This window comes from Flavobacterium sp. TN-1 (assembly GCF_052828645.1).
On sequence record NZ_CM128253.1, the window covers coordinates 57,672 to 288,357 of the forward strand.

Annotated in this window: 175 protein-coding genes, 10 tRNA genes, 9 rRNA genes and 1 pseudogene (2 of these 195 only partly in view); 73 read left to right on the forward strand and 122 right to left on the reverse strand. The window is 32.2% G+C overall.

Going from position 1 to position 230,686, the window contains the following annotated elements:
• The 19 genes from nusG to ACUXZJ_RS00275 form a co-directional block, all read right to left on the reverse strand.
• Positions 1–259, reverse strand: partial view of a transcription termination/antitermination protein NusG gene (nusG, locus tag ACUXZJ_RS00185; protein WP_060382898.1) — the 5' portion only. 293 nt of this gene lie to the left of the window's left edge; 259 of the gene's 552 nt are visible here — the first part of the coding sequence; its start codon is at positions 257–259; the stop codon falls past the left edge of the window.
• A 9-nt stretch (positions 260–268) separates the two neighbouring features.
• A complete protein-coding gene (gene secE / locus ACUXZJ_RS00190) occupies positions 269–466 on the reverse strand; it encodes a preprotein translocase subunit SecE (RefSeq protein ID WP_060382899.1) in 198 nt (65 codons plus the stop codon).
• Positions 467–481: 15 nt separating this feature from the next.
• Positions 482–553 (reverse strand) — tRNA-Trp (locus tag ACUXZJ_RS00195).
• A 57-nt stretch (positions 554–610) separates the two neighbouring features.
• Positions 611–1,798: an elongation factor Tu gene (tuf, locus tag ACUXZJ_RS00200; RefSeq protein ID WP_060382900.1), complete on the reverse strand. Its 1,188-nt coding sequence runs from the start codon at positions 1,796–1,798 to the stop codon at positions 611–613.
• Between the two features lie 54 nt (positions 1,799–1,852).
• A tRNA-Thr gene (locus ACUXZJ_RS00205) sits at positions 1,853–1,924 on the reverse strand.
• 78 nt (positions 1,925–2,002) lie between these two features.
• Positions 2,003–2,083 (reverse strand) — tRNA-Tyr (locus ACUXZJ_RS00210).
• A 66-nt stretch (positions 2,084–2,149) separates the two neighbouring features.
• A tRNA-Thr gene (locus tag ACUXZJ_RS00215) sits at positions 2,150–2,223 on the reverse strand.
• A 99-nt stretch (positions 2,224–2,322) separates the two neighbouring features.
• On the reverse strand, positions 2,323–2,625 hold the full coding sequence (hpf, locus tag ACUXZJ_RS00220) for a ribosome hibernation-promoting factor, HPF/YfiA family (RefSeq protein ID WP_060382901.1): 303 nt from the start codon (positions 2,623–2,625) through the stop codon (positions 2,323–2,325).
• Positions 2,626–2,661: 36 nt separating this feature from the next.
• Entirely contained in the window at positions 2,662–3,555 is an 894-nt protein-coding gene (locus ACUXZJ_RS00225; protein WP_063743143.1) for a tyrosine-type recombinase/integrase, read from the reverse strand.
• A gap of 88 nt (positions 3,556–3,643) precedes the next feature.
• Positions 3,644–3,838 (reverse strand): 30S ribosomal protein S21, encoded by a 195-nt coding sequence (gene rpsU / locus ACUXZJ_RS00230; RefSeq protein WP_060383871.1) that lies wholly within the window; start codon positions 3,836–3,838, stop codon positions 3,644–3,646.
• Between the two features lie 320 nt (positions 3,839–4,158).
• On the reverse strand, positions 4,159–5,499 hold the full coding sequence (locus ACUXZJ_RS00235; protein WP_063743144.1) for a flavin monoamine oxidase family protein: 1,341 nt from the start codon (positions 5,497–5,499) through the stop codon (positions 4,159–4,161).
• Between the two features lie 305 nt (positions 5,500–5,804).
• Positions 5,805–6,974 carry an acyl-CoA dehydrogenase family protein gene (locus tag ACUXZJ_RS00240; protein ID WP_063743145.1) on the reverse strand — a complete coding sequence of 390 codons (1,170 nt, stop codon included), beginning with the start codon at positions 6,972–6,974 and terminating at the stop codon, positions 5,805–5,807.
• 25 nt (positions 6,975–6,999) lie between these two features.
• A complete protein-coding gene (locus tag ACUXZJ_RS00245) occupies positions 7,000–7,893 on the reverse strand; it encodes a ComEA family DNA-binding protein (RefSeq protein WP_063743146.1) in 894 nt (297 codons plus the stop codon).
• A gap of 2 nt (positions 7,894–7,895) precedes the next feature.
• Positions 7,896–8,117, reverse strand: coding sequence for a hypothetical protein (locus ACUXZJ_RS00250; protein ID WP_060382906.1), 222 nt, complete (start codon positions 8,115–8,117; stop codon positions 7,896–7,898).
• Positions 8,118–8,166: 49 nt separating this feature from the next.
• A complete protein-coding gene (locus ACUXZJ_RS00255; protein WP_060382907.1) occupies positions 8,167–9,441 on the reverse strand; it encodes a DUF2851 family protein in 1,275 nt (424 codons plus the stop codon).
• Positions 9,442–9,631: 190 nt separating this feature from the next.
• Positions 9,632–10,993, reverse strand: coding sequence for a pyridoxal-phosphate dependent enzyme (locus ACUXZJ_RS00260; protein WP_060382908.1), 1,362 nt, complete (start codon positions 10,991–10,993; stop codon positions 9,632–9,634).
• Positions 10,994–11,143: 150 nt separating this feature from the next.
• Positions 11,144–13,060: a putative porin gene (locus ACUXZJ_RS00265; protein ID WP_060382909.1), complete on the reverse strand. Its 1,917-nt coding sequence runs from the start codon at positions 13,058–13,060 to the stop codon at positions 11,144–11,146.
• A gap of 74 nt (positions 13,061–13,134) precedes the next feature.
• The gene (locus ACUXZJ_RS00270) at positions 13,135–14,550 is read right to left on the reverse strand and encodes a RagB/SusD family nutrient uptake outer membrane protein (protein WP_060382910.1); all 1,416 of its coding nucleotides are present in this window, start codon (positions 14,548–14,550) and stop codon (positions 13,135–13,137) included.
• Between the two features lie 10 nt (positions 14,551–14,560).
• Positions 14,561–17,548: a SusC/RagA family TonB-linked outer membrane protein gene (locus ACUXZJ_RS00275; protein WP_063743148.1), complete on the reverse strand. Its 2,988-nt coding sequence runs from the start codon at positions 17,546–17,548 to the stop codon at positions 14,561–14,563.
• Between the two features lie 199 nt (positions 17,549–17,747).
• Between ACUXZJ_RS00275 and ACUXZJ_RS00280 the strand changes: the two genes are divergently transcribed.
• Complete coding sequence (locus ACUXZJ_RS00280; RefSeq protein WP_060382912.1) at positions 17,748–18,407, forward strand: ribonuclease HII; 660 nt, start codon at positions 17,748–17,750, stop codon at positions 18,405–18,407.
• 81 nt (positions 18,408–18,488) lie between these two features.
• Here the strand turns inward: ACUXZJ_RS00280 and lipB are convergent, their stop codons facing one another.
• The gene (gene lipB / locus ACUXZJ_RS00285) at positions 18,489–19,187 is read right to left on the reverse strand and encodes a lipoyl(octanoyl) transferase LipB (protein WP_060383872.1); all 699 of its coding nucleotides are present in this window, start codon (positions 19,185–19,187) and stop codon (positions 18,489–18,491) included.
• Positions 19,188–19,210: 23 nt separating this feature from the next.
• Positions 19,211–19,951 (reverse strand): hypothetical protein, encoded by a 741-nt coding sequence (locus ACUXZJ_RS00290; RefSeq protein WP_446195505.1) that lies wholly within the window; start codon positions 19,949–19,951, stop codon positions 19,211–19,213.
• Between the two features lie 173 nt (positions 19,952–20,124).
• On the opposite strand from ACUXZJ_RS00290, the gene lysS reads away from it, so the two are divergent.
• On the forward strand, positions 20,125–21,816 hold the full coding sequence (gene lysS, locus ACUXZJ_RS00295; protein WP_060382914.1) for a lysine--tRNA ligase: 1,692 nt from the start codon (positions 20,125–20,127) through the stop codon (positions 21,814–21,816).
• A 175-nt stretch (positions 21,817–21,991) separates the two neighbouring features.
• Here the strand turns inward: lysS and ACUXZJ_RS00300 are convergent, their stop codons facing one another.
• The 20 genes from ACUXZJ_RS00300 to ACUXZJ_RS00395 all read right to left on the reverse strand — a co-directional run bounded on the left by ACUXZJ_RS00300 (position 21,992) and on the right by ACUXZJ_RS00395 (position 44,311).
• Complete coding sequence (locus ACUXZJ_RS00300) at positions 21,992–23,347, reverse strand: glycoside hydrolase family 19 protein (RefSeq protein ID WP_060382915.1); 1,356 nt, start codon at positions 23,345–23,347, stop codon at positions 21,992–21,994.
• A gap of 58 nt (positions 23,348–23,405) precedes the next feature.
• A complete protein-coding gene (locus tag ACUXZJ_RS00305) occupies positions 23,406–24,974 on the reverse strand; it encodes a PepSY domain-containing protein (RefSeq protein WP_235588306.1) in 1,569 nt (522 codons plus the stop codon).
• 89 nt (positions 24,975–25,063) lie between these two features.
• Complete coding sequence (locus tag ACUXZJ_RS00310; RefSeq protein ID WP_060382917.1) at positions 25,064–27,205, reverse strand: TonB-dependent receptor; 2,142 nt, start codon at positions 27,203–27,205, stop codon at positions 25,064–25,066.
• 553 nt (positions 27,206–27,758) lie between these two features.
• Positions 27,759–28,127, reverse strand: a complete 369-nt coding sequence (locus ACUXZJ_RS00315; protein WP_060382918.1) for a hypothetical protein — start codon at positions 28,125–28,127, stop codon at positions 27,759–27,761.
• A 26-nt stretch (positions 28,128–28,153) separates the two neighbouring features.
• A complete protein-coding gene (locus tag ACUXZJ_RS00320) occupies positions 28,154–29,188 on the reverse strand; it encodes a cytochrome-c peroxidase (RefSeq protein WP_060382919.1) in 1,035 nt (344 codons plus the stop codon).
• Between the two features lie 262 nt (positions 29,189–29,450).
• Positions 29,451–30,335 carry an MbnP family protein gene (locus tag ACUXZJ_RS00325; RefSeq protein WP_060382920.1) on the reverse strand — a complete coding sequence of 295 codons (885 nt, stop codon included), beginning with the start codon at positions 30,333–30,335 and terminating at the stop codon, positions 29,451–29,453.
• Between the two features lie 23 nt (positions 30,336–30,358).
• Entirely contained in the window at positions 30,359–32,347 is a 1,989-nt protein-coding gene (locus tag ACUXZJ_RS00330; protein ID WP_354018097.1) for a TonB-dependent receptor, read from the reverse strand.
• A 6-nt stretch (positions 32,348–32,353) separates the two neighbouring features.
• The gene (locus tag ACUXZJ_RS00335; protein WP_065213109.1) at positions 32,354–33,259 is read right to left on the reverse strand and encodes a hypothetical protein; all 906 of its coding nucleotides are present in this window, start codon (positions 33,257–33,259) and stop codon (positions 32,354–32,356) included.
• Positions 33,260–33,357: 98 nt separating this feature from the next.
• A complete protein-coding gene (locus ACUXZJ_RS00340; protein ID WP_060382923.1) occupies positions 33,358–33,726 on the reverse strand; it encodes a hypothetical protein in 369 nt (122 codons plus the stop codon).
• A gap of 280 nt (positions 33,727–34,006) precedes the next feature.
• A complete protein-coding gene (locus tag ACUXZJ_RS00345) occupies positions 34,007–34,450 on the reverse strand; it encodes a CopD family protein (RefSeq protein ID WP_060382931.1) in 444 nt (147 codons plus the stop codon).
• A gap of 28 nt (positions 34,451–34,478) precedes the next feature.
• A complete protein-coding gene (locus ACUXZJ_RS00350; protein ID WP_014166193.1) occupies positions 34,479–35,246 on the reverse strand; it encodes an ABC transporter permease subunit in 768 nt (255 codons plus the stop codon).
• 4 nt (positions 35,247–35,250) lie between these two features.
• A complete protein-coding gene (locus ACUXZJ_RS00355) occupies positions 35,251–35,967 on the reverse strand; it encodes an ABC transporter ATP-binding protein (protein ID WP_060382932.1) in 717 nt (238 codons plus the stop codon).
• Complete coding sequence (locus tag ACUXZJ_RS00360) at positions 35,964–37,202, reverse strand: nitrous oxide reductase family maturation protein NosD (RefSeq protein ID WP_097609439.1); 1,239 nt, start codon at positions 37,200–37,202, stop codon at positions 35,964–35,966. The genes ACUXZJ_RS00355 and ACUXZJ_RS00360 overlap by 4 nt, the downstream gene beginning before the upstream one ends.
• Positions 37,166–37,597, reverse strand: coding sequence for a nitrous oxide reductase accessory protein NosL (locus tag ACUXZJ_RS00365; protein ID WP_060382934.1), 432 nt, complete (start codon positions 37,595–37,597; stop codon positions 37,166–37,168). Before ACUXZJ_RS00365 ends, ACUXZJ_RS00360 begins: the two co-directional genes overlap by 37 nt.
• A complete protein-coding gene (locus tag ACUXZJ_RS00370; protein ID WP_354018100.1) occupies positions 37,594–38,172 on the reverse strand; it encodes a hypothetical protein in 579 nt (192 codons plus the stop codon). The genes ACUXZJ_RS00365 and ACUXZJ_RS00370 overlap by 4 nt, the downstream gene beginning before the upstream one ends.
• A 92-nt stretch (positions 38,173–38,264) precedes the next feature.
• Positions 38,265–40,238 (reverse strand): Sec-dependent nitrous-oxide reductase, encoded by a 1,974-nt coding sequence (gene nosZ / locus ACUXZJ_RS00375; RefSeq protein WP_446195514.1) that lies wholly within the window; start codon positions 40,236–40,238, stop codon positions 38,265–38,267.
• Between the two features lie 8 nt (positions 40,239–40,246).
• Entirely contained in the window at positions 40,247–40,729 is a 483-nt protein-coding gene (locus tag ACUXZJ_RS00380; RefSeq protein ID WP_060382937.1) for a c-type cytochrome, read from the reverse strand.
• A gap of 157 nt (positions 40,730–40,886) precedes the next feature.
• Positions 40,887–42,173, reverse strand: a complete 1,287-nt coding sequence (gene hemL, locus ACUXZJ_RS00385) for a glutamate-1-semialdehyde 2,1-aminomutase (RefSeq protein ID WP_063743153.1) — start codon at positions 42,171–42,173, stop codon at positions 40,887–40,889.
• A 143-nt stretch (positions 42,174–42,316) separates the two neighbouring features.
• Positions 42,317–43,246, reverse strand: coding sequence for a glucosaminidase domain-containing protein (locus ACUXZJ_RS00390; protein WP_060382939.1), 930 nt, complete (start codon positions 43,244–43,246; stop codon positions 42,317–42,319).
• A gap of 141 nt (positions 43,247–43,387) precedes the next feature.
• Positions 43,388–44,311 (reverse strand): 1-aminocyclopropane-1-carboxylate deaminase/D-cysteine desulfhydrase, encoded by a 924-nt coding sequence (locus tag ACUXZJ_RS00395; protein WP_063743154.1) that lies wholly within the window; start codon positions 44,309–44,311, stop codon positions 43,388–43,390.
• Between the two features lie 309 nt (positions 44,312–44,620).
• Between ACUXZJ_RS00395 and ACUXZJ_RS00400 the strand changes: the two genes are divergently transcribed.
• Positions 44,621–49,042: a GEVED domain-containing protein gene (locus ACUXZJ_RS00400; RefSeq protein ID WP_063743155.1), complete on the forward strand. Its 4,422-nt coding sequence runs from the start codon at positions 44,621–44,623 to the stop codon at positions 49,040–49,042.
• Here the strand turns inward: ACUXZJ_RS00400 and ACUXZJ_RS00405 are convergent.
• Positions 49,039–49,365 (reverse strand): hypothetical protein, encoded by a 327-nt coding sequence (locus ACUXZJ_RS00405; RefSeq protein WP_060382942.1) that lies wholly within the window; start codon positions 49,363–49,365, stop codon positions 49,039–49,041. The two genes, ACUXZJ_RS00400 and ACUXZJ_RS00405, sit on opposite strands and share 4 nt — an antisense overlap.
• Positions 49,366–49,392: 27 nt before the next feature.
• Here ACUXZJ_RS00405 and ACUXZJ_RS00410 point away from each other — a divergent pair, with 27 nt between their 5' ends.
• The 6 genes from ACUXZJ_RS00410 (at position 49,393) to ACUXZJ_RS00435 (ending at position 54,918) form a co-directional block, all read left to right on the forward strand.
• The gene (locus ACUXZJ_RS00410) at positions 49,393–49,575 is read left to right on the forward strand and encodes a DUF5522 domain-containing protein (protein ID WP_060382943.1); all 183 of its coding nucleotides are present in this window, start codon (positions 49,393–49,395) and stop codon (positions 49,573–49,575) included.
• An 81-nt stretch (positions 49,576–49,656) separates the two neighbouring features.
• A complete protein-coding gene (locus ACUXZJ_RS00415; RefSeq protein WP_060382944.1) occupies positions 49,657–51,642 on the forward strand; it encodes a urocanate hydratase in 1,986 nt (661 codons plus the stop codon).
• Between the two features lie 68 nt (positions 51,643–51,710).
• Complete coding sequence (locus ACUXZJ_RS00420) at positions 51,711–52,241, forward strand: DUF4136 domain-containing protein (RefSeq protein ID WP_060382945.1); 531 nt, start codon at positions 51,711–51,713, stop codon at positions 52,239–52,241.
• Positions 52,242–52,338: 97 nt separating this feature from the next.
• The gene (locus ACUXZJ_RS00425) at positions 52,339–52,722 is read left to right on the forward strand and encodes a group III truncated hemoglobin (protein WP_060382946.1); all 384 of its coding nucleotides are present in this window, start codon (positions 52,339–52,341) and stop codon (positions 52,720–52,722) included.
• Between the two features lie 70 nt (positions 52,723–52,792).
• The gene (locus ACUXZJ_RS00430; RefSeq protein ID WP_060382947.1) at positions 52,793–54,550 is read left to right on the forward strand and encodes an aromatic amino acid hydroxylase; all 1,758 of its coding nucleotides are present in this window, start codon (positions 52,793–52,795) and stop codon (positions 54,548–54,550) included.
• 8 nt (positions 54,551–54,558) lie between these two features.
• Complete coding sequence (locus ACUXZJ_RS00435; protein ID WP_081078423.1) at positions 54,559–54,918, forward strand: rhodanese-like domain-containing protein; 360 nt, start codon at positions 54,559–54,561, stop codon at positions 54,916–54,918.
• Between the two features lie 871 nt (positions 54,919–55,789).
• Here the strand turns inward: ACUXZJ_RS00435 and ACUXZJ_RS00440 are convergent.
• Positions 55,790–56,197 (reverse strand): DUF4293 family protein, encoded by a 408-nt coding sequence (locus tag ACUXZJ_RS00440; RefSeq protein ID WP_060383874.1) that lies wholly within the window; start codon positions 56,195–56,197, stop codon positions 55,790–55,792.
• Positions 56,198–56,367: 170 nt separating this feature from the next.
• On the opposite strand from ACUXZJ_RS00440, the gene rho reads away from it, so the two are divergent.
• On the forward strand, positions 56,368–58,146 hold the full coding sequence (gene rho, locus ACUXZJ_RS00445) for a transcription termination factor Rho (protein WP_060382948.1): 1,779 nt from the start codon (positions 56,368–56,370) through the stop codon (positions 58,144–58,146).
• Positions 58,147–58,422: 276 nt separating this feature from the next.
• Here rho and ACUXZJ_RS00450 read toward each other — a convergent pair whose 3' ends face one another.
• Both ACUXZJ_RS00450 and ACUXZJ_RS00455 read right to left on the reverse strand, forming a co-directional pair.
• Positions 58,423–59,034, reverse strand: coding sequence for a DUF4230 domain-containing protein (locus tag ACUXZJ_RS00450; protein WP_060382949.1), 612 nt, complete (start codon positions 59,032–59,034; stop codon positions 58,423–58,425).
• Between the two features lie 2 nt (positions 59,035–59,036).
• Positions 59,037–59,987, reverse strand: coding sequence for a GSCFA domain-containing protein (locus tag ACUXZJ_RS00455; RefSeq protein WP_060382950.1), 951 nt, complete (start codon positions 59,985–59,987; stop codon positions 59,037–59,039).
• A 51-nt stretch (positions 59,988–60,038) separates the two neighbouring features.
• Between ACUXZJ_RS00455 and ACUXZJ_RS00460 the strand changes: the two genes are divergently transcribed.
• The 4 genes from ACUXZJ_RS00460 (at position 60,039) to ACUXZJ_RS00475 (ending at position 65,516) form a co-directional block, all read left to right on the forward strand.
• A complete protein-coding gene (locus ACUXZJ_RS00460; protein ID WP_060383875.1) occupies positions 60,039–61,784 on the forward strand; it encodes an ABC transporter ATP-binding protein in 1,746 nt (581 codons plus the stop codon).
• A gap of 187 nt (positions 61,785–61,971) precedes the next feature.
• A complete protein-coding gene (locus ACUXZJ_RS00465; RefSeq protein ID WP_060382951.1) occupies positions 61,972–62,733 on the forward strand; it encodes an FkbM family methyltransferase in 762 nt (253 codons plus the stop codon).
• A 119-nt stretch (positions 62,734–62,852) separates the two neighbouring features.
• Complete coding sequence (locus ACUXZJ_RS00470) at positions 62,853–64,316, forward strand: lipopolysaccharide biosynthesis protein (RefSeq protein WP_060382952.1); 1,464 nt, start codon at positions 62,853–62,855, stop codon at positions 64,314–64,316.
• 420 nt (positions 64,317–64,736) lie between these two features.
• Positions 64,737–65,516 (forward strand): RMD1 family protein, encoded by a 780-nt coding sequence (locus ACUXZJ_RS00475; protein WP_081078424.1) that lies wholly within the window; start codon positions 64,737–64,739, stop codon positions 65,514–65,516.
• Position 65,517: 1 nt separating this feature from the next.
• Here the strand turns inward: ACUXZJ_RS00475 and ACUXZJ_RS00480 are convergent, their stop codons facing one another.
• A complete protein-coding gene (locus ACUXZJ_RS00480; RefSeq protein WP_060382953.1) occupies positions 65,518–65,889 on the reverse strand; it encodes a group III truncated hemoglobin in 372 nt (123 codons plus the stop codon).
• A 122-nt stretch (positions 65,890–66,011) separates the two neighbouring features.
• Here ACUXZJ_RS00480 and era point away from each other — a divergent pair, with 122 nt between their 5' ends.
• Entirely contained in the window at positions 66,012–66,899 is an 888-nt protein-coding gene (era, locus tag ACUXZJ_RS00485) for a GTPase Era (RefSeq protein ID WP_060382954.1), read from the forward strand.
• 90 nt (positions 66,900–66,989) lie between these two features.
• On the opposite strand, the gene ACUXZJ_RS00490 is transcribed toward era, so the two are convergent.
• The 3 genes from ACUXZJ_RS00490 to ACUXZJ_RS00500 all read right to left on the reverse strand — a co-directional run bounded on the left by ACUXZJ_RS00490 (position 66,990) and on the right by ACUXZJ_RS00500 (position 70,652).
• Complete coding sequence (locus tag ACUXZJ_RS00490; protein WP_446195525.1) at positions 66,990–67,493, reverse strand: hypothetical protein; 504 nt, start codon at positions 67,491–67,493, stop codon at positions 66,990–66,992.
• Between the two features lie 241 nt (positions 67,494–67,734).
• Entirely contained in the window at positions 67,735–69,972 is a 2,238-nt protein-coding gene (locus ACUXZJ_RS00495) for a TonB-dependent receptor (protein ID WP_163444322.1), read from the reverse strand.
• A 161-nt stretch (positions 69,973–70,133) separates the two neighbouring features.
• A complete protein-coding gene (locus ACUXZJ_RS00500; RefSeq protein ID WP_060382957.1) occupies positions 70,134–70,652 on the reverse strand; it encodes a hypothetical protein in 519 nt (172 codons plus the stop codon).
• A gap of 119 nt (positions 70,653–70,771) precedes the next feature.
• Between ACUXZJ_RS00500 and der the strand changes: the two genes are divergently transcribed.
• Together der and ACUXZJ_RS00510 are read left to right on the forward strand one after the other, a co-directional pair.
• A complete protein-coding gene (der, locus tag ACUXZJ_RS00505; RefSeq protein ID WP_060382958.1) occupies positions 70,772–72,082 on the forward strand; it encodes a ribosome biogenesis GTPase Der in 1,311 nt (436 codons plus the stop codon).
• 221 nt (positions 72,083–72,303) lie between these two features.
• Positions 72,304–75,348, forward strand: coding sequence for a M43 family zinc metalloprotease (locus tag ACUXZJ_RS00510; RefSeq protein ID WP_060382959.1), 3,045 nt, complete (start codon positions 72,304–72,306; stop codon positions 75,346–75,348).
• Positions 75,349–75,572: 224 nt separating this feature from the next.
• Here ACUXZJ_RS00510 and ACUXZJ_RS00515 read toward each other — a convergent pair whose 3' ends face one another.
• A complete protein-coding gene (locus ACUXZJ_RS00515; RefSeq protein ID WP_060382960.1) occupies positions 75,573–77,117 on the reverse strand; it encodes a hypothetical protein in 1,545 nt (514 codons plus the stop codon).
• Between the two features lie 143 nt (positions 77,118–77,260).
• Here ACUXZJ_RS00515 and ACUXZJ_RS00520 point away from each other — a divergent pair, with 143 nt between their 5' ends.
• Genes ACUXZJ_RS00520 through leuB form a run of 4 tightly spaced genes read left to right on the forward strand, consistent with a single transcriptional unit; the run spans position 77,261 to position 81,556 of the window.
• Positions 77,261–78,427, forward strand: coding sequence for a 2-isopropylmalate synthase (locus ACUXZJ_RS00520; RefSeq protein WP_060382961.1), 1,167 nt, complete (start codon positions 77,261–77,263; stop codon positions 78,425–78,427).
• Positions 78,427–79,806 (forward strand): 3-isopropylmalate dehydratase large subunit, encoded by a 1,380-nt coding sequence (gene leuC / locus ACUXZJ_RS00525; protein ID WP_060382962.1) that lies wholly within the window; start codon positions 78,427–78,429, stop codon positions 79,804–79,806. Before ACUXZJ_RS00520 ends, leuC begins: the two co-directional genes overlap by 1 nt.
• Positions 79,807–79,816: 10 nt before the next feature.
• Positions 79,817–80,428, forward strand: a complete 612-nt coding sequence (gene leuD / locus ACUXZJ_RS00530) for a 3-isopropylmalate dehydratase small subunit (RefSeq protein WP_060382963.1) — start codon at positions 79,817–79,819, stop codon at positions 80,426–80,428.
• A gap of 12 nt (positions 80,429–80,440) precedes the next feature.
• Positions 80,441–81,556: a 3-isopropylmalate dehydrogenase gene (leuB, locus tag ACUXZJ_RS00535; RefSeq protein WP_060382964.1), complete on the forward strand. Its 1,116-nt coding sequence runs from the start codon at positions 80,441–80,443 to the stop codon at positions 81,554–81,556.
• A 758-nt stretch (positions 81,557–82,314) separates the two neighbouring features.
• Here the strand turns inward: leuB and ACUXZJ_RS00540 are convergent.
• From ACUXZJ_RS00540 to ACUXZJ_RS00555, 4 genes are all read right to left on the reverse strand, one after another.
• The gene (locus ACUXZJ_RS00540) at positions 82,315–83,553 is read right to left on the reverse strand and encodes an NAD(P)/FAD-dependent oxidoreductase (protein WP_060382965.1); all 1,239 of its coding nucleotides are present in this window, start codon (positions 83,551–83,553) and stop codon (positions 82,315–82,317) included.
• Positions 83,554–83,639: 86 nt separating this feature from the next.
• Positions 83,640–84,647, reverse strand: a complete 1,008-nt coding sequence (locus ACUXZJ_RS00545; protein WP_060382966.1) for a 4-hydroxyproline epimerase — start codon at positions 84,645–84,647, stop codon at positions 83,640–83,642.
• A gap of 3 nt (positions 84,648–84,650) precedes the next feature.
• The gene (locus ACUXZJ_RS00550; RefSeq protein ID WP_063743162.1) at positions 84,651–86,246 is read right to left on the reverse strand and encodes an aldehyde dehydrogenase (NADP(+)); all 1,596 of its coding nucleotides are present in this window, start codon (positions 86,244–86,246) and stop codon (positions 84,651–84,653) included.
• A gap of 136 nt (positions 86,247–86,382) precedes the next feature.
• The gene (locus ACUXZJ_RS00555) at positions 86,383–87,318 is read right to left on the reverse strand and encodes a dihydrodipicolinate synthase family protein (protein ID WP_063743163.1); all 936 of its coding nucleotides are present in this window, start codon (positions 87,316–87,318) and stop codon (positions 86,383–86,385) included.
• 159 nt (positions 87,319–87,477) lie between these two features.
• On the opposite strand from ACUXZJ_RS00555, the gene ACUXZJ_RS00560 reads away from it, so the two are divergent.
• Positions 87,478–88,329: an AraC family transcriptional regulator gene (locus ACUXZJ_RS00560; protein WP_063743164.1), complete on the forward strand. Its 852-nt coding sequence runs from the start codon at positions 87,478–87,480 to the stop codon at positions 88,327–88,329.
• Positions 88,330–88,467: 138 nt separating this feature from the next.
• The gene (locus ACUXZJ_RS00565) at positions 88,468–89,745 is read left to right on the forward strand and encodes a S28 family serine protease (protein ID WP_063743166.1); all 1,278 of its coding nucleotides are present in this window, start codon (positions 88,468–88,470) and stop codon (positions 89,743–89,745) included.
• Positions 89,746–89,801: 56 nt separating this feature from the next.
• Here the strand turns inward: ACUXZJ_RS00565 and ilvA are convergent, their stop codons facing one another.
• The 12 genes from ilvA to ACUXZJ_RS00625 all read right to left on the reverse strand — a co-directional run bounded on the left by ilvA (position 89,802) and on the right by ACUXZJ_RS00625 (position 101,967).
• The gene (gene ilvA / locus ACUXZJ_RS00570; RefSeq protein ID WP_063743168.1) at positions 89,802–91,046 is read right to left on the reverse strand and encodes a threonine ammonia-lyase IlvA; all 1,245 of its coding nucleotides are present in this window, start codon (positions 91,044–91,046) and stop codon (positions 89,802–89,804) included.
• A complete protein-coding gene (gene ilvC / locus ACUXZJ_RS00575; protein ID WP_063743170.1) occupies positions 91,033–92,553 on the reverse strand; it encodes a ketol-acid reductoisomerase in 1,521 nt (506 codons plus the stop codon). The genes ilvA and ilvC overlap by 14 nt, the downstream gene beginning before the upstream one ends.
• A 26-nt stretch (positions 92,554–92,579) precedes the next feature.
• Positions 92,580–93,161 carry an acetolactate synthase small subunit gene (ilvN, locus tag ACUXZJ_RS00580; RefSeq protein ID WP_174647500.1) on the reverse strand — a complete coding sequence of 194 codons (582 nt, stop codon included), beginning with the start codon at positions 93,159–93,161 and terminating at the stop codon, positions 92,580–92,582.
• 10 nt (positions 93,162–93,171) lie between these two features.
• On the reverse strand, positions 93,172–94,920 hold the full coding sequence (gene ilvB, locus ACUXZJ_RS00585; protein WP_063743174.1) for a biosynthetic-type acetolactate synthase large subunit: 1,749 nt from the start codon (positions 94,918–94,920) through the stop codon (positions 93,172–93,174).
• 33 nt (positions 94,921–94,953) lie between these two features.
• Complete coding sequence (gene ilvD, locus ACUXZJ_RS00590) at positions 94,954–96,627, reverse strand: dihydroxy-acid dehydratase (protein WP_063743176.1); 1,674 nt, start codon at positions 96,625–96,627, stop codon at positions 94,954–94,956.
• Positions 96,628–96,647: 20 nt separating this feature from the next.
• Positions 96,648–97,559 carry a branched-chain amino acid transaminase gene (locus ACUXZJ_RS00595; protein WP_063743178.1) on the reverse strand — a complete coding sequence of 304 codons (912 nt, stop codon included), beginning with the start codon at positions 97,557–97,559 and terminating at the stop codon, positions 96,648–96,650.
• Between the two features lie 905 nt (positions 97,560–98,464).
• Complete coding sequence (locus ACUXZJ_RS00600) at positions 98,465–99,262, reverse strand: TPM domain-containing protein (RefSeq protein WP_063743180.1); 798 nt, start codon at positions 99,260–99,262, stop codon at positions 98,465–98,467.
• Between the two features lies 1 nt (position 99,263).
• On the reverse strand, positions 99,264–99,701 hold the full coding sequence (locus ACUXZJ_RS00605) for a TPM domain-containing protein (RefSeq protein ID WP_063743182.1): 438 nt from the start codon (positions 99,699–99,701) through the stop codon (positions 99,264–99,266).
• Positions 99,701–100,315 carry a LemA family protein gene (locus ACUXZJ_RS00610; RefSeq protein ID WP_063743184.1) on the reverse strand — a complete coding sequence of 205 codons (615 nt, stop codon included), beginning with the start codon at positions 100,313–100,315 and terminating at the stop codon, positions 99,701–99,703. The genes ACUXZJ_RS00605 and ACUXZJ_RS00610 overlap by 1 nt, the downstream gene beginning before the upstream one ends.
• Positions 100,316–100,327: 12 nt before the next feature.
• On the reverse strand, positions 100,328–100,459 hold the full coding sequence (locus ACUXZJ_RS00615) for a hypothetical protein (RefSeq protein WP_256366388.1): 132 nt from the start codon (positions 100,457–100,459) through the stop codon (positions 100,328–100,330).
• 138 nt (positions 100,460–100,597) lie between these two features.
• Positions 100,598–100,930 carry a MerR family transcriptional regulator gene (locus ACUXZJ_RS00620; protein WP_063743188.1) on the reverse strand — a complete coding sequence of 111 codons (333 nt, stop codon included), beginning with the start codon at positions 100,928–100,930 and terminating at the stop codon, positions 100,598–100,600.
• Positions 100,931–100,986: 56 nt separating this feature from the next.
• Positions 100,987–101,967: a M23 family metallopeptidase gene (locus ACUXZJ_RS00625; RefSeq protein WP_063743190.1), complete on the reverse strand. Its 981-nt coding sequence runs from the start codon at positions 101,965–101,967 to the stop codon at positions 100,987–100,989.
• Positions 101,968–102,264: 297 nt separating this feature from the next.
• Here ACUXZJ_RS00625 and alaS point away from each other — a divergent pair, with 297 nt between their 5' ends.
• A complete protein-coding gene (gene alaS, locus ACUXZJ_RS00630) occupies positions 102,265–104,901 on the forward strand; it encodes an alanine--tRNA ligase (protein ID WP_063743192.1) in 2,637 nt (878 codons plus the stop codon).
• 268 nt (positions 104,902–105,169) lie between these two features.
• Here the strand turns inward: alaS and ACUXZJ_RS00635 are convergent, their stop codons facing one another.
• Positions 105,170–106,273: a hypothetical protein gene (locus ACUXZJ_RS00635; protein WP_063743194.1), complete on the reverse strand. Its 1,104-nt coding sequence runs from the start codon at positions 106,271–106,273 to the stop codon at positions 105,170–105,172.
• A 123-nt stretch (positions 106,274–106,396) separates the two neighbouring features.
• Here ACUXZJ_RS00635 and ACUXZJ_RS00640 point away from each other — a divergent pair, with 123 nt between their 5' ends.
• The 3 genes from ACUXZJ_RS00640 (at position 106,397) to ACUXZJ_RS00650 (ending at position 108,880) form a co-directional block, all read left to right on the forward strand.
• Positions 106,397–107,245, forward strand: a complete 849-nt coding sequence (locus ACUXZJ_RS00640) for a glycosyltransferase (protein WP_063743196.1) — start codon at positions 106,397–106,399, stop codon at positions 107,243–107,245.
• A 115-nt stretch (positions 107,246–107,360) separates the two neighbouring features.
• Positions 107,361–108,110, forward strand: a complete 750-nt coding sequence (locus tag ACUXZJ_RS00645; RefSeq protein ID WP_063743198.1) for an MlaE family ABC transporter permease — start codon at positions 107,361–107,363, stop codon at positions 108,108–108,110.
• 2 nt (positions 108,111–108,112) lie between these two features.
• Entirely contained in the window at positions 108,113–108,880 is a 768-nt protein-coding gene (locus ACUXZJ_RS00650) for an ABC transporter ATP-binding protein (protein WP_063743200.1), read from the forward strand.
• A gap of 218 nt (positions 108,881–109,098) precedes the next feature.
• Here the strand turns inward: ACUXZJ_RS00650 and ACUXZJ_RS00655 are convergent, their stop codons facing one another.
• The 11 genes from ACUXZJ_RS00655 to porU all read right to left on the reverse strand — a co-directional run bounded on the left by ACUXZJ_RS00655 (position 109,099) and on the right by porU (position 124,798).
• Positions 109,099–110,103, reverse strand: a complete 1,005-nt coding sequence (locus ACUXZJ_RS00655) for a sphingomyelin phosphodiesterase (protein ID WP_063743202.1) — start codon at positions 110,101–110,103, stop codon at positions 109,099–109,101.
• Between the two features lie 842 nt (positions 110,104–110,945).
• Complete coding sequence (locus ACUXZJ_RS00660) at positions 110,946–112,004, reverse strand: mannose-1-phosphate guanylyltransferase (protein ID WP_063743204.1); 1,059 nt, start codon at positions 112,002–112,004, stop codon at positions 110,946–110,948.
• 42 nt (positions 112,005–112,046) lie between these two features.
• Complete coding sequence (locus tag ACUXZJ_RS00665; RefSeq protein WP_063743206.1) at positions 112,047–112,646, reverse strand: SprT-like domain-containing protein; 600 nt, start codon at positions 112,644–112,646, stop codon at positions 112,047–112,049.
• Between the two features lie 389 nt (positions 112,647–113,035).
• Positions 113,036–113,719: an SDR family NAD(P)-dependent oxidoreductase gene (locus tag ACUXZJ_RS00670; RefSeq protein WP_063743208.1), complete on the reverse strand. Its 684-nt coding sequence runs from the start codon at positions 113,717–113,719 to the stop codon at positions 113,036–113,038.
• Positions 113,709–114,650: a M20/M25/M40 family metallo-hydrolase gene (locus ACUXZJ_RS00675; RefSeq protein ID WP_063743209.1), complete on the reverse strand. Its 942-nt coding sequence runs from the start codon at positions 114,648–114,650 to the stop codon at positions 113,709–113,711. The genes ACUXZJ_RS00670 and ACUXZJ_RS00675 overlap by 11 nt, the downstream gene beginning before the upstream one ends.
• A gap of 12 nt (positions 114,651–114,662) precedes the next feature.
• Entirely contained in the window at positions 114,663–116,258 is a 1,596-nt protein-coding gene (locus ACUXZJ_RS00680; protein ID WP_446195542.1) for a S41 family peptidase, read from the reverse strand.
• A 126-nt stretch (positions 116,259–116,384) separates the two neighbouring features.
• The gene (locus ACUXZJ_RS00685) at positions 116,385–118,013 is read right to left on the reverse strand and encodes a 2-oxo acid dehydrogenase subunit E2 (protein WP_446195544.1); all 1,629 of its coding nucleotides are present in this window, start codon (positions 118,011–118,013) and stop codon (positions 116,385–116,387) included.
• A gap of 6 nt (positions 118,014–118,019) precedes the next feature.
• Positions 118,020–119,018 carry a pyruvate dehydrogenase (acetyl-transferring) E1 component subunit alpha gene (gene pdhA / locus ACUXZJ_RS00690; protein ID WP_060383012.1) on the reverse strand — a complete coding sequence of 333 codons (999 nt, stop codon included), beginning with the start codon at positions 119,016–119,018 and terminating at the stop codon, positions 118,020–118,022.
• Positions 119,019–119,189: 171 nt separating this feature from the next.
• Positions 119,190–119,672, reverse strand: coding sequence for a cytidine deaminase (gene cdd / locus ACUXZJ_RS00695; RefSeq protein WP_060383878.1), 483 nt, complete (start codon positions 119,670–119,672; stop codon positions 119,190–119,192).
• A gap of 75 nt (positions 119,673–119,747) precedes the next feature.
• On the reverse strand, positions 119,748–120,938 hold the full coding sequence (gene porV / locus ACUXZJ_RS00700; protein ID WP_060383013.1) for a type IX secretion system outer membrane channel protein PorV: 1,191 nt from the start codon (positions 120,936–120,938) through the stop codon (positions 119,748–119,750).
• Between the two features lie 38 nt (positions 120,939–120,976).
• Positions 120,977–124,798 (reverse strand): type IX secretion system sortase PorU, encoded by a 3,822-nt coding sequence (gene porU / locus ACUXZJ_RS00705; protein WP_446195546.1) that lies wholly within the window; start codon positions 124,796–124,798, stop codon positions 120,977–120,979.
• Positions 124,799–124,996: 198 nt separating this feature from the next.
• On the opposite strand from porU, the gene gldJ reads away from it, so the two are divergent.
• The 7 genes from gldJ to ACUXZJ_RS00740 all read left to right on the forward strand — a co-directional run bounded on the left by gldJ (position 124,997) and on the right by ACUXZJ_RS00740 (position 141,993).
• Positions 124,997–126,724, forward strand: a complete 1,728-nt coding sequence (gldJ, locus tag ACUXZJ_RS00710; protein ID WP_060383015.1) for a gliding motility lipoprotein GldJ — start codon at positions 124,997–124,999, stop codon at positions 126,722–126,724.
• A gap of 65 nt (positions 126,725–126,789) precedes the next feature.
• Positions 126,790–128,073 (forward strand): UDP-N-acetylmuramoyl-tripeptide--D-alanyl-D-alanine ligase, encoded by a 1,284-nt coding sequence (locus ACUXZJ_RS00715; RefSeq protein ID WP_060383016.1) that lies wholly within the window; start codon positions 126,790–126,792, stop codon positions 128,071–128,073.
• A 323-nt stretch (positions 128,074–128,396) separates the two neighbouring features.
• Complete coding sequence (locus tag ACUXZJ_RS00720) at positions 128,397–129,092, forward strand: outer membrane beta-barrel protein (protein ID WP_060383017.1); 696 nt, start codon at positions 128,397–128,399, stop codon at positions 129,090–129,092.
• Between the two features lie 18 nt (positions 129,093–129,110).
• On the forward strand, positions 129,111–129,836 hold the full coding sequence (locus ACUXZJ_RS00725) for a porin family protein (protein ID WP_060383018.1): 726 nt from the start codon (positions 129,111–129,113) through the stop codon (positions 129,834–129,836).
• A 140-nt stretch (positions 129,837–129,976) separates the two neighbouring features.
• A complete protein-coding gene (locus ACUXZJ_RS00730; RefSeq protein ID WP_063743213.1) occupies positions 129,977–131,890 on the forward strand; it encodes a T9SS type A sorting domain-containing protein in 1,914 nt (637 codons plus the stop codon).
• 12 nt (positions 131,891–131,902) lie between these two features.
• On the forward strand, positions 131,903–141,610 hold the full coding sequence (locus ACUXZJ_RS00735; RefSeq protein WP_446195550.1) for a SpvB/TcaC N-terminal domain-containing protein: 9,708 nt from the start codon (positions 131,903–131,905) through the stop codon (positions 141,608–141,610).
• Between the two features lie 134 nt (positions 141,611–141,744).
• Complete coding sequence (locus ACUXZJ_RS00740) at positions 141,745–141,993, forward strand: hypothetical protein (RefSeq protein WP_123907311.1); 249 nt, start codon at positions 141,745–141,747, stop codon at positions 141,991–141,993.
• A gap of 56 nt (positions 141,994–142,049) precedes the next feature.
• Here the strand turns inward: ACUXZJ_RS00740 and ACUXZJ_RS00745 are convergent, their stop codons facing one another.
• Positions 142,050–142,223 (reverse strand): hypothetical protein, encoded by a 174-nt coding sequence (locus ACUXZJ_RS00745; protein ID WP_158447602.1) that lies wholly within the window; start codon positions 142,221–142,223, stop codon positions 142,050–142,052.
• Between the two features lie 194 nt (positions 142,224–142,417).
• On the opposite strand from ACUXZJ_RS00745, the gene ACUXZJ_RS00750 reads away from it, so the two are divergent.
• The 3 genes from ACUXZJ_RS00750 to ACUXZJ_RS00760 all read left to right on the forward strand — a co-directional run bounded on the left by ACUXZJ_RS00750 (position 142,418) and on the right by ACUXZJ_RS00760 (position 145,122).
• On the forward strand, positions 142,418–143,308 hold the full coding sequence (locus tag ACUXZJ_RS00750) for an RHS repeat-associated core domain-containing protein (RefSeq protein WP_446195553.1): 891 nt from the start codon (positions 142,418–142,420) through the stop codon (positions 143,306–143,308).
• A gap of 505 nt (positions 143,309–143,813) precedes the next feature.
• A complete protein-coding gene (locus ACUXZJ_RS00755; RefSeq protein WP_060383023.1) occupies positions 143,814–144,785 on the forward strand; it encodes an RHS repeat domain-containing protein in 972 nt (323 codons plus the stop codon).
• A gap of 10 nt (positions 144,786–144,795) precedes the next feature.
• Positions 144,796–145,122 carry a DUF1493 family protein gene (locus ACUXZJ_RS00760; RefSeq protein WP_060383024.1) on the forward strand — a complete coding sequence of 109 codons (327 nt, stop codon included), beginning with the start codon at positions 144,796–144,798 and terminating at the stop codon, positions 145,120–145,122.
• A 38-nt stretch (positions 145,123–145,160) separates the two neighbouring features.
• On the opposite strand, the gene ACUXZJ_RS00765 is transcribed toward ACUXZJ_RS00760, so the two are convergent.
• On the reverse strand, positions 145,161–145,487 hold the full coding sequence (locus ACUXZJ_RS00765; protein ID WP_060383025.1) for a helix-turn-helix domain-containing protein: 327 nt from the start codon (positions 145,485–145,487) through the stop codon (positions 145,161–145,163).
• Positions 145,488–145,651: 164 nt separating this feature from the next.
• Between ACUXZJ_RS00765 and ACUXZJ_RS00770 the strand changes: the two genes are divergently transcribed.
• The 5 genes from ACUXZJ_RS00770 to ACUXZJ_RS00790 all read left to right on the forward strand — a co-directional run bounded on the left by ACUXZJ_RS00770 (position 145,652) and on the right by ACUXZJ_RS00790 (position 152,162).
• A complete protein-coding gene (locus ACUXZJ_RS00770) occupies positions 145,652–147,961 on the forward strand; it encodes a CHC2 zinc finger domain-containing protein (protein ID WP_446195555.1) in 2,310 nt (769 codons plus the stop codon).
• Positions 147,962–148,237: 276 nt separating this feature from the next.
• Positions 148,238–149,155: a tyrosine-type recombinase/integrase gene (locus ACUXZJ_RS00775; RefSeq protein WP_063743228.1), complete on the forward strand. Its 918-nt coding sequence runs from the start codon at positions 148,238–148,240 to the stop codon at positions 149,153–149,155.
• Complete coding sequence (locus ACUXZJ_RS00780; protein ID WP_060383027.1) at positions 149,152–150,042, forward strand: tyrosine-type recombinase/integrase; 891 nt, start codon at positions 149,152–149,154, stop codon at positions 150,040–150,042. The genes ACUXZJ_RS00775 and ACUXZJ_RS00780 overlap by 4 nt, the downstream gene beginning before the upstream one ends.
• A gap of 823 nt (positions 150,043–150,865) precedes the next feature.
• Complete coding sequence (locus tag ACUXZJ_RS00785; RefSeq protein WP_063743224.1) at positions 150,866–151,600, forward strand: hypothetical protein; 735 nt, start codon at positions 150,866–150,868, stop codon at positions 151,598–151,600.
• Positions 151,587–152,162, forward strand: coding sequence for a hypothetical protein (locus ACUXZJ_RS00790; protein WP_063743225.1), 576 nt, complete (start codon positions 151,587–151,589; stop codon positions 152,160–152,162). The genes ACUXZJ_RS00785 and ACUXZJ_RS00790 overlap by 14 nt, the downstream gene beginning before the upstream one ends.
• 34 nt (positions 152,163–152,196) lie before the next feature.
• Here ACUXZJ_RS00790 and ACUXZJ_RS00795 read toward each other — a convergent pair whose 3' ends face one another.
• Positions 152,197–152,523 (reverse strand): helix-turn-helix domain-containing protein, encoded by a 327-nt coding sequence (locus tag ACUXZJ_RS00795; RefSeq protein ID WP_063743226.1) that lies wholly within the window; start codon positions 152,521–152,523, stop codon positions 152,197–152,199.
• 164 nt (positions 152,524–152,687) lie between these two features.
• Between ACUXZJ_RS00795 and ACUXZJ_RS00800 the strand changes: the two genes are divergently transcribed.
• The 5 genes from ACUXZJ_RS00800 to ACUXZJ_RS00820 all read left to right on the forward strand — a co-directional run bounded on the left by ACUXZJ_RS00800 (position 152,688) and on the right by ACUXZJ_RS00820 (position 159,400).
• A complete protein-coding gene (locus tag ACUXZJ_RS00800; RefSeq protein ID WP_063743227.1) occupies positions 152,688–154,988 on the forward strand; it encodes a CHC2 zinc finger domain-containing protein in 2,301 nt (766 codons plus the stop codon).
• A gap of 297 nt (positions 154,989–155,285) precedes the next feature.
• On the forward strand, positions 155,286–156,203 hold the full coding sequence (locus tag ACUXZJ_RS00805; RefSeq protein WP_063743228.1) for a tyrosine-type recombinase/integrase: 918 nt from the start codon (positions 155,286–155,288) through the stop codon (positions 156,201–156,203).
• Positions 156,200–157,090 (forward strand): tyrosine-type recombinase/integrase, encoded by an 891-nt coding sequence (locus ACUXZJ_RS00810; protein WP_060383027.1) that lies wholly within the window; start codon positions 156,200–156,202, stop codon positions 157,088–157,090. The genes ACUXZJ_RS00805 and ACUXZJ_RS00810 overlap by 4 nt, the downstream gene beginning before the upstream one ends.
• Before the next feature lie 823 nt (positions 157,091–157,913).
• The gene (locus ACUXZJ_RS00815; RefSeq protein ID WP_446195560.1) at positions 157,914–158,621 is read left to right on the forward strand and encodes a hypothetical protein; all 708 of its coding nucleotides are present in this window, start codon (positions 157,914–157,916) and stop codon (positions 158,619–158,621) included.
• On the forward strand, positions 158,621–159,400 hold the full coding sequence (locus tag ACUXZJ_RS00820) for a hypothetical protein (RefSeq protein WP_088467093.1): 780 nt from the start codon (positions 158,621–158,623) through the stop codon (positions 159,398–159,400). Before ACUXZJ_RS00815 ends, ACUXZJ_RS00820 begins: the two co-directional genes overlap by 1 nt.
• Positions 159,401–159,629: 229 nt before the next feature.
• Here the strand turns inward: ACUXZJ_RS00820 and ACUXZJ_RS00825 are convergent, their stop codons facing one another.
• From ACUXZJ_RS00825 to ACUXZJ_RS00835, 3 genes are read right to left on the reverse strand one after another with little or no spacing between them, the layout of a single operon-like run.
• On the reverse strand, positions 159,630–159,824 hold the full coding sequence (locus tag ACUXZJ_RS00825; protein WP_088467094.1) for a hypothetical protein: 195 nt from the start codon (positions 159,822–159,824) through the stop codon (positions 159,630–159,632).
• Entirely contained in the window at positions 159,821–160,051 is a 231-nt protein-coding gene (locus tag ACUXZJ_RS00830; RefSeq protein WP_088467095.1) for a hypothetical protein, read from the reverse strand. The genes ACUXZJ_RS00825 and ACUXZJ_RS00830 overlap by 4 nt, the downstream gene beginning before the upstream one ends.
• A 2-nt stretch (positions 160,052–160,053) precedes the next feature.
• Positions 160,054–160,392, reverse strand: a complete 339-nt coding sequence (locus ACUXZJ_RS00835) for a helix-turn-helix domain-containing protein (RefSeq protein ID WP_446195563.1) — start codon at positions 160,390–160,392, stop codon at positions 160,054–160,056.
• 162 nt (positions 160,393–160,554) lie between these two features.
• Here ACUXZJ_RS00835 and ACUXZJ_RS00840 point away from each other — a divergent pair, with 162 nt between their 5' ends.
• Together ACUXZJ_RS00840 and ACUXZJ_RS00845 are read left to right on the forward strand one after the other, a co-directional pair.
• Positions 160,555–160,842 (forward strand): CHC2 zinc finger domain-containing protein, encoded by a 288-nt coding sequence (locus tag ACUXZJ_RS00840; protein ID WP_088467097.1) that lies wholly within the window; start codon positions 160,555–160,557, stop codon positions 160,840–160,842.
• A 23-nt stretch (positions 160,843–160,865) separates the two neighbouring features.
• Positions 160,866–161,695, forward strand: a pseudogene (locus ACUXZJ_RS00845) (IS3 family transposase); the annotation flags it as partial.
• An 81-nt stretch (positions 161,696–161,776) separates the two neighbouring features.
• Here ACUXZJ_RS00845 and rrf (ACUXZJ_RS00850) read toward each other — a convergent pair.
• The 16 genes from rrf (ACUXZJ_RS00850) to ACUXZJ_RS00925 all read right to left on the reverse strand — a co-directional run bounded on the left by rrf (ACUXZJ_RS00850) (position 161,777) and on the right by ACUXZJ_RS00925 (position 180,048).
• Positions 161,777–161,885, reverse strand: a 5S ribosomal RNA gene (gene rrf, locus ACUXZJ_RS00850).
• A 181-nt stretch (positions 161,886–162,066) separates the two neighbouring features.
• Positions 162,067–164,943, reverse strand: a 23S ribosomal RNA gene (locus tag ACUXZJ_RS00855).
• 219 nt (positions 164,944–165,162) lie between these two features.
• A tRNA-Ala gene (locus ACUXZJ_RS00860) sits at positions 165,163–165,239 on the reverse strand.
• 152 nt (positions 165,240–165,391) lie between these two features.
• A tRNA-Ile gene (locus ACUXZJ_RS00865) sits at positions 165,392–165,465 on the reverse strand.
• A gap of 72 nt (positions 165,466–165,537) precedes the next feature.
• Positions 165,538–167,053: ribosomal RNA gene (locus tag ACUXZJ_RS00870) — 16S ribosomal RNA — on the reverse strand.
• Positions 167,054–167,387: 334 nt separating this feature from the next.
• Positions 167,388–167,496: ribosomal RNA gene (gene rrf, locus ACUXZJ_RS00875) — 5S ribosomal RNA — on the reverse strand.
• 181 nt (positions 167,497–167,677) lie between these two features.
• Positions 167,678–170,554, reverse strand: a 23S ribosomal RNA gene (locus tag ACUXZJ_RS00880).
• A gap of 219 nt (positions 170,555–170,773) precedes the next feature.
• Positions 170,774–170,850, reverse strand: a tRNA-Ala gene (locus ACUXZJ_RS00885).
• A gap of 152 nt (positions 170,851–171,002) precedes the next feature.
• Positions 171,003–171,076 (reverse strand) — tRNA-Ile (locus ACUXZJ_RS00890).
• 72 nt (positions 171,077–171,148) lie between these two features.
• Positions 171,149–172,664: ribosomal RNA gene (locus ACUXZJ_RS00895) — 16S ribosomal RNA — on the reverse strand.
• A gap of 334 nt (positions 172,665–172,998) precedes the next feature.
• Positions 172,999–173,107, reverse strand: a 5S ribosomal RNA gene (rrf, locus tag ACUXZJ_RS00900).
• 181 nt (positions 173,108–173,288) lie between these two features.
• A 23S ribosomal RNA gene (locus tag ACUXZJ_RS00905) occupies positions 173,289–176,165 on the reverse strand.
• A 219-nt stretch (positions 176,166–176,384) separates the two neighbouring features.
• A tRNA-Ala gene (locus tag ACUXZJ_RS00910) sits at positions 176,385–176,461 on the reverse strand.
• A 152-nt stretch (positions 176,462–176,613) separates the two neighbouring features.
• Positions 176,614–176,687, reverse strand: a tRNA-Ile gene (locus tag ACUXZJ_RS00915).
• Positions 176,688–176,759: 72 nt separating this feature from the next.
• Positions 176,760–178,275 (reverse strand): 16S ribosomal RNA (locus ACUXZJ_RS00920).
• Together the 16S, 23S and 5S rRNA genes with 6 tRNA genes alongside form the textbook arrangement of a ribosomal RNA operon.
• A gap of 522 nt (positions 178,276–178,797) precedes the next feature.
• Entirely contained in the window at positions 178,798–180,048 is a 1,251-nt protein-coding gene (locus tag ACUXZJ_RS00925; protein ID WP_060381705.1) for an ABC transporter permease, read from the reverse strand.
• A gap of 6 nt (positions 180,049–180,054) precedes the next feature.
• Between ACUXZJ_RS00925 and ACUXZJ_RS00930 the strand changes: the two genes are divergently transcribed.
• Entirely contained in the window at positions 180,055–181,302 is a 1,248-nt protein-coding gene (locus tag ACUXZJ_RS00930) for an exo-beta-N-acetylmuramidase NamZ family protein (RefSeq protein WP_060381704.1), read from the forward strand.
• A gap of 192 nt (positions 181,303–181,494) precedes the next feature.
• Here ACUXZJ_RS00930 and ACUXZJ_RS00935 read toward each other — a convergent pair whose 3' ends face one another.
• Both ACUXZJ_RS00935 and ACUXZJ_RS00940 read right to left on the reverse strand, forming a co-directional pair.
• Positions 181,495–182,082 (reverse strand): PAS domain-containing protein, encoded by a 588-nt coding sequence (locus ACUXZJ_RS00935; RefSeq protein WP_060381703.1) that lies wholly within the window; start codon positions 182,080–182,082, stop codon positions 181,495–181,497.
• Positions 182,083–182,219: 137 nt separating this feature from the next.
• Positions 182,220–182,714 (reverse strand): YkgJ family cysteine cluster protein, encoded by a 495-nt coding sequence (locus ACUXZJ_RS00940; protein ID WP_060381702.1) that lies wholly within the window; start codon positions 182,712–182,714, stop codon positions 182,220–182,222.
• Positions 182,715–182,773: 59 nt separating this feature from the next.
• Here ACUXZJ_RS00940 and ACUXZJ_RS00945 point away from each other — a divergent pair, with 59 nt between their 5' ends.
• From ACUXZJ_RS00945 to ACUXZJ_RS00990, 10 genes are all read left to right on the forward strand, one after another.
• Positions 182,774–183,478: a class I SAM-dependent methyltransferase gene (locus ACUXZJ_RS00945; RefSeq protein WP_060381701.1), complete on the forward strand. Its 705-nt coding sequence runs from the start codon at positions 182,774–182,776 to the stop codon at positions 183,476–183,478.
• 356 nt (positions 183,479–183,834) lie between these two features.
• Positions 183,835–184,272 carry a helix-turn-helix domain-containing protein gene (locus ACUXZJ_RS00950; RefSeq protein WP_123861989.1) on the forward strand — a complete coding sequence of 146 codons (438 nt, stop codon included), beginning with the start codon at positions 183,835–183,837 and terminating at the stop codon, positions 184,270–184,272.
• Between the two features lie 321 nt (positions 184,273–184,593).
• Positions 184,594–186,189, forward strand: a complete 1,596-nt coding sequence (locus ACUXZJ_RS00955; RefSeq protein ID WP_088466326.1) for a LamG-like jellyroll fold domain-containing protein — start codon at positions 184,594–184,596, stop codon at positions 186,187–186,189.
• A gap of 156 nt (positions 186,190–186,345) precedes the next feature.
• On the forward strand, positions 186,346–187,395 hold the full coding sequence (queA, locus tag ACUXZJ_RS00960; protein ID WP_060381699.1) for a tRNA preQ1(34) S-adenosylmethionine ribosyltransferase-isomerase QueA: 1,050 nt from the start codon (positions 186,346–186,348) through the stop codon (positions 187,393–187,395).
• An 897-nt stretch (positions 187,396–188,292) separates the two neighbouring features.
• A complete protein-coding gene (locus tag ACUXZJ_RS00965) occupies positions 188,293–189,186 on the forward strand; it encodes a DNA/RNA non-specific endonuclease (RefSeq protein ID WP_060381698.1) in 894 nt (297 codons plus the stop codon).
• A gap of 97 nt (positions 189,187–189,283) precedes the next feature.
• The gene (gene kynU / locus ACUXZJ_RS00970) at positions 189,284–190,555 is read left to right on the forward strand and encodes a kynureninase (RefSeq protein WP_446195569.1); all 1,272 of its coding nucleotides are present in this window, start codon (positions 189,284–189,286) and stop codon (positions 190,553–190,555) included.
• Positions 190,556–190,610: 55 nt separating this feature from the next.
• Entirely contained in the window at positions 190,611–192,659 is a 2,049-nt protein-coding gene (locus tag ACUXZJ_RS00975) for a T9SS type A sorting domain-containing protein (RefSeq protein WP_446195571.1), read from the forward strand.
• A 243-nt stretch (positions 192,660–192,902) separates the two neighbouring features.
• Positions 192,903–193,988, forward strand: a complete 1,086-nt coding sequence (locus tag ACUXZJ_RS00980; protein ID WP_060381695.1) for an agmatinase family protein — start codon at positions 192,903–192,905, stop codon at positions 193,986–193,988.
• Between the two features lie 170 nt (positions 193,989–194,158).
• Positions 194,159–196,546, forward strand: coding sequence for a penicillin acylase family protein (locus tag ACUXZJ_RS00985; protein WP_060381694.1), 2,388 nt, complete (start codon positions 194,159–194,161; stop codon positions 196,544–196,546).
• 97 nt (positions 196,547–196,643) lie between these two features.
• A complete protein-coding gene (locus tag ACUXZJ_RS00990) occupies positions 196,644–197,987 on the forward strand; it encodes an FAD-dependent oxidoreductase (RefSeq protein WP_060381693.1) in 1,344 nt (447 codons plus the stop codon).
• 643 nt (positions 197,988–198,630) lie between these two features.
• Here ACUXZJ_RS00990 and ACUXZJ_RS00995 read toward each other — a convergent pair.
• From ACUXZJ_RS00995 to ACUXZJ_RS01005, 3 genes are all read right to left on the reverse strand, one after another.
• On the reverse strand, positions 198,631–199,002 hold the full coding sequence (locus ACUXZJ_RS00995) for a cupin domain-containing protein (protein WP_060381692.1): 372 nt from the start codon (positions 199,000–199,002) through the stop codon (positions 198,631–198,633).
• Positions 199,003–199,039: 37 nt separating this feature from the next.
• Positions 199,040–199,408 (reverse strand): DMT family protein, encoded by a 369-nt coding sequence (locus tag ACUXZJ_RS01000; protein WP_060381691.1) that lies wholly within the window; start codon positions 199,406–199,408, stop codon positions 199,040–199,042.
• Positions 199,409–199,642: 234 nt separating this feature from the next.
• A complete protein-coding gene (locus ACUXZJ_RS01005) occupies positions 199,643–201,145 on the reverse strand; it encodes a helicase HerA-like domain-containing protein (RefSeq protein ID WP_060381690.1) in 1,503 nt (500 codons plus the stop codon).
• Positions 201,146–201,530: 385 nt separating this feature from the next.
• On the opposite strand from ACUXZJ_RS01005, the gene ACUXZJ_RS01010 reads away from it, so the two are divergent.
• Genes ACUXZJ_RS01010 through ACUXZJ_RS01025 form a run of 4 tightly spaced genes read left to right on the forward strand, consistent with a single transcriptional unit; the run spans position 201,531 to position 204,413 of the window.
• The gene (locus tag ACUXZJ_RS01010; protein ID WP_060381689.1) at positions 201,531–202,355 is read left to right on the forward strand and encodes a MotA/TolQ/ExbB proton channel family protein; all 825 of its coding nucleotides are present in this window, start codon (positions 201,531–201,533) and stop codon (positions 202,353–202,355) included.
• A gap of 25 nt (positions 202,356–202,380) precedes the next feature.
• Positions 202,381–203,004 carry an ExbD/TolR family protein gene (locus ACUXZJ_RS01015; RefSeq protein WP_060381688.1) on the forward strand — a complete coding sequence of 208 codons (624 nt, stop codon included), beginning with the start codon at positions 202,381–202,383 and terminating at the stop codon, positions 203,002–203,004.
• Between the two features lie 19 nt (positions 203,005–203,023).
• Positions 203,024–203,572: an ExbD/TolR family protein gene (locus tag ACUXZJ_RS01020; protein WP_060381687.1), complete on the forward strand. Its 549-nt coding sequence runs from the start codon at positions 203,024–203,026 to the stop codon at positions 203,570–203,572.
• 25 nt (positions 203,573–203,597) lie between these two features.
• Positions 203,598–204,413 carry an energy transducer TonB gene (locus ACUXZJ_RS01025; RefSeq protein ID WP_060381686.1) on the forward strand — a complete coding sequence of 272 codons (816 nt, stop codon included), beginning with the start codon at positions 203,598–203,600 and terminating at the stop codon, positions 204,411–204,413.
• On the opposite strand, the gene ACUXZJ_RS01030 is transcribed toward ACUXZJ_RS01025, so the two are convergent.
• On the reverse strand, positions 204,400–204,594 hold the full coding sequence (locus ACUXZJ_RS01030) for a hypothetical protein (RefSeq protein WP_158447572.1): 195 nt from the start codon (positions 204,592–204,594) through the stop codon (positions 204,400–204,402). The genes ACUXZJ_RS01025 and ACUXZJ_RS01030 overlap by 14 nt on opposite strands.
• Before the next feature lie 226 nt (positions 204,595–204,820).
• Between ACUXZJ_RS01030 and ACUXZJ_RS01035 the strand changes: the two genes are divergently transcribed.
• From ACUXZJ_RS01035 to ACUXZJ_RS01050, 4 genes are all read left to right on the forward strand, one after another.
• A complete protein-coding gene (locus ACUXZJ_RS01035; protein ID WP_060381685.1) occupies positions 204,821–205,735 on the forward strand; it encodes a PstS family phosphate ABC transporter substrate-binding protein in 915 nt (304 codons plus the stop codon).
• 11 nt (positions 205,736–205,746) lie between these two features.
• Positions 205,747–207,441 (forward strand): tetratricopeptide repeat protein, encoded by a 1,695-nt coding sequence (locus tag ACUXZJ_RS01040; protein WP_060381684.1) that lies wholly within the window; start codon positions 205,747–205,749, stop codon positions 207,439–207,441.
• 118 nt (positions 207,442–207,559) lie between these two features.
• A complete protein-coding gene (locus ACUXZJ_RS01045; protein ID WP_060381683.1) occupies positions 207,560–208,192 on the forward strand; it encodes a 7-carboxy-7-deazaguanine synthase QueE in 633 nt (210 codons plus the stop codon).
• 317 nt (positions 208,193–208,509) lie between these two features.
• Positions 208,510–208,905, forward strand: a complete 396-nt coding sequence (locus ACUXZJ_RS01050; protein ID WP_081078375.1) for an energy transducer TonB — start codon at positions 208,510–208,512, stop codon at positions 208,903–208,905.
• Between the two features lie 358 nt (positions 208,906–209,263).
• Here the strand turns inward: ACUXZJ_RS01050 and ACUXZJ_RS01055 are convergent, their stop codons facing one another.
• From ACUXZJ_RS01055 to ACUXZJ_RS01070, 4 genes are all read right to left on the reverse strand, one after another.
• The gene (locus ACUXZJ_RS01055) at positions 209,264–209,473 is read right to left on the reverse strand and encodes a T9SS type A sorting domain-containing protein (protein ID WP_145915568.1); all 210 of its coding nucleotides are present in this window, start codon (positions 209,471–209,473) and stop codon (positions 209,264–209,266) included.
• Complete coding sequence (locus tag ACUXZJ_RS01060; protein WP_063743234.1) at positions 209,470–210,687, reverse strand: hypothetical protein; 1,218 nt, start codon at positions 210,685–210,687, stop codon at positions 209,470–209,472. Before ACUXZJ_RS01060 ends, ACUXZJ_RS01055 begins: the two co-directional genes overlap by 4 nt.
• Positions 210,688–211,210: 523 nt before the next feature.
• A complete protein-coding gene (locus tag ACUXZJ_RS01065; protein WP_060381679.1) occupies positions 211,211–211,639 on the reverse strand; it encodes a lipocalin family protein in 429 nt (142 codons plus the stop codon).
• A 9-nt stretch (positions 211,640–211,648) separates the two neighbouring features.
• A complete protein-coding gene (locus tag ACUXZJ_RS01070) occupies positions 211,649–212,830 on the reverse strand; it encodes a hypothetical protein (protein WP_145915569.1) in 1,182 nt (393 codons plus the stop codon).
• Positions 212,831–212,995: 165 nt separating this feature from the next.
• Between ACUXZJ_RS01070 and ACUXZJ_RS01075 the strand changes: the two genes are divergently transcribed.
• Together ACUXZJ_RS01075 and ACUXZJ_RS01080 are read left to right on the forward strand one after the other, a co-directional pair.
• Positions 212,996–215,848 carry a sensor histidine kinase gene (locus tag ACUXZJ_RS01075; protein WP_063743236.1) on the forward strand — a complete coding sequence of 951 codons (2,853 nt, stop codon included), beginning with the start codon at positions 212,996–212,998 and terminating at the stop codon, positions 215,846–215,848.
• 6 nt (positions 215,849–215,854) lie between these two features.
• The gene (locus ACUXZJ_RS01080) at positions 215,855–216,604 is read left to right on the forward strand and encodes a LytR/AlgR family response regulator transcription factor (RefSeq protein WP_060381676.1); all 750 of its coding nucleotides are present in this window, start codon (positions 215,855–215,857) and stop codon (positions 216,602–216,604) included.
• On the opposite strand, the gene ACUXZJ_RS01085 is transcribed toward ACUXZJ_RS01080, so the two are convergent.
• From ACUXZJ_RS01085 to ACUXZJ_RS01110, 6 genes are all read right to left on the reverse strand, one after another.
• Positions 216,594–217,823, reverse strand: coding sequence for a 3-phosphoshikimate 1-carboxyvinyltransferase (locus tag ACUXZJ_RS01085; protein ID WP_063743237.1), 1,230 nt, complete (start codon positions 217,821–217,823; stop codon positions 216,594–216,596). The genes ACUXZJ_RS01080 and ACUXZJ_RS01085 overlap by 11 nt on opposite strands.
• Positions 217,824–217,967: 144 nt before the next feature.
• On the reverse strand, positions 217,968–218,294 hold the full coding sequence (locus ACUXZJ_RS01090) for a nucleotide pyrophosphohydrolase (RefSeq protein ID WP_060381674.1): 327 nt from the start codon (positions 218,292–218,294) through the stop codon (positions 217,968–217,970).
• A 112-nt stretch (positions 218,295–218,406) separates the two neighbouring features.
• Entirely contained in the window at positions 218,407–218,859 is a 453-nt protein-coding gene (gene dtd / locus ACUXZJ_RS01095; protein WP_060383799.1) for a D-aminoacyl-tRNA deacylase, read from the reverse strand.
• Between the two features lie 165 nt (positions 218,860–219,024).
• The gene (gene rsgA, locus ACUXZJ_RS01100; RefSeq protein WP_060381673.1) at positions 219,025–219,987 is read right to left on the reverse strand and encodes a ribosome small subunit-dependent GTPase A; all 963 of its coding nucleotides are present in this window, start codon (positions 219,985–219,987) and stop codon (positions 219,025–219,027) included.
• Between the two features lie 98 nt (positions 219,988–220,085).
• The gene (locus ACUXZJ_RS01105; protein ID WP_060381672.1) at positions 220,086–221,168 is read right to left on the reverse strand and encodes a bifunctional 3-deoxy-7-phosphoheptulonate synthase/chorismate mutase type II; all 1,083 of its coding nucleotides are present in this window, start codon (positions 221,166–221,168) and stop codon (positions 220,086–220,088) included.
• On the reverse strand, positions 221,168–222,043 hold the full coding sequence (locus ACUXZJ_RS01110; protein WP_060381671.1) for a prephenate dehydratase: 876 nt from the start codon (positions 222,041–222,043) through the stop codon (positions 221,168–221,170). The genes ACUXZJ_RS01105 and ACUXZJ_RS01110 overlap by 1 nt, the downstream gene beginning before the upstream one ends.
• 266 nt (positions 222,044–222,309) lie before the next feature.
• On the opposite strand from ACUXZJ_RS01110, the gene gldA reads away from it, so the two are divergent.
• Complete coding sequence (gene gldA, locus ACUXZJ_RS01115) at positions 222,310–223,203, forward strand: gliding motility-associated ABC transporter ATP-binding subunit GldA (RefSeq protein ID WP_060381670.1); 894 nt, start codon at positions 222,310–222,312, stop codon at positions 223,201–223,203.
• 99 nt (positions 223,204–223,302) lie between these two features.
• On the opposite strand, the gene rlmN is transcribed toward gldA, so the two are convergent.
• Positions 223,303–224,346: a 23S rRNA (adenine(2503)-C(2))-methyltransferase RlmN gene (gene rlmN, locus ACUXZJ_RS01120; protein WP_063743238.1), complete on the reverse strand. Its 1,044-nt coding sequence runs from the start codon at positions 224,344–224,346 to the stop codon at positions 223,303–223,305.
• 128 nt (positions 224,347–224,474) lie between these two features.
• Between rlmN and ACUXZJ_RS01125 the strand changes: the two genes are divergently transcribed.
• Both ACUXZJ_RS01125 and ACUXZJ_RS01130 read left to right on the forward strand, forming a co-directional pair.
• Positions 224,475–225,425, forward strand: a complete 951-nt coding sequence (locus ACUXZJ_RS01125) for an NAD(P)H-dependent flavin oxidoreductase (protein ID WP_060381668.1) — start codon at positions 224,475–224,477, stop codon at positions 225,423–225,425.
• Positions 225,426–225,530: 105 nt separating this feature from the next.
• Positions 225,531–226,172 (forward strand): O-methyltransferase, encoded by a 642-nt coding sequence (locus tag ACUXZJ_RS01130; RefSeq protein ID WP_063743239.1) that lies wholly within the window; start codon positions 225,531–225,533, stop codon positions 226,170–226,172.
• Here the strand turns inward: ACUXZJ_RS01130 and ACUXZJ_RS01135 are convergent.
• The 5 genes from ACUXZJ_RS01135 to ACUXZJ_RS01155 form a co-directional block, all read right to left on the reverse strand.
• The gene (locus ACUXZJ_RS01135; RefSeq protein WP_063743240.1) at positions 226,167–226,736 is read right to left on the reverse strand and encodes a phosphatase PAP2 family protein; all 570 of its coding nucleotides are present in this window, start codon (positions 226,734–226,736) and stop codon (positions 226,167–226,169) included. The genes ACUXZJ_RS01130 and ACUXZJ_RS01135 overlap by 6 nt on opposite strands.
• Entirely contained in the window at positions 226,736–227,083 is a 348-nt protein-coding gene (locus tag ACUXZJ_RS01140; RefSeq protein ID WP_060381665.1) for a Sec-independent protein translocase subunit TatA/TatB, read from the reverse strand. The genes ACUXZJ_RS01135 and ACUXZJ_RS01140 overlap by 1 nt, the downstream gene beginning before the upstream one ends.
• Before the next feature lie 126 nt (positions 227,084–227,209).
• Positions 227,210–229,453 carry a M1 family metallopeptidase gene (locus ACUXZJ_RS01145; RefSeq protein ID WP_060381664.1) on the reverse strand — a complete coding sequence of 748 codons (2,244 nt, stop codon included), beginning with the start codon at positions 229,451–229,453 and terminating at the stop codon, positions 227,210–227,212.
• Positions 229,454–229,547: 94 nt separating this feature from the next.
• Positions 229,548–230,045, reverse strand: a complete 498-nt coding sequence (locus ACUXZJ_RS01150) for a DUF6702 family protein (protein ID WP_060381663.1) — start codon at positions 230,043–230,045, stop codon at positions 229,548–229,550.
• Positions 230,046–230,056: 11 nt separating this feature from the next.
• Positions 230,057–230,686, reverse strand: partial view of a hypothetical protein gene (locus tag ACUXZJ_RS01155; RefSeq protein WP_060381662.1) — the 3' portion only. The gene runs 117 nt beyond the window's last position; only the last 630 of its 747 coding nucleotides appear in the window; the start codon falls outside the window, past its right edge; its stop codon occupies positions 230,057–230,059.

The window sequence follows — 230,686 nt, forward strand, 5'->3', positions numbered from 1 at the left end:
TAATAGATTTTATAATATGAGGTATTTCTCCTGTTAAATTTGCTTCGATCATTACATAACCAGGAAAATAAACTCTTTCTTTGCTGATTTTCTTACCATCACGTACGGTTACCACTTTTTCAGTTGGTACTAATACTTGTGATATATAATCAGCCATTCCTACACGATTAATCTCTTGCTCGATGTAGGATTTTACTTTATTTTCTTGACCACTTACAGCCCTTACAACATACCATTTCTTCACACTAGTTTCAGCCATAACTTTATTTTATCCTTTTAACAAATTAAAGAAACCCTCAATTGTTTTAGTAAAAATTTCATCAACGCCCCAAGTGGCTAGTGCAAAAATGACAGAGAAGATGGCCACAACTACTGTTAGTTTTTGAACCTCTTCCCATCCTGGCCAAGTCACATTTGACTTAAACTCTTCAAAAGCTTCTGATATATAATTAGTCACTTTGTTCATTATATTCCTTATTTGCACGGGCGGAGGGATTCGAACCCCCATCAATGGTTTTGGAGACCACTATACTGACCCTTGTACTACGCCCGTTTGTTATAAATCAGTGTCGTCGTTAAACGACACTGACTTGTTTTTATGTGAATTTAATTATTCAACGATTTCAGTTACCTGACCAGCACCTACTGTTCTACCTCCTTCACGGATAGCGAAACGTAAACCTACTGATAAAGCGATTGGTTGAAGTAACTCAACATTGATAGTTAAGTTATCACCTGGCATTACCATTTCAACACCTTCAGGTAAAGAGATAGTACCTGTTACGTCAGTTGTACGTACGTAGAATTGAGGACGGTAGTTGTTGTGGAATGGAGTGTGACGTCCACCTTCTTCTTTTTTCAAGATATAAACCTCTGCTTTAAATTTAGCGTGTGGCTTAACTGATCCAGGCTTACAAATAACCATACCACGACGGATGTCAGCTTTATCAATACCTCTTAACAATAAACCTACGTTATCACCAGCTTCACCTCTATCTAAGATTTTACGGAACATCTCAACCCCAGTAATAGTAGAAGTTAACTTGTCAGCACCCATACCGATGATTTCAACTGGATCTCCAGTGTTAGCAACACCTGTTTCGATACGACCTGTAGCAACTGTACCACGTCCTGTAATTGTGAATACGTCCTCAACTGGCATCAAGAATGGTTTTTCGTTATCACGAACTGGCTCTTCAATCCAAGCATCAACCGCATCCATTAATTCGATGATTTTAGGAACCCAGTTTGGATCGTTGTTTAATCCACCTAAAGCAGAACCTTGAACAACTGGACCATTATCTCCATCATATTCATAGAAAGATAATAAATCTCTGATTTCCATCTCTACTAACTCTAATAACTCAGCATCATCAACCATATCCACTTTGTTCATGAAAACAACGATACGAGGAATACCTACTTGACGACCTAATAAGATGTGCTCACGAGTTTGCGGCATCGGACCATCAGTAGCAGCAACCACTAAAATAGCACCATCCATCTGCGCAGCACCAGTAACCATGTTTTTAACGTAATCCGCGTGACCTGGACAGTCTACGTGAGCGTAGTGACGGTTAGCTGTTTCATATTCTACGTGAGATGTATTAATAGTAATACCTCTTTCTTTCTCTTCTGGAGCGTTATCAATTTGGTCGAATGACTTAGCTTGACAGTAACCTGCATCAGATAACACTTTAGTGATCGCAGCAGTTAAAGTAGTCTTTCCGTGGTCTACGTGTCCGATAGTACCGATATTTAAGTGCGGTTTCGAACGATTAAAACTTTCTTTTGCCATTTTACTTAATTTTTAATCTTAGTTATAATAATTAGTGTTCAAAAAAATCTTGTGAGCCAATGACGGGATTTGAACCCGTGACCTCTTCCTTACCAAGGAAGCACTCTACCCCTGAGCTACACCGGCGGTAAAGTTTTAGGTTTCTTAATAAAGTTTTCAAATTTACAATAAAATTCAAAACTTAAAACTCTGAAACTTAATTTGTGGGGAGAGCAGGATTCGAACCTGCGAAGGTTTCCCAACGGATTTACAGTCCGTCCTCGTTGGCCGCTTGAGTATCTCCCCTCCTTATTTTTATTTTGCTTTCGTTTTCGAGGTGCAAATATAAAACATTTTTTCAATATTTCAAAGAGCCGATGGAGGGACTCGAACCCACGACCTGCTGATTACAAATCAGCTGCTCTAGCCAGCTGAGCTACACCGGCATTCAGTAAAAAAGTCCGCTATTTCTAACGGACTGCAAATTTAGACATATATTTTAGATTTCAAAAGTTTTTTTTATTTTTTTTTATTTTTTTTTCAAATCAAGCATGCGCCCTCTGTTTTTCTTTGCGTTTTACAAGCAATCTTTCCAAAGCATCAACAGACAAATCTACTCCTTCTTCAAATGATTTACAGGTTTTTTTAACAACAAATTCATCACCAGGAACTAGAATTTTAGCTTCCACCACTTTATTTTCTTTTTCACTGGTCTGCTCTACCCTCATAAACACATCAGCAGAGACAATTTTATCATAAAATTTTTCTAATTTGTTTACTCTTTCATCTGTAAAAGAAACTAACTTTTTGTCAATGTTAAAATTAACCGCATGAACATTTACCTTCATAATTAAATATTTTTAAGGTTAAACAATTTAAAAGAATTACTTTCGCCCTCTAGGATGCGCCTTTTTATACACTTCTTTTATCTGCCCTAAACTAGACTGCGTATAAACTTGCGTAGATGCCAAACTAGAATGACCTAAAAACTCTTTTATTGAATTTAAATCTGCACCTCGGTTCAACATGTGGGTTGCAAAAGTATGACGGAGCACATGAGGGCTCTTTTTTACTTTTTCCGAGACAAGACTAAGATAATAATTTATTAACCTATAAACAAAAGTTTCATTGATTTTCTTTCCATTATGAAGAAGAAATAAATATTTTTCATCTATAATACAGGATAACTCTTTTCTTTTATCTAAATACACCTTAATCTCTGAAAGAATCACATCTAACACTGGAATAATACGTTCTTTATTACGTTTTCCTAAAACCTTAAGAACCTTTATATCAAAATCCACACTCTCTATTTTCAAACCAATCAATTCTGAGCGCCTAATCCCTGTTGTATACAATAAATTAATTATTAACTTATCACGACAGCCTTCATAATCTTGATCATATTGCACATCATTCAACATCATCTCTAATTCTTTTTCTGAAAAAGGAATCTGAATTTTCCTTTTAGCTTTCAAAGATTTATGTTGAGACATAGGCGAAACGTCGATCACTTTAATTTTTAATAAAAATTTATAAAAAGCCGTTAATGATGCCATTTTTCTATTAACCGTAAGATTAGACAGGCCCGAATCTACCAAAATCACTACCCAACTCCTAACCAATGAATAATTAACTTCCTCTAATTCTCCTCCTTTTATCTCTAAAAGATAATCAAAAAACAACAACAAATCTCTCACATACGCTTTAACTGTATGTAGTGAATATTTTTTCTCTTTCAACAAATAGTCTTCAAAACGAATTAAATTTTCAGTCATGAGCTCAAAAATTAAGTCCATAAAAAAATCGCTAGGTAAAAGTAGTACTTTTATCTCTAGCGATTTAATATATGATTACAATTTGCTATTAATTTTCTACAGCATCTCTTAATCCTTGGATATATTGTGCTTTCTGAATTTCAGCTCTTCTTGTTACAGAAGGTTTTGTAAACTGCTGACGTGATCTTAATTGACGCACAACTCCTGTTTTATCGAATTTTCTTTTATAACGTTTTAACGCTCTATCGATATTTTCTCCGTCTTTAATAGGTATAATTAACATAATCTTGACACCTCCTCTCATTTGTGGCTGCAAACGTAAGGATTTATTTTGAATTAAGAATTATAATTCACAAATTATTTTTCTTTATTAATAATTTTTTGTTTCTAAAGTTATTCTGTATCATACATATAGTATCAAGCATTAGAATTACATATTTAGCACTAAATTCGTATAGGCTAACTATATATAGTTATTTCAAAAAAATCGCAAATTATCTTATTATAAATCATTTTTTTCTAAAAGGATAGATTTATCTGATATTTTTATAGAACTTGTTTAAAAATTACTTTTATAATTCTTAATAAGATGATTCAGTTTTATTATACTAACAGAGAGGCTACTTTTTCTGCTTGTTCTACGCCAGTCGCTACGGCTCCATGAACTGTTTGATGATCTCCTTGTAAATTGGTTGCTTCTCCTGCAAAAAATATTTTACCATCTATAGATTGTGCTAAAATTTCTCTAGCATTTCCCATATCGACAGGACTATAAGAATAGGCTCCTCTTATGAATGGATGTTTTGTAAAATTCTGAACACTAGATTTAACAAATGTAGCACTTGCTCTACCATTGAACATATAATCTAATTCTGTCAGCAATGCGGTTGTTATTGCTTCATTACTATTCAAATCTGAAAGAGCTTGAGCTTGTTTACCCATTACGAATGCTAATAAAACATTATCTTTAGTTTGTTTTCCTAGTGTAACATCTCCATAGGCAGCACAAACGGAACCTCCATAAACAAAGTTATTTGGATAGAATTTTTCACTAAATTTCAGAAAGACTTTCATTCCTGCTTCCATTCCAATTTTTTGAAAAGCTGCGGTTTTTTGACTAGGTAAAGAAGGCTTAAAAACAATGTCATTTGATTTTAGAATAGTAATGGGTACTGTAACAATTACTTTATCCGCAATAAATACGGTTCCATTTAAATCTGTTACTTCAATTGATTTCCCTGAGTAATCAATTTTTTTTACAATTGTATTTAACCTTATATGTTCTTTTACAAAAGGAACTATATAACTTTCAAAAACATCGAAATAGGTCTTTCCGAATTTATAATTTTTTTCTTGGCTATTTGTTTTTTTTGCCTCTTCATTATCCCATTTTACAGAAATATTAGTTGCGCTTGCTCCTTGATCTCCGGCATAAGCTTCTATAATATTATTATATGAATTATCTAAACCTTTTTGATGTGCGTATTCTAAATAACTAATATCTTGAAAGACTTCTGTTTCACTTCTAAAAATATCAGTTTGTAGAGGTAAAGTTGACGTGATTTTATTATTATACCAATATTTTACTTCGGTGTCATCTAAAGTTATTTTGGTTTGTGTATCTTTAATTATTTTACCTATTATACTATTTTCTAAGTGTAACCATTCTGCTCCTTGATCAATATCAAAATCAGCAAAACCTGATTGTTTTCCTAGTCGTCCACCATATTTTGAAGAAGCTTCTAAGATTTTGAAACTTATTCCTTTTTTCTTTAGTGTATATCCAGCAAATAATCCTGCTGCTCCTGCTCCAATGATCAATACTTTTACATTTTTTGAATTATTCTCTTCGGTTTCAGAAACACAAGAGGCTACAATTGAAGGCATTAAAACTGAAGCACTGAATACCGCAGTTGAATGTTTTAAAAATTTACGTCTATCCATTAATTTTTAGTTTAGTTGGTTTTACAAAAAAGAGATGATTTAACAACAGCAATTGTTTTCAAAACTTCTTTTTGTGTTAAACCGAAATTACGCATTAAATTTTATTTGTAAGAAAAACTTTCTTTAAAAATGAAAAGGTACTTATTTTTTATGAATATAAAAATTTAACCTGTGGCAAATTTTATATATTTTTTATTATTTTATCCTTCATTAGAAAAGCTAATGCGTAATTTGGGGTAAACAACTAATGGAGGAGAATACTTTTTTAGCATCTCACTTAAATACAGTATTTTTTCGTAAGGGTTTTATTTTACTGCTGGTTGATAATCTTTATTATCAATGATCATTTTTGATAGAATTTCTTTTAGTATTTCAGAAGTTCCACCTCCAATAGGACCTAATCGACTATCTCGTAATAAACGGGCTAAGGGATATTCTTCCATATAACCATATCCTCCTAGCATTTGTAAACAGTCATAAATTGCTAAATCTGCAACTTTAGTTGACTTTAATTTTGCCATAGTAGCTTCTTTTACTACATATTCTCCTTTATTTAAACGAGATACTGCTGCATAATTAAAGAGTTTACAATGTTCTACTTCTGTTGTATGTTCTACTATTGTATGACGCAAAGCTTGAAATTTATTGATTGTTTTTCCAAAAGCTTCTCGTTCTGACATATAGCCTAGTGTATAGTCTATTGCATATTCAGCTCGAGCATGTGCATTAATAGCCATTATTAATCGTTCTAATGCAAAATGTTGCATGATATAAGGGAAGCCTTTTCCTTCTTCTCCCATTAGGTTTTCTAAAGGAATTTCTACATTATCAAATGCTAATTCTGCTGTATCAGATGCTTTCCATCCTAATTTATTTAATTTAGTAGCTGAAATACCTGGTGTTTTAGCATCTATTAAAAATATACTGATTCCTTTATTTCCCAAAGTTGGATCAGTTTTAGCCGCTACAACGTAATAATCCGCATAGACTCCATTTGTAATAAATGTTTTAGAACCATTAATCACAAATTTATTTCCTTTACGTTCTGCTGTTGTTCGCATACCGGCCACGTCACTCCCTCCAAAGGGTTCTGTAATACAAAGCGCACCTATTTTATCGCCTGCAATACTTGAAGCTAAGTACTCCTCCTTAATACGTTCGTCTCCTTCTGCATTTAAATGTGTCATTGCTAAATAGGCATGAGCCCACATTGCTGCTGCAAAACCTGATGATTTGATTTTTTGTAGTTCTTCTAAAAATATAACTGTATAAAATAAGTCAAGATTTGATCCGCCATAAGCCTCAGGATAGTTTAATCCAAAGAACCCCATGTCTCCAAATTTTTTCCAGACAAAACGTTCTATTGTTCCTTCTTTTTCCCATTTTTCAATGTGAGGTACTACTTCTTTTTGTAAAAAATCGCGAAAACTCTCTCTGAATAATTGATGGTCTTCTGTAAAATAAATTGAGTTCATAAAGTTGTATTGTTCTTCTTGCTATTTATTTAAAGTCCAAATATAAGGTAATTATTTTTACTTTATCAACTGGAAAATTCTTAATTTTAAGTAAATCATCTACTGAATGGATTCCGTTATTCATACTTCTAAACCCAATTATTTCCCGAGCTATAGGATATTTTATATACGGAATTTTTAAAAGTTCTTTAGTGGATGCTTCGTTTATTTTTAGTTTTAAGACTTCAGGGGTTTTCAATAAAGTAAATTTTTTATTTAATTCAATCATTACTTCTGGGGATATTCCCCACACATACTCTAATTGATTCATAGATACAAAACCTCCTAAGGTTTCTTTCTCTTTTAGTATTCGATCTGAAATAACATCTCCTATACCGTATACTTTCATTAAATCTTCTTTAGTAGCTAGGTTTATATCTATTTGTTCTATTTTATCTCTTTTCTTTTCTTTTCTTTGATCTTCTAATGAAGGAGATTTTGAATTATTTAAATATTTCTTTTTTAGTACCCAATCTGGAAATTTAAAATAAGTTGAAATTGAGGTTAATAAGGAATCTGATACTTTTGTTATTTTTTGAAATTCTTGTATTGAATTAACGTATTTGTCTTTTTTTCTATAAGCAAATAAACGATTGAGTTCTTCTACTGACATTCCTAGCTTATATCCTTTATAATCGGTCATAAAATTGGGATTAAAAGGATATATTTTGTATCTATTTTCTTCTTTTTTATTTTTTAAAGAATCTATTATATTTTGTTGAGCGAGCCATTTTTTTTCTTCTTCTGTCAATTTGTTTTTTTCTGAAAAGTCAATGCAGGTATATAGGATTTGAAACAATACACTCAAAAAGATAAAACTCAACAAAGCTATACGTTGATTTTTAGTATATTCAAAATATGGTTTGAGTGATTGGCGCATAGTTATAAATCAAAAACGGAGGTTCTTTTAGCTCTAACCAGATCCTTTAATTTTATAATAAATCCAATGGTAATATACACTCCAAACCAAAGTCCTACAGTAACGAATGAGATGTAAATAAAAAACAACCGAACATTATTTGCTCTCATACCTAATCGATCCGCTAATCTAGAAGCGATATGAAATCCTTGACGTTCAAAAAAATATTTAAGTTTTTGTATCATTTTAAGTAAGATAGTTTTAAAAAAAGGAAAGCTTTAGTAAATCTACAATTTATTTTTCAGACTTCAAAGTTTGAAGACCAATGGCGCATTCTAAGCAACGATTGGTATCACAATATTTATTTTTTAATTGAATAAGTCCTTGTGATTCCATTGCATTTTTTGTTTTTATTCCATAGGATTGAAAGTAATTCAGTATTTTATTTTTTTCGGGTTTAATCGTTTCTATTAACATTTGATCTAGTTCATGATCATTTTTATTATTGTATTGTGCATAGGAAAATCGAATTGGTATAATAGCATTGATGATTAATAATTCTATAAATGATTTAGAAATTTTCTTTTCTTTATAACTTGTTTGTTTTTCAAAGACGTAATGATTTTTCCAATAATCTGAAACCCCAACTGAAAATATTTCATAAAAATCTTCTATAGATGTTGCCTGAATAATAAGAGAAAAAAGGTTTTTACGAATATGATAAAGCATTGCGAATTGTGCTATGCGAATTGTAGGGAAGTTATCAGGTCTTAATCTAAAAAATTCAAATTGTTCTACATATTTCGAGTCTAAACAATATTTGATCTTAATATACTCGTATAATGTGACTAAGTCTTTGATATAATTTTCTTGTGGTTTTAGCGGCAATAGTCCTGCTATCCCAAAAAACAAAGCTTCTAAATAATTTATATCAAAACTTTCTTTTCTAATTAGTGTAAAAGGAATGTTTTTAGCTAGGCTAAAGAAGGCATTTTTATTTACGTTTAATCCAAAATTTTTAGCTAAAGTTATAAAAAGAACTGACTCCCAGTCATAATTTGTTTCTTGTAGTAGTGCTTGAATGGGTTTATTTTTCAATTCTAGTCGTTCGAAATATAGTCGTTGGATCCAATTATACACTATAAATTCTGGTATCTTTTTTAGGCTTTCTTCACAATTAATCCATCTTTTTTTTGTTTTTAATTTTTCATATTGAATAATTAGTTCTTTTGAAACGTATTTTTGAAGTACTAAAACAGGTAGTTCTGTGTTGTCTTTTCTAAAAATAGATATATCGTGTTCCCATACTACGTGTAGAATACAATTATCATATTGATTATTGAGCTGATGATGGTGATGATACCAATCTGATGACTTTAGATGTATTTCTACATTTCCAGCCCATCTTTGTTCGCCAATAATGAGTTGAACGTTAAAAAAATCAGGACCTGATTGATTTAATTGAAACCCTGAGTGAAGTATTTGAAGGTTTTCACCTTGTTCTGTTTTCAGGGATTGTAAAGTAACTTTTTTATTTTTCCATACATAGTGTAAAAATTCTTCTTTCATAATTCAGGCGTATAATATTAATAAGGCGTATAAAAAGGTATATTTTGTAATTTTATTTCATACAAAATATATAATTCGATCATAATCATAAAGTTACAAAAAAAACCTAACAAATTCATTATTAATGAATTTTATTAGGTTTTTTCTTTTGATGATAAAAAAGTCTTGTAATTTAAATATTACAGGATTATTATTTTATGGCGTTAATAATATCATGTTTTGTAATGATATGATGTTTACCTTCTCCTAAATCTACTAATACTGCTTGATTTTCTTTCGTAATTAGTTTAGAGACTTCTTCTATGGAGGATCCCTTTTTTACGATTGGAAATGGTGCTCCCATTACCTCTTTAATTGGTTTTTCAGCAGTATTTTTATCTGTTATATAGCTTTGAAAAAGGTCTGATTCATCAACAGATCCAACAAATCCATTTACATCAACAACTGGTATTTGAGAAATTTTATATTTACGCATTCTTTCTATAGCGTGTGAAACTAATTCTTCAGTGCGAACAATTACAAGTGGTTTTTCGATATGGTCTTTTATTAAATCTTCTGCTTTGGCTAGTTCTTCTTCTAGAAAGCCTCGTTCGCGCATCCAATCATCATTAAACATTTTGCCTACATAACGACTTCCTGAGTCATGAAACAAAACAACTACTACATCATCTGGTTTAAATTCGTTTTTTAGTTGTAATAATCCTTTAATAGCTGCACCTGCTGAGTTTCCTACAAATATACCTTCTTCTAATGCTATCTTACGTGTATATACTGCAGCGTCTTTGTCTGTAACTTTTGTAAAGCCGTCTATCAATGAAAAATCAACATTTTTTGGTAAAATATCTTCTCCAATACCTTCTGTTATATAGGAGTATATTTCATTTTCATCAAAGATACCAGTTTCATGGTATTTTTTAAATACAGAGCCATAGGTGTCAATTCCCCAAATTTTAACATTTGGATTTTTCTCTTTTAAGTATTTAGCAACTCCTGATATAGTTCCTCCTGTACCTACACCTACTACAAAATGCGTGATTTTTCCTTCTGTTTGTTCCCAAATTTCAGGTCCTGTTTGTTCGTAATGGGCTAGCGCATTACTAGGGTTATCGTATTGGTTTACATACCACGCATTAGGTGTTTCTTCTGCTAAACGTTTTGAAACAGAGTAATACGAGCGAGGATCTGTGGGCTCAACGTCTGTTGGACAAACCACTACTTTTGCTCCTACTGCTCTTAGTATATCACATTTTTCTTTTGATTGTTTATCTGAAATTACACAGATTAATTTATAGCCTTTAATAATGGCTCCTAAAGCTAGTCCCATTCCTGTATTTCCAGAAGTCCCTTCAATAATAGTTCCTCCAGGTTTTAAACGACCATCCGCTTCTGCATCTTCAATCATTTTGATAGCCATACGGTCTTTTACAGAATTACCTGGATTAAAGGTTTCAACTTTTGCTAGAACCAATGCGTTAATCTCAGCCGTTACTTTATTCAACTTTACTAGAGGTGTATTACCAATTGTTTCTAGTATGTTCTTTGCGTATTGCATACTTTTATCTTTATAATGTTTTTCTTATTTTTAAACTATTCTTTACCAACCTCTTTGCAAAGGTATAAATATTCTGAATATAGATTTCAAATTTCAAGAGATTTGAAAGTGGAGCTTAATTTAATGATTTTCAGTATTAGAAATTCATGATTATTGAAAGAAATTCCACACTAATCCAAAACGCACTAGAAAGTCTTTATAAGGCTGACCTGGTGCTGCAAAAAAATCATTATTTCTGAAAGTAGTATTAAGATGTTCTGCTTTCAAGAAAATTCTTGTTTGACGTACTCTAGCATTAACAAAAAAATCAATTATAGGATGATTTCCTATCTGACTTTGATTTTGGGTATAAAAATCACCTATCAGAGGATTGTATCCATTAGCATAATAGCTAGTAAAATACTGAAAAGTAATACCTGTTTGTAATAATAAAGCTTTTTTAAAATATTGATCTGAAAAATATAGACTATTTCGTGTCAAAATTTTGGGTACATTTAAAATTTGTTCTGCTTGAACTACTTGTTGATATAAAACACTATTATCCAATGTCCATTTAGCTAGTTTTATTTCTTTTTGTAATTTAATTGAAAAATAATTTAAAGGTCCTGTATATTGTTTAGGTGTTGTAAGCAATGTTTTTTGGGTTAAATCATCATTACTAAAATAAATATGATCATGAAGTACTATAATTTGTGATTCTATAGTTCCCCATTGAGTTTGAGCGTTTAAACGGAAAGAATTCATTTTTTCATTATTAAATGAATTTTTCCAATTGTAATTTACAAAATCACTTTGATAAAGAGAATAAGTTAAATCAGGCAATTTGCTCAAATTAACGTATTGAAGCGAAAAACTATTTTTATCATTCAATGTATATTTTGCAAAAATATCAACAATTGAATTTGTTTCTTTTGAAAAGGCTTTTGAGAAAAGTACTTCTCCTCTGATCTTATTTTTTAAATAAAAATATTTCCCTCCTATATTTTGAACTGAAAAATCATTTCGAGCTGGAACTTTTATTTGCTGGTTTTCAATCACTAAACGATTATATCCATAACGAAAACAACTGTCTTCAACAAACACATTAAACTTACCTATTGATGTATTAAAGAAAGTAGCTCCTATTTTGTTATAAAAGACAGAAGATTTAGTTAGATCTGAATAGTTAGAATTTTCATAACCTAAACCAAAATAATCTGTTTTAGTGGCTTTTTCAAAACTAAAATTAAACATTTCGTATTTAAATTGATGTTCTAACAATATATTATTAGTCTTTTGATTTCGATTTAAACGAAAATATTGGTCGAGGAAATAACGTTTGCCTTCAAAAAAGGATTTTGCATCTTTTAATTTTATATCTAATCTTGAACGTTGACTAAATTGAGGATCTCCTGAAATAAAATCGGCTTCATTTAAGATTCCTCCGTTTTCTTGATTGGTAAAATCTTGACTTGTAAAATGTAAATTAAATCCATAACGTTTATTGGAAGTTTGATAACTTGAAGTAAATCTAAAGTTTCCTGTGCTTGATAATGAATTTAGATATTTACCCAATGATCGTAATCCTTTATAGGCTAATGAAAAATTAAGATTTTTAGAGGTATTCAATGTAATAAAAGCGTCTATGCTTTGCCCTTGTTCTAAAACAGTTTTAAAATACAATTCTGTCAAGGGAGTTGGCACATTATAATAGGATATATCTTCTGATTGCAAGTAATTAAATTGCTTAGCACTAAAACCTATATTAGGAGATGTATTAGGCATTTTAAAACCATAGTTTAGAATGGTATATACATAACCATCATTAGCAAATGGCAATAAACCGAAATTATCTTTTCTGAGTTGATTAAACTTATAATCACTTTTTATCGTAAGCGAGGTATCAACAAAGGTGGTATCTCTTTTTAAATTATAAATTTTATACCAGTTATGGGGAGCTTTAGGGTTTTCTTTTCGGACTTCGCGTAGGGATTTACGAACCGTATCATTTTTAATTTCAGACAAATCATTTTGTCCAAATGTTGGAATAACAACTAAAACAATAATTAAATAAAAAAAATACTTCATAGGTTTTTAATGAAGTACAAAAATAGGGAAAAGAGAAGAGATAAAAAAGCCCTCACTAAGGAGGGCCTTTTATATTAATAATTAGGATTTTGAACTAAATTTTTATTTAAGTCTAATTCTCTTTGAGGAATTGGTAAAATCACTCTTGGTTTCCCAGGAGCTGTTTCAGCTGGTGCTGGCACAGTTCCTGATAATCTTAGTTGTTTTCCATTACGTAATAAATCCATTCTTCTATGACCTTCAAAACAGAACTCAAGGCGTCTTTCTTTTATAATATCATCTAATGTTACAACTGCCAAATCAGGAAGATTTGCACGTCTTCTAATTTTATTAACATCATTAAATGGAGTATCCCCTATTATTGTTCCTGCTCTTAAATTAGCCTCAGCTCTAATTAAATACATTTCAGAAATACGAATTACAGAATAATCTGATGACTGATTAAGTCCATCATTATACTTCGTCGTATAAAAAGGAACTCCTGCTTTTTCAATATCTCTTCTTTTTAATGTGTAACGTAAATCTCCTGAATTCTCAAAAGCAGCGTTCAAACTTGCTGAGAAAGGACAATCTCCTCTTCCTCCGTTAGCAGCTGAATTAGTTAGAGTTGAAAAACTAACTGACGGTCCATTTTCATTGCTCCCCGACTGACTATCATTAGATAAGCTAACTAAATTAAATATGTGTTCATAAGAATCCTTATTATCGTAAAATAAGTAGTTTGTAGCTAATACAAACTCATTTTGCATTCCTATAACTTGATTTGCATAATCAGCTGCTTGTGAAAATTTATCTTGATATAGATAAACACGAGCCAATAAAGCTTTAGCTGCTCCTACATTAGCTCTTGTTCTATTAAAAGTTTTGATTTTACTAATTGCATCTAATAGGTCTGCTTCAATTTCAGCATATACTTGACCAATAGTAGCTCTAGGAGTATTTCTTATACCAATTTCATCCACAGAGTTAACATGTTTAGTAATTAATGGAACAGACAAACCATTAACTCCAACTGTTTGAATTGGTTGCGCAAACAAACAATTTAGTTGAAAATAAGCTAAGGCTCTCATAAACTTAGCCTCACCTACAGCCTCATCTCTTTCTTCTTTTGAAAAGTTAACATCTGAGGCTAAGTAAGCTTTATTAATCACCGTATTAGCCTGAGTTATGATTTCATAATGATCTTGCCATATTGAAGCAACGTTACCATTTGTTGGTACAGTTGTATAATCTCTTATTTCTTGTAGAGTTGGAAAAGTACCTCTAAAACTAATATTATCTGACTGCCAGTCTCCTAATAATTGTGGAACACCTCCAAAAGCACCTTCTTGTTGTGCTAATCCGTATAATCCTGTCACATAAGACTTCACACCCAATCCTGTAGTTAATACCACTTCACGAGAAGATTCATCCTGTGCTTTAACATCTAAATCAGTTTGACAACTAATTGCAAATGTTAGAAAAAGTGTTGATATATATATATATTTCATAATTAAAAGCTTAGAAAGTTAAACGTGTACCAAACAAAAACGTTTTAGTTTGAGGGGCAGTAAAAAATGTTTCACCTTGGATACCAGCAGAAATAGAATTAGATACCTCTGGATCAATACCTTGTAACTCTTTATTTTTCAAAGTATACAAATTTTGTGCAGTTGCATAAATTCTTACAGATGATATAAAACTTTTACTAAACTTACTCATAGGAAAATTATACCCAAAAGTTACATTCTTCAATCTAGCAAAAGAACCATCCTTCAATTGTCTAGTTGAAGCATTTTGAACGGTTCTAAATGTAGGAGAAGTAGGATTTGGAGTAAATGCATCATCTCCAGATTTTTGCCACACATTACCTACAACTTCTCTATGATTGTAAGCGTATGTTGCGCGATCAACAAAACGTAATCCATCAACAAATATATCATTCCCATAACTAAAGTTAACTAATGTTGATAAATCAAAATTACCGTACTTCAAGTTATTAGACCATCCTCCTGTAAAATCAGGGTTTGCATCTCCAACAATTCTTCTATTTGCAGTAGAATAAGTAGTAGTTGGATTACCATTTATATCTAACCATTCAGCATGTCCCGTTTCCTTATTAACTCCTAAATAAGGCACTAAGTAAAAAGTATTAGCAGAATATCCCTCAATTGCTCTCTGATAAGTAGAGCCTCCAATAAATTTATTTCCTTGTGCATCTACAGAAGCATCAGAATTTAGTTCTAGTATTTTATTTCTGTTAAAGTTAAAATTTAAATTTGTACTCCACTTTAGTTTTGAATCTCTTAAAACATCAAAATTAAAATCTAAATCTAAACCTTTGTTCTCCATTTTACCAGCATTGATCAAGTAAGTCCTAACTCCATCATTATCAGCTGTAGACAACAATTTATTTAACAATAAATCTGAAGTCACTTTTCTATAAACATCAACAGCAATTTTAACTCTATCGCTAAACATACCTAAATTTAACCCAAAATCAACAGATTCTGATCTTTCCCATTTTAAATTTGGATTACTAAATCTGTATAAAGCTAAACCAGAAGTTTCATTATAATTTGGATAAATACCACCATTAACACGCTCTCTCCAAGCATAATCTCCAATTCTATCATTACCAGAAACTCCCATATTAGCTTTTAATTTTAATTCACTAATATATTTACTTTCTTTTAAGAAGTTTTCACTGGCAATATTCCAAGCTGCTCCAATTGCCCAAAAATTACCAAATCTATTATTAGAACCAAATCTAGAAGACCCATCTCTTCTAAAAGAAGCCTCTAATAAATATTTTGAATCGTAATCTAAATTGAAACGTGAAAAATAACCATTTAATCTAGATTGAGCGTTAGTATTATCAGTAGTTGATTTTATAACTGCCGAAGTAACATTCAAGAAATCATCAGAAGCAAAAACCGTACCTGCTACGCTAATATCTCTTACTTCAGTGTTTTCAGCAGTAAAACCTACTAAAGCATTTAAATTAATTTTTTCAGCTAACTTTTTGTTAAAATTTAAAGTATTTGTAAAAATAGTCTTTTGCTGAACGGCTTGATAATCTGAAGCAGAACCACCTGCTTGATTAATATCTTTTTCACGTCTAAATTCCTCAATTGAAGATCTGTCTAAACCAACTTCTACTCTATAGGTTAAAGGTTTAAATAATTTAAAATCTGCAAATACATTACCCGTTATACGATTCGTAATTAAATCATTTATATTTAACGCTTCTATTGCTACAACATTAGCTATAAAACCTGTACGTTGAAAATTACCATTTGCATCGTAAGGTGTTACATAAGGTTCTTGTAAAAAAGCAGATGTAAACGGAGCATTCACTGAATTTTCAGAAGCAACCCTATCTATTTTAGAAGTAGTTACACCTAAATTCATACCAACCTTTAGCCAAGAATTTGCCTCTGTATTAATATTAAGTCTTCCTGCAGATTTCTCTAATCCGTTACCTATAATAAAGCCGGATTGTTTAGCATAGCTACCTCCTAGAAAGTAAGTTGTTTTTTCAGAACCGCCTGAAACTGAAACATCTGAACCCATAGAAACTCCTGTTCTTGAAACAGCATTTAACCAATCAAAATTAGTCTCCCCTATATCATCAATCGTAACTCCTGAATTTGTTAACGCTTGAGGAAATTTGGCATTATATTCCTTGTACTGAGACGCGTTCATCATTTTCATTGCATCTGTATAATTTGTGAAAGAAGTAGTAAAACCAACCGCAACTTTAGCATCTTGATTTCTCTTACCCATTTTTGTAGTAATAAGAATAACTCCATTTGAACCACGAGACCCATAAATTGAAGTAGCTGCGGCATCTTTTAATACAGACATACTCTCGATATCTGCAGGATTTAAGTCTGCAATTGGATTTAAAGCCTGACCTCCTTGAGCAGAAGTTAAATTAACATCATTCAATGGCACTCCATCAACAACATACAAAGGTCTAGCTCCTGCCGTGATAGAGGCAACACCTCTTACTTTTACAACGGGTGCAGAACCAATTACCCCTGAAGAAGACACAACCTGAACACCTGAAGTTTGTCCTTGAAGAACATCTTGAACAGAAGCAACAGGAACATCTTTAATTTTATCAGATCCTACAGTTACCACTGACTGAATCATTTTTTTCTTTTCTTGTTTAGCAAAACCTACAATAACGACATCTCCAAATTGTTTTGCATCACTCTGCATCACAGTATTGATTACATTAGAAGCGCCTACCACTTTAGATACTTCTCTCATGCCCATAAATGAAAAAACTAAAGTTTCGCCTTCTTTTGCTTTAATACTATATTTACCGTCAAATCCGGATGAAACCCCACGTTGTGTACCTTTTACTACAACATTTACCCCTGGTAGTGGACCATTTGCGTCTGTAACCACCCCAGTTATTGCTTTCTCTTGAGCGAAAGAAAACTGCATTGTTAACGCTAACAGTAGCGTAAAAATCCATTTGAACTTTGATCTCATATTAATTTTATTTGAGTTAGTTATCCCGCAAACTTCTTAAATATTTCTTAAATTCCCAAATATTATCTATAGATATTCATTTTTTACAAATGTTAAACTTTATAAAGTACCTTTGCAACTTGTATAATTTCTATTAAAACTTATTTATTTACTTTTCAAAAAATCTAAAAATTTAAGCACTTTTATTACTATATAAACTATGTTATCTTTAAAATTCAGCAATTACACAATAGAAGTCGGATGTGACGAAGCTGGTAGAGGTTGCCTTGCAGGACCTGTTACAGCAGCCGCCATTATACTTCCAGAAAATTTTAATATTGATTCTTTAAACGATTCTAAACAATTATCTGAAAAAAAGAGGGATATTTTAAGACCTACTATTGAAAATTTAGCATTGGGCTTTGCGGTAACGCATATTTTGAATGAAGAAATTGATGAAATCAATATTCTTAATGCTTCTATGAAGGCTATGCAGGAAAGTATTTTAAAGTTGAAACAAAAACCTGATTTTATCATTATTGATGGAAACCGTCCTTTATTGGGAAAACTAGGAATCAAAACGCTAACTGGCTACAACTTAAACCATGAAGAAATAGCTTTTTTAAAATCTATACCTAACGAAAGTATTATAAAAGGGGATGGTAAATACATGAATATAGCTGCTGCTTCTATCTTAGCTAAAACGCATAGAGACGAATATATGAATAAAATTCATGAAGAATTTCCAATGTATAATTGGAGTAAAAACAAGGGATATCCTACAAAAGATCACAGAGAAGCTATTGCTAAATATGGGGTCACAAAATACCACAGGAAGTCTTTTAAATTACTCCCTGAACAGTTTGTATTGGACTTATAAATAATTATTTTTTTTAGACAAACAAAATCGTAGAAAACTAATTAAGGTTTCAGTTTCACGATTTTGTTTGTTATTTTGAGTCTATAGCGACACTAAATTTGTATTAAACAAATTATTAAAATGTTTTAATATTTTCTTTTTTACTTCTTCTTCATCCACTGGTTTTCCTAACTCAACATGAAGAGAGGTCACTGCCTTTCCTTTTATACCACAAGGAATAATATGATCAAAATACCCTAAATCAGCATTTACATTTAATGCAAAACCGTGCATAGTTACCCAGCGAGAGGCACGAACCCCCATAGCGCATATTTTTCTAACAAAGGGAGTTCCTACTCCTATCCACACTCCTGTTTCTCCTTCGCTTCGTTCAGAGGCTATACCATATTCAGCTAAAGTTTGAATAATAACTTCTTCTAGTAATCGCAAATATTTATGTATGTCGGTAAAAAAGTTTTCTAAATCTAAAATTGGGTAACCTACAATTTGTCCTGGTCCATGATAGGTAATATCTCCTCCTCTGTTTATTTTATAAAATGTGGCTCCTTTTTCTTCTAATTGTTTTTCAGACAACAATAGATTTGATAAATCTCCACTTTTTCCTAAAGTATAAACATGAGGATGCTCTACAAACAAAAAATAATTATCTGTTTCTACTTTTGAATCGTCTCTCTTTAGCATTTTTTGGGCTACAATTTCAGCAAATAAGCTTTCTTGATAATCCCATGTCTTTTTATAATCTTGACATCCCAAATCTTGGAATTTTACTTTTCTACTCATTATTATATTTAATTCTAAATAATTTATTTGAATTGAACTTCTAAATTTAAACATTCTGGGGATTTCACTATTTCATCCCATTTAAATTCTATTGTTACTATTTTTCTATCTTTAGAAAATACCGCGGTTTTATTTGATACGGTTTTAACTTCTTTGGGAAAATGGTATTTTACCACATATTTAGATGCTTCTAAAATCGTTTTATATTTCGCTAAGAAATTGGCATCTATTTTTTTAAACGGTTGATTGGTAGCAATGGTTTTTCTAAAGATTTTTTTACCATCATACAAATAATTCATTTTAACTCCGTTTTCTAACAAAACACTTAAGTTTCCTATTCGTTGTATTTGTTGTTTTTTAATTGATTTGGTCAATTTTTGAAAGCTTTCCATTCCTTCTATTAACTGTTGTAAATCTGTTACGGATTTAAAAAATGTTTCTAAAGAAAATAGCAATTGTTTTTTTTCTTGATTAATTTGTATTCGCATCAAAAAATTTTCGCTTTTTCGAAATTTAGATTGTTCTTCTATACTGAGTTTTGCTATACTATCTTTTTTTTCTTCTAGCAATTGTTTGAAGGTAAAAACTGAATCTATTGTTTTTACTAACTTTGAACTATCTTTTGGCATCATAGCTATCAAACTAGATCCATCTATAGCAAAAGCATATTTTCCTGATCCGTCTTGATTTATTTCTATTTCTTCTGTAAAAACACAACTTGTTAATACAACTAGGGGTAATAATAAACATAAAAAACGTTTCATCTCATTTTCTTTTTGCCAAAGATACAGATTCTAAAACTCTCAAGAAATCAATATTTTTCAAATAAATCACAAAAACAAATAATATAGTTATGCAATACTTGAATTTTAAACTTTTAAAACTTTTAAACTTTTAAACTTATGGTTATCTTTGCTGTCTTTAAAAAATTAATGTTATGCAACTTTCAGAACAAGAAATCATCAGAAGAGAAAAGTTGACCAAGTTACGTGAACTTGGTATCAATCCATATCCCGCTAATTTGTATCCAGTAGATCATACTTCGAAACAAATAAAGGAATCTTTTGAAGAAGGTAAGAAGGTTGTAGTAGCGGGTCGTTTGATGAGTAACCGCGACCAAGGAAAAGCTTGTTTTAGTGAAATTCAAGATAGCGAAGGACGAATTCAAGCATATTTTAACCGTGATATTATTTGCTCTGGAGAGGATAAAACCTTATACAATACAGTTTTTAGAAAATTAGTTGATTTAGGCGATTTTATAGGAATAGAAGGTGAATTATTTACTACACAAGTAGGCGCACAATGTATTCGTGTAACGAACTTTACTTTTTTAAGTAAAACGTTACGTCCTTTACCAATGCCTAAAACAGACGAAACGGGAAAGATTTTTGACGAATTCATAGATCCTGAACTACGTTACCGTATGCGTTATGTGGATTTGGTAGTAAATCCACAAGTAAAAGAGGTATTTGTAAAAAGAACGAAACTCTTTACTGCCATGCGTACATTTTTTAATAACGCTGGTTACATGGAAGTAGAAACGCCTGTTTTACAGTCTATCCCTGGAGGAGCGGCAGCACGCCCATTTATCACACATCACAATAGTTTAGATATTCCTTTATATATGCGTATTGCTAATGAGTTATATTTAAAGCGATTAATTGTAGGTGGATTTGACGGCGTATATGAGTTTTCTAAAAACTTCCGTAATGAAGGTATGGACAGGACTCATAATCCAGAATTTACCGCTATGGAAATTTATGTAGCGTATAAAGACTACAACTGGATGATGGCGTTTACTGAAAATTTATTAGAATACTGCGCATTACAAGTTAATGGTACTACGGAAGCTACTTTTGGTGAACATAAAGTAAATTTCAAGGCTCCTTACGCCCGTGTTACGATGACTGATGCGATCAAACAATTTACAGGTTTTGATATAACGGGTAAGACTGAAGAAGAATTACGTGAAGCAGCAAAATCTATGGGCATTGAGGTAAATGACACCATGGGTAAAGGAAAATTAATTGATGAAATATTTGGCGAAAAATGTGAAGGTAATTTCATTCAACCAACTTTTATTACGGATTATCCAAAAGAAATGTCTCCTTTAACTAAAGAACACCGCGATAATCCTGATTTAACGGAACGTTTTGAGTTAATGGTTTGTGGAAAAGAAATAGCCAATGCTTATTCAGAACTAAACGATCCTATTGACCAGCGAGAACGTTTTGTCGCGCAAATGGAGTTAGCCCAAAAAGGAGATGATGAAGCCAATGGAATTATTGATGAAGATTTTTTACGAGCTTTAGAATATGGAATGCCTCCTACTTCGGGATTGGGTATAGGTATGGATCGTTTAATTATGTTCTTAACCAATAATGCGTCTATTCAGGAGGTATTATTCTTCCCTCAAATGCGTCCAGAAGTAAAGCCATTAGCTATAAGTGATGATGCAAAGACTATCGTTGAATTACTAAAAGTTGAAGACAATCAAACTTTAGCTCTTTTAAAAGAAAAATCAGGATTGAGTGGCAAAAAATGGGATGCTTCTATGAAAGAATTAACAAAAGCGGGCTTGACGAAAGTAGTCGTTGAGGGCGAAAGCAAAACGGTTGTTCTTATATAATTAAACATCTCTTGTATTGCTTTATATTTTATACAAATAGACTGGCAAAAAAGTAAATCATATCGACCATAAGTAGAAATCGCAAAAACTAATCATGTGACTTCCCGTATGGTCGATGTGATAATTTGAGTACTAAAACATTTCTTTAGATCGTTTTTATCTATATTCCAGAAGGTTAGTTTTTTATAATCCTAAAAATTGCCGATTCCCCTTCGCTTATAACTTGTAATAAATAAACTCCTTTTTCAAATTTGCTACAATCCAATTCAAAATTTGCCTTTTGAACACGTAATTTCTGAATTTCTTTCCCATCTAATCCATAGACATTTATTTGATCTATCGTTTTTTTATATTTTATTTTAAGATTTTCTTGAACGGGATTAGGACCATAAGAAAAACTTTCTAGATCAAATCCTTTCGCTGCTAAAACATTTGCACTCTGATAGTCTTGCATGGCGTTAGAAGCATCTTGAAAACAAGTAGTAGTATATTGTCCAGAATCTTCCGCAGCTATTTGATTAGGATTTAAGCCTAATATTCCCAAATAATATTTATATAAATCAGAACGTAAAACTACTTTTAGAGTAAAAGCAGCACTAGATGAACCTCTACATTCTAATCCTCCGTTAATAATGTTATTCGTATGAGCAAATCCTTTTAAATACATTTTGTTCATAGTATATTCTCCTATACTTGGCACCCAAAGATCGTGCATAACCTGATGACAAGAAGGTTTAGGCCATTGCGGCATCATCCAAAACCAAATAGCTGATTTAAAAGCTAAAACGCCATCTTGTTGTACTAAATCAGGATTATCTAATAACACATTTTTGTCGTTGTATAAAAACTTACTAAATTGTCCATAATTATAATTCCATGACAATTGAATAGGTCCTCGTCCGTAATATCCTTTTGTAGGATTGGCGGGGTATTCTGTACTGGCTTGACTGTATGCTCCTGCTGAATTAGTTGTATTATATCCTAATTCATGTACAAAATACAATCCCCATTTAGCGTAATCTCCTAAACTTCCTCCTCCTACTGGTGTTTGCCATCCACCTGTGGTTTCTTTTGATATATTCGCTAAAAAGGCGCCTAATTCTCGGGTATTATTTAAGGTGTTGGAGGTATTAACAAAATCTGCAAAATCAACATTAATGACGGTTTCAGCTGTTGTATTAGCATACCATGAAGGGTCTACTTGTGAATAATTATAGACTACTTGCGAAGATTTTTTAGTTATGGTTATGAGTTCTCCATATACACCTTGTTTTTTTCTAATTTTAACCCAATAATCAGCCATTTCGTTACGGGCTTGTATAAAATTATTATAGGAAAAAAAATCTGTGTTATATCCTTGTGGATGCCCAGAAGCTAATCCTGCTCGATTAGGAAATAACGATTCCCATTGGACGTTTGTTAACAAACTTTGTTTATCCGCTATACTTGACAAATTTTGTTGAGAATGCAGTAATTGGAAAGAGGCAAAAACAGTTGTTAAAAAACGGAATTTGAGTAATTTAAAATTCATAAATACAAAGATTGGTTAGTTTTATAAAACTAACCAATCTTGATTGTAATACAAAAATTTATTCTTTTTTAATTAATAATTTAATCCCTAAAAAAGTTAATATTAGCAATGTAATAGCTGCAAATGTCATGACTAAATCACGTATTGGTTTTCCTGCCCAATCCATCCATAAAAATTTATGAAGAATTGCAAATGAGTATCCTTCTGTTCTATCTGTTTTCTGTATCACCGAAGCAATTCTAGAAGTTGCTGTTTCTACGAAGTATGTTGTTTTTTCAGGAGTATTGTATGCTAATTTTACGACAGGTAATCGTTTATTTACAAAACCGTATTCCCTATTATCAAAATCAGTTAGAACTTTAATTTCTAGTAGTTCAACACTATCAATAGCACACGTTTTAGTTTCTTCTGAGGTTTGATTTTCACAACAAGGAGCGTTTTCTACTGAAGGATTTTCAAAATAATGGGCTAAAAATTCCGCATATTTCAGATCTAGACCTTTGGCAAGAGTGTTAGATTGTGCATTTAGATATACAACATCTGCTACAGGAGCTAATTTCTTTTTTTCTTTTTTGGATTTGTCTTGGTCAAAAGATTTAAAATTAGCTTGTAATTGGCAACGGTAATAAATTGTATCTTCAAATTGTATGAGGCTTACATTTTGAAGTTTTGTTTTATTAACGGCAATTTCTATTGGATTTATTTTTATTTTATTGCTATTCAAAACAGGTTCATATACCATATCTTGAACAGGCTTTGGATTCCACTTTTTTGTTAGATGGAATGCTCCACTAAACGCAAATCCAATGGTTAGTAGAGAAAACCACATTCCTAATTTTCGATGGTGAATCCGGGTTTTGTTTTCCGATGAAATTTGTGTTTTTTTAAAAATTTTCCAAAAAAAACCGTATATAATAATTCCTGATAAAGCAGATGCGATAATGGTTCCTAGCAAAATAATCATAAGGATTATTCGTATTTCATTGGTTGTAATAGCATCTAAAAATGACCAATTATGAAAGGTATCAAAAAACCATATAAAAACTTGTCTCGAAAGCGGATTAAAGGTGGCTAATTTACTGGAGGTTGTTTCTACATATACTTGCATATTATCACTTCTATCAAAAGTAATTTTATAAACGGGTAAATAGCGATTTATATATTTGTATTGATGATCAAATTCTGTGAGGTATTCGACTTTTAAAATTTTACTTTGATAATCCTCTAAAAAATATTGTGCTAAATATTGTGCATATTTTTCATCTCCTTTTTCTATTTTTTTGCCATTGGTGGCACTAAAATAAACCAGCGAATTATCTATCAATTTTATCTGATAGAACCAATCATTATTCATTTCAATGAAACGAAAGTTTTTGAAGGTTTCAATTTTTTCTTTTCTCAAAATTTCTTTTAGAGAAACTTGTATTTTGGGTATGTTAATTACCTTTGGTTCAATCCATTCATTTTTTATCTGGGGTTTAAAAAAATGTGCCATAAATGGGTGCATAATTCCTGAAAAACACCACAATATAACGGGAATAAAGGTTATATAGGCTAGTAATTTATGTCCTTTATAAATACGCTTTTTTATTTTTTTATTTATTTTTTGAATAATTGTTTTTATCATTATTGTACAGGGTTTCATGAGTTAAAACTCAAAGTATTATTAATGTCTTATGGGTTTAGAATTTTAGAAATTTCATATTTTTATTGAGTTTATAAGGATAGGTTGTATTGCACACCAAAAACAAAAGTTCTGGGTGCTGCGACTGTATAATTTGCGGAAGATTTTGATGAGTTTCCTCTAGATACATTGTAAGCATATAATTGATCTGTAAGATTTATTATATTTAAATAGGCTTCTATTCCTTTTATTTTGTAGCCTATTCTTCCATTGATTACGTTATATCCTTGGTATTTTGTTGTATTAATTTGATCTTGATAAAAACTTGAAACGTACTGCCACTCTGCTGAGATCCTAAAATTTGGCAACTCTTTTGGATGGTAACTAAGTTCTGAATTAGCTATCCAACGTGGTGCTGAAGGCATTTCTTTCCCATTTAAATTTTTTATTCCTTCTAAAGATTTCTCTGGAAACTCAAATTCTACAAATTGATGTTCTGAGTAAGCACTTCCTATTCTGAGATTAATAGATTTTGAGATGCCATAATTTAATCCAAATTCTACTCCTTTGTGTAATGTTTTTCCCGCAGAGCGATAATCTGTTGAGTTATCTACTAAACGGGTGTTGATTAATTCGTTTTTCCCTTTCATATAGTACAAAGAATAATCTATTTTTAATTTGGTATTTATTAGGGATAACCAACCTCCTATTTCATAATTATAAAATAATGCAGGCTTTAGATCGTAATTAAATTCAGCTGGAACTCCTGTTTTTCCTCCTGTACCTGCTTTGATTTCAAAAATAGTAGAAACACTAGGAGGCGAAAAACCTTGTGAGTAATTAGCGTAAAAACCTGCTGTTTTTAATGGATTATAATTAATTCCTGCTTTAAAAGTGGATTGATTATAATCTTTTGTCCCATTTTTTTTACTAATATCATTATAATAATCTAAATTCATTTTATCATATCGTCCTCCTAATGTAAGAACGAGATTTTTTATAGGCATGGTTTTTATTTGTGTAAAAACTGCGTAATTGTAGATGGTTCCGTTGTATACTTTTAATCTAATATCTGGTCGTTCTGCAATAAAATCGTATTGCGAAACAATTGTAGTTTCTGGTTTTAGTATAGGTTGTAAATCCGTTCTATACGACTCATAATCAATAGGAGAACGATCTAATAAGCCTCCTACTACTAGGGTTGTATTAAGCCAATTAAACTTTTGATTGTGTTGTGCTACAATACCATAACTGGTAAAATTATTAGAATTAATTTCTCCTGTAGCAGTTTTTTTATCTTCTGAGAGTCTAATAGCATACGATGGATTTTGACCTAATTGGTTCTCTCGCATAAAAGTTGTTAGAGAAGTCATAGTATTCTGATTCCAGTTTAGTTCATAGATTAATTTTGTCCGCAATGCTTTTGATTTTCGGTAAGCAAAATTAGTTTGGCTTTTATAGGTTCTCTCATAAAAATCTTGTTCATTTACACTTCCACTCATTTGGGTATAATATTCTCCATAAAAAACCGTAGCAATAAGTTTATGATTGGGATTAAAAGTATAATCAAAACGCCCGTTTATATTGTTTTTATCATAGTCTGAATAGGTCATCCAAGCATTTTTTTGAACGGATGATAAGCTGGCAATGTGGTATCCTAACCTACCTATAGTTCCTGAACCCATTGCTTGAAAGCGGTTGAAATGAAATTGATCGCCTTGATATCCTAATTTTAATTGTGGTTTATCAGACGGTTTTTTTGAAATAAAATTAACAGCTCCTCCTACGGCTTCTGGCCCATATAATGAGGAAACAGGACCTTTGACTACTTCTATACTTTCAATGTTGAATTGATTTATTTCTAATAATGCATTGTGGTTAAAAACACCTAGGGGACGAATAGGTAAACCGTCTTCTAGATATAAAAAATAAGCATTTGTTGTCATGGGTTGTCTGATGGACATACTATGTTGTTCATTTCCTAAATTAGTCATTAAAACGCCTGCTGTTTTATTTACTAACTCATACACAGCTGTTGCTTTTGTTTCTGTAATTTGTTTTTCTGTGAGTTTAGAAATAGCAACAGGTGTTTCTGTTTTTTTAGTGTGTATTCTACTAGATGTTACAACTATTTCTTCTATCTGGTTGATTTTTGTTGTGTCTTGATTTTTCTTATTTTGTGCACATACACTCATAACTCCTAAAAGAGTAATGATCTTTATTTTTATTTTCATTGGAAGATTTTTGTTTTATAGCATACTATTCTTTTTATCCCCAGATTACGTATTAGAAATTTATTACAGATAAAATGATTTTGAATCTAAAAAGGTTCTTCCTCTTTTGTCCTGAATGTAGTAAAACTTCATTTGTGGAAAATTTTGGATCTTTTTTATCTTCTTTACTCTTTTTATTTGCATCATAAAGTCCAATACATAATATGAAATGAATACTATGTTTTTTTAGACTAAGACATAAGATTATGAGGTTTTTTATCTAAAAAGAAAAAACCTTGTTTGTTTTTATCTTTATTTAATAAATAGCTTTTGTAGAGGTCGTTTTTTTTGTATTCTCTAACAATATATTACTTGGTTTTTATTTTTAGATAATTATACCTATTATGCTAACTGACAAGGAAGGTTCAAAAAAAGGATGTATTGTCTAACTTTGTTCTGTTTTTTTCTTTGGTTCAAAAAAAGGAACGAAAATCAGACAAAGTTAATAATATGTTTTCTTCTATTGTGAAATACAAATGAAGCTTTATTAAAAAATATTTTTTTTGAAAATCCTCTAAAATAAAGAAGGCGGGTGAAAAATGAGGTTTTCTTTTAAAAAGTTATATAGGTTGGTATATACAAAATGATTTTTTTGAAAATTAAAAATTTTGATGGGTATTAAACTTTCTAAAACGGGATAAAGAAACAAGGTTTCGTGTTCTAGTTTTACTTGTTTTGTGTCTTTTTGAAGTGGTTTTTCTTCTTCGGCTATTTTAGCCATTTGTTTTTGTAAATAACATTTACCATTGCATTTTAATTCAGGTTTATCATTGTTTTCACACAATACGTTGCTTATATAATCATAGTTTATAATATAAGAAACCATAGGTTCTACAGGACGTAGCAAAAATGATAAAACTAATATTAGAAGGGTAAATTTCATTTAGGGTTTGTAACTGATTTTTAAAATTATTTTTTAATGAATGTTGGATCACTTAATGTATTCATGAAGTGAATAAGATTTGTTTTTTCTTCTTCTGTTAATGCAATTTTGTTGTTTTTATTTTTAAGAATAGGATCTAAATTATCTGCATCTAAAACGCCTTTATCAAAATAATCTAATACTTCTTTTAATGAGGCAAACTGCCCAAAACTTCCGTAGGGAGCTGTATATTGTATGTTTCTTAAAGAGGGTACTCGAAAAGCTTGTATGTCTTCTTTTTTTCCTGTTACTCTTGCTCTTCCAACCTCATCTTTATCAGGATTTACAGGAAACCCTATATTTCGAAACGATTGATCTGTAAACAATTCTGTGGCATGGCAATTGGCACATTTTTGTTTAAACGTTTCATATCCTTTTTTTTCATTAGGAGTAAAATCTTGGTCTTTTTTCATGACTTGGTCATATTTACTATTAGAAGAGACTAAAGTGTATTCATATTGTGCAATGCTTTTAAATATTTTTTCTTGTGTTATTTTATCCTCTCCATACGTTTTTTTAAATAGTTCTTGGTACTCTTTGTCTCCTTGTATTTTTGTTATTATTTCTAGAATAGAAGACCCCATTTCTTCTTTCGTAATAATGGGTACGATAGGTTGGTGCTCTAATTCTAATTCGTTTCCATCCCACATATAAAAATTCATAAAGGCTAAATTTTGAATTGGAGGTGTATTACGTAATCCTACTCGTCCTAAAATTCCGATCGCTTTTGTTTTTTTATCTGTAAACGCATTTTCTTGAATGTGGCAACTTGCACATGAAATAGAGTTATTACTACTTAATCTTTTATCATTGAACAATTTTTCGCCTAACTGTACACCGTATTTTGTGGGTTTATTTTTAAGAAAAAAACCATTCAATAGAGGAAAATACTTAGGTGTTTCTATGAAAATTTCTGGATTATTAAATTCAGAAATAAATGTTGGTTCTACGTCTATTTCTTTGTCCTTAGAACAAGAGTATAAGGTAGATACTAATATTAAAAGTAAAATATATGATTTCATTTTTTTATTTTTTTAACGGTAAATATCGTATGCTTCTATTTTTGGTATTTACTTGATCAACATTGATTCATGATAGGTACTCAATGAACATATTATTTGCATACTCAAACCGTCATATCAAAATGACAAAAAGAGGGGACTCAAAAAAAACAATAGTTTCTTGTTTTTGATTATAGTATAAAACTATTACTCACGTTATTTTATTTCTCTTTATAAGTAAAACAAAACGTTTGTGTTCTTTTGGATCCCCTCATATTAATCTTTAATTTTGAACTTTACTAACAGAAAACATACCTGTAACATTTGTAGTACCATTTCCTCCTATATTGTTTACAAAACGCATCATTTGTACAGCTGAATGAACACTTGGGGTTGCATTGTTATCATTTTTATCATTCGTTATCAGCGTTATTTTTTCTGTTCCGCTTAATAACTTATCCAAATCAGCGTTTATAGTAATTTTAGGGTTCATTTTATTCACAATTGCTTGTACTGGAAGATTCAAGGTAATATCTCTATAAGCATCTACTCCTTGAACAAAATTTTTGTTGGGATCTTTTTTTTCAGTACTTCCTGTATGAATTGAAAGAGGTTTGTTTTCATCACTATAATAACCTTCAATTTTCACAAAACGATAACCTGCTCCCCATTCCCACATCATTTGTGTTTTATTTTCTCCAGCGTTAGCAAAAAATTTAGGAAATTTTGTTTGATCTACTTTATTCAAATCACTTTTTACTCCTAAGCCAAATTTAATTTGTTTATAATTACCATAAGGGATTTTTGATAAAGTATAACTTAGTGTTTCAGGCTTTGATTGATCTATTACAATAGCTCCTAAATCAAGATTTGATACGTTGTAAGGCACTTCTGTACCATCTTCTTTTATCAGTCTTATATTACTAACTACATACTTTAGCTCTTTAAAGAGGTGTTTTTGGTTGTTTACTGAAACGTTCGTTGTTACAGCGGTTGAAGTAGGTTCTCCAAGTACAATAGGGGTACTTTTGAAGGTGTTTTCAAAAACCAATGTTACATCATTAGCAAATGTGTTTGGCTCAAGTATTTTTTGATCTTCTTCTTTACTACAAGATAAAAATAAGAATGATGATATAGCTAATAAATAATATTTTTTAAAATTTTTCATAATAATTAAAGTGTTTATTTTTTTTAAAAATTGAGTTTTAACGAGATAAAAATATTTCGTCCCATTCTATTAATATTTCCCCAATCAGCATACGTGCTATAATTTTCGTTTAATATGTTTTCTGCCCCTGTTTGCAATGTTATTTTGTATTCGTTAAAGAGAATTGCATAATCTACTGAGGCTCCCCATAATAGGTATTTAGGTGTTTGATCTTCACCGTATAAAGAGCTGTAATGTATTTGATCTAAATCACCATTTATAGCTGTTCTTGCTCCAAAATTACAATGTTTATATTGCAGGGAAGTTAGATAACTTAATGGTCTAATGAACGGGAGGTTAATCCCTTTACTATCTATACCTCTGGCGTAAGTTAGTGAGCCTTCCCAACGAATATGTTCTCCTAAGTTATAAAAGGAGCTTACTACTACATTATAAAGTTTTGCATGATCTAAGGAAGTGTACCCTTTCACGCCTATAGATTGGTAATTCATAGGACTTCCTATATTTAGGATTTTGCCCACAATATAATTTTCAATGTAAAAATGATTAACCTTAGCTTCTAATCCTATAGTAGCATTTTTATAGCCTGCACTTGCATTTACTTCATAGGAAATTTCATTTTTTAAATCTGGGTTTCCTATATAATCGTATCTATCAAAACTATTGTAGATATAATAGCCATATCCTTCTGAAATAGAAGGTGCTCTATGGCCATATCCTGTACCTACAGAAAAATGATACTCTTTTTTCTTGTATTGATAATTTAAATTAAGACTAGGCAAAATTCGATTTTTTTCTTGAGAACTATTTGGATAAAAAATTCTATTAAATTCTATGTATTTAGAAAAGTTGTAATGAGCTCCTAAAGAAGCACCAAAAGACAACTGACGTTCTGTTGAAAAATCCCATGAGTTCTGTACAGCTACACTTGCAAATTGTGTAGTTACCCAAGGCCAACTATAGGCAAACATTGTTCTTTTGCTACGGTCCTGTGGGTACATTCTCATTTCTGCAATGGATAAATTAGTATACGCATTGAACTGAAATTCTGAGGAGAGTTTATTAGTTCTCGTGCTTACTTTAGAAAGCAATCCATAGGTTGTACTCCATCCGGGCATATCCATGTGAACCAAATTTTCAGGGCGCGTTGTATCATCCATATAATGCTCAATAGCATTGAAGTATACTTTCGTATCCCATACTTTGATTCGTTTGTCATCAAAAAGCTGTTTATAAGCGGCTGATGTTATTAGGGTTCTTGAAAGGTATAAATCCATAGGCAAGGCAGGAAATCCTACATTTTTTGCCATATCAAAAACGACATCCGCTTTTAAAGATGAAAGCAATCCTGTTTTATAAGCTAAACCTAATGAGGAGTTGAATTTAGAGTATTGAGAATGTTTTATTTCTCTATTTTTACCATCAAAATAATTACCTGCTTCTCTATAAGCGATACTTCCATCTAACACAAATTTGTTGTTTGTAAAAGCTATATTTCCCAAATTAAAAAGCTGGTGGTTATTGGATTCAAATCCTCCTTGAAAACTGCCTACTATTTTTGTTTTTTCAGTAAAAGAGCTATTTTTTCTAACTAAATTGATATTTCCTGCAATAGTGGATCCGTGTAATCCTCCTTGTTGTCCTGATTTGATATCAATAGTAGCTAAATTATTTACTTCTAGATAGGAGGTAACAGGGTCCATTTTATCTGTACAGGCTCCAAAAATGTGCATCCCATCAATAGTAATTGTGGAACGCTCGCTACTCATATTGTTTAATAATGGTTCCCAAGCATACGCACCTCTTTTTACAAAAGATATCGTATGAGATGATGCTAGAAATTCGTCTATTGAAACTGCCAATTTTAGATCTGTTTCGATCTTCTTTTTTTTCTGAATTTTTTTCAAATAAATTTCTTTTATCACTTTTACTGAATCCTTATTAACCTCTATACTTTGTGCATTTGTTAAAAAGCAAATACTAACAAATATTAGTAATCCTATTTTTTTCATAAGGTCTTAGAATAGAATATCAATAAAAAGAGAGCTCTTTAATCCTTGAACTCCAGGAGTAAAGTCTTCTGGAACATTGGTTCCTTTTATTACTTTTCCGTTTGAGTCTAATAATATCATATTGAGCGTCCAATTGCCCGTCATAGTATAGTTAACTATACCGTGATAGAAACCATCTTGTTCTTGTGTCAAATCTTTATTATTAGGAGACGAATGATTGCCCATAGAGGGTTCTGGCATTCTTGGATCTAACTTTAACGTATGATTCCTAACTTCCGTAAAAGAATATTCATTGGGTTCCGAAATTGTAGGTTTATTGTATTTATAAATTCCTGCAATTAATGTATTTTCTGCTACTTTAGGTTTTTGTGGGGCGACCAAAGCTATATAATATTTTTCGCCATCATTTCCCGTAAAAGTGGTCATACCTAGATTTTTATTCTTTTGAGGAAGAACTGGAATCGTTTGGGTACCGCTCATCACTTGGTTATTGATTGTCATTTTAATATTTATTTGCCAAGTCCCTTCTTTATTTTCATCAGTAAAGACAGAATACCCTGCAAAATATTCTTCTGCTGGTTTGTACTTCATATTATATTGATGAGGACAAGATGATTTTGTATCATTTGCCAATGTTATAATTGGTAAAAAAGATACTGAAGTAGGAACTACTGTTTTATTTGTATTGAAATCAAAAACTTTTACATGAATTTCGTTATATCCTTTATAAAAAGTTCCGTTAAGTGCTTCAATACAAATATTATAATTACCTACCTTTAAAGAAGTAACTTCTCTAAAAGCAGCGTATTCAGTTACCACAGTTGCTATTTCTGCTTCATAATCTGTTTTTTCCAATGTACAAGAAGTCATTGTATAAACTAATACAATACTCCAATACTTTAGAAATTTCATACTTTCTTAAATGATTATTTTTTATGCAAAGCGCAAGTGAACAGTGCCAAAATGTTATAGCATCTGTACGCGATTAAAAAAATTGGGACGATAAATAATTATCTAAAAATAGGCGGTTTGAGGATACTACATTTAGTAAGAAGTTGATACCAATTTGTATAATTACTAAATGGGTGAATTTGTATATCAATAGGTTTTATAAATTCAAACTCAAAAATACTTTGACAAAATAGTATTTCATATCGTTCTGAAAGGTTATTTTTTTTATCTGGTGTGGGTTTTTCAGTTTCAGAAACTTTTGCCAACTCTTTCATTAAGTGACACTTTCCATTACATTCTAACGTAGGTTTATCTTTATTTACACACAATACCTCAGCTATGTAGTTGTAATTTACTACATAATCAATAACTGGCATTACAGGACGCAACAGTATTAAAAAAGCCAATATGGTATATAACCCTTTCATTATTAAAGTACAAATGTATACAATTTAGATAAAAAAACAAATTTGGTTTTCTTTTTTATGATCAAACACAATCGGTTTTTTAATAAAACTTAAATGCGATAATTCTTTTTTTATAAGGTAAAACAAATGTAAACCAATCTTAATTAAACCCTTATGATATTTATCATTTAACAATTTGTTTTTGAAATAATATTTTTTTTACGTTATATTCTACTTTTTATATTTGTAAACTCATACAATTCTATTTATTTTTAAAATTTTATACTATCACAAGTACAACCTATAATCCTCCAAACCTAACAAAGCTTCCTACAATTAACATACTTACACCAATAAGTGTTATCAGTAAAATGTGAACAGCCATTAAAATAATGGTTTTAGAAGTTAACTTAGGAATAATGAATAGTCGCGCATGAATGGCTAGAACTAAAGTTAACATGAGCAAACATAATTTGATTGATATCACTCTTTCAATATTCGATTCAAAAGAAAACCAGCTTGTTAGTGTAACATTGTATTGATAGGCCATTAATACGCCTGTTCCTACCAAAATCAATAAAGCGGGTAGTCCTATAGGTTCATACTGTTTTTCAAAATTTTTAATAATTTCAACGTCTTTGTTTTTTAAGGCTTTTGGCAAATATCTAATGAGTAAGATAAGATGTCCTCCTACCCAAACACTAGCAGCTAATAGGTGGATTATCAATAAAAGATGGTGTGTCATATCGTATTATTTTAGATTGAATGGGTTCTTATAAATCTTTGTTTTTGAATTTTCTTAAAGAAATTACAAAAGGTATAAAAGCCCACAAACAAAGGAATAAAAAGGAAAACATTACGCCTAATGTCGTTCCAAAAAAGTCTTTAAAAATAGCTCCTGTATAGCCCATCATGGCAGAAGCATCTAGGTGCAATAAAATTTGAATACGAGCTAAATCTATTGGGCTAAATATTGTAATTCCAACCATTGCATTTTCTATTGGATACTCAGAAAATTGAAATAATAAAAAAAGAATTATTCCATCAAACAAAATAGAAAAGTATAACCATATCATGATTGCAACACCAATTCCTTTGGCTTTATCTCGAATAAAAACAACACCTAAAAAAGCTAGAGAAATAAAGATGATAGATAGTAAGATCCCCACAATTAACATTAGTATCCCTATACTATCAGGAAAATTTATAAGCAACGGAATTCCTGCTCCTATAAAAAAGGCAGTGGTTAATGAAAGGGATACTCCTAGGTATAAATTAGACCAAATTTTTTTTCGTTTAATAGGTTGACTTAACAATAGTTCTATAAATTCAGCGCTGTTGTATAAATAGATTGTTGCAAATAAAATAGAAACAAGAGGTACTGTAAATAAAATTACATTTAGGATGGTTAGTATTCCTTTTGACGAATTGTCTTCTAATAAAAAAGAACTCCAACTTAAAATAGATAAAATAATGGTATAGGCTACTATTATTTTATTCTTGTAAATATCTTTTGTAATTATTTTTAGTAACGAATTCATCTTTCTAATTTGTAAAAAGTTTTTGTTTTAGAATTTTTGCAATGGCTTTGCTTATTTTTTCCTCAGCTGTTTGACTTTTTAGTTCATTAATGGTTTTATAGAATTGTATTTCTCCTTCTTGCATAAAAATAATATGCGTAATTAGGTCGTCTAACTCACTTAATAAGTGAGAAGTAATCATAATGAGTTTTCCTTTTGCTTTTTCTTTATTAATTTTTGTTTTTAGGATCTCAGCCGCTAAAGGATCTAGACCTGCGGTTGGCTCATCTAATATCAGAATATCAGGATTGAATAAAAAGGCTAAAACAGCGCTTACTTTTTGTGTAGTTCCTCCTGATAATGTGCCCATTGGTTTATCAAACATTTTTTGAACTTCAAAAGAATGCAATAACTCTTCATCTAATTTGTCTTTTGAATTTCTTAGTTCTTTTATCATTTCTATAACTTCGCCAATGGTTAGTCCTTCTGGATATCGTCCTATTTGTGGCATATAACCTATATTATTTCTGTACAAAAAATCTTTTTGTATAAATTGGTTCTTTACAAAAATGGCTCCCGAATCAGGAATAACCATTCCTAATATTGATTTGATTAAAGTTGTTTTTCCGCAACCGTTAGGCCCTATCAGTGCAACACATTGTCCGCTTTCTAAAGTGATCGACACGTTTTTTAGCACGTTTAATTTTTCGAATTTTTTATTACAATTATCAATTACAATCATAAAAGCAAAGGTTTTGTTTTGGGGTGATTATCAACAAAATTATCGGGTGTAATGGTTGGTAAAACTTTTTCGGATTTATCTAAAAGCACGATCATAAAACTTCTATACAATAGCATTGCTGAAGGTATGTTTTCTGTTAAAACAGCAAATAAACTTAATGGATGATAAGGTACATCTCCTAAACCATCTTTATTTATGTCGTATCCTTCGTATTTGTCCCAATAATTTTTAGTAAAAGTATTCATCACTAAACTCCCATTCGTACTTACATCAAAGGTGTTTTTAATAAAATTATTATCCGTTATAATGTTATCCATACAACTGGCTTGAATTTTCATTCCCCATCCATTGTTCTTGAATTGGTTTTTTTCTACCCAAATTCGGGAGGTTCCTTCCATATAAATACCCGAAGTATTGCTAACAAACTTGTTATTGTAGATATAACTATCTGATATTTCTTTTAATAATAATCCGTAAGCAGAATCGCCCCAATTTTCTTCGAAATAATTATTAAACATTTTAACGTTTTTAGTAAACATTACGGCTACACCTGCTCCATTGTTTTTAAACACATTTGTTATATAAGCATCATCATGAGAAAACATAAAATGCAAACCATAACGAATGTTATTATTTGATCTATTTCTCCAAATAACAGAATTTGTTACAAATTCAAAGTAGATACCGTCTCTATGTCCTTCTATTGTATTGCCTATAATTCTTAAATTTTTGCTTTTCCAACAATGAATACCATTTCCTATTAATTGTTCTTTCTGACCATAAGCTTTTAGTTTATTATTTTTAATCAGGCAATTTTTTCCATTTTGAATATAAATTCCAAAGAAGTTATTATCTAAAATATTGTTTTCTATAACAACATTTTCTTTGTCATACACTCTAATTCCACAAGGATCTTGAAGTGCGGCAAAACCTGAATTAACTATTTTAAACCCTTTTATGGTAACATTATCGGCATTTATTGAAAAAATTTCGAATTTGTTTTCACCATCAATTAGAGGAAAATCTTTGCCTATCAAAACAATTTTTTTGGAAATCATGATATTTCCTTCTCGATATATTTTTTTAGGAACAATAATTGTATCATTGTCTGCGCTCTGCTCTATAGCTTTTTTAATAGAATAGCTAACGACGATTGTTTTTGCTTGCAAATTCTGAAAAAAAATTAAGGCTAAAGCAGTTAATATGATTTGTATATTTGAGTTAATTCTTTCCAATTTAGTACATCTGTATGAAGTTTTGATTGATATTTTTTACTTTCTTTTAAATTTGAAAAACAAGCAATATTTCCATTCATTGGGCTTTTAAAATTGATATGTTTTACAAAAAAACCATCGTTTGCAGAAATCATGTTTTTATTTAAATAATCTGACACATATACTGCTTTTATTTTTGTATTCCTAATGTATTGAAGCAAACAGGAGAGATCATCAAACTTGTAACATCTTCCTTTATCTGTAATTATCTGACAAGAGAATTGAGGATTTGAAATGGTCATTTTGCAAAAATCACAAGAATCTATATTTAGTTTTATGGGCTGGGGTTTATCAGAGCCACACGATAATGAGAAAATAAAACTGAAAAACAATAAAATTCTATATAATACTCTCATGATTGTATATTTTTTTCATTAATCATTATAAAAAACAGTATTATTCCAGCAGTTATTAGCATCCAGCCTCCTTTATCAGGAATAGAATAGGCTCCAAAGTTTAATAACTGTTTATAACCTACTAAGGGAGGTTGATAGCTCATTCCTGGTACTTTTATTGCAGCATTAGGATCTAGATTATGTCCATACTCGTAATTCCAACGGTAAAAATCTATTGCTGATAGAATTACGAATAAAAAAAATAGTACTAAAAAAGATCCCACATATTTTTTTTTATCTAAAAATAGGAGTAGTAGGGAAACTAGTCCAAAACCTACAATTATAGAAGTAAGGATCGTAAATTCAAAAAAGTTTTCTGTATGAAGGGTTTCCATCCCTATATAATGATTTAAACCATTGATTATATCAACATCTCCTCCTATTTTATCAGCATATAATCTTAGAACCAGTCCTTCAGGGTACTGAGGGGCATCTAGTTGTATTTGCCATAGCGGAAAAAAAACGGATCCCATAAAAAGTCCTGACACAATTATTAGAAGTCCTTTTGATACTAATGATACTCTTTGATTTTTCATTTTGAAAAATATTAGCATAATAACTAAAGACTGTCTAAACAATAGACTTTTATTACTAAGTACTATACACTTAGACAGTCTTGTAAGTAATTTTATTTTGTATTAGGTAAATTGGTTCCTACACTATAAGTAATGGGTACTTTACTATTGGCGGGAGATACTCTTACATAACCTTGCATTTCCTGATGTAAAGCACTGCAAAAATCAGTACAATACATAGGATACATACCTACTCTCTTAGGGATCCATTGTAAGGTAGCGGTTTCGCCGGGCATAATGAGTAACTCTCCATTATCAGCTCCTTTGATAGCAAAACCATGCGGAACGTCCCAATCTTGTTCTAAATTGGTAACATGAAAATATACTTCATCTCCTAGTTTTATTCCTTCAATATTATCAGGAGCAAAATGCGATCGGATAGAGGTCATGTATACATGAACGACTTTTCCTTTTCTTACTACTTTAGCTTCTTTTTCTCCTTTTGTTGCAAAAGGATGCTTATTTTCGGCAATTTTATAATACTTCAATTGTCCGTTATTTCTGATTAGATCTGCTGGTGCTGCTTGTGCATAATGAGGTTCTCCTATTGTTGGGAAATCTAAGATCATTTGCATTTTTTCTCCGCTAATATCAAAAATTTGAGCTGATTGAGCCAATTCAGGTCCCGTTGGGAGGTATCTGTCTTTTGTAATTTTATTATAAGCTATTAAGTATTTACCAAAAGGTTTTTTAGTATCTCCTCCAGGAATACATAAATGACCAACAGAATAGTAGGTTGGTACTCTGTCTAGTATTTTTAGTGTTTTCAAATCCCATTTTACAACTTCTGACGATACAAAGAATGTCGTATAGGCATTGCCTCTTTCATCAAACTCTGTATGCAAAGGTCCTAAACCTGGTTTTTGAACCTCTCCGTGCAATGCTTCTTCGTACTTTATTACGTTAATTCCATCAAATGTTCCTTCAAATTTTTTATGATTAATAGCTGTTATCATTTTATCAAAACTAAATACAGGAACTAAGGCCGCTAATTTTCCTGAACCTACAATGTATTCTCCTGAAGGATCTACATCACAACCGTGTGGTGACTTAGGACAAGGGATCATATAACAAATATCTTTTAGTTCTGCTGCATCTAAAACCATAACTTCATTTTTAATTTCTGAAGTAGCAGAATGTGTTTTATCATTCCATTTATTATGAGCGTATTTTACAGTTTCTTTTTTGGCTTTTCCTGCTTTTAAATATTCTTCTGCTTTTTTCCAATTTACTGCCATTATGAAGTCTTTATCTTTTTGAGAAGCATTAACCTCTAATAACGTATTCGCTTGCTCTGTATTGTAACAAGAAAAGAAGAACCAACCATGAGATTTTCCTTTACCCGCATGAGATAAATCAAAATTTACGCCTGGTGTTACGATTTGAAAAGCTAAATCCATCTCTCCTTCCTTACCTACTTTAACAAAACTTATGTGTCCTTTAAAGTTTTTCTTAAAAGTATTAATTTCAACATCTCCATTTGAATAATCCGCTGGTACACTAAACCGTGTTCCAGCGACTACATACTCTGTATTTTCTGTAATAAATGGCGATGAATGATTGCCTCCTGAGTTGGGCAATTCAATTATTTCAGTTGTTTTAAAAGTTTTTAGATCAATACGTGCTATACGAGGCGTATTATTAGCATTTCCAAAAACCCATCGTCCGTCAACTTCACCATTTGTTTGAGATAATTCCGTATGGTGCAGATCATCCCAAGGCACAAATCCATTGGAAGTATTCAGCATTGGCTTTGTTTCTTCACTATATCCCCATCCTTTTTCGGGATCTACAGAAAACACGGGAATTACTCTAAATAATCGACCACTTGGCAATCCGTAAACGCTTAATTGTCCACTAAATCCTCCTGAAACAAAATTATAGAACTCATCGTATTTACCTGGTGCAACATAAGTCTTCTGAGCAGCATCACCACTTACAGCATCGCCTGAATTTTTAGGTTTACAGGAAAAAACACCTCCTATAACTAAAATTAACAATCCGAGTTTTGAAATATTTTCATACATGATTTCTATTATTTAACACCATCATTTTTTCGCATATATTCTAAAATATTTCTAGCTTCATCATCTGTCAGACCTTGATTAGGCATTCGTACTAGACAAATTTCTAATTGTGCTTGAAGTTCAGGGTCTTTATCAATCATTGGATCTGGATTGGTTATAAAGTTCATTATCCATTCTGGTTTTCTTCTTTCCGTTACTCCTTTCCAACCTGGTCCTACTAATTTTTCATCTGTCGTTTTATGACAAGAAATACATTTAACTGCGGACACTTTTTCTCCTTCAGTTGCTTTTGCTAGGTCTAAAGTTCCTAGTTCAATTTTATCAAACTTTCCTTCTCCTCTATTGGGATCGTATGAAGAAGCGTCTGAATTAGATTCTTGCTTAGTTACTTGTTCTTGTGTTGATTTAGAAAAATCTTCTGTTTTTCCCTCTTTTTTTCCACATGAAACTAGGATTGTTAAACCTAAAATGATTGATGAAATTCGTTTCATAATTTTTCTTATTTATAATTACTATACAAATTTCCTACGAACATAATTAATTTCTTATGACCCTAATCATAAAAAGAATAATTGAATTTTTATAAAAAAAGCCCCAAATAGTGTCTAACTTTTTGGGGCATGTCCAGATTATCGGGCTTTTCTTTTTTTATAAGTTTTTTGATACTTTATCTATAGCATGAATGGTATAATCTAAATCTTCATAGGTCAAGGCATCAGTAATAAACCATGTTTCATAAGCTGATGGTGCAATATAAACGCCTTCTTTTACTAATCCATGGAAAAAATCTTTAAAATATTGGTTATCTCCTTTTTTAGATGTTTCAAAATCAATTATCTCTGCTTGATCAAAATGAACTGAAATCATAGATCCTACTCGATTAATTGTGTATAAAATATTATTTTTAGTTAATACTTCATGTATTCCTTTTTCTAAATAAGCTGTTTTTTGATCTAAGCGATTAAAAATTTCAGGGTCTTCATTTAATGCTTGTAACATTGCTAATCCAGCGGCCATTGCTAAGGGGTTTCCTGATAAAGTTCCTGCTTGATAAACAGGTCCTAATGGTGCTAAATGATTCATTATTTCATTTCGTGCTGCAAAGGCTCCTACTGGTAACCCTCCTCCTATTACTTTACCAAAACAAACGATATCTGCTTTGATATTAAATAATTCTTGCGCTCCTCCTTTTGCTAAACGAAATCCTGTCATTACTTCATCAAAAATCAATAATGTACCATGAATATCACAAACCTCTCTTAATGCTTGTAAAAAACCTTCTTTAGGGGGTACACATCCCATATTTCCTGCAACAGGTTCTATGATAATGGCTGCTATTTGTTCTTTATTAGCTTCTAACAACGCTTTTACATTATCAATATCATTATAATTGGCTAATAAGGTATCTTTAGCAGTTCCTTCTGTTACTCCTGGGCTATTGGGTGAACCAAAAGTAATAGCGCCACTACCTGCCTGGATTAAAAACGAATCAGAATGTCCGTGATAACATCCTGCAAATTTAATTATTTTATCACGATTCGTGAACCCACGTGCTAAACGAATAGCACTCATACAGGCTTCTGTTCCTGAATTAACAAATCGAATTTTATCAATATTAGGTACCATAGAAACCGCTAATTTTGCTATTTGTGTTTCTAATTCGGTAGGCATTCCAAAAGAGGTTCCTTTTTGAGCTTTTTCTATTACGGCTTTTACTACGGGTTCATAGGCATGACCTAAAATCATAGGTCCCCAAGAGTTGATATAATCTATTAACCGATTACCATCTTCGTCATATAAATAAGCTCCTTTGGCTTCTTTAACAAAAATAGGGATTCCTCCTACATACTTAAAAGCGCGTACAGGTGAGTTAACTCCTCCTGGAATAACTTCTGCCGCTTCCTGAAATAACTGACTGCTTCTTTGATAAATCATTTTTTTTCTAATGTTTGGGTTTAGTTTTACTTGAAACGGAGTACTCTCATTATGCCTGAATATTCAATTCTGAATTAATATGTTATTTTTAATGATCCACACGCGTATAACGAAAACTATGTTTAAAAATAGCCTTAAGGCTTCTAAAAAATTATTAATATTTGTCCGATAGCTATTGCGTTATCTACCAAACTGTTTTTTTGACGAATTTGTTCTACTGTTGTATTGTATTTTTTTGAAATAGCATACAATGTTTCTCCTTGTGCTACAATATGGGTGGTACCTGTATTAGGAATTTCTGTTTTAGAATTTGATTTGGTTAAAATTTTCACAGTATCTTTCACTTGAGGAGTTACCTCTTTGGGCATTGCATTTTTTGTTTCCTTTACTGTCTCTTCTGTTTTTGTTAAAGGAATGAAAACAAAACCTAAAACCTTAGAATCATACTCATGAAGTTTATATCGTTCAATAATAGAGATAAGTTTTTCAGGATATTTAGGATCAGTTGCATACCCAGACTTTTTTAATCCATACGCCCATCCTTTATAGTCATAAGGATCAAGTTTAAACAATGGTGCATACCAAGAACGAGAGGTTAAAAACAAGGAATGATCACGATAAGAATGAGAAGGATTTTCATATTTCCTAAAACATTCCTGAGCTGCATCGTCATCATAACGCACAGATTCTCCTGTCCATTCCTTATGACATTTGATTCCAAAATGGTTATTGGCAGTACGACAAAGCGTACCTGTACCCGCACCTGACTCTAAAATTCCTTGGGCAAGAATAATACTAGCGGGTACCTTATGTTCTTTCATATTATTCATAGCAACATCTTTAAATTGTAAGACATAACCATTGACTATTTCAGGGGTAACTTTTACCCGTGAGGTTGCTACTAACTCTTCTGATTTACGAAGATTTTGATCATTTGTAATTTCTTTTTCAGATTGAGTTCCTTTTTTTTGGGTAGTAGAATGTGCTGTTTTTTTGGTTGTTTGAATCTTCGGTTTAGAAGTTCCACAACTCACTAAGAAGAGAACTAATAAGAAATGTGTTATTTTTTTCATGAAGTAACTTTATTTTATATTTCTCTAGTATATAACTTAAACGAACTCTTTTAAAATTTGTTTTTATTTATAATATTTTTTAAAAACAAAATTTCAGTTATTCTTTACTTTTTACAATTATTTTAAAAGAAAAGTTCAAAATTATTGATTTTTTAAACTATGAGCATAATCAATTAATGTTTTATTTTTTTTATCTAAGAATTGATTCATTCCTTCTATCCCCTGTAATCCTCCTGTATGAATGGTTAAAATTTTTGCTCCTGATTTAAAACATCCTTTATGAATCATATCTATAACCCCAAACAGCATTTTGCCTGTATATATGGGGTCTAATGGTATTTTTGTTTTAGCATAAAATTTATTTAAAAAACAAATCAATTCTTCCGTTACTTTTCCATAACCTCCGAAATGGTAATCATTTACCATATCCCATTTCTTGTTATTTAATACCCATGATTGCACCTCAGCCTTTAAAAAATCACCTTTTAAGGCTGGAAATCCCAAAATTTCCTGATGGGATAGAGCACTATTAATGATCCCTGAAATAGTGCCTCCTGTTCCAACTGCTGTACATATATAATCATACACTCTATCTGATTCATTAAGAATTTCAGTACATCCTTTAATTGCTAGCTCATTCGTTCCTCCTTCTGGTAACCAATAACAGGTTCCGTATTTAGATTCTATAAAATCTTTAAAATCTACATTTTCTTTATCTCGATATTGCTCTCTGGTTACAAACTCAAATTTCATACCCCATTTTTGAGCAAATTGTAAAGTAGCATTATAACTTATTTCTTTCCAAAGTTCTTCTCCTCTAATAACTCCTAAACAATTTATCCCTTTTTCTTTACAAGCAAAAGCAGTAGCCGCAATATGATTTGAAAAAGCACCTCCAAAGGTTACCAATGTATCGTAATGATTTTTTTCTAAATATTTTAAATTATACTTAAGCTTTCGATATTTATTTCCTGAAATAAAGGGGTGAATTTGATCTTCTCGCTTAATAAAAAGCGTGATTTCATGAGGTAAAGGAATATCTATTTTTTGTATTAAACTATTCACTAGACAAAGGTATATTTTTTTATAAATTAAGCATTTTAGAATTTCTTTTTTATTAACAAAGAAAGAAAATTCTTATATTTTTTTAAAAAAAAGTAAAAACATAATCTAAAAATCAAATCATTAAAAAAACCTAGTGTTTGTAGTAGTTTCCAATAAAAAAAATTAAACAAAAAAACTTTATTGTTTGTAGAAAAAAATCGACAAAGGCTTTTTTTGCTTAAAATAAATTGTATATAACTCTAACAAATTCTATTTTTACGATCTACATGCTTAAAATATAAGCAAATATCTCCAAAAAAACAAACATTTATGAAAGAATTTCATACAAAAAAGAAAGGTTTATTTTTTCTTATATTATTTCTAGTTCTATTTATAGATGAAAGTCAAGGACAGGTATCATCATACAACTTTTCAGAAAGTAGCGGAGTATATAATTCTATCTCAGGTAGTGTAGCTATTAATACTGGATGGGACGAAAACGTAGTACCTAATATTCCTATAGGTTTCTCTTTTAATTTCAATAATTCTAATTATACAAATTGTACCGTTAGTAGCAATGGATTCATTACATTTGGTACAACAATACCTAATGGTTCTTTGTATAATCCTATTTCATCAGGAACGGGTTATAATGGTGCTGTAAGTGCGCTTGGAGTTGATATGGCTGATTCAGGAACAAAGGCAATCACTTATTCAACAACAGGATCCGCTCCTAATAGAGTTTTTACTATTCAATGGGATGATGCTAAAAGATATAATAGAAATGGAAATTTTGACTTTCAAATAAAACTATATGAAACTACTAATGTTGTTTCAATTGTGTATGGAATTTGTTCCCCAACTGGCACTACTACAAGTGAAAACATAAATGTAGAAGTGGGACTAAGAGGTGCAACTAATACGGATTTTAACAATAGAAACAAAACCAATCATTCTAGTTGGGCTTCAACAACTACTAGAGGAACCACAAACATCAATACATGTACAACTAACGGTTCAAGTGCGCCATCTAATGGTTTAACCTTTACATGGACTCCCATTCAAATTCAACCTTGTTCAACCCCTACAATTCAGCCCACAGAGCTAACTCTAACGTCTGATAGCTCTACAATAACTGGAAATTTTATAGAAGCAAAGCCTTCTCCTAATAATTATCTAGTAGTACGTTCTAGTACTAATATAAGACCAAATCCAATTAATGGAACTGTTTATACCATAGGATCTACAGCATTAGGATCTAATTATGTAGTCGTAGACACAGATACAAATACGTCTTTTAATGATAGTGGATTAGCAACTAATACAACGTATTATTATTACATTTTTTCTTACAATAATACCAATTGCTCTGGAGGACCTAGATACAATACAACAAATCCTTTATCAGGAAATACCAGTACAAGTTTTGCATACTGTATTCCTTCTTCTAATAATAATTCTAGATATATAAATAGTTTAGAATCTATAGGTACTGTAACAACTTATGCTAACAATAATACAGGTTACTCTCCTAATGGCTACGGAAATTACAGACATATTAACTTGTTTACACAGGTACAAGGAGGCGGTGTAAACCTATTAGCAACCCTACCAGATAAGCCCTTTCGTCAGACTATAAGGATATGGATTGATTGGAACAACAAAAATGGCGTTTTTGAAAGTAACGAATTGGTGTACACCACTGGTAGTATATACACGGAGCTAAAAAACACATTAGGTTTTACAATCCCTACCACAGTACCAGCTGGAACATATACTCTCCGAATTAGAACTTTTTCATCTAATGTTTTAGATCCTTGTGGAAATCACGACCATGGAGAAACAGAAGATTACACGATAACAATCTTACCTTATTGTGTTGCTAAAGTTAGTGCTGCCACATCAGGAAGTAGTTGTGGTCCAGGAACTGTTACTTTACAGGCATACGGAACCACTAATATCACGGAATTTAGATGGTATGACTCTGTAACAAATACACTGGAAGGAACTAGTCCAAGTACCATTGTTTCTGGACAAGCTACTACTACTTGGATCACTCCTTTATTAAACACAAGTAAAACATACAACGTTAAGGGGTATAATGGAACATGTCAAAGTTTCTATAATACTTTTGTTAATGCTGAGATAAAATCAACAACTGACATTAATTTAAATGCCTCATCAACTGTTATTTGTGGAGAAAATTCACAAGCAAAAATTACAGCATCTGTTGGAGAAACTAAATTTAATTTACTAACTGAAACATTTTCTGAATCTGACATTTCAGACACCAATTTTCTCGTAACACAAACACTTAGTAATTTCTTTTCTAATGCTACTTGGAAACTATATGTAAGTCCAACGGTTCCCATAAATACAACCGTTTTCAAACCTGCTATCAGTTCAGGAAACGCAGATAATACATTTGCACTCACAACTTCTGACTATTATAATCTTACAATGACCAGTAGAATGACAACTAAAAGCCCTGTTTCAACGGTTGGTTGTACTAGTGCAACCTTAACTTTTAGACATTATTACTCTGATTTTGATAATACAGATACAGCCACTGTTTATTATTCAACACTTGCTTCTCCTGATCCTGCAAATAGTTCTCATTGGACCCAATTAGTACAATATAATTCAGATCAAGGATTACCACATTCTTTTGTATCTGCTAATTATTCATTACCTATTGGCGTTCAAAAACTATCTATAAAATTTGAATACAAAGGTACTTGGGCTGAAGGCTGGGCAATTGATGATGTTTACATAAACGCAACAAAACCTTTTATCCCTAATTATTCATGGAATAATTCATCAGGTATATTATATGTTGACACAAACAATGATAATGTAGGTGATACTCTTTACACTAATCAAAACACATCAACTGTTTATTTTGCTCCTAAGGGTTCTTCTATAGAATTGCCTTCTTGGTCAACATCTGTAGAATCATTAACACCTAATGGCTGTTTATCTACCATTCCTATTACAATTACCAATAGTACTCGTACATGGAAAGGAACTATAAATGATCGTTGGGATACAGCTGGAAACTGGGCACCTGCTATTATTCCTGACAGTAATACTTGTGTAATCATACCTAGTACCGCCAAAATTAGAGGTACTGAATATACAGGCTATGGAAAAAACCTAACTATAAAATCAAACGGAAATTTAGAATTGCAAGCCAATAATAATTTAATTATTACAGACTGGATGGATATAAAAGGAGGAGGAATTTTTAATGTTCGCAACAATGCTAATTTTGTTCAAAGAAATGACAATCCTTCTCCTCCTAATTCTATTTCAGGTACTTTTACTATGGACAGAACGGCTACTGGCTTAAAACTATTTGATTACATATACTGGTCTTCTCCTGTAAACAATTTCCCTATTACCAGTGTCTCTCCAGATACACCAACTAGTAAAATTTTTCATTGGGTAACAGACCATCCTAATCCTAACGGTTTTGGTTTTGGCAATTGGTTTAACACAACTGAAAATATGCAACCAGGCAAAGGGTATATTATTAGAGTGGCTAATAACAACCCTACTTTTTCAACCACCTTTACTGGAGCACCAAGAAATGGCATCATTACAATACCTATTAAAAGAGGTCCATATATAGGAGCAGACTATAAAGGTACTACTGGACGTTATATAACTAATTTAGATGATAACTTAAATTTAATTGGTAATCCATATCCTTCTGCTATAGATGCTATCAAATTTTTAACCGAAAACGAAGCACTATTAGAAGGAGGAATTCAAATTTGGACACATAAAGGAACTATATCTAAAAACAATGCTTCTCCTTATTATCAAAATTTTTCTAATAACTATTCATATAGTGATTATTTAACCTATACTAAACTAGGATCCAGTCTAGGAAGTAGTACAGGAGCAGATACAGGATTTAACGGAAAAATAGCTGCGGGACAAGGATTTCTTATAAAAATGAAAGATGGTAACCCTTTAACAAACAATATCATTTTTAAAAATAGTATGCGCATTGACAATTCAAATAACGCTTATAATAACAGTCAATTTTATAGAACAACAGACAACAAAAACGAAAACCAACCCAATCGAATTTGGATTGATTTAGTAGATAGTAACTCTGCTAGTAGTACTTTTCTAATAGGTTATGCAGAAGGTGCCACTCCAGAAAAAGATTTTCTTTTTGATGCTAAAACTGATTATGAAGCACCTTTAAAGGCTTTTTCGCTACTAGATAACGACGCATATATCATTCAAGGAAAAGGAATATTTGATATAAACGACAAATTTAATATTGGCTATCAAGTACCTACAAATGGCTCATATAAGTTTGCTATATCTGAAGTAGATGGTCTTTTCAAATCTACTAATCAAAAAATATATCTAGAAGATTTATTAACAAATACAATTCATGATTTAACTGTAAGTCCTTATTCATTCAATAGTGAAACAGGAATATTTAAAGGACGTTTCATAATTAAATACACAAAAGAAACATTATCTAACAATAATGAAGAATACAATAATAGTGTCGTTATTTACGGAACTAATGAATTACAAATTAAATCAGAGTTATTCAATTTAAAAAATATTGAAATCTATGATATTTTAGGAAAAACTTTATTTCAAGCAAAAGAGATCAACCAAAAAGAATCCTTACTTCATTTAAAAAACACCCAAAATATAATCCTCGTAAAAATAACGCTCGAAAATGGCGCAATAATAACAAAAAAAGTAATTTACTAAACATATTTCAAGAATGCCCAAAAAGACCTCCTCCCTAAATAGTTGAGGTCTTTCTCTTTTCTATAAGCCTCTCTTTCAAATGATATATTATAATACGCTTGTTGCTTATCTCTAAATTGCACTAACCGAAACAAATATTCTAATCCGTACCAAATAAAAAACAACAAAACCAACATTTCTTTTTGCTGATGGAGATGAATTCTTTCATGATTCATAAAATACGGATCTCTTTTATCTTCTTTCTTCCTCATAAAAACAAATGGAAAAAAAGTAATTCCACGAAATCTTCTAGGTGTTAAATATTTAGATACTATAAAAAACATATATACAAATTTGATAAATTTGTACACATGAACAATGATTTAAATCCAAATAATTTAAAAGAAGGAGAAGATTTTTATTACACCCCCCAAGGATATAAATGTTTTACAGAAAAATACCATTTAAAACGAGGCTATTGTTGCAAAAGCGGATGTCGCCATTGTCCTTACGGATTTGATAAAAAAACAGGAATTATTAAGAAAACCAATTAATATCCACAATTATTCTAAAACTTAAAAACACACCATAAATACTGCTTATTGCTTACAGCATAAAGCTTAAAGCTAAACAAAATGACATTTCAAGAACAAATAACACAAGGAATTCCAAACGTTTTACCACAAGCAAAAACGTATGAAACACAAATTAATCACGCTCCAAAGCGTAAAGAAATATTAACCGAAGAAGAAAAAAAATTAGCTTTAAAGAATGCTCTTCGTTATTTTCAGCCCCATCAGCATGCTGAACTAATTCCTGAATTTAAGGAAGAATTAGAAAAATACGGACGTATTTATATGTATCGTTTACGTCCTGATTATGAGATAAAAGCTAGACCTATTACTGATTATCCTGGTAAAAGCCTACAAGCAAAAGCCATTATGCTTATGATTCAAAACAATTTGGATTATGCCGTAGCGCAGCATCCACATGAATTAATCACTTACGGTGGTAATGGCGGTGTTTTTAGCAATTGGGCTCAGTATAGATTAACGATGAAATATTTAGCTGAAATGACTGATGAGCAAACACTAGTCATGTATTCAGGACATCCTATGGGGTTGTTTCCTTCCCATAAAGATGCTCCAAGAGTAGTCGTTACAAATGGCATGATGATACCCAATTACTCCAAACCTGATGATTGGGAACGCTTCAACGCTTTAGGAGTCACTCAATATGGTCAGATGACAGCAGGAAGTTATATGTACATTGGTCCCCAAGGAATTGTACACGGAACAACCATTACCGTTTTGAATGGATTTAGAAAAATCAATAAAAATCCAAATGGAGGCTTATTCGTTACCTCTGGATTAGGAGGAATGAGTGGTGCTCAACCAAAAGCAGGAACAATTGCAGGATGTGTAACCGTTTGTGCTGAAGTAAATCCTAAAATAACCAAAATACGTCATGAACAAGGCTGGATTCATGAAGTTCATGAAGATATAAACATTCTAATTACTCGTGTTAAAAAAGCATTAGAAACCAAAGAAATCGTGTCTTTAGCCTACTTAGGAAACGTGGTAGATGTATGGGAACGTTTTGATGAAGAAAACCTACATATTGATCTAGGTTCAGATCAAACATCCCTACACAATCCTTGGGCAGGTGGTTATTATCCAGTAGGCATCTCATTTGAAGAAGCCAATGAAATGATGGCTAACAACCCTGAACAATTTAAAATAGAAGTTCAAAAAACATTACGTCGTCACGCAGAAGCTATAAACAAACACACCGCAAAAGGAACTTACTTCTTTGATTATGGAAATGCGTTTCTTCTGGAAGCCTCACGCGCAGGTGCTGATGTTATGGCTGAAAACCCAACTTTAGGTAAAGAGTTTAAGTACCCTTCCTATGTTCAAGATATCATGGGACCTATGTGTTTTGATTACGGATTCGGTCCTTTCCGTTGGGTTTGTACATCTGGAAAACCCGAAGATCTACAAAAAACAGACAACATAGCTTGTCAAGTTTTAGAAGAAATGATGCAAAATTCACCAGAGGAAATTCAACAACAAATGGCGGATAATATTCAGTGGATTAAAGGTGCACAACAAAACAAATTAGTTGTAGGATCACAAGCACGTATTTTATACGCTGATGCTGAAGGTCGTACTAAAATTGCACAAGCATTCAACAACGCCATTAATAAAGGAGAAGTTGGCCCTATTGTATTAGGTCGTGACCATCATGATGTGTCAGGTACTGATTCCCCATATCGTGAAACATCTAACATTTACGATGGGTCTCGATTTACAGCTGATATGGCAATCCATAACGTCATAGGCGATAGCTTTCGTGGCGCCACTTGGGTTTCTATACACAACGGTGGTGGTGTAGGCTGGGGAGAAGTAATTAACGGCGGTTTTGGTATGTTATTAGACGGTTCAAGCGACAGCGATAGAAGACTAAAATCCATGCTTTTCTGGGATGTTAACAATGGTATCTCAAGAAGAAGTTGGGCAAGAAATGAAGGTGCTATTTTTGCTATCAAAAGAGCAATGGAACAAGAACCTTTATTAAAAGTGACCTTACCTAACTTAGTAGACGAAACACTCTTATAAAACCAGATATTTGCTTTGGTATATTTTTTGTTGTAATTTTATAACAGTCTCTTAAAATTTTCAATATTATGAAAACGATAAAATTACTAGTACTACTCTGTTTTTTCATACTTACAGCATGCAGCTCTGTGTATGTAAATACGGACTATGACAAAAGAGCTCATTTTGATCAGTATAAAACTTTTGCCTATCTCAAAAGCGGAATTGACAAAGCTGAAATATCAGATTTAGACAAAAAAAGAATACTTTATGCTTTAAATGAAACTCTAATATCCAAAGGTTTTACAAAATCTGAAAATGCGGATATACTCATCAGCTTTTTCACAAAAGAAAAAGAACGTATAGACTACTACAATAATTGGGGATGGAATATGGGATGGAATAATCCCTGGTGGGGTGCTGGCATTAACTATTCAATGCCTATTACCTCTATAGAAGGAACACTAATTATTGATATTATAGATGCCAAAACCCAAGAATTGATCTGGCAAGGAAAAGGCTCTGGATATTTAACAGACGATGTAAATAAAAAGGATGCTCGCATTAAAGAATTTGTATCCAAAATACTTGAAAAATATCCCCCTCAAATAAAGAATTAAATAAATGCTCCTTCATCGGAGCATTTATTTTTTACTAACATTTATCATTTTTTAAAAAGCATCAATTAAATACCTTTGTCACAATTATGTACATAAAATGAAAGACATCCAAAACCGATCCGATATAGAACTATTAGTCAATACTTTTTATGAAAAAGTAAAAGTCGACACCCTAATAGGTCCTATTTTTAATGGCATTATAAAAGATTGGACTCCTCATTTAAACAAAATGTATAATTTTTGGGAAACCGTACTACTAAAAGTACATACTTATTCTGGAGCTCCTTTTCCTCCTCATGCTAAAATGCCATTAGAAGAAATACATTTTAACCGTTGGATAAAACTATTCAATACCACAGTAGATAATCTATTTACAGGAAAAAAAGCAGATGAAATTAAATGGAGAGCTAGTAAAATGGCTGAACTATTTCAATACAAAATTGAATACTTCAAAAAAGCCAATCATAACCCCCTTTTATAGCATCATCAGTATTTTAAATTTTAAATTCGTTACAAAAAGGCTTATTTTTGCTCAAATAACTAATTAAAATATGGAAACTCATTTTGAAAGCAATCCCTTAATCGACCGATTACCTCAACATTTAAAACAATTTATAATTCCTCAAAATTATGAGGACTATACCCCTATTAATCAAGCGGTGTGGCGTTATGTAATGCGTAAAAATGTAGATTATCTTTCAAAAGTTGCTCATGAATCTTACTTAGAAGGCCTTCAACAAACAGGTATTGACACAAACAACATTCCTAATATGTATGGAATGAATCGTATTTTAAAAGAAATAGGATGGGCAGCAGTGGCTGTAGATGGTTTTATTCCTCCCAGTGCTTTTATGGAGTTCCAAGCTTATAATGTATTAGTTATTGCATGTGATATACGTCAATTAGAACATATAGAATATACTCCTGCTCCTGATATTATTCACGAAGGAGCTGGACATGCTCCTATTATTGCCAATCCAGAATATGCAGAATATTTAAGACGCTTTGGAGAAATTGGATGTAAAGCCATTTCCTCTGCAAGAGATTACGAACTATACGAAGCCATACGCTTACTCTCTATTCTAAAAGAAGCGGAGAACACCCCAGAAGAGGAGATACAAAAAGCCGAAGAACAAGTGAATTTCCTTCAAAACAATATGGGAGAACCCTCTGAAATGGCTCAAATCAGAAACTTACATTGGTGGACTGTTGAATATGGTTTAATAGGAACCATCGAAAATCCTAAAATATATGGTGCAGGATTACTCTCTTCAATTGGTGAAAGCGAATGGTGTATGACAAATAATGTTAAAAAAATTACTTATGACCTAACTGCTGCAAACCAAAGTTTTGATATTACAAAACCTCAACCACAATTATATGTAACACCTGACTTTGCCCATTTGAGCTTAGTTTTAGAAGAGTTTGCAAACAAAATGGCATTACGAACAGGAGGTTTATCAGGCATGAAAAAACTCATAAATTCAAAAGCTTTAGGAAGTATTGAGCTAAGCACTGGTTTACAAATTTCAGGCATCTTTAGTAACGTAATAGAAAACGAAGGAAAACCTGTCTATATTCAATCAACAGGCAAAACAGCTTTATCTTATCGTGAAAAAGAATTAGTAGGACATGGAACCCAACACCATGCAGAAGGCTTTGGTTCACCAATAGGCAAACTAAAAGGAATTAATCTTGCTATTGAAGATATGAGTCCACGTGACTTAAGAGCTTATGATATTTACGAAGGAAGACAAATTACATTAGAATTCGAAGGAAACATAAAGGTTACAGGTGAAATTATCACAGGTACACGCAACATACAAGGTAAAATATTAATTATTAAATTTAAAAACTGTACCGTCACACATGACAATCAAATTTTATTTCAACCTGAATGGGGAATTTATGATATGGCAGTAGGAAAAGAAATCATATCCGCTTTTTCTGGCCCAGCAGATGTAAACAGTTTTGATATGATTAGCCACGTTCCTTCCAGTAAAACTATAAAACAACAAAAATCAGCCGAACGAGAAGAGTTAGAAGGATTATATAGAAATGTTCGAAATCTTCGAGAAGAAAGAAATACAACCATAACACTTCAAGAAATTTTTAGTATTTTAACAAACAACCATCCAAATGATTGGCTACTAGCAGTAGAAATTGCCGAAATAGCACATAAACAAAATCATAATGATTTAGTAAATAAAGTATTAAATCATTTAGAAAATGTTAAAACTCGTAAACCAGAAGCAAAAAAACTAATTCAAAATGGCTTAGACCTAATTTTAGAAAAAGTTTCTTTCTAATGTAACTTTTGTCACACAAAAATAATTTAAGACCCCATACATTTGATCAAAAATCAAAAGGTATGGGCTTTTTTAGCTTTCTAGGTTTCAATAAAAAAAACAATTTACAAGAATTCATAGCCAAAGGAGCAATCATTATAGATGTAAGAACGCCTGCTGAATACGCTTCTGGACATATCCCAGGATCAAAAAACATCCCTCTTGATAACATCAAAGAACAAATAGAAAACATTAAAAAGTTAAATAAACCTGTAATTGCCTGTTGTCGTAGTGGTATACGTAGCAGTCAAGCAGTTTCTATACTTAAACAACACAATTTTGAGTGTATAAACGGCGGGAGTTGGGATAGTTTACAACATAAGCTATAATTTTCTTCATATCAAGATACCACATTATTAGTTTTTTTTTGGAAACAAAAGGCTATCTAAATTTAGATAGCCTTTTTTTGGGTCAAAAAATTTCCTTCGATAAAACTTCTTCTGTTTTAAGACTTTTTTTGATCTAATACCATTTAAACTCAGATTACACATTAGAAAAACTAATTTTTATAACTCATTGAAATAAAACATTTTAATTTTTATCAATTCTAGTTTTTAAAAATTAAAGTATTAGGGAATCAATAAAGTTTTTTTTTAAATTCTCTAATGCGTAATTTGGGTTAAACTTTGAAATTTCCTCATAATACTATTTTTCTAACCTTGAGACTGTCCAAAAAGTTCACAATCTTATCATCCCGACCAAAGGGAGAAATCACATAATATTGGATTATGAAACTCCTCCTTACGTAGGAGTGACAAACTGAATGTTGATTTAAACATTATCCTACAAAAGCAATAAAAATTAGTATTGATTCTTGATGCGCTTCGCACTCGAACTAACGATGATTTCAGTTATATACTCAACCGCTTCTTCGAGTTGTTTTAAAATAAAAAAACATATCGAGAATTTTACTTTTTAATTCAGTATATTTTAAGTTTAAATGGAATTATTTTGAATATTATTCACACTCCAAAGGGCTTCAGACAAAAAGACTTAGATTTAACCCAAATCTCTCATTAATCCAAACTCTTTTATTTCATTTAACTTATTTCACACATATAAAGTCAATTAACACGAATTTAAAAGCATTACATGGATTTTAAAATTCTTCAAAAAAGATTCTACTTTTATTTTTTCTAAATAAAAAAGTCCCAGAGTTACCTCTGAGACTAGTCGCACTAATAAACTAAGATGATAGGTTTATCGTAATCGATCCACTGATTTTACAAGATCTTCATCCCTTTTAATGGCTTTGTTAGCTAACCCTAACAACAAGATAGTGATTGCAGGAAGAAACATCCCAATACCCTTCACAGGAACCTGAGTTCCTCCAGATAAATTTAGTGCACAATACACAAATAATCCTAGTAAAATTAAGTTTAATATTATATTCAATCTGTTCAAAACAAATTGTGTTTGTCTCTTTTTAAAAGATAATAGACTCATCATACATAATGAGGTACTCAAACCGAAGAAAGCAGTATAGGTAATATTTGTCATAAAATATACCTCTTTCTCCCCTTCTTTCCAAAGAGGAAACACGAAAGGCAAGACCGCCATTACAACAAAAGCCAGAACTAAATATATGCTTTGAACTCTTTGAATCATCTTTTCTACTATATTGATACAAAAATATATTTTCTTTTTTAAAAAAACTATTGTTTCCTTAATAAAATTTTGTATTATTGCAAGAACAATCCGTAAGCACTTCATACTTCGGAACATAAGTTTCAAAAAATCAATTTTTAAACCCCATTTTTTTAAGCTAACTATACTTTATGTTTGATATTTCTGTATTAAAAGAAATGAAGCTAAATGAATTGCAAGAAATTGCAAAAGCAGCGAAAATCAAGAATTTTAAAACTCTTAAAAAAGACGATTTAGTTTACCAAATACTTGACTTCCAAGCTTCAAACCCTGAAAAACTAACCCCTGATGCAAATAGCATCCCTGAAGATTCTTCAAAACCTAAACGAACTCGTATGGTCAAAGACAAAAAAGAAGCATCATCAGAACCTGAAAAAGTTGATATAAATCAAGAAACGTCCTTTTTTACGGAAGAAACAGATGAAAAAAAAACATCTAAAAAAGTAAACAACAAGAAGGTAACAACTAACACAGAAGAAGTTACAGAACAAAAAAAGGATACTTTTGTAAAAAAGAATAAAAACCAGAAATTCCCTAAAGACAAAAAGAGTATTACTGAAACAAACGAAAAGATTATTGAATCTAATCTTCCAACAGAAGAGATAAACACTACAATCAACCTCCAAGAAAGCCAAACAGAAGAAACTGTAGAAATAGCGGAAATTTCATCCGACCAAGTAAACAATTCTACTATAGAACCTGAATTACCCCCATCTATTGAATCAAACAAACACAAGTATAACCAAAATCCTAAATACAAAAAAACAACTAATTTCAGAGAACCTGATTATGAGTTTGAAGGTATCATAGAAAGTGAAGGCGTATTAGAAATGATGCCTGACGGATATGGCTTTTTACGTTCCGCTGATTACAATTATTTAGCCTCTCCTGATGACATTTATTTGTCAACTTCTCAAATTAGATTATTTGGTCTTAAAACAGGTGACACAGTAAAAGGAGTTGTTCGCCCACCAAAAGAAGGAGAAAAATATTTCCCTTTAGTAAAAGTTCTAAAAATTAATGGTCATGACCCACAAGTAGTACGAGATCGTGTTTCCTTTGACCATTTAACTCCTGTTTTTCCTACCGAAAAATTTAAATTAGCAGAAAAAGGTAGTTCTATTTCTACACGTATTATAGATTTATTTTCCCCTATTGGAAAAGGGCAACGTGGTATGATCGTAGCTCAACCAAAAACAGGAAAAACCATGTTACTTAAAGATATTGCTAATGCTATTGCGGCAAATCACCCAGAAGTGTACATGATTGTACTACTCATAGATGAGCGTCCCGAAGAAGTTACTGATATGCAACGCAGTGTGCGAGCAGAAGTAGTTGCTTCTACATTTGATCGCGAACCACAAGAACATGTCAAGATTGCCAATATAGTACTTGAAAAAGCAAAACGTTTAGTTGAATGTGGTCACGATGTCGTTATATTATTAGACTCTATTACTCGCTTAGCTCGTGCTTACAACACTGTGCAACCAGCTTCTGGCAAGGTATTAAGTGGAGGTGTTGATGCTAATGCCTTACAAAAACCTAAACGCTTTTTTGGGGCTGCACGTAATGTAGAAAACGGCGGATCATTAAGCATCATTGCTACTGCATTAACAGAAACAGGCTCCAAAATGGACGAAGTAATCTTTGAAGAATTTAAAGGTACTGGTAACATGGAACTTCAATTAGATCGTAAAATTGCTAATCGCCGCATTTTCCCTTCTGTAGATCTTACTTCATCTAGTACACGTCGTGACGACCTTTTATTAGACGAAAAAACCATTCAACGTATGTGGATCATGCGTAAATACTTAGCAGACATGAACTCTGTAGAAGCAATGGAATTTATTAATGATCGCTTTAAGAAGACTCGAAACAATGAAGAATTTTTAATATCTATGAATGATTAAACACTACATATAACAAAGAGACTGACCAAAAAGTAATAAATCAACATGCAGTCTGTCTCTCCGACGTAAGGAGGAGTCTCATAATCAAGATTATGTGATTTCTCCCTTTGGTCGAAATGAAAGATTGCAAACTTTTTGAACAGTCTCTTATAATTTATCATTAAAGACATTCAAATTCTTTTTATATAACAACCTTTATGTATATGTTTAAAAAATCTTTATCTTTTAAAATATTCCCTTTTCTTTTGAAGATATAAAACCCAACAGCAAAATACATTAAAGCTTAAAGTCAACTTCCTTTTTTATCTCTTCTCCATTATATTCTACTTTCCACCCCACAGAATGGGTAACTAATAATATTTTTGACAATTCACTTATTAACCGATTTTCAGCATTGGATTTCAAAGCAGATTTCTGAATTTTTTTAGCTAAATCCTTTTTAATTTTTTGAGTAATCGCATTAAAATCAGAACCTGTAAACTTATTAAACTGACTTTGTTCAATGTCGTAATACTGTATATCAGGACTAATTTTCACTTCTTCTTTTGGTATAGATATAATTCGAATAACCTTAGATTTATCATCTATTTCATATTTCATTTGACGTAGATCGTATCCTATCGTTACATCTGAATTCACAATTATCAATGCTTTTTTATCAAATGATATGAACCCTCCTAAATAATGATCTTGATCTTTAAAAGTTAATACTTGAGAATAATGTCCTTCTGTTACCACTAATTTCCCAACATTTCTAACTTGCTCTTGGATTAAATTAGTATTATATTCTGTAGAAGTTTCATCATTATTTTTAAGATATCGATATGCAAAAAAAATGAGCACTAAAAATAATAGTCCGTAAAATAGTTTTTTGTAGATATAATTCATAATTAAAAAGATAAATGAGGTATTTTTTTAAACAATAGTGCTTTTTTGAATTCTATTTTTTCTAAAAATTTTTGATGTTTTTCTGTATTGGGATTAAAAGGACGATGTGCTAAATCTTTTTGAATATTTTTTACTTCAAGCATTAAAGATTGCGTTTCTGTCTCGAAATAAATTTCTGAAAAACGTTCCCAAATATAATCTATAGCAAGTTCATTAGGGTGTAGCAAATCTTTTTCATAGAATCTATAATCACGTAATTCGTCCATTACAATTTCATAACTTGGAAAATACGCCTCTTCTATCTTTGAAATAGAAAATGTTTTATGAAGTGCTAAAAACAAATTTCCTTTGCTTACATTATTTTCAAAAAAACCATCTTTTATGTGCCGTACTGGAGAAATAGTAAAAATAAATTTCACATCTGGGTTTATTTTTCTTACGAGTAAAACAATGTTTATCAAACTTTGCTGAATAACTTCTACAGAAAGCAATTCTTTGGTAAATTCTTTTTGCGGAACCTTATGACAGTTAGCCACTGTTTCTCCTGTTTTATTTATTCTATAAACCCAAGAAGTCCCTAGGGTTAGAATACAATGAGTAATTTCTTTTATTTGTTTATTTGCAAATTCTATTAGGTCATTGAGTGTTTTTAAAAAGTTTTCTTTATCTGGATTTGAAAGTTCTGAATGTATTTCAAAACAATGCCACAAATCATTGTGAAAAAAAATATCTTCTTCTGTGAAATGTTTTTTTTCTACAATTCTTTTAATTAATTTCTCTATAGAAATGGGATTAAAAATTATCCCGAAAGGATTTACTGTGGTCTTAAATTTAAAATAACTAAATTTGTTACCGATGTTTTCTGAGAAACAGGAACCCAATAACAATAAATCGGATTGATAATTTATTGTATTCTTGGTTTTGTCAATTGGTATTTTTAATGAAAAAATCATATTCAAAACTACAAATATTTTAGCAATCCTCTAAATATGGACTTTATAGAAATGGAGATTTTATTTCAATATTTAAAAAAACATTATAGACTTTTAGCCATTGCCTTATTAATGGCTGGAATGAACATTTGTTTTAGCTTAAGCGATTCTATTATCACAGGTAAAATAATGCAGGATTGTGGTGTAGGCATTGAAAAATACAAAGGAAATGATCTGGCTTTTGTAAAAGCTGTTGGCTTTTGGTTAGGTTTATCCATCTTAATGGCTATGATTTCTAGAATTACTAAAAACTTCCAAGATTATTTCACCAATATTGTTATACAACGCACAGGAGCTGAGATGTATGCTGATGGCATTAAAAAATCATTAGATTTGCCCTATGCTCAATTTGAGGATCAACGAAGCGGCGAAACTCTTAATAAATTACAAAAAGTTCGAATTGATTCCGAAAAATTAATTAATCTTTCTATTTCATTAGTTTTCCAAACAATAGTCGGGTTTATTTTTGTTTTTTTATACATTGCTCGTATTGATGTCAAAATTTCATTTATATTTATTATTACAGCTCCTATTATTGGTCTTGTTAGTTCTGTTTTAGGAAAGAAAATAAAATCCATATCACGACATATTGTAATTCAAACAAATGCTTTAGCAGGCTCAACCACTGAAAGTTTACGTAATATTGAATTAGTAAAAAGTCTTGGACTTACAGAACAAGAAGAGGCTCGTCTAAACCAAAACACCCTTAAAATACTAGGTCTTGAACTTCAAAAAATACGTTATATACGAAGTTTAAGTTTTATACAAGGAACAACGGTTCATTTTATGAGAACCGCAGTGGTTTTTACTCTTTATTATTTTGTTTTTCAGGGCAAAATAGTAGTTGGCGATTTGTTAACGATGACTTTTTTTACTTTTTTTATTTTTAATCCTTTACAAGAAATGAGTCAATTTATTATTGTAAAAAATGAAACAAAGGTTTCTTTAGATAATTTTAAAAAGCTATTATCTCAGGAATCAGAATATAAACCCACCTCTCCAAAAAAAATTGGAACAATAGAAAAACTATGTTTTAATCAGGTAAGTTTTCAGCATCAAACAGCTAGTTTTAAAGCGGTTGAAAACATTACTTTTGAAATCAAAAAAGGTGAAACTGTTGCATTTGTAGGCCCTTCAGGATCAGGTAAAACAACATTAGTAAAACTACTTGTAGGACTTTACAAACCTAACGAGGGAACTATTACCTACAATAATATAAATGAAACAGAGGTAGAATTATTAGAAATTAGAAAACAATTGGGATTTGTAACACAAGATGCACAATTATTTTCAGGAACAATTAAGGAAAATTTACTTTTTGTAAAACCCGATGCTTCCGATGAGGATTTATTAAATGCGCTACAACAATCTAGTTGTCAAAACCTTTTAAATCGTGCAGAAAATGGTATTAATACGACCATTGGAGAAGGAGGAATTAAGGTTTCAGGCGGTGAAAAACAACGTTTATCTATAGCTAGAGCTATTTTACGAAACCCAAATCTTTTGATTTTTGATGAAGCAACTTCTGCTCTAGACTCTCTTACAGAAGAGGCTATTAATGAAACTATTAAATCTATCTCTAACCACAACCGTATAACGGTTCTAATTGCTCATCGTCTTTCTACTATTATGCACGCTGATAAGATTTTTGTTCTTGAAAAAGGTAAGATTATCGAACACGGGAAACACCAAAATTTAGTAGATAGCAAAGGATTGTATTATGCTATGTGGAGACAACAAATAGGCGAAAGAAAATAGAATCGTTTTATTTTCTAAAAAAGAGCATTTCATCTGCTTAAATGTCTTATGTTTCCTATTTTTGGGGAAAAGATTACTTTTGAAAAATCATTTATCAGATTAGAATGACAAAATTTTTCCAGATTAACAAAGTTTATAAAGCCTTGTTTATTTTTTTTAAAATATTTAGTTAAACGAACATATAAAAATGAAATTTTTAATACAACTAGCCTATCATTTTTGGCCTTCTTTATATAAGAAAAGATATTACAAAACACTTGATTCTTTACATACAACTGATTATAAGTGTGAACCAGAATTACTACTTATTCATCAGCTCTTACAAGAAGATTCTATTTTTGTGGATATAGGAACCAATAAAGGAATTTATTTATATCAAGCTGAGAAGAAGATCAAAACAGGTAAAATTTTTGGTTTTGAACCAAATGAATCCTTAGTTCATTATATTCAACCTTTATTTCCTAAAATCAAACTATTTCCCTTAGCTGTTTCTTCTAAAACAGGTACTTCTATATTACATATTCCTAAAAAAGAAAATGGTTTACAGGACACACGTGCTTCTTTAGAAAACATGGGAGACGAAGTAGAAAAAATTGAAATCAAAACAATAACGTTGGATGATTGGGTTTCACAAAATAAAATAGAAAAGTTAGATGTAGTAAAAATTGATGTTGAAGGGCATGAATTTGATACCATTAAAGGCAGTAAAAAAGTTCTAGAAAAATTACGTCCAACATTTATTATTGAAATTGAATTACGCCATGCTCATTATAGAATCCAAGAAATTTTTGATTTTATAAATAGTTTTGATTATGAGGTTTTTTATTTTAATAGAAAATCATTGATTTTACATCCTTTTGACATTTCTTTATTATCTAATTTTCAAAAAGATGAATATCTAAATGATTTTAATCGCTATATAAATAATTTTATTTTTGTACCTAAATAGTTGTAGAATTCATAGGGATAATTGCATAGTTAAAAATCCTATTAGATAACCTATATAACCTTTGGATATTGAGTTAAATATTCTATAAGTTTATCAAAATTCATAAAATAAGTAGTTAAATGAGTGTTGTTGCAAGACAGAGTATAAAATATAGTATCATAGGATACTTAAGTACTCTTGTGGGTATATTTTCTACCGTATTTTTATATCCGTATGATTTATATTTTTCGGGTAAACTTCAGTTTATACATCAAACTGCTTTATTAATTCTACCTGTGATCGCCTTGGGAATCATGCACGCTAACGTCCGATTTTTTCCTCAGATGTCACAAAACAATACGCAACAAGATTTATTTAAATTTTCTATCGTTTTTATTAGCCGTAATTTTTTATTAGGATTTATATTATTAGGATTCACAACAATACTCTTTCCATCACTCCAGTCAACTGATTTTTACATTTATTCACCTTATATACTTTCAGTAGCATTTCTTCTTTCATTAATACAATTAACATCTAAATATATTTCTATCAAGAAACGAATTGTCATCCCTAATATTTTCGAAAATTTATTTCCTAAATTAGGAATGGTAACAGCCTTTGCATTATTACTTTGGGATAAACTACAAGAAAGCAGAGCCTTATGGATCTTTGTTAGCTTTTTTGTAATTGCTTTTTTAGGAATGGTCATTTATCTTAATCACCTAGAAAAACTAACTCAAAAAATGGATTTTACTTTTTTAAAAAAGGATCAATTTGGAAAGACTCTTTTTATTTATTCTTTTTATACGTTTTTAGGTAGTATGGGGTCTGTAATTGCTCTGAACATTGACACCTATATGATTGGTGAAATGTTAACATTTCAAGAAGTTTCTATCTATAATACATCTCTTAATTTGGTTCGAATGATCACTGTTCCTGCCTTAGGTGTTTATACTATTTCAGCCCCTATTATTGCACAGTATATAGCTGAAAACAAGATACAAGATTTAAAAACCTTACATCATAAAACATCTTTGTATTTATTTGTAATTGGCATCGTATTATTTGGTTTAGTAGCTGTTGGAATTGAAGATTTATTTGCTTTGATGAAAAACGGAGATAAGTTGATCAAGGGCTTACCTGTATTATATATTATGGGATTTGCTTTGTTATTTGATCTAGCTACAGGTTTTAATGGTTATATTATTACTAATTCTAAATACTATAAGTTTAATAATACCACAACCGTTGCATTAGCGTTGTTGACTATAATATCTAATCTAATTTTTTTATTCTGGTTTAAATTAGGAATTATTGGTGTTTCTATTGCTACTGCTATTTCTCTAACTACCTACAACTTAATAAAAATTTATTTTAATTATAAAAAATTTGGTATACATCCTTTTAGTTGGAAGTTTTTACATTTATTTTTTGTTTTAATTATTGTGATTATCATCGGTCGTTTATTACCTAATACTCCTTATAAATTTATTAATTTATGCTACAAACCTTTTGTAGTTCTTATTGCTTTTGCTGTTGCTAATGAATTTTTTAAAATTATCCCTATAAAGGAGGTTTTACCAAAATCATTAATGAGGTAAAGGGCAAATAATTAAAAAAATCTTTTAACCTCAAAAAAGCAGCTTATTCTATTGATTTATACCATTCAAACTTTAAAATTTCCTCATAATAGTATTTTTTTAACCTTGAGACTGTCCAAAAAGTTCGCAATCTTTTCATTTCGACGAAAGGGAGAAATTACATAATGTTTGATTTAGACACTATACTACAAAAGCAATAAAAATTAGTGTTGGTTCTCGATGTGCTTCGCGCTCGAACTAATGATGATTTCAATTATATACTTAACCGTTTGTTTGAGTTATTTTAAAATAAAACAACAGATCGAGAATTTTTCTTTTAAATCCAGTATATTTTAAGTTTTAATGGTATTACAAATAGTTTATACAAATAAACTTTATAAAGAATAACTTTGTACGTAATTTTGCAAGAAAGAAAATCTCATGAAAATAAAAATCTCCGCAATTCAGTTAGCTGAAATTATTAATATTAAAAATTTCAAAGATGAGTTAGAGGGAGCTAATTATAGTTTTTCTGGCTCAGAGTTTTTTAAGCAAATAGAACAAAATAAGTTTATTTATTTATTAGATTATGGCGTGGTTGTTTTTGCCAATTTTAGCCCTGAAGAAGAAACTGAATGGTTACAAAAAATAAAAAGACATCAGGAATCGCCAATAGATATGCTTTTAAAAGAGAGGTATTTCATAAGGATAAAGGAAGATAATACAAATTTTGAAGTTAAAAACAATGAAGTTCTCTTACCTGAATTAGATAGTTCTGCTATACGAATAATTATGCTTAATGTGGCACAATCAGTAGCATTAGAATATTATGAAGTCATTACAGGCAAGTTGGTTTCTTCTACAAAAGAATTTATACTTCAACTAGAAAATACTGGAAATATTAATATTTCTAAAAAGAATCTCTTAAAATATATAGGTCAAGTACTAAACGTAAAAAACAGTATTGTAGACAACTTATATATACTAGACGATCCTAACTCCGTATGGGAAAACGAAAAACTAGATGCTTTAAACAAAAAAATGAAATCTAATTTTGAAATTTTACCCCGTTTTAAAGACGTTGATTACCGCCTCTCTATAGTTGAAAACAATCTAAAAATATTTACCGAAGTTTTAAACGTAAAAGAAAGTTCTCGTTTAGAGTGGATTATTATTTTATTAATTACCTTTGAGATAATAATGTCTTTTGTAAAACATTAGATTAAACTAATTTTATTTTTAAAACGGTAGCCATATTTACTGCCATTTTCTTCATCTGTTCTGCAACTTTACCTTCAAAATAAGGATCAATGCTGTCATATAAATAATCTAACCAAATATCATAATGTTCCTTTAAAAAAGGTTCTTTATCATGAATATCTTTATGTATTTGAAACATATTATTAGTATAACCTCCTTTTAAAAATAAAGCTTGTTCCCAAAAAGTACATAAAACATCTAAATGCTCATCTAAATGTTGATCAACATGAGTTGTCTTTTTAAAAAAGAAATTAATGTTATCATCGGTCAAGAGTTTATTATAAAACATCTTCATTATAAACAATATATCTTCTCTTGTTTCTATATCTTTCATACAGCTAATATAATTTATTTAATTTAAATTTTTATTGATTTTTATCATCTGAATAACCTTTATGTTCATAGAAAACGAACCTATCTGGTTTTATTTCCTACCTTTGCAAAAAAAAGTACATTATGTCGCACAAAGCAGGATATGTTAATATTATAGGAAATCCCAATGTTGGAAAATCAACTCTAATGAATGCTTTAGTAGGAGAACGATTATCTATCATTACCAGTAAAGCACAAACAACTCGTCATCGAATTTTGGGTATTGTAAATGGTGATGATTTTCAAATATTATTTTCAGACACACCAGGTATTATAAAACCTGCTTATGAACTACAAAGTTCTATGATGGATTTTGTTAAGTCTGCATTTGAAGATGCTGATGTACTAATTTATATGGTGGAAATAGGCGAAAAAGACTTAAAAGACGAAGCTTTTTTTAATAAAATTATTCACTCTAAAATTCCTGTTCTTCTTCTTTTAAACAAAATTGATAAATCTAATCAAGAACAACTGGAAGAACAAGTAACATTATGGAAAGAGAAAGTACCTAACGCAGAGATTTTTCCTATTTCTGCTTTAGAAAATTTTAATGTACAAGCAGTTTTTAACAGAATCATAGAATTACTTCCTGAATCTGAACCCTATTATCCCAAAGATGCTTTAACGGACAAACCTGAGCGTTTCTTTGTAAATGAGGCTATTCGAGAAAAAATATTATTAAACTACGATAAAGAAATTCCTTATGCTTGCGAAGTAGAAACAGAAGAATTTAAAGAAGATGATAAGATCATTAGAATTCGTGCTTTAATAATGGTAGAACGTGATACTCAAAAAGGAATCATCATAGGCCACAAAGGGACTGCTATTAAGAAAGTAGGAATTCAAGCCCGCGAAGAATTAGAAAAATTCTTTGGTAAACAAATTCATATAGAGTTATATGTAAAAGTTAATAAAGATTGGCGCTCAAATGAAAGGCAGTTAAGACGTTTTGGATATAATCAAAAAAATTAGTTTTAAAACATTTTGTAAACTCATAATAAACCCCCGTTTTAAACTTTATTGTTCTAAAACGAGGGTTTTTAATTAAAATATAAACTAATTTTATTGGATAATTTTTAAAAATTCTTGCTCTAATTCATTCATTTGTCCATACCCGTTTTCACGCGTTTGACGACCAAGAATATACAATAATATCCAACAAAAAAACATTAGTCCTATCACTATAAAGTCAGATGTAATACTTTTCTTTAACATATAATCAGAAATAGCAAACATCATAAAGACAATAAAAACCCCAGCTACCATGAAGTGCATAAAAATAAAAAATGTCCACATCGTTTGAGCGGGTCCAAACAATCCTCGGAGATGAGTAGCTTGCCCATTACTTCCTTCTTTTTCTTCCAACTCTATTGTTAGATATGGTGACCAATAACGTTGTTTTAAACCTCCTATCGTAAATTGTATATGATTTCTTCTTATTTTCATTACATAATCTGGAGAGATTTGACTTTTATAATCAATAAATTTTTGTCTTACCCCCTCAACTGTTTCGTCAATGTCTTTATAAAATCGTAGTCGTAGGTTAATAGTGTTTTCAGTTTCCATTTTTAGTTTATTTCGATTAGAGGGGAACCAAGATAAGAAAATTATTAAAAACTAATAAAACTCACTTCTTTTTTTAAAAATCATTTTTTACAACAAAAAAATAACATTAAAAGATATTCAAAAAAATCTACACAACACACAAACTTAAACATGAGAAGAAATCAAAAAACCAAAATATTTTAACTCCTAGCTTGTTTAAATAAAAAATGTTGAATCTTTTTTTGAATATCTCGTAACTGTATCAAAAAGTATATTTTACATTCAAACCTCCAAAAAAGGTTGCTTTTAAAGGTGCAGGAATGTACGCATCAGGCATTTGATTAACAAAAATCATTTGGTAATACTGTACATTAGTAATATTATTAACTCCTGAAAAAACATCTAAATCTAGGTGATTGATTACATTTACTTTTAAGCCTAATTTAGCGTGTAATAAATTATATTTATCCGCAGTTGCAATTTGTAAATTTGGATTTGTTCTATCTACAGGAACATATCCAAAATTAGCAGTTCCTCTATGATTAAACGTTACGTTACCATAGATTCCCAATTTAGTCAGAAAATCTATACCTGCATTAGCAACCCATTTAGGGGTTCCTAATACACTCAAACCTGAAAAATCGTAAACATTTTGAGCAATGTTAGCCCCAGTTGTGGTTCTACTAAATTTATACTCTTGGTATGTAAAGTCAGAATAAGTCCCGTTTACAAATGGTGCAAATGATTTTAGAAAACCATTTGTTGTTTTTATCATTTCAAATTTTAGATTACCTTCTACCCCTTTATGCAGCTGGCTTCCTCCGTTAATCATATAAGTATACAACTTAGTTATATTGGCTGGATCTGTAACTGAAACGGTTGACATTTTATCTTTAAAATTTGTTCTAAAAGCGGCCAATTCAAATCCTAAACGTCCTTCTAGAAGCTTTCCTTTTGTACCTACCTCCCATTGTTCTCCAATTTCTGGACGTAAATTACTATTGACCTGATTGATTTCAGGGATAAATAAATAACCGCTCACAGGCGCTTTATACGCTTTGTTATAAGAAGCATAAACTGATACTGATTTATAAAATACTTTACTAATAGCTACTTTTGGAGAATACATATCTCTATAAGATACATTAAAGTTTAATGGTTTACTGTTTTGAGTTACTTGCGGATTTCCTGAAAGATTGTAGATATAAGGAAATCTGTCATTAGAATCTATTCCCATATAGTTTGAGCTAATACCAGCTGTTAGAGCAAAATCATAAGGCAAATTAAAAGTCCATTCAGTAAATACAGAATTTGTTTTTGAGGAAACGTATAAATTACTTCTTAAAAGACCTATAGTATTATATCCCTCTGCATTTACAGGATTCCCCATAGGATATGCCAGTGTTTGTGCGTTTTGCATTTGCATTTCAACTCCTGTAATTCCTGACAATTTAAACTCATTACCTAAATCCCATTTGCTATCAAAGGTAGAACGAAAGCCATAATTTACTGGTAATTTATCGGTCCATCCTCCAGCAGAACTTACATTACTACTAATTCCTGAACCAAAAACAGAAGTGGAATTACTCAGGTTTTTATATATTTGATAAAAATGATTCAGTCCTGCTCTGAAACTAATGACATTACTATGTGCATTATTTTTTATATAAGCTGGATTTCCTGAATAATCTAAATTTTGATACTGAGCTATTGTCAGTTCTCCATTTCTTTCCTCATAACTATTGGTATATCCTACATACGCATTGATTTTTTGCTTGTTACTTAAGCCAAAATCAGCAAAAATATTTACAAAATCTTTTTTAGAAGCTGTATGATTCATAAAACCATCATACTTTTGGTTTCCGTAATTAACTAAAAAAGATGATTTTTCACTCCCCACAGCTATTTGAGATGTCAATCGTCTTAAACCATAGCTACCAAACATGGTATTTTGAGAAATAGAGGTTTTTCCTGCCTCTGGTTTAATTGTTTTTAAATTTACAGCACCTGCAATAGCCAATCCGTATAATGATCCTGCTGGTCCTTTTAGAACTTCAACTTCTCCAATTGAATTAAAGTCAATATCATCCATTAAAGTAATTCCTTCAGCATCTGTTACCGGAATATTATTTAAATACACTTTTACTCCTTGTGAATCAAAATTACTATTAGTCCCATTAGTTCCTCGCGCGCCATTTCCATATCCGCGAATATTAAACGTTTGTCCTGCTGATACTGTACGACGTTGCATAAACATTCCTGGTATGTTTGTATTTACAGCATCATCAAAAAACAAACCTGTACCACGTTGAATTTCTTTGGTTTCTAATTTAGAAATAGACGCAGCTTGTTTTAATAATGTCTTATCTGATTGCGAAGTAGCTGTAATTTCTACTTCATTTAATTTATTAATTTCTATATTTTTCTTATTATCTTGAGAAATAGCTTGAATTGAAGTAAGTCCCAATAAAACTACTCCTATTTTATTTTTAATTTTCATGTATACTTAACTTATTTAAAAAAATTATCATACTAGATTTAGCTAACACTTTAGCTAAATACTAAATGAGATAAACAAAGATCTAAATAAAGCTAAACGCTTTTTTATCCTATTTGTCTATCAATATATTATTTTCAATAAAATAGATTGAGGTAAAACTATCAACCTATTAAATAAGTATACTCTGGTGGAGGTGGTTCTATTGATTGTTTATTTTGTAAATAATTCATTAAATCATCCATGTTTAATTTTACTTTCCGACAATCTGAGTAATTATTTAGCAAAACAAACGCTATATTTTCTTGATAGTACAAAAAATTGATTTTTAACCTTTGGTTCTTATTCTTTGCTCCTGTATTACTCTTTTCCTTATAATCTTTTGTTCTGTTGAGATAATTTTTTTCGATTTTATCATTAATCAATTTTAAAACCACAAATCCATTATCTGATTTTATTTTAACAATATCATGAAGTTCTTTATTAATTATAATTTCATGATCTGAAATTCTTTTTTTAAGAAATTCTCTAAAAGTCAATTTTATCGTAAAACAATCATTTTCAGAATATTCCTCCAACACAACTAATTTTAAAAAACTTTGTTTAATTTCAAAAATAGAACTCACTATCCCAGCATGCATGAGTATAATAAAAGCAAGCAATAATAGGATATTTTTTCTCATTTAAACTTTTTGTGGGAGAAGCAAATATATAAAAATCAGATCCATGGAAAGATAATTTTATCAAAAAGAATGTGTAACCAGTTTGTTTTTTTTACCTTTGCGGACTGAAAAATTGAAAAATGAATAATATCGTAGCCATTGTAGGGAGACCTAATGTAGGGAAATCAACTTTTTTTAACCGATTAATTCAACGTCGTGAAGCTATTGTGGATTCTGTTGCAGGAGTAACACGTGATCGTATTTATGGTAAAAGTGAATGGAATGGAAAAGAGTTTTCTGTAATTGACACGGGTGGTTATATTAAGGGTTCTGATGATATTTTTGAAGGAGAAATTCGTAAACAGGTAGAATTAGCCATTGACGAAGCTGATGCTATTATTTTTGTAGTAGACGTAGAAGAAGGAGTAACCCCTATGGATATGGAAGTAGCTAATTTACTTCGTAAAGTTGACAAACCTGTTTTAGTAGCTGTTAACAAAGTAGATAACGCCATGCGTATGGGTGATGCTGTTGAATTTTACTCTTTAGGTTTAGGAGAATACCACACTATTGCGGGTATGAATGGTAGTGGAACAGGAGAATTACTAGACAAATTAGTAGAAGTATTACCCGAATTACCAGAAGTTATAGAAGAAGAAAATCCATTACCTCGTTTTTGTGTAGTAGGTCGTCCTAACGCTGGAAAATCTTCATTTATCAATGCGTTAATTGGTGAGGATCGTTTTGTGGTAACAGATATTGCAGGTACTACGCGTGATGCTATTGACACAAAATACAATCGTTTCGGTTTTGAGTTCAACCTAGTTGATACAGCAGGTATACGTCGTAAATCAAAAGTAAAAGAAGATTTAGAATTTTACTCTGTAATGCGTTCTGTTCGCGCTATTGAACATAGTGACGTTTGTATTTTAATGATAGATGCAACTCGTGGTTTTGAAGGACAAGATCAAAATATTTTTTGGTTAGCTGAAAAAAATCGCAAAGGAATTGTTATTTTAGTTAACAAATGGGACTTAGTTGAAAAAGACACAATGACCACAAAATTATACGAAGCTAAAATTCGTGAAGAAATAGCCCCTTTTACAGATGTACCTATCATTTTCGTCTCGGCATTGACAAAACAGCGTTTACTTAAGGCATTAGAAGCTGCTGTTCAGGTGTATGAAAACAAAAAACAACGCATTCCTACCTCTAAATTCAATGAGTATATGCTTAATATTATTGAACACATGCCACCTCCAGCACTAAAAGGCAAGTACATAAAAATCAAATACTGTATGCAATTACCAACACAATCACCACAGTTTGTGTTCTTTGCTAACTTACCTCAATATGTAAAAGATCCATACAAACGTTTCTTAGAAAATAAAATCCGAAATAACTGGAACTTTGAAGGTGTGCCAATTGATATTTATATAAGAGAAAAGTAAAATAAAACCTTCTTTATTTAAAAGCCATTGCTTCTTTTTAGCAGTGGCTTTTTTTATTTTTAACAACTTCCTACCTCAAAAACCAAGCTATTTATCCCCTATAATACAAAAACAAAACACAGGGTAGAATAGTATCTCTTGTTGTTAAATAAATACAAAAACAATAAATAAAATACAAATAAATTGCATTATCTATAAATAAAAAACCAAAAAACAGAATTATGAAAAAAACATTAATCCTAATTAGCCTCTTATTAAATATTGGCGGGAGCTTATATGCTCAAATCCTAGAATGTGGAACAAAAGAACAAAACGAAATTACACAAAGACAAAATCCTGATGCTTTAAAAAAAAGAAATGAATTTGAAATCTTTACAAAAAAATTTGTACATGATTTACGTAAAAACAAAAATGTAAAAAACAATGCTTTGGCTACTAATTACATTATTCCTGTCGTATTTCATATTTATGGTACTACCCAAAGTGGAAAAAGTGTTACCTATGACAAAATTGTTAACGCGTTAAATGCTGTTAATAATGATTTTAATGGACTTAATGATGACTTCAATAGTGTTGAACCTTTTTTTCAACCTCGTCGAGCAACATTAAACATTCAATTTAGACTAGCCAAAATTGATCCTAATGGAGGCAACACCACAGGAGTTGTTTTTCATACAACAAAAAATGGGTACGGAAATGGAGGCGGATATGACGATCAAATTGCAGCAGATGCTTGGGACAACAAAAAATACGTAAACGTTTATATCCAAAATGATTTATATAATCAAAATATTTACAACAACTCTGGAGTAGCCTGGTATCCCGATATAAATATGACCAATAGAAATACCGCCAGAATAGTATTTAATGGCGCTTATCTCTTGGGTAACACAGATAAAGAATTTTCTTCTACTCTTACCCATGAATTTGGTCATTTTTTTAACTTAATTCATACATTTGAAGATGGTTGTACTGGAACGGATCAAGTAGACGACACACCAAAAGAAGATGCTAAACATGCCTTGAGCTGTACCCCTGGTACAAATTGTGATGGAGACAAAGTAAATATCGAAAATTACATGGGATATAACGGAGCAAGAGGCTGTTACAAAATGTTTACCAGAGGTCAAGTTGACCGAATGATTGCAGCAATGCAACACGAAGCAAGAATTACTCTTTGGCAAAATTCAAATTTATTAGCTACAGGCGTATATGACAACCAACTAGCATCAATTATTGCTCCATTAAGCCTCTACAAAGAAAACATAAACAACAATGGTACTTTCTCACAAATAAATGAATTAAGCCTAACAGCAGGAAAAACTTTTTCATTATCCTCTGGAAAACTTATTCAAGGAACCCATTATACTTTAACCAATTTCCCTCAAGGTTTAAATCCTATCATAACCATAAATAGTAATTCTAAAGCAACTCTTACATTAGAAGGTTCTGCACAAAACCATCAGACTAACCATAATATTTTAGCAAGTATCCAATTTTTACCCGCTGCTTTTTCTGGAGGTACTAACAACTTAATATCTGACAAATTAAACATTAAATTTGAATTTATTGATCCTTATGGTATATTTTTAGCTAAAGGACAACCAAACTGGATGGCAACACCTAGTCAAACATGGCTTTTCTTTAATACAGAAAAAGGAGACGATACTTCCTATGGATTTTGGCTATTTGAAACGGATAAATACAAATTAGAAACTTACGGAAAGCGATTAATTTGCAATCCAAACACAAGAAATATTAGCCGTTTAACAAAAGGAACTGAAATAAATGGTTCTTCTAATTTTACAGCACCTGGAGCCTATCCTAATCAGCTAGACATCATTAATCCGTCTTATAATGATTGGAAAGGACAAATAGGATATATTGGCTATGAATACAAAATAGATGGCAATACTTGCTATGGCTATTTTAAAGTAGAGCCTATTAGTGGCTCTGAAGGGTATAGAATTACAGAATACGCTTACAACACACAACCTGGAGCTCCCATAAAAGCAGGTGAAAAAGATCTACAATCTTTAACATCTCCTTCAAACCTTACTTCTGCTATCAATAACAATACTATTGTTCTAAACTGGATTGATAAAAATACAACAGAAGATGGTTTTTATCTAGAAAAATCAACTAATGGAGGAGCTTATCAGCTAATTGCCTCCTTACCACCTAATACTTATACGTATTCAGACAAACTTATTAATGTAGGCATTACTTACAAATATAGAATAAGTGCTTACAAAGGAACTGAAAAATCAAGCTATTCTAATGAAACAATAATTACAGCTCCTAGTGATTATGTAGATTATTGTAAAGTTAGCGCAAGAAATACTTATGAATATATTAAATCCATTAAATTAAGTTCTTTTACAAATACTTCTGGAGCGGATTATGAAGGATATGGTAATTATGTATCTAAAACAATTAGTTTAAAATCAGGAGAACAAGTAACCACAGTACTTACCCCCGGTTTTAATCCTTCTGCTTCTGATGAAGCATGGACAATTTGGATTGACTATAACGACAATAAACAATTTGAAAATTCAGAAATCGTCTTAAAAACATCCCTAACAAACAAAGAATATACAGGTACTTTTTCAATTCCTTTAACCGCAAAAGGTACTTTCCGTATGCGTATCATAATGCGCTATAATGATATTAGCAATATTCCTTGTGGTTATATTAACGATGGAGAAATTGAAGACTACACCGTACAAATACAAGAACAAAATACTACCTTAGAAACACCTTATGCTTATTTAAATGGTGGAATCTCCAAAAATGGATTTTATGCTTTATGGAACAAAGTACCTAACGCTAGTAAATATGAGGTACAATTAAATACCTCTGGTACTTGGTACACAGTAGGAACTTCAACTAGTTATTATTTATATGTGGCAAAACCTGGATCTAGCACACAATTTCAATTTAAAGTAAAAGCTCTTAATTCTACAGGAGAAAGTAATTGGAGTACTCCTGTAAATGTAACCTTACCTTTATCAGGACCTATAAATACAAAAGAATCTAAATTTATTATAGCACCAAACCCTGCTACCGATCAAGTAACATTTTCAATACCTGAAAGCATTTCTAACGATAGTCGCATAGAAATCTATAATAACTTAGGTCAGCTTGTAAGAATAACACAACAAATGGAAAATTATTCCATTCAAAATTTACCCAGAGGAACCTACCAAGTTAAACTAATTTCTAAAGAAAAAGTAGAAGATAGTAAACATTTATTTTTAAAATAATAAACTCTTTTATTCATTAATCCTCAGGATTAAACAGTGGGTGTCTAAAAAGTAGCAACTTAAACTTCAATTACCAGAGAAGTTACATTATCCGTATTATCTGATTGGTTTTTGCTTATTCACTTCGTTCAAACCTCTCTTTCATCATAGGATGACAACATTGCAAACTTTTAGGACACCCTCTATTATATAACACCCCATTATAATATTCTGATTCCATCTAACTAACGAGTCAAAAATTTACTCTTAGCCTTAATTATATCTGCCACAGGTTTATTTTCAATTTTACTTTCCAACCACGAAATAATATCTAAATAAAGAAAAGCTCTTTTTTCATAAGAATGACTTTCAAATGACTTTAATTTTGCATGTAGTTTTTTGAACTCATTTTTTAATTGATGAGGATAAATTTCACCCAAATTTTTTAAAAACTTAATCATTTCTCTTTGAACTTCATGTAACTCATTCATTTTAATAAGAAACTTATAAGTAGCTTTTAATTGTTTTTCAAGTTGATAATCCATACACGCCTCATAATGCGCCACTAAATTCAAAATCCTAGAAAAACACATGAGGTCTTCCCGCATGCTTAGGTTTTTATTATCTATAATTTTAGTTAAATATTCTATACACTTTTTATTATTGTTTGTTCCAAAATGTAAACACGCTATTTTATAATAAAAAACCATTATATGATGATCATCAATCGTGTTTTTGTACAGGTTTATTAATGTTTCTACTTCTTCTATAAGCAAAAGCCCTTCCTTAAAAGTTCCTTCTAAAAAATGCAAATTAAACTTATTGTTATAAATACATAAAAAAGCAAGCGAGTTTATATTATCATTTTTAGGAAAAGAATCCGATTGAATTGTCTGTTCAATCCGGTATAAAGTAGTTTTAAAACTTGACTTATATTTAATCAAGTACAAACATTCTAATAAATAAGTAGCTCCCTTTAAAAACCATACAGGATTAATATATATTTGATGTTCGTTTTCATAAAATAAACCAATCCACTTAGTAGAGTATTTATAACAGCTCAAAAAATCTTGAACAAGCAAATGTTTCCATAAAAATGTTTTATAAAGCCATAATTTTTCTCTAAATCCCAACTCTTCATATTTATAATTTGGAACATTTTTATTAAAAAAATCTGTTATCTCTCTCATTTCTTCATCACTCTTGGCATAACCACTTTTGAGCATAATACTATAAAGCTGAAGAGATAAATTAGACAATTTACTAGCAATTACGTTTTGTATACTAAGTTCTTTTGCCTGAATAGCCAGTTCATCTGCTCTATTAATAATACTACGAGTTATATACTGAGATTCTATTACTTTTTCTAACTCAACAATTTCATACGCTATATTTTTTTCTTCATTTTCAACTGCCATACTTTTGGCTTTATCAAGAATTTTCAAACTTTGTTTATACAGCCCTTTTTGATACAAAATGGTTGCAAAATCTAATTGTTCCCTTATCAAAATACGTATATTTTGATTAATAGGATTTAATCGTAAACTAACTAAAATTTGCCTATACAAATGAGCCTTCAGATTAGACAATTGAAGTTTTGTTACGATCTTACTTCTCAATATTTCCTCTTCATCATATTCTACCATTTTATCTAGCAAATTAAAAAGAGATAAAAATTTCGCATCCGTATTAACACCTAATCTATTAACATATAGTTTAAAATGTCTTTTTTCAGATTTTGAAAGCGAATGAATTAGAATATGCAAATTATCTTTTGTAGGGTTAGACATTGTAATTTATTTTTCATTAAATACTTACTATTAAAGCACTTACACTTCTTTCATCACTCCTTAGATATTGTAAAATCAAAGTTTTAAAATCAATTTAATGCTTACACAAAATATAAATTCGTTATCAAAAATTAAAATGTTTTATGGAAAATCAGAAAATAAAAATTTTTGACACAACTCTTCGCGATGGTGAACAGGTACCAGGATGTAAGCTAAATAAGAGGCAAAAATTAGCAATTGCTTCTCGTTTAGATGAACTAGGAGTTGATGTAATTGAAGCAGGTTTTCCTGTTTCTAGTCCAGGAGACTTTGAAGCTGTAGATGCTATTTCTAAATTAGTCAAAAACGCAACCGTATGCGGTTTAACACGGGCTATAAAACAAGATATAGAAATCGCTGTAAGAGCATTAGAAAAAGCTAAAAAACCTCGTATTCATACAGGCATAGGAACCTCTGATTCGCATATAAAATATAAATTCAACGCAAGTAAAGATGAAATTATTGAACGAGCAGTAGAAGCCGTTGCCTTCGCTAAAAAGTTTGTAGACGATGTCGAATTTTATGCCGAAGATGCTGGAAGAACAAATAATGAATTTCTTGCTCTAATTTGTAGTGAAGTCGTAAGCGCAGGTGCTACCGTTTTAAACATACCTGACACAACAGGCTATTGCTTACCTGACGAATACGGTGCTAAAATAAAATATCTAAAAGAAAACGTAAAAGGAATAGACAATGCTATATTGTCTTGTCATTGCCATAATGATCTGGGTTTAGCTACTGCTAATTCAGTAGCAGGAATCATTAACGGTGCCAAACAAATAGAATGTACTATAAACGGTATTGGAGAAAGAGCCGGTAATACATCTTTAGAAGAAGTCGTAATGATTTTACGCCAGCATCCCGATTTAGGTTTTACAACTAATATAAACTCTAAATTACTATATGAAATGAGTCAACTAGTTTCTGAACAAATGGGAATGGTAGTCCAACCAAATAAAGCAATCGTGGGATCCAATGCCTTTGCCCATAGTTCAGGCATTCATCAAGATGGAGTAATCAAAAATAGAGAAACTTACGAAATTATAAACCCAAATGACGTAGGCGTAAATGAGTCATCAATCATTCTTACAGCAAGAAGTGGACGAGCAGCATTAGCCTATCGCGCCAAAAAAATTGGTTATGAATTAACCAAACTACAATTAGACAAAGTCTATCTAGAATTCTTAAAATTTGCCGATAGAAAAAAAGAAGTAGTAGATGAAGATGTACACAAAATTATTGAATTAAGTAAAATTAGAATATTTGCCTAATGAAAAAGAAAACCTTATTTGACAAAGTATGGGATAGCCACGTGGTGAGTACAATACCTAACGGCCCTCAAATTTTATATATAGACACCCATTTAATACACGAAGTAACAAGTCCTCAAGCATTTGCTGAATTAGAAGATCGTAACATTTCTATTTTTAGACCCAATCAAATTGTAGCTACTGCAGATCATAATGTTCCTACTTTTAATCAACATCTCCCCATCAAAGATGAATTATCAAAACAACAAGTAGAACAATTGACAAAAAATTGTAAAAAAAACAATATTACACTTTATGGTTTAGGTCATCAATATCAAGGAATTGTTCACGTAATAGCCCCCGAATTAGGAATTACACTACCTGGAATGACTATGGTATGTGGTGATAGCCACACCTCCACTCATGGAGCCTTTGGAACGATTGCTTTTGGAATTGGCACAAGTCAGGTAGCACAGGTTTTTGCAAGTCAATGTCTACTATTAAACAAACCTAAAAGCTTACGTATTACTGTAAATGGTATACTCGCGAAAAATGTAACCCCTAAAGATGTTATCTTATACATAATTTCCAAAATAGGCACCAATGCAGGAACAGGATATTTTTGTGAATATGCTGGAAGTGTTTTTAGAGAAATGTCTATGGAAGGACGTATGACCGTTTGTAACATGAGTATAGAAATGGGAGCTAGAGGAGGCATGATCGCTCCTGACGCAACTACCTTTGAATATATACAAGGAAGAAAATTTGCTCCAAAAGGAAACGAATTAAAAGAAAAAATAGACTATTGGAAAACCTTAGTAACAGACGAAGAAGCTGTTTTTGACAAAGAATATCATTTTGATGCTCAAGATATTGCACCAATGATTACCTACGGAACAAATCCTGGTATGGGAATAAAAATAACCGAAACAGTTCCGTTTATAAACAACGATCCTTCTTTTGATAAAGCTATAGAATATATGGGATTTAGCAAAGGTGAATATTTACTGAACAAAATAATTAATTATGTCTTTATTGGTAGTTGTACTAACTCCAGAATTGAAGATTTTAGAGCTGTAGCTCACTATATAAAAGGAAAACAAAAAGCATCAAATGTATATGCACTAATTGTTCCTGGATCACAACAAGTAGCTATACAAATTAAAGAAGAAGGTTTGTCTAAAATTTTTGAAGAAGCAGGTTTTCAAATTAGACAACCTGGATGCTCTGCTTGCCTAGCTATGAATGAGGATAAAATTCCAGCAGGAGAATACTGTGTTTCTACTTCTAATAGAAATTTTGAAGGAAGACAAGGACAAGGCGCAAGAACATTATTAACCAGTCCCGTTCTAGCCGCAGCAATTGCAATTGAAGGTAAAATTGTAATGGCACAAATCTAAAAAAGAAAATATGGAAAAGTTTACAAAATTAATATCTAGAGCAGTACCCCTAACAGTAGAAAATATAGATACAGACCAAATTATACCTGCTCGTTTTCTAAAAGTAACAAACAAAATTGGTTTTGGAAACCATCTATTTAAAGATTGGCGTTTTGATAATCAAAATAACCCCATTAATTCTTTCATATTAAATAATTCTGATTATTCAGGCAGTATTTTAGTTGCCGGAGATAATTTTGGTTGTGGTAGTAGTAGAGAACACGCCGCTTGGGCATTAACTGATTATGGTTTTAAAGTCATCGTTTCTAGCTATTTTGCTGATATTTTTAAAGGTAATGCCCTAAACAATGGTTTATTACCTGTACAAGTAACTCCTGTCTTTTTAAATGAAACTTTAAACTTATTAAAAACAAACCCTCAAGCCCTAATTGAAATTAATCTAGAAACACAAACTATTACAGTTACAGACCTATCTAAAACGGAAAACTTTGAAATAGATCCTTATAAAAAAATCTGTATGATAAATGGTTATGATGATATTGATTTTTTGATAAGTCATAAAAATAAAATTGAAGCCTTTGAAAAATCAAGAAACTTATCTTATCATAAAATAACAATATAAAGTTAAACAAGTATGGAAATAAAAATAGCATTATTATCAGGAGACGGCATTGGTCCTGAGGTAACAAAACAAGCAGTTAAAGCACTAAAAGCTATAGAAGAAATATATAATCATACATTCTATTTTACAGAAGCTCCAGTAGGAGCCCTAGCAATTGATGAAACAGGTAATCCTCTACCTGAAGCAACCTTAAAACTATGCAAAGATAGTCATGCCGTTCTTTTTGGAGCCATAGGCGATCCCAAATACGATCATGATCCTACAGCAAAAGTAAGACCTGAACAAGGTCTTCTAAAGCTAAGAAAAGAACTAGGACTATTTGCAAACATTCGTCCTATCAAAACCTATGATACATTACTAGACAAATCCCCTTTAAAAAAAGAAATTATTCAGGGAACTGATATGATTATTTATAGAGAGCTTACAGGAGGTATTTATTTTGGTGAAAAAAAATTAAATGAAACCGGTACTATTGCATCTGATTTATGTAAATATACAAAAGAAGAAATAGAAAGAATTACTCATCTTGCTTTTAAAGCAGCCTATACAAGAAAAAAACATGTTACTTTGGTAGATAAAGCCAATGTATTAGAATCCTCTAGACTTTGGAGAAAAGTAGTCACGGAAATAGCTAAAGATTATCCCGATATAACGTTAGATTTTTTATTTGTAGATAATGCAGCTATGCAAATAATATTAAATCCAAGCTCATTTGATGTTATTCTAACAGAAAACATGTTTGGAGATATTATTTCAGACGAAGGCAGCGTAATAGGAGGATCCATTGGCCTATTAGCTTCTGCTTCAATAGGAAACAAAAACGCTTTATTTGAACCCATTCATGGATCTTATCCTCAAGCTAAAGGAAAAGGTATAGCGAACCCCATTGCGTCTATCTTAAGTGCAGCTATGCTTTTAGAGCATTTTGGTTTGTACGAGGAAAGTACTACTATTAATAAAGCTGTAGATAAAGCCTTACAATCAAAAATAGTAACCGTAGATTTAAATAAAGATTTAAATTATTCAACGGAAGTTGTTGGAGATACTATTGCTGAATTTATCCTGAATAAAGATATTGAAATCGTTAATTTTGAAAATTTAAAAATAGGTAAATCCGTACTTATTTAGTATTCTAATTCATTATGTTTAACCCTATTTATGCGTTAGACTTTGTGATGAAAAGGAAAAAAGCAAAGAAGATAAAATGGACAGATATTTTTAAAATCGTACTATTTTTAAACTTTGAAATTTCCTCATAATACTATTTTTTTAACCTTGAGACTGTCCAAAAAGTTTACAATCTTTTCATTTCGACCAAAGGGAGAAATTACATAATATTGATTATGAGACTCTTCCTTACAAAAGGAACAAACTGTATATTGATTTAGGCACTATCCTACAAAAGCAATAAAAATTAGTGTTGATTCTTGATGTGCTTCGCGCTCGAACTAATGATGATTTCAATTATATACTCAACCGTTTGTTCGAGTTGTTTTAACCCAAATTACGCATTAGAGAATTTTAAAAAAACTTTATTGATTCCCTAATACTTTATTTTTTTAAAAACTAGAATTGATAAAAATTAAAACATTTTATTTCAATGAGTTATAAAAATTAATTTTTCTAATGCGTAATCTGAGTTTAAAATAAAAAAAAAGATCGAGAATTTTTCTTTTTAATCCAGTATATTTTAAATTTAAATGGCATCAAAGATCTTTTATTTGTAATAATTTTTTAATATACAAATGTGTATGAATCTTTTTTAAAATTAAAATAAAATTTGAAAGGGTTCGACTTTAAAAAAGTGAACCCCTTCTTTTTAACCCAACTTAAAACAAATTTTTCTTTTAACCAGTCTACTTTTTATTTTACCATAAAACAAACGATTAACTCAATTGAAATTGACCAATAGATATAGAATGGGACTTATTAGCTATAATTTCAGAAACTATTTTTCCTGTAGCAGGTGCTAAACTTAATCCCATCATGCCGTGTCCTGTTGCTAAAATTACATTTTGAATACTTTTATCTCTGGCAATTATCGGCATACCTGACGGAGTACAAGGACGAAAACCATACCATATATCTTGATTTTCAGGCATTTTTACTTTCATTTCAGGATAGAAAGTGTTTACTGTATTAACAATACCTTGTAATCTGTTCCGATTTATTTTTGTATCTCCTGTATGAGTAATTTCCATGGTACCACCAAAACGAATATCATTATTCATAGGAGTAACAGCTACTTTTCCTTCACATAAAATAGAAGGAATTTGAGGTTTTTTTTCTTTATCTAATAAAGTAAAACTGTATCCTTTTCCTGGTAAAAGAGAAATACCTGTTCCTATTTTTTTAGCTAAACTAGGACTCCATGCCCCTGTCGCAATTACAACTTCGTCTGTACTAAAATTTCCTTTAGAAGTAATTATCTGACTTACTTTTTCGTTCGTTAGAACAAAATCCATCACGCTACAATTACTATGAATTTTTATTTCTTTTTTAGCTAATTCTTCTTTTATGTATGCTATGAATTTTTGAGGATATAAATGCGAATCGCATTTATAATGAACTCCCCCTAAAATATCTAGTTTCGTTCCTTGTTCTAAACTTTCTACTTCTGATTTTGATAAGAATTCGACTTCTAACCCTAATTTTTTAGCTTCTTCTCCTTCATGCACAATTTCCGCACCTGTTTTATCTGTTTTAAACAACATTAAAAGTCCTTTTTCTTCATAGTAAAAGGAATTACTTTTACTTGCTAAATCTTTATAAAGTTCTTTACTTAACAGAGACAAATTTCGAAGAGCTGGTTTTGCTTTTTCTACATGTTGTTTTGTGGCATTTTTATAAAATTTCCACCCCCATTTCAACAAATCAACATCAAAACGAGGTTGGATATAAAAGGGACTTTTACTATCAAACATCCATTTAACGCCTTGTGCAATCATACCTGGTTGTGCAAGGGGAATAACGTGAGAGGGCACTATCATTCCTGCATTTCCATAGGAGCAACCGTCTGTTAGATCAGAACTGTCAAATATTTCTACCTCATATCCTTCTTCTGTCAAATAATAAGCAGTACATAACCCAATAATACCGCCTCCTATTATACTTATTTTTTTCATTTTTTAATACTTTTGAGATTTGGGATATTTAAAAAAAATGCTTAGCAAATTTATTTTCACTATACTTTCCTAATTTTTAATTCTATTTATATTACCTGAAATCCATGAGCGTATGGATCATCATCATCAATAATAATGTTGTTATAACCATAAACTTTAGCCCATCCTTGAATACTTGGTACAATTGCGGGTATAGAACCTATATTGGTTTCTTCAACTACTCGTCCGATGAATTTACTACCAATAAAGCTTTCGTGTATAAATTCTTCATCTTTTTTTAAGATTCCTTTTGCATGTAATTGCGCCATTCGAGCAGAGGTTCCTGTACCGCAAGGGGAACGATCTATTGCTTTGTCTCCATAAAATACAGCGTTTCTTCCTGAAGAACTTGAATCAATTGGAGTACCTGTCCATAATAGGTGGCTTACATCTCTAATTGTATTATTTTCTGGATGTATAAATTGGTTTTGATATTTTTCATTTATACGCGCACGAACCACTTGACTGTATTGTATTATTTTACTTGCGGTAAAATTTTGTATCCCACTAAAATTTTTTTGTGGATCAACTATGGCGTAATAGTTTCCTCCATAAGCTACGTCAAATACTATTTCACCCAATTCAGGACATTCTATCGTTAAATCTTGCGCTGCTAAATAGGATTTTACATTTGTAAGGCGTACCCACTCTACTTTTTTGTCAATTTGTTTGTATTCTATTTGCACAAGACCTGCTGGTGCTTCCATTCTAATTTTTCCTGGATTTTTTGGCGTAACTAATCCCTCTTCAACAGCTATGGTAATTGTACCTATAGTGCCGTGACCGCACATGGGTAAACATCCTGAGGTTTCTATAAACAAAATTCCAAAATCATTTTCTGGATCAACAGGAGGGTATAAGATACTACCACTCATCATATCATGACCTCTGGGTTCAAACATTAGTCCTTTTCGAATCCAATCGTACTCTTTTAAAAAATGTTGTCTTTTTTCGCTCATGTTTGCTCCCTTTAAATCAGGACCACCACCAGCTACAACCCTTACGGGATTTCCGCAGGTATGTGCATCTACACAAAAAAAAGTTTTTCTTCCCATTGCTTACGCTGTAATAAAAGCTGTTGTTATTTCTAATTGATCATTTACGGTTCTTGAAATTCCTAATGGGTTTTCATTTTTTAATTCTTCTGGTAATAATTCGTTAGGCCAATTTTGATAACTTATAGGTCTTACCCAACGTTTTACGGCATGAATACCTACCGCTGTAAATCTTGAATCAGATGAGGCTGGATAAGGACCACCATGTAGCATAGACGCACAAACCTCAACTCCGGTTGGCACACCGTTAAAGATTAAACGTCCAACTCTTCCTTTTAACGCTTCTACTACCTCTCTATATTGACTTAGTTCTTTTGATTCTGCGATAATTGTTCCTGTTAATTGTCCTTCTAGGCTGTTTATAACCATTGCCATTTGCTCTTTCGTTTCGCAAACTACTAGTACTGAAAATGGTCCAAATACTTCATGACTTAATGTTTTATTCTTTAAAAATTCTGTTGCATTAACCCTTAATACGGTTTGAGGAGCATAATTAGGTTTTGTTTTACCCTCATAAATAGCTAAAATTTCTACTCCTTTTTGTAAACTTAATTCTTGTTGTCCTTCGTCATAATTTTTTCTAATAGAATAATGTAACATACAAGAAGGTGCTATTTGTAAAATTTCGGATGCTAATTCGGATGCAAAAGAGTTTAATTCTGGGCTTTCTAATCCAATTATTAAACCTGGATTTGTGCAGAACTGTCCTGTTCCTAAAGTAATGGAACTTGCATATTGTTTAGCCCAAAAAGAGGTGTTATTTCTTAGTTCGTTAGGTAATAATACAACAGGATTAATACTTCCCATTTCTGCAAATACAGGAATGGGCTCGGGACGTTGTGCCGCTAGATTAAAAAGTGTTCTACCTCCAATAATGCTCCCTGTGAACCCAACAGCTTTAATTAATGGGTGTTTTACTAATGTAGTCCCTAGAGTTATACCGTTTCCTATTAAATTAGAAAAAACACCTTCGGGCATTCCTGTTTTCTGTGCCGCTTTTAATACAGCGGAAGCTACTAATTCCCCCGTTCCTATGTGCATAGAATGGCTTTTCACTATTACAGGGCATCCTGCTGCTAATGCGGAAGCAGTATCTCCTCCTGCTGTTGAAAAAGCGAAAGGAAAATTACTTGATCCAAAAACAGCTACTGGTCCCAAAGGATGAAGCATTTTTCTTAAATCTACTTTAGGTACGGGGTGTCTATCAGGAACTGCTGTATCAATAGTTGCTTCTACCCAACTTCCTTCTTCAAGCATTTGAGCAAAAGCACGAAGTTGTCCTATTGTTCTTCCTCTTTCTCCCTCGGCTCTTCCTCTTGGTAAACCTGATTCTTGAACATACACTTCTAAAACAGCATCTCCTAAAGCTAGTATTTCATCTGCAATTGCATTTAAAAATAAGGCTTTTTTCTTACCTGAAAAATTTTTGTATTCTTGATACGCTTTATGCGCTAGTTGAACAGCTTGTTCTATTTCTTCAGTTGTTGCTTCTATAAAATTCCAATCGTTATCTTGGTTAAGTTCCGGATTAAACGTTTTTAAAATTTTAGAACCACTTGCAACTAAATGGCTTCCTATATAATTTTTCCCAGTAATCATATTTCGTTTTTTTTATTTAATAAAGCAACCTACAAGATTTTACTTGTAGGTTAAGATAGCTTCAGAAAAACATTATCAACCTTATGAAAAGAAGCCTATCAACTAAACTTTATTAAAATATGTTGTTTACATTTGTTTACACTACTTCTGTTGCTACGGACAGGTTTTTATAATCTGGTAAAACAGGTCTTGTTTTTAATCCTTCCGCTATAATTGTTAAAACCTTTTCTTTTTCTGCTCCTGCTAAAGCCAAACGAGGTGCCCTAACGTATTCCGTTCCTATACCTGTTGCTACTTCGGCTAATTTTATATTTTGTACTAATTGAGGACTTATATCTAATTCTAGCAAAGGTAAAAACCACCTGTAAATTGCTATGGCTTCTTCTATTCTACCTGCTTTTGCTAATTTGTAAATAGCTACTGTTTCTGCGGGAAAAGCGTCTACTAATCCTGCTACCCATCCGTCAGCTCCCATAAGTAAGCTTTCTAAAGCTAGCGTATCTACTCCTGATAATATTTTTAATCTATCTCCAAAACGATTTTTAATTCGAGTAACGTTAGAAATATCTCTTGTTGATTCTTTAACTGCTTGTATGTTATCAAATTTTAACAATTCTTCAAACATATCTAAGGTTACTTCAATTTTATAATCTACTGGGTTATTATATACCATAATGGGTAATGATGTGCTTTTAGCAACCTCAGAAAAAAACATCACGGTTTCATAATCGGTTGCTTTGTATCGCATAGGAGGTAACATCATTAATCCTCTAGCCCCATCTAATTCGGCTTTATTAGCGGCTTCTATAGCTCCTCTGGTTGTTTGTTCTGCTATATTCATTATAACAGGTACTTGACCTTTTACAACACGAACTGTTTCTCGAATAAGTTCTCTTTTTTCTTCTTCAAATAAAGTACTTGCTTCTCCTAGGGTTCCTCCTAAAATAATCCCTTCTGCTCCTGCATCAAGTTGTGCCTTGATGTTTATTTCAAACATATTCAAGTCAAGCTTATCATCTGCTGTAAATTTTGTAGTAACTGCTGGCATTACGCCTTTCCATTGAAAACTCATAATTGCTGTTTTTTGACAAAATTATTTTGAATATCATCAAGGCAATAATCAGTTTTTAGCTTAAAATGATACTATATTATCCATTATTAAAAATAATACTCAAAAAAAATGATAATAATACATTGAAATTATAAATTTGAGTAAACCAAGTACCTACTTATGAAAGTATTTCCTTTTAAAATACCAAAGGCAAAAGAAGAAGCTATCATTTATCAGTTTGACAAAGAGTTGATCTTATATGATAAACTTCATCAACACGAAGAAATTCAAATTAGTTATATTGAAAAAGGGGAAGGAACAATAATAGTGGGCGATACAATATCTGAATATAACGCTGGAGATATTATTGTTTTTGGAAGTAATTTGCCACATGTTTTTAAAAGTGAGATAAACAAGGAGGAGGAATTAAGTTTAGTACATTCTATCTTTTTTGACGCTACTGTAATCAAAGAAAGCTTACAAGTACTCCCTGAATCTACTCAAATACTCAATTTTTTAGAGGATACTCGTAATGGATATAAGGTATTGTCTAAAAAAGAAAAAATATATTCGATTATATTCGATTTATCTACTGCTAAAGATACGACCAAGTTTATTAAATTTTTGCAATTATTAAATAAACTTACTTTTTCTAAAAAAAAATCACTTTCGTCTTTTAGGTATAATAAAGACATTACTGATTCCGAAGGCAAACGTATGCAAGTTGTATATGAATTTGTAATGAATAATTTTGATAAGAAAATATCATTAGAAGAAATTGCGAATATAGCTAATATGACTAAAAATGCCTTTTGTAGGTATTTTAAAGTAAGAACAAATAAAACTTTTTTTCAATTCTTGATTGAATTGCGTATAGAAAAAGCTTCTCGTATATTGACATCAAACCATGAAATAAGTGTTGTAGAAATTGCGGAACTCACGGGGTTTAATAATATTTCTAATTTTAATAGAAAGTTTAAAGAAATTAAAAAAACATCACCCATGAATTATAGAAAACGATTTAAAAACTAATTTTTTTGTTAATTCAGGTTTACAACTATATTTTCTTTTATGTCATATCATATAAGTGGTTAATATTAAACCATAGTAGGTTAATATACTATTTTTTTTGATTTTCTATTTCTATGATTTTTGATTAAAATTTTTAAAATGAAATATTCTTGTTTTTTATCCATTGTCTTGTTTTCTCTTTTTAGTCTTAATTGTACTGCTCAAGAAAAATCAAATTTATTTTTAAAACTTCAAGAAGTTTTTAATAAAGCTAGTATTGAAAAGATAAATAATCTTAAGGATTTTACGGAATCTTATAAAATTGTTTTAGATGAACCTTTAGATCATAATGATTTATCAAAAGGAACTTTTAAGCATTGTATTTATCTTTCTCATAAAGATTATTCTAAGCCTATGGTAGTTGAAACAGAGGGTTATAATGCTCATTATGAAAAAAAAGAATTATCTTCGTTATTAGATACTAATCAATTAATAATAGAATATCGTTTTTACGGTGATTCTAGACCTAATCTTATTCCTTGGAAGTTTTTAACGAATAATCAAGCAATAGAGGATTGCCATCAGATAGTTGAAAAATTAAAAAAAATATATACTGGCAAATGGATTTCTACAGGTATTAGTAAAGGAGGAGAAACCACACTTATCTATAAGTCTAAATATCCTAATGACATAGATGTGGCTATCCCTTACGTTGCTCCCATGATAAACGGTACGGAAGACGAACGAACTATAAAACATTATAACACCACCGTTGGTACTCCTGAATGCAGAAACTCAATCATACAAATACAAAGACTCTTAATGCTTAATAGAACGGCTATTGAAACAGAAGTTGCTTCCTATGCGAAGAAAAATAACCTAACTTTTAATGAAGTCCCTATTTCTGAAGCTTTTGAGTATGCTGTTTTAGAATTGCCTTTTTCTTTTTGGCAATGGAATGGGAATTGTGATAAGATCCCTTCACTTAATTCCTCTTCAAAAGAATTATTTGATTATTTAAATAATATTGTAGGTTTTGAAGTCTATTCGGACAAAGGTGTTTACCGTCTTTTACCTTCTTTCTATCAACATTTTACAGAATTAGGGTATTATGGTTTTGATCTAAATCCAGTAAAAGATTTACTACGTATTGTTAAATCGTCTAGTAACAATAGATTTACTCCTCGAAATATTGATTTAAAATATGATAAATTATACATTAAACAGGTACGCGATTATATAGAAAAGAAAGGTTCTAAAATAATATATATTTATGGTGGATTAGATCCTTGGTATGCTTGCGCTCCCACTCCTAATGAAAAATTAGATGCTCTAAAAATGGTACTCCCTCAAGGAACACATGCTACGCGAATTAAACATTTTTCAAAAGAAGATCAGCAAAAAATCATGAATATATTAACAAAATGGTTAAAATAGTATTTAATAAACAAGGCATTAGAAAAATTGAACTAACGCCTTGTTTTAAAGGGTCTTTAACTTACCAGTTGAGTAAAAAGATCATGGGTTTCATTTAAATATCTATATTCAAAATGATTGATTTTCATCTTGCTTTTGATAGTTTCTATATCTTCAGGTTTTTTTAATTCTAAACCTACAATAACAGGTCCTTTTTCTCGGTTGTTTTTTTTAGCAAATTGAAAATAAGTTATATCATCTTCTTCCCCTAAAATTTTATTTACAAATTCTTTTAAAGCGCCTGGACGTTGTGGAAATTGAATCATAAAATAATGTTTTAATCCTTCGTATAATAGCGAACGTTCTTTTATTTCCTCTGTGCGTTCTATATCATTATTACTGCCACTTATAATGCAAACTACTTTTTTGTTTTTTATTTTTTCATTATATAAATCAAGGGCTGCAATAGATAAAGCGCCTGCTGGTTCTACCACTAATGCTTCTTCGTTATACAATTTTAGTATGGTCGTACAAACTTTTCCTTCTGGGACGAGTATAATATCATCTAATGTATTTTTGCAGACTTGATAAGTAAGATTCCCTACTTGTTTGACTGCGGCACCATCAACAAATTTATCTATTGAGTCTAACGCACTGGTATTACCTTGATCAATAGCTGTTTTCATAGAAGGAGCACCTAGAGGCTCAACTCCTATTATTTTTGTGTGTGGACTCAGTTCTTTAAAAACAGTTACAATACCTGAAGCAAATCCTCCTCCTCCTATTGGCACAAAAACGTAATCTATTGGTTTTGTAGATTGTTCTAAAATTTCTAAAGCGACTGTTCCTTGACCTGCTATTACTTTTTGGTCATCAAATGGGTGAATAAATGTTTTATTATTTTTATTACAGTCTTCTATTGCTTTTTGATAGGCATCATCAAAGGTATCACCTACTAGTATGATTTCTATATATGATTGACCAAATAATTGTACTTGTTTAATTTTTTGTTTTGGAGTGGTTTTGGGCATATATATCTTCCCAAAAATCTTTAAGTAATTACATGAAAAAGCAACTCCTTGAGCATGATTACCCGCACTTGCACAAACGATTCCTTTTTGACGCTCTTTCTCATTTAACGAACTAATTTTATTATAAGCTCCTCTTATTTTAAAAGAACGGACGGTTTGTAAATCTTCTCTTTTTAAATATACATGGGCTTGATATTGTGTTGATATATTTATACTCTGAAGCAGAGGAGTTGTTAATACAACTCCTCTTAATTGATTTTTAGCGGATATAATTTCTTCATACAAGTTCATACTGATGTCTTTTGTTTGAATTAGAATAATCTCCTACTACTGTTTTCATGGCAGTCATGGCAGCACGTAATTTGGCTCCACAAATTTCAATCGAATGATTTCTAATCATCGTATTTGTGGTCACTAGTTCAAAATTATCTACTTTTTTATTGTTTTTATCAGTGTATTCTTTCCCCATTAAATTAACATCTATTTTTTTCATAAAATCAGACAATAATGGTTTACAAGCATGGTCAAACAAATAACATCCGTATTCTGCTGTATCAGAAATTACCCGATTCATTTCAAACAATTTTTTACGAGCAATCGTATTAGCTATTAGGGGTGCTTCATGTAAGGACTCATAATAAGCAGATTCTTCTTTTATTCCTGCTTTAACCATTGTCTCATAAGCTAATTCTACACCCGATTTTACAAAAGCAACCATAAGGGTCGCTTTATCAAAATATTCTTGTTCTGTAATTTCTAAAGCGGTAGCGGGCGTTTTTTCAAAAGCTGTTTCAGCTGTAGCTGCTCTCCATGAAAGTAATTTTTTATCATCTTCTGCCCAATCTTTCATCATTGTTTTAGAGAATTTACCAGATAGAATATCATCCATGTGTTTATTAAATAAAGGAGTCATTATTTCTTTTAATTCTTCAGATAATTTAAAAGCTTCTATTTTTGCTGCATTTGAAAGACGATCCATCATATTGGTAATTCCTCCAATTTTTAAGGCTTCTGTAATTACTTCCCAGCCATATTGTACTAGTTTAGAAGCGTAACTTGGTTCTATTCCTTTTTCAATCATTTTATCAAAACATAAAATAGATCCTGTTTGAAGTAATCCGCAAAGTATGGTTTGTTCTCCCATTAAATCAGATTTTACTTCTGCTACAAATGACGATTTTAGTACTCCTGCATGATGACCTCCTGTGCCCACACAATATGCTTTTGCTATTTCTAGTCCGTCTTGATTGGGGTCATTTTCTGTGTGTACTGCTATTAATGTAGGAACTCCAAAACCTCTTAAATATTCATTACGTAATTCAGATCCAGGAGATTTAGGAGCAATCATAACAACTGTAATATCTTCTCTAATTTTAATTCCTTCTTCTACGATATTAAAACCATGGGAATAAGAAAGACAAGCTCCTCTTTTCATTAAGGGTAGTACTTTCGTTACAACATTTGTATGTTGCTTATCTGGTGTTAAATTAGAAACTAAATCAGCTGTTGGTATTAATTCTTCAAAAGTTCCTACTTCAAACCCATTAGAAGTTGCTTTTATAAAAGATTCTCTTTTATTTTCTATGGCTTCTTTACGAAGTGCGTATGTTACATTTAATCCGCTATCTCTTAGGTTTTGTCCTTGTGCTAATCCTTGTGCGCCGCAACCAATAATTACAATTTTTTTATCAACAAGTTTATTTACTCCTTCTATAAATTCTTCTTTATCCATGAATTCACATTTTGCTAATTCTTGTACTTTAAGTCTGTGTGGCAACGTATTGAAATAATTTTCCATAATATTTATATTCTTTATTGTATTGTTTATAATCCAAAACTGGTAGTAGGTACTTCATTTACTAGGGGCAGAATTGTAAGTGGGTTATTTTTTTCTAATTCTGTCACTTTTTGATGAATTCCTTTACTCTCTTTGATAATGGCTATGCGTGAACTTCTAACAAATTCGATCAGTTGGTATTCTTCTAATTTTTTTAGAAGTTTTTCTATTTCCTCTTGTTGTCCTGTTGTTTCAAAAACAGTATAATCTTCCCTAATTACCACTGCTCTAGCTCCATATTCACGCAATAACCGTTCTACTCGTACTTCTTTCATAGTAATTGAGGTAGGAACTTTGTACAAAGCCATTTGTTGCCAAATGATTTCATCATTTGTATTGTAAAAAACTTTTAGAACATCTATTACTTTTTCTAACTGTCTCGCTAAATTTTTAATTTTTTCTTCTGTTTCATTAATTACTAATGTAAATCTGTAAATATTCGGAATTTCACTAGGAGATGTATTTAAACTTTCGATATTCATTTTTCTTCTTGAAAAAAGAATTGAAATTTTTGTTATTAATCCTATATGATTTTCTGTATAGATGGTTAATGTATATTCTTTTTTCATAATCTAAACTTTATATTTCTTCTTTATATAAAACGATTTCTGCTACTCCTTTTCCTTGTGGTACCATAGGAAACACATTATCTTCTTTAGCAACCTTTACTTCTAATAAATATGCTTTTTCATATTCTAAAAATTCTTGTAATAAGGGTTTTAATTGACTTCTTTCTACTACTTGTGCGCCTTTTATGCCATATCCTTTGGCTACTTGAACAAAATCAGGGCTATGAATATCTGTAAATGAATATCTTTTTTCATGAAATAGTTCTTGCCATTGGCGAACCATCCCTAAAAAGCTATTATTTAGAATTAGTATTTTTACATTGGGTTGAAATTGCATAATGGTTCCTAATTCCTGAATGTTCATCTGCGCACCTCCATCTCCCATAATTGCTACAACGGGTCTTTCTGGGGCTCCTAATTTAGCGCCAATTGCAGCTGGTAAAGCAAATCCCATGGTTCCTAATCCGCCACTCGTTATATTACTTCTTGTTTTATTTTGTAAGGCGTAACGACAAGCTACCATTTGATGCTGTCCTACATCCGTTACAATAATTGCATCTCCTTTAGTCAGTTGGTTAAGTACTTGGATAACTTCTGCCATTGTAATTTCTTCTTTGGTTGGATAAAGTTCTTTTTGAATTAAAAGAGTGTTTTCTTTTTCTTTTTTTATTTCAAACTCTTTCATCCATTGTGGATGATTATTGGGTTGAAGTAATTGGGTTACTTTAGGTAAGGTTTCCTTGCAATCTCCCCAAACTGGAACTGTTGTTTGAACATTTTTATCAACCTCAGCGGGATCTATATCAAAATGAATTATTTTCGCTTGTTTGGCATACATATCTAGTCTTCCTGTCACTCTATCATCAAAACGCATACCTACTGCTATTAGGACATCGCATTCATTAGTTAAGTAATTAGGGGCATAATTTCCGTGCATTCCTACCATTCCTACACCTAACGGATGATGGGTAGCTATGGCACTCATTCCCATTATTGTCCAAGCAGTAGGAAGTCCTGCTTTTTCTATAAATTCTTGAAATTCCTTTTCTGCATTCCCTAAGATTACTCCTTGGCCAACCACAACAAGGGGTTTTTTAGCATTATTAATTATTTGAGCTGCTTTTTCTATATATTCCTGTCTTATAATAGGTTTTTCTTTATAACTTCTTACATAATTACATGGTTTATATCCTTTGTATTCAAAATATTGAAGTTGTGCATTTTTTGTAATATCTATAATTACAGGGCCTGGTCTCCCCGTACTAGCCAAATAAAAAGCTTTTGCTAATATGGTGGGAATTTCGTTAGCATCTGTGATTTGATAATTCCATTTAGTTACTGGTGCTGAAATATTAATGATGTCTGTTTCTTGAAAAGCATCTGTTCCTAGTAAATGGGCAAATACTTGTCCTGTAATACATACAAGAGGTGTAGAATCTATCATGGCATCTGCCAGACCTGTTACTAGATTTGTGGCTCCTGGTCCACTAGTTGCAAACACCACTCCTGTTTTGCCAGTGGCTCTTGAAAACCCTTGTGCTGCATGTATAGCTCCTTGTTCATGTCTAACTAAAATATGTTGTATTTGTTCGCTATAATCAAATAAAGCGTCGTATATGGGCATAATAGCGCCTCCTGGATACCCAAAAATGGTTTTAACGCCTTCAGAAAGTAAGGCTTCTAATACAGCTATACTGCCTAGGGTTTGTATTGTTTTTTTTATAGGTTGGGTAATTGGTTCTATTGTTTTTATTTTCATGAGTACTTTTTAAAATGATATGGTTTATATTCTTTAATCGGTAACACATCCTTGCGAAGCATCAGTAACTAATTTTGCATATTTATATAAAACTCCTTGATTAACTTTTAAATCGGGTTGTTTCCATTGTTCTTTTCGTTTATCAAGTTCTTCTTTTGATACTGATAGATGAAGGCTATTTTTTTGAGCATCAATTTCTATTAAATCACCTTCTTGAACGAGTGCAATTGTTCCTCCATCAAAGGCTTCGGGGGTTATATGCCCAACAACAAAACCGTGTGTTCCTCCGCTGAATCGACCATCTGTAATAAGGGCAACGCTTTTACCTAATCCTGCTCCAATAATAGTGGATGTTGGTTTTAGCATTTCGGGCATTCCGGGTCCTCCTTTAGGTCCTACATATCGGATAACAACTACATCTCCTGCTTGTATTTTTTTATTTTCAATTCCTGCAATTAATTCTTTTTCACTATCAAATACTTTGGCTGGTCCTGAAAAGCATTCTCCTTCTTTTCCTGTAATTTTTGCTACCGCTCCTTTTTCTGCAAGGTTTCCATACAAGATTTGTAGATGACCCGTTTCTTTTAAGGGTTTTTCGATAGGTTTTATAATATTTTGATCTTGAAAATTAATTGGTTCTATGTCTTTTAAATTTTCTGCTATTGTTTCTCCTGTTACGGTCAAACAATGACCGTGTAATTTACCTTTATCTAAAAGGTATTTTAAAACCATAGGAACACCTCCTTTATCATGTAAATTTTGCATTAGGTAATTTCCTCCTGGCTTAAAATCAGCAATCAATGGTGTAGTATTACTTATTCTTTGAAAATCATCTTGCGTAATGGTTATACCTACACTTTTTGCCATAGCTATAATGTGTAAAACAGCATTCGTACTACCTCCTAGGGCTATTAATGTGGTGATAGCATTTTCAAAAGCTTCAAAAGTCATGATGTCTTTAGGGCAGATATTTTTTTCTAATAATATCCTGATATAATCAGCTGCTTTTTCACATTCTTTAATTTTGTTTGTACTTATAGCTGGATTTGAACTGGAATAAGGTAGACTCATACCTAAGGCTTCTATAGCTATTGCCATTGTATTAGCAGTGTACATGCCTCCACAAGCCCCTGCTCCTGGACAAGCGTTTTTTATGATTTCTTTAAAATCTTTTTCTGAAATTGTTCCTGCAATCTTTTCGCCAAGTGTTTCAAAAGCGGATACAATGTTTAAATCTTTTCCTTGGTATTTCCCCGGTGCTATGGTTCCACCATATACCATAATGGAAGGACGATTAAGTCTTCCCATAGCTATGACTGCACCTGGCATATTTTTATCACAACCTGGAACAGCTATTACCGCGTCATAATAATGTCCTGCAACAACACTTTCTATACTATCTGCTATGATTTCTCGGCTTACAAGGGAGTAACGCATGCCTTTTGTTCCATTAGTTATTCCATCACTAATTCCTATGGTATTAAAGATTAATCCTACCATATTTTGTTCTTTTACAGATGCTTTTATATAGCTTGATAAATGATTTAAGTGCATATTACAGGTGTTTCCATCATAGCCCATTGAAGCAATCCCTATAAAAGGTTGTTTTAGTTGCTCTTCATTTAAACCAATTCCGTATAACATGGCTTGTGCAGCTGGCTGTGTTGGATCTTGGGTAATTTTTTTACTATATCTATTTAATTCCATGATTCTTATTTTACTTCTAATTAGGTGTTTTTCTCGGTGACTAAATTGTTATAGGCTTTTTGAAGTTTTTTCCCTAATGTATTTTCCCATTCAAGAGGAAAGTGTCTATGATTTAAGGAGTCTACTCCTATTATTTCAGCAGCGGTTCCGCATAAAAAGGCACTATCTGCTTTTTTTAATTCTTGTGGTAGATAGAGTCCTTCTATAACTTCTATCCCTAATTCTTTACATAAGTCCATTACAGTGGCTCTGGTTATACCTGGTAGAATATTTCCTAATTGGGGGGTGTATAATTTTCCGTTTTTTTCAAAAAATAAATTGGCTCCTGGTCCTTCTGCTAGAAAGCCATCAGTGTCAAGTAGTAAGGCTTCATCAAATCCTTGGGCTTTAACTTCTGAAGAGGCTAATATTGAATTAACATAGTGTCCACAAACTTTGGCTTCTATTTTAGTTGATCGCGGATGAGGTCTACAAAACGATGAAATACCTAGATTTAATCTTTTTTCACCTAAATAGGCTCCCCATTCCCAAGCACATATCATTAGTGATACATGATTGGGGGTACTCAATCCCATATTGGGACTACAAAAGACTAGAGGTCGTATATAAGCATCTTTAAAATTGTTTCGCTCTAATAATTCATACGTTGTTCGGGTTAATTCTGCAACATTAAAATCAAAAGGAATATTAATTAATTCGCATGATTTCTTAAGCCGCTGATAGTGTTCATCTGATTTAAATATTTTGGTTCCAGTAGATGTATTATATGCTCTTATTCCTTCAAAAACACCGTATCCATAGTGTAGAGTTTGACCGTATAAATCAGAAAAAGTTTTTTGAGATTTTAAGAATTCACCGTTTAAATATAAAATATGGTTTTCATTATAATATAGATTGTTTGTTGGGGTTAATGTTAGTGGTATAGTTTTCATGATATAAATAATTATTTTATTGAACCTAGATTATGCGTTAGCCTTTTTAGTAAAGATGAAAAGGGTAAAAAGATAAAAATGCACTGATTTTTTTCGTAACTGTAGTTTTGCTATGTCGAGGGCAAAAAACGAGTTTCTTTTTAGACCTAAAGTCATTTTTTCTTTGTAATAATCTGGGAATGCGCAATCTGGGTTAAAATCATTTTGTAATGTTATAGTTTCAATAACGAAATTAGTATTAGGTCTTTTTTTAAATGATTCTAAAAATGTTTATTTACAACGTTTTAAAGAAGTGTTATACCACTTAAACCATTGTAAACAAAGGTTTTTAGCAATTCTTTTTTATGATGTCAAGCCTTTCATTTTTTTTAAAAAAAAGGTTTTTATTATTTTTTTGACAAATAAATTCCTGTTCCAGTAGAAATTATTACTAGAAAAACGGATGTTCGATAAAAAAATGATTAACTACAGTAGTTAGCTAATAATATAAATGTAGAGTATTGAGAAAATAATAGAAGAAGTAAAAGAAGTAAAGTTTGTTTTATTATTTAAAAATCCCCCCCTTTGTCGCATTTTCTGCTTAGTAAAATTTGTTTTCATTTTTCTCATTTTTAAAAAGTTTATAAATACAAAAAGCCTCCTTGAATAAGGAGGCTTTATTAATGTTTTTATTTTTATTATATATACATAATACCCCCTGTCCCTATTGTATAAACAATAGCGATAATAATGGCAGTAATAATGTTATTAAAATTTTTCATTTTTTCTTTGTTGTCACAAATATACAAAAAAATAAATAATAGGTGTTTTTTTACTAAAATATTATACAAGAGGATCATTAAAACTCCTTAATATTTTCATTTCATTTATCTTCTATTACACAGTAGTGATTTATCTTTTAAAAACTACCAATCTCCTCCGGCACCGCCACCTGAGAAACCGCCACCACCGAAACCACCGCCAAAGCCGCCATCATCTCCCCAACTACCACCAGATGACCAACTACTTCCGCCTCGTCCCATACGGCTTAAGATGATAATATCACCTAAATCTAATCCGCCTCCACCTCGGTTATTACCATTTCCTTTATTTTTAGAAATTATGATTATGATTATGATAATTATGAATACAAAAAGGAGTATCCCTTGAATATCTACTCCGTTGTCTTTCTTTTTTCGTTCTCCTTTAAACTTGCCTTTTAGAGCTTTAATAATAGCATCAGCTCCTTGATCAAGACCCTCATAATAGTTTCCTTTTTTGAATTCAGGTACTATATAATCTCTAACAATTTCACCTGTTATTCCAGCTGTTAAACGATCCTCTACTCCATAACCAGGTGAAATCCAAATTTTTCGTTCTTTTTTTGCCAGAAGCAAAATTACACCGTTATCCTTTTTTGCTTGCCCTACACCCCATGTATGTGCCCATCTAGGTGCTAACAAACCTATATTTTCTCCTTTGAGTGTTTCAATAGAAATAAATACAATTTGAGTAGTTGTGGAATCCGAATATTTAATTAGTTTTTCTTCTAATAATTCCTTTTCGTTATCAGATAACACTTTTGCATAATCGTACACACTGGTTTGAAAACTAGGTTTTTTTGGAATATCATATTGTGCCCAAGAATAATTTATAAAATAAAACAATAGGGATAGAAAGAAGCCTAATTTGTTGTTTGATATATGTTGTTTAGTGTTTCTCATTTTAACCTTTTGATAGGGTATCAGGCAACTCATTTTTATCTGTTTCAGTACAAGGAAAATGTTCTTGTAATAGCATTCCTGCTTTTAGGATACCTTCTATCAATCCTTGTTTGAAGTTTCCTTGTTTAAATTGATCTAAGATAACATCTCGTGTACTTTCCCAAAAATTGACTGGTATGACTTCGTTTATACCTTTATCACCATAAATAGCAAATGTTTTGGTTTCTACTGCTACATATAATAAGACTCCATTTCGCAATTGAGTTTGATCCATTTTCAGAAAATAAAACACCTCTTTAGCTCGTTCTAGAGCTACCAAAGAAGTGTTTTTTTCTATATGTACACGGATTTCTCCAGAGGTTAATGATTCAGCTGATCGAATAGCTTCTACCACCTCTTCTTCATCTGTTTTTGATAAGAAATCTTCTACTATTGACATTACTTTTTATCTGCTTTATCATCAAAATTAAACTCTACTTTAGGAGCGTTTTGTGCTTGTGGTTCTGCATCAAAATAAGGTTTTTCTTTAAAGCCAAACCAACCTGTAAAAATGTTATTTGGAAATATTCTTACGTGGTTATTATACGGTTTGATGGTTTCATTAAAACGTGTTCTTGCCGTTTGAATCGTATTTTCTGTACTTGTTAACTCATCTTGTAATTTCAAGAAGTTTTCATTTGCTTTGAGTTGTGGATATTGCTCTACTGTTACCAATAAACGAGATAATGCTGACGAAACACCACTTTGTGCTTGATTAAATTGAGTTAATTGTTCTGATGTTATATTGGCAGGATCTACTGTTATTTGTGTAGCCTTAGAGCGTGCTTCCATAACAGCTGTTAAGGTTTCTTTTTCAAAATTAGCTGCTCCTTTTACGGTATTCACTAAATTACCGATCAAATCATTACGACGTTGATACGAAGTTTGTACATTCCCCCAAGCTTCTTTTACATTTTGATCTAACTCTACGGCTGTATTGTTAATTCCTTTAAAGTAGAAGTATCCAGTTAAAATTAATACTCCAATAATAATCCAAGGCAAAAATTTTCTCATAATGGTTAAAATTTAATTTTTAGAATCTTGTTTTAATTTAGTATAAAAAAGAAAGAATAAGGATCCTGCTATAAATAATTTCCAAATCATATAAACATAGACATTTGTTTTGGCATTAAAAACTGTATATTCTGATGAGTTCATTATTATTTTGTTAATTGAACTAAATAAAATAATTACTCCCAACACTAGATAAATATAATACATCTTCTTCATAGCTACTTATAATTAAATAGTTAGTCGATACAAAGAGCCACTTGTTACGAACTTTTTTTGTTATTTTTATAATCCATTTTTTATATTTAGTAACTGTTCTTTAATAGACTGTAACTTGTTAATAATAGCTAATTTATCTAAGGCTTTTTTTTGTCCTTCTTTTAAATGTATTTTAGCTCCTTCCAATGTAAAACCTCTTTCTTTTACTAAATGATAAATTAGTTGTAAGTTCTTGATATCTTCTGAGGTAAACATTCTATTTCCTTTTGCATTTTTCCTAGGTCTTAAGATATCAAACTCTTTATCCCAAAAACGAATTAGCGATTGATTTACTCCAAAAGCGGTGGCTACTTCTCCCATTGTGTAATAACGCTTATTTTCTGGAAGGTTTATCTGCATAAATTTAGTTATTCAAGTTTTATATATGCGTTAGTTCTCTAAAAACAGAACAAAATCTAGTCAAACGATTGATTTTCTTGTGTTGCCATCTTAGCAATAGCTGTATATTCCACAGCTGAAATATTTCCGTAATAAAAATTAATAGGATTTACAACACTTCCATGTTTATGTACTTCATAATGTAAATGAGGTGCTTGGCTTCGTCCTGTACTACCAACAAATCCAATTATATCTCCTCGTTTTACTCTTCTACCGGGTCTACAATTATAACGGCTCAAATGGGCATATAAAGTTTCGTATCCAAATCCGTGGTTGATGACAATATGGTTACCAAAACCAGAAGCTCCTGCATCAGCTCTACGCACTACTCCATCTCCTGTTGCAAATACAGGAGTTCCTGTTGGAGCGGTAAAATCCATTCCTTTGTGCATTTTTCTTGCTTTTGTAAAAGGGTCACTTCGATAACCAAAACCTGATGCCATGCGTTTTAGCTGTTCATTTTTTACGGGTTGTATAGCTGGAATAGATCCTAAAAAGCGGTCTTTTGATTTAGCTAAGGATAAAATTTTATCTAATGATTTTGATTGATTTACCAAATTTTTTGACAGTCCTGAAAGTCTTGTTTCGGTACTTATTATTAGTTGCTCATTATTCATGGCAAGTAAATTTTTGAAACGTGCTTTAGAAATAATTTTCTTATCATCATTTGTTTCTCCTGGACTTGCCATATTAAAATAGACTTTATATATGTTATTGTCTCGTTCTTCGATGCTGGCTAACACTTCATTGAGTTGGTCAATTTTTTTATTCAGGATAACATAATTTAATTTTAAATTTTCTAACTCTCTTGCCTGCATCTTATCTTTAGGTGTACTAAAATAACCCAAATCAGATATTAGAAAGAAAAACAAAAATCCAAAAAGAGCAGAAGCTAATAAAAACAATATACCAACTCCTACTTTACGTCCTTTTTTAGGTTTTATTTTTCTGTAAGCCAGACTCTCTGTGTCGTAGTAATACTTAACTTTTTTCGACATAATTTTAATTAAAAATCCTATTTTTGCACTCGTTATGACAAAGTAACAATTATTATACGAATAATCTGAAAAAAAAGTTTCAAAAATTAACGTATTTATAACCTTTTTTTGAATCAGAATTATTTAAGTATTTCACACAATTTGTTACACTGTAGTTAATCATTTCCATTGAAAACCTCAAAACAATAATTCATTGGAACTATAACGTAAGATTAAAATTTTTAAAGATATTTTTTAGTTTACCTGATTAAGAAGAACCTTAATCTTTTAAACTTTAAACTTTTAAACAAAAGATTAATGAAATCACAAGACATTCGCAAAGCGTATTTAGATTTTTTTAAAAGCAAAAATCACTTAATTGTGCCTTCTGCACCCATCGTATTAAAAGATGACCCTACCTTGATGTTCAATAATTCTGGTATGGCACAGTTTAAAGAATTTTTCTTAGGCAATGGGACTCCCAAAAGTCCTCGTATAGCTGACACTCAAAAATGTCTTCGTGTTTCAGGAAAACATAATGATTTAGAAGATGTAGGTTTTGACACATATCATCATACAATGTTTGAAATGTTAGGAAACTGGTCTTTTGGTGATTATTTTAAGAAAGAAGCATTAGCTTGGGCTTGGGAATTTTTGACTGAGGTTCTAAAATTAGACAAAGACCGTTTATATGTTTCTGTTTTTGAAGGAAATCCTTCTGAGAATGTCCCTTTTGATCAAGAAGCTTTTGACATTTGGAAACAATATGTCACAGAAGATCGAATTATTTTAGGAAATAAAAAAGATAACTTTTGGGAAATGGGCGATCAAGGTCCTTGTGGTCCGTGTTCTGAAATTCATATAGATCTACGATCTGACGAAGAAAGGGCTAAAGTTTCAGGTAAAAGTTTAGTAAATGACGATCATCCGCAGGTAGTCGAGATTTGGAATAATGTATTTATGGAATTTAACCGTAAAGCAGATGGCTCTTTGGAAAAACTACCAGCACAGCATGTGGATACAGGTATGGGATTTGAGCGTTTGTGCATGGCTATGCAAGGAGTTACTTCTAATTATGACACGGATGTCTTTACTCCATTGATTGAAAAAGTAACACAAATCACTCATTTAAAATACACTAATAACGAAATAAAGAACATTACAGAAGAACAAGATAAAATTAATATAGCCATCCGTGTAATTGTGGATCATGTGCGTGCCGTTGCTTTTGCTATTGCAGATGGTCAATTACCTTCTAACACAGGGGCTGGTTATGTTATCCGTCGTATATTACGTCGTGCTATTCGTTATGGCTTTACCTTTTTAAACAAAAAAGAACCTTTTATTAACGAGCTAGTAGTTGTTTTAGCAAATCAAATGGGTTCCTTTTTCCCTGAAATAAAAGCACAACAAAATTTAGTGACTCAAGTAATCCGTGAAGAAGAAGCCTCTTTCTTACGCACATTAGAACAAGGATTGCAATTATTAGAAAAAGTAGTAGCCGAAACTATTGGAAATGAAGTAAAAGGAGAAAAAGTATTTGAATTATACGACACCTTTGGCTTTCCTAAAGACTTAACAGCTTTGATTTTAAAGGAGAAAGGATATTCTTATAATGAAGCAGAGTTTGATACTGAATTAGATAAACAAAAAGCTCGCTCACGTGCTGCTTCAGAAGTATCTACTGAAGATTGGAAAGTGTTGATTGATGGTAATGTAGAAACTTTTGTAGGGTATGACCAAACAGAAAATGAAGTAAAAATCACACGTATTCGTAAAGTGGATTCTAAAAAAGACGGTATTTTATATCAAATTGTTTTAGATAATACTCCTTTTTATCCTGAAGGAGGAGGTCAAGTAGGCGATAAAGGGACTTTAGTTTCTGCTAATGAAACAATTGAGATTATCGACACGAAGAAAGAAAACAACTTAATCTTGCATTTTGCTAAGCATTTGCCTGAAAACATCAGTGCTACATTTCAAGCAAAAGTAAATACAGAATTACGTAGTTTATGCGCAAGTAACCACTCGGCTACACACTTATTACATCAAGCTTTACGTAGTATTTTAGGGACACATGTAGAGCAAAAAGGGTCGTTAGTAGCACCTAACTATTTACGTTTTGATTTCTCTCATTTCTCTAAAGTAACGGAAGAAGAATTACGTCAAGTAGAGGATTTTGTGAATGCACGTATCCAAGAGCAATTACCGTTAATAGAAAGAAGAAGCATACCGTTTGCGCAAGCCATTGAAGAAGGTGCAATGGCATTATTCGGAGAAAAATACGGAGATAATGTTCGTGCAATTAAATTCGGTGATAGTATGGAATTATGTGGAGGAATTCACGTAAGTAACACGGCTGAAATTTGGCATTTCAAAATTATTTCTGAAGGTGCTGTTGCCGCAGGTATCCGCCGTATAGAAGCAATTACGAATAACGCTGTAAAAGATTTTTTTGCAAAACAAGAAAACTTAATTACAGAGGTTAAAGAAGTTCTTAAAAACCCTCAAGATATTATAAAATCAGTAGTTTCTTTACAAGATGAAAACGTTAAATTAAAGAAACAAATTGAACAATTATTGAAAGAGAAAGCAAAAAATCTAAAAGGTGAGCTGGTTTCTCAATTACAACATATTAATGGGGTAGACTTTTTAGCTGTGCAAGTGGATTTAGATGCTAATGGTGCTAAAGATTTAGCGTATGAATTAGGTCAAAATAAAGATAATCTGTTTGTGGTTTTAGCTACTATAAATGAGGAAAAACCAATGTTAACTTGTTATATTTCTAAGGAGTTAGTAGAAACTAAAGGATTAAATGCAGGCTCCGTTGTTCGCGAATTAGGTAAATACATCCAAGGTGGTGGTGGTGGACAAGCTTTCTTTGCAACTGCCGGAGGTAAGAATCCAACAGGAGTACAAGAGGCATTAGAAAAAGCTACTGATTTTTTGAAATAATTAGCATACGAAAACCAATGTAAATGTTTCAACCCAAATTACGTATTAGAAATTTATTACAGATAAAAACAACTTTGAATCTAAAAAAGTATTTATTTTTTGCCCAAAATGTAGTAAAACTACATCTGACAGAAAAAATCTCTTTGCCTTTTTATCTGCATCATAAAAACTAATATGTAATTTGGATTTAACGTTTAATTTATGATAGAGTAAATCCCTTTTTTAACATGATGCGATTTACTCTATCTCATTTTAAAAGTTTTTGTATCTATTGCAAATTCAATAAAATTTCTTCAAGACCTTGAACAACGCTTTCTTTGTTATATTGAGGTACTTTTTTTTCTAATTTATGGTACGCTAAATACAATTTCTCTATTGTTAGATTTTCTAATATTCCTAATAATTCCTCTTCGTTTTTGTAAAGTAAATTTTCCCAATCCATCTTTGGATAATTTTCAGGAAACAATGCTATTTTCCCGTTGTAAATACAATCTGCTTCTGCCCCGCTTACTTTAGTTTCTCCATATTTTTCATCAACCCAATAAAAGGAGGTAGCTTGTTTGATAGGACAAAGTAAAAGATGCGCTTTTGAAATAACTTGACTGTATTCTTCCCAAGGAATAAATTGATGATAGTGTGTTATTGAAATATTAGAATGAGAACTCTTTTTTAAAATTTCTAATTGTTTTAAAATGATTTTATTTTCAGGTTTTCCTAAAAAAGTAAAATGTAGTTTGGTTTGCGGTTTGAGTTTTTGAATTACTCTAAAAACCATATCTATATCTTTACGTTTATTAGATACATTGCCAGGCATCACAATTTGAATAATTTTTCCTTCTGGAAATTCAAATTGCTTACAATAATTCATTTGAATAAACTCTATTTTATCTAAAAAGACTCCTTGTTTCTTTACAGTTTCTAAAGCTGAACTAGAAATTACACCTAGTTTTTTGGCTTTGGTAATTACTTTTCTTTTAGATGCTACTTTTTCTTTCCAATACAATTTTAAAAAGTAGGTTAATTTTTCTTTTTCTTTAAAAATATTTTTCCAAGAAATAGTCTTAAAAAAGAGACTAAAATTAATATTATGAACTAAACATAAAACGGCTTTTTCCTCAAAAAGTGTTTTGTAATCATCATAATTTCTATGTATTGTATTCACTACCACAGCATCATATATAGAAAAATCTGTTTTAAGTATAGAATGAATGATGGTCAGATGTTGTTCAGGAATAGCCGTTAATTTATCATATACTTTTTGACTGACATAAAAATGAAAATCTATGCGAGGCATTTCTGCTACTAACAAATACCACTGTTCTAACAAAGCTGAGTGGGTTTCCATTTCGATAAAAGCAATATTTTTTTTCATTTATTATCACATGAGGTTTTTGGTGTTTTTTATACCTTATGCTTAGATTTAGTTATTAAATAGTATGCAAAGTTGCTTATATTTCCCATAAAAATAAAGATATTTGCATACTATTTATAAAAAATGAAATATTATATTGTCATACCTGCACATAACGAAGAACAGTTCATCGGTTTAACCTTGGAATCGCTCGTTAATCAAACAGTACTTCCTAAAAAAGTGGTAGTCGTTAACGATAACTCTACTGACAAAACAAGCGAAATTGTCATTTCTTATATTGAAAAACATCCTTGGATTTCTTTAGTTGAAAAAAAATCAGATGCTATTCATTTACCAGGAAGTAAAGTAATTCAGGCGTTTCAAGAGGGTTTAAAAACACTTGACGAGGAATATGACATCTTAGTAAAAGGGGATTCTGATTTAATTTTTCCTCCTCACTATTTTGAAACGATTATCAAGCATTTTAAAGAAGATCCTAAAATAGGTATGGCTGGAGGTTTTGCCTATATTGAAAAAAAAGGGGATTGGGTTTTAGAAAACTTAACAGATAGAGATCATATCCGTGGGGCTTTTAAAGCTTATAGAAAAGAAACCTTCAAACAAATAGGCGGTCTAAAGCCCGCTATGGGATGGGACACTGTAGATGAATTGTTATGCAAATTTTATAATTGGAAAATAGTGACAGACTTTTCTCTTCATGTTAAACATTTAAAGCCTACGGGTGCTAATTACAATCAAGCATCACGATATAAACAAGGTGAAGCGTTTTACACTTTGGGTTATGGTTTTTTAATAACGGCTATTGCTTCTTTAAAATTAGCTATGCGCAAAGGTAAACTTCTATTATTTGTTGATTATATCAAAGGATTTTGGAAAGCTAAATCGGAAAAAAAACCAATGTTGGTAAATCCCGAACAAGCTCGATTTGTTAGAGCTTATAGATGGAGAAAGATAAAAGAAAAACTTTTTTAACGACTCTTATTATAGTAATTCATGATCGTTCTTGAAAAGAATGATTAAAAAATAGTATTTTTACCGATTCGATTCCTTAACTAAATACTAAAAACTGTAAACTGAACACCGCTTTATGATGTTAGTAAGATACTTATCTCAAATAGGAAGATACTTCTTGATGCTACGAGAAATATTTAAAAAACCTACCAAATGGTCGGTTATGGAAAATTTAATTTTTAAAGAAATAGATGATTTAATATTTGATTCTTTAGGTATTGTGTCTTTCATTTCATTCTTCGTAGGAGGAGTAGTTTCAATTCAAACTGCTTTAAATCTTACCAATCCTTTAATCCCTAAATATTTAATCGGTTTTGCTACTAGACAATCAGTAATTCTTGAATTTGCTCCTACTTTTATTTCCATTATTATGGCTGGTAAAATGGGTTCTTTCATTACCTCTAGTATTGGTACTATGCGTGTTACAGAACAAATTGATGCGTTAGAAGTAATGGGAGTTAACTCTTTGAACTACTTAGTTTTTCCAAAATTAATAGCCTTATTATTATATCCTTTTGTTATTGGCTTAAGTATGTTTTTAGGAATATTTGGCGGATGGCTTGCTGCCGTGTATGGAGGATTTGCTACAGCAGATGAATTTATGTCAGGATTACAGGCCGAATTTATATCCTTTCACGTAATATACGCCTTTATTAAGACCTTTGTTTTTGCGTTTTTACTTGCTACTATTCCTTCTTTTCATGGTTATTATATGAAAGGAGGAGCTCTTGAAGTGGGTAAGGCTAGTACCGTTTCATTTGTTTGGACTTCTGTAGTCATTATCTTATGTAACTATATTTTAACTCAACTTCTTTTAACGAACTAATCATGATAGAAGTAAACAATATTAAAAAATCATTTGGTGATCAAATGGTGTTGAAAGGAATTAGCACCACCCTAGAAGCAGGAAAAACCAACTTAATCATTGGTCAATCTGGATCAGGAAAAACTGTTTTTTTAAAATCACTTTTAGGAATCCATAAAGTAGATAGTGGAACTATTTCTTTTGATGGTCGTATCTATGAAGAAATGAGCAGTAATGATAGACGCGATTTACGAACTGAAATAGGCATGGTTTTTCAAGGAAGTGCTTTATTTGATTCAATGACTGTAGAAGAAAACATAGGATTTCCTCTTAGAATGTTTTCTAATAAAACAAAAAAAGAGATCAAAGAACGTGTAGATTTTGTAATAGATCGCGTAAAACTCATCAATGCACATCACAAAAAACCAAGTGAAATATCAGGAGGTATGCAAAAACGTGTAGCTATTGCTCGTGCTATTGTTAATAATCCTAAATATCTTTTTTGCGACGAGCCTAACTCTGGTCTTGACCCTAAAACGGCCATTGTTATAGACAATCTTATTCAGGAAATAACAAAGGAGTATAATATTACAACCGTTATTAACACTCATGATATGAACTCTGTAATGGAAATAGGCGACAAAATTGTTTTCCTTAAAAATGGATTAAAAGCATGGGAAGGAGATAAAACTCAAATTTTTAAAACCGATAACGAAGCTGTCACAGATTTTGTATATTCTTCAGAATTATTTAAAAAAGTCAGAGAGGCTGTATTAAAGGAAGAACTTTAAAACTTCAGGAGATTATACTAAAAAAACACTCATAATTATCCCCTTTCATTTCGTTCAATGATTTTCACTTAGTTTTTGAGAAGATTTGAACGAAGTGAAAAGGTGAAAAAAATTTCATACCTTTCTTCATATCATACCTCTTTATGTTAAGATTACATACTAACCATTAAACTATTTCTTTTAATACAGCCTCTTTTTTAAACACACAACATAAATAATTAATATCTAAATACAAATTTTGTATATACAGGATCATGATCTGAAATATCACCTCCAAAATACTGAGCTGTAAAGCGATTTGTTGGTGTTATATATTCTGGTAATTTATGATCTTTATCCAAAAATATATAGTCCAACGTGTTATTATAATTATTATATCCTTGGTACCTTACTACTGTATTTTGGTTAGAATAAGTTCCCCTATCTGTAAGTGGATTAAAAAAGTAGTTATGCGTACCATTTAAAAGCGTTTTCATCTTTTGAAATTCATCGGTCAAGGTATACTCTACATTCATATCTCCTGCATAAATAACCGGTTCTGAATTAGGTATCTTAAAAGATTCTTTGAAGGCTTTCATTTCTTCAAATTGTTTTTCTCGCGTTAATCTTCCTGGAAAATTAGGTTGTTCAGAAGCAGTATGGGTTCCCATTACATGATAATTTTTTCCATTCTTTTGAACGATAACATAAGCCACGCCTCTATTTGTTAACCCTTCTGGCGAATTAATCTTATTTTTGAATATCATTTGATACTTTTTTAAAATGGGGTATTTACTTAAAATAATAATTCCTCCATTAATATGAAAAAGAGTATCTCCACAATCTCCATAATAACCGTCCCAATCATTAGGATACAAGACTGTTCCTTTTCCACTTGAACAATAAAGTCCTAATAAAGAACTCATATAGGGATAAACCCATTTTATCTTTGCTATAAATTCATCACTAAAACGCGCATTAAATCCTTCTTGAATTACTAAAACATCAGGTGTTTCTGTTCCTAGGTTTGAAATATATTTTTGTAATTCAACAGCTCGTTCTTTGCTCTTGTATTGAGTTAGCACACTGGGTAATTGGTAGACATTATAACTCATTACTGAAAATGTTTCAGCAGACTCAACAAGTCTGTTTGCAGAAAATTTGGTGTTTTCAAGTAAAAATATACTTTCATCTGAACAAGATATAATACTAAACCAACCTAATAAGAATAATAGTTTTTTCATCTTTTATTTTTTTGACAAAACTATACGGCTCAGATTAGGAAATTCTTAATTTAAAATTATCTATTATTATATAAAAGTTTAAATAATTCATACTCATATTAATTCATTGATAACATTTTAAGAAAGCGTAAAGCATTTTAATGTTTTAAGTATAATACCATTTAAAGACACTATCCCCTTTTTATCTATTGGTTTTGATTATATGACTCCTCCTTACCGGAGTGACAAACAAGAGACTAAAAATAGAACCAAAAAGAGTATTCATTGAATCTAAAAGAGTATTATTTGAACCTAATACCATTTAAACTTTGAAATTTCCTCATAATACTATTTTTTTAATCTTGAAACTGTCCAAAAAGTTCGCAATCTTTTCGATCAAAGGGAGAAATCACATAATGTTTATTATGAGACTCCTCCTTATGTTAGGATGACAAACTGTATATTGATTTAGACACTATCTTAGAAAAGCAATAAAAATTAGTGTTGGTTCTCGATACGCTTCGCGCTCGAACTAACGATTATTTCATATATACCATTATATACAAACCAGATAAAGAGCAATTCATAATACCAGACTGAACACAGTGATTATCTTATTGAAAATAAAGAACACTGAACGATTGAAAGGAAAAAATCATATAAAATGAATAATGAGGTATTTTAAGAGTTCTTTATCTATTTTTTTAAACAAAAAAATCAGATACGAAAAAAGAGGACGAAATAAATGACACTCATCCTCTTATCAGAATAAAACTATATGTTCCTACTTTATTTTTTGAATCCCTTAAGAAAGTATTTCTTTTTGTATGGCTTATTTTATCATTAAAAAATAGGATTGTCCCTTACAAGGGTAAATTAGCTACTACTGTTTTTATATCTTGTTCTTTATTTTTAGGGTATATTAATAGCACATCTTCTTTATCTACTACAATGTAATCTTTTAATCCGTCTATTACTACTAATTTTTTCCCTTCTGTACGTATAATATTATTATTTGCATTTTCTAGATATACGGTAGCGTTTACCACTGCATTGTCTTGTTCGTCTTTGGGTAATTTATCGTATAATGATCCCCAAGTTCCTAAATCATTCCAATCAAAGGTAGCTGGTAAAACAAATACGTTTTGTGCTTTTTCTAAAATGGCATAATCTACAGAAATGTTTTGAGCTAACGGATAATTATCTAATATAAAAGCGGGTTCTTTTTCAGTATTATAGGTTTTATATCCATTCATAAAATGCTCGTACATTGCAGGTTGAAACTCTTCAAAAGCTTTTAAGACGCTTTTTACACTCCATACGAAAATTCCAGCATTCCATAAGAAATTTCTGCTTTGTATAAATTTACGAGCTGTTGCATAATCTGGTTTCTCACGGAATTGTTTTACTTTTTTTATAGGTCTTGAGTCTAATTTATCATATTCAATATATCCATAACCTGTATTTGGAAATGTAGGCAAAATACCTAAAGTCATTAAATTTTCTTCTCGTTCACAAAAATCAAAAGCGTGTTGTAGGTTTGCACAAAACTGAACCTCATCTTCAATCCAATGGTCTGATGGAGCCACTACTACTACTGCATCAGGATTCATTTTTTTTATTTTAAGAGTAGCATATAAAATACAAGGTGCCGTATTACGCATAGCTGGTTCTAAGACTACTTGTTCTTGCTTAACTCCTGGTAATTGTTCTAAAACTATATCATTATAACTTTCATTTGTTAATATTAAAATATTTTCCTTTGGTATAATTTGCGAAAGTCTTGATACTGTTTTTTGAATAAGAGTTTCTCCTGTTCCTAACATATCGTGAAACTGTTTAGGAAATTGTACAGTAGACACGGGCCAAAAACGGGAACCAACTCCACCTGCCATTATAATTGCGTAATAATTTTTGTTCATAAGTTTTAAAGGTAACAAAGTACGAAGTTACAAAGATTAAAATTAATTTGGTAATAACTCTACTTCTGCATTAGGATTAAACAAATAGGTTTTTCCACTACTCAACTCTAAACATTCAAAACGTTTTGTCCGAAGAGCTATTTTCTTAAAAATTCTTCCATTATGAATTTTAAAAACACTTCCAAAGGGGATTTCAAAAACATAGTATTTATCATTTTCTGGATCAAATTGTTTTAATGCTAGAGCTAAAGTTGCATCTGTATCGCTACTTGCTTTTGGATTACGAAAATGTCTTGCTACCAACGATAATAATGAATGAGGAAATATTTCGGGACAAATAAATGGGATCATCAATTTCTGAAAAGTATGTTTCCATTCTTCTCCATGTGGTTTTATATTTCGTCCATATTTTTCAAATGCAACTAAGTGTGCTATTTCATGAATGAGTGTGATTAAAAAACGGTATTCATTTTGTGAATAATTAACGGTTATAACATGTCTTCCGTTTGCTTCTCTTCTATAATCTCCATGACGGGTTACACGTTCATTTACTATTTTTAAATGCACACGGTTTGTTTTGATTAATTCAAAACACATTGAAACTGCTTGTTCTGGAAGGTATTTATAGAGAATATCCTGCATTTATCATTCTCTTTTTTCTTGATTTGAAGCCTTTTTTTTGTTAAAATTTAAAGGCTCTTTTTTGTTTATTTTTATTTCTATTTTGTTTTTTCGATTGATTAGATTCATATTTTTATAAAAGTTAGAAGTTTGTAATTCTACATATTTCTCTATTTTTTATATTGCTTTTAATTCTTGTATTATGTATTACAAGTACAAACTTTTATTATTTTTATTCTCTAAATTAGGGTCTATTTCCTATTGAGAATGTCCAAAAAGTAATAAATTAACATACAGTTTGTCACTCCGACGAAGGAGGAGTTTCATAATCAATATTATGTAATTTCTCTCTTTGGTCGAGATGACAAGATTACGGATTTTTTGGACAGCCTCATTTTGATTTAAGTTTTTCAAGGGGTTGTTGAAGAAACTTGTAATACTTTTCCGTTGTAATATTTATTTGCTGTTAAGGCAAAATCAAAAATATAATTTGCCATTTCAGATGCCGTTATAGGAGCCTGATACCCTGGGAAAGCTTCTTCTAACATTTCAGTTTGTACAGCTCCTAAAGCAAGAACATTAAAGGCTATTCCTCTTTCTCTATATTCCTCTGCAAGTAATTCAGATAGTGTGATAACAGCTCCTTTACTAGAGCTATAAGCTGAAAGTCCTGCAAATTTCATACTTCCTTGTATACCTCCCATAGAGCTAATGGTTACTACATGGCTTCCTTTTTGAAGATACGGAATGCAAATACGAGTTAATGCTGCTACCCCAAAAACATTTACTTTATAAACGTTTTCAAATTCAATAGATGTAATTTCTTCAAAGGGTTTATGTAATAGGCATCCTGCATTATGAATTATTATATCTACTTTTTCCCAAGATTTTTTTATTTTATTTTCTACTTCAAGTAGATCTTCTTCAATTACTAAATCAACAGGAAGACAGGTTATGTTTTGATGTTGAACCAAATCTTGCGATGTTTTACGTGAAAGAGCTAATACTTGGTGTCCTGCATTTGCAAATTGTAAAGCTAATTCATATCCTATCCCTCTGGATGTCCCCGTAATTATAATATTTTTATTCTTCATCTAACTGAATTTCTTTTGTGGTCGCGTTAATCATTTTTTCAAGTACAATTTTACTTTTTTCTGTTACTTTCTGAATGTGTTGAATGTTCATTTTATCATATTCATCTTTTACATGATGATAAAATTTATAATTTTCAAAATCAAAAGTAGAAATTGTATGTGCTGGAATGTGATATTCTTCATAAAAAGGATAATTATCTGAGGCTTTAAAAAGTTGATATCTACTTTCTATAGGTAAATACCCTACCCATTTTTCATTTGCATATTCATTCATTTTTTTAGCCATATTTGATTTCGTTATACCAGTCATGTAAACCAACATTTTTTTGTGATTCATTGGAATTCCTATCATTTCAAAATTGAACATAAAATAAATATCTATTTTTGCATTTTTCATCTTTTTTGCTAGGTGACGTGAGCCTAATAATCCTTTTTCTTCGGCTGTAAACAAAGCAAAAATAATGGAGCGTTTATTATTTTTTTTCTCTGAAAAATAGCGCATTACTTCTAATACAGCTGTAGTTCCCACAGCATTATCATTAGCTCCATTGGCTATAATATCCCCTCCTACTTCTGTAGCATTACCTATATGATCGTAATGTGCACCAATAACTACATATTCATTTTTCAGATCAGGGTCGTTTCCTTCTATAACTCCAACAATATTATAAGCAGGTTTATGATAATCTGACAGTTTATCTCGATATGTTTTATAAAAAGGTTTTATTTTATTTTCTTTAAATTCTTTTTCCAAAAACACCATTACGTTTTCCATTTCAGGTGTTCCTGGTTCGCGTCCTTTATTTTCATCTGAGGCTAAAAATTGTATTATTTTTTTAATTCTTTCCTCTTTCTGATATTCTGTTTCTTGAGCATTTAGTTTTATAAAAGAACTAACTAACAATATACCTACTAGCTTATATATATTCATGCTATCGTTATTTTAAATTTTTCCTTCTGTTTGTAAAATCCATTGTAACTCGGCATCCCAATTATTTTGATAATCTTCTTTTTTAGAAATTATTGTAACTTGTGGCATTACTCCTCTTCCTTTTATAGCTGATTTTTTCACAACTCCTATTTCCATCATTCCTACTCTAAACTTTAGTTTAGAATAAGGCAATGTTAAAATAGGAAGTGTTCCCGCTACCGTACTATTAAAAGCACCTCCTGTTTCTTCGCCTAGGAAAATACCTCTATTTATATTTTGCAAATTAGCTGAAATAACACTGGAGGCTGAAAAACTTCCTCCGTTTATTAACACATATAATTTACCTTGATAATTATTATCTTTAGGTTGTAATCTATTAGTTAATTTTGATTTTTGATAAAAAAAGCCTTTGGGTGATTTTTTTATCGAAAAAAAATTTTTAATAGTATATGGAATTATTATAGGTGCTAATGTAATCAGGATTCTTTTTGGTACGTTACGAAACATGTTAGTTGCTAAACTCGTTCGATTTGTTACTTTCAAGGTATCCACAAAATTTACAAAATCGGGACTAATATACGTAAATAAATTCTTAATTTCTTCAATACTTCCTCCTCCATTATTTCGTAAATCAAGGACTAAGGTTTTTACCTTTTTATTCTCAATTTCTTTAAATATGAGTGAGTAAGCTTTTGACTGTTTTCCTCCTACAAATTTATTTATACGTAATATGGCTAATGAAGAATCTACTACAGGATAGATTAGTTGTCGGGTAAACTCTTTTTTTATTTCATCGTATCCAAAAATTGATTTTTTTATTCCTAGTTCTTTTTCATGTGATCTTTGAAGTTCTTTTTCGTTTTTAGATCTTTTTTTAATTGTATCTATTCTTTTTTTATTTTTTTCTTTTCTAAATCCTTTTGTTAAGGCAACTCTCGTTAAAAGTTTTGTATAAAGGCTGTCTTTATATAAAAATTCTACTTGTATACTATCTGTATTTTCCTTTTCTAATTTAATGTAATTAACAATTTTATTGGCAAAGGCTCGATTATAATATGTTTGATTATACCCATCTGAAGCTTCTGTTCCTTTGTATTTATCGAATAAATATTGAGGGGTTATTCCTTGTATATTTTTTATAACGGTTCCTGGTTTTATCGTGATATCTTTAGAGTAATTTTGTGTAACAATTAACTCATCATTGATGTAAGAGAAACTAAATAAAGACAAAGGATAGATTCCTTTTTTTTTCAATTCTTTCAATTTATTTCTAGAAAATTGTTTATATAAGGGCTGTATAATAGTATGCCCTTGCCTAACACTTGCCACTACCCTACTAATTCCAAAATAAAATTCATTTGGTTTTAAAGGATTTTTAATGCTTTTCTTTAGACTATCAAATTTAAATTTTAAATCTTTTTTGTTAATATATAACTCTAAAGAGGGATGTAGTTTAAATAATTTTCTCTCTACAAAATCTATATCTTTATGTAGTTTTTTTATTGCTACAGGAGTTTCTATGTGTTGATTTGCTTGATGCACTGATTGACAATTTTGAAATAATATCAAAATCAAGCCTATAATTAATATTTTTATTTTTTTAATCATCTATATGGATGTTGTTTACGATAAGTTTCTGTATAATATATTGTTTGTTGTAATTTCAAGCTACAAAATAAAAAAATCCCGAATGTTTTTCAACTTTCGGGATTTAATAATTCTTGATTTATTTTTTTACGCTAACATCGTTACTGGGTTTTCCATATAAGCTTTAAAAGTTTGTAAAAACTGTGCTCCTGTGGCTCCATCTACTGTTCTATGATCACATGCTAAAGTAACCGTCATTGTGTTACCTACTACAATTTGTCCGTTTTTAACAACTGGTTTTTCAACAATGGTTCCAACTGACAAAATAGCTGAATTAGGTTGATTAATGATAGAGGTAAAAGATTGGATTCCAAACATTCCTAAATTAGATATGGTAAAAGTACTTCCTTCCATTTCGTTAGGTTGTATCTTTTTAATTTTGGCTCTTCCTGCCATATCTTTTACTGAGGCTCCTATTTGGGATAAAGTCATTTGATCCGCAAATTTTAATACTGGTACTACTAAACCATCTTCTACTGCAACTGCAACACCAATATTCACATGATGGTTTAAGATCATAGCCTCTTCTTTCCATTGTGAATTTACTTGTGGATGTTTTTTTAATGCCATAGCAGAAGCTTTTATCACCATATCATTAAAAGATACCTTTGTATTTGGCAAATTATTAATCATGGATCTAGATGTCATTGCATTATCCATATCTAACTCAATTGTTAGATAATAATGAGGTGCTGTAAATTTAGATTCTGATAAGCGTTTTGCAATTACTTTACGCATTTGTGAGTTTTTCACTTCTTCTTGATATACCTCACCTGCTGGTATGAAAGGTTTTACTGCTGCTACTGTTGTTACTGCTTCAGCTACTGTATCTGTTGCAGAAATGCTTGGTAGGTTTACCTGAACTGCTGATGAATTGTATGCTTCAACATCTGCTTTTGTTATACGTCCATTTTCCCCTGTTCCTTTTACAGAAGCTAAATTAATTCCTTTTTCTTGTGCTATTTTTTTAGCTAATGGAGAGGCAAAAATTCTCCCTGTATTGTTTGATGCTTCTTTTTGAGGAGCTGATACGGCTTCTTCTTTTGACTCTTGTATTATTTCTGTCTTAGGTGCAACAGCTCCTTCAGTTGAAAAATTAGCTAAAATAGCTGCAACATCTGTACCAGCTGGTCCTAAAATTGCTAAAATACTATCTACAGGAGCTGAATCGCCTGTTTGAACGCCTATGTATAATAAAGTACCTGAATTAAATGATTCAAATTCCATGGTTGCTTTATCTGTTTCAATTTCAGCTAAAATATCGCCTTCTTTTATAGTATCTCCTATGTTTTTTAACCAACTTGCAACAGTACCTGTTGTCATGGTATCACTCAAACGAGGCATAGTAACTACTTTTACTCCTGCTGGTATTTCAAAAGAAGGAATAGCATTTGTTGTAGACATTTCTATATTGGTTTCTCCAATTGGTTCTTCTTTTTTAGAAGTATTTCCATTTAATAATGCTGAAATATCTTCGCCTTCTTGGCCAATGATTGCTAATAATGAATCTACTGGGGCTGTTTGACCTGCTTCAATTCCTATATGTAATAATACTCCTGAATTAAAAGATTCAAATTCCATAGTGGCTTTATCCGTTTCTATTTCAGCCAATATATCTCCTTCTTTAATTTTATCTCCCACTTTTTTAAGCCATGTTGCTACAGTCCCTTCGGTCATGGTATCGCTCAAACGAGGCATGGTAACTACTATTGCCATAATCTTTTATAATTTATGAGGTAAAAATGGATAATTTTCTTGTTCGTATACAACGTCGTATAATTGTTCTATAGTAGGGAATGGTGATTCCTCGGCAAATTTCTCGCACTCAGCTACTAAGTCTACTACACGTTGATCTATTACTTCAATTTCCGCATCTGTAGCATACCCTTCGGCTTTAATTATATCTAAAACTTGGATAATTGGATCTATTTTTTTGTATTCTTCTACCTCTTCTTTTGTTCTGTATAATTGTGCATCTGACATTGAATGTCCTCTATAGCGATATGTTTTCATTTCTAGAAATGTAGGTCCATCACCACGACGTGCTCTATCAATAGCCTCGTGCATAGCTTCTGCTACTTTTACTGGATTCATTCCATCTACAGGTCCACATGGCATTTCATATCCTAAACCTAATTTCCAGATATCAGTATGGTTAGCGGTTCTTTCTACAGAAGTTCCCATGGCATATCCATTGTTTTCAACGATAAAAACTACTGGTAATTTCCAATTCATTGCCATATTAAAAGCTTCATGTAAAGACCCTTGACGTGCAGCTCCATCACCAAAATAGGTTAATGTAACACCATCACGACCAAAATATTTATCTGCAAAAGCAATACCTGCACCCACAGGAATTTGAGCTCCTACGATACCATGACCTCCATAAAAACCATGTTCTTTATCAAAGATGTGCATAGATCCTCCCATACCTTTAGACGTACCTGTTACTTTCCCTAACAATTCGGCCATTACTTTTCGAGGATCTGTACCCATACCTATTGGTTGTACGTGATTACGATATGCTGTAATCATTTTATCTTTGGACAAGTCCATAGCGTGTAAAGCACCTGCTAATACCGCTTCTTGTCCGTTATATAAATGCAAAAATCCTCTAACTTTTTGTTGAATATACAAGGCAGCAAGTTTATCTTCAAACTTTCTCCAGAACTGCATGTCTTCGTACCACTTAAGGTAGACTTCTTTTGTAATTGGTTTCATATCTAGCTTCTATTTGCTTTACTTATTACACATAATATTATTTAATGAGTTAAAAAACTAAAGCATTTTTTTTATCTAATTAATACACAAATAGGGAATCTCCCTAAATTAATGCTCTGCAAAAGTATAACTTTCCTAGTAAGTAGTAAAATTTAATAGGTAATTTTTAAATCATAAAAACTTTTTATCAAAAGTAAGTGGTAAAAGATTTTGTATAGAATCTGATTTATACACTTCTCCTGTTTCTCCCATAAAATAAATTTCAATAGGTTGTTCTTGTTTATACTCGTATTCAAAAATAGATTGTCTACAAGATCCACAAGGAGGAATAGGCTTATCTGTAACTGACAAAGTAGAACCTGCAGTAATTGCCATTTTTAAAATTTTGGCGTTTGGATATTGAGCTCCTGTATAAAAAATAGCTACTCTTTCTGCACATAAACCAGAAGGATAAGCTGCATTTTCTTGATTAGAACCTGTCACAATTTGCCCATTATCTAACAAAAGAGCTGCTCCAACATTAAATTTAGAATAAGGGGCATACGCCTGCATTCGAGCTTCAATGGCTTTTTGCATTAATGTCTTCACTTCCTCCGATAACTCAACCACTGAATCATAAACACTCAGTTTTGTATCAATTTTAATTTCTCTCATCATAAAGGTTAAGGGGAAAAAAAATCCAAATTTCATTTTACTGAAATTTGGATTTATAATTAATAATTTATTTTTTTAATATTGTTTGTAATCATCACCAAAATTAATAGTCAATGAAAAACGCAATGTATTTTCTAGTGGATTTTTAACTTTAGACATTGAGAATAAATACGATACGTCTACTTTTAGAGATGAATATTTAAACCCTGCACCTATAGTTGCAAATTTTCTAGCTCCTTTTACAGCACTTTCATTAAAATATCCTCCTCTAAAAGCAAATGAATCTTGATACCAATATTCTAATCCTGCTGCCCAAGTGGTTTCTTTTAACTCCTCACTAAAACCTCCTGGAGCATCTCCAAAGGATTTAAACATACCTGCTACCCAGCCTGTACTATTATATTGATTAACAGCGTCACGATAATCTTTTTGCTCTGAAGGATCTAAAACACCATTTCCATTGCTATCTATAGCTGTCTTAGGAGTTGGCACTAATAATTTATTAAATTCTAAAGTAGTAGATAACTTATTATAATCATCAAAAATAAAATCAAATCCTCCTCCTAAACGTAAATTAGCTGGCAAGAAGTTTGAACTACGTTCTACATCTGAATCGTACGAGATTTTAGGTCCCATGTTTTGAAGATTAAAACCGCCTCTCCATCTACCGTTGAAGTTACTGTACGCTATTTCAGATGATTCATAATAACCTGCTACATCTACTGCAAATGTTTGAGCAGATTTAGCGTCATTTGTACTAGTTGGTATTCTTAAATTAGAACGTATATATCGTCCTGCGATACCCATTGAAAATTTATCACTTAATTGCAAAGAATAAGACCCATCTAATGCCAATTCATTAGGGTTTACATTACCTGTTTGAACTCCTGTTTCATTTCTTAATTCAATTTCACCTAAACCGAAATATCGAAATCCAACTCCAAAAGCACTTCTCTCGTTAAATCTATTAAAATAAGTAAGCTGTCCTAATGACATATCATTTACTAATTCGGTTAAATAAGGTGTATAACTTACTGAAACACCATGCTTTTTTAAAGAAAAAGCATACTTAGCAGGATTGTACTGTTGTGAGAAAGCATCAGGCGAAGTTGCTACTCCCATATCTCCCATAGAGGCAGCTCTTGCATCAGCTGCTATTTGCAAAAAGGGTACCGCCGTAGTTATAACTCTATTATCATTCTGAAATTGAGCAAAGGCACTCACTCCAGTAAAAATCCCGATTAATACTAAACTAATTTTCTTCATTGGATTAAATAAAATGTTTACAAATATAATTTCTTTTATCAAAGAATCACTAATTTTTCAATTTTTTCCGCTTTTTTATTTGACAAAATCGACTTCACTGTCAACTTATACAAATAAACTCCTTTGGCTATTTTATCTCCAAAATCATCTCTTCCATCCCATTTTAAATCTCTTGACAAAAAACCTGTTGTAGAAATGGTTTGATTTTTAGTCCAAACAATCTTACCTGTTATTGTCATAACTTGAATTTGAACTTCCAAAGGCTCAAAGGGTTTATTATGAGTAAACCAAAACTCTGTATGATTAACGAACGGATTAGGATAATTCAATACATTTGTTAACACTAACTCTGAATCATATATTACAACAAATTTCAAATCTGCACTCACCACGTTATTATAGACATCCCAAGCTTTAACTGTTAATGTATGAGTTCCTGACGATAATTTTGCAAATTGATAATTTACTACGCCTTTGGTAAAATCATCTTTAGTTGAATTATAAAAATCATTTAAAATAATAGGTTTTGTCTCATCTCCGTCCAAATAAGCTACTATATCATGACCAATTCCTCCTGCTGTATTGATTCCATTTTCATCTTGTAGTTCTATAATTAAAATGGGGGTTTGATTTACAATACTTCCCGCGACAAAAGTCTTATCATTAATATATAATTCCATTTTAGGCGGACTATTATCTTGTTGGGCATTTTGATTTACACCTCCTATTTTAATATTTAAATCATTTCCTGTTCTATCTTTTATACCTGCATTTTCGGCAACATAAAAACTTACTTTACCATTTCCAATTGGAATTGAGATATCTTTAGGGACTACAAAATTAAATTGAAATTTACCTTCTTTTACATTTGCGTTTCCTCTAAAAATGGTTTCGCCAATAGATTTAAAAGATAGTTTGGGTAATATTCCATCATTTGCCAAAGTGGTTTTATCCACAAACTTATCAAAAATACTTACAAATAGTTCACCTTCATAATCATTTTCTAATTGTCCTTTTTCACTTTGAATTTCGCCTGAAATTTTCACCTTTGACAATGCAGACAAAGACCCTTTATAATCCGCTATAGGTTCATCATTTACATGAGTTATTATTGCTTTAGGATCAGGTATAGCTAGTTTCATTGCAGGATCTCCAATAAATGAAATCACATGATTTCCAACATTTAGTGCCTCTCTTTTAGCTAAACGTACTGCTTCAGCGATTGATACTTTTCCTTTATTTGAGTACCCAAACAAATAAGGTGCAATTAACAAATTATATTGTTCTCCTATGAATTGATAAATCAATCTTGAAGTCGAAATTAGTGCAACTGGTCCTCCGTATGGATTTTGAAAAGCAACCTCTCCTCCTGTGTCTCTCAAAGGATTATCATAACGAGTAAACTCACAAGTTACTGTCATAAAAAGAGGAAATTTATATGGGTTTGTTAATGATTTTATATCTGCTAATTCAAATAAACGTTCACTTGCCAAACCACTTTCGCCTCCATGACCTATATATATCATGGCTAATGCTCCTTGTGAAAAAGAATTTAAAAACTCTTCTTTCGCTTTAGGATATTTTTGTCCTCCTGAGGTAATAATTTGCTCATAAGCATCTGTGAAAATTTTTTTTGCATTAAAGGAAGGACGATTTAACACTATTGCATCTGCCATATTATTCAAATTAACCTGCAAGGTAGCGTCTGAATCTTTATCTACATCATCTGACAAAAACACTAAATTATTTCGCCATTTTCCCATTGATTTTTTGTCATGATATTGAATAATTTTATCTACCATTTGTTGAGCTTGCAAAACATCTTTTGCTAAAATTCTTCCTACGGCTATATCACAACCTTCTGTTCCTGTCATACGTCCTTCATTTGGATCTAGCATTCCAAAAAATTCATCTGATACAAAGGAGTCCGATAGGGTAAAACTTCCTAGTGATTGTAAATTAGGAACCAAATTTGTATTATTTTTAATACGATCTTTATAATCAAAAGAGGCATCTCCAAAAAGGCATAGATAACTTATTTTTTTTCCTTTTGGTGCCACTTCATATAAATATCTTACTAGATTTCGTATAGCTCCTATATCCTGTTTACCTGCCGAAAATTCATTATAAATAGCATCTAAAGCAACTACTTTAACATTTAACTTTGAATAGTTTTTATGAAAATTAGCTAATCTATCAGCCTGAGATTTTAAAATTTTAGGAGTTACAATTAAATAATCAATAGGTTGTACTTCGTTATTCTCATCTAAAAAAATAGTCCCTTTTAAATCTTGGTTAACCACACTAGACATTTCATCAGATATAGGACTGTAATAATCATTAGGTTCTACTACTACATATTCATGTACTTTATCATCTATAAAACTTAAAAAAGAAAAATCATTTTCAGTTCCTTTATTTATTTTAGAAACCGAATCAAAATCAGTTACCTCCCAAATTTCTCTAATCTGCCCCACATTTTTAAGATTATATTGAGCAATTAATGGATTATTTTCAATTTGATTAATTCTAAATCCAAACTGTTTCCCATAACCTATAAGGTTTGATTTTGCTGTAACACTTAAAAAATCTAAATAAGCTTTTGCTGAAGGAACTCCATTATTATTATATGACAAACTAATAGATAGGGTATTCGAGGTATTTTCCTTATATCTAGAAACAAAAAAGCCTTCCTGACCTTTCACTGTACTCAAATCTGAAATTCCAAAAAAATTAGTTCTTCCTCTATCTATTCCATTAACAACTACATTTATACTTGAGGGCTTAGAACTCGTTGCTACAGAACTAAATTTAATTTCAACATCATCACCCAGCGCAATATTAGGCACTAAAAAATCAAAAGTATAATTAGATTTTAAATGTAATTCTTCACCAAACCAACGTCTCCCAAACTCACCAATATTATATTTATCAATTTCATGGTATACATAAAAATCATATTTATCAAAAAAAACATGAGCTGAACCAATAGGTTGAACCTTTGTTTGTATTCTTTTTCCTTTATCTCCTTCAGTGGTTATATAATAATAGGACTTATCAGCATACAAATTATTATGAGTCATATTTTCCTCACTCCACTTATCCATACCCAAACCGTAGAATAAAATATAATCAGAATCATCAAAAATACCATCTTCTTCCCCTACCACTTGAATTGCATTTTCTTGTAAATCTAAATAAGGATTTTCAGAATTCAACAAAGGAATCATAGCCCCTCCATTACCATAAATTTTCAGTGTTCGAGGATCCACATTAACATCAACACCTAATTGAGACAAAAAAGCTTTGGTTATTTTATAGACTCCTGATTTACCAACATAAAACTTTTTCCATTTTCCATTTCGTAACACTGAATTTTGCAAAACAGAAGCACGAGACCTTGCTAACATTTTTTGAGATCTCATTTCACCAAAGGAATAATTAAAAGAAACGATTCTTTTATAAACATTTCCCTCCTTATATATTGGGTTAAAACTCAAAACAACTGAATTTTCATCTCTGAAGGTTATATTTTTTAACTTAAAATCTACAACGTTATTAATTCTTTTTAAATCTAAAACACCTAACAAAGACTCCTCTATCTCTTCTGTTATTAGATTATAACATTTTAAAGAACCTTCCTCTGAAAAGACATTTTCAGCAATCTTTTGTGAAAACAACAAACTATTATTTTCAAAACTGAATACCAAAGACTCTGGTTGAAAATTAGGAATCATCACAACTCTTGTTTCATCGTATTTCAAAGGTTTTGTTGTCCACCTCAGCTCAATATTTCCTGACCACTGAGCATTTAAACAAACAGAATACAAAAAACTAAAAAAAAATAAAAACCATCTCATAAACAAATAAACGCAAATTATCTCATCATATTATCGGTAAAAATAAACTTAAATACACAATAAACCATATTTTTAAGCGTTAATGATATATAATATTTATAGGATGTTTTTATGCTGAAAAATAATTTGAGAAGTATTATTGCTAATTAATCGTTAATTATTATATTGCATCACTTTAAATAATTACCTACTGAAAGTATGAAAGTAAACAAAACGATGACAGTAAGAGCACTTTTATCTGCTATAGTGCTTTTAAGTTTTACTACCAGTTGTAGTAAAAAGTCTAGTACTAAAGACACTTCAGCTGCAACAGGCTGGAAAATTAATGATCCTAATGGAGGTTTCCAGTACAATTCGAATTTCACAAAACAAGAAACAGGTCCTGGTCTAGTTTTAGTTGAGGGAGGAACGTTTACGATGGGAAAAATTCAAGATGACGTTATGCACGATTGGAATAACACTCCATCTCAGCAACATGTTCAATCTTTTTACATGGATGAAACCGAAGTAACGAACATAATGTATATGGAGTATTTAGATTGGATCAAGAGAGTTTTCCCTCCAACAGAAGAAAATTACAAACATATATATAATGGTGCCTTACCAGACACTTTAGTATGGAGAAATCGTTTGGGTTATAACGAAACCATGACAAATAATTATTTACGCCACCCTGCTTATTCTCAATACCCTGTAGTTGGCGTAAATTGGTTACAAGCTACTGATTTTGCAAAGTGGAGAACAAATCGTGTAAATGAATCTCTTTTAGAAAGAGAAGGTTATATGAAAAAAGGAGCAAAACTAGTAGACGTTGATGCAAACAATAGCTTTGACACTGAAGCATATTTAGTATCTCCTTCCACTTCGTTTGGAGGAAATGAAGAAATCATCCTTCAAAAACAACGCGGTAGATCTAGTGCCAAAAAAAGTCAAAAAGGCTCTACAACAAATACTGATGCAACTGCTAGTAGCGATGGTCCTAAAAACGTGTATGCTCAAAAAACCTCAGGTTTATTATTACCTGAATACAGACTTCCTACAGAAGCTGAGTGGGAATATGCAGCAGCCTCAGATGTAGGAACTCGTGAATACAATACTTATAGAGGTCAGAAAAAATATCCTTGGAAAGGACAATATACTCGCTCTGGAAATAGAGTAACACGAGGAGATCAATTGGCTAATTTCAAACAAGGAAAAGGAGATTATGGAGGAATTGCAGGCTGGTCAGATGACAATGCAGATATAACAGCACCTGTAAAATCATACAAACCTAATGATTTTGGTCTTTACGACATGGCAGGTAACGTAGCTGAGTGGGTACAAGACGTTTATCGCCCTATCGTTGATGATGAAGCAAACGATTTCAACTACTTTAGAGGGAACGTCTATACAAAAAACAAGATAGACAAAGAAGGTAAAATTGTTTTTATAACTTCTGAAACGATAAAATACGATACATTAAGTAATGGTAAAGTAATCGCTGTAAGTAAACCAGGAGAAATTGCACAAGTCCCAGTTGATGAAAACGAAACATATTTGAGACAAAACTTCTCAAGAAGTAACAACATTGGTTTTAAAGATGGAGATAAGCAATCTTCTCGTTTCTATAACCTAAATGATGACTCAGGAGAAGACTTAAAAGACAAAAAAAGAATGTACAACTCTCCTCTTCATAAAGTATCCCCTGATAGTACTGGAAATATTAGTAGAAAATTTGACAAATCAGACAAAAGAACTACACTAGTAGGAGACAATGTAAGAGTTTACAAAGGAGGTTCTTGGAAAGACAGAGCTTATTGGTTAGATCCTGCTTCAAGAAGATATTTAAACCAAGACCTAGCTACCGATTTTATCGGATTTAGATGTGCTATGTCTCGCGTAGGTCCTAAATCAGACTTTAAAAAAACACCAAGAAATAAAAAATAACATACTTTCCGTTTAAGATAAGATCCCGCTTTTGCGGGATTTTATTTTTTTAGTAATTTAGCATTATGAAAATAGAAGAATTATACCAATGTTTTTTACAATGTGACACCGTAACAACGGACACAAGAAAAATAACCCCAAACAGCTTCTTTTTTGCATTAAAAGGAGAGCATTTTAATGCTAACGAATTTGCACAAGAAGCATTAAATAAAGGCGCACTCTTCGCCGTTATTGATGAAAAAAAATACTTGACTGATGAAAATAAAATGTTTCTTGTCAAAAATGTTTTAGAAACATTACAAGAACTTGCCCACTACCATCGTAATCAACTAGGACTTCCTATCATTGCACTCACTGGCAGCAACGGAAAAACAACCACTAAGGAATTAATAAACGTGGTACTTTCTAAAAAATATAAAACAATAGCCACCATAGGCAACCTAAACAACCACATTGGTGTCCCGCTAACCTTACTTTCTATCAAAGAAGATACAGATATTGCTATTGTTGAAATGGGCGCAAATCATCAAAAAGAAATCGAGTTATTATGTTCTATAACCGAGCCCGATTTTGGTTATATCACTAATTTTGGAAAAGCTCATTTAGAAGGTTTTGGAGGTATTGAAGGAGTTATCAAAGGAAAAAGTGAAATGTACGATTACCTTATCCATAATCACAAAACCATTTTTATTAATTCTGACGACCCTATTCAACTCAGCAAAACAGCCTCAGCCAATAGATATAGCTTTAGTACGAACCCAGATCACAAACCAAATGTTTATATCTCTGAATGCACTGCTAATCCTTTAGTAACCATAAACTATAACAACATAAACATAAATTCGCACCTTATCGGCATTTATAATGCCAATAATATTAATGCAGCTATCACCATCGGAAAATATTTCAACGTTGCTGACACCGAAATTAAAGACGCTATTGAAAATTACATCCCAAACAATAATCGTTCCCAATTAATAGAAAAAGGAAACAACAAAATAATTTTAGATGCTTACAATGCTAACCCTAGTAGTATGGCTGCCGCTCTGGGCAATTTCCAACAACTAGACGGATCCAAAATTGCCTTTTTAGGCGATATGTTCGAACTTGGCAACGAAAGCCTAGAGGAACATAAAAAAATAATAGAAAGTATCATTGATACAACAAATGTTCAATTCTATTTTATAGGCAAAAATTTTTACTCTTCAAAAATAGAAAAAGAACACATCTATTATTACACATCATTTGAAGATTTTATTAAAAATAAACCTAACGAAATAAACAACACCACGATCTTAATAAAAGGATCTAGAGGAATGGCTCTTGAGCGAATTTTGGATATTATTTAATTCCAAAAGTCAACAACTCAACCATTGCTTATTCAAGAATAATTACTTCTTTTCCGAAAACAGCCTTTCTAATATCTTAATAAACTGTATAATTCTCTTTAGATTTATACAGTTTATACCAATTTTTCAATAAATTTACAAACTTTTAACAAATCCTTTTATTTCAATTATCAACATAAACAAACTTTTTCAGGACGAAATACACAATAATTAGATAAGGATTATTTTAATATTTTATTTTTTAAAACAGACAAAACAATTATTTAATAAATAAACCAGACAAAGCTATATTTTTATAGAATTTTCTTATTTTTTTTAAAACAATGAAAAAAATCATATTTCTCACAATCTTTCTTTCTTTTAATAAATTTTATTCACAGCACACTGAATCTTTTACATACGGATTAAAAATAGGTGCAGTACATTCATCTTTTAGTAATCTCCCCGAAATGATTGTAGGCAGAGACAATTCTTTAACTCATTTTAGTCTAGATTCTAAAGGAAGTTACGGAGTAGAAGGTGGTTTCTTTGTGAATGCTAAATTACCTAATACAAGAGTAGCCTTACAAGGTGAAATTCTTTACAGAAATTCAGGAGATAAATTAATATTCAACAATACTTTGGGAAAAAATTATACTTTAAGTTTTGATTATTCTTTTATAACCATTGGGGCTATTTACAAAGTATATCCTTACAAAGGTTTTAATGTAGGAACAGGGGTTTTTTATTCTAAAAACATAAATCCTAGCAATATAAATTACACTTCTAATGAATACGATGGAAGGTATGATACTACGAAACGACAATTTTATAGAGACGCATTAGTAGGTAGTGATGACTTTAGCTTGTCTTTTTCTCTAGGATATGAATTACCGTATGATTTACATATTGAAGGTAGATATTATTTAGGACTAGGTGATGTTATAAAAAACAAAACGGCATCATTTCAATTTATAGAAAATTACAATAGAAGTTCTGTTATAGGTCTTTCTATAGGTTATAGTTTACATAATTGGTAACATAAAAAAATCAACAACATGAAAAAAATTGTATTTCTTTTATTTTTTACAATAGTTACTCATAGTCAAATTGGAAAAGAAATTAGTTACGGCTTTTACGCAGGTGCTGTATATTCAAAAATGAATAATATACAAAACACAATAATTCCTCCTAACATTTACACCAATTTTTCCACGACTGAAAAAGATAAATTTGGGGCTCTAGCTGGTGTTTTCTTAAATTGGAAATACCCTCGAGCAAACATAAGTTTTCAACCTGAAATATTTTACAGTCGCCAAGCTACTGATTTTAATTACAACGACAACAAAGGATTAAATTATCAAATAAAATTTGACTATCACAATTTAAATTTAGGATTCTTATTCAAATATTACATTCATGAAGGGTTGTATTTAGGCATAGGCCCTAATGTTGCTCTAAATCTTAACAGAAATAATATTAGTTACACTTCTAATGGAGCTGAAATGGAACAAAAGTACGGAGTCTCCTTTACTCCAGATCCTATTGTACAAAAAACATTAAAAGAATCTCTTGAAGGAGCCGACTATTTTCAAGGTATTTTTGGCATTGGTTATGAATTTCAAAACAAATTAGTTCTTGGTTTTCGTTATCATTTAGGTTTAACGGATGCTCTAGAAACTAAAGAAAATGGGCACCGATTTATAGATAATAATAATAAAACCAACGCTTTTTCATTACACATAGGATACAAATTTGATTTTGATGATTCAAACAATTTCTAGTTCTATTGTCTCTTCTCATAAAATTATTAAAATCATTATTTAACATTCTAATAATATAAAAAACAAAAAATAGGCAATCCTATACAGCATTGAGGTAAAGGTATTTATTATGTATTATAAACAACAAATAAACTACACGCATGAAACTATATATACCCTTTTTTATCCTTATAATATCTATAAAATGCTTTGCTCAAAAATGTCCAGCACAAGTAAAAAATCCTTATATTTGGATAACAGCAGATAAAAATAAAAATCAGTTTATTTTAAAAAATCAATTAGCCCCTAACACTATATTATTAAAAAAGACTGAAGGAGTTCTAATAAATAATCATCCCAGCATATTTTTTGATGCAAGCCAAGATACACTAACCTTTAACATACCAAAAATAAATTATCAAACTATTTTTTTAGTTTATAAAGTAAAGGACAGTTTGACCGAACAAGTATTATGGAACATCTCTGATCAATCAAAAAACATTACTTTAACAACCACAGAAAGACTGGCCAATCTTTCTAATTTCAAATACAATTCATTAAAAAACAAGTCAGAATATTCTTCAGCTATTCATTTTTATCAACATACAAAATCAAACCTAAGCGATAATAATAAATACCAAATCTCTATAGGTAAAATAAAACATAACTTATCAATACCCGCCCGTTTTTTGAAAGGATATATTAGTGAAATTATCATGTATGATAGATTCCTTAACAACAAAGAAACCAATAAAATAGCAAGTTATTTAGCTATAAAATATGGTATTTCTTTATCTCAAAAAGAACTACAAAATTACACGGATAGCAAAGGAAAAATCATTTGGAACGCTCTTGAAAACAAACACTATTTAAATCATGTAACCGCTATAGGTAAAGATGAAACATCACAACTCTACCAAAGTAAAAGTCGTAATATTGAAGATGAGTTAACAACTATAGATTTAAGTTCTATTAAAGAAAGTGTTCCTGATAATAGCTTTTTGTTTTGGAGTGATAATGCCAAACCATTAAAATTTAAACAAGAAGAAGGATTACCTAAATTACTAGAAAGAAAATGGCTTATGTGTATTGATTCTACTATTGATAGTCATAAGATAAAGTGGCAATTTAATTTAAAAAAAATAACAGACTTAAAACAACCCGATACAAAACCCTGGTTAGTAATAGATCCAACAGGAAAAGCAAAATGGGATTCTGACGAAATAATATATAAAAAATTAGAAGAAACCTCAGACGGAACTACAACCCTAAATAATTATAATTGGGATGGTAAAAAAAACAAAAAAATCGTTTATACATTTCAAATGGCACCAGATATGTTTGCTAGAGTAAAAATTACTCAACCTAAATGCGGAATATCTGATGGGTTTTTAAAATATACAATTATTGGAGGTAAAGCTCCTTATACTATAACTTTAATTAACCATGATACTAAAAATGTTGTTAAAAAATGGATTCATGACAACAATACTTCAAACATCGCAGTACATTCTGGAAAATATAATTATATAGTTGTTGATGCTAGTGGAACCATTTATGAACAAAAAATATTTATTTCAGATCAAGATATAACAAGTCCTAAACTACAAGAAACATTTACCCTAAATGACACTCCAATAGTCATAAATGCAAACGATTATTTACCAGAAGGAGACTATCAATTTCAATGGTTTTTAAATAAAGAATTGATTACTAATGACAACACCATAATGCTAACAAATCCAGGCGATTATCAATTAATTACAAAACATGAAAATGACTGCGAAACAGTTACTAACTTTCGAGTAGAGGAGAAAAACAATAGTAAAAACAATCAAATAATAGCATTACCCAATCCTAGTGAAGATGGACATTTTAAAATTTTTGGAAATTTCAACACTATTACAAACGCAACACTATATATATACAACTCAGCTGGAGCTCTAATAACAACAGAAAAATGGTCTGGAAAAACCCAATATATATATAACGGTCATATTCCTACAAGTGGCGTTTATATAGCAAAAATAAGTACATCAGAAGAAGAAAAATCAATAAAAATAATAATAAAATAAACTATTACTAGAATGAGCAAGAAAATATACTTATTTTTTCTATTAATTGCTGGCATAGTTTTCGCTGCAAATTATAATCACATAAAGAAAACAATAATAAATAAACCTGCAAAAGTTAACTTAATAGCAAATAAAAAAACATTTTCAAATACCATCTCATCTAAGGTATTAATACATAAAGCCGATATCAAAGAAGGAGTTATAGGTCTTAATTCAAGTCAAATTATAGATGATGCCTTTGATAATTTATTTCATATTCAAATAAACCAATTACCTACTAATGATCAAACAGTATTCTTAGAATACGATTTATATGGTTATAAAAATGGAATATCTATTATTAAAAGCATCAATAATGCCCAAAGTACTGGTGGAAACTTTATTTCAAAAAACAACCAATGGTTACATCAAAAAGAGCAAATAAGCAATAGTGTAATAAAAAAAGGGAATAATATACTTTTTTTTAATGCTCCAGAAATAAAAAACAACCAATATAAAATAAAAAACGTTACACTAAACTTCTACAAAAACGAAAATACCCTTCAAAAATTTGAATTATTTCGTTTTGGAAACAAACTCTACATTGCCGGATTTCAACCCGAAGAAAACACAACATTGTATATAAATGACAAAAAAATAAATACCATTAATCAACATTTTGAAACCGAAATAGACTATACCAATCAAAAAGAAATAACCTGTATAAAAAAAGAAAACAACACAAACACTATAATTCCTATATCTATAAATAACTTTATCCCTGTAGATTATTACATCCCTTTATACAATAAAAACAAAAAAAAAGAGCACACAATAGGTATTAATGGTGGGATTATAAACAATTCAAATGCTAGTTTTCAGCTAGAAAAAGATATAATCAAAAAAAACACATTATTTTCCATAGAAGCCCTCCATGCAAAAGATATTGCACCGTTAAACCCTTCAATGGTCAATGTAACTCAAAATTCTTTTGCTTACAGATTATTACCCCACGGAATACAATTCAAAAAACCTGGAAAACTTACAATTCCTTACGACAAAAAATTAATTCCAGAAGGATACACAGAAAAAGATATAAATCTTTTCTTTTTTGATGAAAAGAAAAGACTATGGAAAGAAATTCCTAAAGACACATTACTAGCCCATGAATCTAAAATAACAGGAAAAACCACCCATTTTACCGATTTTATAGCAGGAATTATAAAACTACCCGAATCACCCGAAACCTCTGGCTATACCCCTACAAGTATCAAAGATTTAAAAGCAGCCTCTCCAGCCGTAGGCATAACCCCTATTACCCCACCTACTGCAAATCCAAACGGAAGTACTAGCACAAATTTCCCTATCGAAATTCCAAAAGGCAGAGCAGGCATGCAACCCTCACTAGCCCTACAGTACAGTAGCGAAGCCGGACATAGCTGGACCGGACTAGGATGGGCAATAAACCTACCCAGTGTAGACATAGAAACCCGTTGGGGAGCACCAAGATACGATGCGAGCAAAGAAACCGAAAGTTATACCCTAGCAGGTGAGGCACTCTTGCCGAACGCTCATAGAGAAGCTTGGACAGACAGACAAACCAATAAACAGTTTTATCCTAGAAAAGAAGGTGCTTTCCAAAAAATAACCCGTAAAGGAAATAACCCTACCAACTATTATTGGATAGTAACAGACAAGAGCGGTACAACAACCTACTATGGCGGTACACCCGCTGGCATAGATAACACCGCTATTTTACAAGATACCAATGGCAATATAGGCCATTGGGCAATTACTTTACAAATTGACTTAAAAGGAAATACGATAGCCTATCAATACGAAAAATCCGAAGGCGAATTATATATCAAAAATATATATTATACTGGAAAAAATGACCAAAAAGGAGCATACAGCATACACTTTATTAAAGATACAGATTTAGGAGAACCCACTAGAGAAGACGTACAAATAACAGCAAGATTAGGTTTTCAGCAAACCTCTAATAAACTATTGCGAAAAATAGAAGTCAAATTTAAAGACCAAATGGTTCGTAGCTATGGACTTACCTATAAACAAGGTGCATTTAAAAAAACATTGCTAAAAGATATAGAAGTATATGATACAAAAGGAAATCTGTTTTACAAAAACTCCCTCGATTATTATGACGATGTACGAGATGCTAGTGGCAACTACACCCCTTTTGGCGAAGAACAAACCTGGAGCGTACCTAATGATGGTATTACACCTGCTTTTGCCGCTTTTAAAGAATTTAAAGGAACTCACACTCTTACAGGAAGTTCCCGCTCTATTTCTGGAGGTTTTAATTATAGATTAGGAATTGGAATTCCAGGAATTGGAGTCTTAAATCAAAATACTTTAGGCGGACAAGGAGGAAACAACTGGAGCAATACCTCTACCTATGTTGCCTTAGAAGATTTAGACGGAGATAACTTACCTGACAAAATTTTCACCAAAGGAGATAAAGTCTATTTCAGAAAAAACCTTGGGGCAACAGGTATAAACCAATTTTCAGACACATACCACGTTATTAATATTGGGAATGTTGGATTCTCTAGAAACTATTCCTATAATTACGGCGTCGATCTAATTTTAGGCTTTGGACAATTGGGTGGTAATTTAGGATATGATCGACAAATATCAAAAAGCACCACCACCAGTTATTTTATGGATTTTAATGGCGATGGACTCACTGATTTTGCCGATGGCGGAACCGTTTATTACAATCGTTTAGTAAATGGTATCCCTACCTTTACACCAAACAGTACAGGAACCCCTTCACCCATAGTTAATGAAGGCGAGTTATTACTAACAGGTAATACACAAAACTCCGAAGCCGAAATAATAAAAAAGAACCCATTGCACGACATCGTACGCCTATGGCAAGCTCCAGCTACTGGATTTATACAAATTTCGCATACCTATAAATTACTAGAAGACACCTCTACTGATAGACAAAATTATAAAAACAATAATGGTTCAGATAAAGCCGATGGTGTAAAATTATATTTTCAACAAGACAATAATTTAATTTGGTCTGAAACTATCGGAGCAACAGATTATTTATCAAAACAAAAACAAGACAATCTTTTTGTTACTAAAGGAGAACACCTCTATTTTAGAGTTAGTTCTATAAAAGATGGTAATTTTGATAACATCCTTTGGGAACCTACCATCAACTATCAAGACATAGACCCTAGTCATACGGATCCTAATGGCTTTAGTTTAAAAACTTACAATCCTAAAAAAGATTTTTTAGTAAGTTCACAAACACTTATCATGGTCCCAAAAGATTCTCCAATACGATTTGATGGTATTTTTTCTAAAAAAACAACTTCCGATCACATCCTTTTAAAAATTATTTCCAATAGATTCAGTGTTGGCGAAACAGTTGTCTTTTCAAAACAATTTTTAGCATCAGAAAACATTACATTCAATTTTAACACCATTCCTCTTATAAATGCCCTAAAAGGCGACGGATTCAGAGTAATCATAGAATCTGAAACAAATATAGATTGGAAAAATTTGATATGTACCCCTTCTATTATATACAAAGACCACTCTGATAACGAAGAAACAAAACCCCTAGAAGTTACACATACAATTTATAATCGAGTAGATAACAAATACATCCTCAACCACATTATACCTAGTTCCAAAGGAAAAGCAACCTTTCATAATTATAGCGGAGTAATTCAATTTAATAAAGTTAGACCTAATCAAAGTTTTGATAGCGACATACTAATAACAGCCAAACAAGAAGAAAAACTAGTAGCTAGAATTAGATACAAATTAACAGATGGATACCTAGCTTACACACCAAAAGCAATTGATCTATCATATCCTTACGACAGTATTGTAGCTAACAAACCTATTAAAATAGAATACTACTTTAATAACAAAAATACTTCAACCCTCTTTCAACAAAATCATTCTAGCGCATTCCTCGTTATAAAAGATTCTGTCATAGTAAAAAACAAAAAAACATTAGTAGAATATAATTATTTCAACTCAGAAAACAGCTACTACGGCAATTTTGATGATGTCGAAAAAAAATTAAAAATCAGAAATAGAAATTGGGGCGTATTTTTAATTAACGGAAATCTAGCAGCCAATACCATTGATAAAAACCTTATAATATCAGATAAAAAACCCTACGATATTGACCCAAACAATATGCCAGACATCAGCGGAAACACATCTGTTACCCCAGGAACTCATGGTCAATTTGAAGCCTCCAAAGAATACTTTATCCAAGCCCGAGGAAATTACGCTTCAAACAAATGGTTAGGCGCAGAAGATGCTATTTTTATTAAAGAAGAATACATTAGTTCAGCTCGTCTAGGCGAAGATGATCTACAAAAATTCTTAGACACTTCCTTACCTACTGTTCAAGGAGGCGGCAGTCGAGCCTTATTTACCATATCAGAATCCACAAGTAATGCCTATGCTGCCGGCTTATCCGCTGGTTCTTTAGGTGCAGGTGCCAACTATTCAGAAGGCAAGTCTATCGTTATAGAAACTATGACCGATTTTAATGGAGACCATTACCCCGATTTTGTACGCAATGGCAACGTACAATTTACAACCCCTAGAGGAGGTTTATCTAACCTACAAAATAATATTGGCGATTTTAGCGTATCCATTATAGGAAGCAAAGGAGGAAGTGTCAATGGAAAATACAGTCATGGTAGTGCCAATTCATCTGATACAAAAACTAATGCAAAAACAACTGTGCAAAAAAGTTCTAATGATAAAAAATCAAATTCCGATGCCCAAAAAGCAGGAAAATACACCAGTATAAGCGGAAATATAGGCACAGGAAATGATTACTCCCAAAAAATACATACAGACATCAATGGTGATGGACTAACAGATCAAATTAACGATAACGGAATTGTTTTACTTAATACAGGATACCGATTTCTTCCCGATTACAATTGGAAAAACCTAGACAAAGGAATAAACGAAGGAAATTCATCCGATTTTGGAGCAGGACTAGGCTTTGATTTTGCATCAGGCTCTATATCTGGAGGATTTTCTTATAATGGCTCTTCTAATGAACAATCTAAATCCTTTCTTGATATTAATGCCGATGGATTACCCGATAAAATAATTTACACACAAAACAACATCCTCATTTTCCTAAACCTAGGAAACGGTTTTGATACTAACCCATTACAATACCCAAAATACGCTAGTATGAGTAAAAACAAATCAACTAGTTATGGTATGAATGCTAGTTATGCTTTCGATTTTAGTTTAACCCCTATTCCTATTCGGATTGCTATACAAGCAGGAGCTAGTACTGGTAATTCTGTAAGCAAAATAGAATCTACTTTTAACGATATTAATGGCGATGGTAATTTAGACTACATAAAATCCGAAAACGAAGACAACCTTACCGTACGTCTTTCTAACATAAAACGTACCAACAAACTAAAAAACGTAACTAACGCTATGGGCAATAGCTTTACCGTTGATTACGAATTTAAACCAAGCTCTTACGAAGCGAACGGAGCAAAATGGGTACTCAAAGAAGTAAACCTTTTTGACGGCCACACAGGCGATGGTGTAGACAACCTTATTAGCCGTTTTACCTATGAAAACCCTTATTACGACCGCCGTGAACGTGATTTTTATGGCTATGCCAAAATTACTACACAACAAATAAATGCTACCAACAATACCGTATATAACACCCAAATACAAGAGTTTTACAATACCGATTTTTATCGTAAAAACCTCTTAAAAAGCACTTTATTATTAGATAAAGACAATAAAAAACTACAAGAAACCAGCACCACCTATAGTATAACCAATGCTCAAAACCAAACCTCTATTACCGAGGGCTTGTTAAGCAACCCTGCCGCCGATTTGTTATCAGTGTTTATCGCACCTATACATACCCAAGAAAAACACTACGAAGCAGGCACCGCCTTTTTAGACAAAAACACCTATAATAAATATGATCCACAAGGTAATATTGTAGAATATACAGATTTAGGCAACGGCACACCACAAGATAAAGTAACCGCCAAAATAAGCTACCACAACAGCCTATCCCCTTATTACGATGGCATCCCTAAACAAATAGAAGTATTTACCATTGATGGACTAAAACGAAAACGAGCTACCCAAATAAACCCCGCAACAGCCGAGGTTACACAATTTAAAATGTATGCTAGTAACGACAAGGTAGCCATAACCGATATTGTATATGACACCTATGGCAATATTATAAAAATTACAGGCGCCCCTAATTACAAAAACCAACGAGCTCAAATTACCTATACCTACGACGATCAAGTCTACAGCCACATCACCCAAATACAAGACCATTTTGGGTATGCAAACAAAACGGAATACGACTACCGTTTTAACACCCCTATAAAAACCACCGATCGTAACGAACAAAGTACCTTATACACCCTTGACGACAAAGGACGTACCAGCACCATACAAGGCCCTTACGAAATAGCCAGTGGCAAACCCTACACCATTGCCTACGAGTATTACCCTACCGCAGAAGTACCCTATGCCAAAACCCGAAATTACGACCCTGAACTAAACAAAGACATAGAAACCTATACCTATATAGATGGGCTTGGGCGTACCTTACAGGTCAAAAAAACAGCCTCGCTTTTTGGCGGTATAGATGCCCCAGACCAAGAAGGTCATATTATATCGGGCAAGGTGGTGTACGATGCTTTTGGTAGAGCGGTAGAGAGTTTTTACCCAACCTTTACCACTACCCTAAACAACAGTTTTAGTACCCTAGCAAGCACCGTAAACCCTACTAAAACCCAGTACGATGCCCTAGGCAGAGCCACAAAAACAACCCTGCCCGATGGTACCACCACCACCACCACTTTTGCCATAGAAAATTTTAAAGGCATAAATGCTTTACAAACCACACAAACAGACCCACACGGTAAGGTGGCAAAAACCTATACCGATGCCACTGGCAAAAATATAGCCACTATACAATATGACGGTGGCAACGAGCTACTTACCCAGTTTAGCTACAACGCCCTTGGCGAAACTGCCGCTGTTATAAACACTATGGGACAAACTACCCTAAGCACTTACGACTGGCTAGGCCGACGCACCCAGTACATACACCCCGATGCAGGTACTACCACCATTACCTACGACCTAGCAGGCAATATGACCAAAAGAGTAACCAGCCAAATACAACAAACCATGCCCGATGGCGGTATCCTATATGAATATGATTACAACCGATTAGAACACATAAAATACCCTAGATACCCACAAAACAATATAAGCTATTATTATGGTAGTGCTACCGAAAATGCCCCACGCCGTGGACGTATGTGGCTAGTAACCGATGCCAGTGGAGGTACCGAGTATTTTTATGGTAAACTAGGCGAGGTTGAAAAAGAAATAAAAACCCTACGCATAACCCCTACCGATAACCAAACCTACATTACCCAATACGAGTACGACACCTGGAACCGTTTGCAAAAAATGATATATCCTGATGGCGAGGTGCTTACCTACACCTACAACCGTGCAGGAAATTTACAAACAATGCAAGGCACCAAAGAAAACCAAACCTACCTCTATATTAAGCAACTAGCCTACGACGAGTTTGAACAACGCAAGTACCTAAAATACGGCAACGATACCCAAACCCATTACACCTACGACCCCACCTTACGTCGTTTGCAACAACTAAACGTAAACAGTGGTAACCGTGCCATTATAAACAACACCTACACCTACGACCTTGTGGGCAATGTACTAGGCATAAAAAACACCGTGCCTGTAGTAGCCAATAGCCTAGGCGGTAGTAGCCAACAAACCTACCAGTACGACGATTTGTACCGACTAAAAAACGCCACAGGCAGCTACAACGGCCAGAACAACCATGCCACCTACACCCTAGCCATGCGCTACAACAATATGCACAATATAGTAAGCAAAGAGCTACAACACCAGGTAAACGACACCCAAAAAGGCTACAAACTAAACTATCAGTACAACAACACCCAGCACCCCAATGCCCCAAGTATCATAACCGAAGACGGCAAACCCGAACCTCGTAACTACGAATACGACGGCAACGGCAACCCTACCCAATACCTAGAATTTAACAATTTTAGAAAAATGACATGGGACGAAGAAAACCACCTAATGGGCATAAACGACAACGGGCGTATGCACCTATACACCTACGACCACACAGGCGAGCGGGTACTAAAAAGCAGTGGCGACACCCAAAACGTAAGCATAAACGGCGCACAAGCCGCCAGCATAAACCATTTTGACAATTATACAGGTTACGTAAGCCCCTATTTTGTAATAAGTAAAGGCAAATTTACCAAACATTATTTCGAAGGCGCAGGGCGTATAACCTCCAAAATAGGACAAGGAACCTTTGCCCAACCTACCAAAATTACAGCAGGCGGAATAAACTATGCCCAATTAAGCACAGAACAACAACAGTGGTTAGACGACTATGTACGCAACCTAGGGCTGCCACCAGGTCCACCCACACAGCAAGGACTATACGCCAGTCCAGCCGCTACAGGAAAGCCTTACCCAAGCCCGCCCAAGCAAAACGCTAACCAAAACCAAGAAACACCCGAAGGCTGGCCTAGACAACCCGTGTTTAATCCCCCAAGCAATGTACCAGGACCACCCATACAGTTTGGCGATCCTATAAAACCCGCAGATGTAACCGCAGGCGATGGTTTTGTAGGCAACGGCTTATTTGAAAAAGATATTTTTTATTACCATAGCGATCATTTGGGGAGTACTTCGTATATTAGCTCTATGAATGGCCAGTTGTCTCAGCATGTAGAGTATATTGCTTTTGGAGAGGTATTGTTTGAGGAGCATAGCTCTAGTTTTTCTATGCCGTATTTGTTTAATGGCAAGGAATTGGATAGAGAGACTAATCTCACTTATTACGGAGCGAGGTATTTGGATATGAAGACTTCCCTTTGGCTCAATGTTGACCCGCTAGCGGAACTTCAACCAAACAAGACACCGTACCATTTTTGTTCAAATAATCCAGTTAGTAGAACTGACCCAACAGGAATGCTGGATGGAGAATTTGAAAAAGATAAAGATGGTAATTGGCAAAAAACATCTAATGTTGGAGACAGCATCGGAGTAGATTTTTATCATTCTGATCAAAAAGACAAAACAGGAAATCAAATTACTTATGTGACTGATCGTAAAGGGAATTGGAATACAATCAAAAATGGTAAGGAACTATTAGCAAATAGTGAAATTAGAGATAGGAATACTGATTGGAATGATATATATAATGAATGGAGTGAAGGATATGGTCCTGAAAAAAGTATTTTTGAGGGGTCACATCCTGCCAATAAAGCTATTCACGACAATTATTTATATAGAGATTTAGAAGATAAATTTTTAGATTCAGGAAAAAGCAAAGGTGCTTATGAAGCTAACTTCTATTATGGATGGGATAATTATTGGACATATAACAATATGCAAGTTCAAATGATGGGAAGTTATAATGCAAGTTTTTATAAGTTAGGAGATACAGTCTTAAATCTTATTCAAGATTCTAAATCAAGAACATCTTTTTATTATCATTTACCAGTAGATAACTATCCAAGAGGAAGTTTAGAATATAATTTTAGAACTAAAAGTTTTGATTTGAATAACAGAGAAACAAATACTTTTCAAACTTATTTATTTTTAACTACAAAAAAATAATTTAAATGCAAAAAAAAAGGTTAATTATATTTTTTATAATATTTCTATTGTCTTTATTCTTATATAGTAATTTTTATGTTATCAATACAATAAAAGGAACATATGTAAATCGAAATTACCAACAGAAGCATTTTTTGAGTAATATACCATATGAAGCAGATACGTTAAAACTATTAGATAATAACAATTTTAGTAGCTCATATTATGGGAAAGGGAAATATAAAATCTACTATACAATTACAGGCACAAAGATTGTATTAAACTATGGACAAGGTATAGAAGAGGATAGTTTTGACACTTCTCTTGAGAGAGAATTTTTTTTAGGCAACCTTAAAATTAATTTATTTAAAGATTTAAATCAATTTTATGAAAAAGTAGATTGATAAAATTATAATTATACTTAAACAAACCCCGAGCCAACACTCGGGGTTTGTTATTTTTACAAAGTATAAGATTGTTTAGTTTTAAAATCTCGTATGTAAGCAGAAATCACTTTAAGGATAGTATTTTTTTCTTCTTGTGGTAGTTCTTCAATCTTTTGAAATTCTTTTATAAGCTCGGCATCTTTAAGTGGAATAGCAACAAAATTTGGTACGAAAATCTTAAGCCACATTTTGGTTTAAATTTCTTAAATATATTTCCATTTCGAGAGGTATTTTTATACCAGGACCACCCATACAGTTTGGCGATCCTATAAAACCCGCAGATGTAACCGCAGGCGATGGTTTTGTAGGCAACGGCTTATTTGAAAAAGATATTTTTTATTACCATAGCGATCATTTAGGAAGTACTTCGTATATTAGTACTATGAATGGTCAGTTATCTCAGCATGTAGAGTATATCCCTTTTGGAGAAGTCCTTTTTGAAGAACACTCCTCCTCTATTTCTATGCCGTATTTATTTAATGGAAAGGAATTGGATAGAGAGACCAATCTCACTTATTACGGAGCGAGATATTTAGATATGAAAACTTCCCTTTGGCTCAATATTGACCCACTAGCCGAGAAGCATCCTAATCAAAGTCCATATCTGTTTTGCAATGCAAACCCCATAATTTATATGGATCCTGATGGAAGGGATGGGATCATAGTTATAAAAGGAGGACAAATAACCATATCATCAAATATACAATTGTATGGTGCGGGTGCTACAAAAGCGGTAGCGGCACAATACCAAAAAGATATAAACTCAAGATGGGGAGGAACATATAGTGCAAAGACCTCTGATGGAAAACAGTCTTTTAAAGTAAATGTTAAAGTAAATGTTGGATTGTACGAAGGAAAAGCACAAAATGATCCAGCAATAATACCTGAAAGTTGGAATCCGAACAATCGCGATAATTTTATTGAAGTAGGAGCTGGAGTCGCTCGATCTTATGTCACTGGCGGAGATGAAGGAGAATGGAGAAGTCAAGGCAGAAATGGCAATACTTTAGCGCAAGATGATCCAGCACCTCATGAGGTAGGGCATTTATTAGGATTAGATGATAGATATACTGATGGTAATGGACCAGATAAAGGCTGGGGGAATAACATAATGGGAGACTCTAAAAATGGAAAAGTGGAGCAGAGAAATGTGGATGGAATTCTTCAGGATGCAATGAAAGCATACGAAAATTGGTCACAAGATAAAAATAACGCAGGTAAAGAATTTAGATATGAAATCGATGTTAACAGACCAAATAAAGAAAATAATTAGGAATTGTTTTTTTAGGTTATTAGTGATTGATTTATTTTTATTGCTATTGTATTGGTATTATCAACCTTTGTGCGAACCTTGCTTGGATAAAAATGATTGTCCCCCGTGTCTTTCAAAAGAACAGTATTTTATAATTTATTTAGGGGTCTTCTTAAATATAATATTTGGAATCTACTGTATTTTTAAGTCAAAGTCTATAAACAACAAAGCCCTCAAATGAGGGCTTTGTTGTTATTACAAACTATTCAATTTAGTAGCTTTAATAAAAATGGAATAGCAACAAAATTTGGTACGAAAATCTTAAGCCACATTTTGGTTTAAATTTCTTAAATATATTTCCATTTCGAGAGGTGTTTTTATACTAGGACCACCCATACAGTTTGGCGATCCTATAAAACCCGCGGATGTAACCGCAGGCGATGGTTTTGTAGGCAACGGCTTATTTGAAAAAGATATTTTTTATTACCATAGCGATCATTTAGGAAGTACTTCGTATATTAGCACTATGGATGGTCAGTTATCTCAGCATGTAGAGTATATCCCTTTTGGAGAGGTGCTTTTTGAGGAACATAGCTCTAGTTTTTCTATGCCTTATTTATTTAATGGGAAGGAGCTAGACAGAGAGACTAACCTTAGCTATTATGGGGCGAGGTATTTGGATATGAAGACTTCCCTTTGGCTCAATGTTGACCCACTAGCGGAGAAGTTTCCTCACGCTTCGCCATATAACTATTGTCTTGGAAATCCGATTAGGCTAACAGACCCAACAGGGATGGAGCCAGTAGATGAAAGAAACAATGATGAAAGAAAAATTGATATAACCGTACCTATTAGCTCTGGTTATGAAAGTAATTTACAAAAGTTACTAAATATAAACAAAACAGGAACTACTGGAATAAATCCAGATGGGGATAGTGATGATAGTGGGCTCAATCACGCGATGCATTTGGGGGATGATAATGGCTACGATAAAAATGGAAAACAAGTTAACAACAAAGGTGGAGATACTACTGATTATTTGTATGACGAGAAAGGTAACATTATAGATTCTACACCTGTGCAATTTAGAGCTGTATCGCAAGAAGAATTTAGAGAACTTGGAGGATTTAGAGGCTATGGAGTTAAAGGTTTTCCAATGGCTACTGGAGCTATTAATGATGATTCATTAAATTTTACAACAAATCTTGTAGGTGCTGGAGAAATTTATCATGGAGGTAAATTAATAGCAATGGGGTTCACTAAAGTATTAAAATCTTCTGTTGGGGTTAGAACAGTTTTAGGTGGCTCGAAATATACTTTAAAATCTTCAGTTTATTTCGAAAAAATGATTGGTTCTAAATCAATAAATGTTTTGGGAGTGAAATCTTTACCAACTCTATATGGAAGAAGTACCACTTGGGGTACATTTTTAGGAAGGAATGCTCCAATTATTGGGACAGGAAGAATCGGATTTGGAGGCTATTTAATAAGTAACTAAATCTATTAATATGGAAAAAGATACTAAAGTTTTAGATTTTTTAATAGCCTATACTGGTATAAAATCTTTAAAAAAGAATTCAAATATTGCAAGTGATCAGTATAAAATATTTGATTTAGATGCTGAAAATTTAATGGAAAATTTTTTCGAAAAATTTGAAATTAATTATAAAGGCTTTATCATTGACAAATATTTTAATTATCCTGATTATAGTTGGAGAGAATTAGTTTTTTTTAAACCTTTTTTTAAAAAGAAAGTATATTCAGAGAGACAGGAATTACTAATATCTCATTTAATTGAAGTTGCTAAACGAAAAGAATGGTTTGACCCATCGTAATATTATAAAAGCCGAGCGATGCTCGGCTTTTCTTTGTTTTATAAAATACTTTGAATTTTTCTTTTAGCAATAAAGGCATCAATAACCGAAAAAATATGGTTACGGTCAGCTTCTTCAAATTTAGAAACTTCTAAAATACGGCTACTGGTATCTTTATCAATTTGTACATCGTCTTTTCCAGTAAGGTAATCTAAAGACACATCAAGAATATCAGCAATTTTACGAGCTAAATCAATAGAGGGATAAACTTCGTTTCTCTCATATCTTCCTAATACATTTTTATGAATACCTAATTGACTAGCTAAGTCGGTTTGGGATATTCCTTTTTGTTTTCTAAGTTCAGAAACTACACTTCCAAAATCCATAATAAGAAACTTTATAGGGTTAAAAAACCTTGTTTACTATTGAATTGCAAAGATATGAAAACTAAATCAGTTCTTCAAAACTCAAAAAGTTTGCAAAATAAAACTAAAATGGTATCTTTGCACCTAATTAGTTGTCAAGAATAATTTTAAATATTTTTTAGTCAATGGAAATCCAAGACATCAAAGAGCAATTAACCATCGCCAACGTATTACACTACTACGGCTTAAAAACCGACAAACAAAGTCGTTTAAATTGTCCGTTTCACGAAGATAAAACCCCAAGTTTTCAAGTGTATTACAAAACACAAACGGCATACTGTTTTAGTTCCAATTGCAAAACACACGGCAAAAGTATTGATGTGATCGATTTTATACTGCATAAAGAAAACTGCACCAAACACGAAGCCATTAACAAAGCGGTTGAAATTTTAGGGCATAAAGAACCCAACAAAAATGAAAGGTATCAGCAAGATTTATCACGAGAGCAATTTTTGGGTAATATGTACCAGTATTTTAAAAATGCCATCAGCAACAGTAAACCAGCCAAAAAATATCTACAAAATAGAAATTTAGATAATAAAAAAATAGAAGTCGGTTACAATGGTGGGCAGTTCCATCACGGAGCAAGAAAAGACAAAACTTTAATTAATCAATGTTTAGAATATGGATTACTAATTGACAAAGGAAACAAAGGCAGAACAGGAGAAACAGCTTACAACGTTTTTGGCAAATGGTGTATTGTTTTTGCTTTAAAAAACAGAAATGATCAAGTAGTGAGTTTATACTTTAGAAGCACATTAAACGAGAAAGAAAGTAAACATTTTTATTTAAAAAACAGACAAGGTTTATATCCAAATTATCCCAATGTAAATACTAAAAAACTAATCTTAACCGAAAGTATTATTGATGGTGCAAGTTTGTTGCCAACGCTTGAAAAAGCCCCCTTTGGGGGTTGGGGGCTTATAGCTTGCTTTGGAACTAACGGATTGAATGATGAAATTTTAAAAGCAATAAAAGAACTCAAACAATTAGAAGAAATCATCTTTGCTTTTGACAATGATACCGCAGGTCGCACGGCGACAGCGAATTATTCTAAAGTAATATTAGAACTTATACCAGGAATAAAAATAAGCGTGTTAGAACCCATAAACAAAGACATCAATGAAACACTACAACTACACAACGAAGATATTTTTATTGAACTTTTAGACAAAAGAACACAGTTAAATCCTTCTTTTTCAATTGAAGATAAAACAACAGAACAGCCAAAAACTGAAAGCCAAAAACCATCAAACGCAATCGACTTCTTAAAACGAAAACATTTACTAAAAAACTTAAATATAGAAATCGGCAAAGCAGGAATAGTTGGAGAAGAAAACAGCAGAATGTTATTATTTTTAATCATCATTAGTTATTTAAATAAAAGTCCATTACACGCACTCGTACAAGGCTCAAGCGGAAGCGGAAAAACCCATATTATAAGCAGAATTGCAGACCTTATGCCTCAAGAAGACGTTTTAAGATTTACACGAATTACAGAAAGTTCTTTATACAATTGGGGTGAGTTTGATTTATTCCAAAAGGTGGTGATTATTGAAGATTTAGACGGTTTAAAAGAAGATGCACTATATGCTTTAAGGGAATTTATAAGTAATCAAGTATTAAGAAGTTCTGTAACTATCAAAGACAAAAAAGGAAATAACAAATCTTCTCATAAAATAGTAAAAGGTCAGTTCTCCAGTTTATCAGCCACCACCAAAGGCGAAACCTACGAAGATAATATGAGCCGTTCATTCCTTATTGCAGTTGACGAAAGTAAAGAACAAACCGCAAGAATTATCGACTACCAAAACAAACGCAATGCAGGAGAAATAGATCCACAAGAAAGCCAAAAAGCAATCAACTTTATACAACAAATCATTAGAAATTTAAAAGAGTACGAAGTCATTAATCCGTATGCAACACAATTACATCTACCAGAGAAAGTGCATAAAATTAGACGATTAAACGAAATGTATCAAGCCGTAATCAAACAAGTAACGTTCCTGAACCAATATCAACGTCAAATAGTTAAAAGCCCCTCCTTCGGAGGGGTTGGGGAGGCTTTAATAACCGAAATAGAAGACATCGAACAAGCAACAGAGGTACTTTTTGAAAGTATCATTTTAAAAGTGGATGAACTTGATGGAAGTCTAAGACAATTTTTTGAACGATTAAAAAAACACGTTAAAAACGAAAATCAAGAGTTTATTTTAAGAGATATAAGACAAGATTTAGGAATAAGTAAAACACAGATATTTAGATATATACAAACACTTTTAGAGTTAGAATACATCAAACAAGTTGGCGGTTTTGCCAACAAAGGCATAAAATATAAAATCTCCTATTGGGACAATTATCAAAAATTAAGAACTGAAATAAAAGATTTTCTAATGCTTCAAATCGAAGAACTAAAAAACAAAAAAATCCAATAAAAACAAACTTCGATTCATGAATACCTATAAAAAACAAATAAAAAGGCATGAATAAATAGAACAGCTACGACAAGAGCAAAAGTAAGTTGGAACACTAAAGGAACGCAAAAGGAACACTAGAAAACGGTGTAAACTATTGTAAAACATAAGAAAATAGTAAAAAATAGTCTAGCGTTCCTAAAAATAAAATATTGAGTAAGCAAAACCATCATAAACCTTAAAAACGTCATACCAAACCATTTAAAATTTAAAATTCAACATTTAAAATAATAAAAGATGGGCGCACCAAGTAAACACAAAATCTATACAGAATTTTACCAAGAACAGGCAAGAAACTACAAAAAACATTTAGACATTTTAGGATTAAACCCCGAAACCACACAAGCGAGATATTTATATCTGAAGGAGTTTTTTAGTTGGCTGGAAAAGTATCAAATATTTGAAATAAAAAAAGTTACACCAAAAGAAATAGCCGAATACAACAACTATCTAAAAGAAAAAATTAGTCAAAGAACTAAACAAAAACTAAAGCAGAAATCTATTTATGATAATATGCGAAATCTTCAACAATATTTAGGGTATTTATTAGAATTAGGAGTTATAAAAAGCAGTCCGGCATCACATTTAAAATTTACTCCAATCAATGAAAAAGTAGAACGATTTATTTTTACTCAAAATCAAATACAAGAACTCTATAAAATAGCGAATTTACAAGAAAAAACGATTTTAAATATGGGGTATGGTTGTGGGTTAAGAGTTCAAGAAATCAGCGATTTAAATAAAGAAGATATTAGAATAATTGAAAATTTAGTAATAGTACAAAAAGGTAAAAACAGCAAAAGAAGATTAATCCCAATTAGTGAAAAATTAGCCCAAGAATTACAAGAATATTTAGAAAGTTTAAAGCATAAAACTAATGAGTTTTTAATAAATAATAAAGCAAGAAGAATGAGTGATGATACTATAAATAAACACTTTAAGAAACTAATTTTAAAAACAGAATTTGGTAAAAAATTAAAGATTGAAGAATTAAATAAAATCGGAATTCACTCATTAAGGCACTCAATCGCAACACACTTACTACAAAACGGAATGAAGCTCGAACAGGTTCAAAAATTTTTAGGACATAGCCACATCGAGAGTACAGAAATATATACACATATAACTCAAAATCAAATTAATAATATGAAATGACACTACGTAATTATTTGGAAAAGAAATACAGCAAAAGCACATTAAACAGCAACTTATTTTTAATAAAACGATTTACAGATTACTACGGAAATAAAGCCAAATTAGCCACTTTTAAAGATATTTTAAACTACATAGAACACTTACGAAAGAATTACGATTTAAGTCCAAAAACATTACGACACTCGTTGTATGGAGTTAAAATTTACTTCAATTATTTATTAGAAATCGGAAAAAGAAAGGATCATCCTTGCAGTGAATTGTTTTTAAAAGATAAAATAGATAGACAAATACAAGTTGATACACTTTACAGCCCAGAAACATTAGAAAAATTCTTTGAAACCTATCAAATCAGAAAGAAAAAATATTTAGAAAACAGAAACAAAGTAATTATAAGTTTACTCATTTATCAAGCCTTAACCGTCAAAGAAATAGCAGAATTAGAAGTTGAAAACATCAATTTAGAAAAGTGTGAAATTTACATCAAAGGAAGTCTAGAAATCACTTCAAAAAGTCCACAATCAAGAACTTTACCATTACAAGCCAAACAAATATTATTAGTTTATAAATACTTAAATGACGATAGAATTAAACTACTGAAATACAACAATAAACAAGAAAATAAAACTTTTATACTTGGACAATACGGCGAAAAAATAAATGCACACGGAATCAGTAAAATGATAAACGAACAAAAACCAAAAAGCGAACAAATACAACCAATGAAAATCCGACAATCTGTAATTGCTAATCTATTAAAAAAAGAAAACGATACTAGAATAGTACAAGTTTTTAGCGGACATCGCAGGGCAAGTACAACAATCCAATACAAACAAACTGAACTGGAGCAATTACAACAAGCAGTAAACCAATACCATCCAATCAAATAAAAAAGCGGTGTGCTTCGCACGAAGTATTTGCACCCACCCAGCCAACGCACCCCAACGCTCCAGTGGTTCTCCCAACGCTATCGGCACTTGTTTTTCCCCACAGTAAGCCAATAAAAAAAGGGTTTTTGTTTTCCAAAGCCCATCGCACACAAAAAAACCTTTTTTTATCCGCTTACTTCCCACGCTCAAAAAACAAGAGCCGAAACCCAACCCTCAACCACTCCCAAAGCTATGTTACATAATAAGCCATTATGAGTCAAGCCCTAAAGGGTTCGCTTCGCCTTGCACCATAAGCTTATTATGTAAAATAGCCCCACTCCATCGCTCCCACCCACTGCCGACCCTACTGCCAACGCACTACGAAAGCTTTATTATTTGTAAATTCTTTGTTCAAAAAACTTCGCAAAATTACGCCTACTTCGTGAAAACTTGTAGCCTTAAATCTTTGCTTGTTTTTTATCACAAAAATTTTAAAAAACAGTACGATGACTAACGCCCTACGGTTGTTGGCTCATTTTTTTAGAAGATTGCCAAGAAGCCTTTTTTTCAATTGAAAAATAAAAAGTGGCAATCTTCCAAAAAAATCGAGCGAAAGAACAAAACCAACCCCAAACCACAGGCAAAATGGAAAGTTGGTTTTGTACTTGCTTTTACTTTTTCAATAAAAAACAACTTCTTTTTTTTTTCAACTGAAAAACAATTGAAAAAATAAGTACTTTTGATTTTACAAATGGGATGCTACAAACTCACATATAATCCATTACAAATTGTTCGTAGGCACGAACCCAAGCCCTCGCGCGAGGCGAAAGTTGTGCAGTGTTGGATGTCTGTTGACCCATTAGCGGAGAAATATCCTAATGTATCTCCTTACGTTTATTGCTTTAATGATCCAATTAATGTCATCGACCCAGATGGTAGAGACGGTATCAGAGTTATAGATGATAAAAATAAAACGATAACTATAAAAGCTGTTTATTATGTGCAAACAGAAAAAAGTACATATTATACAACTGGAGGTAAAATGAAAACTTTAGATGGTTATTCTGCTAAAGAAGTTGCTTCTATGCAAAAGGATTACAATAAATACCTTAACGATTTAGGAATGAGTGTTTCTGATGGAGAGTATAAAGGTTATTCTATCAAATATGATTTACAATTTAAAGAAGGTGGTACTATAGAAGCTAGCGAAGCTAGTGCAAGTAAAGAAATGCAAGATGGATACTCCATAGGTAATTCTTTTTCAAGAGGAAATGAAAACACCTATTCGAGATTTAAAACAAAAGAGACAGATAACGGTGATGGTACTACCAGCACTTCTACTGTTGGGGGTGTTACAGCTGACAATCAAAACATTTTAATGAATACAAGTGAAGATACTAAAATGAATAGAATTCACGAAATATTTCACACTTTTGGTTTTGGACATCCTAAAGGAACTGGAGGAAACAACGGTATTATGAAGTATCCGCCTGAAAAACCAAATCAAACAGATGCCAATAATATAGGTAATGGTTCTTTCCTTCCTAAAGTAATAGTAAAACAAGATGGTCAGAATTAATCTCATATTAGTAGTCTTTTTTGTTGTATTTAAGATAGATGCACAAGAAAATAATTGTAATAAAGTCAGTGATAGCTTATACTTTATAGAAATAGATATAAGGAGAAATGATAATTACCCAATTATAATGTCAGGTGTTTGTAAAGAAATTAATCTTGATTTATTAACAAAAGAAAATGAAGAGTTATTTGTTAGGAGTTTTTATAAATTATGTTTTTATACGCCAGATATACAAGGAAATAATAAAAAGATAATATCAAATTGTTTAGAGATTACAGAGGCTGAAAGCTATTTGTTAGATTATAAAAATGAGGTTCTGAAAATATCAAGTAAAATAAATAAAAACAGTCTTGAAAAAACAATGAAATTAAAGAATAATTGTACTGTATTTTTAAGGATATGTAAAATTAAAGGATTGTTTGTAGTTACAGATAAAGCGAATAAAGATATATCTAAGAACTCAAATGAGTTAGAAATTGACGACATATCCGAAATAGACAAAATGTATATTCCTTTAAAAATATCTTGTTATAAAAAGCCAAAGAGCAAAGAAGTTTTTTAATCATAACAAAGCCCTCAAATGAGGGCTTTGCTATTTACATAATACTTTGTATTTTTCTTTTAGCAATAAAAGCATCAATGACCGAAAAAATATGGTTACGGTCAGCTTCTTCAAATTTAGAAACTTCTAGAATACGGCTACTAGTATCTTTATCAATTTGTACATCGTCTTTTCCAGTAAGGTAATCTAAAGACACATCAAGAATATCAGCAATTTTACGAGCTAAATCAATAGAGGGATAAACTTCGTTTCTCTCATATCTTCCTAATACATTTTTATGAATACCTAATTGACTAGCTAAGTCGGTTTGGGATATTCCTTTTTGTTTTCTAAGTTCAGAAACTACACTTCCAAAATCCATAATAAGAAACTTTATAGGGTTAAAAAACCTTGTTTACTATTGAATTGCAAAGATATGAAAACTAAATCAGTTCTTCAAAACTCAAAAAGTTTGCAAAATAAAACTAAAATGGTATCTTTGCACCTAATTAGTTGTCAAGAATAATTTTAAATATTTTTTAGTCAATGGAAATCCAAGACATCAAAGAGCAATTAACCATCGCCAACGTATTACACTACTACGGCTTAAAAACCGACAAACAAAGTCGTTTAAATTGTCCGTTTCACGAGGATAAAACTCCGAGTTTTCAAGTGTATTACAAAACACAATCGGCATATTGTTTTAGTAGCAGTTGTAAAACGCACGGTAAAAGTATGGATGTGATAGATTTTATATTGCACAAAGAAAATTGCACTAAAGCAGAAGCGATAAACAAAGCCAAAGAAATACTAAACCACAAAGAACCTAATAAAAACGAAAGGTATCAGCAAGATTTATCACGAGAGCAATTTTTGGGTAATATGTATCAGTATTTTAAAAATGCCATCAGCAACAGTAAACCAGCCAAAGACTATTTACAAAGCAGAAGTTTAGACTTTAAAAAAATAGAAGTCGGTTACAATGGTGGGCAGTTCCATCACGGAGCAAGAAAAGACGAAACTTTGATTAATCAATGTTTAGAATATGGATTACTAATTGATAAAAACAATTTAGGTAGAACTGGAGAAAAGGCTTATTCTGTTTTTGGTAAATGGAGTATTTGTTTTGCTTTAAAAAACAGAAATGATCAAGTAGTGAGTTTATACTTTAGAAGCACATTAAACGAGAAAGAAAGTAAACATTTTTATTTAAAAAACAGACAAGGTTTATATCCAAATTATCCCAATGTAAATACTAAAAAACTAATCTTAACCGAAAGTATTATTGATGGTGCAAGTTTGTTGCCAACGCTTGAAAAAGCCCCCTTTGGGGGTTGGGGGCTTATAGCTTGCTTTGGAACTAACGGATTGAATGATGAAATTTTAAAAGCAATAAAAGAACTCAAACAATTAGAAGAAATCATCTTTGCTTTTGACAATGATACCGCAGGTCGCACGGCGACAGCGAATTATTCTAAAGTAATATTAGAACTTATACCAGGAATAAAAATAAGCGTGTTAGAACCCATAAACAAAGACATCAATGAAACACTACAACTACACAACGAAGATATTTTTATTGAACTTTTAGACAAAAGAACACAGTTAAATCCTTCTTTTTCAATTGAAGATAAAACAACAGAACAGCCAAAAACTGAAAGCCAAAAACCATCAAACGCAATCGACTTCTTAAAACGAAAACATTTACTAAAAAACTTAAATATAGAAATCGGCAAAGCAGGAATAGTTGGAGAAGAAAACAGCAGAATGTTATTATTTTTAATCATCATTAGTTATTTAAATAAAAGTCCATTACACGCACTCGTACAAGGCTCAAGCGGAAGCGGAAAAACCCATATTATAAGCAGAATTGCAGACCTTATGCCTCAAGAAGACGTTTTAAGATTTACACGAATTACAGAAAGTTCTTTATACAATTGGGGTGAGTTTGATTTATTCCAAAAGGTGGTGATTATTGAAGATTTAGACGGTTTAAAAGAAGATGCACTATATGCTTTAAGGGAATTTATAAGTAATCAAGTATTAAGAAGTTCTGTAACTATCAAAGACAAAAAAGGAAATAACAAATCTTCTCATAAAATAGTAAAAGGTCAGTTCTCCAGTTTATCAGCCACCACCAAAGGCGAAACCTACGAAGATAATATGAGCCGTTCATTCCTTATTGCAGTTGACGAAAGTAAAGAACAAACCGCAAGAATTATCGACTACCAAAACAAACGCAATGCAGGAGAAATAGATCCACAAGAAAGCCAAAAAGCAATCAACTTTATACAACAAATCATTAGAAATTTAAAAGAGTACGAAGTCATTAATCCGTATGCAACACAATTACATCTACCAGAGAAAGTGCATAAAATTAGACGATTAAACGAAATGTATCAAGCCGTAATCAAACAAGTAACGTTCCTGAACCAATATCAACGTCAAATAGTTAAAAGCCCCTCCTTCGGAGGGGTTGGGGAGGCTTTAATAACCGAAATCGAAGACATAGAACAAGCCACCGAAGTACTTTTTGAAAGTATCATTTTAAAAGTTGATGAACTTGATGGAAGTTTAAGACAATTTTTTGAACGATTAAAAAAACACGTTAAAAACGAAAATCAAGAGTTTATTTTAAGAGATATAAGACAAGATTTAGGAATAAGTAAAACACAGATATTTAGATATATACAAACGCTTTTAGAGTTAGAGTACATCAAACAGGTTGGCGGTTTTGCAAACAAAGGCATAAAATATAAAATCTCCTATTGGGATAATTACCAAAAATTAAGAGCTGAAATAAAAGATTACTTAATGAACCAAATCGAAAGCCTTAAAAATAAGTAATCTTTTATTCATGAACTCCTTTAAAAAAACAATAAAAAAAGAAGTGAATAAATAAAAGACTTTTTAATGTTACAGATTGAACAGCTACGACAAGAGCAAAAGTAAGTTGGAACACTAAAAGAACGCAAAAGGAACACTAGAAAACCTTGTAAAGTATTGTAAAATATAAGAAAACAATAAAAAAATAGTCTAGCGTTCCTAAATTCAAAATATTGAGTAAGCAAAAGCATCATAAACCTTAAAAACGTCATACCAAACCATTTAAAATTTAAAATTCAACATTTAAAATAATAAAAGATGGGCGCACCAAGTAAACACAAAATCTATACAGAATTTTACCAAGAACAGGCAAGAAACTACAAAAAACATTTAGACATTTTAGGATTAAACCCCGAAACCACACAAGCGAGATATTTATATCTGAAGGAGTTTTTTAGTTGGCTGGAAAAGTATCAAATATTTGAAATAAAAAAAGTTACACCAAAAGAAATAGCCGAATACAACAACTATCTAAAAGAAAAAATTAGTCAAAGAACTAAACAAAAACTAAAGCAGAAATCTATTTATGATAATATGCGAAATCTTCAACAATATTTAGGGTATTTATTAGAATTAGGAGTTATAAAAAGCAGTCCGGCATCACATTTAAAATTTACTCCAATCAATGAAAAAGTAGAACGATTTATTTTTACTCAAAATCAAATACAAGAACTCTATAAAATAGCGAATTTACAAGAAAAAACGATTTTAAATATGGGGTATGGTTGTGGGTTAAGAGTTCAAGAAATCAGCGATTTAAATAAAGAAGATATTAGAATAATTGAAAATTTAGTAATAGTACAAAAAGGTAAAAACAGCAAAAGAAGATTAATCCCAATTAGTGAAAAATTAGCCCAAGAATTACAAGAATATTTAGAAAGTTTAAAGCATAAAACTAATGAGTTTTTAATAAATAATAAAGCAAGAAGAATGAGTGATGATACTATAAATAAACACTTTAAGAAACTAATTTTAAAAACAGAATTTGGTAAAAAATTAAAGATTGAAGAATTAAATAAAATCGGAATTCACTCATTAAGGCACTCAATCGCAACACACTTACTACAAAACGGAATGAAGCTCGAACAGGTTCAAAAATTTTTAGGACATAGCCACATCGAGAGTACAGAAATATATACACATATAACTCAAAATCAAATTAATAATATGAAATGACACTACGTAATTATTTGGAAAAGAAATACAGCAAAAGCACATTAAACAGCAACTTATTTTTAATAAAACGATTTACAGATTACTACGGAAATAAAGCCAAATTAGCCACTTTTAAAGATATTTTAAACTACATAGAACACTTACGAAAGAATTACGATTTAAGTCCAAAAACATTACGACACTCGTTGTATGGAGTTAAAATTTACTTCAATTATTTATTAGAAATCGGAAAAAGAAAGGATCATCCTTGCAGTGAATTGTTTTTAAAAGATAAAATAGATAGACAAATACAAGTTGATACACTTTACAGCCCAGAAACATTAGAAAAATTCTTTGAAACCTATCAAATCAGAAAGAAAAAATATTTAGAAAACAGAAACAAAGTAATTATAAGTTTACTCATTTATCAAGCCTTAACCGTCAAAGAAATAGCAGAATTAGAAGTTGAAAACATCAATTTAGAAAAGTGTGAAATTTACATCAAAGGAAGTCTAGAAATCACTTCAAAAAGTCCACAATCAAGAACTTTACCATTACAAGCCAAACAAATATTATTAGTTTATAAATACTTAAATGACGATAGAATTAAACTACTGAAATACAACAATAAACAAGAAAATAAAACTTTTATACTTGGACAATACGGCGAAAAAATAAATGCACACGGAATCAGTAAAATGATAAACGAACAAAAACCAAAAAGCGAACAAATACAACCAATGAAAATCCGACAATCTGTAATTGCTAATCTATTAAAAAAAGAAAACGATACTAGAATAGTACAAGTTTTTAGCGGACATCGCAGGGCAAGTACAACAATCCAATACAAACAAACTGAACTGGAGCAATTACAACAAGCAGTAAACCAATACCATCCAATCAAATAAAAAAGCGGTGTGCTTCGCACGAAGTATTTGCACCCACCCAGCCAACGCACCCCAACGCTCCAGTGGTTCTCCCAACGCTATCGGCACTTGTTTTTCCCCACAGTAAGCCAATAAAAAAAGGGTTTTTGTTTTCCAAAGCCCATCGCACACAAAAAAACCTTTTTTTATCCGCTTACTTCCCACGCTCAAAAAACAAGAGCCGAAACCCAACCCTCAACCACTCCCAAAGCTATGTTACATAATAAGCCATTATGAGTCAAGCCCTAAAGGGTTCGCTTCGCCTTGCACCATAAGCTTATTATGTAAAATAGCCCCACTCCATCGCTCCCACCCACTGCCGACCCTACTGCCAACGCACTACGAAAGCTTTATTATTTGTAAATTCTTTGTTCAAAAAACTTCGCAAAATTACGCCTACTTCGTGAAAACTTGTAGCCTTAAATCTTTGCTTGTTTTTTATCACAAAAATTTTAAAAAACAGTACGATGACTAACGCCCTACGGTTGTTGGCTCATTTTTTTAGAAGATTGCCAAGAAGCCTTTTTTTCAATTGAAAAATAAAAAGTGGCAATCTTCCAAAAAAATCGAGCGAAAGAACAAAACCAACCCCAAACCACAGGCAAAATGGAAAGTTGGTTTTGTACTTGCTTTTACTTTTTCAATAAAAAACAACTTCTTTTTTTTTTCAACTGAAAAACAATTGAAAAAATAAGTACTTTTGATTTTACAAATGGGATGCTACAAACTCACATATAATCCATTACAAATTGTTCGTAGGCACGAACCCAAGCCCTCGCGCGAGGCGAAAGTTGTGCAGTGTTGGATGTCTGTTGACCCATTAGCGGAGAAGTTTCCGAATACTTCTCCTTACGTATATTGTTTGAATAATCCAATAAAACTTATTGATCCTGACGGGAAAGCTCCAACAGACTGGTATCGTAATAAAATAACAGGAAAAATAACTTGGAAAGATGGGCAAAAGGAAAGATGGGGTTATGAAAGATTAGGACACACTCGTGGATACACAGATAAAAATGGTAACAGAGCATTGTTAGACGGAGACACTAAACAAATTTCTTATAATGGTAAAGTTTTAGCAGATTTTAGTCAAAACCCAAAAGCTGAATATGGCGGATTTGCTATTGCAGATGGAGGGAATAATCAAAATCCAAGTGAATTGGACAGAGGAGGTAGAAATGTACAATGGATTGACTTAAAAGGATTAATAGGATTAATTGACTTATTATTAGGCCGAGAACCTGGTAAAATGGGACAAGCTCATCAAAAAGGAAAAGGGACTAATGGTACAGGTAATGTAGATAGTAAAACTAGTGAAGCAATTGATGCAGTTGGCGCAAGCACAGGCGCAACTAATGAAGGAAAAAATGCCATTGACCAAGCAAGTAAAAAAGAGAAAAATCCTAGTTCATCTAATGAAGTAGAGTTTGTAAGAACTGCTCACGATGAAAAAACTGGCAATAGCACTTATGTAAGAAAAGATATTTATGATAAGCAACAAAAACAGAACTAATGAAAAGGGAATACAAAAGAACATTGATTATATTAATTATTGTACTCTTAGGTCTAATATCTTTCTATTTTTATTCTAAGAACGAAAGTGTTTATATTTTAAAAGAATACAGTCCAACTGGGAAATTGATAGGGACAAATGAATATGTTCTTAGAAATGGCGATACTATTATGCATGGTCAGTTTGTAAATTATAATGAAAATGGCATCAAAATATCAGAAGGTCAATTTGTAAATAATGAGCCAAATGGCTTATGCACTTACTATGACGAAAATGGTATAAAAGAAGTTGTGCACTACAGAAAAAACAGTAATATAACTTTAGAAAGTACTTTTTATAATCCAAAAGGGTTTATTGAAAAATATGTAGTGTATGATGATTTAGGGAAATCGTCTTTTATAATTGGTTTTGATGAAAAAGGAGTCACAAAATATAATGGTTATTTTCAGATAGAAACTTATCAATATAAATTTTCTCATCCCGAGCAATTTAAAATTAAAGAACAGCAATATTTAAAAGTAGGCAATAAATTAAAGTATAGTTATTTAATAGCCAATATCCCAAATGCCAAACGTAGTTTTAAAATAGAAAACATAAGCGTTGACAATTCAAAAGTCAAACGTACTTTAAAGCATATAGAACCTTGCCAATGGGATGTAGAAGAAATTCTTACTAAAAAAGGCAAAAACACAATACTAAGTATCGTTAAATACGAGTTTAAAGATAAAGTTACACCTGTTTTTATAGACACCCTTTCTTTTGATATAGAAGTACATTAAAAAGTAAAGCCCTCAACTGAGGACTTTTTTACCCCCGCTACCACACGAATCCTTTCGTCTGGTTTAAAAAAGAATAATAAATAATTAAAACACAAAACCCTAACTCGTAATAAGTTAGGGTTTATTTTATGTAGTTGGTATCAGGATTTTTGCTAGTATGTAAAACAGCAAGTATAATAATGGTTTTGTTATTGTAATCTACAATGTAGTGTAACATATACGGGAATTTCTATACTACGGCAGTTCTAATCTCCAAATATCTATTTTCGGCACTGTAGGGGTAGTTTTGGAGTTGTTTAGCTTTCTTTTTCACATAGGAGTAAAATGTTTTTCCTAAACCTTTTTTTTGTTGGTTATACCAATTAATATTTTCTTTTAAATCTAATTGTGCGTTGGATTTAATTACAAACTTAAAGTTTTTCATAGCTCTTTTTCTAACGCATCGCAAAAAGCATCAAAATCCATTACATCATCAGGTTTTTTTAAATAATCCTGTAATCTTTTATCTAAAATATCTTTGTGCCATTGCGGGATGTCATTAGCTACTACATCACTTTCTAATTCAATGTATTTTTTTATTAGCTTGTTCCAATCTGATATTGGAATAACTACAGCAGTTTTATTGCCTTGGTTATCTGATATATAGTGCATAATTATTTGTTGGTATAAGTTTGTATAGTTTTAAAATCTCTAATAGTCAAATCCAAAAAACGATTTACTATTTCTTTGTCTTCATCGTTCATCTCTTGAATAACTTCAAATTTATGAAGCAACTCTTTGTCTTTGATAGAAACGATGTCATCATTCAAAAGAGCATCAGTAGAAACACCTAAAGCATCAGCAATATTTTTTAGAGCATCAGCAGGCGGAATACTACTTCCTAACTCATAGCGTGAAAGGCTTTTATTGTTCACTTGTGATTTTTCAGCCAATTCTGCTTGAGAAAGATTTTTTTGTTGTCTATATAATCTAATGCGCTCCGCTATAGTCATAATTGAGATATTTATATATTTAAAATCTTATAATTGCGAAATTAAGACAAAAAAGAGTAAAATAAAAATATAAATCTCGCAACAGACTTGTTTCATATTCTCGTAATTGTTACTTTTTAGACAAATTTGAGAAGTATTAAATTTTAGATAATTTTTTAAACAATGGAAATCCACGAAATAAAACAGAGCTTAACTATTGCGAATGTCTTGCATTATTACGGCTTAAAAACCGACAAACAAAGCCGTTTAAATTGTCCGTTCCACGAAGACAAAACCCCAAGTTTTCAAGTGTATTACAAAACACAAACAGCATATTGCTTTAGTTCCAACTGTAAAACACACGGCAAAAGTATAGATGTGATTGATTTTATACTGCATAAAGAAAACTGCACCAAACACGAAGCCATTAAAATAGCAGAATGTCTACCTTTGATGGTACGAAAAAAGTAAGCCCGAAATATTAACTTTGTATTATGGGAAAAATGTATGAAAATGAATTTAAAGTAATGATAGTAGAATTACTTAATTCAGGTAGAACAGTCAAAGAAGTAAGTGAAGAATACGGTCTCAATGACAGTATGTTACGTAGATGGAGGTGAGAATTTGAAGCAAAAGCAGGTGATTTTACCAAGAAAAAAGAATTTTCAGCTGAAGAGTTAGAATTAAAGGCCTTACGAAAAGAGCTAAAAGAGATTACTTTAAAACGAGATATTTTAAAAAAGGCGGTGAGCATCTTCTCCAAGAACGACAGATGAAATATGAATTCATTTATAAACATGAATCCAATTATCCTGTTAAGAAGATGTGTAAATATCTAAAAATCAGTAAAAACTCCTATTACAAATGGTTAACTACTAAAGATAAAATTCGGCAAAAAGCCTCTTTAATAGTATTAAAAGAAAGAATTCAATACCATTTTCAGCAAAGTAAAAGTGTGTACGGAAGCTATAGAATTAAGAAAGCATTAGAACGAGAAAATATCTATTATTCAAGAGCTTATATTGCTGTTTGGATGCAAAAAATGGGCTTAAAGAGTGTTTTAAGAAGGAAATATGTAATCACAATAAACTCTAATCATTCTTATCCAATCGCTGAAAATAAACTTAATAGAGAATTTACCAGTTATCAATTAGGAGAAAAATGGGTTTCGGATATTACCTACGTTCGAGTAAACGACAATTGGAATTATCTCACTACAATAATGGATTTAGCTGATAGAAAGATAATTGGATGGCAATTAAGTCAGGATATGACAGTGGAAAATACCACTTATAAAGCCTGGATAAAAGCAAGAGAAAACAGACCCCATTCTGGTAAGTTTTGTCATGGACAAACACGTATAAAACAAAAAACCCTTCATCGTTTCGGATGAAGGGTTTCTAAAGAAAGGCGGCGATCTACTCTCCCACAGTATGCAGTACCATCGACGCAGGCGGGCTTAACTTCTCTGTTCGAAATGGGAAGAGGTGAGCCCCGCCGCAATAACCACCTTAAGGTTTTTAGTGATGAGTGATTAGTGAGAAGTGATTAGCTTAAATCTAGTCACTGGTTACTTATTACTTTTCACTGCAAGCTTTGCTTGCCAATATTTTAACATATTGAGATAAATATTCAATTTGGAAAGAATTTTACGCCCCACCCTTGCTCCTCCCCTTTGGGGAGGTTGGGTGGGGCACCAATAAGCTTACGGGTTATTAGTACTACTTGACTGTGACATTACTGCCTTTACATCTATAGCCTATCAACGTGGTGATCTTCCACGACCCTTAAAAGAAATCTCATCTTGTGGTGGGTTTCGCGCTTATATGCTTTCAGCGCTTATCCCTTCCCAACGTAGCTACTCTGCGGTGCTCCTGGCGGAACAACAGATACACCAGCGGTTGGTCCAACTCGGTCCTCTCGTACTAGAGTCAGATCCACTCAAATTTCTAACGCCCACAGTAGATAGAGACCGAACTGTCTCACGACGTTCTGAACCCAGCTCGCGTGCCACTTTAATGGGCGAACAGCCCAACCCTTGGGACCTTCTCCAGCCCCAGGATGTGACGAGCCGACATCGAGGTGCCAAACCCCCCCGTCGATATGAGCTCTTGGGGGAGATCAGCCTGTTATCCCCGGCGTACCTTTTATCCTTTGAGCGATGGCCCTTCCATGCGGAACCACCGGATCACTATGCTCTACTTTCGTACCTGATCGACCTGTATGTCTCTCAGTCAAGCTCCCTTTTGCCATTGCACTCTACGCACGGTTACCAAGCGTGCTGAGGGAACCTTTAGAAGCCTCCGTTACTCTTTTGGAGGCGACCACCCCAGTCAAACTACCCACCAAGCAATGTCCCCGCCAAGGGCGGGTTAGATCTCAGATAAGCAAAGGGTGGTATTTCAACAATGACTCCACAACGCCTGGCGACGCCATTTCATAGTCTCCCACCTATCCTACACATCACTTATCCAAGACCAATACTAAGCTATAGTAAAGGTGCACAGGGTCTTTTCGTCCCACTGCGGGTAATCGGCATCTTCACCGATACTACAATTTCACCGAGCTCATGGCTGAGACAGTGTCCAGATCGTTACACCATTCGTGCAGGTCGGAACTTACCCGACAAGGAATTTCGCTACCTTAGGACCGTTATAGTTACGGCCGCCGTTTACTGGGGCTTCAATTCAATGCTTCTGATTGCTCATAACATCTCCTCTTAACCTTCCAGCACCGGGCAGGTGTCAGGCCCTATACGTCATCTTACGATTTTGCAGAGCCCTGTGTTTTTGATAAACAGTCGCCTGGACCTTTTCACTGCGGCCAGCTTGCGCTGGCGACCTTTCTCCCGAAGTTACAGGTCTATTTTGCCTAATTCCTTAGCCATGAATCTCTCGAGCGCCTTAGGATACTCTCCTCAACTACCTGTGTCGGTTTACGGTACGGGTACTTATAATCTATGTTTAGAAGGTTTTCTTGGCAGCCTTTAGGTACTCTATCCCTTTGTCCGAAGACTCCGAGTACTATCGCATTTCACCAGTCCCAGCGGATTTGCCTACTGGGCCTATAGTTAGGTGCTTTAACGAACTATTCCGTCAGTTCGCGGTACTTTCACCACTGCGTCGCTCCATCACAATTATAAGTAGTACGGGAATATTAACCCGTTGGCCATCGACTGTTCCTTTCGGATTCGCCTTAGGACCCGACTAACCCGCAGCTGATTAGCATAGCTGCGGAAACCTTAGTTTTGCGGCGGGGGTGTTTCTCGCACCCCTTATCGTTACTTATGCCTACATTTTCTTTTCTAACTTCTCCAGCATCTCTCACAAGACACCTTCGGCGATGTTAGAATGCTCCCCTACCACTTGTACAGTGTACAAATCCATAGCTTCGGTAGTATGCTTATGCCCGATTATTATCCATGCTCGATCGCTCGACTAGTGAGCTGTTACGCACTCTTTAAATGAATGGCTGCTTCCAAGCCAACATCCTAGCTGTCGATGCAATCAAACCGCGTTTGTTCAACTTAGCATACATTTGGGGACCTTAGCTGATGGTCTGGGTTCTTTCCCTCTCGGACTTGGACCTTAGCACCCAAGCCCTCACTGCTGTGTATATTATATAGCATTCGGAGTTTGTCAGGAATTGGTAGGCGGTGAAGCCCCCGCATCCAATCAGTAGCTCTACCTCTATATAACTCAACCACAGCGCTGCACCTAAATGCATTTCGGGGAGTACGAGCTATTTCCGAGTTTGATTGGCCTTTCACCCCTACCCACAGGTCATCCGAAGACTTTTCAACGTCAACCGGTTCGGACCTCCACTGTGTGTTACCACAGCTTCATCCTGCCCATGGGTAGATCACACGGTTTCGCGTCTACCACTACTGACTATAGCGCCCTATTCAGACTCGCTTTCGCTACGGATCCGTGACTTAATCACTTAACCTTGCCAGTAACGGTAACTCGTAGGCTCATTATGCAAAAGGCACGCCGTCACAGCTTATGCTGCTCCGACCGCTTGTAGGCGTATGGTTTCAGGTTCTTTTTCACTCCGTTATTCACGGTTCTTTTCACCTTTCCCTCACGGTACTGGTTCACTATCGGTCTCTCAGGAGTATTTAGCCTTAGCGGATGGTCCCGCCAGATTCAGACAGGGTTTCTCGTGCCCCGCCCTACTCAGGATACCACTATTCTTTATATTCTTTGCTTATACGGGACTTTCACCTTCTTTGGTTAACCTTTCCAGGTTATTCTAATTCTGTTTATAAGAAATATTGTGGTCCTACAACCCCGTTATTGCCGTAACAACAACGGTTTGGGCTATTCCGCGTTCGCTCGCCACTACTTACGGAATCACTTTTGTTTTCTTCTCCTCCGCCTACTTAGATGTTTCAGTTCAGCGGGTTTGCCTCCTATTGGATAATGCATCTTCAATGCATTGGGTTGCCCCATTGGGATATCTACGGATCTATTCGTGTGTGCCAATCCCCGTAGCTTTTCGCAGCTTATCACGTCCTTCTTCGCCTCTGAGAGCCTAGGCATCCCCCATACGCCCTTATTTTGCTTATTGTTTTCTTTTTTTTAGTGATTAGTTCTTAGTAATTAGTGACTAGCCCTAAGACTAATTACTATTCACTCTGTACTAATTACTAAAGTGTTCTTTCTACTTGTTTGTATGTTTATCTCAATATGTCAATGAACTTTATTCAATTTGAAGATTTGATGATTCGTTAATTTGAAGATGTTATTCATTTTCAAATTTTCAAATCAATTCATTTTCAAATCAATTTGGTGGAGAATATCGGAGTCGAACCGATGACCTCCTGCGTGCAAGGCAGGCGCTCTAGCCAGCTGAGCTAATCCCCCATTCTTTTTCTATTTTGAATGTTGATTTATATATTTTGAATTATTTTTCAAATTCATGATTTAAAATTTATAATTCAAAATTCGCTTCTAGAATTTCCTTTTAAACTTAATTTTTTTAAATTTTCAAATTAATCAATTTTCAAATTTACTTGTAGTCCCGGGCAGACTCGAACTGCCGACCCCTACATTATCAGTGTAGTACTCTAACCAGCTGAGCTACGAGACTCTGTATTTTAAGTCTTTTTTTTTTTGAATTAACAGCGAGAGTAAGGGTCTATTTTCTTTTTTTTGTCTCTAGAAAGGAGGTGTTCCAGCCGCACCTTCCGGTACGGCTACCTTGTTACGACTTAGCCCTAGTTACCAGTTTTACCCTAGGCAGCTCCTTGCGGTCACCGACTTCAGGTACCCCCAGCTTCCATGGCTTGACGGGCGGTGTGTACAAGGCCCGGGAACGTATTCACCGCAGCATGGCTGATCTGCGATTACTAGCGAATCCAGCTTCACGGAGTCGAGTTGCAGACTCCGATCCGAACTGAGAACGGTTTTGTAGATTCGCGCCTACTTGCGTAGTGGCTGCTCTCTGTACCGTCCATTGTAGCACGTGTGTAGCCCAAGGCGTAAGGGCCGTGATGATTTGACGTCATCCCCACCTTCCTCACGGTTTGCACCGGCAGTCTTGCTAGAGTTCCCGACTTGACTCGCTGGCAACTAGCAACAGGGGTTGCGCTCGTTATAGGACTTAACCTGACACCTCACGGCACGAGCTGACGACAACCATGCAGCACCTTGAAAAACGTCCGAAGAAAGATCTGTTTCCAAATCTGTCGTTTCCCATTTAAGCCTTGGTAAGGTTCCTCGCGTATCATCGAATTAAACCACATGCTCCTCCGCTTGTGCGGGCCCCCGTCAATTCCTTTGAGTTTCACTCTTGCGAGCGTACTCCCCAGGTGGGATACTTATCACTTTCGCTTAGCCACTCAGATTGCTCCAAACAGCTAGTATCCATCGTTTACGGCGTGGACTACCAGGGTATCTAATCCTGTTCGCTCCCCACGCTTTCGTCCATCAGCGTCAATGTACTCGTAGTAACCTGCCTTCGCAATTGGTATTCCATGTAATCTCTAAGCATTTCACCGCTACACTACATATTCTAGTTACTTCCAAGTAATTCAAGTCTTACAGTATCAATGGCCGTTTGATCGTTGAGCGACCAGATTTCACCACTGACTTATAAAACCGCCTACGGACCCTTTAAACCCAATGATTCCGGATAACGCTTGGATCCTCCGTATTACCGCGGCTGCTGGCACGGAGTTAGCCGATCCTTATTCTTACAGTACCGTCAAGCTCCCTCGCAAGGGAGTGTTTCTTCCTGTACAAAAGCAGTTTACAATCCATAGGACCGTCATCCTGCACGCGGCATGGCTGGTTCAGACTTGCGTCCATTGACCAATATTCCTCACTGCTGCCTCCCGTAGGAGTCTGGTCCGTGTCTCAGTACCAGTGTGGGGGATCTCCCTCTCAGGACCCCTACCCATCGTCGCCTTGGTGTGCCGTTACCACACCAACTAGCTAATGGGACGCATGCTCATCTTGTACCGTTGGAACTTTAATAATTAAATGATGCCATTTAATAATACTATGGGGTATTAATCCAAATTTCTCTGGGCTATCCCCCTGTACAAGGTAGATTGCATACGCGTTACGCACCCGTGCGCCGGTCTCAAAGGAGCAAGCTCCTTCTACCCCTCGACTTGCATGTGTTAAGCCTGCCGCTAGCGTTCATCCTGAGCCAGGATCAAACTCTTCATCGTATGTTTTTTATAGCTTTTGAGCTAAATATTTTTGACAAAGAATGCTAGTTTTCTTACTCTCTTATTTTTTTGTTTTAATATTGCTATTAAAACGTGCTGTCAATCCAATATGTCTATGAACTTGTTTCTTTTGTTTTTCGCTTTTGACTTATTGTCTTAGCGGCTGCAAAGGTAGTGTTTCTTTTAGTATTTCCAAGTGTTTTTTTACTTTTTTTTGAAAGTTTTTTATTTTCTTGGTTTTCTTTAATAATAGGAACGTAGTTGCTTTGCTGGGATAAAAAATCCCCTGTTTTGCAGGGGATTTTTATGTTTAATTCTGTTTTTTCAGAATAAAGAAAGGCGGCGATCTACTCTCCCACAGTATGCAGTACCATCGACGCAGGCGGGCTTAACTTCTCTGTTCGAAATGGGAAGAGGTGAGCCCCGCCGCAATAACCACCTTAAGGTTTTTAGTGATGAGTGATTAGTGAGAAGTGATTAGCTTAAATCTAGTCACTGGTTACTTATTACTTTTCACTGCAAGCTTTGCTTGCCAATATTTTAACATATTGAGATAAATATTCAATTTGGAAAGAATTTTACGCCCCACCCTTGCTCCTCCCCTTTGGGGAGGTTGGGTGGGGCACCAATAAGCTTACGGGTTATTAGTACTACTTGACTGTGACATTACTGCCTTTACATCTATAGCCTATCAACGTGGTGATCTTCCACGACCCTTAAAAGAAATCTCATCTTGTGGTGGGTTTCGCGCTTATATGCTTTCAGCGCTTATCCCTTCCCAACGTAGCTACTCTGCGGTGCTCCTGGCGGAACAACAGATACACCAGCGGTTGGTCCAACTCGGTCCTCTCGTACTAGAGTCAGATCCACTCAAATTTCTAACGCCCACAGTAGATAGAGACCGAACTGTCTCACGACGTTCTGAACCCAGCTCGCGTGCCACTTTAATGGGCGAACAGCCCAACCCTTGGGACCTTCTCCAGCCCCAGGATGTGACGAGCCGACATCGAGGTGCCAAACCCCCCCGTCGATATGAGCTCTTGGGGGAGATCAGCCTGTTATCCCCGGCGTACCTTTTATCCTTTGAGCGATGGCCCTTCCATGCGGAACCACCGGATCACTATGCTCTACTTTCGTACCTGATCGACCTGTATGTCTCTCAGTCAAGCTCCCTTTTGCCATTGCACTCTACGCACGGTTACCAAGCGTGCTGAGGGAACCTTTAGAAGCCTCCGTTACTCTTTTGGAGGCGACCACCCCAGTCAAACTACCCACCAAGCAATGTCCCCGCCAAGGGCGGGTTAGATCTCAGATAAGCAAAGGGTGGTATTTCAACAATGACTCCACAACGCCTGGCGACGCCATTTCATAGTCTCCCACCTATCCTACACATCACTTATCCAAGACCAATACTAAGCTATAGTAAAGGTGCACAGGGTCTTTTCGTCCCACTGCGGGTAATCGGCATCTTCACCGATACTACAATTTCACCGAGCTCATGGCTGAGACAGTGTCCAGATCGTTACACCATTCGTGCAGGTCGGAACTTACCCGACAAGGAATTTCGCTACCTTAGGACCGTTATAGTTACGGCCGCCGTTTACTGGGGCTTCAATTCAATGCTTCTGATTGCTCATAACATCTCCTCTTAACCTTCCAGCACCGGGCAGGTGTCAGGCCCTATACGTCATCTTACGATTTTGCAGAGCCCTGTGTTTTTGATAAACAGTCGCCTGGACCTTTTCACTGCGGCCAGCTTGCGCTGGCGACCTTTCTCCCGAAGTTACAGGTCTATTTTGCCTAATTCCTTAGCCATGAATCTCTCGAGCGCCTTAGGATACTCTCCTCAACTACCTGTGTCGGTTTACGGTACGGGTACTTATAATCTATGTTTAGAAGGTTTTCTTGGCAGCCTTTAGGTACTCTATCCCTTTGTCCGAAGACTCCGAGTACTATCGCATTTCACCAGTCCCAGCGGATTTGCCTACTGGGCCTATAGTTAGGTGCTTTAACGAACTATTCCGTCAGTTCGCGGTACTTTCACCACTGCGTCGCTCCATCACAATTATAAGTAGTACGGGAATATTAACCCGTTGGCCATCGACTGTTCCTTTCGGATTCGCCTTAGGACCCGACTAACCCGCAGCTGATTAGCATAGCTGCGGAAACCTTAGTTTTGCGGCGGGGGTGTTTCTCGCACCCCTTATCGTTACTTATGCCTACATTTTCTTTTCTAACTTCTCCAGCATCTCTCACAAGACACCTTCGGCGATGTTAGAATGCTCCCCTACCACTTGTACAGTGTACAAATCCATAGCTTCGGTAGTATGCTTATGCCCGATTATTATCCATGCTCGATCGCTCGACTAGTGAGCTGTTACGCACTCTTTAAATGAATGGCTGCTTCCAAGCCAACATCCTAGCTGTCGATGCAATCAAACCGCGTTTGTTCAACTTAGCATACATTTGGGGACCTTAGCTGATGGTCTGGGTTCTTTCCCTCTCGGACTTGGACCTTAGCACCCAAGCCCTCACTGCTGTGTATATTATATAGCATTCGGAGTTTGTCAGGAATTGGTAGGCGGTGAAGCCCCCGCATCCAATCAGTAGCTCTACCTCTATATAACTCAACCACAGCGCTGCACCTAAATGCATTTCGGGGAGTACGAGCTATTTCCGAGTTTGATTGGCCTTTCACCCCTACCCACAGGTCATCCGAAGACTTTTCAACGTCAACCGGTTCGGACCTCCACTGTGTGTTACCACAGCTTCATCCTGCCCATGGGTAGATCACACGGTTTCGCGTCTACCACTACTGACTATAGCGCCCTATTCAGACTCGCTTTCGCTACGGATCCGTGACTTAATCACTTAACCTTGCCAGTAACGGTAACTCGTAGGCTCATTATGCAAAAGGCACGCCGTCACAGCTTATGCTGCTCCGACCGCTTGTAGGCGTATGGTTTCAGGTTCTTTTTCACTCCGTTATTCACGGTTCTTTTCACCTTTCCCTCACGGTACTGGTTCACTATCGGTCTCTCAGGAGTATTTAGCCTTAGCGGATGGTCCCGCCAGATTCAGACAGGGTTTCTCGTGCCCCGCCCTACTCAGGATACCACTATTCTTTATATTCTTTGCTTATACGGGACTTTCACCTTCTTTGGTTAACCTTTCCAGGTTATTCTAATTCTGTTTATAAGAAATATTGTGGTCCTACAACCCCGTTATTGCCGTAACAACAACGGTTTGGGCTATTCCGCGTTCGCTCGCCACTACTTACGGAATCACTTTTGTTTTCTTCTCCTCCGCCTACTTAGATGTTTCAGTTCAGCGGGTTTGCCTCCTATTGGATAATGCATCTTCAATGCATTGGGTTGCCCCATTGGGATATCTACGGATCTATTCGTGTGTGCCAATCCCCGTAGCTTTTCGCAGCTTATCACGTCCTTCTTCGCCTCTGAGAGCCTAGGCATCCCCCATACGCCCTTATTTTGCTTATTGTTTTCTTTTTTTTAGTGATTAGTTCTTAGTAATTAGTGACTAGCCCTAAGACTAATTACTATTCACTCTGTACTAATTACTAAAGTGTTCTTTCTACTTGTTTGTATGTTTATCTCAATATGTCAATGAACTTTATTCAATTTGAAGATTTGATGATTCGTTAATTTGAAGATGTTATTCATTTTCAAATTTTCAAATCAATTCATTTTCAAATCAATTTGGTGGAGAATATCGGAGTCGAACCGATGACCTCCTGCGTGCAAGGCAGGCGCTCTAGCCAGCTGAGCTAATCCCCCATTCTTTTTCTATTTTGAATGTTGATTTATATATTTTGAATTATTTTTCAAATTCATGATTTAAAATTTATAATTCAAAATTCGCTTCTAGAATTTCCTTTTAAACTTAATTTTTTTAAATTTTCAAATTAATCAATTTTCAAATTTACTTGTAGTCCCGGGCAGACTCGAACTGCCGACCCCTACATTATCAGTGTAGTACTCTAACCAGCTGAGCTACGAGACTCTGTATTTTAAGTCTTTTTTTTTTTGAATTAACAGCGAGAGTAAGGGTCTATTTTCTTTTTTTTGTCTCTAGAAAGGAGGTGTTCCAGCCGCACCTTCCGGTACGGCTACCTTGTTACGACTTAGCCCTAGTTACCAGTTTTACCCTAGGCAGCTCCTTGCGGTCACCGACTTCAGGTACCCCCAGCTTCCATGGCTTGACGGGCGGTGTGTACAAGGCCCGGGAACGTATTCACCGCAGCATGGCTGATCTGCGATTACTAGCGAATCCAGCTTCACGGAGTCGAGTTGCAGACTCCGATCCGAACTGAGAACGGTTTTGTAGATTCGCGCCTACTTGCGTAGTGGCTGCTCTCTGTACCGTCCATTGTAGCACGTGTGTAGCCCAAGGCGTAAGGGCCGTGATGATTTGACGTCATCCCCACCTTCCTCACGGTTTGCACCGGCAGTCTTGCTAGAGTTCCCGACTTGACTCGCTGGCAACTAGCAACAGGGGTTGCGCTCGTTATAGGACTTAACCTGACACCTCACGGCACGAGCTGACGACAACCATGCAGCACCTTGAAAAACGTCCGAAGAAAGATCTGTTTCCAAATCTGTCGTTTCCCATTTAAGCCTTGGTAAGGTTCCTCGCGTATCATCGAATTAAACCACATGCTCCTCCGCTTGTGCGGGCCCCCGTCAATTCCTTTGAGTTTCACTCTTGCGAGCGTACTCCCCAGGTGGGATACTTATCACTTTCGCTTAGCCACTCAGATTGCTCCAAACAGCTAGTATCCATCGTTTACGGCGTGGACTACCAGGGTATCTAATCCTGTTCGCTCCCCACGCTTTCGTCCATCAGCGTCAATGTACTCGTAGTAACCTGCCTTCGCAATTGGTATTCCATGTAATCTCTAAGCATTTCACCGCTACACTACATATTCTAGTTACTTCCAAGTAATTCAAGTCTTACAGTATCAATGGCCGTTTGATCGTTGAGCGACCAGATTTCACCACTGACTTATAAAACCGCCTACGGACCCTTTAAACCCAATGATTCCGGATAACGCTTGGATCCTCCGTATTACCGCGGCTGCTGGCACGGAGTTAGCCGATCCTTATTCTTACAGTACCGTCAAGCTCCCTCGCAAGGGAGTGTTTCTTCCTGTACAAAAGCAGTTTACAATCCATAGGACCGTCATCCTGCACGCGGCATGGCTGGTTCAGACTTGCGTCCATTGACCAATATTCCTCACTGCTGCCTCCCGTAGGAGTCTGGTCCGTGTCTCAGTACCAGTGTGGGGGATCTCCCTCTCAGGACCCCTACCCATCGTCGCCTTGGTGTGCCGTTACCACACCAACTAGCTAATGGGACGCATGCTCATCTTGTACCGTTGGAACTTTAATAATTAAATGATGCCATTTAATAATACTATGGGGTATTAATCCAAATTTCTCTGGGCTATCCCCCTGTACAAGGTAGATTGCATACGCGTTACGCACCCGTGCGCCGGTCTCAAAGGAGCAAGCTCCTTCTACCCCTCGACTTGCATGTGTTAAGCCTGCCGCTAGCGTTCATCCTGAGCCAGGATCAAACTCTTCATCGTATGTTTTTTATAGCTTTTGAGCTAAATATTTTTGACAAAGAATGCTAGTTTTCTTACTCTCTTATTTTTTTGTTTTAATATTGCTATTAAAACGTGCTGTCAATCCAATATGTCTATGAACTTGTTTCTTTTGTTTTTCGCTTTTGACTTATTGTCTTAGCGGCTGCAAAGGTAGTGTTTCTTTTAGTATTTCCAAGTGTTTTTTTACTTTTTTTTGAAAGTTTTTTATTTTCTTGGTTTTCTTTAATAATAGGAACGTAGTTGCTTTGCTGGGATAAAAAATCCCCTGTTTTGCAGGGGATTTTTATGTTTAATTCTGTTTTTTCAGAATAAAGAAAGGCGGCGATCTACTCTCCCACAGTATGCAGTACCATCGACGCAGGCGGGCTTAACTTCTCTGTTCGAAATGGGAAGAGGTGAGCCCCGCCGCAATAACCACCTTAAGGTTTTTAGTGATGAGTGATTAGTGAGAAGTGATTAGCTTAAATCTAGTCACTGGTTACTTATTACTTTTCACTGCAAGCTTTGCTTGCCAATATTTTAACATATTGAGATAAATATTCAATTTGGAAAGAATTTTACGCCCCACCCTTGCTCCTCCCCTTTGGGGAGGTTGGGTGGGGCACCAATAAGCTTACGGGTTATTAGTACTACTTGACTGTGACATTACTGCCTTTACATCTATAGCCTATCAACGTGGTGATCTTCCACGACCCTTAAAAGAAATCTCATCTTGTGGTGGGTTTCGCGCTTATATGCTTTCAGCGCTTATCCCTTCCCAACGTAGCTACTCTGCGGTGCTCCTGGCGGAACAACAGATACACCAGCGGTTGGTCCAACTCGGTCCTCTCGTACTAGAGTCAGATCCACTCAAATTTCTAACGCCCACAGTAGATAGAGACCGAACTGTCTCACGACGTTCTGAACCCAGCTCGCGTGCCACTTTAATGGGCGAACAGCCCAACCCTTGGGACCTTCTCCAGCCCCAGGATGTGACGAGCCGACATCGAGGTGCCAAACCCCCCCGTCGATATGAGCTCTTGGGGGAGATCAGCCTGTTATCCCCGGCGTACCTTTTATCCTTTGAGCGATGGCCCTTCCATGCGGAACCACCGGATCACTATGCTCTACTTTCGTACCTGATCGACCTGTATGTCTCTCAGTCAAGCTCCCTTTTGCCATTGCACTCTACGCACGGTTACCAAGCGTGCTGAGGGAACCTTTAGAAGCCTCCGTTACTCTTTTGGAGGCGACCACCCCAGTCAAACTACCCACCAAGCAATGTCCCCGCCAAGGGCGGGTTAGATCTCAGATAAGCAAAGGGTGGTATTTCAACAATGACTCCACAACGCCTGGCGACGCCATTTCATAGTCTCCCACCTATCCTACACATCACTTATCCAAGACCAATACTAAGCTATAGTAAAGGTGCACAGGGTCTTTTCGTCCCACTGCGGGTAATCGGCATCTTCACCGATACTACAATTTCACCGAGCTCATGGCTGAGACAGTGTCCAGATCGTTACACCATTCGTGCAGGTCGGAACTTACCCGACAAGGAATTTCGCTACCTTAGGACCGTTATAGTTACGGCCGCCGTTTACTGGGGCTTCAATTCAATGCTTCTGATTGCTCATAACATCTCCTCTTAACCTTCCAGCACCGGGCAGGTGTCAGGCCCTATACGTCATCTTACGATTTTGCAGAGCCCTGTGTTTTTGATAAACAGTCGCCTGGACCTTTTCACTGCGGCCAGCTTGCGCTGGCGACCTTTCTCCCGAAGTTACAGGTCTATTTTGCCTAATTCCTTAGCCATGAATCTCTCGAGCGCCTTAGGATACTCTCCTCAACTACCTGTGTCGGTTTACGGTACGGGTACTTATAATCTATGTTTAGAAGGTTTTCTTGGCAGCCTTTAGGTACTCTATCCCTTTGTCCGAAGACTCCGAGTACTATCGCATTTCACCAGTCCCAGCGGATTTGCCTACTGGGCCTATAGTTAGGTGCTTTAACGAACTATTCCGTCAGTTCGCGGTACTTTCACCACTGCGTCGCTCCATCACAATTATAAGTAGTACGGGAATATTAACCCGTTGGCCATCGACTGTTCCTTTCGGATTCGCCTTAGGACCCGACTAACCCGCAGCTGATTAGCATAGCTGCGGAAACCTTAGTTTTGCGGCGGGGGTGTTTCTCGCACCCCTTATCGTTACTTATGCCTACATTTTCTTTTCTAACTTCTCCAGCATCTCTCACAAGACACCTTCGGCGATGTTAGAATGCTCCCCTACCACTTGTACAGTGTACAAATCCATAGCTTCGGTAGTATGCTTATGCCCGATTATTATCCATGCTCGATCGCTCGACTAGTGAGCTGTTACGCACTCTTTAAATGAATGGCTGCTTCCAAGCCAACATCCTAGCTGTCGATGCAATCAAACCGCGTTTGTTCAACTTAGCATACATTTGGGGACCTTAGCTGATGGTCTGGGTTCTTTCCCTCTCGGACTTGGACCTTAGCACCCAAGCCCTCACTGCTGTGTATATTATATAGCATTCGGAGTTTGTCAGGAATTGGTAGGCGGTGAAGCCCCCGCATCCAATCAGTAGCTCTACCTCTATATAACTCAACCACAGCGCTGCACCTAAATGCATTTCGGGGAGTACGAGCTATTTCCGAGTTTGATTGGCCTTTCACCCCTACCCACAGGTCATCCGAAGACTTTTCAACGTCAACCGGTTCGGACCTCCACTGTGTGTTACCACAGCTTCATCCTGCCCATGGGTAGATCACACGGTTTCGCGTCTACCACTACTGACTATAGCGCCCTATTCAGACTCGCTTTCGCTACGGATCCGTGACTTAATCACTTAACCTTGCCAGTAACGGTAACTCGTAGGCTCATTATGCAAAAGGCACGCCGTCACAGCTTATGCTGCTCCGACCGCTTGTAGGCGTATGGTTTCAGGTTCTTTTTCACTCCGTTATTCACGGTTCTTTTCACCTTTCCCTCACGGTACTGGTTCACTATCGGTCTCTCAGGAGTATTTAGCCTTAGCGGATGGTCCCGCCAGATTCAGACAGGGTTTCTCGTGCCCCGCCCTACTCAGGATACCACTATTCTTTATATTCTTTGCTTATACGGGACTTTCACCTTCTTTGGTTAACCTTTCCAGGTTATTCTAATTCTGTTTATAAGAAATATTGTGGTCCTACAACCCCGTTATTGCCGTAACAACAACGGTTTGGGCTATTCCGCGTTCGCTCGCCACTACTTACGGAATCACTTTTGTTTTCTTCTCCTCCGCCTACTTAGATGTTTCAGTTCAGCGGGTTTGCCTCCTATTGGATAATGCATCTTCAATGCATTGGGTTGCCCCATTGGGATATCTACGGATCTATTCGTGTGTGCCAATCCCCGTAGCTTTTCGCAGCTTATCACGTCCTTCTTCGCCTCTGAGAGCCTAGGCATCCCCCATACGCCCTTATTTTGCTTATTGTTTTCTTTTTTTTAGTGATTAGTTCTTAGTAATTAGTGACTAGCCCTAAGACTAATTACTATTCACTCTGTACTAATTACTAAAGTGTTCTTTCTACTTGTTTGTATGTTTATCTCAATATGTCAATGAACTTTATTCAATTTGAAGATTTGATGATTCGTTAATTTGAAGATGTTATTCATTTTCAAATTTTCAAATCAATTCATTTTCAAATCAATTTGGTGGAGAATATCGGAGTCGAACCGATGACCTCCTGCGTGCAAGGCAGGCGCTCTAGCCAGCTGAGCTAATCCCCCATTCTTTTTCTATTTTGAATGTTGATTTATATATTTTGAATTATTTTTCAAATTCATGATTTAAAATTTATAATTCAAAATTCGCTTCTAGAATTTCCTTTTAAACTTAATTTTTTTAAATTTTCAAATTAATCAATTTTCAAATTTACTTGTAGTCCCGGGCAGACTCGAACTGCCGACCCCTACATTATCAGTGTAGTACTCTAACCAGCTGAGCTACGAGACTCTGTATTTTAAGTCTTTTTTTTTTTGAATTAACAGCGAGAGTAAGGGTCTATTTTCTTTTTTTTGTCTCTAGAAAGGAGGTGTTCCAGCCGCACCTTCCGGTACGGCTACCTTGTTACGACTTAGCCCTAGTTACCAGTTTTACCCTAGGCAGCTCCTTGCGGTCACCGACTTCAGGTACCCCCAGCTTCCATGGCTTGACGGGCGGTGTGTACAAGGCCCGGGAACGTATTCACCGCAGCATGGCTGATCTGCGATTACTAGCGAATCCAGCTTCACGGAGTCGAGTTGCAGACTCCGATCCGAACTGAGAACGGTTTTGTAGATTCGCGCCTACTTGCGTAGTGGCTGCTCTCTGTACCGTCCATTGTAGCACGTGTGTAGCCCAAGGCGTAAGGGCCGTGATGATTTGACGTCATCCCCACCTTCCTCACGGTTTGCACCGGCAGTCTTGCTAGAGTTCCCGACTTGACTCGCTGGCAACTAGCAACAGGGGTTGCGCTCGTTATAGGACTTAACCTGACACCTCACGGCACGAGCTGACGACAACCATGCAGCACCTTGAAAAACGTCCGAAGAAAGATCTGTTTCCAAATCTGTCGTTTCCCATTTAAGCCTTGGTAAGGTTCCTCGCGTATCATCGAATTAAACCACATGCTCCTCCGCTTGTGCGGGCCCCCGTCAATTCCTTTGAGTTTCACTCTTGCGAGCGTACTCCCCAGGTGGGATACTTATCACTTTCGCTTAGCCACTCAGATTGCTCCAAACAGCTAGTATCCATCGTTTACGGCGTGGACTACCAGGGTATCTAATCCTGTTCGCTCCCCACGCTTTCGTCCATCAGCGTCAATGTACTCGTAGTAACCTGCCTTCGCAATTGGTATTCCATGTAATCTCTAAGCATTTCACCGCTACACTACATATTCTAGTTACTTCCAAGTAATTCAAGTCTTACAGTATCAATGGCCGTTTGATCGTTGAGCGACCAGATTTCACCACTGACTTATAAAACCGCCTACGGACCCTTTAAACCCAATGATTCCGGATAACGCTTGGATCCTCCGTATTACCGCGGCTGCTGGCACGGAGTTAGCCGATCCTTATTCTTACAGTACCGTCAAGCTCCCTCGCAAGGGAGTGTTTCTTCCTGTACAAAAGCAGTTTACAATCCATAGGACCGTCATCCTGCACGCGGCATGGCTGGTTCAGACTTGCGTCCATTGACCAATATTCCTCACTGCTGCCTCCCGTAGGAGTCTGGTCCGTGTCTCAGTACCAGTGTGGGGGATCTCCCTCTCAGGACCCCTACCCATCGTCGCCTTGGTGTGCCGTTACCACACCAACTAGCTAATGGGACGCATGCTCATCTTGTACCGTTGGAACTTTAATAATTAAATGATGCCATTTAATAATACTATGGGGTATTAATCCAAATTTCTCTGGGCTATCCCCCTGTACAAGGTAGATTGCATACGCGTTACGCACCCGTGCGCCGGTCTCAAAGGAGCAAGCTCCTTCTACCCCTCGACTTGCATGTGTTAAGCCTGCCGCTAGCGTTCATCCTGAGCCAGGATCAAACTCTTCATCGTATGTTTTTTATAGCTTTTGAGCTAAATATTTTTGACAAAGAATGCTAGTTTTCTTACTCTCTTATTTTTTTGTTTTAATATTGCTATTAAAACGTGCTGTCAATCCAATATGTCTATGAACTTGTTTCTTTTGTTTTTCGCTTTTGACTTATTGTCTTAGCGGCTGCAAAGGTAAAACTTCTTTTTAAATTCGCAAGATTTTTTTTTGAAAACTTTTTTTGAAGTAAGCTTCTAAAATTTATCTTAAGGTTTTGTTAAAGAACTTCGCTGTTGCGGCTGCAAAGGTACGTTCTTTTTTTTGTTTTTTCCTAGTCTTTTTTTGCTTTTTTTGTTTTTTGTTTTTTAGTTGCTGTTTTTCAAATATTTAACTTTGTTTTTTATTTGTTTTGGGGTTTTTATTTGTTATTTTGGGTCGTGTTTGGTTCTAAAAAAATCGGTTTGTTTTCCTTTGTTATTCTTTTAGTATTTAGTATTGTATATTTTTTTTAAAAGGAGTTTTTTGATTCTAAAAGTTCTTTCCTTTTACATAAATTTTATAGCTTTTACAGGAGAAATTTTAGTAACTACATAGGACGGGATAAGCATTACTAGAAGACAAATTAAGACGGTGCCTATATTTAAGGAAATAATGGCAAACCAATTGATATCTACGGGTGCTGTGGTTACGTAATAATTTTCTGGATTGAGTTTTATTATTCCTAATTTTTGTTGAATAAATAAGAGTCCGATTCCTATAACATTACCCCACAACAATCCTTTTACAATTAAATGGATTGCATTGTATAAAAATATTTTTCTAATGGTCCAATTATCAGCTCCTATTGATTTTAAGATTCCAATCATTTGAGTTCGCTCTAAAATTAGGACTAATAAGGCAACTATCATATTTATGGTGGCTACAACAATCATAATAACAAGAATAACTACTATGTTAAAATCGAATAATTTGAGCCATTCAAAAATATAGTAATATTTTTGAGCAATCGTTTGGGTGTCTAATGCTTTAGTGGGATCTTCTTTATTTATTGTGTTATTATAGACTTCTACTCCTTTTGCTTCTATTTGATTAAAATTATGAAGAAAAACTTCAAAAGCTCCTACTTCTGTGTTTTTCCATTTATTTATTCGTTGGATATGACGAATGTCTCCTAAAATGTATACTGCATCAAATTCTTGAAAACCTGAATTATAAATACCTACTATTTTAAAAGAACGAAGGTTAGGTAGTTTTCCTTCTTCTTTCATAAAAAAGGTATTGCATTTATTTCCTATTTTTAGCAGGAGGCGATTTGCTAAATATTCGGAAATAATAACTTCGTTATTAAGTTTGGATTTTACATTGGGCAATTTTCCTTGCACTAGGTATTCTTTAATATTTTCCCAATCATATTCTTTTCCTACTCCTTTGAAAACAATACCTTCAAAAGATTTTTCAGTTCTAACAATGCCTGCTTTGGTTGCTACTGCTTGTATGTGTTTAATTCCTTCAACGGAGTTAAATTTTGGATAGAAATCTTGATTGGTTGATATGGGATCAAGACTTACTTGTGATTTATTATCATCAAAATTAGATATTATGATATGACCATTAAAAGCGGATACTTTCTGTCGTATTTTATTTTGTAATCCAACACCTGTTGCTACTGAAACAATCATCATTACCAGACCAATTGCGATAGCTGCTATAGCTATTTTTATTATTGGAGCAGAAATATTACTTTTACGTTCTTTAGTTCGTATTAGTCTATCAGCGATAAAAAATTCTAAATTCAATTGATAATGGTTTACAAATTGGTTTTCAAAAATACATTTTTATTCTTGCTTTTAACAATAGTTGTTTGTGGAAATTGCAAAAATAAAACAGAAGAGAGGGAATATAAAAAGTTTTTTATTAGAGAATTTACTACTTCTTTTGATGCTAACATACAAAATAGAAGTATTTTAACTGGTGCTGACAACAGTTCTGTTTATTTACCTTTATTAAGAGATAAAAAAGTAGGCATTGTAACTAATCAGACGGGAATTTTACAGGATAAAACTCATTTAGTTGACTTTTTAATAGGTAATAATATTAATTTACAAAAAATATACGCTCCTGAGCATGGGTTTAGAGGTACAGCTGATGCTGGAGAATTAATTAAGGATGGTAAGGATATTAAAACAGGGTTACCTATTATTTCTCTTTATGGTAGTAACAAAAAACCTAACTCAGATCAATTGACAGGAATTGAGATTATGGTTTTTGACTTACAGGATGTGGGTGTTCGTTTTTATACTTATATTTCTTCTTTACATTATGTTATGGAAGCTTGTGCTGAAAATAATATTCCTTTGTTGGTTTTGGACAGACCTAATCCTAACGGCGGTATAATAGATGGTCCGACTTTAGATCTTCAGTTTAAAAGTTTCGTTGGTATGCACCCCGTACCTGTATTACATGGAATGACTATAGGGGAATATGCGAAAATGATTAATGGTGAAAAATGGCTTAAAAATGGAATTGTATGTAATTTAAAAATTATTTCGTGTAAAAATTATAATCGCGAGATGTTTTATGATTTACCTATAAAGCCTTCTCCTAATTTGCCTAATGCACAAGCTATTAATCTATATGCGTCTCTTTGTTTTTTTGAGGGAACGAATGTAAGTGTAGGACGTGGTACTGAAAAACAATTTCAAATTTATGGTTCTCCTTATTTGATTGGAAATAATTTTATTTTTACTCCTTTACCAAATTTAGGTGCCAAGGATCCTATTTGGAATGGAAGAACTTGTTATGGAGAGGATTTGACTCAAATAAAAAAAGTAAGACAACTTGAGCTTAAATGGTTAATAAAGGCGTATAAGGAAAATTCTCAAACTATGAATCCTTTCTTTAATGATTTTTTCACAAAACTAGCTGGAAATAGACAACTTCAAGAGCAAATAGAAAATGGCGTTTCTGAAAGTGAAATTCGTAAATCTTGGAAGAAGGGTTTATTAAATTTTAAGAATATTAGATCCAAATATTTAAATAAGGAATATTGATTTTTCGCTTTTTTTTCACAAGAAGGTGTCCAAAAGCTACATTATTATTTAAATTTGTTCTAATGAGTCAAAGGAGTAATTTGCAAGTATTGCTTGTAATATTCTCTTGTTTATACTGAAGTAACAAATTTAATTTTAATCTTTTCTTAGGACACTTTCTATCTTTTAATTTTGCATTTACGTTTATTTTATCTATCCAAATAGTTTTCTTAAAAAACTTCTACTTTCTTCCTCTGTCATTCTTTTTTCTTCAAAATTAGAGTTTGAATATTTATCTATTACATATCTAATGTATTCTACATAGGTTTTACCTTCTTTTTCTAAAAATCCTTTTAAATAGTTTTCTCCTCCATCTGCACCGTAAAATTCTTCTAATTTTCTAATTCTATGATATAATGGTTCTATTTCTTTTTTTATTAAATCTTCAGGAACTGCAACTCTTCTTGCTTGATATCCTTTATTTCCGTCAACAATATCAAAATCTGTCAAAACCCAATAATATTCACCTGATTTAGCCATATTCTTTACAATACCATAAAAGTTTTCTCCTTTTTTTAGATTATCCCATAGGATTTTAAAAATGGCTTTAGGTGTATCTGGATGCCTAATTAAATTATGTGGTTGTTTTAATAATTCTTTTTCGGTATATCCCGAAACTTCTAAAAAGACATCGTTTACAGAAACTATGGTTCCATATTGGTCTGTTTTACTAATAATTGTTCTTGTTTTATTCCAATTAACTTCTCTATCAATAGGAACGGGCTTTGCTTTATCTAACATTCGTATTTTTTTAAAAAAACGGGCAAATGTTCAAAAAAACGAGAAACAAAAAACATGACAAATATCATATTAATAAAAAAAAATATAAATAAAAAAGAATTTCATAAATAAATTCAGAAATTTCCTATGTTTTTATTTTATAATGGTAATTTTTTTTTCATTTCTTCTACTATATTATAAGCTGCTGGGCAGATGGCAATGTTTTTTAATGTGAGATTTGTTATTTGTTGAAATTTTTTTCGATCTGTATGAGGAAATTCACGACATGCTTTAGGTCGTACTTCGTATATCATACAATAATTTTCAGTGTCTAAGAAAGTACATGGTAAATTTTGTAAGATGTAATCATTATCTTCATCTATTTTGAGATATTGCTGAATAAATTGTTGTGGTTTTAATCGAAAGTATTTGGCAATTCGCTCTATATCTGCTGTAGTAAATAAAGGGCCTGTGGTCTTACAACAATTAGCACATTTCAAACAATTACTTTTTCTAAATTCGGCATCATGCAATTCTTGCATTAGATAGTCTAGATTTTTTGGGGTTTTCTTTTTTAGCTTATCGAAATACTTTTTGTTTTCATTATGCTTATCTTTGGCAAGTTTACTAAGTTGGTTTAATTCTGGTTTCAAATTTCGAGTTTCAAATTAAACTACAAAGTTAAAACGTTAAACCTGAAACTTTATATAAAATGCTTGATTTATTTGGAAAGGCTTTATTAGATTATTATCACAATAACAATTCAGAACCTATTATTACAGAGACTAACATCTCTGAAGAGGATGAAATGGAGGTATCGTATCTTTTCAGAACGTTTGAAGAAATGCCTAAATTAGAAAGAAAAGCTCTTAAGTTAAGTAAAGGAAAAATATTAGATGTTGGTTGTGGAGCTGGTAGTCATAGTTTGTATTTACAGGAAAAAGGTTTCTATGTAAAGTCTATGGATATTTCAAAAAATGCAATAGAAACTTGTAAATTAAGAGGTCTTCAGAATACAATTACTGAAAGTTTAATTCATTTTGAAACGGAAGAAAAGTTTGATACCATTTTACTTTTAATGAATGGTACAGGTATTTTTGGCACACTAAAAGAGACTTCTAAGTATCTTCAAAAATTAAAAAACTTGCTAAGTGATAATGGTCAAATTATTATTGATTCTTCAGATATTATTTATATGTTTGATCAAGACGAAGATGGTGCTTTTGAGGTTCCTGCTGGTAGTTATTATGGAGAATTAGTGTTTACCATACATTATAAAGGAGAAACGGAGGTTTCTTTTCCTTGGCTCTATATGGACTATAATACACTACAGAATGCTTGTCATGCCAATGGTTTGGTATGTGAATTAATAGAAGAGGGAGACCATTTTGATTATTTAGCAAGAATTACAAAATAATTTTATATTGTTTTTAGTGTCTATAACTTTGTTTTTTTTTAAAAGATTTTTTTAGAATTTGCTTTTATTGGTTGTAATCTAAAACAGAGTCCTTTTTTATTTTGAAGTAAAATTAATATTAGAGAAGTTTCTTAGTGGATTTTTTACCCCAGATTATGCTTTATAATTTCACTACAGATAAAGGTTACTTTTAATATAAAAAAGGGTTCCTCTCTTTTAATCTAGAAGACTATGTCTATAAGAAAAATTTCTGTGCATTTATTCTTTATCCTTTTGTTTTCATCACAAAGTCTAACGCATAATCTGAGGGCTTAAATTATTTAGAAAGATATTTTTTTTGTTCTACAAAGAGTATTGTGATAGAAAAAATTAGTTTATATATTTTCTCTGGTAGTTATTTTTATTTAACTCCGAAAAAGAGTTATCCCATTTTAATTTTGAATTTACTAGAATATTTTTTGATTTTAGGCATGCCGAAAAAAATTCAAATAGTGATAAATGAAGATTTTGATTTTTTAGAAAAATTACTAACAAAGACATCAGGCTCTTTGAAGAAAGACCGAGTAAAGACCTTGATCCTAATTAAGAAAGGGAAATATGTTTATTATAGTGATATAGCTAAGAAGCTTGGGAGAACTGAAAAGACAGTAAGAGTTTGGGGTCAAGACTATTTAAAAAATGATATTTCTGAAATGTTATGCGTTAGAAGTGGAGGAAACAATACTAAGCAAATATCAGATAAAATGGCGAAGTCTGTTGAGCAGAAATTGACTGATTCAAAAACACTTATATAGAATTATTAAGATTACTTAAAGCAGGCTATGAGTTTTACATAAAGCTTTTTACAGTATTTTTAAAACTTAAATGGTATAACCAAAAAGATTACACAGAAAATAATAAAATAAAGCTGAATAAATAAACAAAAAAACATACTCTATAAACACCATTGAAAAATCAAAAAATACAGTTTGGATTAAGAGAAATATTATTGCCATATTGATTAAAAGGAATTTTTTTCAGCATTATTATTTTGTTAACTAAAAATAAGGTTTGGTAAACTCAAACCTTATTTCTTTTTAGCATCCATTTACTTTTGACTAAAAGTTTTAATTATCATGAAAAGAATTTTACAAATTTTAGTTTTAGGGACCACTTTTTTAGTCAATGCCCAAAGTCCCATTTATCATTTTAATTTTGATAATACATTATCAGATGTTAGTAATTCGGTTAGTTTTGTTCGTAACCCAGGAGTTGCAAGTACCGCAAATCCTACTTATTTGAGTGGTTATAATGGATCAATAGGAGTAAATATAAGTGGTACTTTTAATATTCAAGCAAATCTGCCTAATTTACCACAAGGAAATAATCCCAGAACAATTATGATGAGAGTTCGTTCATTTCCTTTAAATGGAGTAGAAAATCCTCTTTTTCAATATGGTTCCACAGCTCCTTTAGAATCGTTTGGATTAAAACACGACAAGGTTAGTACCGGAAATATAACCAGCTTTTGTGGAGGTAATGGAAATGAGATGACCATTACTTCTGATGGAATGGATACAAATCAATTTTATTTATTGACCGTAACGTATGATGGCTCAAATATTAAGATGTATAGAAATTCAAAACAATTATTTTCATACGCTATAAATTTGAATACAAATGGAACCCTTTTTAAAATAGGACAATTTTTACAAGATACAACCACTTATAATTCCGTTGGGTTTAGAATAGATGATTTAAAAATATTTAATGACTGTCTAACAATAGGTCAAATTAGCAAAGAATACGTATATAATTCCGATTTAAACAATGGATTAGTAGCTTTTTATGATTTTGAAAATAACTTAAATAGCCACAACGGATTACATGATCTTCAACCTAATGGAACAATTGGATATACTACAAGTACAGATGGAGGAAAAGCAGTTTCTTTTAACGAAACAGGGTTAGTATATAATACAAGTTTAAATACCGCATTAAGCCAACAAAATTACACAATCTGTTTTTGGGAATATAGACCAAGAAACGCCACAACATTGTATAGTACAAGTTACGAAATTTTTGGTTCTCAATATTTTAGAGAAAGACAAGGAAGCTTAAGAATTTCAGCAGCATATAATGCCACTAATGGCTTACCAGAAATTGAATTAAGAAACACTACTTTTTTAGGGTTATGGAAACATTATGCAATTACTTTCTCAAAATTAGGATCCAGTACTAACATAGCGGTTTACGAAGATGGAATTTTTAAAACTTCAACAAATATAAATCAGGCAGCAAATCTGTATAAATTTAATGATAAATTTACTATAGGAAGTGGGACAGATTCAAATGGAAACTTTATGAACGTTAAAAATTCAAACCTCTCTATTGATAAGTTTTTTATTTACAATAGAGTTCTAAAAGAATATGAAATAAATTTAATTAAAGATCAGCATCAAAACGCATTAAATTATACGTCCTTATCTTCGCCTGAATTTAATCAAAAAGACCTAAAAATTACACTTTATCCTAATCCCGTTAATCAAATTCTAAATATAGATATTGAAAATGAAATAAAATCCGCTCAAATATATAATCTACAAGGAAAAAAAATATACAAGTCTAGTAATAAACAAATAGATATGACAGATTTTAAAGAAGGAATATATATACTGCGAGTAGAAGATATAAATGAAAAAGTTGTTGTAAAACCAATCATTAAAAAGTAAAAATATTGCATATAAATCATTTGAGAAGGAATAAATAAAAGGAAATAAAAAAATAAATCTTAATTTACTTGACAACCCCTCTTTTGCAATTGTATATTTGCACCCTTGATTTTCAGAAGACTTCTGAAATTTAATTTCTAAAATTTAAAATAAAGTATGAAGTTATCCAATTTCAATTTTAATTTACCAGCTGAATTATTAGCTGAATACCCTGCGGAAAATCGTGATGAATCTCGTTTAATGGTAGTACACCGTAAAACAGGTGAAATTGAACACAAATTATTCAAAGATATTATTGAATATTTTGATGAAGGGGATGTAATGGTTGTAAATAATACTAAAGTATTCCCTGCACGTCTTTATGGAAATAAAGAAAAAACAGGTGCTCGTATTGAGGTATTCTTGTTAAGAGAGTTAAATGCAGAACAACGTTTGTGGGATGTATTGGTAGATCCAGCTCGTAAAATTCGTATTGGAAACAAATTATACTTTGGTGATGATGATTCATTAGTAGCAGAAGTAATTGATAATACAACTTCTCGTGGAAGAACATTACGTTTCTTGTACGATGGATCCTATGAAGAATTTCGCCAGAAATTAGTAGATTTAGGAGAAACGCCAATTCCGAAGTACATTAACCGAGAAGTAACAGAAGAAGATGCGGAACGTTATCAAACCATTTACGCTAAAGAAGAAGGAGCCGTTGCAGCACCTACCGCAGGTTTACACTTCTCAAAACACCTAATGAAACGTTTGGAAATAAAAGGTATTAATTTTGCTGAAGTAACTCTACATGTAGGTTTAGGAACTTTTAATCCAGTTGAAGTAGAAGATTTATCAAAACATAAAATGGATTCAGAAGAAGTCTTAATTTCAGAAGAAGCTTGTGAAACCGTTAATAAAGCTAAATCAAATAAAAAGAGAGTATGTGCTATAGGAACTACTACCATGCGCGCTATGGAAAGCTCTGTTTCATCTAATAAAACATTAAATCCTTATCAAGGATGGACTAATAAATTTATTTTCCCTCCTTATGATTTTTCCGTTGCAGATTGTATGGTTACGAATTTTCATACACCCAAATCAACTTTATTAATGATGATCTCTGCTTTCTGTGGTCATGACCTTATGATGAAAGCTTATAAAGAAGCAGTAGAACAAAAATACCGATTCTATTCATACGGTGATGCTATGTTAATCTTATAATACATATCACTTATACTTCAAAAGAGTTATCTAAAAATCGGATTAAGAACAATTATTTTAAATAAAGAATTGACTTAATCTGTTAAAAAATATCATTTTTAGATAACTCTTTTGTAATTAACAACATACTTACTTCAAAAAAAGTCAACTTTAAATTCAATTTAAAGAACTCTTCAATTATTCTATTAAAACTCCTAGAAATTAAAATCTATTATAACTTCCAACTACTTTATTATAAATAATACCATTTAAGCTTTGAAATTTCCTCATAATACTTTTTTTTAACCTTGAGACTGTCCAAAAAGTTCGCAATCTTTCATTTCAACCAAAGGGAGAAATCACATAATGTTCATCATAATACTCCTCCTTACCGGAGTGACAAACCGCACGTTGATTTAGGCACTACCCTACAAAAGCAATAAAAATTGGCGTTGGTTCTCGATGTGCTTCGCACTCGAACTAATCATAATTTCAATTATATACTCAACTATTTATTCGAGTTGTTTTAAAATAACAAAAAAAACAGATCGAGAATTTTTCTTTTTAATCCAGTATATTTTAAGTTTAAATGATATACCCCCTAAACATTAAAAAGAACAAGCTTCATTTTAAATGTAAAAATTATAAATACCACCCCTATATATCATACTCCTTAGCATTTGAAATGATATTCACTTATGAGATACAATCCGCACAAGATTGAAAAGTTGTTTTCCTAAATTTTAGATTTTCAAAACAAGATGTAGTTAAAAAAATAGCGTTTTACTAAAAAAGCAAAAGAAATCTAAAACATCTTGTCGTTTTTGATTTGTATTTATTTCCTTTTATAACATTAACTTAACATTTAATCATTTTATAAAAAGTACCTTTGCCGGAATTTTAAAAAAACAATAAAAAATGAAGAAAATTAAAAGACTAACCTGTCTTATTTTAGCTTGCCAAACACTAGTATTTTGTTCCCATGAAGAAGAAATTAGCTCAAACACAGAAACTTTAAAAGCAGAAAATCTGCGTAAAATCCAAAAGGCATCAAGCACCGATAACGGAGATCTATTATTAGGAAACCCATCTAATGCTAATCAAGATGATGTAAATAATTATTTATCACCAAAAAATAATTATGTTATTTCTTATAATAACAAAAAAGGTACACCTAACTGGGTGAGCTGGCATTTAGACTATAGAAATTTTGGTAATACAGATCGTACAGATGATTTTAGATCAGATAATACATTATCTTCATCTAATTTCTTTTTAGTTTCTCCTAACCATTACAAAGATAGTGGTTTTGATCGTGGTCACATGTGTCCTTCAGCAGATAGAACAAACACCTTTCAAGCAAATTCAGAAACGTTCTTAATGACCAATATGGTACCTCAATCACCTAAGAATAATCAACAAACTTGGGGTGGTTTTGAAGAGCGTTTAAGACAATTTGTGCGTAATAACCAAAAAGAAGTATACATTGTAGCAGGTGTTTATGGACAAGGAGGTACAGGTAGAAAAGGAGGTACTACAACATTCTTAGCAAATGGTAAAATATGTGTTCCTGCAAGTACTTGGAAAGTAGCATTATTGTTAGATGAAGGAACAAACGATTTAAATAGAATTAATACTGATACAGAAGTAATTGCAATTGAAGTTCCTAACAATCAAAATATAGATAAAGATTGGAAAAAATATATTGTTAAAGTTTCTGATTTAGAGACAAAAACAGGTTATAGATTTTTCTCAGAATTAAATGATACTATAGCTAAAAAATTAAAAGCTAAGATGTATTCAGGAAAATAATACTATCATAAAAAATGTTAAAAAGCCACTTGTTTAAACAAGTGGCTTTTTTTGTTCTTCTTACTTTCCGTATATTTACAAGCTGAAATTCTTCAAAATGACTTTTCAAAATACACTTGACTTCGCACAACAATTAGATATACAGGATGAATTAAAAAACTATCGTTCTGAATTTATATTTCCCCAACACAACAAAAAAAATGTAATTTATTTTACAGGAAATTCACTAGGCTTACAACCCAAAAGAGCAAAAAAATATGTAGATGAAATAATGAATGATTGGGCCAGTCTTGCCGTTGAAGGACACTTTTATGCAAAAAAACCTTGGTGGGATTATCAAGAACGTTTTGCTGAACCTCTAAGTAAAATAGTGGGAGCAAAACCCAACGAAATAACGGTTATGAATACCTTAACAGTAAACTTACACCTCTTAATGGTATCCTTTTATCAACCCACTCAAAAAAGGTACAAAATTATTTGCGAAGAAAAGGCATTTCCCTCAGATCAATATATGCTTCAAAGCCAAATAAAATTCCATGGATTTGAACCTAAAGACACCCTAATAGAAATCAAACGAAGAGAAGGAGAACACACAATTCGGTTAGAAGATATTATAGAAAAAATAAAGGAAACAGGAAATGAGCTAGCATTAGTTTTATGGGGAGGTGTTAATTATTACACAGGTCAAGTTTTTGATATACAATCTATTACAGAAGCAGGACATAAAGTAGGAGCCAAAGTAGGCTTTGACTTAGCACATGCCGCTGGAAATGTAGAATTAAAACTTAACGAATGGAATGTAGATTTTGCAGCTTGGTGCTCTTATAAATATATGAATTCAGGACCAGGAAATGCTTCTGGATGTTTTATACACGAAAAACATCATCAGGCTAATTTACCCCGTTTTGCTGGTTGGTGGGGACATAATAAGGAAAGAAGATTTAAAATGGAACCTCATTTTGATCCTATTCTTGGAGCAGATGGTTGGCAAGTAAGTAATTTGCCCGTATTATCCTTAGCACCCTATCTAGCTTCCGTTGAAATCTTTGCCGAAGTAGGAATGGAAAAATTAATAAAAAAACGTAACCAATTAACTGCTTATTTAGAATTTATCCTGCGTGAAATTAGTCAAAATATCCCAGGAACCCAATTTGAAATAATTACACCAAACAACCCAAAAGAAAGAGCATGCCAATTGTCAGTCTATTTACACGGACAAGGGAGAAACCTTTTTGATTATTTAATGGCTAATGGCGTAATTGCTGATTGGCGCGAACCTAATGTAATCCGGTTGGCACCTGCACCTTTCTATTGTTCATACGAAGACATGTATAGATTTGGTGAAATTCTAATTCGATTTTTAAAATAATAGGTTGTTTATGAATTGTCTCTAGAGAGTTCATTTCAACAAAAATTGATTATATATGAAGAAAGAATTGTATCCTATTGTGTTATTGATGTTCAGTAGTGTATTTTTAAATGCACAAACAACAAACAAAGAGAAAATAGCATTAGACTTTATTCATGGTAAAGCCAATAGTAATGAGCGGAAAACGCGAGAAGAATTTAAATTAAAAAATGTAAGAAAAGGAAAATCAGGAGAAACCCTACGTTTTCAGCAAGAATTAAAAGGAATCCCTGTATTTGGAGCGGAATATGTAGTAAACTTTGATAACGACGAAAAAATAGCCTTTTCAACAAATAGTTATGACGCTACAGTAGAAAAAATTAATGTAACCCCAACTCTAGATACAGAAACAGCTTTAAAAAAAGCAAAGAAAACCCTAGAAGCTAAAGGAAATTTACATTTTGAAGAATCTAAACTTTTTGTTTATAATCTTACGAAGCCCACTAGATTAGCTTATAAAATTAACCTCCAATACGATGATAAACCAGGAGATTGGGAAATATTTGTTGATGCTCATACAGGGGAAATCATAAGTTTAAAAGATGTAGCGGTTTATCACCATAAAAAAGAGACCCCAAACACTAAAAAAATAAATGAATCTAAAATACCATACGCTTTTAGAAGCGGAAGAGCCATGGTGTTTAATCCTGATCCCCTTTCAGTTGGTAGAAATACCTATGGAGTAGGAGATTATATAGATAATGGAGATAATACAAATGAAAGTTTAAATAATGCAAGAGTTAACGTTGAATTACCAGAAATAAGTTTTGCTTCTGGTAATTATAGACTAAAAAGTTCTTATTGTGATATTGGAGATTTTGAACAACCCAAAAATGGATTTTTCGAACAAAAATCTAATTTTTTTAATTTCACACGTGATCAAGAAGGGTTTGAAGCTGTTAATGCCTTCTATCATATAGATAAAAACTTAAGATATATACGAAATACTTTAGGAATTGTCTGTGTGCCAAGAAAAAATAATGGCTTAGTTATTTTTGATCCTCATGGAGATACTTCCCATTATTTAGAATCTTCTGAGAAGATAGCTCTAGGAATAAACGAAATAGATGGAGGAGAAGATGCAGACATTATTTTACATGAGTTAGGACACGGGGTACATCATTGGATTACAGGAGGACGTAGTTCATTCGTTGAAGGTCTTGGAGAAGGATGTGGCGATTATTGGGCACAATCATATAGTAGAAGCTTAAATCAATGGTTACCAACAGATCAAGAATATCATTTTTTATTTAATTGGGACGGACATAACGAATATTGGGAAGGAAGAACAACAAATTATCCTGAAAAATATCCTCAAGGATTAAAAGGAGCTATTCATACAGATGGTCAAATTTGGGCTACAGCATTGATGAAAATTTATGATATAATGGGAAGAAAAAAAACAGATACTGCTTTTTTGGAAGAACTAGCTTTAACAAATTCTGCATCAGGTCAGGCACAAGCTGCTAACGCATTTCGTCAAGCCGCAATAAATATGAATTACCCATGTTCTGATATTGATACTATAACAAGAATCTTCAATGATACAGGTTATGGACTAAGAAATGTACCATTTACATTAAATGTACCAGCTAATAAAAAAGAGCAGACAGGAGGAGGAAATGTTTTTGTGTTACCTGATTATAGATTACAATGCAATGCAATAGTTGCTGGTTGCGATGCTGTTTTAACACAAAATCCTTTACCCAACACAAACGTAGCTCCAGGAAATCATATAATTACTATTACGGCAGTTTCCCCTTCAAATGGAATGGCAGCAATAAATAAGACATTTAATTTAACAGTTGAAAGTAGTTTATCTAATGATCAATTTGTTAAACTTGAATTTAGTATTTCTCCTAATCCAGCAAATAACACCATTACACTTAGTGGAGAAGAATTAATAAACAAAAAAATGGAAATATTTAACATTTTAGGACAAAAAATCATAAGCAAAGAAATGTTATCTAATGAAAACTCAGTAGACATATCATCATTAAATAAAGGCGTTTATTTTGTAAAGTTTCAAGGAACAAATGGAACTAAAAAATTTATAAAAAAATAATTTAATCCAACAAAATAAACTGTGTAAACAAAAAACGGTTAAAAGAAAAAAATAATAAATCCGCATACCTATTGAACATTTCTCTTTGTTTATCACATCAAGATGATATTTAAAAGAAGAATTATTACCTTTGTTAACAGATTAAGAAAAATAACAAAAGGACTTTTAAAACGTATGAAATAATTAAAACGAAAAGCTTTATTTTTTCTATTCTTTAATCTTTCGTATTTCAATCTAAAAAATATGACAAAACAACAAATTATAGCCAATTTTGATCCATCGCAACCAGGATTAGCAGATGCTACCATTTTTGGTTTACCTTTTTCATCAGAAGATTCCGAGATTATAGTAATTCCTGTGCCTTGGGAAGTAACCGTAAGTTATGGAGCAGGTGCCTCCGAAGGACCTGATGCGGTTATGGATGCTTCCTTTCAAGTAGATTTAAATCACCAAGACTTTCCCGAACTTTGGAAATTAGGAATTTATATGGATGATGCACCTAAACATTGGAAATCTAATTCTGATAAATATAAATCATTAGCACAACCCATAATTGAAGCTTTAGAAGCAGGTGAAGATATAGAAACCTTTCCTGTCCTACAATCAGACTTGGATAAAATAAATAAAGCCTGTAGAGAATTGCATACAGAAGTAAAAGAAAAAGTACTTTCTTGGATGTCTAAAGGAAAGAAAGTAGTACTTTTAGGAGGAGATCATTCTACACCTCTTGGTTATTATGAAGCACTTGCCTCTAAATATGAAGAATACGGCATCTTACATTTAGATGCACACATGGATTTACGTATAGCCTACGAAGGTTTTACCTATTCACATGCGTCTATCATGTATAATGCTTTACAAATCCCACAAATTTCTAAAATTGTACAAGTTGGTATCCGTGATTTTTGTGAACAAGAAGTAGAAGTTGTTCATAAATCAAAAGGTCGTGTTTTAGTACATACAGATGCTGATCTAAAAACTGAAACATTTGAAGGTAAAACTTGGTCACAACAATGTGATGCCATTATTTCATCACTACCTCAAAAAGTGTGTATCTCATTTGATATAGACGGAATGTACCCATGGTATTGTCCTAATACAGGAACACCCGTTCCTGGTGGTTTTTCTTTTGAGCAGGCAACGTATTTATTCAATAAATTAGCAGAAAGTGGAAAAGAAATTATAGGTTTTGATCTAGTAGAGGTAGCCCCAGGTGAAGATGATTGGGATGGTAACGTAGGAGCGCGTATGTTATTTCACATGTGCGGTGTGTTAGCTAAAAACAACGGAATGAATACAGGAAACCGTATTGCTTTTCCTAGAAAATAATAAAAATCATTTCTTGACTTAAGACGGGCAAATTTGCTCGTCTTTTTTTATCTTTGATAAAATCATTATAAATAAGAAAGAACCTTTCTAAAATCATTTAACCTGAATAAGTAAAAAATAAATGAAAAAGAGATAGGTAAATGAACCATAATGAATTAAAACTTATACAGATGAAATTAGTAAAAAAAATACTGATAACCTTATTAGGAATAATCTTGATATTAGCTATCTCTATTTATGCGTATTTGTATAGCACAAAACCAAAATATGAAGGCGAATTAACTATAAAAAATATTAGTAAGGAAACAGAAGTATTCTTTGATGAATACGGAATACCTCATATTTATGCTTCCAATGAAAAAGATGCTTTAACCGTGTTAGGTTATGTACACGCCCAAGAACGTTTATGGCAAATGGAGTTGTTACGTCGTATTGCACCAGGTAAATTGTCTGAAATTTTTGGTTCAAAAGCATTAGATAATGATAAATTATTCTTAGCGTTAGGAATAGATGAAAATTCAGAAAAAGCAATTGCCAAACTAGATAAAAAAAATAAAACATATAAACTGGCAATGGCCTACTTAGATGGTATCAACCAATATTTAGAAAAAGGAGGAACACCTATTGAGTTTACTCTATTAGGCATCAAGAAAAAACCTTTTACTCTAAAAGATGTATATAATACAATGGGATATATGGCATTTAGTTTCGCATGTGCTCAGCGTACAGATCCGTTAATGACTGATTTAAAAAATAAATTAGGAAACACTTATATGAAAGAATTAGGGATTGATTTGTCATATAATTCAACCCAAATAAATTCAAATAATAACAAAACTACAGAAACTTATGTAGCAGCATCAAAAGCAGTAGCCGATTTATTAGATAGTTCCCCTTTTCCGCCGTTTATAGGCAGTAATGCTTGGATTGTGGGTTCCAAAAAAAGTACTTCGGGAAAAGTATTATTTGCTAACGACCCACATATCTCTTATTCACAACCAGGAACTTGGTATGAAGCCCATATAGACTCTCCAGAACAAGAAATTTATGGTTATTATTTAGCAGGAGTACCTTTTCCTTTATTAGGACATAATCATCAATATGCTTATGGATTGACAATGTTTGAAAATGATGATGCAGATTTTTATCAAGAAGAAATAAACCCTAATAATAGTAATCAATATAAAGATACAGATAACTACAAAGAATTTATAATTCGTAAAAAAGAAATAAAAATAAAAGATAGCACAACAATTTCCTTAACAATTAAAGAGGGTAAACACGGTCCCGTTATGAATGGAATATTAAAAGATTTTAATCCTAAACAACCCGTATCTTTCTATTGGATTTACACTCAACAAGAAAATAAAATTTTAGATGCCATTTATACCCTAAGCCATGCTAAAAATTTAAATGAATTTCGTAAAGGAATTTCATATATAAGCGCTCCGGGACTCAATGTAATGTATGCTGATAAACAAAATAATTTTGCATGGCAAACTTCAGGAAAATTATATAAAATAAAAAAAGGATTAAATCCAAATTATATTTTAAATGGAGCTAACGGAATAGACGATAAACTTCAATTTTTAGAATTTAATAAAAACCCAAGGGCAATTAACCCCTCTTGGAATTACGTCTATTCAGCAAATAATATGACACATAAAATTGATGATTATTCTTATCCTGGATATTATTTACCCGAAGACAGAGCGAAAAGAATTGTTTCATTATTAGAATCTAAACAGAAATGGTCAAAAGAAGATTTTAAAAAAATGATTTATGATGACACATCTATAGTAAGCGCACAAGTAGCCCATAATTTTAGTAATTGGCTTGATGTCTCTCAATTAAACTCTACAGAAAAAAAAGCCTTAGACATATTAAAAAATTGGAAAGGAAGTAACAAAACCCAAGAAGTTCCACCTACTATTTACAACAAGTGGTTGTATTTTTATTTAAAATCTACTTTTCAAGACGAAATGGGAGAATTAGGATTCAAACAATTTTTAAAAACCCACGTGATGAAACAGTGTATTGATAAACAAAGTAGGATAACCAATTCTTTATGGTGGGATAATATAAAAACTAAAAATATTAAAGAGAACCGATCAACTATCTTAACACAATCATTTAAAGAAACTATTAACCATTTAACAAATCAACTTGGAACAGATGTTAATAGCTGGACATGGGGTAAGGTACATCAAGTAGAATACAAACACCCAATAGGATCATTAGCCATATTCCGTCCATTCCTTAACGTCGGAATATTTGAAGCACCAGGAAGTAACGAAGTAATTAACAATGTAATGTTTTATTATACAGATGAAAACCATTACGAGATTTCTGCTGGACCATCTACCAGAAGAATTATAGATTTTAGCGATATAGAAAATTCAATTAGCATTTTACCAACAGGACAATCAGGAAACCCGATGAGCAAGCATTACAAAGATCAAGCTCAAATGTATATAGACGGACAATTTCGAAAAATGAAGATGAATAAGAAAGAAATTCAAACCACATCAACCAAATTATTATTCAAAATAAAATAAATTATATTGACTCTCATTCTAATCATAGGATCAGAAAAAGAAAACAATAATTGAAAATAAAAAACATAAATTTGCACAACTGCTTATAAAATTATAAATGCAAACAACTCAAAAAATTGCTGTAGTAGGTTCTGGCTTAGTTGGGACATTATTGGCAATCTATCTAAAAAAAAAGGGACATACTGTTCATGTATTAGATCGTAGCCCAGATATTAGAACCGTGGAGTTCTCAGGACGTTCAATTAATTTAGTAATGTCAAATAGAGGCTGGAAAGCTTTAGAAAATATTGGTATAGAGGAAGAAATACAAAAAATAGGAATACCAGTAGATAAAAGAGCCATCCATTTACAAGATGGAAAACTTAATTATCAATATTACGGAAAAGATGGAGAAGCCATTTTTTCCCTTTCAAGAGGAGTCTTAAATCGTAAAATGATTGACTTAGCAGAAAAAGAGGGAGTCCAATTTAAATTTGAACATAAAATTTGGGATGTCTCTCTAGCGGATGCAACACTGTATATAGGAGAAACAGAACGAGGTGATTGGCAAGAATTAAAATATGATAAAGTTTTTGGTGCAGATGGTGCGTTCTCTCGTATTCGTCATCGTATGCAGCGTCAAAGCATGTTTGATTATGCTCAAGAATTTATGAAGTTAGGCTATAAAGAACTACATATACCCGCAAATTCAGATGGAACACATAAAATTGATAAAAACTCCCTACATATATGGCCTCGTGGACAGTTTATGCTGATGGCATTAGCTAATTTAGATGGAAGTTTCACATGTACGCTATTTATGCCTTTTGAAGGAGAAAATTCATTTCAATCCTTAACGGAAGAAAAAAAATTAGTCGACTTTTTTGCCAAATATTTCCCCGATACAAAAGAAGTCATCCCTGATTTAGTAGAAGACTTCTTCAAAAATCCAACTAGTTATCTTGTAATGATGAAATGTTTTCCTTGGACTTACAAAGATAAAGTAGCCTTAATAGGAGATTCTGCCCATGCCATCGTGCCTTTTTACGGACAAGGAATGAATGTAGGATTCGAAGATATAACAATTTTAGCAGAAATGATTGCTAAATATGGAGATGATTGGAAAACAATATTCGAAGAATATCAAAATGAAAGAAAACCAAATGCAGACGCTATAGCAGAATTATCTCTTCGGAATTTTATAGAAATGAGTACTAAAACAGCTGACGAAAAATTTTTACTACAAAAGAAAATAGAAAAATGGTTTTCAGATAAACATCCAGACAAATGGCTACCATTATATAGTAGAGTAACCTTTAGTACACACCCTTATTCAGAAGCATTAGCATTAGGCGATTTACAAAATAAAATAATGGAAGAGATAATGTCTATACCCGATATTGAAAGTAAATGGAATACAGAAGAAGTAGAACAAAAAATAATTTTCTTGTTAAATACGTAAGAAAATTATTTTTTTAGAATTAGTTAAAGAAGTTTTTAAAAAATAAATATTTAAACAGGTATTCTAATCGCTTCGCTGACAGGATACCACTCTTTCTCGATCAGAGTATAATAATAAAACAAAGTAATCTTTTAGGAAAGCCTCTTTCAGTTTTTAATAAAATTAGCTTAAATAACAAAACATCTACAAAATATTTTTTCAAAAATTAATGCTCACGGCAATTTTAGAAGAAAAGTATTTTCTAGGTAAGATTTCTCTTTAGACAAATACAATGAAAATAAAGAAAGAGGCTGTCCTAAAAGTAATAAATCAACAACAAGATTGCGAATTTTTTGAACAGCCTATTTATGTTTTATTTAGAGGTCATTTTTATTTCGATTCAAACAAAAATAAATAAAAATTTTACAGAATATTTTAAGATTTACCATTCATATTAAAATCATTTACAAACAAATTAATGCTGTTTTACATTAGACTTTGTGATGATATGAAAAACAACTACTTTTTATCTTCAGATCTTTTTATCTTCAGATCTTTTTATCTTCAGATCTTTTTATCTATAATAAAATTTTATTAGATAATTAGATCTAAAAACCTCTTTAGATCTCATAACTAATATTCAAAAAAAAATATAAAATTGCCCTTATTTATCTTCTCGATGCACTTTCTCCATTGAAAAAGCAGGCTTACAAATAGCAATATACTCACAAGGCTCTTGAAAAGGATTAGAATATTGAACCCGTATGTTTTTTTCAATTTTAATAGATTGTCCAGCTTCTAAGACAATAGTTTCATTTTCAATAATAAATTGTTTTTTTCCAGAAATAATATAAGTATATTCTTCAAAATCAGGTTTTTGAAAAGGTTCACTCCAACCAGGAGGAGCTATCATGTGTGCAATTGAAATTTTAGCATTATGAGTTGCTATTAATCCATGATGCTCTTCAATTATTTTACCATCTGTAGTAGGAACAACAAACGGATTTTTTTGTATTAAAAAATTTTTCTTTCCCATAATTTGAATTTTATTTAGTATTTCATTACACAAAGATTCACTTCTTAAAAATGAAATATACGGCAAGTACTAAAAAACACATACCTATTAAATGATTCCATCGAAAACTTTCATTCTTAAAAAAAAAGAACGAAAAAAGCACAAAAATAATTAAGGTTATAACCTCTTGAATTACCTTTAGTTGAAGCAAACTAAAAGGACCTCCATTCCCTTGAAAGCCAATTCTGTTAGCAGGTACTTGAAAAAAATATTCAAATAAAGCCATTCCCCAACTAATTAATATAATACTGATTAATCCTGCGTTTTCAAACCATTTTAATTCCTTAAATTTTAAGTGACCATACCAAGCCAACGTCATAAAGATGTTCGAAAGTATAAGCAAACCTATTGTAATATATCCTTTCATAAAAGTTGATCTATAATGCTAATTAAATTATAAGTTATTGACGTAATTCTAATAAAACTTCAAAAATTAATTAAAAGTAAACAGTCACATTTTTAGTTTATCTCAAATTAAACAACAAATTTATTTTAAAATCAAACAATTTGATAAATTCAAAAGTTTTGGAAACCTTTAGAATAAAGAACTATTTGATCGATAAAATAAATTTTTATTCAGAATAACTTGGGTTAAAAAATATTATTTCTTTAGAACCTTCATCAAAACATTAAAAGCACCTCTTATAAAAGTAGCACTTGTTACGACTTTTAATACTGATTTAGCAACAACTTCCCCTATGTTGGAGTCCTTATTAGATGACGTTTTTTCTTTTTCAATGACCTCCTCTGTAATAGTTTCTAACTTTTGAGTCAAAATTTCATACGCACTTTCCCGATCAATTTCCTCTGAATACTTTTCAACTAATTTTGATTTAGAATTAATTTCTTTAATTTCCTCGTTACTCAATACATCCATTCGGCTTTCAGGAGCACGCAACATACAGGCAACTAAAGGTGTAGGGATACCTTTTTCATTTAAGGCGGTTATAAGAGCTTCGCCTATTCCTAATGAAGTAATCACTTCATCTGTTTGATAATATTTAGATTCTGGATAATTTTCAGATGTTTGCTTAATAGCTTGACGATCATTAGCTGTAAAAGCTCTTAGTGCATGTTGGATTTTTAATCCTAATTGAGCCAAAACACCTTTAGGAATATCAGTAGGGTTTTGCGTAATAAAATAAATCCCAACACCTTTTGAACGAATTAATTTTATGATGGTTTCTATCTGATCTAATAAAGTTTTGCTCGCTTCATTAAATAAAAGATGCGCTTCGTCTATAAAAACCACTAATTCAGGTTGTTCAATATCTCCTTTTTCGGGCATATTATTATAGATTTCAGCTAAAAGATTCATCATAAATGTCGAGAAAAGTTTAGGCTTGTCCTGAATGTCATTCAAACGAACAATATTAATGTACCCTAAACCTTCTTCGTTGATACGCATCAAATCATCAATTTCAAAAGATTTTTCACCAAAGAAAATATCAGCTCCTTGCTGCTCTAACTCTATAATTTTACGAAGAATAGTACCTGTAGTTGCAGCAGATATTTTACCATATTCTTTTGCTATTTCCTCTTTTCCTTCCTCCGTAATAAAATTCATGACCTTTTTTATATCTTTCAAATCTAATAAAGCCATTTTTTTATCATCACAATATTTAAAGATGACCGATATAACTCCTGTTTGAGTTTCATTTAAATCTAAAATTCTAGAAAATAAAACAGGACCAAATTCCGAAACAGTAGCTCGTAGCCGAACACCTTCTTGTGTAGAAAGAGTTAATAATTCTACGGGAAATGCTTTTGGATCAAAAGGAATGTTAATTTTATCATGTCGTTCCTTAATAAAATCTTTTAGTTCCCCCTTTTTTGCAATTCCAGAAAAATCCCCTTTTATATCCATCATTAAAACAGGAATGCCATTTTGGGATAATTGTTCAGATAAAAGCTGTATGGTTTTCGTTTTTCCAGTACCTGTTGCACCCGCTATCAAACCATGTCTATTTAGAGTTTTTAAAGGAATATTTACCGGAATAGGATAAGATTCTTTGTCTAAAATAGATCCTCCAAGAGTAATATATCCTCCTTTACACTGATAACCATTTGTAATATCTTCTTTGAAATTGTCTAAAACACTCATAATTGAACTATTAATACAGTGCAAGTTATTCTTTTTTTTACATCAAAAGTCAATGTGATAGACTTTTTTAAACTCTTTGTTTATATCTATTTATTAAGAAATAAGTGTTTTTTTTGAATTTTTATTATAAAGTTTAATTTTTGAAAAATATTTAAAAAATAGATAATATTACTGATTATTATTTAAAAACTGGTTTTTTTGTGCTTATTTGATGAATTATTGTTATTATTTCGCTCTTTTGTTTGATGAAATGTAAGTTGATGAGAACTTAGAAAAGTAAAAAAAGTTTTTTTATATCAGCTAAAAAATTAAATTTGCCTCCATTATTACTCAAAAATAATACGAGATTTAATTAATCAATTAGAAAAATTTAAATTTTAAAAAAATGGCAAACAACGTTAATGTAAAAAAAGAAGAGAAATCTAAAGGTGGTGCTTCATTCTCAGGAATCATTATTCTTGCATGTATTGCAGTAGGTGTTTTTGTGTGGAAATTTATAATGGGAGCTTCTGGGAACTTTGAAGGAGGTAATTCAGAAACAGGTCACCCTCATAACTTTTTAGGAACAGTTTATAAAGGAGGTTTCATCGTACCAGTATTATTAGGAATGTTATTAATGGTGGTTGTTTTCTCTTTCGAGCGTTTAATGGTTATTTCCAAAGCTGCAGGTAAAGGAAATTTAGATGCTTTCATGAAAAATGTACAAGCTAGTGTTAACCAAGGTGACATTAACGGAGCTATTGAAGCTTGTGACAAACAACAAGGTTCTGTTGCTAATGCAATCAAAGCAGGTTTAGTAAAATATAACCAAGTAAAAGCAGAAGGATTTACTTCTGAAGAAGCTACTGAAACAATTCATAAAGAAATTGAAGAAGTTACAGCTTTAGAAATGCCAATGTTAGAAAAAAACATGACTATCATCTCTACTATGGTTGCTTTAGGTACCCTAGGAGGATTATTAGGTACTGTATCAGGTATGATTAAAGCGTTTAGTGCTTTGGCTACTTCTGGTACTCCTGACCAAGCCGCTTTAGCAGTAGGTATCTCTGAGGCTCTTATCAATACAGCAACTGGTATCTCTACCTCTGCCTTAGCAATTGTAACTTATAACTATTTTACTTCTAAAATTGATACTTTAACATATTCAATTGATGAAGCAGCTAATACTATCGTTAATACTTACAGAAGATTTAAAGGTTCTTTAAAATAATTTAAAGACATAATAAAAAATAATTATGGCAAAAGGAAAATCACGTAAATCAGCAGGAGCAATCGACATGACAGCAATGTGTGACGTAGCCTTCCTATTGCTTACGTTCTTTATACTTACTGCTACAGCTAAACAACCAGAACCCTTACAGGTAGATACACCTAACTCTACGGTGCAAACTAAATTACCTGAAACTGGTTTAGTAACCTTAACAGTAGGTAAAGGTAAAGTGTTCATAGGTATGAAAGATCGTGAAATCCGTTTAAGATCCTTAGAATTAATGGGACAAGAATACGGAATAAACTTTACCGATGCAGAAAAACAACGTTTTTCTTTAATTGATGGTTTCGGAGTGCCAATGGGGAATTTAAAACAAATCATTGCTATGTCAAGTTCTGACAGAAACAAAGAAGGTTTACAACCAGGTGTACCAATGGATTCTATAGATGAAAAGAAAGATGAATTGGCTAGATGGATATTTAATGCTCGTTCAGCTAGTGCTGAGTTGAGAAACGAGGACTTAAAATTTGCAATCAAAGGAGATGCTAAATTAGAGTACCCAGCTATCAAAAGAGTAATGGATGTATTACAGAAACAAGATGTAAATAGTTTTAATCTTGTAACTGGTTTACGTAGTAGTGATTTCTAATATAATATAAGAAAAAGAAATGGCAGAATTAAACGACTCCGGTGGAGGTGGCAAAAAAGAAGGTGGTAAGGTAAGAAGTAAAAAATCTAATGCAAAAGTAGATTTAACAGCCATGGTGGACTTAGCTTTCTTATTAATTACTTTCTTCATGTTGACTACGTCATTGTCTAAACCTCAGTCTATGAACTTAGGAATGCCGGATAAAAATGATAAGCCTGAAGAAAAAAAGGATAATATTGAAGTAGCTGATGATCGTACAATGACGGTTTTATTAGGTGAAAATAATAAAATTAAATGGTACTACGGTAGAATAGATGCACCTTTTGAAGGTCCTAAAGAAGCTACTTACGGAAAAGCAGGTATTCGTCAAGAAATTGCTAAAAAAGTACAGTCAGTTCCAGCAAAATACAATGACCCGACAAAAGGATTGATTGTAATCATCAAAATGGATAAAAAAGCTAACTATAGAAATATGGTAGACATCCTAGATGAGATGGCAATATGTAAAGTGCCAACTTATGCAGTAGTAGATATTACCCCGCAAGAGAAGGCTATATTAAAAAAGTAATTAACTAAATTCTAATAATTGAAGCATGAAATTAGATTTATATAAATCGCAATGGTTAGAGTTAGTTTTTGAAGGGCGTAACAAGAAGTATGGTGCTTATGAGTTACGTAAAGAAAATCCTAAAACATCATTGAGAGCATTAATCATCGGAGGTTCTTTCTTTGCGTTAGCAGTAGCATCTCCCTTGCTTATAAGTATGATCCCAAAAGGTGAGGATGATACCACTTTAGATGAAAAAGTAGTATTGGTGGATATGACTAAACCAAAAGAAAATACACCACCACCGCCGCCACCTGAAAAAAAACCTGAACCACCAAAACCTAAGGTAGATGAAGTAAAATTTGTCGAACCTAAAGTCGTGGAGGCTAAAAAGGTAACAGAAGAAATTAAAACCATTGAAGAGTTAAAAGATAAGAACATTGCAGAAAAAGACCAAAAAGGAGATAAAGATGCACAAGTTCAAATTGATGCTCCAACAGGTAATAACGATGAAGTTGTAAAAGTAGTAGAAGAAGACAACCAAGTCTATAGTGCTGCGGGTATTGAAGCACAACCTGAATTTCCAGGAGGAAATGAAGGATTCATGAAATACGTACAACGTAATTACCGTACTCCAGAGGTTGATACTGATTTAAAAGGAAGAGTTTTTGTTGAATTCGTAGTAGAAAAAGATGGAAGCTTAACAGATATTAAAGTAGTCAGAGACTTAGGATATGGAACGGGAGCGGAAGCTATTCGTATGCTAAAGAGTGCTCCTAAATGGAGACCAGGTGAGCAAAACGGTAAAAAAATCCGTGTAAGATATAGTTTGCCTATCTTACTAGATATTAGAGCTGAATAGATGAATATAAAATATTCCAATAAGCAAGAGAAGAAATCGCTCCAAGAGCGGTTTCTTCTTGTTTTAGGTATCCTCTTTTTTTGTGTTTATTTATGTATGGGATTAATGATACTGTTTTGGGATCACTTAATAGATCGCCTCCCATTATCAACAGGCTATCGTATAACTCTAGGAATAGCAATTATTATATATGCTTTTTTTCGTTTTATACGTTATTTTAGAAAATAATCTTATTTGAATTTTTATTCTCTTAAAATTATCTCAAAAAAAGAATAGCATATCACCATAATCCCAAAAAAAACGAAAGGATATGCAATTTAAAGAACTAAAAATATGAGTATTGATTAAATACAAAATGATTAAAAAAATATGCCATTCGTAATTTGTAATAAATAAAACTTAAACACATGAAATTAAAACACTTAGTTCTAGGTTTATTACTTACTGCTGTTTTTTTTGTTAGTTGCTACTTTGGTAATAAAGATGAAAAAGAAACCATACTAACAGGTACAGCCACTATATTAGTAGATGAAACCGTTTTTCCATTAGTAGAAGATCATCAGATGATTTTTGAAAATCAATACCAAGCAAAAATTAAATTAATACCAAAACCAGAAAAAGAAATAATTAAACTTTTATCAGAAGGCAAAAATAATTTAGCAATTTTAACACGTGAATTAACTCTAGGTGAAACAAAAAAAGTTGCTAAAAATAATATTAAAGGAAAAATAACCGATTTTGCAATAGACGGTATAGCATTTATTGGACATCCTTCTAATTCAAATTTCAAAATAGAAGAAACAGAATTAGTTAATTTTTTAAATGGGAAACCATCAAAAATTAAAAAATTAATTTTTGATAACGCTAATTCAAGTACAGTTAGATATTTAATGGAATTTGCTAAAGTAAAAAATCTACCCAAGGATAATATTTTCGCTCTTGCAACAAATAATGAGGTAATTACTTTCATATCCAAAACACCAGATGCAATAGGAGTTGTTGGGATAAACTGGATAACACAACCAATGCCTGATTTTCAAAAAACAGTAGAAAATATTAAGGTTTTGGAATTAAAAACTAAGAATGGTACATTTGTTACCCCAAGCCAAGATTTATTAGCTTCTGGTAACTATCCTTATAGTCGAAAAATAAAAATATTAAATTATCAAGGAACCACAGGTTTAGGCATGGGATTTGCTTCATTTATAGCAGGAGAATTAGGACAACGAATAGTATTAAAATCAGGATTAGTTCCCGTTAGAATGCCTAGTAGAAATATAATAATCCGAAAAGAAGTAGAAGAAAAAGAAAAAAATAATTAATTGTGAAAGAAATGAATAAAATAAAAATTTTTAGTACGGCTTTTTTTGCAATAAGCACAGGAGTTTTTGCACAAGATATAGAAAGCGCTAAAAAGGCAATTGATGCAGAACAATATGAAAAGGCAAAATCAATATTAAAAGCCGTTGTTAAATCAAATCCAGAAAATGGTAAAGCAGCTTTTTTATTAGGAAATGTTTATTTACGTCAAACATATCAAGACTCAGCAAAAGCTGTTTTCCAATCGGCTTTGACTAAAAAAGAAGGAGGTATGTTAAATTATATTGGTTTAGGTCAGATTGATCTAGATAATACTAATATCCAAGCAGCTCAATTTAATTTTGATCAAGCTACAGCTAATATGAAAAAGAAAGATTTAGAGCAATTTGTTCATATTGGTAAAGCTTATACTAATTCAATAAACCCTAATTACACTAAGGCTATTGAAGTATTAAATAAAGCAAAGGCAATTAATATGAATGACGCACAAACTTTATTAGCTCTAGGTGATGCCTATTATGGATTAAAAAGCCAAAATGAAGCGTATGCAGCATATAGAGGAGCGTATGAAGCAGACAATAGCTTGTTGAGAGCTAAAATGCAATTGGGCGTTTTATTAAAAGGAGCTAAAGCATTTAATGAAGCAAAAGCAGCCATAGATGAAGTATTAGCTATTAATACATCGTATGGTCCAGCTTATAGAGAACTAGCAGAAATCTATTTTGGATGGGCATTACAACAAAACGATAAAGCAAAATTTAAAGAATATACAGATAAATCTTTAGAATATTATGAAAAATATATGAGCTTAACAGACTATTCATTAGCCTCTCGTATGCGTCACGCAGATTTTCTTGTAATAGCTAAAGATTATAAAACTTTAGAAAAAGAAGCAAATGAAATGGCTAAAATGGATAAAGTTAATCCTAAAATTTTTCGTTATTTAGGCTATTCAGCTTATGAAAACGAAAATATAGACTCAGCAGTTGACGCTTTAACCACATTTACCACAAACCCATCTAGTAGATTGATTGCTATTGACTATCTATATCTAGGAATGGCTCAATTAAAAAAAGCAATACCAGTTGTTGCTGATGGAGTTAAACCCAATGTTGATGAAGCTTTATACACACAAGCATTACTTAATTTAAATAAAGCAGTCGAGCTTGATAAATCAATGTCAGAAAGATTAAATGAGATAGGAAAAATCTATTTTGATAGAAAATTATATAAATATGCTTCAGGAGTGTACGAAGTAGCAATTAATAATACAAGCTCTAAAAATTATTTATATGATAATTTCTTCTTAGGATATTCATTATATTTTCATAATGTGGCAGAAGGAGTAAAAGGATATGATACAACGCAATTGCAAAAAGCAGATAAAGCATTTGCAGCAGTAATAGTAAAATCACCAACAACACAAGATGCACATATATATAGAGCACGTGTAAATGCTTTATTAACAGATCCAAATGCTAAAAATCAAATGGTCGCTAGCTATGATGAGTTTGCCAAAATAGTTTTGAATAAAGGAGGAGATCTAATAGAAAAAAATAAGGCAAAATTAATTGAATCTTACAACGAAATAGCTCGTTTTTATATAAAAACAGATAAAGTAAAAGCAAATGAATATATTGCCAAATCATTAGCATTAGATCCAGCAGATGCAGATGCTATAAATATTAAAAAAAGTATTGCCAAATAATTGTTATTTGGATATCACAATAAAAAACCGACAATTTAAAAATAGTTGTCGGTTTTTTTATTAGAGATAACCTATTAAATTTATGTATATTTGCAACCCTCTTTTTTAGAAAATAATTATGTTGAGTAAAGAAATACAGTTAGCTGTAAATAAAGGAGATATGCTTCCTTTGATGGAAGAGTTTTATACAATACAAGGCGAGGGAGCCTACACAGGTACTGCCGCCTATTTTGTGAGAATTGGCGGTTGTGATGTAGGCTGTCATTGGTGTGATGTCAAAGAAAGTTGGAATGCAGAATTACATCCTCCAACTCAAACTTCAATAATAGTTGAAAATGCAAAAAAATATGCAAATACCGTTGTCGTTACAGGAGGAGAACCATTAACCTGGAATATGGAACCTCTGACGAGAAAATTAAAACAAGCAGGACTCCGTGTACATATCGAAACATCAGGAGCCTATCCCGTTACAGGGCAATGGGATTGGTTTTGTCTATCTCCTAAAAAAACAAAATTACCTGTTCAAGAAGCCTACGATAAAGCACATGAACTTAAGATTATAATTTATAATAAACACGATTTTCTCTTTGCAGAAGAACAAGCTCTAAGAACAAATCCTAATGCCAAATTATACTTACAACCAGAATGGAGTAAGAAAGAAGAAGTGTTAAATCTTATAATAGACTATGTAATGAAAAATCCAAAATGGAAAATTTCATTACAAACACATAAATATTTAAATATTCCGTAATTATTTTGTTTTAAAATTAATTAGTATTTGGGATTTTAATAAAACAATTATATTTTTGTCATCAAAAGGTTCTATTTTTTTATTACAACAAAAAAATAAAAATCCTAAATGATTTTGATCCTGTCATTTCTTTACTTAGTTACTTTATTATAGCCAATCTGAGATAGGTTTAAACGTAAGGTATAAAGAAAGTAAATTGTATAATGTTAATAATCAAATTTCTCCAACTATCGAAAAGATAAACCAAACAAAGAGTTGCCATTTTCGAACAGATCTGAGAAAAATGTAATGAAATATTAATCCCAAAAACTATTACTATGAAGAAATTAATCTTATTTATTATTCTCTGGTTTTGTCAAATAACATTGGCTCAATCTCCCTCAAATGGTACAGCTAAATCCGCTCCAATACCATTTGATAATGTAGAAAATCAACCTATTTTTCCAGGAGGAAACAATGAACTAATGAAGTTTATAGGAAAGAACTTTTCACCACCAAGTGATGAAAATTTTACAGGAGGAGTTCTTCAAGTAACTTTTATAATCGAAACAAATGGAAGTATTTCAGATATTAAAGTAATCAATGATTTGGGATATGGAACAGCACAAGAAATAATAAGAGTGCTTCAAACATGTCCTAAATGGACACCTGGAGACCAAGATGGAAAACCTGTTCGGGTCTTGTTTAATTTATCAGTCACAATTAGGGTGTAAAAAAGTTACTCGAATAAACAAAATTTTTAATATAAAGCCTTTAATTTAACAATCATAAGATATTTCTTAGTTGCTTATTTTGTTTAATCCCATTTAAACTTAAAATATACTGGATTAAAAAATAAAGTTCTCGATACGTTTTTTCATTTTAAAAACAACTCGAACAAATAGTTGAGTATATAATTGAAATCATCGTTAGTTTGAGCGCGAAACGTATCGAGAACCAACACTAATTTTTATTGCTTTTGTAGATGTACTATTTTTAAAAAGAAAATTCAAAGTTTAAATGGTATCTTATTTCTAAAGGATATGAAATTCTTGTATTTAGTATTTTTTTGATTATGATAAGTTAAAAAATTTATTCTTTTAAAAATATTGTGGTACTTGTTTTCCCTTTTTGGTCTTCTATTTTTATATTGTAAATTCCGTTTTTTAATCTATTTATATTCTCTTGTTTTAGGTTGCCAGAAAAAACTTTTTGTCCTCGTTGATTATATATTTCCATTCCTTTTATTTCTTCTTCCATTTCTATATTTAATTTATCTACAGCAGGATTGAGAAAAATCAATATATTTTGTTTTTTTCGATATTAGCTTGCTTTGTTACTCTGTAACTTTTATACTCATAAGCTCCTCTATCAATGGTTTGGTTCACTATTCTTAGATTCCCTGCTTTATCTCTACTAGGTAAAGTTATACCAGGTACTAAATTAGTTCCTGTATCATAAGCAGCAAAAGATGATTTAATTAATGTAAAATCGCCATTTAAGGGATCTTTAAATGGTTCATATTTCCCTACATAATTATTGTTATAATACGCATTTAGTCTATAGTTTTGTAAAATAGAATAATGTACATCTGGGTATATAAAAACGGTTCCAACGGGATAATTATAATCATCTACAAAGATATCGTGTCCTAATTCGTCCAATCGGGCATTATTATTATGGAATATGGTATTGTAAATACTAGCCAAAGATTCTCTGGCACAAATCCCTCCTCCTCCATTTTGCGCATAATTACCTGAGAATACGCAATTTGTAATTTTAGGCTGAGAGGATAACGCAAAAATAGCACCTCCTTTGCCAGTTGTAGAGTTGTTCCAGAAAACGGTATTGATTAATCTTAAGTATGTTCCTATATCGGAACTTCTTCCTATATACATCCCTCCTCCTTCTGCTTCTGCCCAATTATTTTTAATGGTTACATTAGAGAACGTATTTTTTGATTGAATGATATATATCCCTCCTCCTCTTCTTCCATCTATATTATTTCCTTCTACTGTAGTACAGCTTCCATAACACGATGCAACACCATTTGCAATTGTAAGACCATCAAGAGTTGAATAACCAGAAAGAATAACCACATGATAAGCATTATCTCTAGACATTTGTTCGACACCTAAATCTCCACTTAGTATACTTTCATTGGATGTTAAAGACAAATTCCTTTCGTCTAAACTGGCTTCAGTTCCTGCAAAGCCACCATAAATGCTAATTGTACTTGATATGACAAAAGCATTGTGTTGATTATTGGGTGTAATTGTATTTAAATCGTCTGCTTTTCTATTGGGTTTGTATGTTCCTCCTGCAACCCAAATTTGAGAATAACGTCTACTATTTATTAAGGATTGAAGATCTCCTGATGCGTCTGACCAGGAGGTTCCGTTTCCTGTAGCTCCAGCTTTTATATAACCAATTGCACCATGAGTTTGTGCCATAATCACTATATAAAAGAATAGTGCTATTATAATGAATATTTTTGTTTTTGTTTTTATTTTCATTTATTAGTTTTTTTTAATTTATTATAAACTGTGACATTTTGTATTATGTATTTATTTCCACAACATAATCTATTTAAAATCAATTATTTATCAAAACGTTTTTTTTTATACAAAAAAGAAAATTATAGTCTTTTTTATTATTTAATCTAATTATTTTTCAAGTTTCAGTGTCGCTATTAGCAAATTGATATAAAATGTGGTTTGGTCAATAAAAATGTTTTTTTTTACTTTTATAAAGTTTTAAACTATCTATCTATTTTCTGTAAGAATTGCTCAACTAGATCATAAGTCTTTATTATATTTATTTTTTGCTTATTTATTTTTGTCTGATTACAGGAATAAAAGATTCCAATAAAAATGATGGCATAGAAAAGGGTTAGAAAAATTTCTAGTTTGTTTTTATTTATTATTCTCACGTTTTTAATTTTTGTTTTTCAATGATAATATAGTGTCTATTAAATATGTTTTCATGTGGGAAGTATTCTTTATGTTTTCAAAAATCATATATCAGATTGTTGTATATTTATTTTCTTATTAACAAATAGGTATCAACTCTCGCTCGTTCTTTTGTATTGTTTAAAAATTCTATTTTTAATTGATTAGTCGTTATAGAAATTACTTTTAGTTTATATGAAAACCCCCTTAATTTCAATTCATTGTTTTCATAAATGTAACTTGTTTTATTATCTTCGGATTGGCAGTTTGAAGGCATAATTTTTTCTGTATAAGTATTATTAGCTTCTATTAATAAATGATCTTTTAAGTCAATACATTTGTTAACATAATCACTAAAAAGTTCTTGTCCTGACTCGTTGTATTCTATTTTTTTAAAAAATTCCCATTTCCCTACTATTGTTGGCTCAAAAACTTCAGTTATTTCTTCTTTTTTAGAACAGGCATCTAAAAGGATGGTTATTGCTAATAGGAGTATACTTTTTAATAGATTTTTCATTTTTATAATTTATTTAGTTTTATACATATTTGCTTTATCACAGGAAATAGAATCCATTCCTGAATTAGCATAATCAGTTGGTGGAGTAAGATAATTTTCCTTTAGATCACCTGCTTTTGAGAATGAATTTTGTTGTTCTATTTGCATGCTCATAAATGCACAGGTACCATCTGTTTTTTTAAATACAGCTACAATGGACATTATCCTAGAGGTCAGTGTTTTTAGATATTCTCCATTTCCATTTTGTATATTTTTATACTGAGAGACCCATTCACTAATAGGGTATCCGTAAATAGGGGTTTCTTTCCAAGCATAATCAGCGGTGCGTTTTTTTATTGTTTCTATTATTTCTTTTTGAGTAGGAGCTTGTACAGGATTTATTTTTTTAGGCAAAGAGTTTTGAGCAGTATAGGCTTCTTCTTTTTTCTTTTCTATATCTCGAAAAATTTGAATTATTTTTGTTGGTGGATACTTTTTAATTTGGTCTTCCATTCCTTTTTTGTAAAAGAATAAATAAGGTTGTCCTTCAAATAAGTTATTTCCAAAAGGATTTGCTCCCGAAGCAGCATAAGGTTCATCCGCAGCATAAAACAATCCTGGTTCTAGTTGTAATAATCCTTTTACTTCTCCTTTTTTCACTCCTTCTGCCAGATTTTTACTCTGATATTGTACATAGGCTATATCGGGCATGTAACATTCTCTATAATGCATAATTCCTTTAGATCGCATTTGCTGCAAAAGCATTGCTTTAGCTTTTCCACTAATTCCAGAGCTAATCCAGCTTGTGTATTGTGTATCTATTATTGGATTTCCATTTTTCTTTTGAAAATGGTATCGAGTATACAGATTGGCCTTAAAATTGGGTTCATCAAATTCTAAATACACTTTTTTTATGGCTAGTATTTTGTCATCAACTAAACTTTTTATTCCTAATGGAACAGAGGCATAATAAATTCCGCTTGGTCCTTCTTTTTTAAAATTTTGATTTTCTAAAAAAGAATCGGTTTCATCTTCTTCTAGAGCTTTTAAGTCTTTTTTATCTGGCGTAATAGCTTTCTTTGCATCATTTTCTGGTGATCCTAAAGCTTTTTCGGCTACTTTATTTAACAATTTTCCAAACTGGGCGCGACTCATCGGGATATTGCCTATCAATAAAAACAACAATATCATCTTAACTAATTTTGTATTCATAGCATTTTTGATTTTTATAAAGCAAAAATACCTTGTGTAGATACTTCCCTTTTGTAGGAGTTTAGCAAACCTGTTTTTCGGTTAACTAATAAAAATCGTTAACTCTTAAGTCCTTTTGGTTAACTCATAAAGTATGATAATCTTAAAAAATTTATTTTTGTGTTTATGTTTCCTATTAGACTTTTTATAATTGTCATTTTACTTTCTCCTATATCATTCGAGGGGCAAAATCCTTTTTATTATAAAATTGATCAATCAAAAGGGTTACCTTCTAATAGTGTATATGATATTTTTCAAGATCAAAAAGGTTTTATGTGGTTTGCAACTAACAAAGGGCTTTGTAGATATGATGGTAAATATTTTTTAACTTACACTAATGAAAATCAAACCTCTATTTCCGGATCTTGTATACAAGAGGATTTGTATGGTAGGATATGGTACAGTAATTTTGATGGTTATTTGTATTATGTTGAAAACAACCAGCTAAAATGTCTTAATAATACGAATACAATTGGTTTTGTGAAATTTGGAATTACAGATAAGTATCTTATTGTTTTGCAAAAAAATCATATTTTATTTTATGATTTAAAAGACTTAAATATTCGTAAGAAAGTAGCATTTAATACTGAAAATTTATTTGCTACTCATTTTTCTAACTCTAAATTTTATCTATTAGGAAATGATTTTACAATAATAGAGCCTGATTTATCTATCAAACATTTTTCTATTCCGAAAGAAGTTTATGAAAATTATCCTGCTCCTATTTTACAAAAAAGCACAAATGGTTTATTACTTGTCTCTAAATATGCTAACTATTTTTATGAAATTAAAAAGAATAAATTTTATAAAAGAAAGATAACTGGTGATTTTACATTTATTCAAAATTTAGCTTTTGATAAAGATTTTAATTGGATTTGTACGACACAAGGTGCTATTAAATATGTTAAAGGAGGTATTAATACATTGAATACATATTTAAAAAATTTCAATATTTCATTTGTTTTTAAAGATCAAGAGGAAAACTACTGGTTTTCTACTATCAACGATGGTCTTTTATTAGTTCCTAACCTTTACAATAATTTTGTTTCTTTTGATAAAAAACCTCTGACGATTTCAACAAATGGTCGGTCTATTTTTATTGGATCTGCTGATGATAAACTGTATAAAAGCGATCTTTTTTTAAAGAATTTTGAAAAAATATTTGATGGAAAAAGTAATCATGAAATATATTTTTTATCATCAGATTTACAACATCTTTATTTTACGTCGAATACTTTTAAAAAAATCAATTTAAAAAATAAAACAGAAGAAGAAAGTATAATTGCTTTAAAAGATGCTCAAAAACTAAATGAAAAATATTACGTTTTTGCTGCAAGTGGCGTTTGCGGTTTGTTAAAAAATACAACTATTAAAAACGAATGGGATGTTTGGGCTAAAGATAGTATACAAACCATTATACCTATTATAAATGGTGTTCAGGGCAAATCAACTTCCTATAATGCTTTTAATAATACTATTTATTATGCTACTAATAATGGTTTATTTGCTGTTACTAAAAATAATATACTTGAAATAAAAGTAAAAAATAAAAAATTATTTTTTACCAGAATAAAAAGCATAGGAGATAAAACCTATGCTATAACTAGTACTGAAAAATTATATGTCATAACTTCCGATAATTATGTAAAACAAATACGTTTACAACGATACATTAATAATGAGCCCATCAATAAGATTAAATTTTTAAATTCAAAATTATACATTATTACTCCTTTTAGTCTTTATTCATTTGATTTAGATACTCATAATATAAAAAAAATAGTTTCTATAACTCCTGATCATGAAATTTCAGATTTAATTGAATTAAACCGCCATATAATAGGTGTAACCCCAAAAGGGTTTCTCTATATTTTAAAAGAAAAAAAGAGAAAAATTTTTCCTATCAAATTAATTCTCAATTCAGCTCTAGTAAATGGAAAAACTAGAGATTTAAAAAGTTTAAAAAATTTACATTATACTGAAAATAACATTCGTATAATCTACTCTATTTTATCTTATATTCCTAATCAGAAAGGTAAATTATATTATTCCATAAATAATTCTTCTTGGATCTTAGCAGATGAGGATGCACGTAGTTTGTCTTTAAACTCTTTACCTTCTGGCAAGTATTTTATAAAGTTTCAAACAATAATTAATGGTAAAAAATCTGATATAACTCGGATGACTTTAAACATTAAAAAGCCTTTTTGGTTGTCTTGTTACTTTATTTTGCTGATGATCATTGTTTTTATAGGATTGATTTATTGTTTTTTAAAATGGCAATTGACTAAAATAAAAAAAAGAAATCAATTAATTTTAGATAAAATTAATTTAGAAAAGAATGTAAACCAGTCTAATTTAAGAGCGTTAAAATCTCAAATGAATCCTCATTTTTTCTTTAATGCGCTAAATACTCTACAATCTTATATTGTAGCCAATGAAAAAAATGAAGCTATTGAATATTTATCAAAATTTTCAAATCTTACACGTATTATTTTAGAAATGACCGATAAAGATTGGATCAGTATAGCAGATGAAGTCAAAACCTTAAAATTATATTTAGAAATTGAAAAAGCTCGTTTTGAGGAAGATTTTTTATTTTCTATTAAAACACAAGCTGATCTTGATGTAGAGGCTATAAAAATTCCGTCTATGCTACTTCAACCCTATGTAGAAAATGCCCTCAAACATGGGTTATTACATAAATTTGGAATAAAGGAGTTATATATAAATTTTACTATAAAGGATAAAATATTAAGCATTTTAATTGAAGATAATGGAATTGGCAGAAAAAAAAGTCAGGAACTTAATCAAATTAAAAATAAAAAACATCAATCATTTGCTACTAATGCCTTACAAAACCGAATTGATTTATTAAACGAGTATAATCAAAAAAACATTTCAATAGAAATCATAGATAAATTAACGGACAACAAACTGCCAAATGGCACTCTTATAGTTATTCAAATCCCTTTATAAAAAATTATGATTAATGCAATTATTATAGATGATGAAAAGAGAGCTCGATTAAATCTGTCGATTTTGCTCAAGGAATATTGTCCTGAAATAAATATTATAGCTGAATGTGAGAACTTGCCTGAAGGTGTAAAGTCTATTCGGAAAAACAAACCTGATTTAATTTTTTTAGATATAGAAATGCCTGGACATAGTGGTCTTGAATTATTGGATTTTTTTGATGAAAATGAAATAAATTTTAAAATTATTTTTACTACAGCCTATCAAGAATATGCTATACAAGCTTTTAAATTTTCGGCCATAGATTATCTTCTTAAACCCATAAATCCAAAAGAATTGGTAGATGCTACAACTCGTTTTTCTAAAGAGAAAGAAAAAATTAATAACTATCAAATTCTGAAAGAAAACTTAAAAGAAGATACTTTTAGAAAAATTGCGGTTCCATCAGGTAATAGCCTAGTTTTTATTGAAATTAATGATATTTTATTTATAAAAGGAGAAGGTGCTTATTCCGAAATATCTTTTACCAATAATGATAAATTACTTGTAAGTCGAAACCTCAAAAACTTTGAAGACATTATTTGTGAGCAAAAAAATTTTATTCGTATTCACAAATCATTTATTCTAAACACGAATTATATAAAATCATATAACAAATCAGACGGTGGAAGTATTGAGATTCAAAATGGTTTACATTTACCTATTGCCGCAGATAAAATACAAACCATTTTAAGAGCTATAGAAATTATCAAACGTTAGTATAAAGAAAACCCATTTTTTTAAGATCATTCCAAAAATCAGGATATGATTTACTCACTACCTCAGCATTTTCTATTGTAATAGGTACTTGAAGTGCAAGCGGGGCAAAAGCCATTGCCATTCTGTGATCTTGATAAGTTTTTATGGTGATATTTTGATTAATAAACATAGAAGGTTTTAAATGTAACGATTCGGCAGTAACCATTACTTCAGCTCCTAGTTTAGTTAACTCTAATTTCAAGGCTTCTAAACGGTCTGTTTCTTTAATCTTTAGAGTATGTAAACCATGTAAATCACATCCTATTCTAAGTCCCAAACAAGTTACTGCAATTGTTTGGGCTATATCTGGGCAAGTATTCAGGTTATAAGTTATAAATTCTGAATGAAGTGTTCTTTTTTTTAATATTATTGTATTGTTTTTAAAAATAGTTTCGACACCAAAATACTGATAAATTTCTGCTAGAACGGCATCTCCTTGTAAGCTATTTTTTTTGTAACTACAAAGTGTTAATTGTGTACCTAATTCCGAAAGTGCTACAATAGAATACCAATAAGATGCAGAACTCCAATCAGACTCAACTGTAAATTTTGGATTTTGGATTTCGGATTTCGGATTGACTTTAATATTATTTTCTTCAAAAGATGTTTGAACTCCCATTTCGTTTAACAATGATAAAGTCATTTGTATATACGGAATAGAAGTAATCTGTCCTTCTAACGTTAGCTCTAATCCTTTCTCTAATGTTGGAGCAATTAAGAGCAATGCAGATATATACTGACTGCTTACATGGGCGGGCAATATTACTTTATTTTGGGTTATTTTTTTTCCTTTAATTTTAATAGGCGGAAAACCTTCGCTTTCTAAATATGAAATTTCAACATCTAGTTGTTGTAACGCTTCTACTAAAATTTTAATAGGTCGCTCTTTCATACGAGAAGACCCCGTTAGTATTATTTCTTTTCCTTCTTGAATGGCAAAAAAGGCAGTTAAAAAACGCATAGCTGTTCCAGCATGATGCACGTCTACCACTCCCTCAAAAGAACCGTTTAAAGCTTTTTGCATTACGTCTGAATCGTCTGAATTAGAAATATTTTCTACTGCAATATTTGGATACAGAGCTTGTAATAGTAATAACCTATTGGTTTCTGATTTGCTACCTGTTATTTTAATGGGCTGTTGTTCATTATTTACAACTGATTTTTGAAGTTTTATTTCCACTGTTCAAATCTTTATTCTTAGTATTCAGATGGTAAAATGTAGATCTATTATCTTTCTTGTATAACTTTCTTAACAGTTCTTCTTGATTCGAAAATCTTTGTGTACATATAAGCTATAAAGTATTAGAACAAATTAAAGCTTATACTATTTCAATTTTTCGTTATTATGGTGACGATCGTGATCTCGTTTTGTTTTTAGATCCATTTTTTTATCAAAAGCGGTTTGCAAATCAACCCCTGTTTGGTTAGCTAAACATAAAACAACAAATACAACATCTGCTAATTCTTCACCTAAGTCTTTATTTTTATCACTTTCTTTTTCTGACTGCTCTCCATATCTACGCGCTATAATTCTGGCTACTTCTCCTACCTCTTCTGTAAGCTGAGCCATATTCGTTAATTCGTTAAAATAACGTACACCGTGATTTTTAATCCAATTATCTACTTCTTCCTGAGCGTTTTTTATATTCATAATTACATTTTTTAAGTTTTAAAGAAAAACATAACATGGTTTTAAGACAAGTATTTATTTTAATTATAAACATCTATAAAACCTTTTATTATTTCTTTTAATTTTTTATTAATTATTCTTTATTTTTTGTGTCTATTAGTATGGTTACAGGACCATCATTTACTAAGCTAACTTTCATATCTGCTCCGAATCTTCCTGTTTGAATTGGTTTTCCTAGATCCGTTTCAATTTGTTTAACGAATGATTCGTAGAGAGGAATGGCCACATCTGGTTTTGAAGCTTTTATATAACTAGGTCTATTTCCTTTTTTGGTTTGAGCATATAATGTAAATTGGCTTACTACAATTATTTCTCCATTAATGTCTTTAATAGAACAATTCATAATACCTTCCTCATCATCAAAAATTCGGAGGTTTACAATTTTTGAGCTTAACCAGATGGAGTCTTCTTGATTATCTAAATCTTGAATTCCAACTAATATTAAAAGTCCTTGCTTAATTTTTGCAACAATTTCGTTTTCTATGGTTACAGAGGCTTCTGAAACACGCTGAATTACAACTTTCATGTATGTTTTAAATAAAATATCGTTTACAGATTCTTTATTTCCTAACAAATGTACTATCAACTGTATTGTTTATTAATAATTCTTTCGGTTAAAAAAAATATTTACTTGTATTTTGATAGATTCTATTATTTGTAAGGCATACCCCTAAAGGGGAGTATTTATTATCTAGTATAATTCCTCATTATTTTTATAAATATCATTTCTATATGTTTCATCATCTCCCTCTAATATTTGCAAATATGAATTATATCTTGACCAAGCTATTTCATCAGCATCTAAAGCTTCTTTTACAGCACAATGGGGTTCTTCTTTATGCAAACAATTATTAAATTTACACTGCTCTTTTAGAGCAAAAAATTCAGGGAAGTAATCTCCTATTTCTTGTTTTTCCATGTCTACTACCCCAAAGCCTCGAATACCAGGTGTATCTATAATTTTAGCTCCAAACTCTAAATCAAACATTTCAGCAAAAGTAGTGGTATGTTGTCCCTGTTGATGTTGCTCCGAAATTTCTTTTGTTTTTAGATTTAATGTAGGTTCTAAAGCATTTACTAACGTTGATTTACCTACTCCTGAATGTCCTGAAAACATAGAAACTCTATCTTTCATTAATACTTTTAAATCTTCTATTCCTTTATTTTGTTTAGCAGAAACGCGTAAGCATTGATAGCCAATATTAGCATATATATATTGAAGATACAATTGATCATCAAGGGTTTTATCATCATAGGTATCTATCTTATTAAATACCAAAACGGCTTCAATTCCATAAGCTTCCGCTGTTACTAGAAACCGATCAATAAAACTGGTTGTTGTTACGGGATTATTAATGGTAACTAATAAAAATACGACATCTATATTGGATGCAATAATATGGGTTTGCTTAGAAAGATTTACAGACTTACGAACAATATAATTTTTTCTATCATGAATCTTTGTTATAACTCCAACCGTTTGATCAGCAGAGGTATCTAATTCATAATCTACAATATCTCCTACTGCTATAGGATTGGTACTTTTAATTCCTTTTATCCGAAATTTCCCTTTTATACGGCATTCTAAAAATTGATTTTCTCCGGTTTTTACCGTATACCAACTTCCAGTAGATTTATAAACAATTCCTGTCATTTAGATTAACGATTGAGGATTAATGATTTTAGATTTAAAAACGAATACAAATGTAGGCAAATCAAAAATCAAAAATCATGAATCCTTATTGTAATATGTTAAGATTTATACACTTTCTCTTGATGGGCAATACTTTCTTGGTGAATTGATTTGAATATTTTTAATACAAATTCTTCACTTAGTCCTTTTTCTTCTCCTTCTGAAATTATTTTTTCAAGAATTTCATTCCAACGATTGTTTTGTAATATGGCTACATTTTTTTCTTTTTTAAGCAACCCTATTTGATCTACTATTTTCATGCGTTTACTTAAAATTTCTAATAATTTTTCATCAAAATCATCAATTTGCGCTCTAAACTTAGAAATACGTTTATGATAATCATCTGAATTTTCATCTATTTTACGAACTCTTAAATCAACAAACATCTGTTTTAAAGTTAGGGGTGTTACTTGTTGTGGTGCATCGCTCCATGCCTGATCAGGATTACAATGTGTTTCTATCATTAACCCGTCAAAATTCATATCAAGAGCTTGCTGTGAAACATCTTGAATCATATCTCGTTTTCCTGTAATATGAGATGGATCACAAATAATAACTAATTCTGGAAATTTGTTTTGTAAATCAATTGCTATTTGCCACTCTGGATTATTACGGTATTTCGTTTTTTCATAAGTAGAAAAACCTCTATGAATAACGCCTATTTTTTTTATACCTGCTTGATATAATCTTTCTAAACCACCTATCCAAAGTGATAAATCTGGATTAACTGGGTTTTTAAGCAACACCATTTTATCTGTATTTTGTAGTGCATCTGCTATTTCTTGAACCGCAAACGGGTTAACGGTTGTACGAGCTCCTATCCAAAGAAGGTCTACATCATATTCTAATGCTAATTTTACATGTTGAGCAGTTGCTACTTCAGTTGCAATCAGCATTCCAGTTTCTTCTTTAGCTCTTTTTAACCATTTTAACCCTATTTCTCCTACTCCTTCAAACCCTCCTGGCCTAGTGCGAGGTTTCCATATACCTGCTCTAAAAATACTTACATCACTATTTTTTAATTGGTGAGCTACAGCCAAAACCTGTTCTTCTGTTTCAGCACTGCAAGGGCCTGCAATTACAAGGGGATGATTTAATTTTAGATCATCTAACCATTTTCTATTTTCTTTTTTTATTTCCATTATACGTTCATTAAAATTAAATCATGATTATATGTGTTTTCATTCAAAGGCATGTATCCTGATTCATACTCTCCCAAAAGTTTAAAATGTGTTGTCATTAATTCTAAAATATTTTTGGCTTTTTCAAAATCATTGTATTTTTCAAAAACCACATCTACAAAAAAAGAATACTGAAAGGGTTTTTCTATAATTGGCATTGATTGAATTTTTGTTAAATTTAATTTACAATTGTTCATCACATTCAAAACAGTTGCTAAACCTCCTGGTGTATTGTCTAATTCAAATTTAACAGAAGCTTTATTTACCTTATCTTTTTTTATATCGGTTTTAATTTTTCTTAAAATCATAAAACGAGTAATACTACTTTCCACTGATTGTATTTCTTTAGCTAAAATTTCTAATCCATATACTTCAGAGGCTATTGGTCCCGCTAAAGCAGCTATTCCTTTTAGTTTTTCTTCACTTATTCTTTTTGCTGCAATAGCTGTATCTGAGCTTTCAATCACTTTAATATGTTTATTCTTTTCTAAAAATTTAGCACATTGTAATAAAGCAATAGGATGTGAATGTACCTCTTTTATATCTTCTATTTTTTGACCAGAAAGTGTCATTAGATTAAGACTTATTTTTAAAAAGTACTCACCTAACACGTTTAGTTGATTTTCATCTATCAAAGCATAATTAGGAATTAAACTCCCTGCTATTGAATTTTCTATAGCCATCACGCCATAATCTACCATTCCTTTTTTTAGTCGTTTTGTTACTTCTTTAAAAGTTTTACACTCAACTATTTCAATATTTTCTCCAAAATAATTCTGCGCAACTTGTTGGTGAAACGATCCTCTTATACCTTGAATAGCGACTGTAACTTTCATATCTTTTGATAAAAATTTAATAAAAAAAATCCCGAAGTTTCTACTTCGGGATTGTATAGTATTGTAAATCTAAACTTATTCAGTTAACACCATAACAATCCCTCTCCTTTCCAAAAGAAGTAATAAAAAGAATTGTTGTATAATGTTACCAAATGGTTCATACGTTTTTTTTTGCGTTTGGCTAAATTAGTATTTTTTTTTAAAACAGAAAACTATTTAAGTGTTTTTAAGTGTTTTTCTTATTTTTGCTGTAAATACTTAGATTTATGTCTATAGAGGTTCAAAATATTTCTAAAAATTATGGTGCTCAAAAAGCCTTAGATACTGTTTCATTTAAAGTAAACAAGGGCGAAATTGTTGGTTTTTTAGGTCCTAATGGTGCTGGAAAATCTACTTTAATGAAGATCTTAACCACTTATATATGCGCTGACGAAGGTTCTGCAAAAGTAAACGGGTTTAATGTAGATACTCAATCATTTGATGTTCAAAAATCCGTGGGCTATTTACCGGAACACAATCCGTTATATTTAGATCTTTATGTTCGTGAGTACTTAGGTTTTAATGCTAACATATATAATGTAAGTGGTTCTCGTGTAGAGGAGGTAATTAATCTTACTGGATTAAAACCTGAAAGTCATAAAAAAATCAGTCAACTTTCTAAAGGATATAGACAACGTGTAGGGCTGGCAACTGCTTTATTACACAATCCAGAAGTCCTTATTTTAGATGAGCCAACAACAGGATTAGATCCTAATCAAATCATTGAAATTCGTGATTTAATTAAAAATATTGGAAAAGACAAAACAGTTTTTCTATCTACTCATATCATGCAAGAAGTGGAAGCTATTTGTGATCGTGTTATTATTATTAATCATGGAAAAATTGTGGCAGACAACCAAATTGACCGTTTAATAACCGAAACAAATGAACAAGTAATAGAAGTTGAGTTTGATAAAGAAATCCAAGAAACGCTACTTCTTCAAATACCTAATATTAGTTCTTATACTAAAAATGATAATCATTGGGTATTAACTTTTCATTCTGAGCAAGATATGCGACCGGTTCTTTTTGATTTTGCTCAAATTAATGGATTAAAAACATTACAACTTTCCCAAAAAAATAAAAATTTAGAAAGCATTTTCAGAGAAAAAACAAAGTAATTTCAAAAAAGGCTGTCCTAAAAGTAATAAATCAACATTATGTGATTTCTCCCTTTGGTCGAATGACAAGATTGTGAACTTTTTGGACAGTCTCCTTTTTTAAATTTCTTTATTCGCTAGTTGGCCGCATGCTGCATCTATATCTTTTCCTCTACTCCTACGCACTTTTACCACTACATCAACCATTTCTAGAGCTTTTATATATTGATTAATAGATTGTTCTGAAGCTTGTTGAAAGACACCGTCATCTATTGGGTTATATTCTATTAAATTAACTTTGCAAGGAACGTATTTGCAAAATTTAACTAAGGCTTCTATTGATTGCTTGTCGTCATTAATCCCTTTCCAAACAACATATTCATAAGTTACTTTACTCTTTGTCTTTTTATACCAATATTCTAGAGCTTCTCTCAAATCAGTTAAAGGAAAATTTTTAGTAAAAGGCATGATTTTATTTCTGATTTCTTCAACAGCGGAATGTAAAGAAACAGCTAATTTAAATTTTACTTGATCATCAGCCATCTTTTTTATCATTTTAGAAATTCCTGATGTAGAAACCGTAATACGTTTAGGGGACATACCTAACCCTTCTGGAGATGTTATTTTATCAATTGCTTTCATGACATTAGGATAGTTCATTAAAGGTTCTCCCATTCCCATAAAAACAATATTTGATAACGGACGATTATAATACAAACGACTTTCCGAGTCTATAGCGGCTACTTGATCATAAATTTCACCAGGTTCTAAGTTGCGCATTCTCTTTAAACGAGCTGTTGCACAAAAATTACAATCTAAGCTACATCCTACTTGACTAGAAACACAAGCTGTTGTCCGGGTTTCTTTAGGAATTAATACTGATTCGACCACTAATCCGTCATGCAAACGAACTGCATTTTTTACAGTTCCATCCTCACTCCTTTGCATTTGATCTACCTCTATATGCTGAATTATAAAGTTTTGTTCTAACATTTCTCGAGTAGCTTTCGAAAGGCTTGTCATATCTTCAAATTTGTGTGCTTTTTTTTGCCACAACCATTCATAAACTTGATTCCCTCTAAACGCTTTATCGCCATTAGAAACAAAAAAAGTTCTTAGTTCTTCTTTACTTAATGCTCTTATATCTCTTTTTTCTGTTTGCATAAGGCAAAGATAATAATTCTTATTTTTTTCAAATATTAAATCTTCATAGAGTATTTACAAAGTTTTTAGCTGTTTTTTTATATGCAAGCATAATATTTTTTTTCTTATATTTGGTCAAATTTACAATTATGGCAAAGACTACATTAACAGAATTATTAGATATAAAATACCCTATTATAATGGCTCCTATGTTTTTAGTTTCTAATACATCAATGATAATAGAAGGTATGAAAGCAGGAGTTGCGGGCTGTATACCTGCCTTAAACTATCGTACACTTGAAGAACTTAGAGCAGCTATACAAGAACTAAAAGCGGCTAAAGTAAAAGGGGGAAGTTTTGGTTTTAACCTAATCGTAAACAAATCAAACATAAAATACAAAGAACAACTTAGAGTTCTTTGCGAAGAAAAGGTAGATTTTATCATTACTTCTTTAGGCAGCCCTGAAGAAACTATACAGGAAGCTCATAAAGCAGGTGTTAAGGTTTTTTGTGATGTTACAGATCTTAAATTTGCTAAAAAAGTAGAAAGTTTAAAAGCAGATGCCATTATAGCTGTAAACAATCAGGCTGGTGGACACAGAGGTGACATAGATCCTGACAAGCTAATTAAATTATTAGATGAAAATACTTCTTTACCTGTAATTTCTGCTGGTGGAGTAGGATGTAAAAAAGATTTAGATAAAATGCTTGGTTATGGTGCTATTGGTGTTTCAATAGGGAGTCTTTTCATTCCTTCTACCGAAGCGGGAGTATCACAAGAATACAAACAAGCTTGTGTGGATTATGGAGCAAAAGATATTGTAATGACTGAAAAAATTTCAGGAACACCTTGTACCGTTATCAACACTCCTTATGTACAAAAAATAGGCACTAAACTAAATTGGTTAGAACGATTTCTAAACACCAATAAACGTTTAAAAAAATGGGCTAAATTAATTCGTTTTATGATTGGAAATAATGCTGTAACAAAAGCAGCTACTCAGGCTACCTATAAAACTGTATGGGTTGCAGGTCCCACTATAGAGTATGCAAAATCTATTCAGCCTGTACAAAAAATTATAGACGACCTAGTTAAATAAGATCTGGCAGGTGTCTAAAAAGTAGTTACTTAATATTAAACTTTTAGGACATCTGCTTTTATAATACTTCGTATTTTATTTACTTTTTTGACAATTAAAAAAATTATGCATTTCATTTCAGAAGATTTAGAAAATTATATAGCTAATCACAGCGAAAATGAACCTGAATTATTAGCTCGTTTAAATAAAGAAACTCATCAAAAGATATTACAACCACGTATGTTAAGTGGTCATTTCCAAGGACGTGTCTTAAGTATGTTATCCAAACTAATTAGACCTAATACTGTTCTTGAAATAGGCACTTATACTGGCTATGCTTCTTTATGCTTGGCAGAAGGACTTAACAAAAATGGCACCCTTGACACCATAGACAACAACGAAGAATTATATGATTTTCAAAAAAAATATTTTGATCAATCTGTTTGGGCTAACCAAATACAGCAGCATTTAGGCAATGCCTTAGAAATCATTCCTACTTTAAACAAGACATTTGATTTGGTTTTTATAGATGCTGACAAAGAAAATTACATCAACTATTTTCATCTCATTATTCCTATGATGAATCCAGGAGGTATTATTTTATCCGATAATGTCTTATGGAGTGGTAAGATACTTGACGAAGTAAAAACTAATGATAAAAGCACCCAAATCCTCTTAAAATACAATCAGCTCCTAAAAGATGATCCTAGAGTAGAAACCGTTTTACTTCCAATAAGAGACGGACTAACTGTGAGCAGAGTTTTATAAACTACTGCTCATTTTTATTCTTAATGTACGGTATAACCCGTTACAACATATTCCTAGAATAATTCCTACTATATAACCCGTTAAAATATCTCCTGGATAATGTAATCCTAAATAGATACGACTATAAGCAAAAACCAGTGGAAAGAAGAAAAGTAAATACACATATTTATAATTTTCTTTAAGTATTAAATACACAAAAACGGTAGTTGCCATAGAATTAGCGGCATGCCCCGAAAAGAAACTGAAAGTCTCACTACTTTTTACTATCCGTATAATTCCTCTTAATTCAGGTGTACTACAAGGACGTAATCGTTGAAATGTTTCTTTTACTAAATTAGTAAATTGATCTGTTACAGCAACTAGTAAAGCAATGTTTATTATAATGAATAGAAAAGGTTTCCATCCACCTACTTTTTTGTACACTAAATATAAAATAAAAATAAAAAAAGGAGTCCAATGAAATTGTTTAGTAATAAACAACCAAAAACCATCAAATGGCTGAGATCCTAGACTGTTTAAAAAAATAAAAAGTTGTTTATCTAATTCTATTACGTGCTCTAACATTACATTTGACGTTTTATGGGACCTGTTAAATCTTCAAATTTTTCTTTTACTTCATTTATTTCTTTCGTAATATCCAAGGGATCTTGAACAGGAGCTTCTTTCATTATACGCTCTTGAACATTTTGTTTTATATTTTCTACTTCTTTCGAAAAATCAGTAGTCATTTGCGTAATTTCTTTTCCAGTAGTACTGTTTTGAATTTCTGATTTGAGGTCATTTGTTGCATTCTTCAACTGTGCCATTCCTTTACCTAGAGTACGTGCTATATCTGGTATTTTATCTGCTCCAAAGAGCATTAAAGCAATAAAGATGATAAATATCAATTCGCCTCCGCCAATTCCGAACATAAGATTATTTTTTTACTTTTCACAAAGGTAAATAGAAATTAAAACAATATACGTTAAAAGAAATAAAAAAACTTGTCATTCTGTACTATACACAAAAATGACAAGTTTAGGACGAATACACCTTTTTTAATCAAATTTAGATTTAATTTCTTCTTTAGGCCAACTATTATTAGATACATCTATATCTGCTGTTTCTTCTTTAGGATCTACTTTTATTTTTTTAATAATTTTTTGAGTCGCAAAAATACGCGAAACTTCCTTTTCATTTTTCAACCAAATTTGTGCTGGAAATCTATGATTTTCCATTGTTCCATCTTCATAGGTAATTTCAACTAACAATGGCATTACTAAACCTCCTGGTTTATCAAAAGTTACTTGATAAAAATACTTAGGCGTTACTAATTTCGCTTTTTCTTCAGTTGTAAAATTTGCATTAACAAAATCTTCTAGGGCTTTAATTTCTTTTGTTTCAAAAGGTTTATTCATTTCTGATTTAAAATCTCGACTTGCTTTTTCAACCATGTATACCTTAGGTCCTGAAGCTCTAAAACGATTTCTTCGTGTTACTTCTTGCACTTTAAATCCTACTGGTTCATCATTCGTTACAAAAAACTGTTTGACTTCTTTTATTCCTATATCAGTATAATCTGTTGTATAAAACCATCCTCGCCAAAACCAATCTAAATCAACCCCTGAAGCATCTTCCATTGTTCTAAAAAAATCTTCTGGTGTAGGATGTTTAAACTTCCAACGATTTGCATAGGTCTTAAACGCATAATCAAAAAGTTCGCGTCCCATAATGGTTTCCCTTAAAATATTCAACCCTGTTGCTGGTTTTCCATAAGCATTATTACCAAATTGTTTTATTACTTCTGAATTAGACATAATGGGTTCTATTCCATTTTGATCACCACTCATATAGGGAACAATCATTTTAGCTGGACCACGATCTGTTGGAAAATTAGGATCCCATTCAATTTCTGCTAAATATTCTAAAAATGTATTCAACCCTTCGTCCATCCATGTCCATTGACGTTCATCTGAATTGACAATCATAGGAAAAAAATTGTGTCCTACTTCATGAATTATAACGCCCATCATACCGTATTTTAGATGATCTGAGTAGTTTCCTTTTTCATCTGGTCTTCCAAAATTCCAACAAATCATAGGATATTCCATTCCTTGATCTTGCGCGTTAACTGAAACGGCTTTAGGATAAGGATAATCAAATGTTTTAGCTGAATAACTTTTTAGGGTATGTGCTACGATTTTAGTAGAATATTTTTCCCATAAAGGATTTCCTTCCTTAGGATAGATAGAAGTTGCCATTACTTTTTTGTCTCCTAGCTGAACCGCCATAGCATCAAGAATAAATTTTCGTGAAGTAGATATACCAAAATCACGTACATTTTCTGCTTTAAAACGCCATACTTTCTTTTTATCAGACCAAGATTTTTCTCTTTCTATTGCTTCTTCTTGTGTGGCTATAATCACAGGTTTATCAAACATTTTTTCTGCTTGTAGATAACGCTGTAACTGAGCAGGTGTTAAAACTTCTGCTTTGTTTTGTAAAGTACCTGTAGCTTCCATAATATGATCGGCTGGTACAGTTATATTTACCTCATAATCCCCAAAAGGCAGAGCAAATTCTCCTTGTCCCCAAAATTGCATATTTTGCCAACCTTCTACATCATTGTATACAGCCATACGAGGAAAGAATTGGGCTAGAACATACAGTCTATTCCCGTCGGGAAATTGCTCATAACCACTACGCCCTCCATCAACCATATAATCTGCTATATTGTACCACCATTTTATGGTAAAGACAAATTTTTGTCCTTTTACTAAAGGGGTTTTTAGGTTAATACGCATCATGGTTTCGTTTACAGTATAAGAAATAGGCTGTCCAACAGCATCTTTTACGTATTCTATTTTAAAACCTCCATCAAATTTTTCTTCCATATAAGTACGCGAAAATGCCCTTGCGCTTATAGCTGGATCTAACTTTTCATTCCTTACTAAGGGTGCTTTAGAGGTTTTAGCAAATAAGTTTTGATCTAATTGCAACCATAAATAATCTAATGATTCTTTTGCATTATTTGTGTAAGTAATAGTTTCTGTTCCGTACAAACGTGCTTTTTTATCATCTAATTCAATATCCATTTTATAATCTGCACGCTGCTGATAATATTCAGGTCCTGGAGCTCCTGATGCGGTACGATACATATTAGGAGTAGCCATCAAATCATACATTTGACGAAACTTACTTTGATCGGTATGGGTTTCGGATTTAGACTTACTCTGTGATTCTTGAGCCATTCCTAAAAAAGTAGAAAATAACACAACTACTAGAGACGTTAGTTTTTTCATCTATACTATTACAAATTTGTTCGTACTTTAATTTTTAATTGTAAAAAATTAAAAGCTAAAATAAATTCTTTTTTTATTTTTTTTTAAATTTTTATCAATACTTTAACATTCCATTCATATTATTACCTGAAAACAAAAAGCTATTTTTAACTCCTTTATTATTTACATGAATAATATTTTGCTGTTCATCATTAAGCTCTAATAAGGCATTATTTTGTATTTCAAGGCTTTTAAATTTTGATATATTTTCTATTTTATAATACCCAATTAACACATTTGCTTCTATTTCTTTTTGCACAAACTGAAAAGGTTTTAATTTTCCATTTATTTTAATTTTAAATGTTTCTTCTAAATATTTCTTCATTAGCTCTACGTCTTTATCCGTTTCTTCTTTTTCTCCTAATGCGGTTTTCACATGGTATTTAGATGATAATGCTTGATTTAAATCATCTATAAAAATTCGACTTGTTATCTGAAGTCTTTTTTTTTCGGGTATGTAATGAATTTGATATATAGATACATAAAATTTATGAACTATAAAGGAACTTAAAAGCAAAAAAGTTATCAAAACGAATGTTATTTTCTTGATCATTTTATAAAATATTATTTTTGAACGGCTATTATTTCTTTGTACTTAAATGTTAAATCAATTAATGTAAAACGCAAATCTCCATAATTTTTTGCTTTTATTTTTTCAATTACATTTGGATTTTCAGAACAATAAATTAAAAAACCTTCTAAATAATCATCTGGTATTTTTAATACCTTTTCATAAAAATCTTTTGAAAAAATAGATTTCAACTGTTTGCGATTAATTTCATTTTGTTCTATTTTCAATTCTTTTTTTAAGAGAGCTGTTCTACCTGATATTTTATTAATCAAACCTGTTATACTCATTCCTCCTAAAGGAATCAACAACGGACTATACCACTTAAAAGTACCTGCTTCAAGGAGTTTTCTCTCTGCTGGAGTATAACTTTTCACTTCACTATTAATAATCCTTAAATCTTTAGCTGAAAGTGTTTTAACTAGCACTTCTTTTATTTCTATTGATTTTACTTTTACTTTTATAATTAAAGGAGTTTGTATAAAGGAATTTTTATTAAGTTTAATTTCTAGAGGTTCTATATTGGTAGAAGTAAAAAGCAATATATCTCCCAACATTGCTTCTATACGAAATTGCCCTCCTGCCATTGTTTGGGTTATTTTTTTAGTGGTTTGATTTACTACTAA

What these genes read in the sequence shown, in the direction of transcription:
- ACUXZJ_RS00795 (WP_063743226.1), bottom strand. Translation starts at nt 152,523, where the DNA reads ATGGATTTTGGAAGTGTAGTTTCTGAACTTAGAAAACAAAAAGGAATA.
- ACUXZJ_RS00425 (WP_060382946.1), top strand. Translation starts at nt 52,339, where the DNA reads ATGAAAGACATCCAAAACCGATCCGATATAGAACTATTAGTCAATACT.
- ACUXZJ_RS00655 (WP_063743202.1), bottom strand. Translation starts at nt 110,103, where the DNA reads ATGAAAAAACTATTATTCTTATTAGGTTGGTTTAGTATTATATCTTGT.
- ACUXZJ_RS00615 (WP_256366388.1), bottom strand. Translation starts at nt 100,459, where the DNA reads ATGAACTCATCAGAATATACAGTTTTTAATGCCAAAACAAATGTCTAT.
- ACUXZJ_RS00645 (WP_063743198.1), top strand. Translation starts at nt 107,361, where the DNA reads ATGATGTTAGTAAGATACTTATCTCAAATAGGAAGATACTTCTTGATG.
- ACUXZJ_RS00610 (WP_063743184.1), bottom strand. Translation starts at nt 100,315, where the DNA reads ATGAGAAAATTTTTGCCTTGGATTATTATTGGAGTATTAATTTTAACT.
- ACUXZJ_RS00550 (WP_063743162.1), bottom strand. Translation starts at nt 86,246, where the DNA reads ATGATTACTGGGAAAAATTATATAGGAAGCCATTTAGTTGCAAGTGGT.
- ACUXZJ_RS00555 (WP_063743163.1), bottom strand. Translation starts at nt 87,318, where the DNA reads ATGAGTTTTCAATGGAAAGGCGTAATGCCAGCAGTTACTACAAAATTT.
- queA (WP_060381699.1), top strand. Translation starts at nt 186,346, where the DNA reads ATGAAGTTATCCAATTTCAATTTTAATTTACCAGCTGAATTATTAGCT.
- ACUXZJ_RS00810 (WP_060383027.1), top strand. Translation starts at nt 156,200, where the DNA reads ATGACACTACGTAATTATTTGGAAAAGAAATACAGCAAAAGCACATTA.
- ACUXZJ_RS00635 (WP_063743194.1), bottom strand. Translation starts at nt 106,273, where the DNA reads ATGAAAAAAAATATTGCTTTTATCGAAATGGAAACCCACTCAGCTTTG.
- ACUXZJ_RS00460 (WP_060383875.1), top strand. Translation starts at nt 60,039, where the DNA reads ATGGAGATTTTATTTCAATATTTAAAAAAACATTATAGACTTTTAGCC.
- ACUXZJ_RS00755 (WP_060383023.1), top strand. Translation starts at nt 143,814, where the DNA reads ATGGATGGTCAGTTATCTCAGCATGTAGAGTATATCCCTTTTGGAGAG.
- ACUXZJ_RS01045 (WP_060381683.1), top strand. Translation starts at nt 207,560, where the DNA reads ATGTTGAGTAAAGAAATACAGTTAGCTGTAAATAAAGGAGATATGCTT.
- ACUXZJ_RS00355 (WP_060382932.1), bottom strand. Translation starts at nt 35,967, where the DNA reads ATGATTGTAATTGATAATTGTAATAAAAAATTCGAAAAATTAAACGTG.
- ACUXZJ_RS00805 (WP_063743228.1), top strand. Translation starts at nt 155,286, where the DNA reads ATGGGCGCACCAAGTAAACACAAAATCTATACAGAATTTTACCAAGAA.
- ACUXZJ_RS00990 (WP_060381693.1), top strand. Translation starts at nt 196,644, where the DNA reads ATGCAAACAACTCAAAAAATTGCTGTAGTAGGTTCTGGCTTAGTTGGG.
- ACUXZJ_RS00325 (WP_060382920.1), bottom strand. Translation starts at nt 30,335, where the DNA reads ATGAAAAATTTTAAAAAATATTATTTATTAGCTATATCATCATTCTTA.
- ACUXZJ_RS01125 (WP_060381668.1), top strand. Translation starts at nt 224,475, where the DNA reads ATGGCAAAGACTACATTAACAGAATTATTAGATATAAAATACCCTATT.
- ACUXZJ_RS00345 (WP_060382931.1), bottom strand. Translation starts at nt 34,450, where the DNA reads ATGACACACCATCTTTTATTGATAATCCACCTATTAGCTGCTAGTGTT.
- ACUXZJ_RS00405 (WP_060382942.1), bottom strand. Translation starts at nt 49,365, where the DNA reads ATGTTTTTTATAGTATCTAAATATTTAACACCTAGAAGATTTCGTGGA.
- ACUXZJ_RS00415 (WP_060382944.1), top strand. Translation starts at nt 49,657, where the DNA reads ATGACATTTCAAGAACAAATAACACAAGGAATTCCAAACGTTTTACCA.
- ACUXZJ_RS01070 (WP_145915569.1), bottom strand. Translation starts at nt 212,830, where the DNA reads ATGAATACAAAATTAGTTAAGATGATATTGTTGTTTTTATTGATAGGC.
- ACUXZJ_RS01065 (WP_060381679.1), bottom strand. Translation starts at nt 211,639, where the DNA reads ATGAAAAATCTATTAAAAAGTATACTCCTATTAGCAATAACCATCCTT.
- ACUXZJ_RS00785 (WP_063743224.1), top strand. Translation starts at nt 150,866, where the DNA reads ATGTCTGTTGACCCATTAGCGGAGAAATATCCTAATGTATCTCCTTAC.
- ACUXZJ_RS00455 (WP_060382950.1), bottom strand. Translation starts at nt 59,987, where the DNA reads ATGATTTTTTCATTAAAAATACCAATTGACAAAACCAAGAATACAATA.
- ACUXZJ_RS00640 (WP_063743196.1), top strand. Translation starts at nt 106,397, where the DNA reads ATGAAATATTATATTGTCATACCTGCACATAACGAAGAACAGTTCATC.
- pdhA (WP_060383012.1), bottom strand. Translation starts at nt 119,018, where the DNA reads ATGAAACCAATTACAAAAGAAGTCTACCTTAAGTGGTACGAAGACATG.
- ACUXZJ_RS00565 (WP_063743166.1), top strand. Translation starts at nt 88,468, where the DNA reads ATGAAATATTCTTGTTTTTTATCCATTGTCTTGTTTTCTCTTTTTAGT.
- ACUXZJ_RS00935 (WP_060381703.1), bottom strand. Translation starts at nt 182,082, where the DNA reads ATGTTAGATAAAGCAAAGCCCGTTCCTATTGATAGAGAAGTTAATTGG.
- lysS (WP_060382914.1), top strand. Translation starts at nt 20,125, where the DNA reads ATGCAACTTTCAGAACAAGAAATCATCAGAAGAGAAAAGTTGACCAAG.
- ACUXZJ_RS00240 (WP_063743145.1), bottom strand. Translation starts at nt 6,974, where the DNA reads ATGAACTCAATTTATTTTACAGAAGACCATCAATTATTCAGAGAGAGT.
- ACUXZJ_RS00605 (WP_063743182.1), bottom strand. Translation starts at nt 99,701, where the DNA reads ATGTCAATAGTAGAAGATTTCTTATCAAAAACAGATGAAGAAGAGGTG.
- ACUXZJ_RS00495 (WP_163444322.1), bottom strand. Translation starts at nt 69,972, where the DNA reads ATGAAAATTAAAAATAAAATAGGAGTAGTTTTATTGGGACTTACTTCA.
- ACUXZJ_RS00820 (WP_088467093.1), top strand. Translation starts at nt 158,621, where the DNA reads ATGAAAAGGGAATACAAAAGAACATTGATTATATTAATTATTGTACTC.
- ACUXZJ_RS01105 (WP_060381672.1), bottom strand. Translation starts at nt 221,168, where the DNA reads ATGGAAATAAAAAAAGAAAATAGAAAATGGTTAGATGATCTAAAATTA.
- ACUXZJ_RS00290 (WP_446195505.1), bottom strand. Translation starts at nt 19,951, where the DNA reads ATGAAACGTTTTTTATGTTTATTATTACCCCTAGTTGTATTAACAAGT.
- cdd (WP_060383878.1), bottom strand. Translation starts at nt 119,672, where the DNA reads ATGAGAGAAATTAAAATTGATACAAAACTGAGTGTTTATGATTCAGTG.
- leuD (WP_060382963.1), top strand. Translation starts at nt 79,817, where the DNA reads ATGGAAAAGTTTACAAAATTAATATCTAGAGCAGTACCCCTAACAGTA.
- ACUXZJ_RS01040 (WP_060381684.1), top strand. Translation starts at nt 205,747, where the DNA reads ATGAATAAAATAAAAATTTTTAGTACGGCTTTTTTTGCAATAAGCACA.
- ACUXZJ_RS00255 (WP_060382907.1), bottom strand. Translation starts at nt 9,441, where the DNA reads ATGAAAGAAGAATTTTTACACTATGTATGGAAAAATAAAAAAGTTACT.
- dtd (WP_060383799.1), bottom strand. Translation starts at nt 218,859, where the DNA reads ATGAAAGTTGTAATTCAGCGTGTTTCAGAAGCCTCTGTAACCATAGAA.
- ACUXZJ_RS00730 (WP_063743213.1), top strand. Translation starts at nt 129,977, where the DNA reads ATGAAACTATATATACCCTTTTTTATCCTTATAATATCTATAAAATGC.
- ACUXZJ_RS00490 (WP_446195525.1), bottom strand. Translation starts at nt 67,493, where the DNA reads ATGGAAACTGAAAACACTATTAACCTACGACTACGATTTTATAAAGAC.
- ACUXZJ_RS00270 (WP_060382910.1), bottom strand. Translation starts at nt 14,550, where the DNA reads ATGAAATATATATATATATCAACACTTTTTCTAACATTTGCAATTAGT.
- ACUXZJ_RS00225 (WP_063743143.1), bottom strand. Translation starts at nt 3,555, where the DNA reads ATGACTGAAAATTTAATTCGTTTTGAAGACTATTTGTTGAAAGAGAAA.
- ACUXZJ_RS00400 (WP_063743155.1), top strand. Translation starts at nt 44,621, where the DNA reads ATGAAAGAATTTCATACAAAAAAGAAAGGTTTATTTTTTCTTATATTA.
- ACUXZJ_RS00600 (WP_063743180.1), bottom strand. Translation starts at nt 99,262, where the DNA reads ATGAGAAACACTAAACAACATATATCAAACAACAAATTAGGCTTCTTT.
- ACUXZJ_RS00980 (WP_060381695.1), top strand. Translation starts at nt 192,903, where the DNA reads ATGACAAAACAACAAATTATAGCCAATTTTGATCCATCGCAACCAGGA.
- ACUXZJ_RS00310 (WP_060382917.1), bottom strand. Translation starts at nt 27,205, where the DNA reads ATGAAAATAAAAATAAAGATCATTACTCTTTTAGGAGTTATGAGTGTA.
- ACUXZJ_RS00560 (WP_063743164.1), top strand. Translation starts at nt 87,478, where the DNA reads ATGAAAGTATTTCCTTTTAAAATACCAAAGGCAAAAGAAGAAGCTATC.
- ACUXZJ_RS01140 (WP_060381665.1), bottom strand. Translation starts at nt 227,083, where the DNA reads ATGTTCGGAATTGGCGGAGGCGAATTGATATTTATCATCTTTATTGCT.
- ACUXZJ_RS01020 (WP_060381687.1), top strand. Translation starts at nt 203,024, where the DNA reads ATGGCAGAATTAAACGACTCCGGTGGAGGTGGCAAAAAAGAAGGTGGT.
- ACUXZJ_RS00725 (WP_060383018.1), top strand. Translation starts at nt 129,111, where the DNA reads ATGAAAAAAATTGTATTTCTTTTATTTTTTACAATAGTTACTCATAGT.
- ACUXZJ_RS00350 (WP_014166193.1), bottom strand. Translation starts at nt 35,246, where the DNA reads ATGAATTCGTTACTAAAAATAATTACAAAAGATATTTACAAGAATAAA.
- ACUXZJ_RS00510 (WP_060382959.1), top strand. Translation starts at nt 72,304, where the DNA reads ATGAAAAAAACATTAATCCTAATTAGCCTCTTATTAAATATTGGCGGG.
- ACUXZJ_RS00320 (WP_060382919.1), bottom strand. Translation starts at nt 29,188, where the DNA reads ATGAAATCATATATTTTACTTTTAATATTAGTATCTACCTTATACTCT.
- ACUXZJ_RS00370 (WP_354018100.1), bottom strand. Translation starts at nt 38,172, where the DNA reads ATGAAAAATCAAAGAGTATCATTAGTATCAAAAGGACTTCTAATAATT.
- ACUXZJ_RS00245 (WP_063743146.1), bottom strand. Translation starts at nt 7,893, where the DNA reads ATGCGCCAATCACTCAAACCATATTTTGAATATACTAAAAATCAACGT.
- ACUXZJ_RS00235 (WP_063743144.1), bottom strand. Translation starts at nt 5,499, where the DNA reads ATGGATAGACGTAAATTTTTAAAACATTCAACTGCGGTATTCAGTGCT.
- secE (WP_060382899.1), bottom strand. Translation starts at nt 466, where the DNA reads ATGAACAAAGTGACTAATTATATATCAGAAGCTTTTGAAGAGTTTAAG.
- ACUXZJ_RS01075 (WP_063743236.1), top strand. Translation starts at nt 212,996, where the DNA reads ATGTTTCCTATTAGACTTTTTATAATTGTCATTTTACTTTCTCCTATA.
- ACUXZJ_RS01130 (WP_063743239.1), top strand. Translation starts at nt 225,531, where the DNA reads ATGCATTTCATTTCAGAAGATTTAGAAAATTATATAGCTAATCACAGC.
- ACUXZJ_RS00830 (WP_088467095.1), bottom strand. Translation starts at nt 160,051, where the DNA reads ATGCACTATATATCAGATAACCAAGGCAATAAAACTGCTGTAGTTATT.
- ACUXZJ_RS01025 (WP_060381686.1), top strand. Translation starts at nt 203,598, where the DNA reads ATGAAATTAGATTTATATAAATCGCAATGGTTAGAGTTAGTTTTTGAA.
- ACUXZJ_RS00745 (WP_158447602.1), bottom strand. Translation starts at nt 142,223, where the DNA reads ATGTGGCTTAAGATTTTCGTACCAAATTTTGTTGCTATTCCACTTAAA.
- ACUXZJ_RS00835 (WP_446195563.1), bottom strand. Translation starts at nt 160,392, where the DNA reads ATGACTATAGCGGAGCGCATTAGATTATATAGACAACAAAAAAATCTT.
- ACUXZJ_RS00305 (WP_235588306.1), bottom strand. Translation starts at nt 24,974, where the DNA reads ATGATAAAAACAATTATTCAAAAAATAAATAAAAAAATAAAAAAGCGT.
- ACUXZJ_RS00540 (WP_060382965.1), bottom strand. Translation starts at nt 83,553, where the DNA reads ATGAAAAAAATAAGTATAATAGGAGGCGGTATTATTGGGTTATGTACT.
- ACUXZJ_RS01000 (WP_060381691.1), bottom strand. Translation starts at nt 199,408, where the DNA reads ATGAAAGGATATATTACAATAGGTTTGCTTATACTTTCGAACATCTTT.
- ACUXZJ_RS01090 (WP_060381674.1), bottom strand. Translation starts at nt 218,294, where the DNA reads ATGAATATAAAAAACGCTCAGGAAGAAGTAGATAATTGGATTAAAAAT.
- ACUXZJ_RS00480 (WP_060382953.1), bottom strand. Translation starts at nt 65,889, where the DNA reads ATGAAAGATATAGAAACAAGAGAAGATATATTGTTTATAATGAAGATG.
- der (WP_060382958.1), top strand. Translation starts at nt 70,772, where the DNA reads ATGAATAATATCGTAGCCATTGTAGGGAGACCTAATGTAGGGAAATCA.
- kynU (WP_446195569.1), top strand. Translation starts at nt 189,284, where the DNA reads ATGACTTTTCAAAATACACTTGACTTCGCACAACAATTAGATATACAG.
- ACUXZJ_RS00470 (WP_060382952.1), top strand. Translation starts at nt 62,853, where the DNA reads ATGAGTGTTGTTGCAAGACAGAGTATAAAATATAGTATCATAGGATAC.
- ACUXZJ_RS00780 (WP_060383027.1), top strand. Translation starts at nt 149,152, where the DNA reads ATGACACTACGTAATTATTTGGAAAAGAAATACAGCAAAAGCACATTA.
- ACUXZJ_RS00620 (WP_063743188.1), bottom strand. Translation starts at nt 100,930, where the DNA reads ATGCAGATAAACCTTCCAGAAAATAAGCGTTATTACACAATGGGAGAA.
- ACUXZJ_RS00825 (WP_088467094.1), bottom strand. Translation starts at nt 159,824, where the DNA reads ATGAAAAACTTTAAGTTTGTAATTAAATCCAACGCACAATTAGATTTA.
- hemL (WP_063743153.1), bottom strand. Translation starts at nt 42,173, where the DNA reads ATGATTTATCAAAGAAGCAGTCAGTTATTTCAGGAAGCGGCAGAAGTT.
- ACUXZJ_RS01080 (WP_060381676.1), top strand. Translation starts at nt 215,855, where the DNA reads ATGATTAATGCAATTATTATAGATGATGAAAAGAGAGCTCGATTAAAT.
- ACUXZJ_RS00430 (WP_060382947.1), top strand. Translation starts at nt 52,793, where the DNA reads ATGGAAACTCATTTTGAAAGCAATCCCTTAATCGACCGATTACCTCAA.
- ACUXZJ_RS00775 (WP_063743228.1), top strand. Translation starts at nt 148,238, where the DNA reads ATGGGCGCACCAAGTAAACACAAAATCTATACAGAATTTTACCAAGAA.
- ACUXZJ_RS00670 (WP_063743208.1), bottom strand. Translation starts at nt 113,719, where the DNA reads ATGAAGAATAAAAATATTATAATTACGGGGACATCCAGAGGGATAGGA.
- ACUXZJ_RS00995 (WP_060381692.1), bottom strand. Translation starts at nt 199,002, where the DNA reads ATGGGAAAGAAAAATTTTTTAATACAAAAAAATCCGTTTGTTGTTCCT.
- tuf (WP_060382900.1), bottom strand. Translation starts at nt 1,798, where the DNA reads ATGGCAAAAGAAAGTTTTAATCGTTCGAAACCGCACTTAAATATCGGT.
- ACUXZJ_RS00685 (WP_446195544.1), bottom strand. Translation starts at nt 118,013, where the DNA reads ATGGCAATAGTAGTTACCATGCCTCGTTTGAGCGATACCATGACCGAA.
- ACUXZJ_RS00365 (WP_060382934.1), bottom strand. Translation starts at nt 37,597, where the DNA reads ATGAGAGTATTATATAGAATTTTATTGTTTTTCAGTTTTATTTTCTCA.
- ACUXZJ_RS00260 (WP_060382908.1), bottom strand. Translation starts at nt 10,993, where the DNA reads ATGCAATACGCAAAGAACATACTAGAAACAATTGGTAATACACCTCTA.
- alaS (WP_063743192.1), top strand. Translation starts at nt 102,265, where the DNA reads ATGAAATCACAAGACATTCGCAAAGCGTATTTAGATTTTTTTAAAAGC.
- porU (WP_446195546.1), bottom strand. Translation starts at nt 124,798, where the DNA reads ATGAGATGGTTTTTATTTTTTTTTAGTTTTTTGTATTCTGTTTGTTTA.
- ACUXZJ_RS00380 (WP_060382937.1), bottom strand. Translation starts at nt 40,729, where the DNA reads ATGAAACGAATTTCATCAATCATTTTAGGTTTAACAATCCTAGTTTCA.
- ACUXZJ_RS00275 (WP_063743148.1), bottom strand. Translation starts at nt 17,548, where the DNA reads ATGAGATCAAAGTTCAAATGGATTTTTACGCTACTGTTAGCGTTAACA.
- ACUXZJ_RS01150 (WP_060381663.1), bottom strand. Translation starts at nt 230,045, where the DNA reads ATGATCAAGAAAATAACATTCGTTTTGATAACTTTTTTGCTTTTAAGT.
- rho (WP_060382948.1), top strand. Translation starts at nt 56,368, where the DNA reads ATGTTTGATATTTCTGTATTAAAAGAAATGAAGCTAAATGAATTGCAA.
- ACUXZJ_RS00955 (WP_088466326.1), top strand. Translation starts at nt 184,594, where the DNA reads ATGAAAAGAATTTTACAAATTTTAGTTTTAGGGACCACTTTTTTAGTC.
- ACUXZJ_RS00300 (WP_060382915.1), bottom strand. Translation starts at nt 23,347, where the DNA reads ATGAATTTTAAATTACTCAAATTCCGTTTTTTAACAACTGTTTTTGCC.
- ACUXZJ_RS00665 (WP_063743206.1), bottom strand. Translation starts at nt 112,646, where the DNA reads ATGCAGGATATTCTCTATAAATACCTTCCAGAACAAGCAGTTTCAATG.
- ACUXZJ_RS00965 (WP_060381698.1), top strand. Translation starts at nt 188,293, where the DNA reads ATGAAGAAAATTAAAAGACTAACCTGTCTTATTTTAGCTTGCCAAACA.
- ACUXZJ_RS00720 (WP_060383017.1), top strand. Translation starts at nt 128,397, where the DNA reads ATGAAAAAAATCATATTTCTCACAATCTTTCTTTCTTTTAATAAATTT.
- ACUXZJ_RS00410 (WP_060382943.1), top strand. Translation starts at nt 49,393, where the DNA reads ATGAACAATGATTTAAATCCAAATAATTTAAAAGAAGGAGAAGATTTT.
- ACUXZJ_RS00750 (WP_446195553.1), top strand. Translation starts at nt 142,418, where the DNA reads ATGAATGGTCAGTTATCTCAGCATGTAGAGTATATCCCTTTTGGAGAA.
- ACUXZJ_RS01050 (WP_081078375.1), top strand. Translation starts at nt 208,510, where the DNA reads ATGAAGAAATTAATCTTATTTATTATTCTCTGGTTTTGTCAAATAACA.
- ACUXZJ_RS00675 (WP_063743209.1), bottom strand. Translation starts at nt 114,650, where the DNA reads ATGAATATATATAAGCTAGTAGGTATATTGTTAGTTAGTTCTTTTATA.
- lipB (WP_060383872.1), bottom strand. Translation starts at nt 19,187, where the DNA reads ATGAGTAGAAAAGTAAAATTCCAAGATTTGGGATGTCAAGATTATAAA.
- ACUXZJ_RS01060 (WP_063743234.1), bottom strand. Translation starts at nt 210,687, where the DNA reads ATGAAAATAAAAACAAAAACAAAAATATTCATTATAATAGCACTATTC.
- ACUXZJ_RS00815 (WP_446195560.1), top strand. Translation starts at nt 157,914, where the DNA reads ATGTCTGTTGACCCATTAGCGGAGAAGTTTCCGAATACTTCTCCTTAC.
- ACUXZJ_RS00265 (WP_060382909.1), bottom strand. Translation starts at nt 13,060, where the DNA reads ATGAAGTATTTTTTTTATTTAATTATTGTTTTAGTTGTTATTCCAACA.
- ACUXZJ_RS01135 (WP_063743240.1), bottom strand. Translation starts at nt 226,736, where the DNA reads ATGTTAGAGCACGTAATAGAATTAGATAAACAACTTTTTATTTTTTTA.
- ACUXZJ_RS00545 (WP_060382966.1), bottom strand. Translation starts at nt 84,647, where the DNA reads ATGGGAAGAAAAACTTTTTTTTGTGTAGATGCACATACCTGCGGAAAT.
- ACUXZJ_RS00625 (WP_063743190.1), bottom strand. Translation starts at nt 101,967, where the DNA reads ATGTCGAAAAAAGTTAAGTATTACTACGACACAGAGAGTCTGGCTTAC.
- ACUXZJ_RS01035 (WP_060381685.1), top strand. Translation starts at nt 204,821, where the DNA reads ATGAAATTAAAACACTTAGTTCTAGGTTTATTACTTACTGCTGTTTTT.
- ilvD (WP_063743176.1), bottom strand. Translation starts at nt 96,627, where the DNA reads ATGGAATTAAATAGATATAGTAAAAAAATTACCCAAGATCCAACACAG.
- ACUXZJ_RS00515 (WP_060382960.1), bottom strand. Translation starts at nt 77,117, where the DNA reads ATGTCTAACCCTACAAAAGATAATTTGCATATTCTAATTCATTCGCTT.
- ACUXZJ_RS00595 (WP_063743178.1), bottom strand. Translation starts at nt 97,559, where the DNA reads ATGAAAACTATACCACTAACATTAACCCCAACAAACAATCTATATTAT.
- ACUXZJ_RS00390 (WP_060382939.1), bottom strand. Translation starts at nt 43,246, where the DNA reads ATGAAAAAAATAACACATTTCTTATTAGTTCTCTTCTTAGTGAGTTGT.
- nosZ (WP_446195514.1), bottom strand. Translation starts at nt 40,238, where the DNA reads ATGTATGAAAATATTTCAAAACTCGGATTGTTAATTTTAGTTATAGGA.
- ACUXZJ_RS00475 (WP_081078424.1), top strand. Translation starts at nt 64,737, where the DNA reads ATGAAAATAAAAATCTCCGCAATTCAGTTAGCTGAAATTATTAATATT.
- ACUXZJ_RS00465 (WP_060382951.1), top strand. Translation starts at nt 61,972, where the DNA reads ATGAAATTTTTAATACAACTAGCCTATCATTTTTGGCCTTCTTTATAT.
- ACUXZJ_RS00650 (WP_063743200.1), top strand. Translation starts at nt 108,113, where the DNA reads ATGATAGAAGTAAACAATATTAAAAAATCATTTGGTGATCAAATGGTG.
- ACUXZJ_RS00680 (WP_446195542.1), bottom strand. Translation starts at nt 116,258, where the DNA reads ATGATTAAAAAAATAAAAATATTAATTATAGGCTTGATTTTGATATTA.
- rpsU (WP_060383871.1), bottom strand. Translation starts at nt 3,838, where the DNA reads ATGTTAATTATACCTATTAAAGACGGAGAAAATATCGATAGAGCGTTA.
- ACUXZJ_RS00420 (WP_060382945.1), top strand. Translation starts at nt 51,711, where the DNA reads ATGAAAACGATAAAATTACTAGTACTACTCTGTTTTTTCATACTTACA.
- ACUXZJ_RS01015 (WP_060381688.1), top strand. Translation starts at nt 202,381, where the DNA reads ATGGCAAAAGGAAAATCACGTAAATCAGCAGGAGCAATCGACATGACA.
- ACUXZJ_RS00945 (WP_060381701.1), top strand. Translation starts at nt 182,774, where the DNA reads ATGCTTGATTTATTTGGAAAGGCTTTATTAGATTATTATCACAATAAC.
- hpf (WP_060382901.1), bottom strand. Translation starts at nt 2,625, where the DNA reads ATGAAGGTAAATGTTCATGCGGTTAATTTTAACATTGACAAAAAGTTA.
- rlmN (WP_063743238.1), bottom strand. Translation starts at nt 224,346, where the DNA reads ATGCAAACAGAAAAAAGAGATATAAGAGCATTAAGTAAAGAAGAACTA.
- ACUXZJ_RS00440 (WP_060383874.1), bottom strand. Translation starts at nt 56,197, where the DNA reads ATGATTCAAAGAGTTCAAAGCATATATTTAGTTCTGGCTTTTGTTGTA.
- ACUXZJ_RS01010 (WP_060381689.1), top strand. Translation starts at nt 201,531, where the DNA reads ATGGCAAACAACGTTAATGTAAAAAAAGAAGAGAAATCTAAAGGTGGT.
- ACUXZJ_RS00765 (WP_060383025.1), bottom strand. Translation starts at nt 145,487, where the DNA reads ATGGATTTTGGAAGTGTAGTTTCTGAACTTAGAAAACAAAAAGGAATA.
- ilvA (WP_063743168.1), bottom strand. Translation starts at nt 91,046, where the DNA reads ATGAACTTGTATGAAGAAATTATATCCGCTAAAAATCAATTAAGAGGA.
- ACUXZJ_RS00250 (WP_060382906.1), bottom strand. Translation starts at nt 8,117, where the DNA reads ATGATACAAAAACTTAAATATTTTTTTGAACGTCAAGGATTTCATATC.
- ACUXZJ_RS00930 (WP_060381704.1), top strand. Translation starts at nt 180,055, where the DNA reads ATGGTTTACAAATTGGTTTTCAAAAATACATTTTTATTCTTGCTTTTA.
- era (WP_060382954.1), top strand. Translation starts at nt 66,012, where the DNA reads ATGTCGCACAAAGCAGGATATGTTAATATTATAGGAAATCCCAATGTT.
- leuC (WP_060382962.1), top strand. Translation starts at nt 78,427, where the DNA reads ATGAAAAAGAAAACCTTATTTGACAAAGTATGGGATAGCCACGTGGTG.
- ACUXZJ_RS00280 (WP_060382912.1), top strand. Translation starts at nt 17,748, where the DNA reads ATGTTATCTTTAAAATTCAGCAATTACACAATAGAAGTCGGATGTGAC.
- ACUXZJ_RS00330 (WP_354018097.1), bottom strand. Translation starts at nt 32,347, where the DNA reads ATGAAAAAAATAGGATTACTAATATTTGTTAGTATTTGCTTTTTAACA.
- leuB (WP_060382964.1), top strand. Translation starts at nt 80,441, where the DNA reads ATGGAAATAAAAATAGCATTATTATCAGGAGACGGCATTGGTCCTGAG.
- ACUXZJ_RS00985 (WP_060381694.1), top strand. Translation starts at nt 194,159, where the DNA reads ATGAAATTAGTAAAAAAAATACTGATAACCTTATTAGGAATAATCTTG.
- ACUXZJ_RS01145 (WP_060381664.1), bottom strand. Translation starts at nt 229,453, where the DNA reads ATGAAAAAACTAACGTCTCTAGTAGTTGTGTTATTTTCTACTTTTTTA.
- ACUXZJ_RS00335 (WP_065213109.1), bottom strand. Translation starts at nt 33,259, where the DNA reads ATGAAATTTCTAAAGTATTGGAGTATTGTATTAGTTTATACAATGACT.
- ACUXZJ_RS00790 (WP_063743225.1), top strand. Translation starts at nt 151,587, where the DNA reads ATGGTCAGAATTAATCTCATATTAGTAGTCTTTTTTGTTGTATTTAAG.
- ACUXZJ_RS00800 (WP_063743227.1), top strand. Translation starts at nt 152,688, where the DNA reads ATGGAAATCCAAGACATCAAAGAGCAATTAACCATCGCCAACGTATTA.
- ACUXZJ_RS01005 (WP_060381690.1), bottom strand. Translation starts at nt 201,145, where the DNA reads ATGAGTGTTTTAGACAATTTCAAAGAAGATATTACAAATGGTTATCAG.
- ACUXZJ_RS00520 (WP_060382961.1), top strand. Translation starts at nt 77,261, where the DNA reads ATGGAAAATCAGAAAATAAAAATTTTTGACACAACTCTTCGCGATGGT.
- ACUXZJ_RS00715 (WP_060383016.1), top strand. Translation starts at nt 126,790, where the DNA reads ATGAAAATAGAAGAATTATACCAATGTTTTTTACAATGTGACACCGTA.
- ACUXZJ_RS00340 (WP_060382923.1), bottom strand. Translation starts at nt 33,726, where the DNA reads ATGAAAGGGTTATATACCATATTGGCTTTTTTAATACTGTTGCGTCCT.
- ACUXZJ_RS00735 (WP_446195550.1), top strand. Translation starts at nt 131,903, where the DNA reads ATGAGCAAGAAAATATACTTATTTTTTCTATTAATTGCTGGCATAGTT.
- ACUXZJ_RS00975 (WP_446195571.1), top strand. Translation starts at nt 190,611, where the DNA reads ATGAAGAAAGAATTGTATCCTATTGTGTTATTGATGTTCAGTAGTGTA.
- ACUXZJ_RS00770 (WP_446195555.1), top strand. Translation starts at nt 145,652, where the DNA reads ATGGAAATCCAAGACATCAAAGAGCAATTAACCATCGCCAACGTATTA.
- ACUXZJ_RS01110 (WP_060381671.1), bottom strand. Translation starts at nt 222,043, where the DNA reads ATGAAAGTTACAGTCGCTATTCAAGGTATAAGAGGATCGTTTCACCAA.
- gldJ (WP_060383015.1), top strand. Translation starts at nt 124,997, where the DNA reads ATGAAAGTAAACAAAACGATGACAGTAAGAGCACTTTTATCTGCTATA.
- ACUXZJ_RS00660 (WP_063743204.1), bottom strand. Translation starts at nt 112,004, where the DNA reads ATGAACAAAAATTATTACGCAATTATAATGGCAGGTGGAGTTGGTTCC.
- porV (WP_060383013.1), bottom strand. Translation starts at nt 120,938, where the DNA reads ATGAAGAAAATTAGTTTAGTATTAATCGGGATTTTTACTGGAGTGAGT.
- ilvC (WP_063743170.1), bottom strand. Translation starts at nt 92,553, where the DNA reads ATGGAAAATTATTTCAATACGTTGCCACACAGACTTAAAGTACAAGAA.
- ACUXZJ_RS00500 (WP_060382957.1), bottom strand. Translation starts at nt 70,652, where the DNA reads ATGAGAAAAAATATCCTATTATTGCTTGCTTTTATTATACTCATGCAT.
- ACUXZJ_RS00315 (WP_060382918.1), bottom strand. Translation starts at nt 28,127, where the DNA reads ATGAAATTTACCCTTCTAATATTAGTTTTATCATTTTTGCTACGTCCT.
- ACUXZJ_RS00450 (WP_060382949.1), bottom strand. Translation starts at nt 59,034, where the DNA reads ATGAATTATATCTACAAAAAACTATTTTACGGACTATTATTTTTAGTG.
- ilvN (WP_174647500.1), bottom strand. Translation starts at nt 93,161, where the DNA reads ATGAAAAAAGAATATACATTAACCATCTATACAGAAAATCATATAGGA.
- rsgA (WP_060381673.1), bottom strand. Translation starts at nt 219,987, where the DNA reads ATGACAGGAATTGTTTATAAATCTACTGGAAGTTGGTATACGGTAAAA.
- ACUXZJ_RS00840 (WP_088467097.1), top strand. Translation starts at nt 160,555, where the DNA reads ATGGAAATCCACGAAATAAAACAGAGCTTAACTATTGCGAATGTCTTG.
- ACUXZJ_RS00760 (WP_060383024.1), top strand. Translation starts at nt 144,796, where the DNA reads ATGGAAAAAGATACTAAAGTTTTAGATTTTTTAATAGCCTATACTGGT.
- gldA (WP_060381670.1), top strand. Translation starts at nt 222,310, where the DNA reads ATGTCTATAGAGGTTCAAAATATTTCTAAAAATTATGGTGCTCAAAAA.
- ilvB (WP_063743174.1), bottom strand. Translation starts at nt 94,920, where the DNA reads ATGAAAATAAAAACAATAGAACCAATTACCCAACCTATAAAAAAAACA.